Source organism: Xanthobacter flavus, from assembly GCF_017875275.1.
Lineage (GTDB): Bacteria > Pseudomonadota > Alphaproteobacteria > Rhizobiales > Xanthobacteraceae > Xanthobacter > Xanthobacter flavus_A.
Genome location: NZ_JAGGML010000001.1, coordinates 5,099,567 through 5,322,223, shown reverse-complemented (window position 1 = coordinate 5,322,223; position 222,657 = coordinate 5,099,567). Strand labels below are relative to the sequence as shown.

Here is a 222,657-nt window from a genome sequence, read left to right as displayed (position 1 = left end):
GGGGAGAACGTGGGCGAGCAGATCCATTATCTCGGGCATGACGATGCGGTGAAGGGCGCGCTCACGGTGGCCGCCAACCTCGCCTTCTGGCGCACCGTGCTCGGCGGCGGCGGTCTCGCGGTGGAGGAGGCGCTGGAGGAGGTGGGCCTCGGCGGCCTCGGGCGGCTGCGCGCGCAGGTGCTCTCCGCCGGCCAGAAGCGCCGCCTCGCCATCGCCCGCCTGCTGGTGGCGAAGCGGCCGATCTGGGTGCTGGACGAGCCGACCACCGCGCTGGACGTGAAGGCGCAGGCCCGCTTCGCCGCCTTCGGCCGCGCGCATCTGGCCGCCGGCGGCCTGCTCATCGCCGCCACCCACGCGCCGCTCGACCTCGGCGAGACGGACGAACTGCGGCTGGGAGGGGTGGGAGCATGATCGCCGCCTTCCTTGCCATCGTGCGCCGGGATCTGGCGCTGTCGCTGGGCTCCGGCGGGGGCGCGGGGCTGGGGGTGGTGTTCTTCCTCTCCGTGGTGACGGTGGTGCCGTTCGCTGTGGGGCCGGACCTCGTGCTGCTGGCGCGGATCGGCCCGGCGATCCTGTGGATCGGCGCGCTGCTCGCGAGCCTTATCGGGCTGGAGCGCCTGTTCGCCGCCGATGCGGAGGACGGCTCCCTCGATGCGCTCACCCTTTCCGCGCTGCCGCTGGAACTGACCGCCGCCGCCAAGGGCCTCGCCCACTGGCTCGCCACCGGCCTGCCCCTGGTGCTCGCTGCGCCGGTGCTGGCGCTGATGCTGAATCTTGAGCCCGCCGCCATCGGCGCGGTCGTGCTCACTTTGCTGGTGGGCACGCCCGCCGTGACCTTCCTCGGTCTCATCGGCGCGGCCTTCGCCGGGGCGTTCCGGCGGGGTGGGCTCTTGATCGCGGTGCTGGTGATCCCGCTCACCATCCCGGTGCTGATCTTCGCCGTCTCGGCGACGCAGGCGGCTGTGACGGGCCCGGTGCCGTTCGGCACGCCGTTCCGGGTGCTGGCGGGTCTGGCTCTGTTCGCGCTGGTGCTGGGGCCGGTGGCGGCTGCGGCGGCGCTCCGGGCGGCACGGAGTTAGGAAAGACTACTCGGCGGCGGTGGGCGTGGCGGCGAGTTCCGCCTCCAGCTCGGCCACGGCCGCGCGCGTTGCCGCATCGGCGGCCTGTTCAATGGTGCGGTAGTTCGCGACGACGCACGCGCCCAGCGCGGTGAGCGCGGTGCCGCCGCCGTGCCTGCCGCCGGAGCGGGCCGAAACGAGCGGGGAGGGGAACAGCGCGTTCAGTTCCTCCACCAGCTCCCACGCCCGGCGATAGGACATGTCCATCTCGCGCCCCGCCGCCGAGATGGAGCCGAGGGCGGCGATCTTCTCCAGAAGCTCGATCTTGCCGGGGCCGAGCCGGCCGCCGGGGGCAAGATCGATTCGCACGCTCAGCGACGCCATGGACCCTCGCACGCTGTATACGCCGCGCGCAGCTTAACAAATGGCGGGCCGCCTTGTCGCCGGTCCATGGCCGTGGAGGAGGAAGCCGACCCCGCGCTCACCCTTCCTTTACGATGCGCCCGTCACAATCTCGCCTGCGCCATTGAGGATAAGCCATGGCACACGCTGCCATCGAGAGTTCCGCCGTGACCTCCCTCGCCGCCCAATTGCCCGCGACTGCGTCCCTGCCGGATGTCGCGCCGACCATTCTCGTGTTCGATTCGGGGGTGGGCGGCCTCACCGTCTTCCGGGAGGTGGCGAAGGCCCGGCCGGACGCGCGGCTCGTCTATGCGGCGGACGACGCGGCCTTTCCCTATGGCGCGCTCCCCGACGACGTGATGCTGGAGCGCGTCGGCCACGTGGTGGACCGGCTGATCGCGGACGTAGCGCCCGATCTCGTCATCATCGCCTGCAACACCATTTCCACGCTGGCGCTGCCGAGCCTGCGCGCGCGCCATCAACTGCCCTTCATCGGCACCGTGCCGGCCATCAAGCCGGCGTGCATCGCCTCCCGCACCAAGCGGGTGAGCGTGCTCGCCACGCCCGGTACCGTGCGGCGGGACTATACGGCCGGCCTCGTGCGCGAGTTCGCGCAGGGGTGCGACGTGGCCCTCGTGCCCAGCGACCGGCTCGCGGGCCTCGCCGAGGCGGCCATGGCGGGGGATCCGGTGGACGACGCGGACATCGCCGCCGAAATCGCGCCCTGCTTCGTCTCCGCCGACGGCCGGCGCACCGACACGGTGGTGCTCGCCTGCACCCATTATCCGCTGCTGGTGGATCGCTTCGAGCGCCTCGCGCCGTGGCCCGTCACCTGGATGGACCCGGCGCCCGCCATCGCCCGGCGGGTGACGCAGCTCATCGGCCCGGCGGCGGCCCTGCCCGATACGGCGCCCGTGCGCCTCATCTCCACGCTCAGGCCGTTCGAGCCGGAGCGTGTCACCGCCATCGTCGGCCGCACCGTGGCCGATCCCGAAGTGCTGGCCTCCGCCCGTCCCTTCACCTCCTCTAGCTGACCTGACCGGGAGAGACATGACCGACGACCGATCCCGCCTTCTCATCGGCCGCCGCGCCTTCACCCTCTCTCTCGCGGGGAGCGCCTTTCTCGCCGGCTCGGGCCTTCTGGCCCCGCCCGTCTTCGCCCAGCAGGCGGCGCAGTCCTTCCCCAAATGGGTCGAGACCTTCCGTGCCCGCGCGCGCGCCCGCGGCGTCTCCGATGCCACCTACAACAGGGTGTTCAGCGGCCTGAAGCCCGACACCTCGGTGTATGAGCAGGACCGCAACCAGGCGGAATTCACCGAGCAGTCCTGGCAGTATCTCAACCGCCGCGTCTCCGACTGGCGCATCGCCACCGGCAAGCAGAAGGCGAAGCAGTATTCCGCACTGTTCGACCGGATCGAGCAGGCGTTCGGCGTCGATCGCCGCGTGATGCTCGGCTATTGGGGCATGGAAAGCGCCTATGGCGAGGTGCTCTCCAATCCGACGCACATGAAGCCCGTGTTCAATTCGCTGGCGGCGCTGGCGTGGGGCGATGCGCGGCGGCGGAAATACTGGGAGGCGGAGCTTCTCAACGCTTTGGTCATCGTCGAGCGCGGCTGGGGCACGCCGCAGGAGATGACCGGCTCGTGGGCCGGCGCCATGGGTCACACCCAGTGGATGCCCGAGGTATGGCTCAACATGGGCGTGGATTTCGACGGCGACGGCCGCATCTCGCCCTTCGGCAAGCCGGACGACGCCCTCGCCGGCACGGCCAACTATCTCGTGAAGCGCGGCAAGTACCGGCGCGGCGAGCCGTGGGGCTTCGAGGCCAAGCTGCCGGGCAATTTCAATTCCGACCTCGCCGACAACAAGACGCGCCGGCCGCTGTCGCAATGGAGCGAACTCGGCATCACCACCATCGAGGGGCAGTCGCTCTCGGCCTATGACGAGCCGGCGCGGCTCTGGCTGCCGGGCGGGCCCGGCGGGCCGGCGCTGCTGCTGCTCCACAATTTCTATGCGGTGCGTTCCTACAACCCCTCGTCCAACTACGCGCTGGCGGTGGTGCATCTGGGCGACCGGGTGATGGGGGAGGGGCCGTTCGTCGCCTCCTGGCCCGGTGGGGAGCGGGCGCTGACGCTGGCGGAAATCCAGGAGCTCCAGCAGCGACTCACGGCGGCCGGCTTCAGCACCGGCGGCACCGATGGGCGCGTGGGCGGCGATACCATGCGCGCCGTGCGGGCCTTCCAGCAGAAGGCGGGAATCACCCCGGCGGACGGCTACGCCTCCCTCGCGGTGCTGAACGCCTTGCGGCAAGGACGGTAGGGGCTGGGGCCGCAGGGTCATAGCCCGGCCGCGGCCACAAAAAGAAAAGGGCACCCGGAGGGCGCCCTATCCAGTCACGATGAACCTGAGATTGTAGGCCGCGCAGCGCCGTTGTCCAGCGCCGCAGCGGAATCACTTGATCTTCGTCTCGCGGAACTCGACGTGCTTGCGCACCACCGGGTCGTACTTCTTGAGCACGATCTTGTCGGTCTTGGTGCGGGAATTCTTCTTGGTGACGTAGAACACGCCCGTGTCCGCCGAGGACAGGAGCTTGATCTTGATGGTAGCAGCCTTGGCCATGTCTTGATCCCTGGGTGCCGCGTGCGGCGTGCGACCGTCTGGTTTTTGCAAACCGTGAGGTGGCGAAAAGAAGAACGGACGCGCTGCCGGTCTCCGGCGGCTCGTGGGCGCGGAACCTCTCTCAATGCGCCCCCAATGTCAAGCGCGGGGGCTTTGAGACGGCCTCACGCGGCCCGCCGGCCCCGCGTCATCAGCCGCCCGGCGACGATGGCGGCATAGACGGCCAGCATGGTGAAGATGACGAAGGCGAAGCCATACGGGTTGTAGAGGTCCATGCCGGCGCCGGCGAGCGGCGGGCCGGCGATGAGGCCCACGGAATAGAGCATCACGAACGCCGCATTGGCCGCCGCGAGGTCCGCACCATGGAATCGCTCGCCGAGATGGGCGAGGCCCACGGTGTAGAGCGAGCCCACCACGCCCGTGGCGAGGAAGATCATCGCCAGGAACCACGGGCTCGATACCGGAACGAACGGCAGGGTGAAGGCGCCAGCCGCGCCCGCCAGCGAGCAGCAGAGCAGCAGAAGCCGCCGGTCCACCTTGTCCGAGATGAGGCCGATGGGGATCTGGAAGGCAACGTTGCCCAAGACCGCCGCCGTCAGCAGCAGTGCCGCGCTGGTCTCCGAGAGGCCGAGGCGCAGGCCGTAGAGCGGCAGGAAGGTCATCACCGCCGTCTCGATGGCGCCGAACACCAGCGCCGCCAGCACGGCGGAGGGCGAGCGGCGCACGAAGGTGAGCACGCCGTGGTGGCTGTCGTCATGGATGCGGGGGGTGATTCCCCGCGCCAGCAGGATCGGGATGGCGCCCAGCAGCAGCACCACCGCGCCGGCGAGGTAGGGCTCCCATCCCGAGGCGCCGAGCACGCTGAGGATGGTCGGCCCCAGCGCCGCGCCCAGCGAGAGCGCGGTGGCATAGATGCCCATGATGAGCCCGCGCCGGTTGGGCGGGGCCAGAGCATTGATCCAGAATTCCGAGACGGCGAACAGGATGCACAGCGCCGCGCCGAAGGCGAAGCGCAGCGGGAACCACATGAGGAAGGACGGCGCCGCCTTGAAGCCCACGAGGCTCGCGGAGGCCAGAACGATAGCCCCCACCAGCAGCGCCCTCAGCCCAAGCTTGCGCACCAGCAGCGGCACGAACGGCGCGGTGAAGATGGTGGCGATGCCGGCCACCGCCGTGTTGATGCCGATCCACTTGCTGGTCACGCCGCGCGATTCCAGCTCCAGCGCCAAAAGGGGAATGGACAGGCTGATGCCGACGCCCACGACCGTGATGGCGGAGATGGCGGCCGCGATGGAGGCCGTCCGGCTCATGTGGCCGAGGGACCCGTGGGGTGCATGCATCGCGTTCGGCTTCAATCCAGGAGGGTACGGACGAAGCGTCCGCGGACCATGGCGTAGGAGGGCACCGGCAGGCGCAGGCCGAACCCGGCGTCGATGCGGGCGGCCAGTTCTTCCAGCACCACGCGGGTGATGGTGGGAAGCTCCTGCTTCTCCGTCTCCGCGAAGGTGAGCCAGGCGAGGTCGATGAGTTCCGATTCCTCGCCCACGAGCCCCTTCACCTCGTCGCACACGGCCGAGGCGTCGGCGGCGAAGAAGCGGGTGTCGAAGCGGCGGGGGCGGCGGGGCGGCGTGATGGCGCGGGCGACGAAGGTGAGGGCGCTCAGATCGGGGAACACCCCGCGCTCCTCGAAGGCGCGCCAGTCGTCGCCGGGGGATTCGGGAGCGCCGCAGTCCTTGGTGCCGACGAGGAGGCCGGTCTCCTCATACATCTCGCGGATGGCGGCGGCGGCGAGGCCGCGCGCCCGGCCGAGGCTCGGGCGCTGGACATGGGCCATCAGCCGGCGCTCGCTGTCCGGATCGAGACAGCCAAAGACCGGCATGGCCTTGTCCGCCTTCTCCAGCCGGCCGCCGGGAAACACGAAGACGCCCGGCAGGAACTTGAGCTTGGGATGCCGCCGACCCATCAGCACGCGCGGCTTCCTGCCCTTGCGGTCGATGAGGATGAGGGTCGCGGCGTCGCTCGGGCGCACGTTGGGAGACGCCTGAAGGCGCTCGGCTTCGGTCAGGCGGGTGGCGAAATCGGTCATGGGTCTCAACGGGTCGGGCGGACGGCGCGGATGACGGGGCGGACGGCGCCATCGGGCGGTGCCTCCCGCTCCTCGCTGCGGGAATCGAAGCCGTGCATGCGCAGCGCCCACTGGAGATTGACCAGCATCCCCTTCAGCGGCGGCAGCAGCACGAGGCTGAGCCCGAGGGTCAGCGGCAGCCAGAGGGAGAGGTGCACCCACACCTCCGGCCGGTACAATTCCTCCACCAGCACCATGAGCGGCACCACGATGTGGCCGACCACGAAGATCACCGCATAGGGCGGCGCGTCGTCGGCGCGGTGGTGGTACAGCTCCTCGCCGCAGGTGGCGCAGAAGGGTGTGACCTTCAGGTAGCTGGAAAACATGCTGCCGGCGCCGCAGGCCGGGCACAGGCACCGTGCGCCGCGCATCATCGCGCCGGGCACCTCCCGGCGGGGCGGGGGCAGCTCGAAGGCGCCGCCGGCGGGCGTGCCCGCAGCAGGACCCGTCGCCGCCTCTTCCGGCTGCGCCAGCTTCTGGGTCACGGTCATGCCGGTCGGCGTGGTCACGGTCCTGAACCTCTCGGTCGCCCCTGAGGAGCACGTCTCAAACGTTTGCGCGGCCGGGCGCCTCAGCGCCCGCCGCGGCCGGGTTTCGCTTTCCCGGAGCCTGCCTTACCGGGTTTCGCCCGGCCCGGCATGGATTTGCCCGGCCTTCCCGCGAAACCCGACGGCGCGCCACGGCGCTGCGGTCCGCCGCGCGGACCCTTTACATAGGAGCCTTCGCTCAGAAGCTCAAACCGGAGCGCGCCGGCCACCGGCGCGGCCTCCACCAGCTTGACCTCCACCCGGTCGCCGATGCGGTGCATCTCGCCGGTGCGGTCCCCCACCAGCGCCTGCCGCACTTCGTCGTAACGGTAATAGTCCTGGCCGAGGGTCGAGGCGGGAATGAAGCCGTCCGCCCCGGTGATGTCGAGCGCGACGAAGAGTCCCGCCTTGGTCGCGCCGGTGATGCGGGCATTGAAGGTGGCGCCGATCTGGTCGGCGAGATGATGGGCGATGAGCCGGTCCACCGTCTCGCGCTCCGCCGCCATGGCGCGACGTTCCGTAACGGAAATCGCCGCCGCCACCTCGCCGAGGCTTTCGACGGTAGCGTCTTCCGGCAGCCCGTCCTTGCCCACGCCCAGCGCCCGCACGAGCCCGCGATGGACGATGAGGTCCGCATATCGGCGGATGGGCGAGGTGAAATGCGCGTAGCGGCGCAGATTCAGGCCGAAATGGCCGTAGTTCTCCGAGGCGTATTCCGCCTGGCTCTGGCTGCGCAGGATCACCTGATTGACCAGCGGGGCAGCGTCCGTGTCCTTCACCTCGTCCAGGATGCGGTTGAAGTGGGAGGGGCGCACCTGGTCCGTCTTCGGCAGGCCGATGTCCAGCGTCTTCAGGAAGTCGCGCAGGGCCGAGAGCTTGGCCAAGGTCGGGCCGTCATGGACGCGGTAGATGAGGGGAGTCTTCTTCTCCTCCAGCGTCTCGGCGGCGGCGACGTTGGCGAGGATCATGAATTCCTCGATCAGCCGGTGGGCGTCGAGCCGCTCGGGCACGATCACCCGGTCCACCGTTCCGTCGGGCTTCAGAATGATCTTGCGCTCGGGCAGGTCGAGGTCGAGGGGCTGGCGGGCGTCGCGCGCTTTCTTCACGCAGGCATAGGCGGCATAGAGGGGCTTGAGCACGCCCTCCACCAGCGGATCGGTGATGTCGTCGGTGCGGCCCTCGATGGCGTTCTGCGCCTGCGCATAGGCGAGCTTGCCAGCCGAGCGCATGAGGATGCGGTGGAAACTGTGGCTGCGCTTCCTCCCATCCGCACCGATGACGAGCCGCACCGCCAGCGCCGGCCGGTCCTCGTCGGGGCGCAGGGAACACAGATCGTTGGAGATGCGCTCCGGCAGCATGGGCACGACGCGATCGGGGAAATAGACCGAGTTGCCGCGGATCAGCGCCTCGCGGTCCAGCGCCGTGCCGGGCCGCACATAGGCCGAGACGTCGGCAATAGCGACGGTGACGACGAAGCCGCCGTCCTCGTCCGCCGCTGCGTGCACGGCGTCGTCATGGTCCTTGGCGTCGGGCGGGTCGATGGTGACGAGGGGCAAATCGCGCCAGTCCTCGCGGCCGCGCACGGTGATCTTCTTCGCCGCCTCGGCCTCTTTCAGCACAACGTCCGGGAAGGCGTTGGGGATGCCGTGGGCGTGGATGGCGATGAGGCTCACCGCCTTCTCGGACTTGAGCGAGCCGAGCCGCTCCTTCACCCGCGCCGTGGGCAGGCCGAACACGCGCTGGCGCATCAGTTCGACGGTGACGAGATCGCCGTCCTCGGCCTCCTGCTCGGCGCCGGGGGGCACCTGCAGTTCACGCCCGAGCTGCTTCTTGTCGATGGGGATGATGCGCCCGCCGCCACCCTGAGGGGCAGCGCGGAAGATGCCCATGGTCTGCTTGCGGGCCTTCTCCAGCACCTTGATGACGCGGCCGACATGGGGCACCGCATGCTCGATGGAGCCTTCCACGATGCGCAGCAGCACGCGGTCCGACAGCCCCGGCGCCGGCCCCGACGCGCGGCGCGGCACCTGCACGAGGATGGGCGGCGCCTCGCCCTGGGCTTCCGTGTCCCATTCCACCGGGATGGCGATCAGCTCGCCGTCGCCGTCGCGGGAGACGATATCGGCCAGCACCACCGCCGGCAGCGCGCCGGGCACATGGAGGCGGCGCCGCTCGCGGCTCACCGTGCCTTCCTCGGAGAGGCCGCGCAGGAGCTGCTTCAATTCCACCTTCTGCGCCGCCGACAGCCCGAAGGCGCGGGCGATCTCGCGCTTGCCCACCTCGCCGTTCTGGGAGGCGATGAAGGCCAGCACCTGCGCCTTGGTCGGCATCTCCCCGGTGGCCAGCGGGGCGACGGCGAGCGCCGCCGCCTCATGCGCGGCCGCCGCCTGCTTGCGCGCGGCACGGGATTTCGTCGCGCGCACCGGCTTGGCGGGGGCGCCGTCCTTGCTGGAATGGCGGGTGGGCGGCTTGGTGGGGCGCTTGGTGGGTGGCTTGGGCAATGGGTCTTTCCGGTTTCATCCGGACGCTACCCGGAACAAGCGCCTGCCGCCAGTGGCCGTTCCTTCGCGCTGCCGTCGCCCTCCGGCGTGACCGGAGGGCCCATCGCTGGGCTGGAGCGGGCGTTCGAACATGGGGCAAACGGCGAAATGGGTCCTCCGATCACGTCGGAGGACGACGGTGGCGGGTTTGCCTCGGCACCTTGCGCAGCAGGGGCTCGCGCGGTGCTGGCCGCTCGTCCTCCCCTCTCCCCTCGCGGGAGAGGGGCCGGGGGTGAGGGGGCTGGTTGCGTCTTCCCGGCGTCGGGGCGAGGGGAGACACACCCCTCACCCCAGCCCTCTCCCAACCGAACGCGGCTGTTGCCGAGTTCGGCTCGCGAAGGCCGAAGTCGGCAACAGCCGACTTCGAGGGGAGAGGGAGCCCGCCGGTTCTGGTCCATACCAAGCGAGACACGTCCGTGGCTTCCCTTGGATACCGGCAGAGGCTAGAAAGCCGCGTGTCGAACACGATCCCCCTATCCCCCCCAAGATCCGCCTCATGAGCCCCGGCTTCCTTCTCGCGTGGCTCGGACGGCGGAGCGCGCCGGCGGTGGCGGTGAGCGTGTTCATCGGGCTGGCGCTGCCGCCCTTCGCGGCGCTGGCGAAGCCGCTGGTGGTGCCGACCATCCTGGCGCTGCTGGTGCTGGCCTTCGTGCGCACATCCATGGCCGGCGCCTTCACCGCGCGCCGCGCAGGCATTGCCGTGCTGGCCTGTGGCTGGGTCATGCTGGCGCTGCCGCTCATGATGGGGCTGGCGACGCGGCTTCTGGGCGAGCCCAACGCCATCGTCCTCGCCCTCATCATGCAGGCCTCGGCCCCGCCCATCATGTCGGCCCCCGCCTTCGCGGCGCTGCTGGGGCTCGATGCGCGGCTGGTGCTGGTGACCATGCTCGGCGGCATGGCGCTGACGCCGCTCACCGCGCCCGGGCTGGTGTTCCATTTCTCCGGCGGCGCGCTGGCGCTCGATCCGCTGGCGCTGGCGCTCAGGCTCGCCGCGGTGGTGGGCGGCACCATGGGGGCGGGCCTTCTCATCCGCCGGCTGCTGGGGCTGAGGCGCGTGGAGGCCATTTCCGCCCATCTCGACGGGCTGAACGTGGTGCTGCTGGGCCTTCTCGCCGTTGGGCTGATGGACGGCGTGACCTATGCCTTCCTCGACCAGCCGGGCTTCATGGCGGGGCTGGTCGCCTTGGCCTTCTTCGTCTCGCTGCTGGGCTTCGGCGCCACCGCGCTGCTCTTCCGCGCCGTCGATCCGGGCGATGCGATGATGCTCGGCTTCTGCGGCGGCCACCGCAACATGGCGGTAGTGATCGCCGCCACCGGCGCCGTCCTGCCGCACGAGACCTGGCTTTACGTAGCGGCAGCACAATTCCCCATCTACCTGCTGCCGGTGGTGATGCTGCCGCTGGCGCGCCGCGTCAGCGCCGCCGGCCGCCGCAAGGCGTGAGCCGCGCCGCTACCCCCGGCCGCCCGCATCTGCTAGACGAGCCGCCTGCCTGACATTTTGACGAGCAACGCCCCATGATCCCGCGTTACAGCCGGCCGGAAATGGCCTCCATCTGGTCCCCCGAGGCCCGCTTCCGCATCTGGTTCGAGATCGAGGCCCATGCCGCCGACGCCATGGCCGAGCTTGGCATCGTGCCGAAGGAGGCCGCGGCGAAGATCTGGGAGCTGGGCGGCAAGGCCGAGTTCGACGTGGAGCGCATCGACGCCATCGAGCGCGAGGTGAAGCACGACGTCATCGCCTTCCTCACCCATCTCGCCGAGTTCGTGGGGCCGGAGGCGCGCTTCGTTCATCAGGGCATGACCTCGTCCGACGTGCTGGATACCTGCCTCGCCGTGCAGCTCGCCCGCGCTGCCGACCTGCTGATCGCCGACGTGGACAAGCTTCTTGCGGTTCTCGAACGCCGGGCGTTCGAGTTCAAGCTCACGCCCACGGTGGGCCGTTCCCACGGCATCCATGCGGAGCCCACCACCTTCGGCGTGAAGCTCGCCATCGCCGCGGCCGAGTTCCAGCGCTCGCGCGCCCGCCTCGTGGCGGCGCGGGAGGAGATCGCCACCTGCGCCATCTCCGGCGCGGTGGGCACCTTCGCCCATATCGATCCGGCGGTTGAGGCCCATGTGGCGGAGAAGATGGGGCTGAAGGTGGAGACCGTCTCCACCCAGGTGATCCCGCGCGACCGGCACGCCATGTTCTTCGCCGTGCTCGGCGTGGTGGCCTCCTCGGTTGAGCGGCTCGCCACCGAGGTGCGGCATCTCCAGCGCACCGAGGTGCTGGAGGCGGAGGAGTATTTCTCCCCGGAGCAGAAGGGCTCCTCGGCCATGCCGCACAAGCGCAACCCGGTGCTCACCGAGAACCTCACCGGCCTTGCCCGCATGGTGCGCGCCTATGTGACCCCGGCGCTGGAGAACGTGGCCCTGTGGCACGAGCGGGACATCTCCCACTCGTCCGTCGAGCGCATGATCGGCCCCGATGCCACCGTGACTTTGGACTTCGCCTTGTCGCGCCTCACCGGCGTGATGGACAAGCTCGTCGTCCATACCGACAACATGCAGAAGAACATGGACAAGCTGGGTGGCCTCATCCACTCCCAGCGCGTCCTCCTCGCCCTCACCCAGAAGGGCGCCAGCCGCGAGGACAGCTACCGCCTCGTCCAGCGCAACGCCATGCGCGTCTGGCGCGGCGAGGGCGACTTCCGCACCTTCCTTCTGGAAGACGCCGACGTGCGGAAGTACCTGTCCGAGGAGGACATCAACGAGAAGTTCGACCTCGGCTACCACTTCAAGAACGTGGACAACATCTTCAAGCGGGTGTTCGGGCGGGCGTGAGGTCATGCCTCTGTGCCCCGGACAAGCGACGGCGAAGCCGGAGCGCTGATCCGGGGCCCAGCGCAAGACTTCCGCGCAGCGGTCTAACTCCAAGGGTGGTCAGGTTCGGAAGCGCCTTCGGCGAACCCTTGCGCTGGGCCCCGGCTCGCATTCCGCTCCGCTGCATGCGTCCGGGGCGCGAGGCTGGCTCCAAGGACGAGCGGCGGCATAGACGGAGCGGCACCCCTACCAGTCCGCGCCACCCGCCCCCAGCCGTTGCACCGGCAGCCCTTCGCCTTCCAGCGCGGTCTGGATCAGCTCCGCGTGCGCCTGGTCGCGCGTTTCCACCGTCAGGTCGAGGCGGGTGCCCTTGGCGGGGACGTCGAGGAAGGTGCGGCGGTGGTGCACCTCAAGGATGTTGGCGCCGAGCTTGCCGAGCAGGGTGGCGATGCGCCCCAGCATGCCCGGCCGGTCGAGGATGGTGAGGCGGAAGGAGACGATGCGCTCTTCCCGCTCCAGCTCGCGCAGCAGGATGCCGGCGATCATGCGCGGGTCGATGTTGCCGCCGGAGACGACGAGGCCCACCGTCTTGCCGCGGAAGCGCTCCGGCTCGGCGATGAGGGCGGCGAGGCCCGCGGCGCCGGCGCCTTCGGCCAGCGTCTTCTGGTGCATGAGGAAGGCGTTCACCGCCCGCTCCAGCGCCGTCTCGTCCACCAGCACCACATGGGGCACGAGGCGCCGCACGATCTGCGCGGTGATCTCGCCCACATTGCGCACGGCGATGCCCTCGGCCAGCGTCGGGCCGCCGCAGGGGCGGGCCTCGCCGGTCATGGCGGTCCACATGGCCGGATAGAGCTGGGTCTCGACGCCCACCACCTGCGTGGCGGGCGAGCGGCCGGCGAAGGCCACCGCCATGCCGGCGATGAGCCCGCCGCCGCCGATGGGCACCAGCACGGCGTCGAAGGCCGGGCCGTCCTCGATCATCTCCAGCGCCACGGAGCCCTGGCCGGCGATCACGTCCACATCGTCATAGGGGTGGACGAAGACACGGCCCTGCGCCTTCGAGATGCGCTCGGCCTCCTCATAGGCATCCGCGACGGTCTCGCCGAACAGCACCACCTCGGCGCCGAACGACTCGGTGGCGGCCACCTTCACCTGCGGCGTCGTCTCCGGCATCACGATGAGGGTGGAGATGCCGAGCCGGGTGCCGTGATAGGCCACCGCCTGCGCATGGTTGCCGGCCGACATGGCGACAGCGCCGCGCCGCGCCTCGTCCGGCGTGAGGCGCGAGAGCTTCACCAGCGCGCCGCGCTCCTTGAAGGAGGCGGTGGCCTGAAGGTTCTCGTACTTCACATACACCTCGGCGCCGGTGAAGGCGGAGAGGCGCGGGGCGCGCAGCGTCGGCGTGCGGAGCACCGAGGCGCGCACCAGCGGCCACGCGCCCTCCACGTCGGCGAGGGTGACGGGTAAGTCCTGTTCGAATTCCAGCGCCGTCGCGGGCACGGTCATCAGTCTTCTCCCGCGAGGAGCCTCAGCCCCGTTCGGCCAGGGCCTGCGCCACACGCGGCGCGAAATAGGTGAGGATGCCGTCCGCGCCGGCGCGCTTGAAGGCGAGCAGGCTCTCCGGGACGATGCGGTCGCCGTCCACCCAGCCGTTGCGGATGGCGCCCTCGATCATCGCGTACTCGCCGGACACCTGATAGGCGAAGGTGGGCAGGCCGAACGCCTCCTTCAGCCGCCACACGATGTCGAGATAGGGCAGGCCGGGCTTCACCATGAGCATGTCCGCGCCTTCCTCCACGTCGAGGGCGGCCTCGCGGATGGCTTCGAGGCCATTGCCGGGGTCCATCTGGTACGTGCGCTTGTCGCCCGAGAGGGTCTTGGCGGTGCCGATGGCGTCGCGGAACGGGCCGTAGAAGGCGGAGGCATATTTCGCCGCATAGGACATGATCTGCACGTCCTCGAAGCCGTTGGCGTCGAGCCCGGCGCGGATGGCGCCGACGCGGCCGTCCATCATGTCGGACGGGGCGATGACGTCGGCGCCGGCCTCGGCCTGGACCAGCGCCTGACGCACGAGGAGTTCCACCGTCTCGTCATTGAGGATGCGGCCATCCTCCAGCAGGCCGTCATGGCCGTGGCTGGTGAAGGGGTCGAGGGCCACGTCGGTGATGAGGCCGAGATTGGGGATCTCGGCCTTGATGGCGCGGAGCGTCTGGCAGACGAGGTTGTTGTCGTTCAGCGCCTCGCTGCCGGTGGGGTCGCGGCGGGCGGGGTCGATATAAGGGAAGATGGCGAGGGCGGGGATCTTCAGCTTCGCCGCGCTCTCGGCCGCGCGCACCGCCTCGTCCACCGTCAGGCGCTCGACGCCGGGCATGGAGGGGATGGGGGTGCGGGTGGCCGCGCCGTTCATCACGAAGATCGGCCAGATCAGGTCGTCGACGGTCAGTGTGGCCTCGCGCACCAGCCGGCGCGACCAGTCCGTCTTCCGGTTCCGCCGGGGGCGGTGGACGAGACCCAGCCGGCTGGCGGCGGCCTCGGCTTCGGAAACGGCATGCAGGCGGGGCTTGGAGAGGGGCATGATGCGCTCGTTCTTCGTTCGCCCGCGACGGGGCGCTGTCGGTTCTTATAGACTCCCGGTCCGCCGCCCGCGAGTGGCGCGCGGCACAGGGTCACGGCAAGTTCAGCGTGTGCGCCCAAGGTGCGCTGCTGCACGGCCAAGGTGCGCCGGCCCGCGTTGACGCTCCTGTCGGCCGCGTCTAACCCTGCCGGCAACGACCGTCGCTCAGCGGCGGGGGCGGCAAGGGGAGGGGTGAATGACCACGGAGCCTGAAGTCCTGCTGGAGGTGAAGGGCGAAGCCGGTGTCATCACCCTCAACCGGCCGAAGGCGCTCAACGCGCTCAACCTCTCCATGGTCCGCGAGATCCTGCCGCGCCTTCGGGCCTGGGCGCGCGACCCGGCCGTCACCCGCGTGGTCATCAAGGCGGCGGGCGAGAAGGCCTTCTGCGCCGGCGGCGACGTGCGCACGCTCTACGATCTCGGCCGCGCTGGCAACACCGCCGAATCGCTCGCCTTCTGGCGCGAGGAATATGTCCTCAACGACTATATCGGCAGCTTCCCCAAGCCCTATGTGGCGCTGATCGACGGCATCTGCATGGGCGGCGGCTTCGGCCTCTCGGCCCATGGCGCGCACCGTGTGGCGGGCGACAAATATCTGTTCGCCATGCCGGAAGTGAACATCGGCCTGTTCCCGGACGTGGGCGGCACCCATGTGCTGCCGCGCCTGCCCGGCGCCTTCGGCGTGTTCCTGGCGCTGACCGGCACGCGAATCCGCGCCGCCGAGGCCTTCGCCTGCGGCCTTGCGACCGACGTGGTGCCGAGCGCCGCCTTCCCGGCGCTGGAAGAGGCGCTGTGCGCCGGCGGCGGGGTGGAGCGCATCATCTGCGACCATCGCATCGAGCCCGGCCCCGGCGCCTTCGCCGACCGCGCGGACTTCATCGCCGACGCCTTCGGGCGGGGCCATCTCGCCGGCATCCTCGGCGCGCTGCAGGCGGCCGCGGAGGGCGAGGGCCCCCATGCGGACTTCGCCGCTTCGCTCCTCAAGGACATCGCCGGCAAGTCGCCCACCAGCCTCGCCATCGCCATGGAGCAGATGAAGCGCGGGCCGGACCTCGACCTCGGGGACTGCCTGAAGCTGGAATTCCGGGTGGTGAGCCGCGTCGCGGCGGGGCACGATTTCTACGAGGGCGTGCGCGCGGTGCTCGTCGATCGCGACAACGCGCCCCAGTGGCAGCCGCCGACCCTCGCGGAGGTGGACCCGGCCGTCATCGCGGCGCATTTCGATCCCATACCCGACGAACTGGAACTTCTGGCCCCCGGCACATGAGTCATTACGATCCCATCGACGCCAGCGCCCGCGCCCAATGGGAGAATCTCTCGCCCTGGCGGCGGCGGCTGTTTTTGTTCCTGCGGGGCGTCGCGGCCTTCCTGCTGCTGGAAGGCATCATCCACTGGGCGGTGATCCTCGGCATCGGCGATGGGCCGGCGAGTCGCTTCGAGGCCATGCCCATGGCCGCGCAGGCGGCGGTGATCTGGGCGGCGATCATCGATCCCATCGCCGGGGTCGGCCTGTGGCTGCGGGCCGGCTGGGCGATCGTGCTGTGGCTCCTGGCGACGCTGACGCAGGTGGTGCTCGGCGTGTGGGCGCCGGCTGGCATGACGCGGCTGATGCTCTTCACCCTCGTCGAGCTGGCGCTGGTGGTGGCCTATGCCGTGCTCTCCATCCGCGCCGCGCGGGAGAGCGACCAGGACTGAGCATCCGGCCCTGACGCAATTCCTTCATGCATCCGGTATTCCTTGCGCCGGCAATGCTGACGGAGGCGGGAATGGACGCGACGCTCTGGGACGAGATGGACGGCTACATCGGCGAGAAGCTCTTGCCGGCGGACCCGGTGCTCGACGCCGTGCAGGCGGCCTGCGAGCGGGCTGGCCTTCCCGCCATCAGCGTCTCGGCGGCGCAGGGCCAGATGCTGCACATCTTCGCCCGCATGATGGGCGCCAAGCGCATCCTCGAAATCGGCACGCTCGGCGGCTACAGCACCCTTTTCCTCGCCCGCGCGCTGCCCGAGGGCGGCACGGTGGTGACGCTGGAGGCGGACGCCCACCACGCCGAGGTCGCCCGCGCCAATTTCGCCCGCGCGGGCCTGTCGGAGCGCATCGACCTGCGGGTCGGCCGGGCCGTGGAGACGCTGCCGGTGCTGGAGGCGGAAGGGGCGGGGCCGTTCGATCTGATCTTCATCGACGCCGACAAGCCGAGCAATCCCGCCTATCTCGACTTTGCGCTGCGCCTGTCTCGGCCGGGCACGCTGATCGTCTGCGACAACGTGGTGCGCGGCGGCAGGGTGCTCGACGGCGAGAGCGCGGACGCCTCCGTCATCGGCATCCGCCGCACCTATGACATGGCCGGCGCCGACCCCCGCCTCACCGCCACGGCCGTGCAGACCGTGGGCGCCAAGGGCTATGACGGCTTCGCGCTGCTGCTGGTGGGGTGAAGGTGGCGCCCTTGCCGTCTTCCTTGCCGTCGCCCTCCGGTTTGACCGGAGGGCCCATCCCTCCACCGGGCTCAGCCTGCGGCGGTTGGTGCAAATGGCGCCATGGGTGGTCCGGTCCAGCCGGACCACGACGGCGGCGTCAGGACCAGCTGCCCAGATAGGCCAGCGTCGCGATGACGAGGATGATCGCCACGATGATCCAGTGGCGGGCGGCGAAATTGTGCAGGATCATGGGGCTCGTCAGTCGTCGTTGGAGGCGTTGAGGTCTTCGGCGCGGATGCCTGCGTCGCGGGACACGATCTCGACGCCCACGCCGCTGTCGTTCAGGAAATTGATGCCTTCCCCCGCCAGCGTGGCGCTCAGGCGGGCGCGCGTCGATGCGAGGGCCTCGATCGTCACGGCATCCTGCTCCACCACCTTCACCGTGTCGGCGGTCACGCCCGCGCGCTCGGCCAGATCCTTGCGCGACCAGCCGAGCAGGGCGCGGCCGGCCTTGATCTGGCGGCCGTTGACCATGGAATGCGGCACGAAATCCTCCCGTCGTTGGGACCGGAAGATGGCACGCCGCCCCGCCCGCCACAATGCAAGGGCGGCGGCAGGCTTAACGCAGCGTCTGCCTCAGAACTTCTCCACCCACGGCCTCAGCTCCATCTCGGAGGTCCACGCCGAGCGGTGCTGGCGGTGGACGGCGAGGTAGGTGTCGGCGATGGCGTCGGGATCGAGCCACTTGTCCGCCGGCCCCGGCTCGCCCGCCGTCGCCCAGGACGAGGCGATGCCGCCGTCGAGGATGAAGTGCGCCACATGGATGCCGCGCGGCCCCAGCTCGCGGGCGAGGCCTTGCGCCAGCGCGCGCAAGGCGAACTTGGCCATGGCGAAGGGCACCGAATGGGGCATGGCCTTCACGCTGGCGGTGGCGCCGGTGAAGAAGAGCGAGCCCTTGCCCCGCGCCAGCATGCGCCGCGCCGCCGCCTGGGCGGTGAGGAAGCCGCCGAAGGCGCCGACGGCATAGGCGTCCATCACGTCGGCCGGATCGAGCACTTCCACCGGCCCGCGATAGCGCATGGCGGCATTGAACACCACGAGGTCGGGCGGGCCGAACGCCTTGTCCACCTCGGCGAACACGCCCTCGATGGCGACCGGGTTCTGGGCGTCGGCGGCGTAGGCGCGGGCGCCCGTCTCGGCGATGAGCGGAGCGAGCTTGTCCACGTCGCGCGCCACCAAAGCGATGCGGAAGCCCTCGCGGGCGAGGCGGCGGGCGAGGGCGGCGGACAGCCCCTTGCCCGCGCCGACGATGATGGCGGTCTCAACGGCGGTCTGTTCTGTCACGGTCGAACTCCGGCTGTGGCCGCGCGGCGGCACTCCACCGCGCAGCACCTGAACAACGGATCATGCGGATCGGCTGCGGCGCCCTCAGGGCGCGGCGAACAGGGGCTCTATGCCTTCGGTGTCGATATAGACGACGCCATCCTCCACCTTCACCGGATATTCCGCGAGCGCGCTTTCCTGCGGCTCGATCGGCGCGCCGGAATTCAAGTCCCAGGTCCAGTGGTGGAGGGGGCAGGTGATGACGGTGCCGTCGAACTCCGCTTCCTTGAGCGGCGTGTTGGAATGGGGACAGACGCCCTGGAAGGCGCGGATCTCCCCATTGTCAGGCCAGGCGAGGACGATGAGGTGGCTGTCGGCGATCACCAGCCGCATGCCGCCTTCAGCAACGGTTTCCGCTTTGCAGACGCGCGTGAACATCTTGAAAAACTCGATCGGCTAAGAATAGACGGATCATCGCGCGTTGCGGCGCGATAGGAAAGGGCGAACGCGCTAGCCCCTCCTGCCGCGCTGCGAAAGCGGCATGGCCAAGCGGCGCGAAATCTGTGAAGCTGAAGGCACTTTTTCAGTTCGGGCGTTTGGCCCGGTCGATTTGCGTCGCCCTTTGCGTATCCTCCTTTGCCTCTGGACGTTCTTTCATGATCCTGCCCGAGACCAGCCGGCTGAAGCCGTTCCTTCTCCAGCGCCGCGACCAGCTCGCCAAGGCCAAGGCCCGGCGCTCGCTGGGCCAGATCCAGGGCAAGGTGGGCGAGATGCCCATGACGCGCGGCTTCCACGGCGCGCTCGCCGCCGCCTTCCGCGCCACCGGCAAGCCCGGCATCGTCTGCGAGCTGAAGGGTGGCTCCCCGTTCGAGCCGGCATTGAAAATTATGGTGCCCTACAAGGCGCTGGCCGAGGATTTCGAGGCGGTGGGCGCGGCGGCCCTCTCGGTGGCGGTGGAGCGGCAGGCCTTCCGGGGCTCCTACTCGGACCTCGCCACCGTGCGCGGGGCGGTGGACCTCACCCTCCTCGCGCAGGACATCATCTACGACGTCTACCAGATCCTTGAGGCGCGGCTCGCCGGCGCCGACGCGGTGATGCTCTCCGCCGCCCTGCTGGGGCCGGACCTTGCCGCCTATCGCGAGCGCGCCGCCTCCATCGCCCTCGACGTGCTGGTCATGGTCCATACCCCGCAAGACGTGGAAACGGCGCTGGCGGCGGGGGCGGATTTCATCTGCGTCACCAACCGCAACATCCACACCTTCGAGCTTGTGCCCGGCACCTGCGAGGCGCTGATCCCGCTCATTCCGCCGGACAAGGCGTTCGTGGTGGCGGAAGGCGGCCTCGGCACGGCGGAGGACCGCGCGCGGCTCGGCGCGGCCGGCGCGAAGGCGCTCCTCATGGGCACGGCCCTGATGCGGGATGAGGATCCCGCCGGCGTGCTGGAGCGCGTGCTCGGCATCGAGACGGTGGGCTGAGGCTTTCACCGTCTGGCCTGCACCGTCTGGCCTGCACCATCTGGCCTGCTTCCTGCTTGGAGGGGCATGGCGCGCGCTCCGGGCGACGGCGGACGCGCGGCGCCGCAGCATGTCGGCGACGGCTTGCGCCTGTTCTTCCAAGGACTTGCGCCGGTTGCGCGGACGTGCCCCCCGGAACAGGACAGGAGGCTCGGCGTGCCGCTCTACAATTTCCATTGTCCCGATTGCGACAATGAGTTCGAACTCCTCATCTCGTCGTCCGACACGCCCGTCTGCCCGTCGTGCGGCAGCACCCGCGCGGAGCAGATGGTGTCGCGCATCGCCCCCGACCAGAAGCTGAAGGCGGTGGCCAAGGCGTGGCGCGCGCAGGCGACGAAGGAAGGCCACACCAGCAATTTCAGCGCCGGCGAACGCAAGCGCTGAAGCGGCGCGGGCAAGGCGGCAGGGGAGGGGCAGAAGCGGGTGGTCCCCGGCGCAACCGCCGGGGCACGCAAAATGCTTGGGTGACCCCTGTCTGGATTGTTGGCCGAAACCCGCCGGGACCGAGGGCGGCCGGAAGGCGATCCATGCTCTCGCCCCGGAGCCTTCCCATGACAACGCCCACGCCCCACGAGCCTTCCGCGCAGCCTTTCGCCCTCTCCCTTGCGGCCGACGCGGACTACGTTTCCCCCGCCTATCTGCGCACCCCCTTTCGCTCGTTCCTCGTCAGCCATGAGCGCGGCCTCTACTGGCTGCGAATGCCAGCCGGCGCCGGCAAGACCGCGTTCCTGCGGGGCATCGTCGCCCGCCGGACCGGGAAGGACGGCAGCCCGGAGGGGATCGACAGCGCCATTTCCTCCGGCGCCCGCGCCATCGCCGTGGGTCTTGGCGCGGCGACGAGCCCGGCCGCGCTGGTGGAGGCGCTGAACGGCGCGTTCGCGGCGGAATTCGCCTGTCCCGCCCCCAATGCGGAAGCGGCGGCGGACAGCGCGGACACCTTCGCGGCCTGGCTCGGCGCGCTCGCCGCAGCGGCGGCGGGGCAGGGGGCGAAGCGGCTTCTGGTCTGCATCGACGGACTTGAGAAGGCCGACGCGGCGACCCTCGCACTCCTGCCGGGGCTATCGAACCTCCCGCCCGGCGTCGTCCTCCTCCTCGCCTCGCGGCCGGCGGAGGACTGGCCGGCCGCGCATTACGCGGCGGCGGCGGCGAAGTTGGCCCCCGGCCCCGGCGTGGGCGCCCATGAGGTCGGCCTGTCCGATCCGGACCATGTGGACGCGCTGCGCAAGCTGTTCGTGGAGCGTCTGCGCCCGCTGCTGCGGAGCCGCTCCAATGCGCTGCTGCTCTCGCTGATGGAGACCCGCGCCACCTACGACCGGGGCGGCCGCGACGCGCGCCTCACCGCCGATCCCGTGCTGCGCGACGCGCTCAAGGACGACTGGAAGAAGCTGACCAACAAATTCCCGCGCTATTCCGGCCAGCAACTCCCCGTGGCGCCCCTTGGCCCGGTGCTCGACACCTTCGACCGGCTGTGGACCGACACCCTTGTGAAGAGCGAAGGCCGCTCCGGCTGCTTCTTCCTCATGGTGCGGCATCTGGCGGCCGGCGACCTCGCGGTGGAGCAGGTGGCGGATCTGCCCTCGGGGGAGGCGCTGGACACGCGTCTCGCCGGCCTCGGCTGACCGTTCGGGCAAACTTCTGCTTGGCTGGTGCGCGGCCCGGCCGCACTGTCACAAAACTGTAAAGACCGGGTGGGAAGAGGGACCAGACAGCCCGGAACCGCACTGGCTTCGGGCGCATGCCTCAGCAAACCACGGCGGACGCCATGAAGCTCGACTCCACCCCGCTCGGACCCGGGCAGATCCTCATTTCCCTCGCCGGCCGCATGGACATCGCCGGCGCCGCCGAAATCGAGACCGCCTTCAGCGCCCACGCGAGCCACGCCCATGTCACGCTCGTGGACATGGGCGGCGTGACCTTCCTTGCCTCCATCGGCATCCGGCTGATCCTCGCCAACGCCAAGTCGCTGCACAAGCGCGGCGGCAAGCTGGTGCTGTTCAACTGCGACCCGCAGGTGGAGCGCGTGCTGCTCACCACCGGTGTCGGCGAGCTCACCGAGATCGTCGCCACCCGCGCCGACGCCGACCGCTTCCTGACGCCCGCCGCCGGCTGAAAGCGGCCGGAGGTCCGGCTTAACCTTGCGTAATACTTCGCCGCCCGGCCGGAGATCAGTCCGCCGGGCGGCGTTGTTTTTGGTGCGGTTCGGGTCGGGACGCGCATTGCAGACGCTCGGATGCGCCGGACTGAGCATCGGCGGGTGGAGAAAATTGCCGCGGCGCCAGTAGTCTCTGTAGTGCAACACACGGCGTCCGCAGGTTGAACCTTGCGCGAGGCTCGCTCTGTGATGGCTGGACCGCCTTTCTAAGGTCGGAACGTCCTTGCGCCAGGTCAAAATCTATCGGAATAGAGATAATCCGGCGTTTAGGGCCGCATTTTCTGCCGTGCGGTGCCAATTCCGGCTTCGAGCGGCCGGTTTGATGATCTGGAATCGGGTTCCAGGGAGGGCAGTGTCATTCCCCGCCAGTCCGGCAGCCATGTCCACCGTTCGCTCCTGGCCGGGCTCGCCGCGCTCGCGCTCCTCGTGGTGGGGCTTGTGGGCGTCTTCATCTACGCCGGCATGAAGCAGGACGAAAAGGCGACCATGCGCGAGCGGCTGGCCCTGCTCGCCTCACTGCAGGCCCACGAGGCGCTGATCCAGCAGGCCATGGCCACGGCGGACGAGGAGCGGCAGGTGCTGCGCGCTCTCGCCAGCGGCGATCTCTCCCAGCTCGACGAGCGCTTCGGCCGCAGGCTCAACGAGGGGTTCGGCTTCGAGTTCGTCTACATCGTCGATGCCAAGGGCGACGTGCTCTATTCGTCCGAGCGCGGAAAGGCGGGGGAGCGGAAGGCCTACGGCTGGATCCGCCCCGCCATCGGACGCCTGCTGGCGGAAGGGCGCGCCGGACACGCCGGGCTCATCGCGAGCCGCGAGGGCGCGGGCATCATGGTGGTGCGCCCGTTCACTCAGCAGGTGGAGGACATCAAGGCGCCCCAGCCGCTGGTGGCCGTGACGGTAGACCTTCTGGACGACACGCTGCTGCAATCCCTCGCCGCGCCGGCCCACCTGCAGGACATCCAGCTGCGCACCGGGCGGGGAGCCTCCAACCATCCCGACAAGGTGGGCACCTCCGTCCCCAACCTTTACGACGGCACCGAGGCGGAACTCGCCTGGCGCGGCTCGCAGCCCGGCCGGAACCTGTTCCGCAACGCCTTGCCGGCGCTGGCGGTGATCACGACGCTGCTGTCGGTGACTTTCCTCGTCATGATGTTCCGCGCGCTGCGGGTCGCCGCGGCCCTCGCCGAGAGCGAGGCGCAGGCGCGCGCGTCCGCCTCGCGCGACTATCTGACGGGTCTCTACAATCGCGGCTATTTCATCGAGGCGCTGGACTCGGCCTTCGCCGGCCTCGCTCCGGACGGGCGGCTGGTGCTGCTGTTCATCGATCTCGACGACTTCAAGATGATCAACGACACCGCCGGCCACGGCGCCGGCGACGTGTTGCTGAAGGCGGTGGGCAGCCGCATCGCCACCGTCATTGGCGATCGCGGCGTCGCGGGGCGGTTCGGCGGCGACGAGTTCGTCGCCTTTTTCCCGGCCTCCGACGCGAGCGAGATCGACCTGCTGCTCACGCGCCTGCAGGCCGAGCTGCGGCCGCCGGTGCCGGACGGCGCCGGGGAAATTCGCGTCGCTGCCTCCATCGGCGTCGCCGAGGCGCCGCAGGACGCCATCTCCGCCAGTGATCTGATGCGCCGGGCGGACATCGCCCTCTACCGGGCCAAGGACACGGGCGGCAACACCCTCTGCCGCTTCGAGACCCAGCTGGAGAGCGAGCGCAACGCCCGCCGCGAGATCGAGGGCGCCCTCGGCGGCGCGCTGGAGCGGGGCGAACTGGTGATCGCCTACCAGCCGCAGGTGGATGTGGCGAGCGGCCGCGTGGTCGGCTTCGAGACGCTGCTGCGCTGGGACCATCCTCGCCTCGGTCGCCTCCTGCCGGCGCAGTTCATCGCCATGGCCGAGGAGATGCACATCATCGCCGGCCTCGACCTCTATGGCATGCGCCGCGCCTGCACCGAGGCGGCGGCGCTTCGGGGCATGTCCATATCGGTCAATGTCGCGCCCGCCACCATGAAGGCGCCGACCTTCGCCGCAGAGGTCGCGGCCATTCTCGCGGACACTCGCTTCGATCCCGCGATGCTGGAGATCGAGGTGCCGGAATCCATCGTGCTCAACACCTCGGACGAGCTGAGCCGCACCTTCGCGGCGCTGCGCGAGCTGGGAGTGGGCGTCGCCCTCGACGATTACGGCACGGGCTATGCCTCGCTGCATCACGTCAGCCGCTTTCCCATCAGCCGCATCAAGATCGACCGCTCCTTCATGGTGAAGGCCTGCACCGATCCGGACGTGGCGGCGGTGGTCGAGCATAAGCTCAAGCTTGCCCGCTCACTCCGCATCAACGTGACGGCGGAGGGCGTGGAAACGCGCGAGCAGCTGCGCTTCCTGCGCGAGATCGGCATGCCCACCGCGCAGGGCTATCTGTTCGCCCCGCCGCTGCCCATCGCCGCCGCCATCGACATGCTGCGGCGGCAGGACGAGGCGCAGCAGGTTCCCGCCAGGGGCGGCGCGCAGGTCTGATCGTTCTGTCTGATAAGACAATTTTCTTTACAAGAAACATTGGCGCGCTGTAAGCAGCACAGCTGCGGCGTTCCGGCATGCTTTTGGCCTTGCCTCAGCCGTCCCGCCTGCCGACAAGGACGGGAATTGCGCACAGCGAGCGGAGCCGGCCCCGCCGAGGCCGGGCTCCCGACAAGTCCTGGGAGTGCTTCGTGATCGAGACCAAGCCTATCGACGGAAAGGCCTTCGCCGCCGGACTGCGCGCCCGCATCGCCGAGGAGGTGTCCGCCCTCAAGGCCAGCGCCGGCCTCACCCCCGGCCTCGCCGTGGTGCTGGTGGGCGAGGATCCGGCCAGCCAGGTCTATGTGCGCAACAAGGCGGCCCAGACGGCCGAGGCCGGCATGGCCTCGTTCGAGCACAAGCTCGCCGCCGACACGCCCGAGGCGGACGTGCTGGCCCTGGTGGCGAAGCTGAACGCCGACCCGGCCGTGAACGGCATCCTCGTCCAGCTGCCGCTGCCGGCGCAGATCGACGCCACCAAGGTCATCGCCGCCATCGATCCCGCCAAGGACGTGGACGGCTTCCATGTGGTGAACGCCGGCCGCCTCGCCGTCGGCCTCGATGCGCTGGTGCCCTGCACGCCGCTCGGCTGCATCATGCTGCTCAAGCATCACCTCGGCAGCCTCGCTGGCCTCAAGGCGGTGGTGGTGGGTCGCTCCAACATCGTCGGTAAGCCGGCGGCACAGCTGCTGTTGAAGGAAGATTGCACCGTCACCATCGCCCATTCCCGCACCCGCGACCTGCCCGGCGAATGCCGCACGGCGGATATCCTGGTGGCGGCGGTGGGCCGGCCGGAGATGGTGCGGGGAGACTGGATCAAGCCAGGCGCGACGGTGATCGACGTGGGCATCAACCGCGTGCCGAAGAACGACGGCAAGACCCGCCTCGTGGGGGACGTGGCCTATGCGGAAGCGCAAGGCATCGCCGGCCTCATCACGCCGGTGCCGGGCGGCGTGGGGCCAATGACCATCGCCTGCCTGTTGCAGAACACGCTCACCGCCGCAAAACGCCAGCACGGCATCGCCTGACAGAGGGGCGGGCCACGGCCCGCCTTTGGGCGCGGAGGCAATTACAGCCCGAGCGAGAGCCCGAGCATGAAGGCGAGCGGCGGGAGCCAGACCATGGCGAGCGCAAGGTCGCGGCGGCCGCGCCGCCACATCCACAGGCCCATCGCCGGCGACAGCAGGGTGATTCCCAAGGTGCTGGCCCAGCCCATCACCGCCGATGCCTCGCCCCGAGCCCCCTCCGGACCACCGAAGACGAAGCCGGAAATCGCAATCAGCAGGATGACGATGCCGGCATCGACCAGGAGGCCGAGGCCCATGACCAGCTTGAGCGCCAAAGGCGCAGGGGGCGCCGCTGGAATGCGCGAGGCCTCCGGCGCGGGAGCGCCGGGACCGGGAGCTTCAGGTGCCGATGGCACGGCCACAGAGCGGGCTGGTCAGCCGATGGCGCGGTCGCGGATGGCGACACCCTTCTCTTCCAGCAGCGGGATCAGCTCGCCCGACTGGAACATCTCGCGGACGATGTCGCAGCCGCCCACGAACTCGCCCTTGATGTAGAGCTGGGGAATGGTCGGCCAGTTGGCATAGTCCTTGATGCCCTGGCGGACCATGTCGTTCTCGAGCACGTTCACGCCCTTGAAGGGGACGCCCACGTGGTCGAGAATCTGCACCACCTGGCCGGAGAAGCCGCACTGCGGGAACTGCGGCGTGCCCTTCATGAACAGCACCACATCGCCGGACTTCACGATGGCGTCGATATCGTCACGAATGCCCATGGTCTCAAATCCAATGTCTGCGGCCGGAAAGAAGGCCTTCCACCGATAAAGATCGGCCCAAGCGGCCCGAAGCGCAAGGCCTCAGGGGGCGACACGCTTGCACAGGCACGTGTCACCCCACCGCGAGCGGAGCCGTGCCCGGATTACTCGGCGGGGGCGGAGGTCTGCAGGGCGAGGGCGTGCAGAACGCCGCCCATGTTCCCCTTGAGCGCGGCATAGACCATCTGGTGCTGCTGCACCCGGCTCTTGCCGCGGAACGAGGCCGAGACGATGCGGGCGGCGTAGTGGTCGCCGTCGCCCGCCAGATCCTCGATCACCACGGTGGCGTCGGGCAGCGCATCCTTGATGAGCTGCTCGATGTCGCGGGCATTCATGGGCATGGTCGAAACGTCCTTGCTGTGCGCGAGAGCGTCAGGATGAGGCGCCCATGTAGATGGGCAGCCACGTCTCGTGCCGGTCCTTCAACGATTCGACAACTATCGAGCGGTCGTGCGGCACGATCAAGCGGTCGCCGCCGGTCTTGCCGATCTTCATGATCGGCACGCCCGCCATCTCCGCCTTGTGGATCACCTCGGCACCTTGGCCGGAGGCGACCGTGACCACGTAGCGGGCCTGATCCTCGCCGAACCACCACGCATAGGGGTCCATCCCGTCCGGCGCGTCTTCCAGCGACACGCCGATGCCGCTGGCCATGGCCATCTCGGCCAGCGCCACGAGCAGGCCGCCGTCCGACACGTCATGCACGGCGGTGGCGACGCCATCGCGGATGAGGTTGCGCACGAAGTCGCCGTTGCGCTTCTCGGCGATGAGATCGACCGGGGGCGGGGCCCCTTCCTCGCGCTCGCACACGGTGGCGAGGAAGGCGGAGGCGCCGAGCCAGCCCTTGGTCTTGCCGATGAGCAGCACCGGCTCGCCCGCTGCCTTGAAGTCCAGCGTCATGGTCTGGTCGAGATCCTCGATCAGGCCGACGCCGCCGATGGTCGGGGTGGGCAGGATCGCCTTGCCGTTGGTCTCGTTGTAGAGGCTGACGTTGCCGGAGACGACCGGGAAGTCCAGCGCCTCGCAGGCGGCGCCGATGCCTTTCACGCAGCCCACGAACTGGCCCATGATCTCCGGCTTCTCGGGATTGCCGAAGTTCAGGTTGTCGGTCACCGCGATGGGGGTGGCGCCCACGGCGGTGAGGTTGCGCCACGCCTCGGCCACCGCCTGCTTGCCGCCCTCGAAGGGGCCGGCCTCGCAATAGCGGGGCGTCACGTCCGTGGTCATGGCGAGGGCCTTGGGGCCGTCGTTCACGCGCACTACCGCCGCGTCGCCGCCCGGGCGCTGCACGGTGTTGCCGAGAATGAGGTGGTCGTACTGCTCCCACACCCAGCGCTTGGAGCACAGGTCCGGCGAGGCGATGAGCCGCTCCAGCGCGTCCGACACCGAGGCGGTGGTGCGCACGTCCGAGGGCAGGATCTCGGGGCGCGGGGCCGGCTCATCATAGGGGCGGCGGTATTCGGGGGCCTCGTCGCCCAGTTCCTTGATGGGCAGGTCGGCTTCCACGAACCCCTTGTGCTTCACCACGAAGCGCAGCGTATCGGTGGTGTGGCCGACGACGGCGAAGTCGAGGCCCCACTTCTTGAAGATGGCTTCCGCCTCTTCCTCCTTGCCGTCGGCGATCACCATGAGCATGCGCTCCTGGCTCTCCGACAGCATCATCTCATAGGCCGTCATGCCGGTTTCGCGGCAGGGCACGGCGTCGAGGTTCAGCTCCACGCCGAGGTCGCCCTTGGCGCCCATCTCGACGGCGGAGCAGGTGAGGCCGGCGGCGCCCATGTCCTGGATCGCCACCACGCAGCCCGCCTGCATGATCTCAAGGCAGGCTTCCAGCAGCAGCTTCTCGGCGAAGGGGTCGCCCACCTGCACGGTCGGGCGCTTCTCCTCGGCATCGGCGCCGAACTCGGCCGAGGCCATGGTGGCGCCGTGGATGCCGTCACGGCCGGTCTTGGAGCCGAGATAGACGATGGCCCGGCCGACACCGGTGGCCGCCGCGTAGAAGATCTCGTCCGTCTTCGCGAGGCCGACCGCCATGGCGTTGACGAGGATGTTGCCGTTGTAGCGCTTGTGGAAGCCCACCGAGCCGCCCACCGTGGGCACGCCGAAGGAATTGCCGTAGCCGCCGATGCCGGCCACCACGCCGGCCAGAAGGCGGCGGGTCTTCAGATTGTGGCAGTCGCCGAAGCGCAAGGCGTTGAGCGCCGCGATGGGCCGCGCGCCCATGGTGAACACGTCGCGCAGGATGCCGCCCACGCCCGTCCCCGCGCCCTGGTAGGGCTCGATGAAGGAGGGGTGGTTGTGGCTCTCCATCTTGAACACCACGGCGAGGCCGTCGCCGATGTCCACCACGCCGGCATTCTCGCCCGGCCCCTGGATCACGCGCTTGCCGGTGGTGGGCAGGGTGCGCAGCCAGACCTTGGAGGATTTGTAGGAGCAGTGCTCGTTCCACATGGCCGAGACGATGCCCAGCTCCGTGATCGACGGCTCGCGGCCGATCAGCTTCACAAAGTGATCGTACTCCTCCGGCTTCAGCCCATGCTCGGCGACGAGCTCCGGCGTGATGCGGACGGTGTTGGGAATGTGGTTCACGGGCGTCGATCCGAATTGGGGCCGCGGCTCACGCCGCCTTGAGGGCGCCGGCGAGGCTCTCGAAGAGGCCGCGTCCGTCGGTGGGGCCGATCTCCGGCTCGATGTAGTTTTCCGGGTGGGGCATCATGCCGAGCACGTTGAACTTCTCGGAATAGATGCCGGCGATGCCGTTGATGGCGCCGTTGGGGCCGTCCGTCTCGTCGATCTGGCCGTCGCGGCGGGCGTAGCGGAAGGCGACGCGGCCGTCGCCCTCGATCCGCGCCAGGTTGGCCTCGGAGGCGGTGAAATTGCCCTCGCCGTGGGCCACGGGGATGCGGATGAGCTCGCCCTTGCGATAGGCCTTGGTGAAGGGCGTATCCGCCCGCTCCACCCGCAGCAGCACCTCGCGGCAGACGAAGCGCAGGCGCGCGTTGCGCACCAGCACGCCGGGCAGCAGCCCCGCCTCGCACAGGATCTGGAAGCCGTTGCAGATGCCGAGCACCAGGCCGCCGCGGGCCGCATGGGCGCGCACGGCTTCCATGATATTCGCCCGCGCGGCGATGGCACCGCAGCGCAGATAGTCGCCGTAGGAGAAGCCGCCGGGCAGGACCACGAGGTCGGTGCCCTTGGGCAGCTCATGCTCGGCGTGCCACACCACCTGGGGCTTGGCGCCGGAAACGAGCCGCAGCGCGCGAACGGCGTCCTGCTCACGATTGGAGCCGGGGAAGAGGATGACGGCTGGTTTCATGATCTCTCAGTGGGTGCCGACGCGGCCGAGCCTGCGTGCGATGCGATCGAGCCGCGCGTCACGGCCCGCGTGCATGCCGTATATGGTGTTCATGTCCCGCCCCGTGGCGGGCCGGAGACCGTGACGGGCGATCACCTCTGCGCGATCCCGCAGGGGCGGCGCGGCGCGGGCAGCGTCCCGTGGGATCGACGCCGGAACCTCGGTGTGACGCTCGTTGGTGATCTCGGCCATCATGCCCTCTCGGCGGCCTTGCTCCCTGAAACGGCCGCCAGATTATCACATCACTCGCACATCACTCGGCGAACTCGACCTTGTAGGTCTCGATCACGGTGTTGGCGAGAAGCTTGTCGCAGGCGTCCTTCAGGGCGCCCTCGGCGGCGGTGCGGTCGTTGCCGGCCAGCTCCACGTCGAACACCTTCCCCTGGCGCACGCTCTGCACGCCGGCCACGCCCAGCGACCGCAGCGCGCCTTCGATGGCCTTGCCCTGCGGGTCGAGCACCGCCGACTTGAGGGTGACGATCACTCGGGCCTTCATGGAAACCTCGCCTTCATGGCACGGGCCGGCGCCCGCGTTGTTGCTTGCCCGCCGCTAGGCATCGCCAGGGCCAGAGGGGCCCGGCAACGCAAAACGGGGGCCGATCCGGCCCCCGCCTAGCACTTTTCGGGTAGGGGAAACAACGCCCCCGCCCGAATTGACGCCTCACTTCACCAGCACGGGGCCCTTGCCCTGCGTCGGATCGTTCTCCATCAGGATTCCGAGCCGGCGCGCGACCTCGGTATAGGCCTCCACGAGGCCGCCCATGTCGCGGCGGAAGCGGTCCTTGTCCATCTTGTCGTTCGACTTGATGTCCCAGAGCCGGCACGAATCGGGGCTGATCTCGTCAGCGACCACGATCCGCATCATGTCGTTCTCCCACAGGCGGCCGCATTCCATCTTGAAGTCGATCAGACGGATACCGGCGCCGAGGAAGAGGCCGGACAGGAAGTCGTTGACGCGGATCGCCAGGGCGATGATGTCGTCGATTTCCTGGGTGGTGGCCCAGCCGAAGGCGGTGATGTGCTCTTCCGACACCATCGGGTCGTTGAGCGCGTCATTCTTGTAATAGAACTCGATGATCGAGCGCGGCAGCTGGGTGCCTTCCTCGATCCCGAGGCGGGTCGAGATGGAGCCCGCGGCGACGTTGCGCACGACGATCTCGAGGGGAATGATCTCCACTTCCCGGATGAGCTGCTCGCGCATGTTCAGCCGGCGGATGAAATGGGTCGGCACCCCGATGTCGTTCAACCGGGAGAAGATGTACTCCGAAATCCGGTTGTTCAGCACGCCCTTGCCGTCGATGACATCGTGCTTCTTCGCATTGAAGGCCGTGGCATCGTCCTTGAAGTGCTGAATGAGTGTGCCGGGCTCGGGTCCTTCATAGAGGACTTTCGCCTTGCCTTCGTAGATTCGGCGGCGGCGGCTCATGGGGGTATACCGTCGATTGAGGAAATCCATGGGTTTGCCAAGGCTCCGTTCGTGTGACGCTCCTCGGCGGGGCCGGGATGGCTGTTTGACGGTCACCCCAAACCCGTTCGGACACTAGCCGATCAGGCCGCGCGATACAACGCGCGTCCATATGCCCGTCATGTCCGGCCGTCATGCGCTGGCATCTTGCGCTTGGCATCGTGCCGGACCGGGCAGGTGCGGCACCGTTCCCCGGCGAGCGGCCATCAGGTCGCACGGTCGTATCGGGGCGCGGAGCTTTACTGACGTTGATCTAATGGGAGGCGGAGGATATTCAAGGCGCGCGTGCGGAGTGCGCGTGTGGAGCTGCGGCTGCCCTTGCGTGAGCGCAGCGGCAACCCAAATCATCAGGGTCCGCGCAAACGCAGTCCGCGCAAACAGATCAGGCCGGCCGCCGGCCGCCCATTCGCAGGAAGAGGGGTGCCATGACCACGTTCGACAAGCGCGAGGAAGGTTTCGAGAAGGCTTTCGCGCTCGACGAGGAGACGCGGTTTCGGGCGCTCGCCCGCCGCAACAAGAAGCTTGGCCTGTGGGCCGCCGAGAAGCTTGGCCTGACCGGCGAGGCGGCCCAGGAATACGCCAAGGAGGTCGTCGTCGCCGACCTGCAGGAAGCCGGCGACGAGGACGTGTTCCGCAAGCTGCGCGCCGACTTCGACGCCAGGAATGTCGATGTCTCGGACCACCAGATCCGCCGCAACATGGACGAGCTTCTCGCCGTCGCCGCGGCCGAGGTGAAGTCCGGCACCTGAGCCCCATTTGCGTTTCCCGCCGCGTCGCAGGACGCGGCGGCCCAAACAAAAAGGCCGCCCGATGGGCGGCCTTTTCTTTTCTCGGGTCCCGCGCCGGATCAGCGCGAGTAGAACTCAACCACCAGGTTCGGTTCCATCTGGACCGCGTAGGGCACTTCGTTCAGCTCGGGGATGCGGGCGAAGCGCGCGGTGAGCTTGTGGGTGTCGACCTCGATGTAGTCGGGCACGTCACGCTCGGCGAGCTGCTGCGCCTCGATCACGATGGCGAGCTGGCGGGAGGCTTCCTTCACCTCCACCACGTCGTCGACCTTCACGAGGTAGGACGGGATGTTCACGCGCTTGCCGTTCACCTTCACGTGGCCGTGGGAGACGAACTGGCGGGCGGCGAAGATGGTGGGCACGAACTTGGCGCGGTAGACCACCGCGTCCAGGCGGCGCTCCAGCAGGCCGATGAGGTTGGCGCCGGTGTCGCCCTTGAGGCGCGAGGCCTCGACATACACCTTGTGGAACTGCTTCTCGCCGATGGAGCCGTAATAGCCCTTCAGCTTCTGCTTGGCGCGCAGCTGCACGCCGAAGTCGGACAGCTTGCCCTTGCGGCGCTGGCCGTGCTGGCCGGGACCGTATTCACGACGGTTCACCGGGCTCTTGGGGCGGCCCCAGATGTTCTCGCCCATACGGCGATCGATCTTGTGCTTGGCCGCAATGCGCTTGCTCATGTAACGCGGATCCCTATTGGTTCGTTCGAGTTTGGATCGCGCCCCTCCTCTGCGGAATGGATGGAAACCCAGAGGTTCCGGACCGTTCCGCCGACAGGCTCGCCCGGCGCGCTGCCTTGCGAAGCCACGGGTGCGTGAAACGCCAAGCGGGCCACTTCCGGCCCGCAAGGTGGCGGGTTCTTAGTCGCGAAAGCGTGCGGAGTCAACGCCGGCGGCGCTTCGGCCCCGATCCGCGCGCCCGGCGGCGGGCGAATCATCAACCCGCGCCGACCTGCCATGAAAGATATTTAACTGACGGGAATGGCTATTGCCCCGTTCCCGGCCGCCAGCACAGTATCCGGCAACCGGCCCATTTGGCCAGCATGGAGGCATCCCGTGAAAGTCCTCGTCTTCCAGCATGTCGCCTGCGAGCACCCCGGCCGCTTCCGAGACTTCATGCGCGCCGATGGCGTGGAATGGGACGCGGTGGAGCTGGACGAGGGCGAGACCATCCCGCCCTTCGATGATTACGCCGCGCTCATGGTGTTCGGCGGGCCCATGGATGTCTGGCAGGAGGAGGAACTGCCTTGGCTCGTCGCAGAGAAGGCGGCGATCCGGGACTGGATGGCCACCGGCAAGCCCTATCTCGGCGTCTGCCTCGGCCATCAGCTTCTCGCCGATGCGCTGGGCGGCAAGGTGGGCCTCATGCCCCGGCCGGAAGTGGGTGTCACCGAGGTGTCGCTGACGGCGGCGGGGCGCGCCTCTCCCTTCTTCAAGGGGCTTCCCCCCACCTTCCCGACGCTCCAGTGGCACGGCGCTGCGGTGCTGGAGCTGCCCCCGGGCGGGGTCGTGCTCGCCGAGAACGAGCATTGCGCCATTCAGGCGCTGCAGGTGGGAGAGAGGGCGTTCGGCATCCAGTATCACGTGGAGCTGACCGACGAGACGGTATCCGAATGGGGCGTGATTCCCGAATACCGCTGCGCGCTGGAGGCCATTACCGGCGCCGGCGGGCAAGCGCTGCTCGAAAACGCGACCAAGGAGCGGATGCCGGTCTTCGCGGCGGCGGCTGAGCAGCTCTATCGGAATTTCAAGGCGACGTGGTGAGGGGGCCGCGCTCACCAGATAGCGGGGCAAAAGGTTAAACACCCCTCACCCCACCCCTCTCCCGCATGGGGAGAGGGAGCTCGGCCGAATTCGAGTCCGGGCGCCATTGTCTGATCTGAGGAGTTCCCCTCTCCCCTCGCGGGAGAGGGTGGATCGCGGCGCAGCCGCGAGACGGGTAAGGGGGCCGCTGCCGTTCGTCGCAGTGCCGGGCCAGGGAGGCGATACCCCTCATCCCAGCCCTCTCCCGCAAGGGGAGAGGGAGCTTGGCCGGCTCCCGGTTCAGTCCGGATCAGAACCCCACGGCCGTGCCGGTGAGGTCGTAGGGGCCGGCGGCCTCGATCTTCACCGTGGCGATCTCGCCCACGCGCAACGGGCGGCGGGAGAACACCTTCACCGTGCCGTCGATCTCCGGCGCATCGCCCTTGGTGCGGCCGATGGCGCCCTGCGCGCTCACGGAATCGATGATGACCTGCTGGCGGGTGCCGACCTTTTTCTTCAGCCGGCGGGCCGAGACCTTCTGCTGGGTTCGCATGAAGCGGTCGTAGCGGTCCTGCTTCACCTCGTCCGGCACCGGATCGGGCAGAGCATTGGCATCCGCCCCGCGCACGGGCTCGAACTTGAAGGCGCCGGCGCGGTCGATCTCGGCTTCCTCCATGAAGGCCAGAAGCTCCTCGAACTCCGCTTCCGTCTCGCCGGGGAAGCCGACGATGAAGGTGGAGCGCAGCGTCAGGTCCGGCACCGCCGCCCGCCACGCCTGGATGCGGGCGAGCGTCTTTTCCTGCGAGGCCGGGCGCTTCATGCGCCTGAGCACGGTGGGGCTCGCGTGCTGGAAGGGGATGTCGAGATAGGGCAGCACCTTGCCGGCGGCCATCAGCTCCATCACCGCATCCACATGCGGGTAGGGATAGACATAGTGCAGGCGCACCCAGGCGCCGAGGTCGCCCAGCGCGGCGGCGAGGTCGAGGAAGCGGGTCGCCACCTCCTTGTCGCCCCACTGGCTCGGCGCATAGCGCAGGTCCACACCGTATGCGGAGGTATCCTGCGAGATGACGAGGAGTTCCTTCACTCCGGCCTTCACCAGCCGCTCGGCCTCGCGCAGCACATCGGCGGCGGGGCGGGAGACGAGGTCGCCGCGCAGCTTGGGGATGATGCAGAAGGTGCAGCGGTTGGAGCAGCCTTCGGAGATCTTCAGATAGGCGTAGTGCCGGGGCGTGAGCTTCACGCCCTGCTCGGGCACGAGATCGAGGAAGGGATCGTGCTGCGGCGGCACGGCCTCGTGGACGGCGGCGAGCACGCTCTCATATTGCTGCGGGCCGGTGATGGCGAGGACGCTGGGATGCACCTCGCGGATCTGCTCGGGCTCGGCACCCATGCAGCCGGTGACCACGACCTTGCCGTTCTCCGCCAGGGCCTCGCCGATGGCGGACAGGCTCTCCGCCTTGGCGCTGTCGAGGAAGCCGCAGGTGTTGACGATGACGAGGTCCGCGCCCTGGTGGGTCTTGGTCAGCTCATAGCCTTCGGCGCGCAGGCGCGTGACGATGCGCTCACTGTCCACCAGCGCCTTGGGGCAGCCGAGGGACACGAAGGAGATGCGCGGCGCGGGCTCGGCCATGGGGAGGCGGGTTCTTTCTGAAGCATTTTCCAGCGAAGTGGGTACCGGTTCGCGTGAAGAAAATGCGTTGAAACAGGTTGCTGTGCGAAGGGCGTGCGCTTACGTCAGCGCGACGGGGCCGTCAACGTTGCGCCCAATGACCGGCCTTTGTGGCCGAAGGAGGGACGGGGGGGCCGGACGCCGGCCGTCCGCCTCACACCGGCTTCAGCAGCACGTGCTTCTTCTTGCCCATGGAGAGCTTCACCACCCCCTCGGGTGTGAGCGCGGCAAGGTCGATCATCGCCTTCTCGTCGGTGACAGCGGCATCGTTCACCCGGAGCCCGCCGCCCTTGATCTGGCGGCGCGCCTCGCTGGTGGAGGCGACGAGGCCGGCCTCCACGAAGGCGTTGGCGACGGGCAGGCCCGCCTCCAGCTTCGCGCGGGGCAGCTCGACGGTGGGCAGGTCCACGGCCAGCGCACCCTGCTCGAAGGTGGTGCGGGCGGTCTCCTTGGCCTTCTCGGCGGCCTCGCGGCCGTGCAGGAGCGCGGTCGCCTCGGTGGCGAGCACCTCCTTGGCGATGTTGATCTCCTGGCCTTGAAGCGCGGCGAGGCGGGCGATCTCGTCCAGCGGCAGCTCGGTGAAGAGCTTGAGGAAGCGCTCCACGTCCGCATCGCCGGCGTTGCGCCAGTACTGCCAGTACTCATAAGGCGAGAGCAGGTCGGCATCGAGCCACACGGCGCCGCCGGCGGTCTTGCCCATCTTGGCGCCGGAGGAGGTGGTGAGCAGCGGCGTCGTGAGCGCGAAGAGGTCGGCGCCGTGCATGCGGCGGCCCAGCTCCATGCCGTTGACGATGTTGCCCCATTGGTCGGAGCCGCCCATCTGCAGGATGCAGCCGTGGCGCCGGTTCAGTTCGACGAAGTCATAGGCCTGCAGGATCATGTAGTTGAATTCGAGGAAGGTGAGCGGCTGCTCGCGCTCCAGCCTGAGCTTCACCGAATCGAAGGTCAGCATCCGGTTGATGGTGAAATGCGGCCCCACCTCGCGCAGGAGGGGGATGTATTTCAGCTCATCCAGCCAGGCCGCGTTGTTCTCCATGATGGCGGGCAGGAGCGAGGCACGAGGTTCACTTTGGTCAGCGCCGTCTTGTGACGGAAGCGGGTTCGTCTGTTGTTGATGGCGAGCGAATCCACCGTGCCGGCGCGGTGGCGCGCCGTCGAAGTCGAGGAACTGGGCGAACACCTTGCGGATGGAGGCAATGTTGTCCGAAATCTGGCGGTCAGTCAGCATCTTGCGGGCCTCGTCCTTGCCGGACGGGTCGCCGATCTTGGTGGTGCCGCCGCCCATCAGCGCAATCGGCCGGTGGCCGGTGCGCTGGAGGGTCCGCAGCATCATGATGGAGAGCAGGTGCCCCGCATGCAGGCTCGATGCGGTGGCGTCGAAGCCGATATAGGCGGTGATGGGCCCTTCCGCGGCCTTGGCATCGAGGCGCTCAAGGTCCGAGCACTGGTGGATGTAGCCGCGCTCGTGAAGCGTGCGCAGGAAATCGGAGCGGAAGGAGGGAGAAGTCATCACACAGATCGAGGCTTGAGGCTGGCGCTCACGCGCCGGAAAGGAGCGGTGGTGTATCAGGTCCGGCGCAAGAATGCATGTGCGTGAGGCGAGGGGGTTCTTATGCGTGTCGTCGGGCTGATGAGCGGCACCTCCATGGACGGCATCGACGCAGCCTTGATCGAGACGGATGGCGAAACCGTCGCCTGGCTCGGCCCCTCCATCACCCGGCCCATCGATGCCCGGACCCGCGCCCTCCTCGTCACCGCCATGGAGGACGCGCGCGGCGTGAACCATCGCGACGACCGGCCGGGCGCGCTGGCGGAAGCCGAGCGGCGCATCACCGATCTCCACGCCGAGGCCGTGCGGGCGCTGCTGGAGCCGCTGCGGCTCACGCCCGGTGACATCGACCTCGTGGGCTTCCATGGCCAGACGGTCATCCACCGGCCGGATGCGCGCCTCACCGTGCAGATCGGCGAGGGCCAGCGGCTGGCCACGGCGCTCGGCATCCCGGTGGTCGCTGATTTCCGGGCGGCGGACGTGGCGGCGGGCGGGCAGGGGGCGCCGCTGGTGCCGGTCTTCCATCAGGCGCTGGTGCGCCGGCTCACCCTGCCGCAGCCGGTGGCGGTGCTGAACGTGGGCGGGGTCGCCAATGTCACGGTGATCGACGGCGACGCCCCGCCGATTGCCTGCGACACCGGGCCGGGCAACGCGCTGATCGACGATTTTCTGAAAGAGCGAACCGGCGTTCCCTTCGACGCGGACGGCCGCGCGGCCGCTGCCGGACAGGTGGACGAGGCGCGCGTCGCAGCCGTGCTCGAAGACTCCTTTTTCCGCCAGCCGCCGCCCAAGTCGCTCGACCGCAACGCCTTTCGCCGGGCGGCCGGAGAGCGGATGGGGCTGGCGGGGCTTTCGCTGGAGGACGGCGCGGCGACGCTCACGGCCCTCACGGCGGCGAGCGTCGCAGCGGTGGTCCCGTTCCTGCCCCGGCCGCCCGCCGTGTGGATCGTCGCCGGTGGTGGCGCGCGCAACCCGACGCTTCTGGCCATGCTGGCGCAACGCCTCGGCGCCGAGGTGCGCACGGCGGACAAGGTGGGGTGGTCCGGCGACGCGCTGGAGGCCCACGCCTTCGGCTATCTCGCCGCGCGTTCGCTGCGCGGGCTGCCGCTGACGTTTCCGACCACCACGGGGGTGGCGGCGCCGATGACGGGCGGCGTGCTGTTCCGGCCGTGAACGCTTCAGCTGTCATCGCCCGGTTCGTCCGGGCGATCCACGGTGCGTCCGGGTGGAAACTTCGGGCTGCGCACAGGCCGAGGGGTGGATCGCCCGGACGAGCCGGGCGATGACGGCGCCAAATGACACACCCCCAAAACGAAAACGGCGCGCCGAAGCGCGCCGTTCAAGCGGGAAAAGCCACCCTCAGGCGGCGCTGTCCTTGCGGGTGCCGGGGAGGCGCTTGTCGAGATAGGTGCCGACCACGCCCATCAATTCCTCGGTCTTGCCGTCGAAGAAGTGGTTGGCGCCAGGCACCACCTGCTGCTCGATGACGATGCCCTTCTGCGTCTTCAGCTTCTCCACCAGCGTCTGCACCGCCGTGGTGGGCACCACCGCGTCCTTGTCGCCATGGACGAACAGGCCGGAGGAGGGGCAGGGGGCGAGGAAGGAGAAGTCGTAGAGGTTCGCCGGCGCGGCGATGGAGATGAAGCCCTCCACCTCCGGGCGGCGCATCAGCAACTGCATGCCGATCCACGCGCCGAAGGAAAAGCCGGCGATCCAGCAGGCGCGGGCGTCCGGGTTCACCGACTGCGCCCAGTCGAGCGCCGCGGCGGCGTCCGAAAGCTCGCCCGTGCCGTGGTCGAACGAGCCCTGCGAGCGGCCGACGCCCCGGAAGTTGAAGCGCAGCACCGAGAAGCCGCGGTTCACGAACTGATAATAGAGATTGTACACCACCGGATTGTTCATCGTCCCGCCGAACTGCGGGTGGGGATGAAGGATGATGGCAATGGGCGCGTTGCGGGTCTTGGCGGGCTGGTAGCGGCCTTCGAGGCGCCCCTTTTCGCCGGGGAAGATCACTTCTGGCATGGAAGTCTGCAACCTCTGGGTGGCAATGACGCGCGGCGCTCTTTCGTCCTGGCGGACGACGGGTCCGGCGCGGGAACCCGTCAGCATGATCCCTGTCGGCTTGACGCCGGAACGGTAATGCTTGACTAACGGTCGCGCGAGACCTATCTATTTAGAATAATTCTAATTTGTTCCCGGCGGCTGCGCGAACCGATGGGCGCTGCGTTGTGAGAACGGGTGAAGTTTGACCTATGACGGAGATCGCCGGCAATTGCAAGCCTGGCACGGGTTGCGGGTGCGTTTGGCACGCGGGACCGGGAGGCGGAGATGAGCGCGGGCGACGGATCGCGGCAGTCGGGTACCGGATTGGGCTGGGGTGAGGCACACGCCTCCCGCCCGTCGGTGCCGCGCCGCGCCTATCTCGATCACAACGCCACGAGCCCCCTGCGGCCCGAGGCCCGCGCCGCGCTGATCGCCGCGCTGGACGCCGGCGGCAACGCCTCGTCCGTCCATGCCGAAGGTCGCGCCGCGCGCGCCCGCATCGAGGCCGCCCGCGCGGCCGTCGCGGCGCTGGCCGGGGCGCCTGTGCGGGGCGTGGTCTTCACCTCCGGTGCCACCGAGGCGGCTGCGCTGGCGCTTCATCCGGCCGTCGAGATCGCCGGCCGGGCGAAGCCCTGCGACGTGCTGCTGGCGAGTGCTGTCGAACACCCGGCCGTGCTCAAAGGCCATCGCTTTCCGTCCGACGCCCTCGAAATCCTTCCGGTGGACGGCGAAGGCCGCCTCGATCTCGCGGCGCTGGCCGAGGCGCTTGCCCGCCATCGCGCCGCCGGGCGCCGCGCCATGCTTGCGGTGATGGCGGCCAACAACGAGACCGGCGTGATCCAGCCCGTTTCAGAAGTCGCACGGCTGGTGCATGAGGCCGATGGCATCGTCTTCTGCGACGCCGTGCAAGCGGCCGGCCGCATCCCGCTCGATATGGCGACGCTGGGCGCCGACTTCCTGGCGCTTTCCGCCCACAAGATCGGCGGCCCGCCCGGCGTCGGCGCGCTGGTGGCGGCGGGGCCGGACCATCGCACCGCGCCGCTTCTGTCCGGCGGCGGGCAGGAGCGCAACCGCCGCGCGGGCACCGAGAACGGGCCCGCCATCGTCGGCTTCGGCGCGGCCGCAACCGCCGTGAAGGCAGCGCTTTCCGCCGAGGCGGAGCGGCTCGCCGCGCTGCGTGACCGACTGGAACGGGCGGTGCTTGAGGGCGTTCCCGGTATGAGAGTGGTGGGCGCGGGTGCCGATCGCCTGCCAAACACCCTTATGGTCACTTTCGCCGGACTTCGGGCCGAGACACTGGTGATCGCGCTCGACCTTGCCCACGTAAGCATCAGTGCCGGCTCGGCGTGTTCCTCCGGGAAGGTCGGCGCCTCGCAGGTGCTGCTCGCCATGGGAGTGCCGGAGGACGAGGCGGCGGGCGCCATCCGCCTGTCGCTCGGCTGGTCGAGCACCATCGAGGATGTGGATGCCGCGGTCGAAGCCTTGAAAAAGGCGGTGCCGCAGCTGAGAAGCCGCGCTTCGCGCGCGGCGTAGGAATTTGCGCCGCGCATCATGCGCGGCAGACGGACTTGACCCGCGGGCCTTGACCCCGCGCGGGAGAGGAGAAGAGAGATGCCTGCGGTTCAGGAAACCGTCGAGCGCGTCCGCGCGATCGATGTGGATCAGTACAAGTACGGTTTCGTCACCGACATCGAGAGCGAGAAGGCCCCCAAGGGCCTGTCGGAAGACACGATCCGTTACATTTCCGCCCGGAAGAACGAACCCGAGTGGATGCTGGAATGGCGGCTCGACGCCTACCGGCGCTGGCTCACCATGGAAGAGCCCACCTGGGCGCGGGTGAGCTACCCGAAGATCGATTTCCAGGACTATTATTATTACTCGGCCCCCAAGGCCGCGCCGAAGTCCATCGACGAGATCGACCCGGAAATCCTCAAGACCTACGAGAAGCTCGGCATCCCGCTGCGCGAGCGCGACGCGCTGCTCGGCATCCAGCGCGAGGGCGGCTCCAGGGTGGCGGTGGACGCGGTGTTCGACAGTGTCTCGGTCGCCACCACCTTCAAGGAGGAATTGGCCAAGGCGGGCGTGATCTTCATGCCCATCTCGGAGGCCATCCGCGAGCATCCCGAGCTGGTGAAGAAATATCTCGGCTCGGTCGTGCCGGTGACGGACAATTTCTACGCTACCCTCAATTCGGCGGTCTTCTCGGACGGCTCGTTCGTGTTCGTTCCGAAGGGCGTGCGCTGCCCCATGGAGCTGAGCACCTATTTCCGCATCAACGAGCGCAACACCGGCCAGTTCGAGCGCACCCTCATCATCGCCGATGAAGGCGCCTATGTGAGCTACCTGGAAGGCTGCACCGCGCCCCAGCGCGACGAGAACCAGCTGCACGCCGCCGTGGTCGAGCTGGTGGCGATGAAGGATGCGGAGATCAAGTATTCCACCGTCCAGAACTGGTATCCCGGCGACAAGGACGGCAAGGGCGGCATCTACAATTTCGTCACCAAGCGCGGCGACTGCCGGGGCGACAATTCCAAGATCTCCTGGACGCAGGTGGAGACCGGCTCGGCCATCACCTGGAAGTATCCGAGCTGCATCCTGCGCGGCGACAATTCGCAGGGCGAGTTCTATTCCATCGCCATCTCCAACGGCCACCAGCAGGTGGATTCGGGGACGAAGATGATCCACCTCGGCAAGAACACGTCGAGCCGGATCATCTCCAAGGGCATCGCCGCCGGGCACTCGGACAACACCTATCGCGGGCTCGTCTCGGCCCACCGCAAGGCCACCGGCGCGCGGAACTTCACCAACTGCGATTCGCTCCTCATCGGCGATCTCTGCGGGGCGCACACCGTGCCCTACATGGAGGCCAAGAACGCTTCAGCCCAGTTCGAGCACGAGGCGACCACCTCCAAGATCTCCGAGGACCAGCTGTTCTACTGCCTCCAGCGCGGCCTTTCGCAGGAGGAGGCGGTGGCGCTCATCGTCAATGGCTTCGTGCGCGACGTGCTCCAGCAACTGCCCATGGAGTTCGCCGTGGAGGCGCAGAAGCTGATCGCCGTGAGCCTGGAAGGCTCGGTGGGCTGACGAACCGGCCGGCGCGCCGCCGGCCTCCCCCTTTTCTCGCGCAGCGCGTCCCCTCGGGCCGCAGCCGCGCGGATCGACATCTCAAGGACCGAACATGCTCGAAATCCGCAATCTCCGCGCCCGCATCGGCGAGAACGAGATTCTCAAGGGCCTCGACCTCATCATCCCGGATGGCGAGGTCCATGCCATCATGGGGCCGAACGGCTCCGGCAAGTCCACGCTCTCCTATGTCCTCTCCGGCAAGCCGGATTATGAGGTGACGGACGGCTCGGTGAGCTTCGATGGCGCGGACCTGCTCGCGCTCGACGCCAGCGAGCGCGCGGCGGCGGGTGTCTTCCTCGCCTTCCAGTATCCCATCGAGATTCCAGGCGTTGCCAACATGACCTTCCTCCGGGCGGCCATGAACGCCCAGCGCAAGGCGCGCGGCGAGGAGGAGATTTCCACCCCCGACTTCCTGAAGCTGGTGCGCGCCAAGGCGCCGGACCTCGGCATCTCGCAGGACATGCTCCGGCGCGGCGTCAACGTGGGCTTTTCGGGCGGCGAGAAGAAGCGCAACGAAATCCTGCAGATGGCCCTGCTGGAGCCCAAGCTCTGCATTCTGGATGAGACCGATTCCGGCCTCGATATCGATGCCCTCAAGGTGGTTGCCCATGGCGTGAACGCGCTGCGTTCGCCGAAGCGCTCCATGCTGGTCATCACCCACTATCAGCGTCTGCTCGACCATATCGTGCCGGACGTGGTGCATGTGATGCACAAGGGCCGCATCGTCCGCTCCGGCGGGCCGGAGCTGGCGCTGGAGCTGGAAGAGTCCGGCTATGCGGCCTACGCGCAGGACGCGGCGTGAGGGACGGCACCATGACCATCAACGTCCGTCCCGCCCGAACAGCGGCGGAAGAGGCCATCGCCGCCGCGCTTGAGGCGTCGATCAGCGCAGAGGCAGGGCAGGGGCGCATCCCCGAGATCCGCCGCGCCGCCCGCGATGCCTTCCTCGCGAACGGCCTGCCCAGCCGCCGCGTGGAGGAGTGGAAGTACACCGACCTGCGCGCCGCCATCCGTGATGTCCCCAACCGCGCTCCCGCGCAGGGCGCGGTGGAGGAGGCGGAGGCCGCCGCGCTGGTGCCGGCGGTGCCGAATGCCGCCCGCATCCTGTTCGTGAACGGCGTGCTCTCCCGCGCCGGCTCGGATTTTGCGGCCCTGTCTGATGGCGTCACCGCGCTGCCGCTGGAGAGCGCCATCGCTGCCGGCGATCCACTCGCAGACCGCATCAATGCCCTGTCGCCGAGCCGCTATGACGGGCCGCTCGCCCTCAACACCGGCTTCCTCGGCGAGGGCGTCGCGCTTCGCGTCGATGCCGGGGTGAAGGCCGCGCGGCCGGTTCACATTGCCCACGCCTTCCCGGGCGCCGAGGCCGTCTCCGGCTTCACCCGCACCGTCGTGGTGGTGGGCGCGGGCGCCGAGGTGACGCTGGTGGAGACCTTCGCCGGGCGTGATGGGGTCGCCTACCAGTCCAACCACGCGGTTGAGCTGGTGGTGGGCGACGGCGCCATCGTGAATCTCGTGCGCATCCAGGAGGAGGGCGACGCCGCCTTCCACTTCGGCACCCTCATGCTGGAGCTGGGCCGCGAGGCGAAGCTGAACCTGTTCGCCCTTGCCCAGGGCGCGGCATTGGCGCGCTACAACGTCTATGGCCGCTTCGAGGGCACCGGCGCCCATGCCGGCATCCGCGGCGCGACCCTCGCGCGCGGCCGCCAGCATTCGGACACGACCCTCGTCATCGACCATGCGGTCGCGCACGGCGAGAGCCGCGAGCTGTTCAAGACCGTGCTCGCCGACGATGCCCACGGCGTGTTCCAGGGCAAGATCGTGGTGCGCCGCGCGGCCCAGAAGACCGATGGGCGGATGATGAGCCAGGCGCTCCTCCTCTCCGACCGCGCCGAGATGGACAACAAGCCGGAGCTGGAAATCTTCGCCGACGATGTCCAGTGCGGCCACGGCGCCACCGCCGGCGCCCTCGACCGCTCCATGCTGTTCTATTTGCGCTCGCGTGGCCTGCCGGAAAAGGAAGCCGAGATGCTCCTCATCCAGGCCTTCCTCGGCGAGGCGGTGGAATATGTGGAGGACGCGGACCTGCGCGATGTGCTGATCGAGCGGATCTCGGGCTGGCTGGAAAAACGGGTGGTGTAGGGCGCGCTGCCTCATCCGCCGTCCGGCCGTCATCCTCCGGCTTGACCGGAGGATCCATGGCGCCGCCGGATCCGGCGGATGGATGGACCCTCCGGTCAAGCCGGAGGGCGACGGCGAGCAAGAGTTTCCTTGAAGACGATTGCCAAAAGGATTTGGCCATGACCAAGCCCCACCCCGCCGTCGCCAATGGCTCCTTCGACGTGGAGCTTGTGCGCGCGGATTTTCCGGCCCTGTCGCTGGAGGTGAACGGCCATCCGCTCACCTATCTCGACAATGCTGCTTCGGCGCAGAAGCCCCGGCAGGTGATCGACCGGATGGTGACCGCCTATGAGCGGGAATATTCCAACGTCCATCGCGGCCTGCACTATCTCGCCAATGCCGCCACCGAGGCGTTCGAGCACGCGCGGGAGACGGCGCGCGCCTTCCTGAACGCCGAGAGCATCGACGAGATCATCTTCACCCGCTCCGGCACCGGCGCCATCAACACGGTGGCCTCGTCCCTCGGCCAGTCCATCGAAGCGGGCGACGAGATCGTGCTCTCCATCATGGAGCACCATTCCAACATCGTGCCGTGGCACTTCCTGCGCGAGCGCAAGGGCGCCGTCATCAAGTGGGCGCCGGTGCGGGAGGATGGGTCCTTCGACCTCGACGCCTTCAAGGCGCTGCTCGGCCCGCGCACCAAGATCGTCGCCATCACCCACATGTCCAACGTGCTGGGCACGGTGACGCCGATCAAGGAGATCGCGGCGGCGGCCCATGCGGTGGGCGCCAAGGTCGCGGTGGATGGCTGCCAGGCCATCGTCCACATGCCGGTGGATGTGCGCGACCTCGACGTCGATTTCTACGCGGTCACCGGCCACAAGCTCTATGCGCCCACCGGCATCGGCCTGCTCTACGGCAAGAAGGCGCTGCTGGAGGCCATGCCGCCTTACGAGGGCGGCGGAGAGATGATCCGCGAGGTGACGGAGGAGACCGTCACCTATGGCGTACCCCCGCACCGTTTCGAGGCTGGAACACCTCCAATTGTGCAGGCCATCGGCCTCGGCGCCGCAATGGAATATGTCCAGTCCATCGGCCGCGAGCGCATCGCCGCGCACGAGCACGATCTCTCGGCCTATGCCCACGAACGCCTGAGGGCATTGAATTCCCTGCGGATCATCGGCACCGCGGCGGACAAGGGCGCCATCATTTCCTTCGAGATGAAGGGCGCCCACCCCCACGACGTGGCGACCATCATCGACCGCTACGGTGTCGCGGTACGGGCCGGCACCCATTGCGCGCAGCCGCTTTTGGCACGATATGGTGCGACAGCGACGTGCCGCGCATCCTTTGCCCTTTACAACACGCGCGCCGACGTGGACCGTCTCTTCGACGCCCTCGTCAAGGCGCAGGATTTGTTCGCATGACCGATACCAAGTCGATCGAGGCGCCGAACCAGCCGCAGATTCAGTCTCCGATCCCGGAGGCGGAGCTTGCGCGGCTCACCGACGACATCGTGATCGCCCTCAAGACGGTCTACGATCCCGAGATCCCGGTGGACATCTATGAGCTTGGCCTGATCTACAAGGTCGATATCTCGGATGCCCGCACCGTTGCTGTGGAGATGACGCTCACCACGCCAAATTGCCCGGCTGCCGCCGAGCTGCCCGGCATGGTGGAGAGCGCCGTCGCGGCGGTGCCCGGTATTTCGGACGTGAAGGTGGATATCACCTTCGACCCGCCGTGGGACCAGGGCCGCATGTCCGAGGAAGCCCGCGCCACGCTCAACCTCTGGTGAGGGCGCATGGTGGCTGACGGGCAGGGGACCGCGCCCGCCGCGCCGCCCCTCGGCCGGGTGCTGGAAACCGGCCTCTACGTCGACGACCTCGACCGGGCGCGCAGCTTCTATGAGGGTGTGCTCGGGCTCGTTCCCATGCTGGCCGACGCGCGCTTCGCTGCCTATCCGGTGGGCGGAACGGTGCTGTTGCTGTTCCTGCGCGGCTCGGCCGATGAGGCCATCGAACTGCCCTTCGGCGGCGCCATCCCGCCCCACGACGGTGCCGGCCGCCTGCACTTCGCTTTTTCCGCCGAAGCCGCCGACATGACGCGCTGGCGCGACCACCTCACGGCGCATGGCGTCGCCATCGAGGGTGAGGTGCAGTGGCCAAAGGGCTCGACGAGCCTCTATTTCCGCGATCCCGATGGGAATCTGGCCGAGATCGCCAGCCCCGGGCTGTGGGAGAACTATTAGGCGGTTTGGCCAACGGCGTGATTCCTGGCGGCCTGGCCTGCCGCCCGCGTCGGCTCTCGCAGGTCATCCTCTCGGCACCGTCATCCTCTCGGCACCGTCATCGCCCGGCGCGTCCGGGCGATCCACTCGCCCGCTCGTCCTGTGCCTCAATGGAAAGAGCCGCCCCAGCCGAACCGTCGATCCCCCGCACGAGGCGGGGGATGACAACGGAGGGCTGTTTCGCAGCCCAAGCCGAACTCCAAAAGAAAAAGGCGAGGCCCCGTGCGGGCCTCGCCTTGTCTAATCCACGGGTCCAGCGCCGCCTGCAGATCTAAGTCCGCTTGTTGGGGCCGCGCGGCCAATCCGTGATACCGATTCCGTATGCGCCAAGAGGCGGCCGCCGGTCGGCTTTTTCTTCGACTCCTCCCGAGACCTGAACCGCATTCACCGCCGTGGCCGGCTGGTGACGGTCCCCTTTCTTGTGCGGGGGCAAAATAGAACAAGAATCTGTCGTTTGTCATCCTTGCGCCGCAGTAAGTCGTTCGCTGCGCCGCAATATGGTTGCATGGCACCGTGTTCGCGCCACCGCCCTTGTGTTTTCGGCGCCCTTCCGCTTTCACTCCCGGCGACCGCTTTTCCCTCCGCACGAGAGTCCGAGCCACCCGATGCGACTGTCCCGCTATTTCCTTCCCATTCTGCGCGAGGTGCCCAAGGAGGCGGAGATCGTCTCGCACCGGCTGATGCTCCGCGCCGGCATGATCCGGCAGGAATCGGCCGGCATCTACGCCTGGCTGCCCTTCGGCCTGCGTGTGCTGAACAAGGTCTGCAACATCATCCGCGAGGAGCAGAATCGCGCCGGCGCCATCGAGATGCTGATGCCGACCATCCAGTCGGCGGACCTGTGGCGCGAGAGCGGGCGCTACGACGACTACGGCAAGGAGATGCTGCGCATCCGCGACCGTCACGACCGCGAGATGCTGTTCGGCCCCACCAACGAGGAGATGATCACCGAGATCGTCCGCGCCTATGTGAAGTCGTACAAGGCGCTGCCCCTCAACCTCTACCATATCCAGTGGAAGTTCCGGGACGAGGTGCGCCCGCGCTTCGGCGTCTATCGCTCGCGCGAATTCCTGATGAAGGATGCCTATTCCTTCGATCTCGACGCGGCCGGCGCCCGCCATTCCTACAACAAGATGTTCGTCGCTTATCTGCGCACCTTCGCCCGCATGGGCCTGAAAGCGATTCCGATGGTGGCGGACACGGGACCGATCGGCGGCAATCTCTCCCACGAGTTCATCATCCTCGCCTCCACCGGCGAGAGCGAGGTGTTCTGCCACGGCGACTATCTCGACATGGCGCCGCCCCCCGCCGACGTGAACTTCGACGATCCCGCCGGCCTCCAGGGCGTGTTCGACCGCTGGACGCAGCTTTATGCCGCGACCTCCGAGAAGCACGACACGGCGGCCTTCGAGGCCATCCCCGAGGCGCGCCGCCTCGCCGCGCGCGGCATCGAGGTGGGCCACATCTTCTATTTCGGCACCAAATATTCCGAGCCCTTCGGCGCCAAGGTGCTCGGCCCGGACGGCAAGGAGCACACCATCCACATGGGCTCCTACGGCATCGGCCCCTCGCGCCTCGTGGCGGCCATGATCGAGGCGTCTCACGATGAGAATGGCATCATCTGGCCGGACGCGGTGGCGCCCTTCCAGGTGGGCATCCTGAACCTCAAGGTCGGCGACAGCGCCACGGAAGCGGCCTGCGGCGCCCTTTACGCGGAATTGACCGCTGCCGGTTACGACGTGCTGTACGACGACACCGAGGAGCGCGCCGGCGCCAAGTTCGCCACCGCCGATCTCATCGGCCTGCCGTGGCAGATCCTCGTCGGGCCGAAGGGGCTCGCCGAGGGCAAGGTGGAACTGAAGCGCCGGGTGGACGGCTCGCGCGAGCTGATCGCCCCGAGCGACATTGTGGAGAGGCTGAAGGCATGACGGCAACCCATGCGACGGCAGCGAAGGCAGGCGGGGATGTCACCGGCACGCGCCCCTTCGCGCCGTTCGAGTGGATGCTGTCCCTGCGTTACCTGAGGGCCCGCCGCAAGGAGGGCTTCATCTCGGTCATTGCCGGCTTCTCCTTCCTCGGCATCATGCTGGGGGTGGCGACGCTCATCATCGTCATGGCGGTGATGAACGGCTTCCGGCAGGAGTTGCTGGGCAAAATTCTTGGCCTCAACGGCCATGTGCTCGTGCAGCCGCTGGAATCACCGCTCACCGACTACAAGGCGGTGGCCGCGCGCATCGCCGGGCTCAACGGCATCCGCCTCGCGGTGCCGCTGGTGGAGGGGCAGGCGCTCGCCTCCTCGCCCTTCGGCGCCTCCGGCGTGCTGGTGCGCGGCATGGCGGAGAAGGACCTGCGCGGCCTGCCGTCGGTGGCCCACAACATCCGCCAGGGCACGCTGGAGAATTTCGACCAGGGGCAGGGCATCGCCATCGGCAAGCGCCTTGCGGACCAATTGTCCCTGCGTGCGGGCGACAACATCACCCTCGTCGCCCCGCGCGGCGCGGTGACGCCCATGGGCACGTCGCCGCGCATCAAGGTCTACAAGATCGCGGCGGTGTTCGAGGTCGGCATGTCGGAATACGACAGCGCCTTCGTCTTCATGCCGCTGCCGGAGGCGCAGGCCTATTTCAACCGCAACGGCGACGTGAACGCCATCGAGGTCTATCTCGACAACCCGGATGACGTGGGCGAGCTGCGCGGCGCCATCCAGAGCGCGGCGGAGCGGCCGGTCTATCTGGTGGACTGGCGGGTGCGGAACGCCACCTTCTTCGGCGCGCTGCAGGTGGAACGAAACGTGATGTTCCTCATCCTCACGCTGATCGTGCTGGTGGCGGCGCTCAACATCGTGTCCGGCCTCATCATGCTGGTGAAGGACAAGGGGCACGACATCGCCATCCTGCGCACCATGGGCGCCACGCAGGGCTCCATCATGCGCATCTTCTTCATCACCGGCGCCTCCATCGGCGTGGTGGGCACGCTGTCCGGCCTGCTGCTGGGCGTGATCGTCTGCCTCAATATCGAGAGCATCCGCCAGTTCATCTCCTGGCTGACCTCCACCGAGCTGTTCTCGCCCGAGCTCTATTATCTCTCCCGCCTGCCGGCGCAGATGAACTTCGGCGAGACCTCCTCGGTGGTGCTGATGGCGATGGTGCTTTCCTTCCTGGCCACGCTCTATCCGTCCTGGCGGGCCGCCCGGCTCGATCCGGTGGAAGCCCTGAGGTACGAGTGATGGACATGCCCACCCCGCCCGAAAGCCGCACGCCGGGCCGTGCCGCAGGATCCGGCGCCCGTCCGCAGTACGCGCTCGCGCTGTCCGGCGTGGTGCGGCGCTATGCGCAGGGGCAGGGCGCCCTGGAGATCCTGCGCGGCGCCGACCTCGCCATCGCCCAGGGCCAGTCGGTGGCGCTCGTCGCGCCGTCCGGCTCCGGCAAGTCCACGCTTTTGCATATCGCCGGGCTGCTGGAGCATTCGGATGCCGGCGAGGTGTTCATCGACGGCGCGCCCACCGCCCGCCTGCCGGACGCCGAGCGCACCCGCATCCGCCGCCTCTCCATCGGCTTCGTCTACCAGTTCCACCACCTCCTGCCCGAGTTCACGGCACTGGAGAACGTGGCCATGCCGCAGATGATCCGCGGCCTCTCCAAAAAGGAGGCCGAGACGCGGGCGAAGGAGCTGCTCTCCTATCTCGGCCTCGGCGCGCGCCTCACCCATCGCCCGTCGGAACTGTCCGGCGGCGAGCAGCAGCGCGTGGCCATCGCCCGCGCCCTTGCCAATGCGCCGCGCCTGCTGCTGGCGGATGAGCCCACCGGCAATCTCGACCCCAAGACGGCCGATCACGTCTTCGGGGCCATGTCGGAGCTGGTGCGGGCCACCGGCGTCGCGGCGCTGATCGCCACCCACAATCTCGACCTCGCCGCCCGCATGGACCGGCGCGTCACCCTGCGCGAGGGCAAGGTGGTCGAGCTGGCCTGACCCGGCGCCGAGGCGTCCCAACCGGCGCCGGTTGCCCGCTGGGGTAAGGCGCCCTGCCGAGGTGGCATGGATTCGTTCTTCACCGTCTCCAAAGTGTTCTGGTTTCTCGTCGCGCCATCCAACGCGCTGGTGCTGGTCGCGGTGATCGGCCTTCTGGCCGCCCTCGCCGGGCTGCGCCGGACAGGGCTGGGGCTTCTGACCGTCTCGGTCGCCGGCTTCGTGATCGTCGGCTTCTCGCCCCTCGCCAATTACCTGATGAGCCCGCTGGAAGAGCGCTTCCCCATCTACCGGGGGCAGGAGCCCATCACGGGCGTGATCCTCCTGGGCGGCGCCGAGGTGCCGGAAGTGGGACTGGCGCGCGGCATCCCGGCCTTTGCCAATGCGGGGGAGCGGGCCATCGCCTTCGGGGCGCTGGCGCGGCAGTATCCGAATGCGCGGCTGGCCTTCGTCGGCGGCAGCGGCCGGCTCTTCTCCGATGGCGTGGGCATCGAGGCCCGCATGATGCAGATGACCATGCCCGATCTCGGCATCGCTCCCGAGCGGGTGGAGTATGAGGAGAAGTCCCGCAACACGGCGGAAAATGCGGCCTTCGCCAAGGAGGTGCTCAAGCCGAAGCCCGGCGAGCGGTGGCTTCTGGTGACGAGCGCCTTCCACATGCCCCGCGCGGTGGGCTGCTTCCGCAAGGCGGGCTTCGACGTCATTCCCTACCCGGTGGATTTCCGCACCGTGGGCCCCGACGCCCTGAACGATCCCTTCTCGCGCGCGGCGAGCGGCCTCGACATGGCCGACATCGCCGTCAAGGAGTGGATGGGCCTCGTCGCCTATTACTATTCCGGCCAGACCAGCGCGCTGTTTCCCGCGCCCTGACGAAGTCGCGGCCCAATCAGGCGCTCATTCGTCGCGCGGCAGCCCGATGCGGTAGACGCCCCGGAAGTCGGCCGGATCCACCGGACGTCCCTTGCGGTAGATCATCAGCCGGCCCTCCAGCGCGAGACGGACGGCGACGCGGCGGATCACGGGGAGCGCCCGCTGCCATTCCTCCTTCGGCATCAGCGCCAGCGCCGCGTCCATGGGGCCGATGCTCTTGCCCGGCCCGGCCTCGGCGGCGAGGCGCAGCACCAGCGCGGCGGCGGCCTCATCGTCCGGGAGGGCGGAGGAGGCGGTGGACGAATCAGAGGGACGATCGGCGCTCATGGGCAAGTCCTACCCCATCCCGCGCGGATTTTCCCGCCGCCTGTCGGCGCCCTGTAAATTGCGGGGATTGGCGGTTTGCGCATGCGAGCCGTTCGCAGGAGGCATGGCGCGGGGCTTGCCGAGGCGTTCATAAATTCTTAATGCATGTTGCAGCGCGGGGCGCCCATCGTGCCGCGAGGACTCGTCGAAAAGAGCCGCTATCCATCATGGATCTCAGCCAAGGTCATGCCCATCGCCGCTCCTGCTGGGGCGTCGCGCGCACCGCGCTTGCCGTCTTTCTGCTCGCCGTCGCGGTGATCTACCTCTATGGAGGCTTCGACGCCTCGGCGCTTCGGCCGCACTGAACGAGCCGCGGGCTCTTCATGGGAGCGCGCGGGCGGGTCCGACACTCATCCTGCCGCAATCGGCGGTGATGAGGGTAGGGCGGAGGCGGAAACCGGAAGCGGGTCACGGGCATTCGCCGACGGACCGAGGACTGCGTCGCGGAGGGCGCCATGGCGGAATGGATTGACCGAACCCTCAGCATTCTGAACAGCAATTTCGATGTCCCGGGCTGGGTCGTGCTCGCGGCCATGGTCATCGGCGCCGTGTTCGTGTTCGTGCTGTTCGTGCGGTCGGAGCCCAACGAGAACCCGCTGACGCTGCTGGTGCTCATCGGCATCCTGCTCGGCGGCCTGTCGGTGGGCAGCGCCATGCTCAAGCAGATCGTCCTCGCCGCCGCGATTTCGGAGGCGCGGGCGCTGGAGGCCCGGGCCGCGGGGCTCGATGCCGCCGCCGCCCAATCGGCGCTCGGCTGCATCGGCGCCGACCCGTCCCTCATCCAGGTGTGCGAGGCGGTGCTGTTCGAGCGGCCGGATACGGTTGCGTCCGCCCGCTCGCTGGTGCGCGCGCGCATGGCGCTGGTGGAGGATGCGTTCGAGTTCGTGCGTCGCCGCAAGGCCGACTACCTCACCGAACGGATCATCGCCTGGCGCCGCCCGCTGGAGCAGGATCCCTACGGCCTGGTGGCCTCGGCGCTGGTGGATTTCAACGGCTGCACGGCGACCTATTGCCCGCAGGCGGCGATTTTCGGCGACCCGACCCGCATCATCGCCAACATGAACGAAGGGCGCTACGCCAACCTCATCACCAAATATACGCCGGTGTGGGAGCGCAACGCGCGCAACCGGGGCATGACGGGCGGGCCGCCGCCGCGCACCGGCCCGTTCGGCATGCTGGTGACCCAGCCTGATCCCGCGCAGCCCGGCGCCCCGGCCGCCCCCGCCCCCGCGGCACCGGCGGATGACCTGGAACCGATCCCGCAGCCGCCTACCGCGCCGCTGCCGCCGGCCCGCCCGGCGCGCACACCGGCCCCGCAGGCCACCGCTCCGGCCAATCCGGCCCCGCGCCCGGCGGCGCCGCGTCCTCGTCCCCAGCCCGCCGCGCCCGCCGAAGCGGAGCCCGCCGCGGAGGGCGCACCCGCCGCCCCCAACGGCCAGTAGCGCGGGCGCGATGGCGCTCCATCTCATCAAGCTGTGCGTCGGCGCCACCTCCATCGCCGACCTCGAAGGCTGGATCGCCGACCGCGCCGACACCGCGCGGCGTGCCGGCGTCCCGTTCGAGCAGATCCACGTCACCCGGATGGTGCCCAGCCGCAAGGACGAGCTGATCGACGGCGGCTCGCTCTACTGGGTCATCAAGGGAGAGGTGGCGGCGCGCCAGCGCCTGCTGGAACTGCGCCCCATGGTGGACCCGGACGGCGTGCGCCGCTGCGGCCTCGTGCTCGACCCCGCCGTCATCCGCGTGGAGCCGCGCCCCGCGCGCCCGTTCCAGGGCTGGCGCTACCTCGCCGACCGGGAGGCGCCCCGCGACCTCGGCAGCAGCGCCGGCGCCGCCGGCCTGCCGGAAGCCCTCAGCCGCGAATTGCGCGATCTCGGCCTGCTCTGAGGGGCGGATGCCGCTTCGTCATCTGCCGTTCAGGAAACTTTCGTCATGTTCCCCGCCGAAGCGCCTGGCTCACACGCCCGGCGCCATCGAGGGAGATGGACATGACCATTCGCTTCGCGCCGGCCACATTCGCCTGGGCCGCCGGCCTGTGCGCCGCGAGCATTCTGGCTTCGAGCGCCGCCATGGCGCAGCAGAGCCAGGCGCTGAAGGAGATTCCCGCCGACAAGGCGAAGCTCACCGGCGCCATGACGGTGGATTACAACTCCCGCTCCCTGCGCTCCACCAGCGGCACCGATCTCTACGAGATCAGCGACCTTGCGGTGGCGGACCTGATGATTCTCAAGGGCTCGGTCCAGCGCACGCCGGGCAAGAGCCTTGTCTATTCGGTGAAGTTCGACGTCATCAATCCGTCCAACCCGTCCCAGGTGGCGCGGGAGGTGGCGATCCTGCGCGGCGACCTGCAGATCGACGCCAACGGGCGCTACATCCCCGATGCCGGCCGTCTGCGCATCGACGTGGTGAAGGGCAACCAGACCTCCTCACCCTTCGGCGGCTCCATCCAGGGTCGCAACGTGACGCGCTGGTGGGAGGTGGCCGAGCAGTTCCGCCGGGCCCAGAAAGAGGCGGACAAGATCTATTCCCGCGTGGTCGACGGCAAGGTGGTGTCGATCCAGGTGAAGAATCCCGATCCGCTGCGCTTCGAGCGCACCCAGCTCGCGGCCGGCCCCTTCTCCTTCCTTCCCGAGGTGCGGGTCTCCGGCAACCTCGATTACGACTACGAACTCGGCAACTGGCTGACCGACGCCAACGGCGTGACCTTCGCCTACACCGTCGCCGACCGCTCGCTGACTGACCGCGTGTCCGGCTCGATCCGCTATGTGGAGGAGAACGGCAACTTCACCGACAAGGGCGGCAAGAAGAAGTCCTACACCGGCTATTACGAGTACAATCTGCGCTGGAACGAGCAGGCGGTGAACACCGACCAGTCCTTCTTCGACGCCAGCGCGGCGCAGGCGCAATCCGATGCCTTCTTCTCGTCCGCCGACCAGTCGAAGCCCGGCCTCTACGGCCGCGTCTATTACAACGACAGCGAGGACGCCTGCAAAAGGGTGAAGGGTGAGAACGGCCGGGACCAGTGCGTCGGCCCGACCCGCTCGGAAGTGACCTGGGACCTGAAGGCTGAGAAGCTCACCTACGCCCAGCTCGCCAATTGGGTGAAGCTGGAGATGCTGATCCTCGGCCCGCTGACCGACGAGTGATCCGACCGGAGGGGAGGGGGCGCCGCCCCCTCACTCCAGCACGGCGGCCTTGAGCAGGCAGACCATGAAGGCGCGGGCGGGTGCATCGGAGCGGTTGCGGATGACATGGCGGCGGTCGCAGCGATAGCGCACCGTCTCGCCCTCCTTCACCGTCTCCACCTGCCCGGCCACGTCCACCTCCAGCGTGCCGGAGATGACGGTAAGGCATTCCACGGAGCCGCGCTGGTGCCCGTCCGAATCGAGCTCGCCACCGGGCGCGGCCTCCATGTCGTAATACTGCAGCCACTCCACCGTCTTGATCCACCCGATGATGGACAGACGCACCAGCCCGTCCTCGGAAAGCAGGATGGGCGTGTCGGCGCGGGAGAGCTTCTCCACGAAGGGCGCGTCGTCGGAGGAGGCGAGAACCCGTTCCACCGACATGTCCAGCGCCTGCGACAGGCGCCACACGGTGGCGAGCGTCGGATTGGTCTCGTTGCGCTCGATCTGGCTGATGATGGATTTCGCCACGCCGGACTGCTCGGCAAGGTCCGACAGAGAAAGGTTATAGGCCTTGCGCAGGCGCTGTATGGTCTTGCCCAGTTGCCCGGTAATCACCTGGGCGCCGGTTTCGAGAGAGCTGCCCCCGCGTTCCCTGACGGCCATGCCGTAATATCCTTCCAACCGAACGGACGTTCGCTTCAGCGGACGATATCGCCCCGGCGCGCCTGATGGAAGGTGGGGAAGTGCCGGAGGCGCGCATTTCGCGGGCCTCTCCGGTAAATGGACACTCTCAACTACAGGTGGAGCGCGCTCGCCGCGCTTGAGGGGGGAAGGCCACACGCCGCACCCGCCGGTTTTGGACTTCACCTTCGCCCTGTGATAAGCGCAGGGTCCGCTCCGGTCGGGCGCCAGCCGCCCTAGCCGGGAGCCTCCACGCCATCACCGGAGACCTGCCATGGCCTCGCAGGACGCGAACCGCTCCTCCGTCTCGGAGGAAATGAACCGCTTCTTCACCGCCTCTCTCGCCGAGACCGACCCCGAGATCGCCGGCGCGGTGAAAGCGGAGCTGGGTCGCCAGCGGGACGAGATCGAGCTGATCGCCTCCGAGAACATCGTCTCGCGCGCCGTGCTCGAGGCTCAGGGCTCCGTGCTCACAAACAAGTATGCCGAGGGCTATCCGGGCAAGCGCTACTACGGCGGCTGCCAGTTCGTGGACGTGGCCGAGAACCTCGCCATCGACCGCGCCAAGAAGCTGTTCGGCTGCGGCTTCGCCAACGTGCAGCCCAATTCCGGCAGCCAGGCGAACCAGGGCGTTTTCTTCGCGCTGCTCCAGCCGGGCGACACCTTCCTCGGCCTGAACCTCGCGGCGGGCGGACACCTGACCCACGGCTCGCCGGTCAACATGTCCGGCAAGTGGTTCAAGCCCGTGCCTTACACCGTGCGCGAGGACGACCAGCGCATCGACTACGAAGAGGTGGCGAAGCTCGCCGATGAGCATAAGCCGAAGCTCATCGTGGCCGGTGGCTCCGCCTATCCGCGCATCATCGACTTCGCCAAGATGCGCGCCATTGCTGATTCCGTCGGCGCGCTGCTGATGGTGGACATGGCGCACTTCGCGGGCCTCGTCGCCGGCGGCGCGCATCCGAGCCCGTTCCCGCACGCCCATGTGGTAACCACCACCACCCACAAGACCCTGCGCGGCCCGCGCGGCGGCATGATCCTCACCAATGACGAGGGCATCGCCAAGAAGGTCAATTCGGCCATCTTCCCCGGCATCCAGGGCGGCCCGCTGATGCACGTCATCGCCGCCAAGGCGGTGGCGTTCGGCGAGGCTCTGCGGCCCGAGTTCAAGCTCTATGCGAAGAACGTGGTGGAGAACGCCAAGGCGCTGGCCGAGACCCTGAAGGGCCACGGCTTCGCCATCGTGTCGGGCGGCACCGACACCCACCTCATGCTGGTGGATCTGCGCCCCAAGCGCCTCACCGGCAAGGTCTCCGAGGCCGCACTCGGCCGCGCCCACATCACCTGCAACAAGAACGGCATTCCGTTCGATCCCGAGAAGCCGTTCGTGACCTCCGGCGTGCGCCTCGGCACCCCGGCGGGCACCACCCGCGGCTTCGGGGTGGCCGAGTTCCAGCAGGTGGGCAACCTCATCGCCGAGGTGCTCGACGTGCTCTCCCAGAAGGGCACCGACGAGGACAGCCTGGTCGAGGCCGCGGTGCGCGAGAAGGTCTCGACCCTGCTCGCCCGCTTCCCCATCTATCCCTGAGGATCGACGACCGGGAAGGTGTGACGGATGCGGTGCCCCTATTGCGGCGGCCTTGAGACGCAGGTGCGCGATTCCCGGCCGACGGAGGACAACACCGCCATCCGGCGCCGCCGCATCTGTCCCGATTGCGGCGGCCGCTTCACCACGTTCGAGCGGGTGCAACTGCGCGAACTGATGGTGCTCAAGCGCTCCGGCCGGCGCGTGCCGTTCGAGCGGGAGAAGCTGGAGAAGTCCGTCAGCGTCGCTTTGCGCAAGCGCCCGGTGGACAATGAGCGCGTGGAGCGGATGCTCAACGGCATCGTGCGTCAGCTGGAAAGCGTGGGCGAAGGCGACATCACCTCCGAGACCATCGGCGAGATGGTGATGGAGGGCCTGAAGCAGCTCGACGACGTGGCCTATGTGCGGTTCGCCTCGGTGTACCGCAATTTCCGCGAGGCCAAGGACTTCGAGAATGCCCTGGCCGAACTCTCCCACGAGGGCGAGCCGCGCACCCTCGATCCCGGCACCGAGGCGCCGTCCGCTGCGGACAAGCCGCGCGCCCGCCCGACGCCGCGGAGCGGGGAATGAACGTGCGCCCGGCCGCCTCCGCGCCCGTCCTGTCGCCCCGCGAGGACGAGCTGTTCATGGCCGAGGCGCTGAAGGTGGGCCAGACCGGCCTTGGCCGCACCTGGCCCAATCCCTCCGTCGGCGCAGTGGTGGTGCAGCATGTGGAGGGCGTGCCGCGCATCGTCTCCAGCGCCGCCACCGCCCCCACCGGCCGCCCCCATGCCGAGCCGCTGGCCCTCGCGGCCGCCGGTGAATTGGCACGCGGATCCACCCTCTATGTCACGCTGGAGCCCTGCTCCCACCACGGCCGCACGCCCCCCTGCGCCGATGCCGTCATCGCCGCCGGGGTCAGCCGGGTGGTCGCCGCCATCGAGGACCCCGACCATCGGGTGAAGGGCAGGGGCGTCGCCCGTCTGCGCGCCGCCGGCATCTGGGTCACTGTGGGGGTGGGGGCCGAGCAGGCGCTCTTCGATCACGCCGGCCACATCCGCCGCGTCACCGAGGGCCGCCCCCATGTGATGGTGAAGATGGCCGTCTCGGCCGATGGCAAGGCCGCCCATGCCGGGCCGAAGCCGGCCGTCGTCACCGGTCCCGAGGCGCGGGCGCGGGCGCATCTCATGCGCGCCCATACGGATGCGATCCTGGTCGGGCTGGGCACGGTGCTGGCCGACGACCCCATGCTCACCTGCCGGCTGGAGGGCTATGAATCGCGCTCGCCGGTGCGGCTCGTGCTGGATGCCGAATTGGACATACCGCTCACCTCCGCCCTCGTGCGCACCGCCTGCGACGTGCCACTGTGGGTGATCGCCGCCGAGGATGCCCCCGCCCATCGCGCGGCCGCGCTGAACGAGCGCGGCGTCGAGGTGCTGCGCGCGCCCCGTGGGGCGGACGGGCGCATCCATATCCCGGCCATGGTCAAGCTGCTGGGCCTGCTCGGCCTTACCCGCCTGATGGTCGAAGGGGGGCCGACCACGGCCGCCCGCTTCCTGGAAGCCGGCGTGGTGGATGAGGTGGCCGTCTTCCGCAGCCCCGTCATTCTGGGGTCGGATGCTTTCCCCGCCCTTGCCGGACGCCCGCTTATCCGGCTGACCCAGCCGGTGGGATTTGCCGAGGTGGAGCGCGCCGAGCTGGGCGCCGACCACCTCGTGCGCTTGTGGAGACGCTGAGATGTTCACCGGCATCGTGACCGACATGGGCGAACTCGTGAAGGTGGAGACGAAAGGCGAGGTGAAGACCCTCACCATCGCCACCGGCTTCGAGGCCGCGGGCATCGACATCGGCGCGTCCATCGCCCATGCGGGCGTGTGCCTGACCGTCACCTCGGTGACGGCGGGCGGCCCCCGCGCAACGCTCTTCACCGTGGATGCGGCGCCCGAGACGCTGGCCATCACCACCGTTTCTGGCTGGGCCGAGGGTGAGCGCATCAATCTGGAGCGCTCGCTCAAGATGGGCGACGAACTGGGCGGGCACATGGTGTCCGGCCATGTGGACTGCACGGCGAAGGTGGTGTCGCGGGAGGATTTGGGCACCACCACGCGCTTCGTGTTCGAGGTGCCGGAGAGACTGGCGCGCTTCGTCGCGGCCAAGGGCTCGGTGGCGCTGGACGGCACCTCGCTGACGGTGAACGAGGTGAACGGCAACACCTTCTCCTGCCTGCTCATTCCCCACACGCTCGCGGTCACCACCTGGGGCGGCGTGAAGGCGGGGGACACGGTGAATTTCGAGGCGGACCTGATGGCCCGCTACGCCGCCCGGCTTGCGGAGTTCCCCCGGGCCGGGTAGGGCTCACGCCCAATTCCGGCGCCGTGCGCCGTTCAAGTTTCGGAGAATGCCCATGGTCACGACGCGCAGGGAAACCGCCGTCGAAGCCGACCCCGCGCTCGAAGGCGCGCGCGTCGTCATCGTCGAAGGCCGCTATTACGAGGCGCTGGCCGACGAACTTCTCGCCGGTGCCCGCGCCGTGCTGGAGGCCGCGGGCGTCGCGGTGGAGGTCATCACCGTTCCCGGCGCGCTGGAGATTCCGGTTGCCGCCGAGATCGCCATCGCCGCCTCCGAAGAGGGTGGTGAGCCGGTGGATGCGGTGGTGGGCCTCGGCGTGGTCATTCGCGGCGAGACCTATCATTTCGAGATCGTGGCGGGCGAATCCGCGCGCGGCCTGATGGAGCTGGGCCTTGCCCACGCGCTGCCGGTGGGCAACGGCATCCTCACCGTGGACACCGAGGCGCAGGCTTGGGAACGCGCTCGCCTCGTCGAGGGCAACAAGGGCGGCGGCGCCGCCGAGGCCGCGCTCAGCCTGCTGCGGCTGAAACGCCGGCTGGAAGCGTGACGATCATGAGCGACCAGGCCCGCGATACGGACAAGTCCGCGCCCCAGAAGCCCATGAAGAAGAGCGCGGCCCGCCTCGGCGCGGTGCAGGCGCTCTACCAGATGGATATGGCCGCCACGCCCCTCAACGACGTGCTCGCCGAGTTCGAGAGCCATTGGCTCGGGCAGGAAGTGGAGGGCATCGAGTTTCCCGAAGCCGACCGCCGGCTGTTCCGCTCGGTGGTGGAGGGCGTGCTGAACGCCCAGCGCCAGATCGATCCGTTGGTGGACGGCACCCTCACCAAGGGCTGGCCGCTCAAGCGGGTGGAAGCCGTGCTGCGCGCGGTGCTGCGCGCTGGGGCCTTCGAACTGATGGCGAAGGATCCGCCGGCCCGCGTGGTCATCACCGAATATGTGAATGTCGCCGGCGCCTTCCTCGACCGCGACGAGACCGGCATGGTCAATGCCGTGCTCGACGCGCTGGCGCATGAGCTGCGCCCCGACGAGTTCCGGGGCGCCTGAGATGGAGGGCGGCGGCTCGGGCGAGGATCGCTTCATCGCCCGCTACTTCCGCCCCATCGCCGGGTCGCAGGGCGCGCTCGGCCTTCTGGACGACGCCGCGCTCCTCTCCCCGCCGCCCGGCTGCGATCTGGTCCTGACCAAGGACGCGGTGGTCGCAGGGGTGCATTTCTTCCCCGACGATCCGCCCGCTGCCATCGCCCGCAAGGCGCTGCGGGTGAACCTTTCCGATCTCGCCGCCAAGGGCGCCGCGCCGGTCGGCGCACTGATGGCCATCGCTTTGCCCAAGGGCACGCCCGATGCGTGGATGGAAGCCTTCGCCGCAGGCCTCGGCGCAGATGCGGACGCCTTTTCCTGTCCCATCCTCGGCGGCGATACGGTGTCCACGCCCGGTCCGGTCACCATCACCATCACGGCGTTGGGCGTGGTGCCGAAGGGTGAGTTCGTGCCGCGCACCGGCGCGCAGGCGGGCATGGCCATCTTCGTCTCCGGTACCATCGGCGATGCCGCCTTGGGCCTCAGGCTGCGGCAGGATGGCGATGCGCCGGCCTTCGCCGGGCTCTCCGGCGAGCAGCGCGCGCATCTCCTCGACCGCTATCTGAACCCGCAGCCGCGCCTCGCGCTCGCGCCCGTGCTGCGCCGGCATGCGGCGTCCGCCATGGATGTTTCGGACGGTCTCGCCGGCGACCTCGCCAAGATGCTCTCTGCCTCCGGCTGCGGCGGCAAAGTGGAAGCGCGGCGCGTGCCCCTCTCGGCGGCGGCTGCGGCGTCCGTGAAGGCTGATCCCGCCCTCTTCGCCGTGGCGCTGTCGGGCGGCGATGATTACGAGATCCTCGCCTGCGTGCCCCATGCGGCCGTGCCCCAATTCACCCTTGAGGCGGCGCAGGCCGGCGTGCCCGTGGCGCTGATCGGCGAGACGCGGGCGGGCAGCGGGCTCGACGTGACCGATGCCGGTGGCCATCCCCTCGATCTCGGCAGCGGCAGCTACAGCCACTTCTGAAGGCTGCCCTCAGCCCAGTGCGACCAGCACCGCCCCGGCCGCGATGAGTGCGACCCCCACCGCCGCCACCGCCGAGAGCTTCTCGCCCAGGAAGATCACGCCGAACACGGCGACGAGCACCACGCTGAGCTTATCCACCGGCGCAACGCGGGCGGCATCGCCCATCTTCAGCGCGCGGAAGTAGCATAGCCACGACGCGCCGGTGGCAAGCCCGGACAGCAGCAGGAATACCCATGTGCGCCCCGGCACCTCGGCCACCGGCTGCCATGCTCCGCGCATCCCCGCGATGGCCGCCACAAGAGCGAGGATGACGACGGTGCGGATGAGCGTCGCGAAATCGGAATCGACGCCGGCCACGCCCACCTTTGCGAAGATGGCGGTGAGCGCGGCGAAGGCGGCCGAGAGGACGGCCCAGAATACCCAATTGGCGAGAAGCGACCGCGTCATGTCGGCTCCGACGAGTTTTCGCCAGAATAGCCCCCGACGGGCCGGAGGATAGCGGGCACGGACGCCGCATGACCTTTCGCGCGCGGCAAACGGGGCTACCTTAAGGGAGAACGATTCTCTCGCTCAGCGAACGGCACCCCCAAGTCCCATGGCCAGCGATCCCGGCTTCATCCACCTGCACGTCCATTCCTCCTATTCGCTGCTGGAGGGCGCGCTCTCCGTCGGCAAGCTGGCGGATCTGGCGAAGGCGGACTATCAGCCGGCCATTGCCCTCACGGACACCGGCAATCTCTTCGGCGCGCTGGAATTCTCCGAGAAGATGTCGGGCTCGGGCATCCAGCCCATTCCCGGCGTGTCGCTGGCCCTCGATCTGCCGGACCCGGCCGGGCCGCGCGGCGGGCTCAGGCCGAAGAAGCCGCGCGTGGTTCTGCTGGCCCAGAATGATGCCGGCTGGCGCAACCTCATGCGCCTCGTTTCCCGCTCCTTCCTCGAAACCGCGAGCGAGGACGAGCCGCGCATCCTGCCCGACTGGCTGGCAGAGGCGAACGACGGCCTCATCTGCCTCACCGGCGGACCCTCCGGGCCGCTCGACCGCGCCATCGTCGGCGGCCATCCGGAAATGGCGGCGGACCGGCTGGACCTGCTGACCTCCCTGTTCGGCGACCGGCTCTATGTAGAGGTACAGAGGCACGGCGCCGATACCGAGCGGCTGGCCGAGCCGGCGTTGCTGGAGCTGGCTTACGCCAAGGGCATTCCGCTGGTGGCGGCCAACGAGCCCTTCTTCGCCGCGAAATCGGACTATGAGGCCCATGACGGCCTCCTCGCCATCGCCGAGGGGCGGCTGCTCTCGGAGGGCGACCGGCGGCGGCTGACGGCGGAGCATCGCTTCAAGACCCGCGCCGAGATGCTGGAATTGTTCGCGGACCTGCCGGAGGCGACCGCCAACACCGTGGAGATCGCCAGGCGCTGCGCCTATCGCGTGCGCACGGTGAAGCCCATCCTGCCGCGCTTCACCACGGCGGACGAGAAGGCCGAGGGCTCCGATCCGCTGGAGGCGGAAGCGGCAGAGCTGAAGCGGCAGGCCGAGGAGGGGCTCGCCGATCGCCTCGCCAAGCACGGCCCGGCCCCGGGACTGGACGAGGCCGCCTATCACGAGCGCCTCGCCTACGAGGTCTCGGTCATCACCAAGATGAAGTTCCCCGGCTACTTCCTCATCGTGTCGGACTTCATCAAATGGGCCAAGGCGCACGATATTCCCGTGGGGCCGGGGCGTGGCTCGGGCGCCGGCTCGCTGGTGGCCTATTCGCTCCAGATCACCGACCTCGACCCACTCCGGTTCGGCCTGCTGTTCGAGCGCTTCCTGAACCCGGACCGCGTGTCCATGCCCGACTTCGACGTGGACTTCTGCCAGGAGCGCCGCGACGAGGTGATCCGCTACGTGCAGGAGCGCTACGGCCGCGCGCAGGTGGCGCAGATCATCACCTTCGGTACCCTGCAGGCGCGTGGCGTGCTGCGCGACGTGGGGCGCGTGCTAGAAATGCCCTATGGGCAGGTGGACAAGCTCTGCAAGCTTGTGCCGCAGAACCCGGCCAATCCCGTCACCCTCAAGCAGGCCATCGAGGACGAGCCGCGCCTGCAGGCGGCGCGCGACCAGGAAGAGGTGGTCAAGCGCGCCTTCGACATCGCGGTGAAGCTGGAGGGGCTGAACCGCCACGCCTCCACCCACGCCGCCGGCATCGTGATCGGCGACCGCCAGCTCCATGAGCTGGTGCCGCTCTATCGCGATCCCAAGTCGGACATGCCGGTCACCCAGTACAATATGAAATGGGTGGAGCAGGCCGGGCTGGTGAAGTTCGACTTCCTCGGCCTCAAGACCCTCACCACCATCGAGAAGGCGGTGAAGCTGGTGCGCCAGCGGGGCATCGACCTCGATATCTCCAAGATTCCGCTGGACGACGCCAAGACCTACCACATGCTCGGCAAGGGCGAGACGGTGGGCGTGTTCCAGGTGGAAAGCGCGGGCATGCGCCGAGCCCTCGTGGACATGAAGGCCGACCGCATCGAGGACATCGTCGCCCTCGTCGCCCTCTACCGGCCCGGCCCCATGGCCAACATCCCGGTCTATTGCGACTGCAAGCACGGGCGGGCGAAGCCGGACTATCTCCACCCCATGCTGGAGCCGTACCTGAAGGAGACGTTCGGCGTCATCATCTATCAGGAACAGGTGATGCAGATCGCGCAGGCCATGGCCGGCTATTCGCTGGGCGAAGCCGACCTGCTGCGCCGCGCCATGGGCAAGAAGATCCGCGCCGAGATGGAGAAGCAGCGCGAGCGCTTCGTCTCCGGCGCTGCCGGGCGGGGCATCGAGAAGGCGCAGGCGGACACCATCTTCGACCTGCTGGCGAAGTTCGCCGACTACGGCTTCAACAAGTCCCACGCGGCGGCCTACGCCCTTGTCGCCTACCAGACCGCATGGCTGAAGGCGAACTACGCCACCGAATTCCTCGCCGCCTCCATGACGCTGGACAAGGGCAACACCGACAAGCTCGCCGAATTCCGCCAGGAGGCGCAGCGCCTCGGCATCGAGGTGGTGCCGCCGAACATCAACCTCTCCGCCCGCGAGTTCGGCGTGAAGGACGGCAAGATCATCTACGCCATGGCCGCCATCAAGGGCGTGGGCGAGGCGGCGGTGGAGGCGCTGGAGAAGGCGCGGGGCGACCGGCCGTTCCGCTCGTTCGGCGATTTCGCGGCGCGCCTGCCGGTGAAGCTCGTGAACAAGCGCACGCTGGAAAGCCTGATGGCCGCCGGCTGCTTCGACGTGCTGGAGAAGAACCGCGCCCGCGCCTTCGCCGCCATCGAACCCATCGTGGCCGAGGCGCAGCGGGTGGAGGCCAACGCCCAGTCCGGCCAGAATGACATGTTCGGCTCCGGCCCGGCCGCGGCTGCGTCATTGCCCATCCCGGAGGCGTCGCCCTGGCTGCCCTCGGAGCGGCTGCAGCGGGAATATGATTCCATCGGCTTCTTCCTCACCGGCCATCCGCTGGACGATTACGCCGAAGCGCTGAAGAAGATGCGCGTGCAGTCCTTCGCCGACTTCTCCCGCGCGGTGCGCTCGGGCGCGGCGGCGGGACGGCTGGCGGCGACGGTGGTCTCCAAGCAGGAGCGGCGCACCAAGTCCGGCACCCGCATGGGCATCGTCGGCCTCTCCGACCCGTCCGGCCATTACGAGGCGGTGATCTTCTCGGAAGGCCTCGCGCATTACCGTGACCTGCTGGAGCCCGGCACGCCGCTGCTCATGATGGTCGCGGCCGAGATGAACGGCGAGGATGTGCGGGTGCGCATCAATTCGTGCGAAAAGCTCGATCCCGTTACCGCCAAGCACCAGAAGGGCCTGCGCATCTTCCTGCGCTCGCCCGAGCCCATCGAGGGCATCGCGCGACGCCTGGCGGACGGCAAGGCGGGGGAGAAGGGCGCGGGCGAGGTGAGCCTGATCCTGCTGGTGGACGATGCCCATGCCGAGGTGGAGGTAAGCCTGCCGGGCAAGTATTCCGTGTCGCCCCAGATCGCCGGGGCGATCAAGGCCATTCCCGGCGTCGTGGCGGTTGAAGCCGCCTAGCACTGAGTTTATGGACATTGCCGAATTGGGCTTATGGCCACCCGCCGGCCCCGCCTTGTCTGAGGACATCAGCAAGTGACACAGGAAAAGCGCGCCGTCCTCGTGCTCGGCATGCACCGCAGCGGCACATCGGCGCTCACCCGCATCATCAACCTGATGGGCTTTTCCGCCCCCAAGACCCTCATGGCTGCCACCGAGGCCAATGAGGCGGGGTTCTGGGAGAGCGAGGTCTTCATGAACCTCGACGAGCGCATCCTGAAGGCCTGCGGCCACAAATGGTCCTCGCGCAAGCGCATGCGGGAGGATGTGATGGCGGTGGCCCGCCGCACCGGCCTCCTGGACGAGGTGCGCCGCGCGCTCGCCGACGAATATGGCGATGCGCCCGATATCGTCCTCAAGGACCCGCGCATTTCCCGCCTCATGGCCATCTATGAGCCTGTGCTGAAGGAGGCGGGCTATCGCATCGTGCCGCTGCTGGCGCTGCGCAATCCGGTTGAGGTGGCGGCCTCCATCACCAAGCGCGACAGGTTCGATCTCGGCAAGGGGCTCGGCATCTGGCTGCGCTACACGCTCGATTGCGAGATCGCGACGCGCGGGATGCCGCGCACCGTCATCGCCTTCGACGGACTCATGGCCGACTGGCGCGGCACCATGGACCGCGCCGCGCGCCAGCTCGGCGAGCCGTGGCCGCAGCTTTCCGCCGAAAGCCTCGCAGAGATTGACGGCACGCTCAAGCCGGGCCTGCGCCATCACGCCCTGCCGCCCCCCTCCCGCACCAGCTGGCGCGGCCTGCTCGCCGGGCAGACCTTTGACGCCATGCAGCGCCTCATGGCCGATCCGAACGACAAGGCCGCGTGCCGCACCTTGGACCTCGTGCGGGCGGTGTTCCGTCCGTTCTGAGGCTCCCCTGCCTGCGTGACGGTGCGGGCGTCATGGTTTCGCGGTATGAAACCGCAATCGCGTCGAACGTCCGCGCGCATCTGGGGGCAGCATGATTTCGGACCGGGATGTGGCACGCCGCGTGGCCATTGCGTGCATCGTCATCGCCCTCGGCTGGCTTTCCTGGAAGATCTACGACGTGATCCTCCAGGTGTTCGCCGCCTGCCTCGTCTCGCTTGCGCTCCACGCGCTCGCCGAGCCCTTCGCCAAATGGACGCGCTTTCCCGAGCGCTATGCGGTGATCCCGGTGGGCATCATCGTCTTCGGCGGGCTCGGGCTGGCCCTCTATCTGTTCGGCTCGACCATCCAGACCCAGGTCGCGCAGCTGGTGAACGAGCTGCCCACCGCCTGGACCGCCTTCGAGCGGCGCTTCCATCTGGAGGGGATGAGCGATGACCTCCTGAAACGGGCGGAAGCGGCGGCCCCCTCAGGCGAGACCGTGCTCTCGTTCGTGCAGGGCTTCACCTCCAATCTGTTTCAGGTGGTGCTCGGCACCTTCCTGGTGGTGGTGGGCGGCATCTATTTCGCGGTCTCGCCGGATCTCTACCGCCGCATGTTCCTGTCCCTGTGGCGGCCGTCCGACCGTGCGGCGGCGGACCGGCGGCTGGCTTTGGTGTCGGAAGATCTGCGGCACTTCCTGAAGGCGCAGCTCATCGCCATGGTGGTGGTAGGCGTGCTCACCTTCATCGGCCTCACCATCGTGGGCGTACCGTCCTCGCTGGCGCTCGCTCTGTTCGCCGGCCTCGCCGAATTCGTGCCCATGATCGGCCCGGTGATGGCCGCCGCCCCCGCCGTGCTCATCGCCCTCACCATGGGGGCGGACACGGGCCTTTTGACGCTTCTCGTGTTCGTCGGCGTGCAGCAGGCGGAGAGCAACATCATCACGCCCTTGCTCCAGCAGCGCATGGTCTCGCTGCCGCCGGCTGTCACGCTGTTCGCGGTGGTCGCGTTCGGCAGCATCTTCGGCGCGCTGGGCGTGGTGCTGGCGACGCCGCTGACGGTGGTCGCCTTCGCCGCCTTCAAGGCCCATAGCGAGCAGGTCGCCGAGGAAGACAAAGCGGGCTGAGCCGCGCGGCTCCCGTCAGTTCGGCAGCACCAGCCGCCCCGCGGTCCGGTCGTAGCGCCACATGGCGCCGGCGCAGATGCGCGTGCCGCCGAGGTGGCGTTCCACGGCATTGTTGGCCGCGTGGTCGAAGGCGCCCTTGAGCGCGGCGGCCCCGGCGGGGGTCAGGGACACCTCGGCGGCGGCATAGGCCCGGTAGCTGCGCTCCGCCGCGCTGCCCTCGCCCGGCGTGAAGCTGAGGCTCGGGGCCTCGCTGGAGCGGAAGGGCAGCCCGGTGATGAGCGGCTCATGAGCGAAGGCGAGCCCGTCGAGGCGCAGGAAGAAGGGCAGGTCGGCGAGGAACTGCGCCTGATCCATGGAATGCACCGATGCATAGAGATGCGCCACCTTCATCGGCCCGGCGGAGAGATGTCGCAGCATCCGTTCCTCGGTGAGCGACAGGCCGCTGGCCGGCGCCGGCAGCTCGCAGACGAGGCGGGTGAGGGCGGGCGCGAGGTAGGGCAGCGCCTCGTGCGGGCGTTCGAGGAACGTCGAGAGCGGACGCGGCGTCGGCGCGGTGAAGGCTTCCCACGCCTCCCGGGCGGTCTCCATCTGGAGATGGGTCACCGGCGCGCGCTGCGCTTCGAGGGCGCGCAGATCCTCAAGCTCCATCACGGCGAGATAGTGGGAAGCCTGCACCAGGCTCACACCCATACGCTCGGGCTCATGGGCGAGATAGTCGAGGATCTGAATCAGCTGGAGCTGATCGTAGAGATCGTGCTCGAACCACAGCTCCACCTCGCCATAGGCTGAATGCACCTCCATCTGCGCGTCGCGATGGGCAAAATCGGCCCGCACCTCGTCGAACGGCAGGCCGAGGGCGGAGGAGAGGAAGTCGGCGCGCACGTCCGACACGTCGTCGAGGCTGGTGGCGGCGGGGACCGGCCCGTCATGCAGCATGTCCCGCCACGGGATGATGTGGCCCTTGATCCCCGCCTCGCGCAGGCGGTCGGCCGCGCTGTCGCCGTTGGTCACGATGAGCTTCGGCATGCTGATGCCCTCGGGTTGGCCGGCGCTGCGTGGCTCCCCGGCTCGCAGCGGCGTCGTTCGTCCCCCCGGCGGCCGTCTCAAGCGACCGTCAGCCCCAGCTTCACCCGCGACCGCGATAGGGCGCAACCCCCGTGTCGGGCAGCCAGGCGCCCTCGGGCAGCTTTCCGGTCTGCCAGAACACGTCGATGGGAATGCCCCCGCGCGGATACCAATAGCCGGCGATGCGCAGGAAGCGCGGCTCCAGCAGGCTCACCAGCCTTTTGCCGACCGCAACGGTGCAATCCTCGTGGAACGCGCCATGGTTGCGGAAGCTGCCGAGATAGAGCTTGAGCGACTTGGACTCCACGAGATGCAGGTTCGGCACGTAGTCGATGACGAGATGCGCGAAATCCGGCTGTCCCGTCACCGGGCAGAGAGAGGTGAACTCGGGGCAGGTGAAGCGCGCCACGTAATCGGCATCGGGGTGGGGATTGGGCACGCGGTCGAGCACCGCCTCCTCGGGCGACGGGGGCAGGGCGCTCTGGGCGCCGAGCTGCAACGGGCGGTCGGTCATCACGCTTCCTCGGGAATGGATCGGCGGCATAGCTTTCGGGCCGGCAATGTTCAACCGCCGTCGGGCGGTTTTGCGACCGATCACCTGTTTGCGATCAAGCCCCTTCGCATCCGCGAAGGTTCGCGCTAGAAGCACGGCGCCTGGAGGGCGCCTCGCCTTCCATTCCCGGGGGCGGGCGAGGTTGAAGAGTGAGGGGGTCCGTCACGGCCCCGATGGCAGCCATCAGGCCGCCGCCGCTCGCCGCCGCGGGATATCAAGGGAAGGAACCTTCATGACCGCCATCGTCGATATCATCGGCCGCGAGATTCTCGACAGCCGCGGCAATCCCACCGTCGAGGTGGACGTGGTGCTGGAAGACGGCTCCCTCGGCCGCGCTGCGGTCCCCTCCGGCGCCTCGACCGGTGCCCATGAGGCGGTGGAGCTGCGCGACGGCGACAAGAGCCGGTATCTCGGCAAGGGCGTGTCCAAGGCCGTGGATGCGGTGAACGGCGAGATCTTCGACGCCGTCGGTGGCTACGAGGCCGAGGACCAGGCCCACATCGACGCGGTGCTGCTCGGGCTCGACGGCACCCCCAACAAGGCCCGCCTCGGCGCCAATGCCATTCTCGGCGTATCGCTGGCGGTGGCCAAGGCTGCCGCCCAGGCGAGCGGCCTGTCGCTCTACCGCTATGTGGGCGGCGTGAACGCCCGCGTGCTGCCGGTGCCGATGATGAACATCGTCAATGGCGGCGCCCACGCGGACAACCCCATCGACTTCCAGGAATTCATGATCCTGCCCGCCGGCGCCTCCTCCTTCGCGGAAGGCCTGCGCTGGGGCGCGGAGATCTTCCACACGCTGAAGAGCGGCCTGAAGAGCGCCGGCCACAACACCAATGTGGGCGATGAGGGCGGCTTCGCCCCCAACCTCGCTTCCGCCGAGGCGGCGCTGGACTTCGTGATGGGCGCCATCGAGAAGGCCGGCTTCAAGCCGGGCGAGGACGTGTTCATCGGCCTCGACTGCGCCTCCACCGAGTTCTTCAAGGACGGCGCCTATCATTATGAGGGCGAGGGCAAGGTGCGCGACATCGAGGCCCAGGTGAAGTACCTGGCCCAGCTCGTCGCCGGCTATCCCATCGTCACCATCGAGGACGGCATGGCCGAGGACGACTGGGCCGGCTGGAAGCTGCTCACCGACACCATCGGCTCCAAGTGCCAGCTGGTGGGCGACGACCTGTTCGTCACCAATGTCGAGCGCCTGTCGCGCGGCATCAAGGACGGCGTGGGCAACGCCATCCTCGTCAAGGTGAACCAGATCGGCTCCCTCACCGAGACCCTCGATGCGGTCGAGATGGCCCACAAGGCCGGCTATCGCGCCGTCATGTCCCACCGCTCGGGCGAGACCGAGGATTCCACCATCGCCGACCTCGCGGTGGCGACCAATTGCGGGCAGATCAAGACCGGCTCGCTGGCCCGCTCGGACCGCACCGCCAAGTACAACCAGCTGCTGCGCATCGAGCAGGAGCTGGGCGACTCGGCCCGCTATGCCGGCAAGGCCGCGATCAAGTCACTCGCCTGATCTCTCTGCGCCGCGCTCGCGCGCGGCGGATGAGGACGGAAACACGAAGGCCGCCGCGGGCTCCGGCTCGCGGCGGCCTTTCTTTTCGCTCAGTTCCGATGGCGGGATGCGCGCCCTCAATCGTCGCCGCGCACCGCGATGGGGTCGCTGTCGGGGAAGCTCTCCTCCAGCGCCTCGTCCAGCCGGGCGCTGATCTCGGCCTGCTCGTCGCGGACGTCGGCGGCGTGCTTGAGGGCGACGATCTGGGTGAGCAGCGCGTCGCGCCGCTGCGCCAGCTCCGTCATGGAGCGGCCGGCGGCCTCGGCCTCCACGCCGGCCACGAGAGCGGCCTGTAACTCTTCCGTCATGGCCGGGGCGCCGAGGTCGTCCCACCACGTCTCCACCGCCGGCAGCAGGTGGTGCATGAAGTGCCCGAGCCCGCCCGCGCCGCCGCCGAGATGGAAGGTCATGTGCTGGCCCATGAGCGCCCAGCGCAGGCCCGGCCCCTCTGAGACGGCAGCGTCCACGTCCTCCACCGAGGCGACGCCCTCCGCCACCAGATGGATCGCCTCGCGCCACAGGGCCGCCTGAAGGCGGTTCGCCACATGACCGGGCACTTCCTTGCGGATCTCGATGGGGTGCTTGCCGAGCCAGCGGTAGAAGGCCATGGCCCGCGCGATGGCGTCGCGACTCGCGTGCGCGCCGCCCACCACCTCCACCAGCGGGATAAGATGGGGCGGGTTGAAGGGATGGCCGATGAGGCAGCGCTCGCGGTGGCGGCAGCCCTCGGAGATGCGGCTCGCCAACAGGCCGGAGGAGGAGGAGGCGATCACCACCTCCGGCGGCAGCACCGCGTCGAGGGCGGGAAACAGCTTCTGCTTCACCTCATAGCGCTCGGGCGCGTTCTCCTGAACGAAATCGGCGCCCTCGACTGCCGCCACGGGGTCCGGCTCGAAGCGCCACGAGGTGGGGTCGATCCAGCTTTCGCCGCCGAGCTGCGAGAGCACCGGCCAGGCGCCGGAAATGAGCGCCTGCGTCGCCTCGCGCGCGCCGGGGGCGGGATCGCTCACCACCACCTCCAGTCCGCGCGACAGGAAGAGCGCGGCCCAGCTCGCACCGATGGTCCCGGCTCCGATCACGGCGACGCGGTGGATGGGGGGATGGAGATGGGACATGGCGCGACTCCGGAGCGGCAGGAGAGATGCACCGTTCTAGCAGGATCAGGGCGGGTCCGGCGTCCGGCCTCAGCGCGGCAGGTCCATGATGAGCGCATGGACACCCATCCAGATGATCTGCACGCCGATGGCGAACAGGATGAAGGCGAACAGGCGCACCAGCACATTGGTGCCGGTCTTCCCCAGCACGCGCTCCAGGGTCGGGGCCTCGCGGAAGGAGAAATAGACCGTCAGCGCCACCGCCAGCAGCCCCGCGACTGCGCCGAGAACGGTGGAGAGCTGGAAGAGCGGGTCGGTCTTCCAGGTCGGCGTGTGGCCCGCGGCCAGCGCGACGGTCGCGGCGATGGAGCCGGGGCCGACGGTCAGCGGCAAGGTGAGGGGATAGAAAGCCTCGTCCTGCGCCCGCGCCTCGTCCAGCTCCTCGCCCTTGGTGACGCTGGTCGCGTTCTCGTCTTCGTGCAGGATGTTCCAGCCCACCACCGCCACCACCATGCCGCCGGCGATGCGCAGAACGGGGAGCGAGATGCCGAAGAACAGCAGGATCTGCGCGCCGATGGCCAGCGACCCGAGCAGCAGCAGGAAGCCGTAGATCGCCACGCTGCGCGCCACGCGCTCGCGCACCTGCGGCGAGCAGCGGCGCACGAAGGTGAGGAAGATGGGCGCCGTCCCGAGCGGATTGACGATGGGAAAGAGCGCCGCGAAGACGGTGATGAAGATATTGACCGCATTGGTCAGATGCATCCGGCACCCCCATGCCGCGCGCGTGGCCCGGTCCTAGTCCTCGAAGCGCTCCCAGCCTTGCGGCGAGAGACGCTCCTGCGGCAGGAAGCGCCGCTTGTAGTCCATCTTCCGTGAACCCTGCACCCAGTAGCCGAGATAGACGTAGGGCAGCCCCATCTGCCGCGCCCGCATCACATGGTCGAGGATCAGGTAGGTGCCCAGCGAGCGGTCCTGCGCCAGCGGGTTGTAGAAGGAATAGACCATGGAGAGGCCGTCGGAGAGGATGTCGGTGAGGGCCACCGCCATCAGGTCTCCGGTGCCGCGCTCAAGGATGCGACTGTCCGGCCCGCGCTTGCGGTATTCCACCAGCCGGGTGTGGACGTGGGTGTCCTCCACCATCATGGCGTAGTCGAGCACGCTCATGTCCGCCATGCCGCCGGTGCCGTGGCGGGAGGTCACGTAGGTGCGGAAGAGGCTGTATTGCTCGGAGGTGGGGGTCGGCGGCTTCACCTGCCCCACGATGTCGGCATTCGCCGCCTGGACCCGCCGCAGGCTGCGGCTCTCCTTGAAATCCGCGACGCAGATGCGCACCGAAACGCACGCCTTGCAGCCCTCGCAGGCGGGGCGGTAGGCGATGGACTGGCTGCGGCGGAACCCGCCCTGCGTCAGTACGTCGTTGAGCGCGGCCGCGCGGTCGCCGACCAGGTGGGTGAACACCTTGCGCTCCTCCCTGCCCGGAAGATAGGGGCAGGGGGAGGGCGCCGTCAGATAGAATTGGGGTGTGTCGCGGGGGTGCTCACTCACGGGGATCTGGCCTCTGAAGCGGGATCATCGCGCCTGCATCGAGGCCCGTCAAAGGCGCAGTCGTCGGGCGTGTGAAATTTCAGCGGTTGCGGCGCAAAGCGTCGGCCCGTTCGAGGCTGTTGATGACCACGGTCCCGCACAGATAATCGTGCAGCAGCCGGCGCCGGTCGTTGAACAGCCCCACCAGCAGCACGAACGGGGTGAGCACCGAGACCGACACCCAGAAGCACACCGCCCGCACCGCGCCGAGCAGGCCGTAGCAGGGCGCGCCGTACCAGGTGCGCACCTCGATCTCCATGAGTCGCATGCCCAGCGTCGCCGAGGCCGGCGCGCCGAGGGTGAGGCCGTAATAGGCGATCGCCCACAGGATGAAGACCGGCCCGATCAGCCAGAACAGCAGCCAGCCGAGGCCCAGCGTGACGATGCCGAACACGAACACGAAGACGCCGAACAGCACCACCGGCCCGATCACCATCAGCGCATCCACCAGAAAGGCGATGATGCGGCGGGAGAGGACGCCCTCGAACAGCTCCGGCTGCGTCGCCGGATCAAACGCATGCGGCCGATAGGCGATATCGGTGTCGGCAGGCTCGCGGGACGTGTCGCCGGTGTAGCTCATGGCAGTGCAACTCCTTCAGCACGAAACGTGGTGTCGAAGCGCGGGCGACGCAAGAGGAGCCGGCAGGGAGACAGAAATGGGCGGGTAGGCTGGCCGGCGGGGAGCGGGCGGGGAGGCCTCCCGCGACGCTCACCCACCGGCCAAACCCCACGGACCCAGGAGATGCGGCGGACCTGAGCACTCCGTAGGGTTGTCTGGCAGCGAAAGGGCATTGGAGCCGGCACCGCCGGGCACGCACCTTTCGCCTCGCATCTGGAAGCCACGAAGACTAGCACAACGGGGCGAAAGGAAAAGGCGGTGATTCGTCCGTCCCCACCTCATCCGCCCGTGTACTGGCGCACCGTCTCGAGGAAGCGTGCCACCGAGATGGGCTTGGACAGATAGGCCTCGCACCCGCCGGCGCGGATGCGCTCCTCGTCGCCCTTCATGGCGAAGGCGGTGACGGCCACCACCGGAATGGCGCGCAGCTCGGGGTCAGCCTTCAGCTTGCGGGTGACATCGAGGCCGGAAATCTCCGGCAGCTGGATGTCCATGATGATGAGGTCCGGCCGGTTGGCGCGGGCGAGCTCCACCGCCTCGACGCCGGAGCGCGTCTCCACCGTGCGATAGCCGTGCGCCTCCAGGAGGTCGTGGAAGAGCTTCATGTTGAGCTCGTTGTCCTCCACGATCATCACCGTCTTGGTCATCGCGTCCCCCGAACCCGGCCCGACTTCGCCGCATCCTGCCACCCTTCGCAGCACGCGGCGAACGTGCTGGAATGCCGCCGACAGCTAGACCCCAATCCTTGCGGAAGCGCAAATGCCCATTCAGGACAAACCAAGGGGCCTCAAGGCCCAGCGTGATGCGGCCCAGGAGGTGGCGGTATCCGCCCTTTCCTTCATCGCCGCCGATGGCGAGCGCCTCGTCCGATTCCTTGCCGAGACCGGCCTCACCCCCGCCAGCCTGCGCGAGGCTGCGAGCCGGCGCGATTTCGGCGCGGGCGTGCTCGCCTTCGTGTTGGCGGACGAGCCCCTTCTCCTTGCCTTCGCTGCCGACAAGGGCCTCGATCCGCGCCATGTGGTTGCTGCCCACGAGATCCTGTCGCCGCCCGTCGATCCGGACGCGATCGTCCGGCGTCCCATGTAGCCGGCGGCACCGCCTTCTGAAGCCATGACCGCGCCCGGCCTCTGCCGCGACTGCCTCTCGGACGTTCCCGCGCTGGACGGGCCGCGGGGTGCGCGGTGCCCTGCGTGCGGCAGCCCGCGGGTGGTGCGCCATGGCGAGTTGCATAGCCTCAGCGTCGCCCATGTGGATTGCGACGCCTTCTATGCGGCGGTGGAAAAGCGGGACAATCCGGACCTCGCCCATGTGCCGCTCATCATCGGCGGCGGCAAGCGCGGGGTGGTCTCCACCGCCTGCTACATCGCCCGCATCCACGGCGTGCGCTCCGCCATGCCCATGTTCAAGGCGCTGGCCCTGTGCCCGGATGCGGTGGTGCTGAAACCCAACATGGAGAAATACGTGAAGGTCGGCCGCGAGGTCCGCGCCCGCATGAAGGCGCTGACCCCGCTGGTGGAGCCGCTCTCCATCGACGAGGCCTTCCTCGATCTCTCGGGCACCGAGGCCCTGCATCGGGCCAGCCCCGCGCGCACCCTTGCGCGCTTCGCCCGCGATGTGGAGCGTGAGGTGGGCATCACCGTCTCGGTGGGGCTCGCGGCCAACAAATTCCTCGCCAAGATCGCCTCGGACCTCGACAAGCCGCGCGGCTTCTCGGTGATCGGCCAGAGCGAGGCGGCCGAATTTCTGGCGCCGCGCCCCGTCACCTTCATCTGGGGGGTGGGGGCAGCCTTCGGCGGCAAGCTGGCGCGGGATGGCTTTTCCACCATCGGCGACCTGCAGCGCGCCGAACCGGCCGACCTCGCCCGCCGCTACGGTGCGGAGGGCCTGCGGCTCTCGCGCCTCGCCTTCGGCCTAGACACGCGCAAGGTGGAGCCGGAGCGGGAGGCGAAGAGCGTGTCCGCCGAAACCACATTCGAGCGCGATATCGGCGCCCTGCGCCCGCTGGAGCAGACGCTCTATGCGCTTTCCGAGGAAGTGAGCGACCGCCTCAAGCGCGCCGGCATCGCCGGGCGGTCGGTCACGCTGAAGCTGAAGAGCGCTGATTTCCGCCTGCGCACCCGCTCGCGCACGCTGGAGGCCTCGACCTGCCTTGCCGCCCGCATCAACGCGGCGGCCCATGAGCTTCTGGTGAAGGAGGCGGATGGCACGCTCTTCCGGCTGATCGGCGTCGGCGTGTCTGACCTCGGCCCCATCGAAGATGCTGACCCCGCCGACCTCGTGGACACCACCAGCCAGCGCCTCAAGGCCACCGAGACCGCCATGGACGCACTGCGCGCCAAGTTCGGCCGCGCCGCCGTCTCGCGCGGCATCCTGCTTGATGCCACCACCGACCGGCGCGACAGGAAAAGGTGAAGGCTCATATCTCGCGGCGGGCTCCGCTGGCTGCGAGACGGAACGCGGAAGCAGCCCCCGCGCTTACCTCCCGAGGAGGACGCGCCATGAACCATGTGATCGGTATTATCCGGGAAGAAGCGGGCGGCTTTCGGCTGAGCTTTCCGGAATTCCCCGGGCTTCAGGCGGATGGCGAGACGCTGGCGACAGCCGTGGCCCACGCCGCCGAAGTGGTGGCGGCGGAGCTTGCGGAGCGCAACGCCGACTTTCCCGCCGCCGCGAACACACAGATGCTGGACGCGGCACAGCCCGACTGGATGGGACGAGGCATTGCCGTCCTCGTCCCGCTGCCGCTCCGGGCCGCTTCAACGCAGGCGGACGCCGGTCAACAAGTGCCGGGCGATGGAGCTTCGGCGGAAGGGCAGGTTCCCCGCAGCGGGCGGGTGTCGCCGGCGGAAGTGCCCACCGACCAGGCAAGGGCCGTGGCCCGGGAGAAAACGGACGGGGCGCCCGTTCAGCGATCCACGGACGACTTGTAGACCCAGCCGCGCTTGTCGCCGGTGGAAACCTCGCACCAGCTTTTGCACGAATAGAGCTTCACCTTGGTGCCGGCCTCCAGCGTGCCGATGGGCGACGCCGACCGGCGCGGCCCGGAGCGCATCGTTACCGCTGACCGGATGCGAGCGGTTTCAGCCGCGTCTGCGTCTGAAGCCGCCGCGTCGGCCGATGCCATCTTGACGGGGCGGGGCGCCGGCAGCGGGGCGGCTTCGGCAGCGGGCTTCGTCTCTGGCACGGCTTCGCCCCTGGCTGCCGTGGCGGCGGCGTCTGCATCGTCCAACGGCTCAAGAAAGGCGGGACGGGAAAAATCGGCGGGGGTCGGGCCGGCCTCGGGAATGGGCAGGGCTACCGTCTCGCCACCGCCGCCGAGGAGCGAGGCGACCTTCAGCGCCGACTGGCCATGTCCCGCCTCGGCGATGCGCCGTGGCGGGGTCGTCTGCGCCAGTTTCGCCGTGGCGCTTGGGGCCGGAGCCGCTGGCGCTGAAAGGGCGGGTGTCTGCGAGGATGCCGGGGGCGACGGTGTGGCGGCTGCGGCCTGGATGGGCTTGGCGGCGCCGGCCGGGGCAGGGGGGGTGACGAGATTGTAAGCCAGCAAACCACCCATGCCGAGGATGAGCGTGGCAGCCGATATGCCCAGAACCCGCCACAGCATGAGGCCGTCGCTGCGCTTTGAATTTCGGCGGGGCCGGCTTCCGGCGCCGATGCGGGATGGAACGGTCGGGCGCTGGGGCTGCGCGGACTCGGAGCGGTATCGAAGCGGGTATTCTGGCCGGGTGGCCTCGAATTCAGAGCGGCTGCCTGCCGCAAGTCCAAGGCGAGCCATTTCACGGCGAGCCATCGCATTCACCTCCCAACGAAGTCCCCGGCCAGACTGGCGAGGGACCGGCGTTGAAGACACTCACGGATGACCATCCCCTGACCGATGGTCCGTGCCGAACTCCCCGTGTTTACCGCGCATTCTGGCATTCGCGGCCAGTGCCCGCGCATTGGGCGCCGTTCGGCGTGCAACCTCACGACATTCTCTATTCGCCACCAAGTACAGCGGACGAAGTTTTGCCGCAAGCTACTACCGCAATCGGAGCAATGGAGCTTCGTCGGCAATTGCGGCCGTTATTTGCCCTTGCGGCATAACCTGCTGCGTTGCGGTGGGCCTGTCCAGCCCAAGCCGGATGTTTTTAGGAGTTCCGAAGCCGCGCCAAATCTGGTTTTCCGCCCACACGGCTTGCGTGCAGGAGGCTTGAGAATAGCGCATCATCGCTGCCGCACAGCAAAGGGGCAGCCATGTTCGATCCGACCACGCTCACTGGGTTACACACCTGGATCAGTATTCTGGCCATCGTCATCGGCATACCCGTGGTCCTGGCGTTGATGCGGGGCGAGCGCGCGGGCGCCGGGCTCACCGCTGCGTTTCTGGCCTTGGCCTTTCTCGCGAGCGCGACAGGCTTCCTGTTTCCGTTCTTCGGCGTGAAGCCATCCCATGTGGTGGGCGGGATCGCCCTCGTGGTGTTGGCCGTGGCGGCCTATGCGCTCTATGGCGCCGGCCTTGTGGGCCTGTGGCGCGCGGTCTATGTCGGCTCCGCCGTGGCCAGCCTCTATTTTCTCGTGTTCGTCGCGGTCGCGCAGGCCTTCGCCAAGGTGCCGGCCTTTGCCGCCCTGGCGCCGACCCAGTCCGAGCCGCCGTTCGCCATCGCACAGGGCATCGTGCTCCTCGCCTTCGTCCTTGCCGGGGTTCGCGCGGTCCGCGCCCGGCCAGGGATGGTGCCCGCCTGAAAGGCTCACTTGCCTGGCACGCGCCACCAGGTTTCCGGCAGGGTGCCGTAAAGCGAGGCCCGCTCGGGCCGGGCGATATGCGTCCAGCGCGCAAGCCACTGCCCCGGCGTGTGGAACAGCGGCACCGCATAGGCGCCCGAGATGAGCACCCGGTCGAGCGCCCGCGCGGCGGCCACGTAGCCGGCTTCGTCCCGCGCTGCGATGAGGGCGGCGATGGTGGCGTCGATGGCCGGCGCCTTCGCGCCCATATAGTTGCGGCTGCCCGGCGTGTCGGCGGCGGCCGCGCCGAAATAGAAGGCCTGCTCGTTGCCGGGCGAGAGGGATTGCGACCATGCATAGGGCATGAGGTCGAAATCGTAGGCCTGCCGCCGGGTGTCGAACTGCACCGCATCCACGTAGCGCACGTTGAGCGTGATGCCTGCCCGCTTCAGCTGCGCCTGCCAGGCGAGCGCGAGGCGCTCCTGGTCCCGCGTCACCACCATCAGCTCCAGCGCCAGTGGCCGGCCGCTTGCAGCATTCACCAGAGCGCCCTTGCGCAGCACGAAGCCGGACTGCTCCAGCAGATCGAGCGCGGCCTTGAGGTGGGTGCGGTCGCGGCCCGATCCGTCGGACACCGGGGGCCGATAGGTGCCCGCGAGCACGTCCGGCACGACCGAGCCGGGGAAAGGGGCGAGCAGCTTGCGCTCCAGCCCATCCGCCGGCCGCCCAATGCTGGAGAGGACCGAGCCCTCGAAGAAGCTGCCGGTGCGCCGGTAGAGGCCATGGTAGAAGCTGCGGTCCAGCCATTCGAAATCGAACAGCTCGATCAGCGCGCGCCGCACCCGGATGTCGTCCAGCGGCGGGCGCCGCGTATTGAAGACGAAGGCCGAGTAGGGCTTGGGAATGCCTGTGGGAATGGTTTCCCTCACCACCTCGCCGGACCGGACGGCGGGAAAATCGTAGGCTGTCTCCCAGCGTCCGGGATCGGTCTCGAAGCGGGCGTCGATGAGGCCCTTGCGGAACGCCTCGAACTCGCTGTTCGCATCGCGGAAGTAGACGAAATCCAGGCGGTCGAAATTGTAGAGGCCGCGATTGAAGGCGACGTTCCGCCCCCAATAGTCCGGATTGCGCTCCAGCGTGAGGGAAGCACCGGCGTTTAGCTGGCTCACTTTGTAGGGGCCGGAGCCGAGGAGCGGGGTGAGCGTCGTCTCCTCGAACCGCGTGCGGTCGATCCCCTGCGCGCTGAAGACGGGCATCAGCCCCATGATGAGGGGCAGCTCGGGGTCCGGCTCGGCGAAGGTGAAGCGCACGGTATGGGCGTCCGGCGCCTCGGCCTTGGTGACCTTGCCGTAATAGAGCCGGTGATTGGGCCGGCCCATATCGCGCATGAGGGAGAACGAAAACAGCACGTCGGCGCTGGTCAGCGCGCTGCCGTCCGAGAAGCGGGCGGCCGGATCGAGGGTGAACTCGACGAAGGAGCGCGTCTCGTCGGTGGAGACGGCACGCGCGAGCAGCGGGTAGAGCGTGAAGGGCTCGTCCAGCGAACGCGCCATCAGGCTTTCGGTCACCATGCCGCGCAGGACGGCGGGCGAGGTGCCCTTCACGATGAAGGGATTGAGGCTGTCGAAGGTGCCGAGCAGGGAGAGCGTCAGCCGTCCCCCCTTGGGCGCATCGGGATTGGCATAGGCGAGCGACGTGAAGCCGGGCGGCAACGCGGGCGCCCCGCGCATCGCGATGGCCGCGGCCTTGTCAAGCGGTTGGGCCGCGGCTCGGTCGCCTCCGGGCGCCAGCAGAATGGCGACGGCGAGAAGGCAAGCCGTCCCCGTCGCGCGCAGGGCTGTTCCGCAGCCGGTCATCATGGCCCTCCGACGCACCTTTGCCCCCGCAAGGCCAAGCATAGCAAAGACGGGGTCTTGATTCGTATGCCATAATCAGACACCCACGCGCGGCGTCCGGTAAGCATTTGCCGCAGGTTGCAGGGGGCGCCGTCAGTTGGCCGCAATCCTCCGCAATCTAGCGCCTGCCGCCAGATGTGAAGATGACGACCGGTTTGTCACCTTCTCGCCTCAATTGGGCAGGAGAGAGCCGGTGTCCGAGAGGGGGCGCGGGCTGCTCCGGCGTGCGCGTGCGCCTGCGCATGCGGGAGCCCGGCGGCAGAGACCACAGGAAAGGCCACGATGACGAAGACCCATTCCACCGCGCGGCTCACGGCGTCCGTCGCCGCCACGCTGCTCACTGTGGCGCTCGCCGGTCCGGCCTTTGCCCAGACCCAGCCCTCCGCGACCCAGCCGGCGAAGCCTGCCGCCCCGGCCAAGCCTGCGGCGCCCGCCGCCAAGCCTGCGGCGCCCGCCGCTGCCGCGCCCGCTGGTGCGGCGCAGCCGGGCCAGGCCCAGCAGGGCGAGCCGGACGTGAAGTTCTCCGCCTCGCCGTGGCAGAAGATCTGCCAGGAAGTCCCCGAGCGGAAGAAGCAGGTCTGCGTGCTGACCCAGGTGCTCGGCGTGGAAAGCCAGGCGATCGCCAAGGTCGACATCATCGAGATGCAGGATGAGCCCAAGAAGCACATCAACATCTCCGTGCCGCTCGGCATGCGCCTCCAGCCCGGCCTGCGCATCACCCTCGACAAGGACCCGGTGAACATCCCGTTCGTGCTGTGCCAGCCCATCCAGGGCGGCGGCGCGACCTGCATCGGCGATCTGGAGGTGGACGGCACCTTCGTCGCCAAGCTGCGCAAGGCCAATGCGGTCTATCTGCAGATGGTGAACGGCACCGGCCGCACCCTGAGCCTGCCCATCTCCAACGCCGATTTCGGCAAGGCCTATGATGGCCCCGGCATGGACGCCAAGGTTGCCATGGAGCTGGAGCGCAAGCGTGTGGAGGAAGCCCGCGCCGCCGCCCAGCAGCAGGAAGAGCAGGGCAAGGCCGCTCTTCTGAAGAAGGGCCAGGAGCTGGAAAAGGCCAAGACGGGCCAGTGATTTCGGGCCAGTGATCGGTCTGAACGTAAAAAACCCCCGGCACCGCCGGGGGTTTTTGTTTGCCGGCCCTCCTTGCGAAGGGCCGGGTCACACGTCGGGGCAGACGGGTCGGATCACTGCGGCTCCAGCACCGGCTCGATCGCAGGGGAGAGGAAGAGGTCGAGCATGCGGCTGGTGGCGATGCGCTGGGCCTGAAGCACGGCCCCTGCCATGCCCTGGGCGTCCGCCGCGGCTTCCTGCGCCAGCGACAGCGCGGTGGGGAAGGGCGCGGTCAGCTCGGCCGTCACCTCATCATGCTCGAACTTCAGCTCCGCATCATATTTGCGGGCGATCTGCTGCATCCGCCGGTTATGGGCGAGGCAGCTCATGAACAACGAACGGATGCCGCGATTGCGCGCGGAGAGGATCACCCGATCGAGCAGCAGGGTGCCAAGGCCGTGGTTCTGATAATCGGTCTCGACGCTGAAGGCGGCTTCCGCCTCGCCGGGCAGCACGTCGCCCATGGGGTAGAGCTCGGCGGCGGCACGCAGCTCGCCGTCGACGAAGCAGCCATGCACGATGGCTCCCGTGCGGAACACCCGCGACGCGTAGCGCTCGATGAATTCAGGGGATACTGCGGAGCCGAACCTGAACCGGCGGCTGTCCGTATCGAGCCTGAGGAGATGGTCCCGGAACCGTCCGGTTTCTCCGCTCCAAAGCTTCCGGATGATCCCCGGTGCGACCTCATCGGTCATAATGGTCTCCAGACTTGGCGTCTAAAACCTCCGGTTCCTCCCGGTCGCCCCCGCTTCTTGGTGGCCTCAAACTATGTGCAGCGCAGCAAAGGTCAATAGGGCTGACGTTGACCAATACGGCAAAGCCATGCCGATTTGGAGGCTTTGTCGGTTAGTTTTTTGATTTCACTCAAACAAAATGAGCCATGCGTCAGCCGCAGCTCTGCTGCGCTGCAACAGAAGCGTGCGGACATGGGGCAGCCGCAATTCGCTATGGCGGTGTCAACGCACCAGAATCGCGCGGAAATCGTTGACGTTGGTGAGCGTCGGCCCGGTCATCACCAGCCGGTCGAGGGCGGAGAAGAAGCTGTAGCCGTCATTGTTGGCGAGGTAGTCGTCCGCCTTCAGCCCGCGCGCGGTGGCGTCCGCCAGCAGCGCGGCATCGAACCAGGCGCCCGCATTGTCCTCGGTGCCGTCAACGCCGTCCGTATCGCAGGAGATGGCGGATATGCCCTCTCGCCCCTTGAGCGCGATGGCAAGGGCAAGCAGGAATTCCACGCTGCGACCGCCCCGGCCCTTGCCGCGCACAGTCACGGTGGTCTCGCCGCCGGAGAGCAGCACGCAGGGCGCGGCGGCCGGCAGGCCGTGCTCGGAGGCGGAACGGGCGATGCCGGCGAAGACGTTGCCGGCCTCCCGCGCCTCACCCTCGATGGCGTCGCCGAGGATCAGCGGGGTGAGGCCGAGCGCTTTCGCCTTCTCCTCCGCGGCCTTCAGCGCCATGAGCGGCGTCGCGATCATGTGCACCTCCTGGCCGGGAATGGCGTCGCCCGCGACCGTGTTGGCGCGGATGACCTGCTCCAGCTTGTCGGTGATCTCGATGCCCCAGGTGCGCATCAGGCCGAGCACGGTCTCGGGGTCCGAGGCCTCGGGAATGGTGGGGCCGGAGCCGATGGCGGCGGGATCGTCGCCGGGCACGTCGGAGATGAGGTAGGTGACGGCCCGCGCCGGGGCGATCGCGGCTGCGAGGCGCCCGCCCTTGATGGCGGACATGGATTTGCGCACCCGGTTCATCACGCCGATGGGCGCGCCAGACTTGAGCAGCGCGGAATTCAGAGCCTGCTTGTCGGCCAGTGTCAGCCCCTCGGCCGGAAGCGTCAGCAGCGAGGACGCGCCGCCCGACATGAGGCACACCACGAGGTCATCCGGCCCGGCGCCGCGCGCCAGTTCCAGGATACGGCGGGCGGCGTCGAGCCCGGCCTGATCGGGGACGGGATGGGCGGCCTCGACGATCTCGATGTGCTTCGTCTCGCAGCCATGGCCGTAGCGGGTGACGATGAGGCCCTCGCAGGGGTGGCCCCATTCCTCCTCGAACGCGCGCGCCATGCGGGCGGACGCCTTGCCTGCGCCGATGACGATGGTGCGGCCGCCCTTGGCGGCGTCGGGCGGGGCGGGGAGGCGGTCCCTGAACTTGCCTTCCGGCAAAGCGGCGGCCAGGGCGGTCTCGAAGAGCGTGAGCAGGATCTCCCTGTCGGAGGCCGTGGCCGTACCGGTTGCCTTGTCCATGGGCGCTCTCCCGTCCGCTTGTGCGAAAGTCTTATTGGCTCCGTGGCCTGTAGCGGCTCGCCGGGCACCGATCAATAAGCGCGGTGGGAAAGGCAGCTTTCCCGGGACAGGCAGAAACGTCGGGCAGAAGCGGCGGGCAGGAACGGCGTGGATGAATGGCGGGCAGGTGCATCCGCCGTCGCGAGCGCCTATATGCGGCCCATGACCCCCGCCTCCGAAACCGAGCCCCACCTTGTCTTCGATCGTGCCCTGATCCGCCGGCGTCTGGCCCGCGCGGCCGCGCAGGGGCCGGAGACCTTCCTTCTGGAGCGGGCGGCGGAAGATGTGGCGGACCGCCTGTCCGCGGTGAAGCGGACCTTCTCCAGCGCCGTCGATCTCGGCACACCCACCGGCGCGCTGGCGCAGGCGCTGTCCCGTCTTCCGGCGGTGGAGCATCTCGTCCGCGCCGCGCCGCTGGCCCATGATCTCGCGCCGCCCGCCGTCGTCGCCGACGAGGAGGCGCTGCCGTTCGCTGCCAGCAGCCTCGATCTGGTGGTTTCGGCGCTGGCGCTGCAATCGGTGAACGATCTGCCCGGCGTGCTGGCGCAGGTGCGGCGGGCGCTGAAGCCGGACGGGCTGTTCATGGCCGCGCTTCTCGGCGGCGGCAGCCTCACCGAGCTGCGGCAGGCCTTCGCCATCGCCGAAAGCGAGACCACGGGCGGGCTCTCCCCCCGCGTCGCGCCGTTCGCCGATGTGCGCGATCTCGGCGCGCTGCTGCAACGGGCGGGGTTCGCCCTGCCGGTGACCGACGTGGACCGCGTGGTGGTGCGCTATTCCTCGCCCTTCACCCTGTTCTCCGATCTGCGGCGGATGGGCGGGGCCAACGCCCTCGCCGAACGGCGCCGCGTGCCGCTGCGCCGGGCGACGCTGCTGCGCGCGGCCGAAGTCTATGCCGAGCGCTTTGCCGATCCGGACGGCAAGGTGCGGGCGACGTTCGAAATCGTGTTCCTCTCCGGCTGGGCGCCCCACGAGAGCCAGCAGAAGCCGCTGCGGCCCGGCTCCGCGCGCATGCGGCTCGCCGATGCCCTCAAGGTGCCGGAGCAGCCGCTGCCGCCCGGCGACGAGCCGGCCTGAACGCCGCATCGCAGCGCTTGGCCTTGCCCGTCCCCTCCCTCTAAATGGCGGGAGATGCGAAGGAGGGGCTGATATGAGCGGGGCAGGGGGAACGGCGGCGCGCGAGGAGCCGGTAACGATTGACGGCTTCCATCATGTGCTGCCGATCACGACCCGGTGGATGGACGTGGACGTCTACGGCCACGTCAACAACGTGGTCTATTATTCCTACTTCGACACGGTGGTGAACGAGCATCTCGTCTCCGCCGGGCTGCTGGACCCGCAGACGAGCCCGATCATCGGCCTGGTCGTGGAGACGCGCTGCACCTACTTCCGCAGCCTCACCTATCCGGCCCCGGTGATGGCCGGGATGCGGGTGACGAAGCTGGGCTCGTCCTCGGTGCGCTACCAGATCGCCCTGTTCCAGGGCGACGACCCGAGCGCGGCGGCGCAGGGGCATTTTGTCCATGTCTATGTGGAGCGGGCGACGCAGCGGCCGGTGCCGATTCCCGCGCCGGTTCGGGCGCTGCTCCAGACGCTGGTGATCTGAAAGGCGTCTGAAAATGCGAACGGCCCGCGTCCGGGAGGGACGCGGGCCGCCTTCATTCGCCGGAGGGCGCGATCAGCAGATGTACTGGGCGCCGTTGACGGTCATGGTCGAGCCGGTGATGAAGCCGGCGTCGTCGGAGGTGAGGAACACCACCGCGCGGGCGATATCCTCCGGCTCGCCGAGGCGGCCGACCGGGATCGTCGCCACGATCTTGGCCAAAGCCTCCGCCGGCACCGCGCGCACCATCTCGGTGGCGATGTAGCCGGGGGCGATGGCGTTGACCGTGATGCCGAGCTTCGCGGTTTCCTGCGCGAGGGCCTTCACGAAGCCGATCTCGCCGGCCTTGGCGGCGGAATAATTCGTCTGGCCGAACTGGCCCTTCTGCCCGTTGATGGACGAGATGCAGACGATGCGGCCGAACTTGCGGTCGCGCATGCCCTCGATGACGTTGCGCGTCATGTTGAAGGCGGAGTTGAGGTTGGTGTTGATCACCGCGTTCCACTGGTCGAGCGACATCTTGTGGAACTGGCCATCGCGGGTGATGCCGGCGTTGTTGACGAGGATCTCGATCGGGCCGACCTCGGCTTCCACCTTGGCGATGCCCGCCTTGCAGGCCTCGAAATCGGACACGTCCCACTTGTAGGCGGGAATGCCGGTCTTTTCGGTGAAGGCCTTGGCGGCCTCTTCATTGCCCGCGAAATTGGCGACGACGGTCTTTCCGGCGGCCTTCAGCGCCACCGAGATTGCTTCGCCGATACCCCGCGTGCCGCCCGTGACCAATGCGACGCGTCCCATGGTTTCCCTCCTTCACTTAACGCTATTGGCTCGACCTGAATAATCCCCACCCAGCCGAAGCGGGTCGAGCCACGCTCGGGCGGTGTGTAGCAAGTCGGTATTTCCGTTCGGAGACGAAGGGCCGCGATCCAAGGTCGCGACCCCTTTAAGGACGGGAAGGCCCGGGGCGCAGCCTTCCGTCCTGCTGCCTGAACCGGTCGGCTCAGTCGCGCTCGAGGCACATGGCGATGCCCATGCCGCCGCCGATGCAGAGGGTGGCGAGGCCCTTCTTGGCATCGCGCTTCTGCATTTCGTGCAGCAGGGTCACGAGGATGCGGGTGCCCGAGGCGCCGATCGGATGGCCGATGGCGATGGCGCCGCCGTTCACATTGACCTTGGAGGTGTCCCAGCCGAGGCCCTTGTTGACGGCGATGGCCTGCGCAGCGAACGCCTCGTTGGCCTCGATGAGGTCGAGATCGTCCTTGGACCAGCCGGCCTTTTCCAACGCGAGCTTGGACGCCGGGATCGGGCCGGTGCCCATCACCGACGGATCGACGCCGGCCTGCGCCCAGGAAACGATGCGGGCGAGGGGAGTCTTACCCTCGGCCTTGGCGCGGGCGGCGCTCATGAGCACCACGGCGGCGGCGCCGTCATTGATGCCGGAGGCGTTGCCGGCGGTCACGGTGCCCTCCTTGGCGAAGGCGGGCTTCAGCTTGGCCATGGCGTCAATGGTGGCGCCGTGGCGGATGTACTCGTCCTGGTCCACCACCACGTCGCCCTTGCGGGTGGAGATGGTGACGGGGACGATCTCGTCCTTGAACTTGCCGCCCTTCTGGGCCGCCTCGGCCTTGTTCTGGGAGGCGACGGCGAACTCGTCCTGCTCGGTGCGGGTGATCTGGAATTCCTTGGCCACGTTCTCCGCGGTCACGCCCATGTGGTAGCCATTGAAGGCGTCCCACAGGCCGTCCTTGATCATGGTGTCGGCGAAGTCGGCATTGCCCATGCGGACGCCGTTGCGCAGGTGCGCGGCGTGGGTGGACTGGCTCATGGATTCCTGGCCGCCGGCCACCACGACCTCGCTGTCGCCGTTGGCGATGGCCTGGGCGCCGAGCGCGACCGAGCGCAGGCCCGAGCCGCAGACCATCTGCACCTCGTAGGCAGGCGCCTCGATGGGCACGCCGGCCTTGATCGAGGCCTGGCGGGCGGGGTTCTGGCCCTGGGCGGCGGTGAGCACCTGGCCCAAAATCACCTCGCTCACGGCTGCCGGGGCGACGCCAGCGCGCTCGAGGGCGGCCTTGATGGCGATGGCACCGAGCTCATGCGCGGGAAGCGTGCCGAGCGCGCCGTTGAACGACCCGACAGGGGTACGCGCGGCGGCGACGATGACGACCTCGTCCTTCATGGAAGTCTCTCCTGGGAAGATCGGGCGGGTGGCTCCGCGCCTCTTTGCCGGATGGCGAGTGGGAAGGCTTGACCTCTATCGTGTCCGGGCCGGACCATGTGTCAATGACCCATCGCATGGCAAGGGGGCGGATCAAAAGCAGCTGTTCAACCTTGGTCGGGACGCCAGGGAACCGCGCTGCGAAAGGCGCCATGGGCAGCGCACACAAAGTGGTAGCTCTGCACTTGGAAACGCCTTAACCTGCCGTTCCGCCCAAGGAAACGGATGACCGGACGATGGCCAAATCGCAAGAGCCAGTCACCATCAAGAAATACGCGAACCGCCGTCTCTACAACACGGGGACCAGCACATACGTGACTCTCGAAGACCTCGCCAATATGGTGAAGGAAGGCGAGGATTTCGTGGTGTATGACGCCAAGAATGGCGAGGACATTACGCACTCGGTATTGACGCAGATCATCTTCGAGCAGGAAAACAAGGGGCAGAACCTTCTGCCCATCGCCTTCCTGCGCCAGATCATCCGCTTCTACGGGGACAGCATGCAGATGCTAGTGCCTCGTTACCTGGAAGCGTCCATCGACAGCTTCACCAAGGATCAGGGCAAGTTCCGGGATCACCTCTCCCAGACGCTTGCCGGCACGCCCTTTCCGGTGCCGGGCGCTCCGTTCGCCGGATTGGACGAGACGGTGCGCCGCAACATGGAAGTGTTCGAGCGTGCGTTCCACCTGTTCCTGCCCTTCCCAAAGGGCGACGAGCCGGCGACGCCCGCTGCTCCGGCCGCCGCGCCCGCGCAGGCTGTATCTGCGCAGCCCGAGCGTGTCGACGAACTCGACGTCCTGAAGCGCCAGATGGCGGATATGCAGGCCAAGCTGGAGCAGCTCGTTCCCAAGCCGGAGCCTAAGCTCGTGGCCAAGAACGATGCTCCCGGTGAAGCCCGCAGCCAGCCGAAGGAAGGCAGCGGCAGCTGATCGACCCGCGTCGCCGGCCGCCCGATAGGGGGCCGGCGTCTCGAAATCCAATACATGCGGAATCCAAGAGATGCGCGGTGGCCGGTTCAGCCGGGCCGTTGCATCGCAGTGCAGTCGTTACTGCTGCACGCGCGGATCTACGCTGAAGTCGCGTTGCGCGACCCGGATCGAGACCGAGAATCCGGCCACCACGTCCAGCAGCATGATGCACAGCAGGATGGCGAACACCGAGTTTCCGGCAGGGCGCACCAGCAGGAACTCGGCGAGGCCGGCCGCGAACACGAGCATCGACAGCATGTGATCGATGATCGAGCGCGAGGTGATGCGCGTCGACTTCAGAATCTCGAAAAACAGGAAGAACAGGCTGAGGACGATGAAACCCTCCGCGAGGGTGATCGTCCATTGCGCCCCCGACATCATGTCTACCGTGGTGAGCACAGTGGTCCATTCCGTGCCGGGCATCAGGAAGACCATGATGTTGTAGAGGGCGAGGGGGACGATCAGCAACGGGACGGGTGTCAGCATTGGTGCTCCTCGGGACCGCTCAGCCGGCAAAATGCCCAGGATGGCGCTTGGGATCACCCCTTCGGCACCGCCCGGCTCCGGCCGATGCGATGACACATCGGGCGCCAAATGTCACGGACGCGGAGGCGGCCCGGGGTGCGCCATTCCGCCTGATCGCCAGTTGGGTAAAGGGAGAATCAAGGGCGGGCGAAGGCAGCACGCGCAATGCGCCGTGCGCAGGTCGCGCGTTCATGCGCAGCCATTTGGCTCATGGGATGGGCAGATTTGGGGAGAGAAAGAGCGCCGTTGGAAAGACGCGTGCCGTTTGGGCCGGTCGCCCTAAAACGGTGATCCCATGCGCGGGAGCGAATCGCGTGGCGGCGACACGGGCGGGACCAGATGGGCCCGGTCGCTGAGCGTGACGCCTCCGGGGCCGAAGCGCCCGCGTGAAGGGCGCAGCGCGCCGACGGGTTGCGCCGGCGCTGCAGCGGGCGGCCGTGCGGCCGCCGCTCGCTTGATTGAAGCTCAGGCCTCGGCCTTGGGCTTCAGGATCTGACGGCCGCGATACATGCCGGTCTTGAGGTCGACGTGGTGCGGACGGCGCAGCTCGCCCGAATCCTTGTCTTCCACATAGGTGGGCTGCTTCAGCGCGTCGGCCGAACGGCGCATGCCGCGACGGGACGGCGAGGTCTTTCTCTTCGGGACAGCCATTGTCCAAACTCCTGAACGACGGAACGAGCCAGGTGACTCGCCAACTGGCGCAACATGCGAGCGCGCCGGCTGGCGCCCTTGCGGCTTTTCGAACTTGTGATCGGTGTGCGCCGAACCTGAAGACGGAAGACGACGCCTGTGCGCGTTCGTCTAGAGCCCGGTTGCGAAATGCCTGGAAGCAATTCGCGGGGCTCGCCCTGGGGCCAGCATTCCCGATTGAAGGCGCGCCTTATACAGGCTCGCGCGTGGGAACGAAAGCCCCGCCGTGCGTTTTCCAGTCGCCGGTATGCCGCAACAATGCCCTCTTGTCAGCGGAGGACACGTGAGCAAGGTTGCGCGCGCATCGGCGCATCCGACGACACATATCCGAGGAAAACGGCCCCATGAAGCGTTCCGCTCAGCTTTCCCTCTTCGCCGCCCTGCTCGCGGCCTCGGTTTCCGCGGCCTCCATGGGGGCGGCGTTGGCGCAGGGAGCCCCGGCACCCACGGCCGCTCCTGCTGCGGCCCCTGCGGCAGCCCCCGGCGCCGATCCGGTCCTCGTCACCGTCAACGGGACGCCCATCCGCCAGAGCGAGCTGAACATCGCCATCGAGGACATCGGCTCCGGCCTGCCGCCCGAAGTCCGTGGCCCGGCCCGCGATGAATACGTCCTGTCGTTCCTGACCGACATGACCCTTATCGCCAAGGCCGCCGAGGCGCAGAAGATCGACCAGACCCCCGAGTTCCAGAATCGCCTCGCCTACGCCCGCATGAAGGCGCTCATGGAAGCGCTCATGATGCAGGAGGCCAAGAAGGCCGTTTCCGCGGAGCTCAAGCGCAAGACCTACGACGATCTGGTGAAGTCGGCGCCCGCCGACATGGAAGTCCACGCCCGCCACATCCTGGTGGACGACGAGGCCAAGGCCAAGGACATCGCCAAGCGCGCCAAGGCCGGCGAGGACTTCTCCAAGCTCGCCAAGGAGAATTCCAAGGACAGCGCCGAGGACGGCGGCGATCTCGGCTATTTCACCAAGGACCAGATGGTGCCGGAATTCGCCGAAGCTGCGTTCAAGCTGGAGAAGGGCCAGGTCTCCGACCCGGTGAAGACCCAGTTCGGCTGGCACATCATCAAGGTCGAGGACAAGCGCCAGAAGCCGGTGCCGGCCTATGAGCAGGTCGAGGACCAGGTGGAACAGTACCTCGTCCGCAAGGCGCAGGCCGACATGGTGACGAAGCTGCGCGCCGACGCGAAGATTGAGAAGACCGCCGCCCCCGCCAAGCCTGCCGCTCCCGCTCCCGCTCCGGCTGCGCCTGCGGCTGATCCGGCGAAGAAGTGAGCCGGCGGCACCTGCCGTCGCCTTCTCTCTAAAAGAAAAACCCCCGGCTTGTGGCCGGGGGTTTTTTCGAGTCCAACGATCAGTGAACGGCTCGTCAGTTCACCAGATCGGGCCGCACCCGCCAGCCGCCGGCGCCATCCTCGGAGAGAGCCTCGGTGACCTTGGGGTGGCGCACCGGCTCCTCGGATGTGTCGCGCTCCAGATTCTGCTCGGAGACGTAGGCGACGTATTCGCTGTCCGCGTTCTCGGCGAGCAGGTGGTAGAACGGCTGGTCCTTGTGGGGGCGGATGTCCTCGGGAATCGAGAGCCACCACTCCTCGGTGTTGTCGAACACGGGGTCCACGTCGAACACCACGCCCCGGAAGGGGAAGTGCTTGTGGCGCACCACCTCGCCGATGCGGAACCTCGCCTGACGCATGCCCGCACCGAGTTCTGACGCAGCGTAATGCGTGGGGTCTTCGGGGATGCCGTCGCCAATGGGAGCAACGATTGCGGGCTTTGCGCGCGCTTTGTCCTGGCTGGCCATGTCCCGCCTCTTCCTGACTATTCCACTGCGCCCGAAACCGGGCGCGAGTGCCGCGGCGACCTTCGCCGCGGCCGCTGGTTAACTAATTCTCTCACAATCCGTAGGCTTTGCCCATTTCCGGGTCCTTGGCTGCGACAATGCGGGCAAGGTCGACGATCACCTTGGCCTGCTTCCAGGTGGCATCGTCCTGCATCTTGCCGTCGATCATCACCGCGCCCGCGCCGTCCGGCATGGCTTCGAGAATCTTGAGCGCGAACGCCACCTCGCCCGGATCGGGCGAGAACACGCGCTTGGCGATCTCGATCTGCGTGGGGTGCAGCGACCAGGCGCCGACGCAGCCCTGCAGGAAGGCATTTCGGAACTGGCTCTCGCACGCGGCGAGGTCGGCGAAGTCGCCGAACGGGCCGTAAAACGGCTTGATGCCGTTGGCGGCGCAGGCATCCACCATCTTGCCGACGGTATAATGCCACAGGTCCTGCTGATAGCCGGCGCGCGGCTTGTCACCGTCCGGATCGGCCAGCACCTTGTAGTCCGGATGGCCGCCGCCGACGCGGGTGGTCTTCATGGCGCGGGAGGCGGCAAGATCGGCCGGGCCGAGGCTCATGCCGTGCATGCGCGGGGAGGCGGCCGCGATCTCCTCCACATTCTTCACGCCCTCGGCGGTCTCCAGAATGGCGTGGATGAGGATGGGCTTTTCGATGGAATGGCGCGCCTCGAGCTGGGCGAGAAGCTGATCGAGATAGTGGATGTCCCAGGCGCCCTCGACCTTGGGCAGCATGATGACGTCCAGCTTGTTGCCGATCTCGCTGACGATCTCGACGATGTCGTCCAGCACCCACGGGCTGTTGAGGCAGTTGATGCGGGTCCACAGGCCGGTGGAGCCGAAATCGGTGGCCTTCGCCATCTCGATGAAGCCCCTGCGCGCGGCCTCCTTGGCGTCGGAGGGAATCGCGTCCTCCAGATTGCCGAGCACGACGTCCACCTGCCTGGCGATGTCCGGCACCTTGGCGCGCATCTTCTCCAGGTGCGGCGGCACGAAATGGATCATGCGCTCCAGCCGCACCGGCAGTTCGCGATAAGGTGCGGGCGCGCCGATGGCGAGCGGCTTGAAGAATTGGCGCGGCAGCTTCATGAGTCCCCCCGTATGGATCGGGCGAGGGGTGTACAACCCCCCGCAGAACCTGTTGATTGCAATGCAGCATAGCTCGCCCGCCCGCGCAACACGACTTCAGGGCGAAGGCGAAGGCGCATCGGGCAGGGGGACCTTGGGCATGATGATCTCGCGGCGCGGAATGCTCGGCGGTGTCGCCGGGCTGGCTGCTTCCACCCTGCCGGTGATGGGGAAGGACTTCTGGGGCCAGCGTCTCGCCAATGCGCCGCGGGACTTCCTGTTCGGCTACGGCTCCCTGATCAACGGGCCGTCGCGGACCTCCACCTCCGGGCGCCCCGTGCCCGCCATCGCGGCGCGAATCTCGGGGAGCTTCGGCTATGTCCGGTCATGGGCGTCGCGCTTCACCCCGCGCGAGGGCGCGGCTGGCTTCACCGCCCTCGGCATCCGCCCGCGCATGCCGGGCGAAGAGGCCTACAGCATCAACGGCGTCATCTTCCCGGTGAAGGACGAGGCCGAGCTCGCCGCGTTCGATACAAGGGAGGGCGGATACAACCGGGTGGAGCTGGATCAGGCCCATGTGGAAGCCGTCGACTGGGAAGGCCTGCCCCGCGTCGGCAAGATCTGGATCTACGTGCCGAAGAATTCCGACGGCAAAGGCCCAGCCGATCTCCAGTACCCTGACGTGAACTTCCCGCTGGTGCAGTCCTACATCGACGTGGTGCTGCAGGGCTCGCTAGAGGAGGGGCCGGACTTCGCCCGCGAACTCATCGAGACCACGCTGGACTGGAGCCCCTTCTGGCTCGACGACCGTCCCATCGCGCGCCGCGCCTGGGCCGATACGCCGAACTCCGGCGCCATCGACCGGCTGCTGGCGACGGTGGAGCCGGCCGCGAGCCAGTTCCGCAACCGGCTCTATCCCGAGCTTTATGCCGCTCGGCATCTGATGGGAAAGGCGGGGGCGCGCTGATCGGGGGCGCCTGCGCTTTCCATCCATCGCGGGGCTTTGTAGGAAGGGGGCACCAATGCTGCCTCCATCCCGCCGCCTTCCGGCCAGCCTCCGGCGATCATGAGCGACCTCTTCGGCCTCGCCTTTCCGTTCTTCGGCCTCATCTTCCTCGGCTATTTCTGCGGCCGCAGGGTGAAGCTGCCGGAGGCGGGGCTCGCCTGGCTCTCCTTCTTCATCATTTATGTGGCGCTGCCGGCGCTGTTCTACCGCATCGTGGCGCAGACGCCGTTCCACGAGCTGGCAAATCCCGCCTTCATCCTCGCCGTGCTGGCCTCCACCGCCACCATGTCGCTGCTGGCGCTGGGCGTCGGCCTGTGGTTCAGGAAGGGGAATATCGGCGAGGCGGCCATCGCGCTTACCGCCGGGGCCTATGCCAATGTGGGCTACATGGGGCCGGGCCTGACGCTCGCCGCCTTCGGGCAGGCCGCCGCGAGCCCGGCGGCGCTCATCTTCGCCACCGACAGCATGTTCTTCTTCACCGTCGTGCCGCTGTTGATGGCGACGCGCGGGCGGGGCGAGAGCATCGTCCACACCCTTGTGCTCATCGCCAAAAGGGTGCTGACCCACCCCTTCAACATCGCGACGCTGCTGGGCGTGCTGGCGGCGGCGTTCGAGTTCAAGGAGCCGGACGCCCTCTCGCGGATGCTGGATTATCTGAAGAACGCTGCGGCGCCCTGCGCGCTGTTCACCCTCGGCGTCACCGTGGCGCTGCGGCCGCTGAAGCGCGTGCCGGTGGAGCTTGCCCCGCTTCTGGTGCTGAAGCTCCTCGTCCACCCGTTCGTGGCGCTGGTCTCGCTCTCGCTGTTCGGGCCGTTCCTGCCGGTGTGGGAGGAAACGCTGCTGCTGATGGCCGCGCTGCCGCCGGCGCTCAACGTGTTCGTGCTGGCGCGGCAATACCATGTGTTCGTGGAGGAGGCGTCCACCGCCGTCCTCCTCGGCACGCTGTCGTCAGTCGTGACGGTCACGCTGATGCTCTACCTGCTGCGCGAGCACCTCATCCCGCTCAGCCTGTTCTGATCGTCACGCCACCAGCTTCACGCTGCCAGCTTCATGCGGCCGGCTTCACGCCGCCTTGTCGCCGACGCCGAGGCGCATGAGCGTCCGCCGCAGCGGGCCGACGCGGTCGAGCAGATAGAGGCCGAAGCCGCGCACGCTCTGCACCGGCACCAGATCGGACAGGAGCGAGCGGTTGAGCAGGTCCACGGCGGACATGCGGTTCGAAATGTCGCGCTGGCGCTTGTCCGCATAGCGCGCGAGCACCTCGCGGCTGCCGGGATCGCGCCCGGACGCCAACGCATCGGCCACGAGCGCGACCAAAGCCGCCGCATCCCGCAGGCCGAGATTGAGTCCCTGAGCCCCGATGGGCGGCATGATGTGGGCGGCTTCGCTCAGCAGCGCCACGCGGTCGCCGACGAGGCTTTCCGCAGTCTCCGCCGCCAGCGGGAAGGCGCCGCGGCCACCCTCCATCTCGAACCGGCCGAGCACGGAGGAGGCGCGCGCCTCCAGCTCCCGCGCCAGTGCCTCGTCGCCAAGGCCGAGCAGGCGGATGGCTTCGCGCTCGGTGACCACACAGACGATGGAGGAGCGCTCGCCCGCGAGCGGCACCAGCGTGAAGGGGCCGCTCTCGGTGTGGAATTCGGTGGAGGTGTCCTCGTGGGGCCGCGTGTGTCGCACGGTGGCGGTGAAGGCCACCTGTGGATAGGCGCGGTTGCGCATCTTGATGCCGGCGGCGGCGCGCACCGTGGACTGCCGTCCGTCCGCCCCCGCGACGAGGCGGGCGGAAAGGCGCGCGCCGTCGGCGAGGGCGAGCGTCACTGCATCCGGCGCGAAATCGATACGCTCCACGGAGGTGCGCGCGATGTGGAGGTCCGGCATCTCCATCGCGGCGGCGAGGAGGCTGTTGCGCAGGGCGTCGTTCTCGATGTTGTAGCCGAAGGCGTCGAGGCCGATCTCGGCGGAGCGGAAGGTCACCTCCGGCGCGCGCACAAGCCGGCGGGTGGCGTCGGCGATGCGCATGTCGCGCAGCGGCGCCGCGCGGGGCGCGATACTCGCCCAGACGCCGAACGAGTCGAGGATGCGCACCGAGCCTTCCAGCAGAGCCGTGGTGCGGTGGTCCGCGCCGCGATCGGGGCCGGTGACGAGCGCGGTCGACACGCCCCGCGCGGCGAGGCCGATGGCGGTGGCAAGTCCGGCGGGACCCGCGCCGACGACGACCACCTCGTGCATCACGTCGTGTTCCATCGCTGCCTCCTCATGGTCGGATCACGGGACACTAGAGCCGACTCTACTCCGGCGAAAGCTGCGGAGATGCCGCGGATACGTGCAGGACGAGGCCGCGGACCAGCGCGTGCGCGCCTGGTGTTGCTGTGCTTCGCACTTGCAGTCGCGCCGCGATCCGATCAGCCTTCGCGAATCTGGGGCAGGGGAGCGCGCCGATGCTGGATTGGATCACGTCGCCGGAAGCCTGGGCGGCGCTGGTAACGCTGACGGCCATGGAGATCGTGCTCGGCATCGACAATGTCGTGTTCATCTCGCTGGTGGTGCAGCGCCTGCCGCCCGCGCAGGCGCTGCGGGCCCGGCAGATCGGCCTTTCAGCAGCGCTTCTGCTGCGCATCGGGCTGCTGTTCGCGCTCTCCTGGCTGATCGGCCTCAGAGAGTCGCTGTTCTCGGCGTTCGGCCATGACTTCTCCTGGCGCGATATCATCCTCATCGGCGGCGGCGCCTTCCTGATCGCCAAAGCGACTTTGGAGATGCACGGCGCCCTGGAAGGCGAGGACGAGCCGGGCGCGGCGGATGGGGCCGGAGCGGCCAAACGCGCCTTCGCCTCCATTGTCGTGCAGGTGATCCTGCTCGATCTGGTCTTCTCGGTGGATTCCATCCTCACCGCCATCGGCATGGCCGAGCATCTGGCCATCATGGTGATGGCGGTGATCATCGCGGTGGGCATCATGTTCGTGGCCTCCGGGCCGCTCTCCGCCTTCATCGCCTCGCATCCCACCACCAAGATGCTGGCGCTCGCCTTCCTGGTGCTGATCGGCGTGACGCTGGTGGCCGACGGCTTCGGCGCCCATGTTTCCAAGGGCTACATCTATGCGGCCATGGCCTTCTCGGTGATGGTCGAGGCGCTCAACGTCGCCGCCGCCGGCCGTCGCCGGCGGCGGATCGCGCTCAACAGGGGAGGCGAGGAATGAACGCGGACAAGGTTCTGCTCGTCACCGGCGGCAGCCGGGGCATCGGCGCGGCCTGCGTGCGGCAGGCGGCGGAGGCCGGCTACGGACGCATCGCCATCAACTACACGCGCGACGCCGCCTCTGCGGACGATGTGGCCGCCGAGGCGCGGGCGCTGGGGGCGGAGGTTCTGGTGGTCAAGGGCGACATGGCGCGGCCGGAGGACATCGCCCGTCTCTATGAGGAGGTGGACGCCAATCTCGGCACCGTCACCGACCTCGTGAACAACGCCGGCATCACCGGCCGCGCCGGTCCCTTCGCCGATGCCGACCCCGCCGAGATGGCCCATGTCATCGATCTCAACGTCACGGGGGCGATCCTTGTGGCGCAGCAGGCGGTGCGGCGCATGTCCACCGCGCGGGGCGGCAAGGGCGGCGCCATCGTCAACATCTCCTCCATGGCGGCGACCTTGGGCTCGGCGGGGGAATATGTCTGGTACGCCGCCAGCAAGGGCGCCATCGACAGCTTCACGCTGGGCCTCGGGCGCGAGGTGGCGCGCGAGGGAATCCGCGTGAATGCAGTCGCGCCGGGCCTCATCGCCACCGACATTCACGATGCGAGCGGCGTGGTCGGGCGGCTGGAGCGCCTGACGCCGTCCATCCCCATCGGCCGGCCCGGCACGGCGGAGGAGGTGGCGGAGGCGGTGCTGTTCCTGCTGTCCGAAGCCGCGAGCTACACGACAGGCGCGGTGCTCAAGATTTCGGGAGGGCGCTGACTGCGCTTGCGGCCGACCCCGCCCGCCCTATGATCCCTCCAACTTCGGGAGGATAGGGGTTGGTTGCCATGGTTCATGCGGTTCAGGTGCATCAGACGGGCGGACCCGAGGTGCTCACCTTCGAGGAGGTGGTGGTTGCGCCGCCGGGGCCCGGACAGGTGCAGGTGCGCCACACCGCCATCGGCCTCAACTTCATCGACGTCTATTTCCGCACCGGCCTCTACAAGGCCGCCAGCATGCCCTTCATTCCCGGCAATGAGGGCGCCGGCGTGGTCGAGGCGGTCGGCCCCGACGTGACCGATTTCCACCCCGGTGACCGCGTGGCCTATGCCATGACCATCGGCGCCTATGCGGAGCTGCGGAACGTGCCAGCCGCGGCGCTGGTGCATCTGCCCGCCGCCATCGACGACCGCACCGCCGCGGCCATGATGCTGAAGGGCATGACGGCGCAGTATCTCGTGCGCCGCACCCACCACATCAAGCCGGGCGACGTGATTCTGGTGCAGGCCGCCGCCGGCGGCGTCGGCCTCATCCTGTGCCAGTGGGCGAAGCACCTCGGCGCCACCGTCATCGGCACCGTGGGCTCCAAGGACAAGGCCGAGCTGGCCCTCGCCAACGGCTGCGACGAGGTGATTCTCTACCGCGACGAGGACTTCGTGCACCGGGTAAAGGAGATCACCTCCGGCAAGCTGTGCGACGTGGTCTATGACGGCGTGGGACAGGCCACCTATCCCGCCTCCCTCGACTGCCTGAAGCCCCTCGGCCTGTTCGTGAGCTTCGGCAACGCCTCCGGCGCCATCAAGAATTTCGACCTGCTGCACCTCTCCGCCAAGGGCTCGCTGTTCGCGACCCGCCCCACGCTCGGCACCTTCGTCGCCAAGCGGGCCGACCTCATCGCCACCGCCAACGATCTGTTCGAGGCGGTGCTGACCGGCGCGGTGAAGATCCCGATCCACCAGACCTATGCGCTGAAGGACGTGCAGAAGGCACACCGCGACCTCGAAGGCCGCAACACCACCGGGGCGACGCTGCTTCTGCCGTGATACTCGCGCCTCCCTCTTCCTCATGGGGAGGGGGAGGGAGGCGGGCCAAGGCATGCGCGACATTCCCACACCCATGCAGTGACAATGGCTTGCGCATCCCGCCCCCCCGCATGATATCTACGGTCCAACAGGATGGGGCGGGTGCTCAACCCGCTCCGCCGTGCTGCGACGGATCGTTCCGGCCATGATGCGCCAATACGAACTCGTCGAGCGCGTTCGACGGTATAATCCCAACACCGACGAGGCGCTGCTCGACCGCGCCTATGTCTACGCCATGAGGGCGCACGGCAGTCAGCTGCGTGCGTCCGGCGATCCCTATTTCTCCCATCCGCTCGAAGTCGCCGCGATCCTCACCGATCTCAAGCTGGACGATGCCACCATCGTCTCGGCCCTGCTGCACGACACCATCGAGGACACCAGCGCCACCAAGGCGGAGATCGAGCGCCTGTTCGGCCAGCAGATCGCGACGCTGGTGGAGGGGCTCACCAAGATCAAGAAGCTCGACCTCGTCTCCAAGCAGGCGAAGCAGGCCGAGAATCTCCGCAAGCTCCTGCTCGCCATCGCCGACGACGTGCGGGTGCTCCTCGTCAAGCTCGCCGACCGCCTCCACAACATGCGCACGCTGAAATGGGTGCCGCCGGAGAAGCGGGACCGGGTGGCGCAGGAGACGCTGGACATCTACGCGCCGCTGGCCGCCCGCATGGGCATGCAGGACATGCGCGAGGAGCTGGAGGATCTCGCCTTCCGCCAACTGTCCCCGGAGGCCTATGAGAGCATCACCACGCGCGTGTCCGAGCTTCGGCAGGTCAACGGGCCGGTGGTGCAGGAGATCGAGCGGGAGCTGAAGGACGAACTCGCCCGGCGCGGCATCGTCGCCGAGGTCAAGGGGCGGGAGAAGCGGCCGTTTTCCATCTGGGGCAAGATGGAGCGCAAGGCCATCGGCTTCGAGCAATTGTCGGACCTCTACGGCTTCCGCGTGCTCGTCTCCTCGGTGGAGGACTGCTACCGGGCTTTGGGCGTGGTCCACACCAAGTGGGCCATCGTGCCCGGCCGCTTCAAGGATTACATCTCCACCCCCAAGCCCAACGACTACCGTTCGCTGCACACGACGGTGGTCGGCCCGCGCCGCCAGCGCGTCGAGATGCAGATCCGCACCAAGGACATGGAGGAGATCGCCGAATACGGCATCGCCGCCCATGCCCTCTACAAGGATGCGTCGGGCGCGCCGGGGGAGATGCTCTCCCACGAGAGCCGCGCCTACGCCTGGCTGCGCAAGACCATCGAGAATCTCTCGCAGGGGCTCTCGCCCGAGGAATTCCTCGAGCACACCAAGCTCGAGCTGTTCCACGATCAGGTGTTCTGCTTCACCCCCAAGGGCCGGCTCATCGCCTTGCCGCGCAAGGCGACGCCCATCGATTTCGCCTATGCCGTGCATACCGACGTGGGCAACACCGCCGTGGGCTGCAAGATCAACGGCTCCATCGCGCCGCTGGTGTCTGAGCTGAAGAACGGCGACGAGGTGGAGATCATCACCTCCAAGGCGCAGACGCCGCCGGGCGCGTGGGAAACCATCGCCGTCACCGGCAAGGCGCGCGCCGCCGTGCGCCGGGCCACCCGCGCCGCCGTGCGCGCCCAATATGCCGGCCTCGGCCGCAAGATCACCGAGCGGGCCTTCACCCGCGTCGGCAAGCCCTTCACCGAGGACGCGGTGGCGAAGGCCACGCCGCGCCTCGCACGCGCTTCGGCGGAGGATGTGTTCGCCGCCATCGGCCGGGGCGAGATCAAGACCGATGACGTGATCCGCGCCGTCTATCCCGACTGGGTGCCGCCCCGCCCCGAGGAGCGGTCCGAGCGCGCCAGCGGCGAGGGCTGGTTCGAGCTGAAGCGCGGGCACAACCTGAAGTTCAAGATTCCCGAGGGCGCCAAGGCCGAGCGGCTCGATGCCATCCCCATCCGCGGCATCAACGGCGACCTGCCGGTGCGCTTCGCGCCCGATGGCGGGGCCGTGCCAGGGGACCGTATCGTCGGCATCCTCACGCCGGGCGAGGGCATCACCATCTATCCCATCCAGTCGGCGTCGCTGCAGGGCTTCGAGGATGCGCCCGAGCGCTGGCTCGACGTGCGCTGGGACGTGGACGAACTGTCCGAGGGGCGGTTCCCCGCCCGCATCGTTGTCACCGCCCGCAACGCGCCCGGCTCGCTGGCGCAGATCGCGGGCGCCATCGGCGACCGGGGCGGCAATATCGACGGGCTGCAGATGCATGCCCGCTCGGCCGATTTCCACGAGATGGTGATCGACGTGGAGGTGTTCGACCTGAGGCACCTCAACGCCATCATCGCCGATCTCAAGGCCCGCGACGTGGTCTCGCAGGTGGAGCGCGTGAACGGCTGAAGTTGTTATGATTAGGCGTGTCTCACCGGTCGAGGCAGGTCCTTGAGTTGTCATGCCCCGGCTTGTCCGGGGCATCCACTGTCCCGTTTGCCGCGTGATCGATGACGGGGCACCGGCCTGTCGGCTAGGTGGATCCCCCGGACGAGCCGGGGGATGACAAAGCGGGTAACGGTGTTCTGGACCATGCAGGAACGCGCGTGACGACGGCAGGAGCGGAAACGATGGCGGTGCTGGAGCCGGTGCGGCTGGGGGTGAACGTCGACCACGTGGCGACCGTGCGCAACGCGCGGGGCGGCCTCCTGCCCGACCCGGTGCGCGCCGCTCTCCTCGCCGCCGCGGCGGGCGCGGATGGAATCACCGCCCATCTGCGGGAGGATCGCCGCCATATCCGCGACGCGGACATGGCGCGCCTGAAGGCGGACATAGACCTGCCGCTCAATTTCGAGATGGCCGCCACCGAGGAGATGGTGGGCATCGCACTCTCCATCCGGCCCAACGCCTGCTGCCTCGTGCCCGAGCGACGGGAGGAGCGCACCACCGAGGGCGGCCTCGATGCGGCGGGTCTCGCCGCCGAACTCGGCCCGCGCATCGCCCGGCTGAAGGCGGCCGGCATCCGCGTCTCGCTCTTCATCGCGGCCGAGGACCGGCAGATCGCCGCCGCCGCCGCGCTCGGCGCCGACATCGTGGAACTGCACACCGGCGGCTGGTGCGACGCGGTGGCGGAAGGTCGCACGGCGGAGGCCGAGACCGAGTTCGCGCGGCTGAAGGCCGGCGCGCGGCAGGCCCACGGGCTCGGTCTGGAAGTTCATGCCGGCCATGGGCTCGACTATGCGACGGCGGAGCGCATCGCGGCGTTTCCCGAGATCGTGGAGCTGAACATCGGCCATTTCCTCATCGGCGAAGCCATCTTCGTCGGGCTGGAGGCGGCCATCGTCACCATGCGGGCGGCCATCGCCGCCGGGCGCGCGGCAGCAGCGGACGCGGCGGCATGATCCTCGGCATCGGCTCCGACTTCTCGGATGCGCGCCGCATCGCCAAATCCATCGAGCGGTTCGGCGACCGGTTCCTCAACCGCGTCTTCACGCCGCTGGAGCGGGCAAAGGCGGATCGGCGCAAGCTCAGGGCGGAGACCTACGCCAAGCGCTTCGCGGCCAAGGAGGCCTGCGCCAAGGCGCTCGGCACCGGGCTGAGCCGGGGCGTGTTCTGGCGCGACATGGGCGTCGTGAACCTGCCGTCCGGCCAGCCGACGCTGGTGCTCACGGGCGGCGCGGCGCGACGGCTGGCGGAGATGGTGCCGGAGGGATATGAGCCCCGCATCCATCTGTCCCTCACGGACGAAGGGCCGCTGACGGCCGCCCATGTCATCATCTCGGCGGTGCCGCGCTCCGGCGCCTGACGCTGGAGCAGGTGGGGCGGGCGCGTTGCCGGGAGGCCGGGAAGCCTCTATAGGGGCGGTCTCGCCTGTAGAGGCCGGCGCGCATCTGCCGGTATCTCCTCAGTTTCGGCGCAGTTTGTCTTACCCTGCGCCTCATTTGGGAAACCTTGGATACCAATGACCGCGAACAGCGATTCCAAGAAGGACGGCGGCACCCTCGAAACCGTCCGGGTGATCGTCCATGCGCTGCTGATCGCGCTGGTGATCCGTACCTTCCTGTTCCAGCCGTTCAACATCCCCTCGGGGTCGATGAAGGACACGCTCCTGATCGGCGACTACCTGTTCGTGTCCAAGTACAGCTACGGCTATTCCCACTTCTCGATTCCGTTCTCGCCCAACCTTTTCTCCGGCCGCATCCTCGGCTCGGAGCCGACGCGGGGCGACGTGGTGGTGTTCAAGCTGCCCAAGGACAATGAGACCGACTACATAAAGCGCGTCGTCGGCATGCCCGGCGACAAGATCCAGATGATCGGCGGCCTCCTCCACATCAACGGTGTGCCGGTAAAGCGCGAGCGCCTGTCCGACGTGAGCGAGGACGACGGCTCGGGCCGCAGGGTGCCGGTGAAGCGCTGGCGCGAGACGCTGCCGAACGGCGTCTCCTATGAGACCCTCGATCTCGTGGACAACGGCTTCTACGACAACACCCCGGTCTATGAGGTTCCGCTCGGCCACTTCTTCATGATGGGCGACAACCGGGACAATTCCGCCGACAGCCGCGTGCTGAGCCAGGTGGGCTATGTTCCGTTCGAGAATCTCATCGGCAAGGCGCAACTGATCTTCTTCTCCATCGACGAGGGCGCTTCCGCGTGGCAGGTTTGGACATGGCCTTGGACGGTGCGATGGGATCGGCTGTTCACGCGGGTGCATTGAACGGCGCGGGGCGGGATCTCGCCCATCTCGAGGAGCGGATCGGCTACCGCTTCCGCGATCGCTCCATCCTTGAGCTGGCCCTGTCCCACATCAGCGCCGTGAAGGGCGAGGCGCCGCGCCTGCGCTCCTACCAGCGGGTGGAATTCCTGGGCGACCACGTGCTCGGCTCGGTGGTGTCGCACATGCTCTATCTCGCCTTCCCGGAAGGGGAGGAGGGAGAATTGTCCCGCCGGCTCGCCGAGCTGGTGCGCGAGGAAGCTTGCGCCGAAGTCGCCGAGGACATGGACCTCGGCCCGTTCATCCGCCTCGGCCCCGGCGAAAGCCAGTCCGGTGCGCACAAGCGCCGCGCCATCCTCGCCGACGTGGCCGAGGGCGTCGTGGCGGCAGTGTTCCTCGATGGCGGGTATGAGGCTGCTCACGCGCTGGTGGAGCGATTCTGGCGCCCCCGGCTGGAGGCCCCGCGCCGACCGCTGCGCGATGCCAAGACCGTGCTGCAGGAATGGGCGCAGGCCCGGGGCCTGCCGCCGCCCGCCTATCGCGAGGTGATGCGCTCCGGCCCGGACCACGCCCCCCGCTTCACCGTTGCGGTGGACCTGCCGGGCCTCGCCTCGGCGCAGGCGGATGGCGCCTCCAAGCAGAATGCACAGAAGGCGGCCGCTGCCGCCTTCCTCGTCCGTGAGGGCGTTTGGAAGAAGGACGAGGCCTGATGGCACCGAGGAAGAAGGCGGGCGCCGACACGGCCGCCCCGGATCAAAAGCCTGCCGCTCCGGAAGAGCAAACCCTCGTTGACGCTGGTGCTGCGGAAAACGTCGCCTATGCGGAGATCGCGGAAGACGATCTGTCCGACGATGATCTTACCGAAGACGATCTCGCCGAGGACGATCTCCCGGAAGATGAGGACGACGAGGACGATTTCGACGACGAGCTGGACCGCGTCGCGCGCGCCCCCCTGACGCCGCTCGAAGGACCGACCCGCTGCGGCTTCGTCGCCTTGCTTGGCGCGCCCAATGCCGGCAAGTCCACGCTCACCAATCAACTGGTTGGGACCAAGGTCTCCATCGTCTCGCATAAGGTGCAGACGACGCGCTCCATCGTGCGCGGTATCGCGCTGGACGGCGCCGCTCAGGTGGTGCTGGTGGACACCCCCGGCATCTTCGCGCCCAAGCGCCGGCTGGAGCGGGCCATGGTTTCGAGCGCCTGGACCCATGCCGCCGACGCCGACGTGATTGCGCTGCTGGTGGATGCCAACCGCGGCCTCGACGAGGATATCGAGGCGCTGCTCGGCCAGCTGAAGGACATCCGCAAGCCGCGCGCGCTGATCCTCAACAAGATCGACCTGATCCGCCGCGACAGCCTGCTGGCGTTGGCCGCCGCGATCACCGAGCAGGTCCCGTTCGACCGGGTGTTCATGGTCTCCGCGCTGACCGGCGACGGCGTGGAAGATGTGCGCCGCTGGTTCGCCGAGACGGTGCCGCCCGGCCCCTGGCTCTATCCGGAGGACCAGGTTTCGGATGCGCCCATGCGCATGCTCGCGGCCGAGATCACCCGCGAGAAGATGTTCCTGCGCCTGCACGACGAACTGCCCTACCGCTCGACGGTGGAAACCGAGAGCTGGAAGGAATTGCGCAACGGATCCGTGCGCATCGAGCAGACGATCTTCGTGGAGCGCGAAAGCCAGCGCAAGATCGTGCTCGGCAAGGGTGGAAACACCATCAAGACCATCTCGACCGAATCCCGGAAGGAGATATCCGAGATCATCGAACAGCCCGTGCATCTCTTCCTGTTCGTGAAGGTGCGCGAAAGCTGGGCGGATGATCCCGAGCGCTATCGCGAGATGGGGCTGGAATTCCCCAAGGGCGGCTGAGCAGGTCGCCGTGCGTTTGCGAAAGCGCAAGGCTGGATTGCGATCTTAAGGCTGGATGCGGGCATCCATGCACGACATAACCGGTGGCGAACCCAACCGGGAGATGTGTCATGTCGAAGCCAGTCGTCGCGATCGTGTATCACTCGGGCTATGGCCACACGAAGGTCGTGGCTGAATCCGTGCTTGCCGGCATCAAGGAAGTCGATGCCGTGGAAGGCGTCCTCGTCTCCGTGGACGAGGTGGACGACAAATGGGACGTGCTGGACGGCGCCGCCGCCATCATCTTCGGCGCGCCGATCTACATGGGCAACGTCTCGGCCGCCTTCCAGACCTTCGCCGAGAAGTCCTCCAAGCGCTGGTTCGAGATGAAGTGGAAGGACAAGCTGGCCGCCGGCTTCGTCAATTCCGGAGCCCAGAACGGTGACAAGCATCAGGGCATCCATGCGATGTTCGGTCTGTCGCAGCAGCACGGCATGGTGTGGGTGGGCCTTGGCCTGCATCCCGGCAACAACAATTCCAAGGGCTCGCCGGAAGACCTGAACCGCCTCGGCGGCTTCGCCGGCGCCTATGCCCAGTCCAACATCGATGAAGGTCCGGACATGGTGCCCCCTGCCACCGACCGCCGCACCGCCGCCCATCTCGGCCGCCGCGTCGCCGAGGCGACCGTGCGCTGGACCCGCGGCGCCTGAAAATCGCCATCTGCGGCGCGCTTGCGTCTCGCCTCCTCCCCGCTTCCGCTTGCTGCGGCGGCGGGGTAATGGGGGGCAGAACGCTAGCGCCGCGGAGGAATCGCGATGAGTGACCGGAGCCTGCTCGTGGTGGTGCTCGCCGCCGGGGAAGGGACGCGCATGAAGTCGCGCCTCCCCAAGGTGCTCCACAAGGTCGCCGGGCGCTCCATGCTCCATCACGTGCTGGCGGCGACCCGTGCCGCCGGCGCCACCCGCACCGCCGTCGTGGTTGGCCCCGGCCGCGAAGATGTCGCCGCCGAGGCGAGCCGCATCGTTCCGGATGCGCAGGTGTTCGTGCAGACCGAGCGGCTCGGCACCGCCCATGCCGTGCTCGCCGCTCGTGCCGCGCTGGAACAGGGCGCCGACGACGTGCTCGTCCTCTATGCCGATACCCCGCTGGTGCGCGCCGAGACCCTCGCCCGCCTGCGCGCCCCGCTGGCCGAAGGCGCCGCTGTTGCCGCGCTCGGTTTCGAGCCGGAAGATCCCACCGGCTATGGCCGCCTCGTCACCTCCGGCAACGAACTCGTCGCCATCCGCGAGGAGAAGGACGCGACGACGGCCGAGAAGGCGATCCGCTTCTGCAATGCCGGGCTGATGGCGCTCGCCGGCAAGGATGCGCTTTCCATCCTCGACCGCATCGGCAACGCCAATTCCAAGGGCGAATATTATCTCACCGACGCCGTGGAGATTGCCCGCGCCGATGGCCGCCCGGCCGTCGCGGCGAAGGCGGACGCGGACGAGGTGGCCGGTGTCAACAGCCGCATCCAGCTCGCCGAGGCGGAAGCCATCCTGCAGCAGCGCCTGCGCCGCGCCGCCATGGCCGAGGGTGTTACGCTCATTGCCCCGGAGACGGTGTTCTTCTCCGCCGATACCGTGCTCGGCCGCGACGTGATCGTGGAGCCCAACGTCGTGTTCGGGCCGGGCGTGACCGTGGGCGACGATGTGGTGATCCACGCCTTCTGCCATCTGGAAGGCGCGCATCTGGAGCCCGGCGTCTCCATCGGCCCCTATGCGCGGCTGCGGCCCGGCACGCGGCTGGAGGCAGGCGTGCGCATCGGCAATTTCGTGGAGACCAAGGCCGCCCATATCGAGAGCGGCGCCAAGGTGAACCACCTCTCCTACGTGGGCGACGCCCATGTGGGCGCGGGGGCCAATCTGGGCGCCGGCACCATCACCTGCAATTACGACGGCTTCTCCAAGTACCGCACCGAGATCGGCGCGGGCGCCTTCATCGGGGTGAATTCGGCCCTCGTTGCGCCGGTCACGATCGGGGCGGGGGCCTATGTGGGCACCGGCGCCGTCATCACCTCGGATGTGCCGGAGGATGCGCTTGCCATCGCCCGCAGCCGGCAGGTGGTGAAGGAGGGGTGGGCGCGCGAGTTCCGCGCCGCACGGGCCGAGGCCAAGAAGAAGGCCTGAGGTCGGCCCGCCTGTCACCAACGGAAAGGCGATGTGATTCCGGCTCCAGCCCCGTGACGGTTAGGAGTTGCGGGTTAGGAACGGTCCATTCAGTTTTTGCAGTGCACCTTGGGCGCGACCGTCACCCGGGCTCATCTGGGGCGCCGCCAACATCGGAGTTAGATCGCATGTGCGGAATCGTCGGCATTCTGGGGAAGAGCGCCGTCGCGGACAAGGTGGTCGAATCGCTCCGGCGCCTGGAATACCGCGGCTATGATTCCGCCGGCATCGCGACCCTGGAGAATGGTCACCTCGAAATCTGCCGCGCCGAAGGCAAGCTGCGCAATCTCGAGACCAAGCTCGACAAGCACCCGCCCAAGGGCCACGCCGGCATCGGGCATACCCGCTGGGCGACCCACGGCAAGCCCTCCGAGCGCAACGCCCATCCCCACGGCACCAAGCGCGTGGCGGTGGTTCACAATGGCATCATCGAGAATTTCCGCGAGCTGAAGGAAGAGCTGAAGGCCGCTGGCGTCTCCTTCCGGAGCGACACCGACACCGAGGTCGTCGCCCAGCTGGTGGATCGCGAACTGCTCGCCGGCAAGGACCCGGTGGCGGCAGTGGCGGCCGTGCTCCCGCGCCTCAAGGGCGCCTTCGCCCTCGGCTTCCTGTTCGACGGCAAGACCGACCTTCTGATCGCCGCCCGCCGCGGCTCTCCCCTCGCCATCGGCTACGGCAATGGCGAGATGTTCCTCGGCTCGGACGCCATCGCCCTCGGCCCGTTCACCGACCGCATTGCCTATCTGGAAGAGGGCGACTGGGCGGTGCTGACGCGCGAGGGCGCGGAAATCCGCGACGAGACGGGCCGCATCGTGGAGCGCACGGTGCAGAAGGTGCCGGCCGGCGCCCTGCTCGTGGACAAGGGCAACCACCGCCACTTCATGGCGAAGGAGATCTACGAGCAGCCTGAGGTCATCTCCCACACCTTCGGCCATTATCTCGACCTCGACAGCGAGACCGTCTCGCTGCCCGAGCTGCCGTTCGACGCCAAGGAGGTGCAGCACATCTCCATTACGGCGTGCGGCACGGCGCTCTATGCCGGCGCGGTGGCTGAATACTGGCTGGAGCGGTTCGGCCGCGTGCCGGTTTCCACCGACATCGCCTCCGAGTTTCGCTATCGCGAGACGCCGCTGGCGCCGGGTGGCGTCACCATCGTCATCTCCCAGTCGGGCGAGACGGCGGACACGCTCGCATCCCTGCGCTACGCCAAGGAATGCGGGCAGAAGGTGGTGGCCGTGGTGAACGTGCCCACCTCCACCATCGCCCGCGAGGCGGACGTGGTGCTGCCCATTCTGGCCGGCCCGGAAATCGGCGTCGCCTCCACCAAGGCCTTCACCTGCCAGCTGGCGACCCTCGCCTGCCTGTCCGTCGCCTTCGGCCGCGCCAAGGGCGTGCTGTCGGCGGAGGACGAGCACAAGCTGGTGCGCGCCTTCATGGAGGTGCCGCGGCTGATGACGGAGGCGCTGAAGCTCTCCCCGGAAATCGAGGTGCTCGCCCGCACCCTCGCGAAGGCCCGGGACGTGCTCTATCTCGGCCGTGGAACCAACTATCCGCTGTCGCTCGAAGGCGCGCTGAAGCTGAAGGAAATCTCCTATATCCACGCCGAGGGCTATGCCGGCGGCGAGCTGAAGCACGGCCCCATCGCGCTCATCGACGAGAAGATGCCGGTGGTGGTCATCGCCCCCCACGACCGCATCTTCGACAAGACCGTCTCCAACATGGAGGAGGTGGCGGCGCGCGGCGGCAAGATCATCCTCGTCACCGATCCCAAGGGCGCCGAGGCCGCGCCCATCAATGCGGTGCAGAAGCTGATTCTGCCCGAGATGCCGGCGACCGTGTGCCCCATGGTCTATTCCATCCCGGTGCAGCTCATCGCCTACCACACGGCGGTCATCATGGGCACGGACGTGGACCAGCCGCGCAACCTGGCTAAATCCGTCACCGTCGAGTGACGGCGGCTTCTCCCGCCGCGGGTGGCGAAATCCACGCGCGGCGATGGGAAAATATGTTGCGTCTGTACGCGATTCGGCGCCTTGATCCGCTTGGACAAGCCGACGCTTGAGTGGGGGTTCGGACCTCGGTCGATGCCTGCTGCGACGTTCCCTCTCGTCATGAATGCCGTGGTGGCGGCCCTGTTCGCCGCGAGCTATCTCGCGCTGGCGCTGCTTCACCGTGGCTCCACCGCACCCCTGTGGTTCGCGGCCAGCTTCGGTGCCATCGTGCTGGCGCCGCTGGCGATGCTCGCTCAGTCCTACACCGGCTGGGTGATGCTGTTCGCGCCGGTGATCTACCTGTCTTTCGGCGCCTGCCTGATCCTGATGGTACCGGGCCTCGCGGTGCTCTATCGCAAGCCCATCCCGTGGCGGCTGGTGAGCGGCCTCGGCATCCTGATGATCGCCTGCGCGGCGCTGGCTCTGCAAGTGACGGTCAACATGACGGTGCGGGTCGTCAGTTACCAGCTGCCGTTCGTGCTCGCCACGGCGGCGAGTTGCTGGGTGGTGCTGCGCGACAGCCCGCGCCGGATGCGGGACCTGCTGCTCGCCGGCCTGTTCGCGCTGTTGTGCCTCCATGTGCCGCTCAAGGCGGCGCTGGCGATCAGCCTGCGCACGGGTCCGCACCAGACCAATTACATGGACACGCCCTTCGCGGTGGTGGCCCAGATCAGCACCGGAATCCTCATGATCGCGACCGGCTTCCTGATGCTGGTGATCTCGGTCATTGAACTCGTCCGGGAGACGCAGGAGGTGGCGGATACGGACGCCCTGTCCGGCCTCCTCAACCGTCGCGGGTTCGAGCAGCGCGCCTCGGACCTCGTGCACGGGCAGGCGGGTGCGGCGCCGTTCGCCCTGATGCTCATCGACATCGATCACTTCAAGGCCATCAACGACACGTTCGGCCACGGGGTGGGCGACCTCACCATCCGCGGGTTTGGCGGCATGCTGCAGCACTCGCTGCCGCAATCGGCCCTCATCGGACGGGTGGGCGGCGAGGAATTCGCCATCCTGCTGGAGCGCGCCTCGCCGGAGATGGCGCGGCTGCAGGCGGAATCGGTGCGCCTCGCCATCATCGGCCACGACGCGCCGGACGTGCCGCCCTTCACCGTCAGCATCGGCGTCGCCATGGCGTCACGGGCCGAGCCGCTTCAGGCCACGTTCGCGCGGGCGGATGTGGCGCTCTACGAGGCGAAGCGGTCCGGCCGCAACCGGGTCTGCAGCGCGGAGGAGGAGGTTCTCGCCGGGAACGTGGTGCCGCTGCGCCGCTGAGCGGACGCCGCCTACCGGTTCGGCCGGGTCGCGATGAACACCGCGAGCGCGATGAACAGCACGCCGAGAAACGCAAGGACGAAGGTCGGCGCGCCAAGATACCAGCTGCCGGTGAAGGTGCCGACGAAGCTCGCCAGCGCGAACAGCTTGACCATGGGCGGGATGGCCCCGGTCTCGCGCCAGCGCACCACGCCGGGCCCGAGCCAGCGGTGGGTGAGAAGCCAAGCCTCGAACTTCGGCGACGAGCGGGTGAAGCACCATGCGGCGAGGATCAGGAACACCGTGCCCGGCAGCATGGGCACCACCATGCCGATGACGCCGATGACCAGGAAGCCGAAGCCTGCCGCGAACAAGAGCTTGCGGTAGATCGCGGCGCGGCTCCAGCGCCCTGCTGCCAGTGTTTCGCTCTGCGTCAGCCGGGTGCCCTGCGGGGGCGGGGGAGGGGCATCGTCGTCGGCGGCCATCGCCGGACCATGGCGCCTCATCCGGCGGAGAGCAAGCGCACCGCAGCATCTCGCTCCTGCAGGTGCAGCAGCGTGTGGAGCGTCCGCGCGCCCGGTGCGGCGAGATCGGGATCGGCCCGCACCTGTGCCGCCGCCGCGTTGCGGGCGGCCTCGACCTCGCCGCCGTGCCATTCCATGCGGGCAAGGCGGAACCCGGGCAGTCCGCTCTGCCGCGTGCCGAGCACGTCGCCCTCGCCGCGCAGGCGCAGATCCTCCTCGGCGAGGCGGAACCCGTCCTGGCTTTCGCGCAGGATGGCGAGGCGGGACTTCGCCGTCTCGCCCAGCGGATGGCGATAGAGCAGCAGGCAGACGGACGGCTTGTCGCCGCGCCCCACGCGGCCACGCAACTGGTGCAGCTGGGCGAGGCCGAAGCGTTCGGCGTGCTCGATGACCATCACGGTCGCCTCCGGCACGTTCACCCCCACCTCGATGACCGTGGTGGCGACAAGCAGCCGCGTCTCGCCCCGGGCGAAGCGGCCCATCGCCTCGTCCTTGGCGGCGCCGGACATCCGTCCGTGCACCAGCCCGACGGATGCGCCGAAGATGGATTGCAGCGTCTCGAAGCGCTCGGTCGCGGCGGCGAGGTCCGAGGTGTCGGTCTCCTCGACCAGCGGGCAGATCCAGTAGGCGCGCGCGCCAGAGGCCAGCGCGCGGCCGACGCCGGCCACCACCTCGTCGAGCCGGTCGAGGGGCAAGGCGCGGGTGTCGATGGCCTGCCGGCCCGGCGGCTTCTCGCGCAGCTCGCTGGAGTCCATGTCGCCGAACAAGGTGAGGACCAGGGTGCGGGGGATGGGCGTCGCGGTCATCACCAGCATGTCCACCGCCTCGCCCTTGCGCGCCAGCGTCAGCCGCTGCTCGACGCCGAAGCGGTGCTGCTCGTCCACCACGGCGAGGGCGAGGTCGCGGAAGATCACGTCGTCCTGGATGAGCGCATGGGTGCCCACCACCAGATCGGTGCGGCCGAAGGCGAGTTCCGTGAGGACGGCCTCGCGGGCGCGGCCCTTCTCTCGGCCGGTGAGGATGGCGGTGGAGAGGCCGGCTGCGGCGGCGAGGGGGGCTATGGTCTCGTGATGCTGGCGGGCCAGAATCTCGGTGGGCGCCATCAGTGCCGTCTGCCGGCCGGCCTCGGCCACCGTGGCGGCGGCCATCAGGGCGACGACGGTCTTGCCCGAGCCCACATCGCCCTGAAGCAGCCGCAGCATGCGCGTGTCGGCCGCGAGGTCCGCCCGGATGGCGGCAATGGCCTGCTCCTGCGCGCCGGTGAGCGTGAAGGGGAGGGCTCTCGCGAGCCGGGCGGCGATGTGTCCGTCGCCCGTTGTGGAGCGGCCGCCGGCCTTCTCCTCCTGCGCCCGAACCATCGCAAGCGTGAGCTGGTGGGCCAGCAATTCATCAAAGGCGAGCCGCCGCCACGGCCCGCCGGCGGGCGTCGCCTCATGGGGCGAAGCCGGCTTGTGCAGCCGCATCAGCGCCTCGCGGAAGGAGGGCCAGCCGCGCGCGGCGCGCACATCGTCCGGTATCCACTCAGGCAGGTCGGGCATGCGCTGGAGCGCGGCCTCGATGGCTCGCCGCAGGTGGCCGGAGGCGAGACCTTCCACCAGCGGATAGACCTGCTCCACCGCTGGGAGCCGCTCGACCCCGGCGGCGTCGAGGATGCGGTCCGGGTGCGTCATCTGCCGCATCCCGTCATAGATCGAGATGCGGCCGCACAGCCAGCGCTTGGCCCCCACCGGCAGCATCCGCTCGATGCGCGCGGGCTCGATCTTGAAATGCACCACCACCATGTCGCCGCTGGCATCGGACACATAGGTGCGGTGCGGCGCCCGGCTGCCGGGTGGGGGCGGCTGGTGGGCCTCCACCGTCACTTCCACCGTCACGTCGGTCTCGGGCACGGCTTCCGCGAGCAGGGGGCGGGTCCGGCGGTCCACGAAGCCGGACGGCATGTGGAACAGGAGGTCGATGACCCGGGGCATCTCCCGGCCCAGCAGGCGCGCATACGGCTTCATCAGCTTGGGGCCGATGCCGGAGAGGCTGTCGAGGGTTGCGAAGAGGGGGGACAGGGCGTCGGGGCGCATGGCGGCGCGAGGGTGTCTGATCGGCCGTTGCGGCGCAAGCCGCGCCGGGGCGCGTCATGGCGAAGACGGTGGACAGGCGCCGGCTGGATATCGGCGGCAATCTGCCATAGGTTTCAACGATCAGGCGGAGATGGATACCGGGATGACCACCGGCGAGGGCGACGGCGAGCAGGCGGAACGCGCGGCCTTCATCCTCCGGCTGCGCCAGCGCGGAATCCGGGATCTGGCCGTGCTGCGCGCCATCGAGCTGGTGCCGCGCCCCCTGTTCGTGGACCCCATGATGCGCCGCCACGCCTATGACGACGTGGCGCTGCCCATCGCCTGCGGCCAGACCATGTCGCAGCCGAGCCTGGTCGCATCCATGACGGAGGCCCTCGGCGTCACCGCCGACCAGACCGTTCTGGAGGTGGGCACCGGCTCCGGCTATCAGGCGGCCGTGCTCTCCCATCTCGCCGCGCGCGTGGTGACGGTGGACCGCTATCGCTCCCTCGTCAGCGAGGCGCAGACGCGGTTCGAGGTGCTGGGCCTTCGGAACGTCACCGCCTATGTGGGCGACGGCACGAACGGCATGCCCGCCCGCGCGCCGTTCGACCGCATCCTCGTCACCGCCGCCGCTGAAGACATCCCGGCGGCGCTGATGGACCAGCTCAAGCTCGGCGGCGTCATCGTCGCGCCCCTCGGCGCGCCGGAGGAGGTGCAGACGCTGGTCCGCATCGTCAAGGAGCAGTCCGGCCGGAGCCGGACGGACCTGATGAAGGTGCGGTTTGTACCGCTCGTACCGGGCGCGGCAGCCACACTCTGAGCGAAAGCAGTGCTTCCCGGTAACATGGTGCTTATGCCCGTTGCGGGGGCGGGGAGCGTCGGCTATCGGGTTCAGCTGTTGCGTTCGGGGGATCGAGAATTGAAGGTCGTGTCCGGTCGTGGGCGGCGGGTTCTGGCGTGTGCGCTGCTGGTCGGCCTTCTGTCCGGCTGCTCCGGCCGACCCGATGGCGTGCTCATTCCGGTGCCCGATACGGTGCCCGGAACCTCCCGCGTGGACATGGTGGTCGCCACCGTCCGTGAGCGCAGCGACGGCCCCGACATCTTCAACGGCGAGCGCGCCCGCACCCCGAGCTATGCCGAGATCGAGGTCTCCATCCCGCCCGATGGCGCCCGCAAGATCGGTGACGTGCAGTGGCCGCGCAGTATTCCGGGCAACCCGGCGACGGATTTCGTCACCACCAAGCTCGTCGACCTGACGCAGGATCAGGCGACCGCGTGGTTCCACAACCGCATCAGCCGCACGCCGGGCCGGCAGGCTCTGGTGTTCGTCCACGGCTACAATCAGCGCTTCGACGACGCGGTCTTCCGCTTCGCGCAGATCATCCACGATTCCGGGGCGCCGGTGACGCCGGTGCTGTTCACGTGGCCCTCGCGCGGCAGCCTGCTCGCCTACGGCTATGACCGCGAGAGCACGTCCTTCTCCCGCGACTCGCTGGAGCGGCTGCTGACCTTCATGGCGAAGGACCCGAGCGTCGGCGAGATTTCCATCCTCGCGCATTCCATGGGCAACGTCGTGACGCTGGAGGCGCTGCGGCAGATGGCGATCCGCAACGGCCGCATCCTGCCCAAGATCAAATATGTGATGCTGGCCGCGCCGGACGTGGACGTGGACGTGTTCTACACCTTCTTCCACGAGATCGGTAAGCAGCATGAGCGGCCGGCCTTCACCCTGTTCGTCTCGCAGGACGACAGGGCGCTGGCGGTTTCTAAGCGGGTGTGGGGCGATGTCCCGCGGGTGGGTGCGGTCAATCCGGAGCAGGAGCCGTTCCGCACCGAGTTCGAGAAGAACAATATCAACGTCATCGACCTGACCAAGCTCAGGACCAACGATCCCCTTGCCCACGGCAAGTTTGCCGCCAGCCCGCAGGTGGTGCAGGCCATCGGCGCCCGCCTCGCCGAGGGGCAGACCATGACGGACTCCCGCGTGGGCGTCGGCGAGCACATCATCAAGGCGACATCGGATGCCGCCGCCACCGTCGGCACGGCCGCCGGCCTCGTCATCGCCGCGCCGGTCGCCGTGGTCGATGAGAACACCCGCGCCCACTACAACCAGCATGTGAATCAGCTGGGCCGCTCCGTGTCGGACACCGCCGAGAGCGGCGCCAGCGTGGTCACGGTCCCCAAGGGCAACTGACGGAACGGCATCGCCCGGTACAGGCGGGGCGCGGCATCCGCGTTCCAGACCTGTTGCAGTTCTGCCACGGGGGAGTCCAAAGTTCGGCAGGACCACGCCGAAGATACGTCATTTAAGCCGCCGTTTACGCATGGGCCTCTTAACTGCGGGCCGTAATGTTTGCGTGCGAGTTCGGCCACATGCGTAATTCCTCCGGGACACACGGACGTAACGTCGTCGCGCGGCTGGCACTGATCGGGCTCGTGTCCGGAACGGTGGCAGGCTGCAGTTCGGATACGGCCCGCTTCGCCGCCGACTCGCCCCAGCCTTCGGCCGGGGCGCCCATGGCGGGCTACCAGGGCCAGCCGGGCGGATATCCCCCCGCCGGCAGCGGCGATGTCACCGGCTCTCTTGGGTCCGGTCGTGTCGAGGCGATGCCCGCTCCGCCGCCCGGGCAGGCGGCCGCGCCCGGCTATCAGCCTTCGTCCTACGCCTCCACGGGCGGCGGCCAGCCGCTCTACGGCGCGCCGGGCTACGCGGCGGCACCGGCAGCGGCACCCGCGCGCGGCCCTGCGGCCGGCACCCATGTGGTGGTGGCGGGCGAGACGCTCGGTTCCGTCGCGCGCATGTACAACGTCTCGGTGGCCGCGCTGACCATCGCCAACAACATCCCTGCCGGCGGCACGGTGCGCACCGGCCAGACGCTCATCATCCCGCCCGGCGGCAACGGCGCCTCGCAGGCGAAAGCCACGCAGGCCGCTGCCCAGACCACCGCTGTGGCGAAGCCCCCGCAGCTCGCCGCGACTGCGCCGGTTCCCAGCACGCTGCAGGTTCCCGGCTCGGCGAAGCCCGCGACGGTCGCGGCCGCTCCGGCGCCGGCTGCTGCCCCCGCCGCCAAGCCCACCCAGACCGCCGCCGCGCCCACTCCGGCGGTGTCGAAGTCGGCCGCACCCGAGCCCAAGGTCGAGACCGCCGCCAAGGTGACGCCGGTGGACGACGCGGACGACGCGCCGCGCGCCAGCGGCTCCGGTCCCCAGTTCCGCGCCCCGGTCCGTGGCCGCGTCATCGCCTCGTTCGGTCCCAAGCCGGGCGGCGCCCACAATGACGGCGTCAACTTCGCCGTGCCGGAAGGCACCGCCGTGCGCGCCGCCGAGGACGGCACCGTGGCCTATGCCGGCAACGAGCTGAAGGGCTACGGCAACCTCGTGCTCATCAAGCACGCCGACGGCTACGTCACGGCCTATGCCAACAACAGCGAGCTGAACGTGAAGCGCGGCGACACCGTCCGGCGCGGCCAGATTGTCGCCAAGGCGGGCCAGAGCGGCAACGTCAACTCGCCCCAGCTGCACTTCGAGATCCGCAAGGGCTCGACCCCGGTCGACCCGAGCCGCTACGTCGCGGGCCTCTAAGAACAATCTTTTCCAAACGAAAACGGCCGGGCATCTGCCCGGCCGTTTTGCGTCTCAGGGTGCCGATCAGGCGGCCACCGAATGCTCCATCTCGCCGCCGTAGCGCCGGCGCAGGTGGGCCTTGAACACCGAGGCGTCGAGGGGGCGGCCGGTGGCGCGGGTGAGGAGTTCGTCCGTCTCCAGCAGCGAGGCCTGGCCGTGCACGTTCACGCGCAGCCATGACAGGAGCGGCGCGAAATCCCCCGTGGCGATGCCGGGCAGGATGCCGGGATCGGCGCGACAGGCAGCGTCGAAGAGCTGTGCGGCTGTCATGGCGCCCAGTGTGTAGGTGGGGAAATAGCCCCAGCCGCCACCCGGCCAGTGGATGTCCTGGAGGCAGCCCAGCTGGTCGTTCGGCGGGGTGACGCCGAGCAGCGACTGCATGCCCTCGGCCCAGGCGCCGGGCAGGTCCGAAAGCTTCATCTCGTCGCCGATCAGCGCCTTCTCCAGCCGGTAGCGCAGGATGACGTGGGCGGGATAGGTCACCTCGTCCGCATCCACCCGGATGAAGCCGCGTTCCACCTTGGTGTAGAGCCGCCACAAGGCGTCCGCCTCCCAGGCGGGGCCGGAGCCGTTGAAGGCGGCGCGCATGCGGGGCGCGGCGAAGGTGAGGAATTCCCGGCTGCGGCAGGCCTGCATCTCCATGAGCAGAGACTGGCTCTCGTGGATGCTCATGGAGCGCGCCTGCCCCACCGGCTGGTGGATATAGTCCTGCGGGCGGCCCTGCTCATAGAGCGCATGGCCGGTTTCGTGCAGCACGCCCATGAGCGCGCGGGAGAAGTCGCTCTCATCGTATCGGGTGGTGATGCGCACGTCGTTGTCGGCGCCGCCGCAGAAGGGATGGGCGGAGACGTCGAGCCGGCCGCGCTCGAAGTCGAAGCCCACCGTCTTCATCAGCTCCAGCCCAAGCTGGCGCTGCGCCTCCACGGCGAAGGGGCCTTCCAGCGCGGGCGTCGCCGGACGGCGGGCCTGGATCTCCAGCACTTCCTCGGTGAAGCTGGGCAGGAACTGGGCGAGGTCGTCGAACAGCGCGTCGATGCGGGCCGAGCGTCCGCCGGGCTCATAGCCGTTGAGCAGGGCATCGTAGGGGGAGAGGCCGAGCTTCTCGCCCTTCACCCGTCCGATCTCCCGCTGCAGCCGCAGCACCTCCTCCAGATAGGGCAGGAGGGCCGGGAAGTCGGCGTCCGCACGCGCCCTGCGCCAGGCCATCTCGCAGCGGGAGGCGGCGCGGCTGGAGGCTTCCACGAGATCGGCGGGCACGGCGGTATCCACCGTGAAACCGCGCGTGATCTCGCGCACATTGGCGCGCTCCCACGGGCCGAGGTCTTCCCCCTCGGAGGCTGCGATCCAGTCGCCGATGCGCGGGTCGGTCGCCATGTTGTGGTGGAGCACGCGCAGCAAAGCGAGGCTCTCCGCGCGCGTAGAAGCGGCCCCCTTGGGCATCATGGTGTCGCTGTCCCACTGGAGAATGCCGATGCCGTTGGCGAGCGCCGCGGTCCGGTCAAAGTGGGCGGCGAGGTCGGAATAGGCCGTCATGGCGCGATCCTGTTGGCTCGGGGCCTGGGAATTCCAGGGGCCGGAAATGGGGCCGGGAAAAGGGCCACGACGGTAGCCAAGCGGAGCCGGCAAGGAAAGGGCGGGACTCACGTCTCCCCTCTCCCGCAAGGGGAGAGGGGGCGCTCTCCTTCTGCCGCGAAACCAGCAAAAGAAAACCCGGCGCGGACATTCGCCCGGCCGGGTTGGAGGTACACCGTGGTTCGGGTCGGGTGGGGCCTCAGGCCGCCTTCTCGCCGGGGGTAAGCGAGAGCACCGACTCAAATCCTTCAAACTCCGGACCGCCGATATAGTTCACGCGGTTGGATGACGCACCCGCGTCGCGGTGGGCGAGGCGGAAGGCCTCGGACTTGGTCCAGGCCTCGAAATCGGCCTTCGAGCCCCACACGGTGTGGGAGATGTAGAGGGTGTAGTCCTCCTTCTCCGGCCCGCGGCACAGGTCGAAGGCGACGAATCCGGGCACGGCGGCGATGTAGGTGTCGCGCTCGCGCCAGACCCGCTCGAACTCGGCCTCGGACCCGTGCTTCACCTTGAACCTGTTGGTGGCAATGAACATTTCGTCACTCCGTCTTGGCAATGGGGTGGGTCGGTGGCCGCCTATTTCACCGGATAGGGCGTCGCCGCCGCGATGGTGTCGGCGCCGATCTTGAACTTGAGGCCGGCCTTCGCCGTGATGCCGGCGCTCGGCAGGAACTGCTGATACTGAACGTACTGCTCGTTGAAGATGTTCTCAACGGAGAGCTGGGCCAGCACGTTCGGATCGGGCTGGTAGCCGAGATAGAGGTTCACGAGATTGAAGCTCGGCGTCGGCTCGTAGGGCGAGTCGGCCGGCAGGTCGGCGGCGGTCTTGGCCGCCACCCACTGCCAGCGCACCGAGACGGAGAGCTTGTTGTCCAGGAAGCGCGCGCCAAGCGTGGTCGCGATGTTGTTCGGCATCACGTTGGCGAGGGGCTGGCCGTTGTTGGTGTTCTCGCCATCGGACACGGTGGCGTTGAAGCCCGCGAACCAGACGCCGGCGTCGTAATTGCTCTCGAACTCGAAGCCGCGCAGGCGGGCGTTGGCGATGTTCTGGTATTGATAGTTCGCGTATGTGCCGAAGGGCGTCATGTCGTAGCCCACCAGCTCGATGTAGTCCTCCACATCGTTCTGGTAGACGTTGGCCTTGGCGCGGAATTTGTCGCCCTTGGTGAAGATGTCGTCGAACCGCAAGTTCAGGCCGATTTCCTTGTTCTTGCCGATTTCCGGCTTGAGATACGGATTCGGCACGAAGCAGAACACGCCGAAGCTGCCATCCGGACAGAAGACGAGGGGGATGTTCGGCGGGTGCGCGCCGTTCACCAGCGTCTCGGTCACGGCCGGCGCGCGATAGCCTTCCGCGAAGGTGCCGTAGAGCGTCACCCACTGCCACGGCGTGAGGCCCACCGTGATCTTGGGCGAGAGGTGGTCGCCGCTGGTGGAAACGCCGTCTCCGCTCAAGTTGTAAGTGTCGTAGCGCAGCGCGCCGATGGCCTCGAACCAGGTGGAATAATTGGCCTTCCACTGGATGAAGGCGCCGCCCACGCCGCGCTCGCCGGACGGGTTGTAGCCGTCGCCGAAGCCATAATTGTCCACATTGTCCACGTCATCGTGGAAATAGTCACCGCCGATGGTGATGGCGTTGCGGATATCGGCGAAGGTGAAGCGCGACGTGTTGTTGAGATCAAAGCCCAGCGTGTCGATGGTGAAATAGCGCGGATCGCCGATGGAGCCGGTGATGGAGCTGGGGGTGCCCGCCACCTTCAGCTGGCTCTGCTTTACCCGGTTCCAGTAGATCTGGCTGCGCCAGTCGAAGATGTTGTCGTCCGGGTTGGTGTAGTTCCAGCTCGCGGTCAGCGTCTGGTTGAGGACGGTGGTGCCGTACTGTGTCGAGCCGGCGGGCACTTCGTTGTTCACCAGCGCGGCGTTGTAGGTGGTGTAATCGGCATTGTAGTTGATGCCGGTGATCTTCACCTCGTGGTGCTCCACCGGCCGGAAGGTGACCTTGGCGATGCCGGTCCAGATGTCCGAGCCGGTGCCCGGCACCACATTTCCGTCGCCGTCCGTATAGTCGCTCTGCGAGCGGTAGGTACCGCCGAGGAACAGGTCGATGTTCGGATTCACCTTCGCCGCCGCGAACAGGGCGCCGTAGCCCATCGGCCCGTTGGAGCCGAATTCGCCGGCGGATTCCACGCCCCACGTCTGGCCGGGCTTGATGATGTCGTTGGCGTCCTTGGTGCGGAAGGTCACCACGCCGCCGATGGCGCCCGAGCCGTAGATGTTGGCCACCGGCCCGCGCACCACGTCCACCTCCGCCAGCAGGCCGGGCTCCAGGAAGAAGGAGCCGGCGCCGGAGCCGTGGCCGAGCTGGGTGAAGTTCTGCCGCGCGCCGTCGACGAACACCGCGACGCGGCCGTAGTCCTCCATGCCGCGGATGTTGATGGAGGCCTGGGGGGAATTGCCGTTCTGGATGACGGAGGTGCCCGGCATGCCGAAGAACACGTCCTGCGTCCGCGACGGCATGAGCTGTTCAAGATCGTCGGCCCGCACCACGCTGATGGCGGCAAGCGCATCGATCGCGCGCTCCTCGGTCAGGCTGGCGGCGACCGTGATGGTGTCGAGCGAAATGGCCGTCGTGTCGTCGGTGGGCCCGGCCTCGGGGGCGCTCTGGGCGTTGACCGGCGTGGCCATCAGCACCGCGCAGAGCGCGACGCCCGCGAGCAGCGCCTCTTTCCCGCGCCGATGCCTTTCGCCCTTGAACACGCCCATGCGCTGCGGTTGTCCCGCCATGATCCTTCTCCCGGCTGATGTTCGGAGGCTGGCTGGCGTCGGCCGGAAAACCGGGGACGTGGCGGGCCGCAGGCGCTTTGCCTGAGCAGGCATCCGGCTGGGCAGTCGTTTCCCGCCCAGTCGTCTCGCCTGTCCCGATTTGGCTACCGTCGCGCCACAGAAGCGTCAAGAAGAATACATCCAACTTGCCAAAGCCATGAAATAACGTCAGAGACTGTTGCGTGATTGGCACGTAAAACATGCTGTATCGACATTGGAATAAATAAAAGAAAAGAGAATCATCGTTTGCGAAGACTCGTAGTACGAAAATGGAGTTGCTCTAATTCCATGGTGGTTTGGCATCAAATATCTGTCCGCTCATGCTGCGCTGCGGCGGGGCCCTCCGCGATGAACGTCGCCCGGCGCCTGCTGCTGGCAACTCTGATCGCGGTGCTGACCGGCCTCGCGCTGCGGGCGGCGGCGGCTCAGCCGCAGCCGGTGGAGCCGCGCATCGTCTCCATCGGCGGCGCGGTGACCGAGATCCTGTTCGCCCTGGGCATGGGAGAGCGCGTGGTGGCGGTGGACCAGACCAGCCGCTACCCCGCCGCCGCCCGCGCCTTGCCGGACGTGGGCTATGCCCGCGCGCTGTCGCCGGAAGGCGTGCTCTCGGTGGCACCGACGCTGATCCTGGCCATGGAAGGCGCCGGGCCGCCCTCCACGATGGAGGTGCTGAAGCAGGCATCGGTGCCCGTCGTCATCATTCCGGATGGACATGACCAGGAGGCCGTGCTGCGCAAGATTGCTGCGGTGGCGAACGCGGTGGGCGCGCAGGAGAAGGGGCGGGCGCTCGCCGCCGAGGTGTCCGAGGATTTCGCCGCCCTCGACGCCATGGTGAAGGCGCTGCCGGAGCGCCCGCGGGCCGTCTTCGTGCTCTCCGCCTCGGGCGGCGCGGCGGTCGTGGGTGGCTCCGACACCAGCGCGGACGCCATCCTGAAGCTCGCCGGCCTCACCAATGCCATGGCCCGGATCAAGGGCTTCAAGCCGGCGCTGGACGAGGCCGCCATGTCGGCCGAGCCCGAGGCGGTGGTGGTGATGCGCGGCGGCGGGCAGGTGCTCGATGCCGCCACCGTCTTCGCACTGCCCGCCTTCGCCGGAACGCCCGCCGCGCGGGATAAACGCCTCGTGTCGCTGCCCGGCTCCTATCTGCTCGGCTTCGGTCCCCGCACCCCGCGCGCGGCGCGCGATCTCGCGGCCGCGCTGCATCCGGGCGCGAAGCTGCCGGAGCTGCCATCCCGGCCCTGGAGCGCGGAGCCGGACCAATGAGCTTGGAAGGCGTTGCCATGGCCGCGTCGGGCGAGGGGACGCGGGGGCGCCCGGTCGCGGCCGGGCTGACGCTGTTCGCGGTGCTGGCGGTCGCGGCCGTCGTTGGCGCGCTCGCCATCGGTCCCTTCACCATCGCGCCGGGACGGGTGTTCGCCGTGCTGTGGGAATGGATCAGCGGGGCCGCGCCGGCCGGTGCCTTGCGCGAGCGAATAGTGGTGCTGGACGTGCGGCTGCCCCGCGCCATCGTCGGCGCGCTCGCCGGCGCAGGCATGGCGGTGGCGGGGGCGCTGATGCAGGGGGTGTTCCGCAACCCGCTCGCCGATCCGAGCCTCGTCGGCGTGGCGCCGGGCGCGGCGCTGGCGGCGGTGGCGTTCGTCGTGTTCGGCGCGCCGCTCCTCGCGCTTCTGCCGCAGCCGCTGCAGGTGGTGGGACTGCCGCTCGCAGCGTTCGCGGGCGGGCTCCTCACCACCCTCCTCATCGCGCGCCTCGCCGAGCATGACGGGCGCACCTCGGTGGCGACGCTCCTGTTTGCCGGTCTCGCGCTGGGCGCGCTGGCGAGCGCAGGCACGGGGGTGATGGTGTTCCTCGCCTCCGAGCAGCAGACGCGGGACTTCCTGTTCTGGACCCTCGGCAGCCTCGGCGGCGCCACCTGGATGAAGGCGGCGCTGGCCGCGCCCTTCGTGCTGGGGCTGCTGGCCATCGCCATCGGCCTTTCGCGCGGGCTCGATGCGCTGGCGCTGGGCGAGGCGGAGGCGTTTCACGCCGGGGTGTCGGTGGAACGGCTGAAGCGCACCGCCGTCGTCGCCGTCGCGGCGGGGGTGGGGGCGGCGGTGGCGGCGACCGGCGTGGTCGGCTTCGTCGGCCTGGTGGTGCCGCATCTGGCGCGACTGGTCATCGGGCCGTCCCATCGCGCGCTGGTGCCGGCCTCGGCGCTGCTCGGCGTGGCGGTGCTGCTCGGGGCGGACATCCTCGCCCGCATGATCGCGGCGCCAGCCGAGCTGCCGCTGGGCGTGGTCACGGCTCTGGTGGGCGCGCCCTTCTTCCTCTGGCTGCTGCTGAAGCGCCGCGCGTTCGTGGGGTGAGCATGTATCGCGCGGAAAACGTCACCGTCACCGCCTCCGGCCGTCGCCTGGTGGATGCGGCAAGCATCTTCGTGCGGCCGGGGCGGGTGACGGTGCTTGTCGGCCCGAACGGCGCCGGCAAGTCCACCTTGCTCAAGGCCATGTCGGGCGAGCACCGGCTCGCGACGGGGCAGGTGACGCTGGACGGGGTGTCCATCCATGCCATGCGTCCGCTGGATCTGGCGCGCCGCCGGGCGGTACTGCCGCAGGCGGCGGAGGTGGCCTTTCCATTTACCGCGGCCGAGGTGATCGCCGCCGGCCTGATGACAGGAGAGGGGCACGACCGCGCCCGTGTCCTGCGCCTGCTCGCGCGGGTCGACCTGCCCGGCTTTGCGGACCGGCGCTATGACAGTCTGTCGGGCGGCGAGCGGCAGCGGGTGCAACTCGCCCGCATCCTCGCGCAACTGGAGGCGGGACGGGCGGACGTTCCGGGTTACCTCTTCCTCGACGAGCCCACCGCCAGCCTCGACCTTGCCCACCAGCTCACCGTGCTGAACCTTGCCCGCGCCCATGCGGATGCGGGCGGCGGCGTGCTGGCCGTGCTGCACGATCTGAACCTCGCCGCCATGGTCGCCGACGAGATCGTGGTGCTGGCTGGTGGGCAGGTGCGCGCGGCCGGGCCGGTGGCGGAGGTGTTGACCGAGCAGGTGCTGGCGGAAGCCTTCGGCATCCGCGTCCGAATCGGCGTGGCCCCTCCCGGCCCGTTCATCCTGCCGCAGAACGTGCAGGCGGCGGGGTAGGGGAGCGGCGAACGCTCCCCCTTGATCTGGGCTCAGCCCAGCGAATTCGTTGCCTTGAGCTGGGCTCAGCCCAGCGGGTTTGTTGCCTTGAGCAGGGTCTAACCCAGCTCTTGCGCCGCCTTCAGCACGTCGGCGGCGTGGCCGTCCACCTTCACCTTGGGCCAGGTCTGCGCCACCTTGCCGTCGCGGCCGATGAGGACGGTGGCGCGCTCCACGCCCATGTACTTGCGGCCGTACATGCTCTTCTCGACCCATACGCCATAGGCTTCCAGCATGGCCTTGTCGGGGTCGGAGCCCAGCGCGAAGCCGAGGCTGTACTTGTCGCGGAACTTGTCCTGCGCCTTCACCTCATCGGCTGAGACGCCGAGGATGTCGGTGTCGGCGGCGGCGAATTCCGCCTTCAGCCCGTTGAAGGCGATGGCTTCCTTGGTGCAGCCGGGGGTATCGGCCTTGGGATAGAAATAGACCACCAGCTTGCGACCCTTGAAATCCTTCAAAGAAACGGTGCCGCCCCCATCACGGGTGAGCGAGAAAGCAGGCGCCTTGGCGCCGACCTCCGGGAAACTGGACATTCCGCCTTCCTTTCGACGTGTTCGGCGCCATACGGGGCAGCGCAAATGCGATGCCCACAAGATGGCCGCCTTCCTGGGTTGGAGTCCTGGGCCAGATGGTATCATCGAGGAGTTGATCCACCTCATCTTTACGTGGCGACGGCAGGATAGGGTCATTTCTCGCGGGCCGGAGGCGAATCGACGCGCTGACCGGAGGGCACCGTGGGACCGTCGCCAGGTTGCGGACGATCGGCTGGAAACGGCTGAGGCGAAAGAGAGAGAAGGTCCAGACGGTATGGAGTTTCGGCAGGAAAGGCCGGCGGGGGCGCGGCGCGAGCCAAAGCGGTCCCGCTTCCGGGGCATTGTCGGCGCGCTCACCCCGCGCAGCCGTGCCGCGCGCCTGTTCACCGGCCTGTGCCTTGTCCTTATCGCCCTCGGTGGCGTCGCCGCCGTCACCCTGTACGTTCTCATCGCCACCGGGATGGTCACCGCCAACCTCGCCACGCCCTATATCGAGCGGGCACTGGAGGAGCGCATCGGTGGCGGCCATCAGGTGAGCATCGGCGCGACCACCATGAAGACGGTGGGCCACGGCGCAACGGCCGTGGTGGTTCACGACATCAAGGTCATCGGCCCCGACGGCCAGCTGGTCGCCAGCGCGCCGAGCGCCGAGGTGGAGCTGGAAGGCTCCCTCCTGTCGCTCATGCCCAAGGCGCGGCGCATCGACCTCATCGGCGCCGAGATGACCGTGCGGATCGCGCCCTCGGGTCAGGTCGCGGTGGCCACCGGCCGCGGCGCCAAGGCGATCCCGGCGAGCCCCTCCCACCGCGCCGACGCGAATTCCGGCGCGTCACCGCAGTCTTCGGCGGCCGTCCCCGGCCAGGACCAACAGGCCGCGCCCAACACGGCCGCCGTCGGCGATTTCGATCCGCTCAAGCCGGTCGCGCTGGCCCGCTGGATGTCGGACCTTGAGACTGCCGGTTTCGATGGGGGCGCGCTGGCGGATGTGGGCCTCAAGGACGGCACGGTCATCGTCGAGAACGAGGGAGCCGGGCACCGCATCGTCTTCCAGCACATGAGCGTGCGGCTTGCCCGTCCGGCCGGGGGCGGGGCGGAGCTGACCTTCACCACCCAATCGCCACAGGGCGTCTCCACGGCCGTCGCCCGCATCAGCGCCGCCAATAACGGCGAGCGCAGCATCGATGTCTCCATCCGCAACGTCTCGACCCGCGACCTGCTCTACGCCTTCGTGCAGGACCAGCGGCGGTTCTATATCGACACCCCGCTCAACGCCTCCTTCTCCGCCCGCGTCGCCCTCGACGGCGCGCTGACCGCTGCCGAGGCGAGCCTCGATTTCGGCGCCGGCGCGCTCGGCAACGGCGAGGACCCGGAAGAGCGCTTCGTCATCGACCGCGCCCGCATCGCCGCCACGCTGGACGTGGCGCGCCGCGTCATCGTGGTCGCGCCCATTGAGGCGGTGAAGAGCCAGAACGTCATTTCGCTCGCGGGCGAGATCAAGGTTCCGGCCAAGGCGATCGAGCCGTGGCCGTTCCAGGCCGGGCCCAAGCAGGTGGTGCTGCAAGGGCCGGAAATGCCCGAGCCGCCCCTCGTCATCTCCAAGGTGGACGTGTCCGGCCGCTTCGATCCGCCGAGCCGGCAGATCGTGGTGGACCAGGGGCTGCTCAGCGCCTCCACGGCCAGCTTCAGCTTCACGGCCTTGTTCGATTTCGGCGTCCCGGTCCCCTATCTCAAGTTCGACGGTGTCGCCTCGCCCATGCCGGTGGCGACGGTGAAGCGCTTCTGGCCGGTGAACATCGCGCCGCCCGCGCGACAGTTTGCCGTCGAGAACGTCTCCGGCGGCACGGCGGAGGGCCTCACGGTCGCGGTGAAGCTGCCGCTCGACCTCATCGGGCAGAAGCAGGTGCCGCTGCCCGAGGATGGCGTGCGTTTCACCATCACCGGCAAGGGCGTCACCATTCGCCCCGTGAAGGGGCTGCCGCCCATCACCAATTCCAGCCTCGCCATCCTCGTCACCGGCCGCTCGGTGCGCATCACCATGCCCGACGGCACGGCGGTGACGCCGCAGAACCGCAAGATCGCGGTGAGCGAAGGGGTGATGCTGATCCCCGACTATTTCCCGCGCGAGCCCTCCGCGCAGATCCGGGTGAACTTCAACGGCCCCGCCGACGCCGGCATCGAGGTGCTGGGCATGGAGCCCTTGAAGGGACCGCAGGGCACGGCCTTCGATCCCTCCACCACGCGCGGCCGGCTCTCGGCGCTGCTGCAGGTCAACATGATCTTCCGCAAAGTGCCGCTGCCGGAGGACCTCGACTATTCGCTGGAGGCCAACCTCACCGACTTTGGCGTGGACAAGGTGTTCAAGGGCCAGAGGCTGGAGGGCGCGACGGTGAAGGCCTTCGCCTCGCCGGCCGGCATCGTGCTGCGCGGGGAGGGCAAGCTCGCCGGCGCGCCGCTCGCCTTCGAGTACGAGAAGAAAAAGGACGCGGCGGATTCCGACATCCGCGTCTCCGCCACCCTCGACGACGCCGCGCGCACCAAGCTCGGCGTGGACATCCCCGGCGTGAGCGGCCCGGTGGGCGTGCGCCTCGTGGGCACCACCAACAACAAGGACACGCGCGCCAGCATCGAGACGGACCTGACGCAGGCGCGCATCGCCGATCTCATCCCCGGCCTCAGCAAGCCCGCCGGAAAGCCGCTCAAGGCGCGCTTCATCGTGAACGACAAGGGCAACTCGATCCGCCTCGACGACATGGTGATCGACGGATCGGGCACATTGCTGAAGGGCAATATCGAGCTTGCCGACAGCGGCGATCTTCTGGGCGCGAACTTCCCGACCTTCCAGCTCTCCGACGGCGACAAGGCCTCGGCCAAGGCGGAGCGCGTCGGGTCGGTGCTGAAGATCCGCATCACCGGCGAGGTGATGGACGCCCGCGGCATCATGAAGAGCCTCGTCAGCGGTCCCCCCACGGACAAGCGCAAGTCGCAGGACGTGGACGTGGAGGCGCGCGTCGGCGCGCTCACGGGAAACAATGGCGAGGTGCTGCGCCAGTTCGATCTCTCCACCACGCGGCGCGGCGTCGAGATGCGGGACTTCACCCTCACCGCCAAGACCGGCCGGGACGGCACGGTGGCCGGCGAGATGCGCACCTGGCAGGGGCGCGAGCGGGCGCTGCAGATCACCACCTCGGACGCCGGCGCGCTGTTCCGCTTCCTCGACATCTACGCCAAGATGCAGGGCGGCGATGCGTGGCTCGTGGTGGACCCGCCGCGCAGCGACAACACCCCGCAGGAAGGCGTGCTGCACCTCAGCGACTTCTCGATCAGGGGCGAGCCCGGCCTCGAGCGCCTGTCCAGCGCCGCGCGCGACAGTTCGGGCCGCATCGAGAACGGAACCGCCGCCTTCGAGAAGGCACAGGCGCAATTCTCCCGCTCCACCGGCAAGATCGTGTTCAAGGAGGGTGCCATCTGGGGGCCGTCCGTCGGCGCGACCTTCGACGGCTCGCTGGATTTCGCCGCCGACCGCATCAACATGCGTGGCACTTTCGTGCCGGCCTACGCGCTCAACAACATCTTCTCCAAGCTGCCGGTCATCGGCCTCTTTCTCGGCGGCGGACCCAACGAGGGACTGGTGGGCGTGACCTTCGAGGTCGTCGGCCCGCTCTCCACCGGCCCCACCTTGCGCATCAACCCCATCTCGGCCGTGGCGCCGGGCTTCCTGCGCAAGATCTTCGAATTCCGCGATTCGACCGGCACGCCGCCGACGCGCTGATGTTCCCGCCGTCATCCTTCGGCTCGACCGAAGGATCCATCGTGCCTCAGCCACGAACGGGGGAATGGGTGCTCCGGTCAAGCCGGAGCACGACGGATGTTGGCTTTGCGGCATCGCCCGTGCGCGAGCCGCCGACGGTCCCATGAAACCGTCCAAAGGTGCGACCGTTTGCCCAAACGCCCCTTGCGATGCCACACGGCACCCCTCACACTCGCCCCATAAACATAATTGGCAGGAAACGAGTGAGGGTGGGATAGATGCTGGCTCTGGTGCTCATCATCGTCTGCGGCCTCTTGGCCGTGGCGTACGGCGTATGGACGATCAAGGGGTTGATGGAGGCGGACCCGGGAACCGCCAGGATGCAGGAGATCGCATCCGCCATCGCTGAAGGCGCGCAGGCCTATCTGCGTCGGCAGTACGCCACCATCGGCATCGTGGGTGCCGTCATCTTCATCCTCGTGGGACTTTTCCTCGGCTGGCTGGTGGCCATCGGCTTCGCGCTGGGCGCCATCCTCTCCGGCCTCGCCGGCTTCATCGGCATGAACGTGTCGGTGCGGGCGAACGTGCGCACCGCGCAAGCGGCGACGCTCTCGCTCGCCGGCGGCCTCGACCTCGCCTTCAAGGCGGGCGCCGTCACCGGGCTTCTGGTGGCCGGCCTCGCGCTGCTCGGCGTCAGCGTCTACTTCCTCGTCCTCACCGGCTTCCTCGGCTTCGCGCCGAACAGCCGCACGGTGGTGGACGCGCTGGTGGCGCTGGGCTTCGGCGCCTCGCTCATCTCCATCTTCGCCCGTCTCGGCGGCGGCATCTTCACAAAGGGCGCGGACGTGGGCGGCGACCTCGTCGGCAAGGTGGAAGCCGGCATTCCCGAGGACGACCCGCGCAACCCGGCCACCATCGCCGACAACGTGGGCGACAATGTCGGCGACTGCGCCGGCATGGCGGCCGATCTGTTCGAGACCTATGCGGTGACCGTGGTCGCCACCATGGTGCTCGCGGCCATCTTCTTCGCCGCGAACCCGGCGACGCTCGCCACCATGATCGTCTATCCGCTCGCCATCGGCGGGGCGTGCATCCTCACCTCCATCGCCGGCACCTATTTCGTGCGGCTGGGGGCGAACTCCTCCATCATGGGCGCCCTCTACAAGGGCCTCATGGCGACGGCGGGCTTCTCCGTTATCGCGCTGGCGGTGGTGACGTGGCTGCTGCCCGGGTTCGGGCCGATCCAGGGCGCCGACTATACGGGCACGGCACTGTTCCTCAGCGGCCTCGTCGGCCTCGCGGTGACCGGCGCCATCGTCGTCATCACCGAATACTACACCGGCACCGGCTATCGCCCGGTCGTGTCCATCGCCCAGGCCTCGGTGACGGGGCATGGCACGAACATCATCCAGGGCCTCGCCGTCTCGCTGGAATCGACGGCGCTGCCGACCCTCGTCATCATCGCCGGCATCCTGTGCGCCTACGGCCTTGCCGGCCTGTTCGGCATCGCCATCGCCGCCACCACCATGCTCGGCGTCGCCGGCATGATCGTGGCCCTCGATGCCTTCGGCCCGGTGACGGACAATGCCGGCGGCATCGCCGAGATGGCGGGCCTGCCCAAGGAGGTGCGCCAGTCCACCGACGCGCTCGACGCGGTGGGCAACACCACCAAGGCGGTGACGAAGGGCTACGCCATCGGCTCCGCCGGCCTCGGCGCGCTGGTGCTGTTCGCCGCCTACAATCAGGACCTCAAGTTCTTCATCTCGCAGGCGGCGCCGGGCTCCTACTTCGCAGGGGTTGCGCCCAACTTCTCGCTGGAGAACCCCTATGTGGTGGTCGGCCTGCTGTTCGGCGGCCTGCTGCCCTATCTCTTCGGCGCCATGGGCATGACCGCCGTGGGCCGCGCGGCCGGCGCCATCGTGGAGGAGGTGCGCCGGCAGTTCCGGGAGAAGCCGGGCATCATGGCCGGCACCGAGAAGCCGGACTATTCCCGCGCCGTGGACATGCTGACCAAGGCGGCCATCAAGGAGATGATCATCCCCTCGCTGCTGCCGGTGCTCTCGCCCATCGTCGTCTATTTCGTCATCTACTTCGTGGCGGGCGGCGGCGTGGCGGGCAAGTCGGCGGCCTTCTCGGCGGTGGGCGCGATGCTGCTCGGCGTCATCGTCACCGGCCTGTTCGTCGCCATCTCCATGACCTCGGGCGGCGGCGCCTGGGACAATGCCAAGAAGTCGTTCGAGGACGGCTTCGTGGACAAGGATGGCGTCCGCCACATGAAGGGCTCGGAAGCCCACAAGGCCTCCGTCACCGGCGACACCGTGGGCGATCCCTACAAGGACACGGCCGGCCCCGCCGTGAACCCGATGATCAAGATCACCAACATCGTCGCGCTGCTGCTGCTGGCGGTGCTGGGGCACTGAACCGCCCCGCTTCGCAAGGGATATGACAAAGGCCGCCTGTCCCCAAGGGGCAGGCGGCATTTTTGCGCGGGGGCCTATCCTGACTTTCGACATGACGCCGCAGACCCTGCTCCACATCCTCTATCTGGTCGCCATCGTGGCCGAGGCCATGACGGCCGCGCTCGCCGCCGGACGGCGGGAGATGGACTGGGTGGGCGTGTTCCTGCTCGGCTGCGTCACCGCGCTGGGCGGCGGGTCCGTGCGGGACGTGCTGCTCGGCAATTATCCGCTCTCATGGGTGGCGCACCCCTCCTACCTCATCGTCACCGGCGGCGCGGCGCTGGGCACCGTCTTCCTCGCCCGCGTCATGGACCACCTGCGGCAGGTGTTCCTCTTCCTCGACGCCGTGGGCCTCGTGGTGTTCACCGTCATCGGCTGCAACGTGGCCATCGGCCTCGGCCTGCCGGTCATCGTGGTGATCGCGGCGGGCATGATCACCGGCTGCGTCGGCGGCGTGCTGCGGGACGTGCTGTGCAACGAGGTGCCGCTGCTGTTCCGCGCCGAGCTTTACGCGACGGTGTCGATCCTCACGGGGCTGCTCTACGTGGCCGGGCCGCTGGCCGGACTGCCGCAGCCGCTCACCATGGCCATCGCCATGGCCGCCGGCCTCACCCTGCGCCTGCTGGCGCTGCGCTTCAGCTGGAGCATGCCGAAATTCGTTTACACGAAGGATTTGCATTAGCGCCTGCGCGGGGCAGGACCTACGCCGGCTCTATTCGTTGGCAGGTTGCCCCGGCTCTGGGGGAAGAAGAAAGCGATTCGAGTTGCAGCCATCGGTCCATAACTTTGGTGGGTCACTCTGAGGCACGCTCCGGCTTATGGCAAAGTTGTAGGGGCGTTCGTTGGCCCAGGCCGCAGCGAGTCCAACACCAGCTCCGCAATTCTCGCCGTTGTCGCCGCCGTAGGACATCACCACAACCTCGTCCGGCAGCGCCCCCTTGACCTGCCGGATGACCTTGACCCGTGCTTCGATCGTTGGCTCTGGCAAGTCGGGTGATCTGGGCGGCAGCTTCCGGACCGAAATGACCCGACCTGAAAAGACGTAGGCGTTTCGCGCGAAGATGACGTCGCGCCTTGCATCCGCGTCCTTCGGCAGGATGCACTGGCATGCCGCAGCAACCGAGGGCAGAAGGACCAAGCTGGTGACCGCCGCCGCGATTGCAAGTCTGTGCATCTTGTCCTCGCTTTTGCCCTTCAGCCGCGGCTGGCGCAGCCGCAAAAAGTAGGGGCTTAATGGCGTCGGCATGGCAAGAGGGTGCGGCATGCGCGGACTGATCGAGCGCGTCTTCCAATTGGAGGCGCACGGCACCACCATCCCGACCGAGGTGGTGGCGGGCATCACCACCTTCCTCACCATGGCCTATATCGTCGTGGTGAACCCGCAGATCATGGCGCAGGCGGGCATCGATGCCGGGGCGGCCTTTACCGCCACCTGCCTTTCGGCGGCGTTCGGCTCCGCGATGATGGGGATCATCGCGAACTATCCCATCGCCGTCGCCCCCGCCATGGGCATCAACGCCTATTTCACCTTCACCGTGGTGCTGGGCATGGGCGTGCCGTGGCAGCAGGCGCTGGGAGCGGTGTTCGTCTCCGGCATCCTCTTCCTCGCCCTCAGCCTGTTCAGGGTGCGGGAATGGCTGCTGAATTCCATTCCCATGTCGCTCAAGCTCGGCATGGGCACGGGCATCGGCCTGTTCCTCGCGCTGCTCGGCTTGAAGGGCATGGGGCTGGTGGTGGCGAGCCCGGTGACGCTGGTGGCGCTGGGCAACCTCGCGGCGCCGTCCACCCTCATCGCCTGCGGCGGTTTCCTGCTCATGAGCGGCCTCGCGGCGCGGGGCGTGCCGGGGGCGATCCTCATCGGCATCGCGGCGGCGACGCTGGCCGGCGTGCCGTTCGGCCTCGTCTCCTTTTCCGGCATCGTCTCGGCCCCGCCCTCGCTGGCGCCGACGCTGCTCCAGCTGGACATCGCCGGCGTGCTGCGCCTGTCCATGACCGGGGTGATCGCGGCGCTCTTCCTGCTCGTGCTGCTCGACAATATGGGCACGCTGATCGCCACCCTCTACAAGGGCGGCCTGATGCGGGAGGACGGCTCCGTGCCGCGCCTCGGCCGGGTACTGATCGCCGATTCGGGCGGCGCCATCGTCGGCTCGGCGCTCGGCACCTCCACGCTCACCTCCTATATCGAGAGCGCCGCCGGCATCGAGGCGGGCGGCCGCACCGGCCTTACCGCCGTGGTGGTGGCCGTGATGTTCCTCGCCTGCCTGCTGTTCGCGCCCCTGGCGCTGGCGGTGCCGGGATACGCCACCGCCCCGGCGCTGCTGGTGGTGGCCCTCGCCATGATCGGCGCCATGGGCGACCTACCGTGGGATGACGCCGCCGAAGCCTTCCCCGCCGCCGCGACCGCGCTGGCGGTGGTGTTCACCTTCTCCATCGCCACCGGCATCGGCCTCGGCTTCATCACCTATGTGGCCGTGAACCTCATCGCCGGCCGCTGGCGGCGCATCAGCGGCGCGGTGTGGGTGATCGCGGCGGCCTCGGCTGTGCTGCTGGCGATCGAGTGAGACTCTTCAATGCCAACCGCCGGTCCCGCGCGTCGCGCAGGGGAGGGGTGCAGGGTCGCTGCCGCTCCCGCTCTTCCCTCCCGCCGCCCGATCGTGTAGGGAACCCGCGACCTGCGCGCCGGGGCACCGTCCTGGCGCGAACGTGATGGATTCCATGCAGACGGTTCTCATCGTAATTCACCTGATGGTGGTGCTCGCGCTGATCGGCGTGGTGCTCATCCAGCGCTCTGAAGGCGGCGGCCTTGGCATCGGCGGGGGCGGCGGCGGTTCTGGCGGCGGCTTCTTCTCCGCGCGCGGCACGGCCAACGTGCTCACCCGCGCCACCGCGATTCTCGCGCTGATCTTCTTCATCACCTCGCTGTCGCTGACCATCGTCGCTGGCCTGGGCCGTGCCCCGCGCTCCATCCTGCCGCCGGCGCAGCAGAATCAGGGCGGGCCGCAGGTGCCGCAGAGCGGGGGTTCCATTCTCGACCAGCTGCGCCAGCAGGCCCCGCAGGGCTCAGGCGCCCCGCAGGGCGCAGGTGCCCCGCAGGATGGGGCAGCGGCTCCGGCGGCGCCCGCCGCCCCGGCCGCGCCGTCTGGTCCCCAGGTTCCGCAGTCCAAGTGATCCGACGACGACGCGGCTTCGGCCGCGCCGTTTCTTCTCCACAGGCGAGGCGAGGCCGGATCCGGTTTCGTCCTCGCCGAATCGTGTTTGCACGAGGTAAGGTCGAGGCCCATGGCGCGCTACATCTTCATCACCGGCGGCGTCGTGTCTTCCCTGGGCAAGGGCCTCGCCTCCGCAGCGCTCGGCGCTCTTCTCCAGGCGCGCGGATACACCGTCCGCCTTCGCAAGCTCGACCCCTATCTGAACGTCGATCCGGGCACCATGAGCCCGTATCAGCACGGCGAGGTGTTCGTGACCGACGACGGGGCCGAGACGGACCTCGATCTTGGTCACTACGAGCGGTTCACCGGCCATCCCGCGACCAAGCAGGACAACATCACCACCGGCCGCATCTATCAGGACATCCTGAGCAAGGAGCGCCGTGGCGATTACCTCGGTGCCACCATCCAGGTGATTCCCCACGTCACCAACGCGATCAAGGACTTCGTGCTGGAAGGCAACGAAGGCTTCGATTTCGTTCTGATCGAGGTGGGCGGCACGGTGGGCGACATCGAGGGCCTGCCCTTCTTCGAGGCCACCCGCCAGCTCAAGAACGAGCTGCCGCGCGGACACGCCATCTTCATCCACCTCACCCTGATGCCGTACATCCCCTCGGCCGGTGAGCTGAAGACCAAGCCGACGCAGCATTCGGTGAAGGAGCTGCGCTCCATCGGCATCCAGCCCGACATCCTGCTCTGCCGCACCGATCGCGAGATCCCGCGCGAGGAGCGCCGCAAGCTCTCGCTGTTCTGCAACGTGCGCGAAACGGCGGTGATCGAGGCGCGGGACGTGGACAACATCTACGCCGTCCCCTCCGCCTATCACGCGGAAGGCCTCGACAAGGAAGTGCTGGCCGCCTTCAACATCGAGCCGGCTCCCGCGCCGAATCTCAAGCGCTGGACCGACATCGAGACCCGTGTGCGCAACCCCGAGGGCGAGGTCACCATCGCCATCGTCGGCAAGTACACGGGGCTGAAGGACGCCTACAAGTCTCTGATCGAGGCGCTCGCCCACGGCGGCATCGCCAACAAGGTGAAGGTCAATCTCGACTGGATCGAGAGCGAGACCTTCGAGCGCGAGGACCCGGCGCCCTTCCTGGAGCATGTCCACGGCATCCTCGTGCCCGGCGGCTTCGGCCAGCGGGGCGCGGAGGGCAAGATTCGCGCGGCCCAGTTCGCCCGCGAGCGGCAGGTGCCCTATTTCGGCATCTGCTTCGGCATGCAGATGGCGGTCATCGAGGCGGCGCGGAACCTCGCGGGCATCGAGAAGGCCAATTCCACGGAGTTCGGCGCCACCTCCGAGCCGGTGGTGGGCCTGCTCACCGAATGGCTGCGCGGCAACGAGCTGGAGCGGCGCAACGCCGCCGGCGACCTCGGTGGCACGATGCGGCTTGGGGCCTATCATGCGGTGCTGGAGCCCGACACCAAGGTGGAAGGCGTCTATGGCAAGCGCGACATCTCCGAGCGCCACCGTCACCGCTATGAGGTGAACACCGCCTATCGCGACCGGCTGGAGCAGCACGGGCTGAAGTTCTCCGGCATGTCGCCGGACGGGCTGCTGCCGGAGATCGTGGAATATCCCGATCATCCGTGGTTCATCGGCGTGCAGTTCCATCCGGAGCTGAAGTCCCGCCCGTTCGAGCCGCACCCGCTGTTCGCCTCCTTCATCGGTGCCGCCAAGGACCAGAGCCGGCTGGTCTGAGCCGTTTCTTTGCAATGGCTTAGGGTGCCGTCCCGGGATTTCTTCCTCCGGGCGGTAGCCACGTCGCGGCAAAACGCACTAAGCTCCAGCCGGGCCGCCGGGGGGATGCGCCCGCCATTCAGGCGACGCGCGGACCCTTGCCGTAGCGTTCCTTCCCATGCTTCTGCCGTTGCGGAATGCGCGCCCGATGGGTCGCAGCATCGGCCCGATAAGAGGAGAAGCCATGCGACGCGGCCTCGACCACGTTGTGCACCTCGTCCGCGACCTCGACGCAGCTGGCGAAATCTACGACCTCCTGGGCTTCACCGTGGGTGCCCGCAACCGCCACCCGTGGGGCACCGAAAACCGCATCATCCAGACGCCCGGTTTCTTCATCGAGCTGCTCCAGGTCGTCGAGCCGGAGAAGATCGTTCCCGCGCAGGGGGAGACCTTCTCCTTCGGCGCTTTCAACAAGGATTACCTCGCCCGCATCGGCGAAGGCCTCTCCATGCTGGTGCTGGAGGGCTCGGACGCGGGCCACGAGAAGGCCGCCTTCGATGCCGACGGCTTCGGCGGCTTCGACATCTTCGATTTCGCACGCAAGGCGCGCCGGCCGGACGGGCAGGAGGTGGATGTCGGCTTCCGCCTCGCCTTCGCCCGCGATCCGGCGAGCCCGGATTTCGGCGCGTTCACCTGCACCCAGCTTAACCCTGAGAATTTCTGGTCCAGCGACCTCCAGCGCCATTCCAATCAGGTGACGGGCGTCGCCGGCGTGGTGCTGGTGGCGGACGCGCCGGCGGAGCACCAGAAGTTTCTGGAAACCTTCTCCGGCTGCCAGGTCCAGCGCGCGCTCGACGCCTGGTACGTGGCGCAGACGCCGCGTGGCTCCATCGACGTGATGTCGCGCAATCTGTTCACCGACCGCTATGGCGTCCCGGCGCCGGCCGGGCCGGGCCTGCGCCTCGCCGCCATCCGCTTCGCCACCCCGGGCGCGCCGGAGCTGCGCCGCTCGCTCGCCGCCCGCCGCATGGTGGAAGAGGCCATCGAGGGCATCGTCGTCGTGCCGCCCCGCGCGGCGCTGGGGGCGACGCTGGTGTTCGAGGTGACGCCCGGCTGAGTCTGGTGGTTTCACTCTCAGGAAAATCGCATTACATCGGATTGGGCGGAGCATTCCGCCCCGGGCGCGGACGACCGCGCTCCTTCCTTAACGCGCGGCGGGGACGACCCCGCCTCTCGTGGTGTCTGCCCATGGCTTGGGTCTATCTGTTCATCGCCGGCCTCACCGAAATCGCGTGGGCCATCGGAATGAAGCAATCGGAGGGGTTCACGCGGCTCTGGCCGAGCCTCTTCACGCTCGGCACGATCGGGGTGAGCCTGCTTTTGCTGTCGCTCGCCCTGCGCGGCATACCCATCGGCACCGCTTATGCGGTGTGGGCGGGAATCGGGACGGTCGGGACAGCGGTCGCCGGTATCTTATTCTTCTCCGAATCGACCGACCTTCTGCGGCTCGCATCCATCGGCCTGATCGCGGTGGGTATCGTCGGGCTCAAGCTCGTCACGCACTGACCCGTCCTCGCGCGTGGCCCGGCCCGTCCACCGGCGCCCGGCCGCGCGCATTCGCGATTTAGCGAAACGGCGAAAATGCTCTATCAAGGGCGCGCTCCGGCTGCATCGCTCCGCGCGGAAGTCGGAAAGTCGCATTTATTCTAGGGCTTAGGGCGCTGCCGGCCACGCGGTCGCGGTGTCCCGAGCCGTCGAGGGACTGCCCATGACCGCCGCACCTCCGCCCGTCGCCCCGCAGAGCATCGTCGAGGCAGGACCCGTGCGCTTCGGCAATAGCCTGCCGCTGACGCTGATCGCCGGCCCCTGCCAGATGGAAAGCCGCGCCCACGCGCTGGAGGTGGCCACCGCGCTGAAGGAGATCGCGACCCGCCGCAACATCGGCCTGGTCTTCAAGACCTCCTTCGACAAGGCGAACCGCACCTCCCTCTCCGCCGCCCGCGGCCTTGGCCTTCAGGCCGCCCTGCCGGTGTTCGGCGAAATCAGGGAGAGCCTCGGCCTGCCGGTGCTCACCGACGTGCACGAGATCGACCAGTGCGCCGCCGCCGCCGAGGTGGTCGACGTGCTGCAGATTCCCGCCTTCCTCTGCCGCCAGACCGACCTCCTCATTGCCGCCGCCCGCACCGGCCGGGTGGTGAACGTGAAGAAGGGCCAGTTCCTCGCGCCGTGGGACATGGCGAACGTGGTCAACAAGCTCACCGGTGCCGGCAACGGCCGCGTGCTGGTGACGGAGCGGGGCGTCTCCTTCGGCTACAACACGCTCGTCTCCGACATGCGCGGCCTGCCGATCCTCGCCAAGACCACGGGTGCGCCGGTGGTGTTCGACGCCACCCATTCGGTGCAGCAGCCGGGCGGGCAGGGGACCTCCTCCGGCGGGCAGCGTGAGTTCGTGCCGGTGCTGGCCCGCGCCGCCGTGGCCGTGGGCGTCGCCGCCGTGTTCATCGAGACCCATCCCGACCCGGACAAGGCCCCCTCCGACGGCCCGAACATGGTGCCTCTGGCCAAGCTGGAGGAGCTTATTACCCTGCTCCAGGCGTTCGACGCGGTTGCGAAAGCCAATCCCGTCACCATCTGAGCCGAACCTTGGCCTTCCTTCCGTGCGATGCGGCGCGCGGGAGGTGGCCGGCCCCACCACCTGAAGTCCCGCCTTTCCCGCCCCTGTCGGGGCCGACCCCCACGCGCTTGCCTTGACCGAGGTGCCGTGTATGGTCGCGCGCCCCTCCGCTTGAAGAGCTTCCTGATGGCCCGCGACACGCTCGACGCGACCCCGATTTCCGACCGCGGCGAACTCGTCGCCTGGATGGAAGGGGGATCGAAGCCGGAGCGGGCCTTCCGTATCGGCACCGAGCACGAGAAGATCCCCTTCACCATGGGCCGCCACGAGCCGGTGCCCTACGAGGGGCCGAAGGGCATCCGCAAGCTGCTGGAGGGCATGCGCTCCCTGCTCGGCTGGGAGCCGATCATGGAGGGCGAGACCATCATCGGCCTCGCGGACGTGACCGGCGGCGGGGCCATCTCGCTGGAGCCGGGCGGGCAGTTCGAGCTCTCCGGCGCTCCGCTGCGGACCATCCACGAGACCTGCTCGGAACTGAACGCTCACCTCGCCCAGGTGCGGGAAGTGGCGACGCCGCTCGGCATCGGCTTCCTCGCCATCGGCATGAGCCCCAAATGGTCGCGCTCCGAGACGCCGGTGATGCCGAAGGGCCGCTACAAGATCATGTCCAACTACATGCCGAAGGTGGGCACGCTCGGCCTCGACATGATGTTCCGCACCTGCACCGTGCAGGTGAACCTCGACTTCTCCTCCGAAGCCGACATGGTGAAGAAGATGCGCGTCGGCCTGGCGCTGCAGCCGGTGGCCACCGCCCTCTTCGCCAACTCGCCCTTCACCGAGGGCAAGCCCAACGGCTTCCTCTCCTTCCGCTCCGAGATCTGGCGCGACACGGACAATGCCCGCTCCGGCATGCTGCCCTTCGCCTTCGAGGAGGGGTTCGGCTTCGAGCGCTATGTGGACTACGCCCTCGACGTGCCCATGTATTTTGTGAAGCGCGGTGACCATTACGTGGATGTGGCCGGCACGTCGTTCCGCGATCTCCTCGCCGGCCGCCATCCGCTGCTGCCCGGCGAGACGGCGACGCTCTCCGACTGGATCAACCACCTCTCCACCATCTTCCCCGAGGTGCGGCTGAAGCGCTTCCTGGAGATGCGCGGAGCCGATGCAGGCCCGTCGATCAATCTCTGCGCGCTGCCGGCCTTCTGGGTAGGCCTGCTCTATGACCAGCAGAGTCTCGACGCCGCCTGGGATCTGGTGAAGCACTGGACCGCCGAGGAGCGCCAGACGCTGCGGGACGACGTGCCCCGCCTTGCCCTCAAGGCCGAAATTCGCGGCCGCGCGCTCCGCGATGTGGCGAAGGACGTGCTCAAGCTCTCGCAGGCCGGCCTCAAGCGGCGCGGCTTCCACGACCGGGTGGGGCGCGACGAGACGCGATTCCTGGAGCCGCTGGAGCAGACGCTGTTCTCCGGCCGCGTACCGGCCGAAGAGCTGCTGGAGCTGTACAACGGACCGTGGAACGGCTCAGTCGAGCCGGCTTTCGACGCGCTCGCCTACTGATCCGGGATCGGGGCCTCTCAAACACGCCGGCTAGGGGACGCGGGGCTGCCATGCACTGACATCATGGCTTGCCTTCGTGCCACGCCGGGCGGCCCGGACGCTGATCTTCCCGCCCTTGCTGCGGCTCCGCTCAGGCTGTGCCCGCTTCCGCCGCGCGTTGCCGGAAACAGGGTGACCGCATAGGGTGCAGCACCCTCCGGATTCCACTCCATGCATGCCCCTCCGCCCCGCACCGACGGACCGCTCGGCCCGCGCGAGCTTCTGCTTTACGCGGTCTGCGTGCTCATCTTCGGCACGGGCTGGCTGCCGCTGAAGCTGCAACTCGGCGTGGTCGCGCCGGAGGTCTCGGGCGTCTGGCGCTTCGCCGTCGCCGGCTCGGTGATGCTGGGCTTCGTTCTCGTCACGGGCGGGCGGCTTGCCTTCGGCTGGCGCGACCATGTGCTGTTCGCCGGGCTCGGCGCGACGCTGTTCTCGCTCAATTTCGTCAGCTTCTACTATGCCGGCTATCACCTGCCGTCGGGGCTGATGTCCGTCATCTTCGCGCTGTCGGCCATCATCATCCCCGTGCTCTCCGCGCTGTTCCTGCGCGTGCCGTTGCGCCGCCAGATCATCGGCGGTGCGCTCGCTGGCGTGGTGGGGTTGGCGCTGGTGTTCGGCCCGAGCCTTTCGGAAGGCAAGGGCATCGACGGGGCCGGGGAGGGGCTGGCGCTGGGGCTGGCCGGCACCCTGTCCTTCTCGGTCGGCAGCCTGCTCACCGGCATCGCCGGGCGGCGGCAATATCCCATCGCCTCGCTGACCACCTGGGGCTTCTTTTACGGGATGATCATCCTGCTGGTGATCGCCCTCGTGCACGGCGTGCCGTTCAGGTTCGATTGGAGCCCCGTCTATGTGGGCTCCCTCGCCTGCCTCATCATCGTCCAGACGCTGGCGGGTTTTGCCGCCTACAACATGCTTGTCCGGCGCATCGGCGCCAACCGGGCCGGCTACGGCACGGTGGTGTTCCCGCTGGTGGCGCTGGCCATCTCAACCGTGTTTGAGGGCTACCACTGGACGCTGGTCTCCGCCGGCGGCATCGCGCTCGTGCTCGCCGGCGTGCTTCTGGTGCTGCGGCCGAACCCGGTGCCGCCCGTGGTGTGAGGGCCTCAGCCCTTCACGACAATCGGCATGCGCGTGGCGGGCGGCGTATTGCGCGAGCGCTGGGTGCGCACGATGCCGTCGATGATGGTCATGCACACGCCCGGCAGGTCGCCGAGGCGCACGCTGTCCAGCAGCGTGGTGGCGGGCGAATGCTGGGCCTTGTCCATCAGCACGAAGTCCGCCGCGCGCCCCACCTCGATCAGGCCGGAATCGAGCGCCCGCATGCGCGCCGTGTTGCCGGTGGCAAGGCAGAAGGCCTCCTCCGCCGGCAACTCGCCGAGGGAGGAGAGCATGGAGACCATGCGCAGGATGCCCAGCGGCTGGACGCCCGAGCCGGCCGGCCCGTCCGTGCCGAGGATGACGCGCTGGAGTTCGCCCAGTTCACGGGCGAGGCGCAGCGTGTAGAGGGCAGAGCGCTCGTTGCCGTTATGGACGATCTCGAGGCCGCGCTTGCAGCCCTCGCAGATGCAGCGGATCTGGTTGTCCGGCAGCGCGGTGTGGCCGCCATTGATATGGCCGACCACGTCCGTGTCCGCCTCCAGCACCACGTCCTTGTCGATGAGGCCGGAGCCGGGGATGGAGGGGCCTCCCGTGTGGATCGTGGACTGGATGCCGTACTTGCGCGCCCATCCCACCATCTTGCGGGCGGTGGGGCCGTCCTTCACGCCGCCGAGGCCGACCTCGCCGAGCAGCTTCACGCCGGCGGCGGCCAGTTCCTTGAAATCATCCTCCACCATCTCGTTCTCGATGACGGGGGCACCTGCATGGACCTTCACGCCGGAAGGGCGGAAGGCCGAGAAGGCGCGCTGGGCGGTGATGGCGAGGGCCTTCACGCCCACCACGTCCCGGGCGCGGCCGGGATAATGCACCTCGCCGGCCGAGATCATGGTGGTGACGCCGCCGTGGAGGGAGGAATCGATCCAGTTGATCTGGCTCTGGCGCGGCGTCCAGTCGCCCGCCACGGGGTGGACGTGGCTGTCGATGAGGCCGGGGGTCAGCGTGGTGCCGTTGGCGTCGATAAGCGTGGTCGCGCCTTCGGTGTCCACGTCCTTCTCGCGGCCGATGGCGGTGATGCGCCCGTCCAGCGCCACCACCGTGTCGGCGTCCAGAATGGGCTTTGTGAGGTCGCCGCTGAGGAGAAGGCCGATGTTGCGGATCACCAGCTTGGTGGGGCCGGCGGGACCGGTTGGCGCGTCGTGGGCCATGCTCTCGTCTCCGGAGGGGGCGCGGCGACGCGCGCCTTTCTGTTTGTAGGCATATGAAGTTTACGCCCGCGCCGGGCTGCTGAAAACCGGGCGCGGGGCGGATTTCAGCGCTCGGCGAATGCCTTTTCAATGACGAAATGGCCCGGCTCGCTGCCCGAGCCCTCGGCGAAGCCGCGCGATTCCAGAAGGGTCTTCAAATCCACCATCATGGCCGGCGAGCCGCAGATCATCACGCGGTCGGTGGCGGCATCCAGCGGCGGCAGGCCCACGTCCGCGCAGAGCTTGCCGCTGTCCAGCAGGGTGGAGATGCGGCCCGTGTTGCGGAAGGGCTCGCGCGTCACGGTCGGGTAATAGAGCAGCTTGGCCGCGATCTCCTCGCCGAGGAATTCGTGGGCGGGCAACTCGTTGGTGATGAGATCCTCATAGGCGAGGTCCGCCACGTGCCGGCAGCCGTGGACGAGCACCACCTTCTCGAACCGCTCGTAGGTCTCCGGATCGCGGATCACCGAGAGGAAGGGCGCGAGGCCCGTGCCCGTGCCGAGAAGGTAGAGGGTCTTGCCGGGCAGGAGATTGTCCATCACCAGCGTGCCGGTCGCCTTGCGGCCCACCGTGATCGCATCGCCCACCTTGATGTGCTGGAGGCGCGAGGTGAGGGGGCCGTTGGGCACCTTGATGGAGAAGAATTCCAGCGTCTCCGCCCAGGCCGGGCTCACCACCGAATAGGCGCGCAGCAGCGGCCGGCCATCCACCTTCAGGCCGATCATGGTGAATTCGCCGGTCCGGAAGCGGAAGCCGGGGTCGCGGGTGGTGGTGAAGCTGAACAGGCGGTCGGTCCAGTGATGGACGCTGAGCACCTGCTCCTCGAAGAAATTGCTCATCTTCAGGCTCGGAAGGTTCGGGCGGCTGCGAGGCCACCGTCGCGGCCGCAGGAGATTGTTAGTGTACAAATGAAAATAGAGTCGGCCCGCGAAGACTGTCAACGGCTTGGCGGGGAATGGATGCGGCTCTTTTGGGCAGCGGAGCGGGATATTTTGGGCAGGTGAGGGCCGCCCATTCATTCAACTCCCGTCATCCCCCGGCTTGTCCGGGGGATCCACGGTGTGGCGGGGCTGGCTGCCGGGCATCATGCGGCCGGCGAATGGCCGAGTGGATGCCCCGGACAAGCCGGGGCATGACGGTACGCAAGAAGATTGGCCCGCGCTCAACCTCAGTGCGTCGGTGCCGCCCGCAATCTCGCCACCGTGCCCTCCAGCCCCTCCCACACCGGGGCATCGGGCGCGAACTTGGCGCGCATGTAGCGCACGAGGTCGGCCACCTGCGCGTTATCGAGGCTGTCGCGGAAGGCGGGCATGTCGCCCAACTCCGGGGCGGCGGGCTTGGGGATGCCTTCGAGTATGACGCGAATGAGATTGTCCGGCCGCACGGCATGGACATTGGTGTTCAGCGCCAGCGCCGGCCGCGCGCCGAACAGCGTCGGTCCTTCCGGCGCATGGCACGCGGCGCAGGCGCCGGCGAACAGGCGCCCGCCCACACTGTCCATGGGGCGGAGCGAGGCCTCGGCCCTGGCCTCCAGCGTCGCGGCGGTGGCCGCCGCATCGGCCACGGCCGGCCCCGAGAGCGAGGCGAGATAGACCGCCATGGCCCGGACATCCGCGTCGGGCACCTCCTTCAGCGCATGCACCACCGGCGCCATGGGGCCGGCGGCGGTGCCGTGGAAGCGGGAGAATCCGGTGCGCAGATAGGTGAAAAGTTCGTCCTCCGTCCAGGGAATGGGCGCCTTCGACAGCTCCGTGAGGGCCGGCGCCTCCCAGCCATCGGCAAAGCCGCCGGCAAGGTAGGCCGCGCCTGTCTTCTCCGCGCCCAGCGCATTGCGCGGTGTGTGGCAGGCGCCGCAATGGCCGAGGCCCTCCACGAGGTAGCGCCCCCGGTTCCACTGGGGGGACTGTACAGGCTCCGCCTGAAGCTGGCCGGGACGATGGAACAGCAGGTTCCAGCCGGCCATCAGCGGGCGGATATTGAAGGGGAAGGTCATCCGGTTGTCGGGCGCCGCCGCCGTCACCGCCGGCTGCGACATGAGGAAGGCATAGAGCGCCTGCATGTCGGCATCGCTGATGCGGCTGAAGGCGGTGTAGGGGAAGGCCGGGTAGAGGTGCCGCCCGTCGCGTCCGATGCCCTCGCGCATGGCGCGCTCGAAGGCGGCATAGGACCAGCCGCCGATGCCCGTCGCCACGTCCGGCGTGAGATTGGTGGAATAGACCGTGCCGAAGGGCGTGTGCAGCGGCCGCCCGCCGGCATTGGCGATGCCGCCGTCGGCCGTGTGGCAGACCGCGCAATCCCCCAGCGCCGCCAGCACCTTGCCGCGTGCGATCATGTCCGCGGAGAAGGTTGCGGGATCGGGCGGGGCGATGGGCGCGATGGCGCCACGGATGGGCAGCGCCAGCGTCGCCATGCCCAAGGCACCTGCAAGCGCCGCACCCGCCATCGCGAGCCACGGTCTGCGGGTCTTCTCCTTCACCGGCCGGGGCGGGGCCTCGCCGGCCAGCGCCGCGCGCACGCGGTCCGGCGTGAAGGGCGGTTCGCGCAGGCGCACGCCGGTGGCGTCGAAGATGGCATTGGCGATGGCCGCCGCGCTGGGCACCGAGGCGGATTCGCCCGAGCCCAGGGGCGGGTCATCCGGCCGGGGCATCAGCACCACGTTGATGACCGGCACTTCCGGGAAGGTGAGGATGGGGTAGGCGCCCCATTCCCGGCTGGTGACGGCCTTTTCGTCGAACGTCACCTGCTCCTTCAGCGCGCGGGAGGTGGACTGGATGACGTTGCCGTGGATCTGGTGCTCGATGCCGGCCGGGTTGATCATCAGCCCGGAATCCTGGCCGACAGTGACGCGCTTCACCGCCACGTCGCCGGTCGCTCTGTTCACCTCCACATCCGCCACCCAGGCGGACCAGGCGGCGCCGTAGCCGGGGAATTTGGAGTGGACATAAAGGGCATAGGCGAAGCCCTGCCCGCGCACGATGTCGCCCTCCACCACCTCCTGCCGTGGCCCGGTGCGCTTGACCCAGCCGGCGCGCTCGGCGGTGGCCTTCACGAGGTCCACCGCGCGCGCGTCGTGCAGGTGGCGCAGGCGATAATCCACCGGATCGACGCCGGCCGCGGCGGCCAGTTCGTCCACATAGCTCTCGTGGGCGAAGCTGTTGGGCAAGGCCGAGACGCCGCGCAGCCAGGAGGCGCGCACGATGGGGGCCACATCGTCCACCGCCACGCGCATCACGTCATAGGCATAGGGCGGGATGGCCGTGCGGTCGCCCATCTCATAGATGGGATTGTCCGCCGGCACGCGGCCGGTGAGCAGCAGCGCGAGGGTGACGGCGGCGTTGGAGGGGTAGCGGGTGAGGAAATCGTAGAAGGCCGGCGTGCCGTCCGCGTTGATGCCGCCCTTCACCTCCATGAGCTGGCCGGCGCCCTTGGGCTCCCAGGCATGCTCCTGCTCGCGGGTGAGCTGCACGCGCACCGGCCGGCCGACGGCACGGGAGAGGAGCGCGGCGTCGGCCGCCACGTCGTCGGCGCAGTTGCGGCCGTAGCAGCCCGCCGCCTCGAAGCGGATGACCTCGATGTCCTCCTCGGGCAGCCCGAGCAGGACGGAGATGTCGGTGCGTAGCCAATAGGGGTTCTGCGTGCCCGCCCAGATGGTGGCGCTGTCCTCGCGCACGTCGGCGACGGCGCAGGAGGGGCCGATGGAGGCGTGCATCTGGTAGGGCCAGACATAGGTCGCCTCAAGCACCTGCGCGGCGTCGGCGCGGGCGGCGTCCAGATTGCCCTGCTCGTGGAGGAGCCGCGTCTTGGCCTTCTCCGCCCCGCGCAGGGCCTGCTCGGTGTTGGAGAGGTCGGGGAGGGCAGGGGTGTCGCGCCACTCGGTCTTCAGCACGCGGGCGGCCTCGGCGGCCTGCTCCTCGCGCTCGGCGACGATGCCGATGAAGTCGCCCATGGTGACCACCGCCACCACGCCGGGAATATGCGCGACGGAGTGCTCGTCCACCCGGATCAGGCTCTTGCCGACGAACGGGCCGGCATCGATGCCGGCATAGGGTGGGCGCACCACGCGACCGTGCAGCATGCCCGGCACGCGCACGTCGTGGACATAGGTGAAGGTGCCCGTCGCCTTGGCCGGAATATCCACGCGCGGCACGCGGCGGCCGACGATGCGGTGCTCGCGCGCCGGCTTCACCGCCGTTTCCTGATGGAGCATCAGCCGGTCGGCGCGGCCCTTGAGCAGATCGGCGTAGGAGAGGCCGGTGTTGCGGCCATCCTTCGGACGGACGATGCCTTCCTCCACCTCAAGCTCGTCTGCGGGAATAGCGAGCACCTCGGCCGCGAGCCCGACCAGATGGGCGCGGGCCTGCGCCGCCGCATGGCGCAGCGGGCGGGCGGAGACCTGGATGGAATCGGAGGCGATGGTGCCGCCCTGGTTGGGCGCGACTCCCGTATGCCCGAGCACCATGGTGACGCGATCGAGCGTCACATCCAGCTCCTCGGCGACGATCTGGGCCAGCGCCGTGCGGATGCCGGTACCGAGGTCCACATGGCCGTTGAAGGCGGTGACGGTGCCGGTGTCGTCCACCAGCAGGAAAAGGTCGAGGGCGCCCTCCTTCGGCGCTGCGCTCGGCACGAGGCCGTGCACCACCTGCGCCGGCCGCAGGATGGCGAGATTGCCACTGGCGGCGAGGAGCGCCGCGGGATCGGGCCGCGGCTCGCTCACGGCTGGGCCTCCGCTTCACCTGAGCCGGCCGCCGCGCGCAGCACCGCGCGCAGGATCTCCACATGCGTCCCGCAGCGGCACAAATTGTAGCGCAGCGCGGCGCGGGCTTCGGCCTCGGTGGGGGCGGGGTTGCGGGCGAGGAAGGCGACGGTGGTCATGATCATGCCGTTGAGACAATAGCCGCACTGGGCCGCCTGCTCGGCGATGAAGGCGGCCTGCACCGGGTGCAGCGTGCCCTGCGTCGCGAGCCCCTCGAGCGTCGTCACCGCGCGACCCTCGGCCGTGCCGAGGGTGGTGACGCAGGAGCGCGTGGCGCGGCCGTCCATCAGCACCGTGCAGGCCCCGCACTCCCCGAGACCGCAGCCGAACTTGGGACCGTTCAGCCCGAGATCGTTGCGCAGCACGTAGATCAGCGGCGTCTCGCGGGGCAGCGCGAAGGCGTGGGTTTCGCCGTTGACCTGGAGTAGGATGGAGGCGGACATCTTCGGGGGCCGCTCAGCCTTTGCCGCAAGAGAACGGAAACAAGAACGGGAACGACACCGGGACCGGCGCCGACGCGCAACGGGCTAGATTGTTTCTACACTAATAAATCATCGTCAAGCGCGAGGCCCGCCTAAAACAGAGGCTGCCGACCGGTACCGACGGGCGATGCGGTGCACCAAAAATGCTGCTTTGCGAAGGATGTGTCAGCAATGCTGCCTATTGGTGCGGCCTGCCCGTTCCTTGTGCTTGACACTTTGGTCCGTCCCGATTTTCATTAGTGTACATATGAAATCGGTTGGCCCCGTCGCGGGGCCGGAGCTAAAGGTTCCATGGCCCAAGAGCCCACCATCACTGCCCGCGCCGAGGATGACAAGATCCGCTGCGATGCGTGCCCGGTCATGTGCTACATCCGGCCCGGCCTCACCGGCGCCTGCGACCGCTACGCCAACCGCGACGGCGAGCTGATCCGCGTCGATCCCCACATCGTGCTCGACCGCACGCTGGCGCAGGGCGGCAAGGTGGTGCCCTTCGACCGGGGCGGCGACTGGGACGGGCGCCTCGTGGCGGGCGGCGAATCCTTCGTCACCGCCGTGGGTTCCGGCACCACCTATCCGGACTACAAGCCCGCGCCCTTCATCGTCTCCGCCGAGGTGAACGGCGTGGACATGGTGACCGTCGTCACCGAGGGCATCTTCAGCTATGCCGGCGCGAAGGTGAAGATCGACACCGACCGCTTCATCGGCCCCGAACAGGCTGCGGTGCGGGTGGATGGCGAGGCGGTGGGCCATGTCACCACCTCCGAATACGGCTCGCAGATGCTCTCGCTCGGCGGCGTGCATCACCTTACCGGCGGCTCCAAGAAGGAAGGCCGCGTCACCTGCGATGCCCTGCTGGAGCTGTGCAACGGCAAGGCCGTGGAATTAGCCATCGATGGTGGCGCGAAGCTTGTCGTGCAGGCCGGCAAGCCGCCCATCGTGAACGGCGCGGAAGAGGCGCGCATGCGGGTGGGCTGCGGCTCCGCCACCATCGGCATGTTCGCCAAGCAGTGGCATGGCAAGGTGGACGAAGTGGTGGTCGTGGACGACCACATCACCGGCGTCCTCTCCGAGCATCAGGCCGGCAAGCTCCTCGGCATCCGCGACACCGGCATCCGCATGAAGGGCCGCCGCTCCACGCCCGGCCGCTATTTCCAGGTGGCCGAGCCCGGCCTCGGCTGGGGCGGCACCAACATTTCCGATCCGCTCTCCATTCTCGGCGCGTTCGACGCGAAGCTGGCGTGGCCGGGCCTGCGCCTGCTGCTCGTCTCCACCACCGGCGAGCATTACGGCTATTACGTTCTCGACGAGAACCTGGTGCCGGTGGAAACCGAAGTCCCCGCTGATCTCTATCCCTCCGTCGAGCGCATCCGCGAGAATTGCGAGCCGGCCCTCTCCTCCGTGCTGTTCATGGCCGGGGCGGGCGGTTCGCTGCGGGCGGGGGTGACGGAAAATCCCGTGCGGCTGACCCGCTCGGTGAAGGATTCCATCACTCGCGTCACCTGCGGCGGCGCGCCGGTCTATGTCTGGCCGGGCGGCGGCATCACCTTCATGGTGGACGTGACGCGCGTGCCGGAGCACGGCTTCGGCTATGTGCCCACCCCCGCGCTGGTGGCCCCCATCGAATTCACGCTGCCGCTCGCCGCCTATGAGGCGCTCGGTGGCCACATGGACCATGTGCGCCCCGCCGCCTCGGTGATCGAGCGCGAGGCGGTGCGCGAGATGGCGCCCTTCTCCGATATTCCGTGGCCGCTTTCCACCCGGTCGCAGGGCTGAGACCATGCTGCGCCCGGCCGACATCCCCCCTCTAGCACCCCGGGCAGCGGTTCCCGCCATGCCGGTGCAGCGGCGCCTGCCGCAGGCGGGGCTGCTGGCGGACGGGCGCCGGCTGCATCTCAATGACGGTCCCATCGATCTCGTGATCGAGGCCGATGGCCCGGCGGATGTGGTGGCCTGCGCCTATGGCGCGGCGACGCATCGCCTCGCCGGCCTTCTGGATATCCTGTGCGGCGAGCTGTCCCTGCTCCGCCGCCCCGCCCATCCCGGGCCTTGCCCCCTTCAGGGTCCGGTGGCGCGGCGCATGTGGGCGGCGGTGTCGCCCCATGCGCGCGCCGGTTTCATCACCCCCATGGCGGCGGTTGCCGGCGCCGTGGCGGAAGAGGTGCTCTCCGCCATGGTGCGGCCGGGCCTCACCCGCGCCTTCGTCAACAATGGCGGGGATATCGCGCTCTATCTCGCCCCCGGCGCCGAATTGGTGGCGGGCATCGTGGACAGGCCGGACCGCCCCCGCGTGGTGGGCTCCGCCCGCATCACGGCCAATGGCCCGGTGCGCGGCATCGCCACCTCCGGCTGGCGCGGACGCAGTTTCTCGCTCGGCATCGCCGATGCCGTGACCGTGCTCGCGCCGACTGCCGCGGCGGCTGATGCGGCGGCGAGCGTCATCGCCAATGCGGTGAACCTGCCCGCCCATCCCGGCATCGTCCGGGTGCCGGCGCGCGAGGTGCTCCCCGACAGCGATCTCGGCCTGCTGAAGGTGACGCGCCACGTTCCGGATCTGACCCCCGCCGAGCGGGACGAGGCGCTGGCCGAAGGGCTCGCGGTGGCCGGCGCGCTGGTGGCGCGCGGCCTCATCACCGCCGCCGCGCTGCATCTGCAGGGCGCCAGCGTCTCAACCTGTCCTCTGGGGGATGTCGGCCTGTCATCCCCTCCGATTACCCTTGCTCCGATAACCCTCGCCGCAGAACAAGAAAGAGGCGCCGCCCATGCCTGAGGTCAAGATCCGCAAGCAGGTCCGCATCCTGGAGGAGATCTTCCACGAGGGCGGCCCCGCCGTCGCCACCCCGCGCAAGCGCGGCGCCATCGTGGCGGTGATCGAGAACCCGTTCGCCGGCCGCTATGTGGAAGACATCGCCGGCTTCATGGAGGACCTGAAGCCGCTGGGCGCCGCCATGGCCAAGGAACTCCTTGCCGCGCTGGGCGGTGACGCCAAGGCCATCGACGGCTACGGCAAGGGCGCCATCGTCGGCGCCGCCGGCGAGATCGAGCACGGCGCGCTTTGGCACGTGCCGGGCGGCTACGCCATGCGCGAGGCGCTGGGCGACGCCAAGGCCATCGTGCCCTCCACCAAGAAGGTCGGCGGGCCGGGCACCCGGCTCGACGTGCCGGTGACCCATGTGAACGCCTCCTACGTGCGCTCCCATTTCGATGCCATGGAGATTGGGGTGAGCGACGCGCCCAAGGCCGACGAGATCGCCCTCATCCTGGTGATGAGCTGCGGCCCCCGCGTCCATGCCCGCGTCGGCGGCCTCGCGGCGGAGGCCATCAAGGGCGAGGACGGCCTGCGATGAGCGCGAACATCCGCAAGATCGTCACCATCGTCGAGGAGACGCGGACCGAGATGGGCCGCCCCGTCTCCCCGCCCACCCGGCGCGCGGCGGCCATCGCGGTGATCGAGAACCCGTTCGCCGGCCGCTATGTGGAAGACCTCGCCGACCTCATCGCCATGGGCGACGAACTGGGCGGGCTTCTCGCGCAGAAGGCGGTGGAGGCCCTCGGCATCGAGGGGCCTTCCGCCGAGAGCTACGGCAAGGCGGCGCTGGTGGGCGAGAATGGCGAGCTGGAGCACGCCGCTGCCCTCCTGCACCCCAAGATGGGCGCGCCGGTGCGCGCCGTGCTCGGCAAGGGCGCGGCGCTGATCCCCTCGTCCAAGCGGCGCGGCTCGCTCGGGGCGGAGCTGGACATCCCGCTCGGCCACAAGGATGCGGCCTTCGTGCGCAGTCATTTCGACGGCATGATCGTCAGCGTGTCGGATGCCCCGCGCGCCAACGAGATCGTGGTCGCCGTCGCGGTCACCGATTCCGGCCGTCCGCTGCCGCGCGTCGGCGGGCTGAAGGCAAGTGAGATCAAGGGCGAGGACGGGCTGAGATAGGCCACGCCCTCGCGCGTAAACCGTTCATGTGAGATCATAAAAGGGGAATGGACATGAAGAAGCTGGTCGCGGCATCCCTCGCCGCTCTCCTCCTCGCCGCAGGCGGGGCGCGGGCGCAGCAGGGCGAGATCAAGGTGGGCGAGGTCAATTCCTATTCGGCGCTGCCCGCCTTCCTCGATCCCTATCGCAAGGGGATGGATCTGGCGCTGAAGGAAGTGAACGACGCCGGCGGCATCAAGGGCAAGAAGCTCGTCATCATCACCAAGGATGACGGCGGCAAGCCGGCCGACGCGCTCACCGCCGCAAACGAGCTGGTCTCGCGCGACGGCGTGGTGATGATCGCGGGCGGCTTCCTCTCCAACGTCGGCCTCGCGCTCGCCGACTTCGCCAAGCAGAAGCAGGTGATGTACCTCGCCGCCGAGCCGCTCACCGATGCGCTCGTCTGGTCGAAGGGCAACGACTACACCTTCCGCCTGCGCACCTCCAACTACATGCAGGCCGCCATGCTGGCGGAGGAGGCGGCGAAACTTCCGGCCAAGCGCTGGGCGACGATTGCGCCGAACTATGAGTTCGGCCAGTCCTTCGTCGCGGTGTTCAAGGAGCTTCTGAAGAAGCGCAAGCCGGACGTGGAGTTCGTGGCCGAGCAGTGGCCGCCGCTGGGCAAGATCGACGCCGGCCCGGTGCTCCAGGCCATCGACGCCGCCAATCCCGACGCCATCCTCAACGCCACCTTCGCCGGCGACCTCGTGAAGCTGGTCCGCGAGGGCAACACCCGCGGCATCTTCAAGAACCGCGCGGTGGTGAGCTATCTCACCGGCGAGCCGGAATATCTCGACCCGCTGAAGACCGAGACCCCCGAGGGCTGGATCGTCACCGGCTATCCCTGGTACGGCATCAAGACCGCCGAGCACCAGGCGTTCCTCGACGCCTACCAGCAGCTCCACAAGGACTATCCGCGCCTCGGCTCCATCGTCGGCTACTCGACCGTGAAGTCCATCGCGGCGGTGCTGAAGGCGACCGACGACCACTCCACCGCCGGCCTCCTCAAGGCGATGAAGAACCTCAAGGTCTCCACGCCGTTCGGCGATGTCGTCTACCGGGCGGCCGACCACCAGTCGACCATGGGCGCCTATATCGGCACGACCTCGCAGAAGGACGGGCAGGGCATCATGGTGAACTTCCAGTTCCGCCCCGGCGCCGACTACCTGCCGCCGGAAGCCGAAGCCGCGAAGCTGCGCCCGGCGAACTGAGGCGGACTTTTCCGCTTGTCACGGTGCGAACCCTCTCCCCTTGCGGGAGAGGGCAGGGTGAGGGGGGATGGGTCTCGGATTTCCGGCGCCGTTCTTCCGTCCGGCACCAGCCCCCTCACCCTCTACCCCTCTCCCGCGAGGGGAGAGGGGAGGCGATGAAGTGCAGGCGGTTCCAGTCGGCCGCCCCCGCATCCGGCCCCGGTCCTAGACGGCAGGTGGCCCAAAAAGACCAAAACTTCCAGCAGGTGAACGAGAGGCTGAAGCCGTGGAATTTCTTCTGGTCCAGGCCCTGAGCGGGCTCGCCAGCGCCGCGTCGCTGTTTCTGGTGGCGTCGGGGCTGTCGATCATCTTCGGCGTCACGCGCATCGTGAACTTCGCCCATGGCGCCTTCTACATGCTGGGCGCCTATGTGGCCTACACGCTGACGACGCGCTTCGCCGGCCCCCTCGGCTTCTGGGGCGCCATCGTCGCGGCGGCGATCATCGTCGCGATCCTTGGCGCGCTGATGGAGATGGTGCTGCTGCGGCGCATCTATCAGGCGCCCGAACTCTTCCAGCTGCTCGCCACCTTCGGCGTGACGCTGATGGTGCAGGACCTCGTGGTGGTGATCTGGGGGCCGGAAGATCTCCTTGGCCCGCGCGCCCCCGGCTTCACCGGCGCCATCAGCCTGTTCGGCCGCATGGTGCCGACCTATGACCTGTTCATGATGACCCTCGGCCCGGTGGTGCTCGGCATTCTCTGGCTCCTGTTCCACAAGACCCGCTGGGGCGTGCTGGTGCGTGCGGCGACGCAGGACCGCGAGATGGTCGCGGCGCTGGGCGTGAACCAGAAATGGCTGTTCACCGGCGTGTTCGCGCTGGGCGTCTTCCTCGCCGCGTTCGGCGGCGCGCTGCAGATCCCGCGCACCACCGTCACCCATGCGATGGACCTCTCCATCATCGTGGAAGTGTTCGTGGTGGTGGTGATCGGCGGGCTCGGCTCGGTGTTCGGCGCCTTCGTGGCGGCCATCATCGTCGCGGAGCTGAACGCCTTCGGCATTCTCATCCTGCCGCAGATCTCGCTCATCACCGTGTTCCTGGTGATGGCGGTGGTGCTGGTGGTGCGGCCCTGGGGACTGTTCGGCAAGCCGGAGAGCGCGCCCCGCGCCGCCGCCGGCCTCACCATCCGGCCCTGGCGGCCGTTCACGCAGGTCGAGCGCGTCGCGGTGACGGTGGCGGTGCTGGCCGCGGCGACGCTGCCGTTCCTCCTCGGCAATTATGCGCTGACGGTGGGCGCGGAAATCCTCATCTACGTGCTGTTCGCCGCCAGCCTGCATTTCATGATGACGGTGGGCGGCCTCGCCTCCTTCGGCCACGCCGCCTATTTCGGCCTCGGCGCCTATGGCGCGGCCTTCCTCGTCAAATACATGGGCGCGCCCATGGAGGCGGCGCTCATCGTCGGCCCGCTGCTGGGCCTCGCCGGAGCGGTGGTGTTCGGCTGGTTCTGCGTGCGGCTCTCAGGCGTCTATTTCGCCATGCTGACGCTGGCCTTCGCGCAGATCGCCTGGTCCATCGCCTTCCAGTGGGTGGACGTGACGGGCGGCGACAACGGCCTGCTCGGCATCTGGCCGGCGACCTGGGCCTCGCGCCCGGCCGGCTTCTTCTGGCTGGCGCTGGGCATCGCGGTGGTGGGCGTCGGCCTGCTCAGGATGCTGGTGTTCTCGCCGTTCGGCTACGGGCTCCGGGCAGTGCGCGACAGCGTGCTGCGCTCCGAGGCCATCGGCCTGAACCGGCAACGGATGCAATGGGCGGCCTTCATCGTCGCCGGCACCTTCGCGGGGCTTGCGGGCGCGATGTTCGCCTTCCTCAAGGGCTCGGTGTTTCCGGACTACATGGCCATCCCCACCTCGGTGGACGGGCTCGTGATGGTGCTGCTCGGCGGTGTCGAGACGGTCTCCGGCGCGGTGGTCGGCGCGGTGCTCTACAAGGCGCTGGCCATCTGGCTGATGAGCCAGACCGACCTCTCCAAGCTGGTGCTGGGCGGCGTCATCGTCGTCATCGTGCTCGCCTTCCCGAAAGGCGTGGTGGGCTTCATCGAGGACCTGCGCCATCGCTGGCCCCGCAAGGGCAACGGCGCAACCGTTGGCGCCACCAAAGCGGAGGCCGCGTGATGAGCCCGCTGCTCGAAGTCAAAGACCTGATGAAGTCCTATGGCGGCGTCCATGCCGTGCGGGGCGTGTCCTTCACGGTGGAGGCGGGGCAGATGCTCGCCCTCATCGGCCCCAACGGCGCCGGCAAGAGCACCTGCTTCAACATGCTGAACGGGCAGATCCCGCCCGATGCCGGCACGGTGCGCATCGAGGGCAAGGACATCAAGGGCCTGCCGCCGCGCGCCGTGTGGCGGCTCGGCGTCGGCCGCACCTTCCAGATCACCGCCACCTTCGCCTCCATGACAGTGCGCGAGAATGTGCAGGTGGCGCTGCTCTCCTTCCACGGGCTCATTTCCCGCGTGTTCGGCTTTGCCGGCGCGGCCTGCCGGGCGGAGGCGGATGCGCTGCTCGCCCTCGTCGGCCTCACCACCCAGGCGGAGCGCCCGTGCGGGGAACTGGCCTATGGCGACCTCAAGCGGCTGGAACTGGCGGTGGCGCTGGCCAACCAGCCGCGCCTCCTGCTGATGGACGAGCCCACCGCCGGCATGGCCCCGCGCGAGCGGGTGGAACTGATGCGTCTCACCGCGGAGATCGCCCGCGCCAAGGGTATCGGCGTGCTCTTCACCGAGCACGACATGGACGTGGTGTTCGAGCACGCCGACGAAGTGATGGTGCTGAACCGCGGCCAGCTCATCGCCCGTGGCACCCCGGCCGAGGTGCGGCGCGACCCGCAGGTGCGCGCCATCTATCTCGGCGAAGGGCTGCTCTACGACGCACGGCACCGCGAGGGGACTGCGGCATGAAACTACAGGTTTCGAACCTCAACAGCCACTACGGCCCCGCCCACATCCTCTACGACGTGGGCCTCGAGATCGGCGCCGGCGAGGTGGTGGCGCTGCTCGGCCGCAACGGGGCGGGCAAGAGCACGACCTTCCGCTCCATCGTCGGCCTCGTGCCCCAGCGCGCCGGCACGGTGATGTTCGACGGCGCCGATGTCTCGCGCCTGCCGACCTATGAGATCGTGCGGCGGGGCCTCGGCTATGTGCCGGAGGACCGGCGCATCTTCAGCCATCTGACGGTGGAGGAGAATTTCGAGGTGGGCCGGCAGGCGCCGCGCCCGGGCGTCGCCACCTGGACGCCGGACATGCTCTACAAGCTCTTTCCCAACCTCGGCGAGATGAAGAAGCGCCCCGGCGGGCAGATGAGCGGCGGCGAGCAGCAGATGCTCACCATCGGCCGCACCCTGATGGGGAACCCCTCCCTCGTGCTGCTGGACGAGCCCTCGGAAGGACTCGCGCCCAAGATCGTGGAGCAGATGGCGGACGCCATCCTGGCCATGAAGCGGGAAGGGCTCTCGGTGGTCATCTCCGAGCAGAATCTGCACTTCGCCAAGCTGATCTCGGATCGCGCCTACATCATCGAGAAGGGGCGCATCCGCTTTTCCGGCACCATCGCGGATCTGGAAGCCAATCCGGAAATCCGCGACGCCTATCTGGCGGTCTGAGCCATGGCGTCGGAGCCCAAGGCCCTGCGGGCGTCCCGCGCGCCCCGGAAGACGGCCACGCCCGAGGCGGCAGCCGCGCCTCCCAAATCTGCGCCTCCCAAATCCGCGCCTCCCCAGGCGACGCCGCCGATGCAGGTGCGCCGCCCGGTGCGGCGTTCACGGGCGAATACGCCCTATGTGCTGGACGATCAGGTCGGCTTCATCCTTCGGCAGGTCGGCCAGCGCCATGCCGCCATCTTCGCGGCCCGCATCGGCGACGATTTGACCATGACCCAGTGGGCTGCGCTGGCGAAGCTCACCGAGACCGGCCCGTGCTCGCAGAACCTGCTGGGGCGCCTGACGGCCATGGATGCCGCGACCATCAAGGGCGTCGTGGACCGCCTCGTGCGGCGCGGCTTCGTGGTGACGCGGCCCGATACGGAGGATGGCCGCCTGCTCGTGGTGGTGCTCACCCCGGCCGGTGAGGAGGCCGTCGCACGCGCCAGCGTGAACGCCTTCGCCATCACCGAGGAGACGCTGGCGCCGCTCGATGCCGCCGAGCGCGCCATGCTGCTGAAGCTGCTGGACCGGATTCGGTAGCGTCCCGATCCCGCCTCGGGAGCGATCCGCCCGTTTCCACAACGGCCGGAGGTGCTCCGATGTGCCTTGCCGATGGTAAAATGCGCGCTTCTGTCGCAGTGCGTCAACGCCAGCGCGGCCATGGGCCGGATGGCCGTCAACCTCTTGTTTCCCGCGCAAAATCGGGGTTTGCCTCGGCATATCGATAGACTGGCTCTATCGATATCGGAAATCTTATCTATTTCACTTATGCCCTGCCGATACCTATGTTGCATTGCGATGGCTTCGGCCCGTCGCAGCGCAACACCGCATCGAGGAATTGCCATGTCGCTCGTCAATACTAAGATCAAGCCTTTCACGACGCAGGCTTTCAAGGATGGCAAGTTCATCCAGGTTTCGGACACCGACCTTGCCGGCAAGTGGGCCGTTTTCTTCTTCTACCCTGCCGACTTCACCTTCGTCTGCCCGACCGAGCTGGGCGATCTGGCCGATCACTACGGTGAGTTCCAGAAGCTCGGCGTCGAGATCTACTCGGTCTCCACCGACACCCACTTCACCCACAAGGCGTGGCACGATTCCTCCGAGACCATCGGCAAGGTGAAGTACACCATGCTCGGCGACCCGGCGGGCGTGATCACCAACAACTTCGGCGTGATGCGCGAAGGCCAGGGCCTCGCCGACCGCGGCACCTTCGTGGTGGACCCGAACGGCATCATCCAGGCCGTGGAAGTCACCGCCGAGGGCATCGGCCGTGACGCCGCCGACCTGTTGCGGAAGATCAAGGCCGCCCAGTACGTCGCCGCCCATCCTGGCGAGGTCTGCCCTGCCAAGTGGCAGGAAGGCGAGAAGACGCTGGCGCCCTCCCTCGATCTCGTCGGCAAGATCTGAGGTTTTACCCCCGATCCGGCCTTGAGGCTGTCGTCTCAAGGCCCCACCGGCTCCCGAAAGGGAGGCGCCCCGACCGTCCGCCGCGGCTTTTCGCCTGCGGCGGACGTGGCTTCTGAACCCGTAGCCCGTCTCCCGTGGCCCGTTTGCCGCGGCCGACTTATTTCCAGCCGGATCCCTGGTCCGGCCCCGCATTTCTGCCGGAGGATTGCCGTGCTCGATTCCGCCATGAAGACCCAGCTCAAGGCCTATCTGGAGCGTCTGGTCCGTCCCGTCGAAATCACCGCCGCGGTGGATGGCGGGCCGAAGTCGCAGGAAATGAGCGCGCTTCTCGCCGACATCGCCGAGCTTTCCGACAAGATTACCGTGCGGGAGCACCAGGAGCCGGGCGCGCGCGTGCCGTCCTTCTCCCTGTCGAGCCCCGGCCACGACATTTCCCTCACCTTCGCCGGCCTGCCCATGGGGCACGAATTCACCTCCCTCGTGCTGGCGCTGCTGCAGGTGGGCGGCTATCCGCCCAAGGTGGAGGAGGCGGTCATCGAGCAGGTGAAGGCGCTGGACGGCGACTTCGTGTTCGAGACCTATTTCTCCCAGTCCTGCCAGAACTGCCCGGACGTGGTGCAGGCGCTGAACCTGATGGCGGTGCTGAACCCGCGGGTGAAGCATGTCGCCGTCGACGGCGCGCTGTTCCAGAGCGAGGTGGATGCGCGGCAGGTGATGAGCGTGCCCACCGTCTATCTCAACGGCGAAGTCTTCGGCCAGGGCCGCATGGGCATCGAGGAGATCGTCGCCAAGCTCGACACCGGCGCCGCCGCCCGCGACGCCAGGCGCATGGGCGAGATGAACCGCTTCGACGTGCTGGTGGTGGGCGGTGGCCCGGCCGGCGCCACGGCGGCCATCTATGCCGCCCGCAAGGGCATCCGCACCGGCGTCGCCGCCGAGCGCTTCGGCGGGCAGGTGCTGGACACCATGGCCATCGAGAATTTCATCTCCGTCCCCTACACCGAGGGGCCGAAGCTCGCCGCCGCGCTGGAGCAGCACGTGCGCGAGCATGAGGTGGAGATCATGAACCTCCAGCGTGCCGTGAAGCTCGTGCCCGGCAAGGACGTGGTGGAGGTGGAGTTCGCCAATGGCGCCAGCCTGCGCTCGCGCACCGTCATCCTCGCCACCGGCGCCCGCTGGCGGCAGATGAACGTGCCCGGCGAGGATGCCTATCGCAACAAGGGCGTGGCCTACTGCCCCCATTGCGACGGCCCGCTGTTCAAGGGCAAGCGCGTGGCGGTGGTCGGCGGCGGCAATTCCGGCGTGGAAGCGGCCATCGACCTCGCCGGCATCGTCGCCCATGTCACGCTGATCGAGTTTGACGGCCAGCTGCGCGCCGACGACGTGCTGCAGCGCAAGCTGAAGAGCCTTCCCAACGTCACCATCCTCACCTCCGCCCGCACGACGGAAGTGCTCGGTGATGGGCAGAAGGTCTCGGGCCTCACCTATGAGAACCGCAGCACCGGCGACATCCACAAGGTGGAGCTGGAAGGGATCTTCGTGCAGATCGGCCTCCTGCCCAACACCGAATGGCTGAAGGGCGTGGTCGATCTCTCCCCGCGCGGCGAGATCATCGTGGACGCCCACGGCCAGACCTCGGTCCCCGGCGTGTTCGCGGCCGGCGACTGCACCACCGTGCCCTACAAGCAGATCGTGATCGCGCTGGGCGAAGGGGCGAAGGCCTCGCTCGCCGCGTTCGATCACCTGATCCGCTCAAGCGCTCCCGCCGAGGACAAGGAGGCGGCCGTTAGGGCAGCCTGATCGGGCCGGCCGCGGGGCGGACATCATGACCCTGCGCGAGCTGCAATATCTCATCGCCCTCGCCGACACCCGCAGCTTCCGCCGCGCGGCGGAGCTGTGCAGCGTGAGCCAGCCGACCCTCTCCACCCAGATCCGCAAGCTGGAGGAGGAACTGGGCGTCGCGCTCATCGAGCGCACGCCGAGGAAAGCCATGCTCACCCCCGCTGGCCGCGATGCGGTGGAGCGGGCGCGGCGCATCCTCACCGAGGTGGACCAGCTGAAGGAGGCGGCCCGCCGCAGCCGCCATGCCGAGGGCGGGGCACTGAAGTTGGGCGTGTTTCCCACCCTCGGGCCGTATCTATTGCCCCACGTCGTGCCGCTCATCCGCCAGCGGTTTCCCGAGCTGGAACTGTTGCTGTTCGAGGAGAAGAGCGCCAATCTCATCCAGCGGCTGAACGTCGGCACGCTGGACGCGGCCTTTCTCGCGCTGCCGGTGCACGACACCCATTTCCACAGCGAGTTCCTGTTCGAGGAGCCCTTCCTCCTCGCCGTGCCCGGCAGCCACAGCCTCGCCCGGCGCGATACGCTGGAGGTGGCGGAGCTGGCTGGGCAGAATCTGATGCTGCTGGAGGAGGGGCACTGCCTGCGCGACCAGGCGCTGGACGTGTGCCACCAGACCGGCGCGCGGGAGAAATCCGAATTCCGCGCCACCAGCCTCGAAACCCTGCGCCAGATGGTGGCGGCGGGTGTCGGCATCACCCTCCTGCCCATGCTGGCGACGCGACACCCGGTGCCGCCGGCGCAGAACATCCACCTGCTGGCGTTTACCGATTCCCGCCCCAGCCGGCAGATCGCGCTGCTCTGGCGCAAGACCTCGGCGCTGGGGCAATTGCTGCATCAGGTGGCCGACATCTGCCGCGGTCTGCCGGACGAGCTGCTGGCCGCGCGCCACTGATCCGACCCCTGCCGTTGCGGTAACAGCTTATGGATACGATGAAATTTGCGCGCGGACCCCGCGCACCGATTTCCGCGCCGTTCAAGCGGTGCTAAAACGTTCCGGCTCGAGCCGGCAAATAAGCCCCCGGGGGGAGGTCGAATCCGTGATCCGGCGTACCTTTGCCGTCAGGTCCGTCGCCGTGCTCCTCGTGATCTGGGTCGGTCTCGTCGCGGCTTTCGCGACGCTCGCCATCCGGAATAATCTGTCTCGCGCCGATGCGGATGTTCAGGCCGAGGGCGTCGCCCTGCACCGGCTCCTGTCCCAGCGCGTGGCCCAGCACGACGCCCATCTCACCAGCCTCGCCGCCCTCGTGCAGGCGACCGATCCGCCGCCGGTGGAGACCATCCGGCAGGTGGCCGCCGGGATCATGCGCTATTACAAGCGCATCCTCTCCATCCGGGTGCTGGAGCTGACCGACGCGGGGGCCATCGAGACCGTCGTGGCCGTCCCCGCCGATCTGGCCCGCAGACCCTTGCCCATGTTCGCCCAGCTGGTGTTCGGGCAGAGAACGGGCGAGGCACGCTATTATGTGGAGGCCGCCTCCGCCGATCGCTATTTTCTCGGCAAGCGCGCCGGCAGCGGCCGACGTCTGGCCATCATCCTGGAGATCGACTCGGGCGGCCTGCTGATGGCCGAGGATCGGCTCTCCAGTGATCGCCTCGCCATGAGCCTCGGGCCGCACCCGCTGAACGGCCAGCCGCCGGCGGTGGAGCCCGGCGCATTCGCGACCCTCACCTTTTTCCGCGCCGCCGACAGCGCCACCCAGCCGGTGAACCTCGGCATCGAGCGGCCGATGACCCTCTACAAGGCCATCGCGCCGGTGCCGCTCGCCGCCTTCGCACTGGTGTCGCTGCTCGTCCTGTTCGCGGGGCGCTACACGCTCATCCAGCGGCACGAGGCCCGCCGCTCCCGGCAGCTCGCGGCGCTGGCGGAGGAGCGAAGCCGGCTTCTGGAACGCGAGACGCAGCTCGCCCACGCCGCGCGGGTCAATTCGCTGGGCGAGCTCGCCTCGGGCATCGCCCACGAGCTGACCCAGCCGCTCACCGCCTTGCTGAGCCAGAGCCAGGCCGCGCTGCGCCTGTCCGGGCCGGACGGCGATCCCGCCCGACTGTCCGAGGCGCTCGACGCCAACGTGCGTGAGGCGCGCCGGGCCGGCGAGATCCTGCGGCGGATGCGCGACTACATCGCCCGCCGCGCCAGCGAGCGCGTCGCCGTGGACGTGAATGACGTGGTGGACGACGCGGCGACCCTCGCCCGCGCCGACCTCGCAAGGCGGGACATCACGCTGGAGCTGGACCTGGAGCGGCCCATGCCCCGCGCCAATGCGGACCCGGTGGAACTTGAGCAGGTGCTGCACAATCTCATCCGCAACGCCGCCGACAGCCTGCAGGAGCGCGACGGGCGGGAAAAGCGCATCCTGATCCGCACCTTCGATGCCGGCGACATGGTGGCCATCCGCGTCAGCGATACCGGCAAGGGCATTCCGGCGGATGTGATGCCCCGGCTGTTCGAGCCCTTCTTCTCCACCAAGAGCGAGGGCATGGGGCTGGGCCTGTCCCTGTGCGCCACGCTGGTGGAGCGGGCGGGCGGCACCATCGAGGCCGAGGCCAAGCCGGGAGAGGGGGCGTCCTTCGTCATCAGCCTTCCCGCCTTGCCGGAACGGCAGATAGCGGCCCAGTGAGCGCGCCCCGCGTCTATCTCGTCGATGACGATGCCGCCGTGCGGCAGGCCCTCTCCCTGCTGCTCTCCACCTACGGCATGACGGTTGAGGCCTTCGCCGATCCCGAGACCTTTCTCGCCCATGTGGATGAGGACCGCCCCGGCTGCCTGCTGCTGGATCTGCGGATGCCGATGATCTCGGGCATCCAGCTCAAGGAGAAGCTCGCCGCGCGGGGCATCGACTGGCCGGCGGTGATGATCACCGGCCATGGCGACGTGAACGCCTGCCGCCGGGCCTTTCGCGCCGGGGTGGTGGACTTCCTGACCAAGCCGGTGGACGAGCAGGTGCTGCTCGACGCCCTCGGCGTCGCCGCCCGCGCCCTCGACGCGCTCATGGAGCGGCGGGAGGCGGCCGCCCTCCTCGCCAGCCTCACGGAACGCGAGCGGGAAGTGCTGGACATGGTGTGCCGCGGCTGGGCGACGAAGGAGATCGCCGCCGCCCTCAGCATCTCCCCCCGCACCATCGATGCGCACAGGGCCAACATCGGCGAGAAGCTCGGCACCTCCTCCGTCGCCGATTTCGTGCGCATGACACTCAATGCCCGCGCGCTCGGTAGTTCTACCGATCTCGCCCGGTGAGGCGACGGATGGAGGCCATTCCCACCCTGGCCTAGACAGGCTCTGCGCCATCGCCCGGCGCGGAAGAATTCCGGCCGAATGGCCGAGACCCCAGGGAAAGGGCCAAGAATGAACCGCCTCCTCCTCGCCGCCGCCGTGTCCGCCACCTTCGCCACGCTCGCCGGCCCCGTCGCGGCCCAGGCGCTGCAGGAGCGGAACATGCCGCTGGCCATCGCCCTCGACATCGCCCGCGAGGGTGTCGCGGCCTGCGCGGCGCAGGGCTACAACGTGTCGGTGGCGGTCGTGGACCGCGCCGGCGTCCTGAGGGCCTTCGCCCGCGCCGACAATGCCGGCCCGCACACGGTCGAGGCGGCGCGCCGCAAGGCCTTCACCTCCGCCTCCACCCGCACCCCGACCACCGTGATCGTCGAGAACGTGCAGAAGAACCCCGCCTCTGCGCAGCTCGTGGCCATCGACGGCTTCCTGGTGCTGGGTGGAGGCGTGCCGGTGAAGGTGGGCAACGAGACCATCGGTGCGGTCGGCATCGGCGGCGCCCCCGGCGGCCATCTGGACGAGGCCTGTGCTGTCGCCGCCATCGCCAAGGTCGAATCCCAGCTCAAGTGAGCCGGCCCGGCCGTCGCAGGGCGGCGGCCGGTTGAAAGCTTGATCCCGGATGCTTAGGTCAACTTTCCCCGCTGTTCGGGGAGATGCCTCAAGCTCCGGGATTTGCTTTTGAATGTCCGTTGCCTTCACGCGTGAGAACGACCTCGAAGCCACCGCCGCCGATCTTCCGGACCGGCCCATCTCGCCGCATCCGAACCTCGTGACGGCGAGCGGCCTTGCCGCGCTCGATGTAGCGCTGGCCGAGGCGCGCGCCGCCTATGCCGAAGCGCAAACCGGCGACGTGCAGGCGGACCGGACGGCGATGGCGCGGGCAACGCGCGACCTGCGCTATTACGGAGCGCGCCGGGCCAGCGCCCAGCTCATCGAGACCCCGCCCCATCCCGAGACCGTCCAGTTCGGCACCACCGTGACCCTCGACCGCGAGGACGGCCGCCGCCAGACCTTCCGCATCGTCGGCGAGGACGAGGCCGACCCGGCGAAGGGCTCGGTGTCCTACGTCTCGCCGCTTGCCGCCGCCGTAATGGGCAAGGCGGTGGGGGACGTGGCCATGGTGGCGGGGCGCGACGTGGAAGTCATCGCCATCGCCTGACCCTCCGGCAAAGCTCGGGTAACGCTCCGGCTTTCGGGCCGCGACCGTTGCGGCGCAGCATTTAGATCGATCTAAATTTTCGTTGACCCCACCCCGCGCTCTCTCCTAGACATGGGCCGTCGAGAGGTTCGTTAAGAACCCGTTACCGGCAAGGAGGGTGCGCGTGGAGGGTGCCAAGGGGCCGCAGGGCCGCCGCTTGCCGGCCGCCCGCGATGCTGCCGAACCGGCCGATCTGCCGGACGAGGCGCCGCTTGCCGGCGGCATCCGGGTGCGGCTGAAGGACGTGGCGGCCCATGCCGGCGTCTCCCGCGCCACGGTCTCCCTCGTCCTGCGCAAGAGCCCGCTGGTGAAGGCGGAGACCCGCGCCAAGGTCGAGGAGGCCATGGCCGGCCTCGGCTATGTCTATAATCGCAGCGCCGCCAATTTGCGCTCCGGCGCCTCGCGCACGGTGGGCCTCGTTCTGTGCGAGATCACCACCCCCAACTTCGCCCAGCTCACCGCCGGCATCGACGAGGTGCTGGGCACCGAAGGCTACATGGCCTTCATCGGCAACGCCGCCGAGGACGCCGCCCGCCAGCGCGAGGTGCTGGTGCGGATGCAGGAGCATGGCGTCGACGGGCTGGTGGTGGTGGCCTCCGAGAACACCCGCGCCGACGCGCTGGAGGAGGGGGCCTGCGCGCGCATGCCCTGCGTGCTGGCGCAGCGTCGCGTGGAGGGCTTTCCCGCCGATTATGTCGGCCCGGACTACGGCGCCGGCATGGAGCTGATCACCGAGCACCTGATCGCGCTCGGACATCGCAACATCGCCTTCATCGGCGGCGTGCGCCGCATCGCGCCGCTGGCGGAGCGCATGGCCGGCTTTCACCGCGCGCTGCGCCGCCACAAGCTGAAGAGCGGCGCTGTGGTGCCCTGCGCGGTCATCGACCGCTCGTCGGGCTATACCGCGGCGCGCGAGCTTCTGGCCAAGGGGGACATCCCCTCGGCCATCGTCTGCTACAACGACGTGGTGGCTTTCGGCGTCATGCTCGCCCTCGACGAGCGCGGCCTCGTGCCGGGCCGGGACGTGGCCGTGGTCGGCTGCGACGACGTGGACGAGGCGGGCCTGCACCGCCCCGCGCTCACCATCTTCACCACCGATCCCCGCGTAGTCGGGCGCGAGGCCGCGCGGCTGCTGCTGCGCCGCATCGCCCATCCGGAGCGTCCGCGCGAGGAGATCATCATTCCGCCCCGCCTCGTCATCCGCCAGTCGTGCGGCGCGGGGACGGTTGCCAAACGCCCGACAGGAGGCGCGAGATGAACTACGTCTTCCAGTTCGGAGACGTCTTCAACGCCTGGCCCGAACTGCTGCTCGGCGCGTGGCTGACGATCCGCCTCTCCGGCCTCGCCATGATCCTCGGCCTCGCCGTCGCGGTCCTCTGCGCGCTGGGCAAGACGCAGGGGCCGCGCCCGGTGCGCTGGCTGGTGGATGTCTATGTGGAGGTGATCCGCAACACACCCTTCCTGGTGCAGATCTTCCTCATCTTCTTCGGCCTGCCGCGCGCCGGCATCAGGCTCGATGCCAACGAGGCGGCGCTGCTCGCCATGGTCATCAATGCCGGCGCCTATTGCACCGAGATCGTGCGCGCCGGCATCGAGACCATCCACCGGGGGCAGATCGAGGCCGGGCTGGCGCTCGGGCTCAAGCCCTTGCAGATCTTCAAGGATATCGTGCTGTTCCCGGCGCTGAAGGCGATCTATCCGGCGCTCACCAGCCAGTTCATCCTTTTGATGCTGACCTCCTCCGTGGTCTCCGCCATCTCGGCTGAAGAGCTGACGGCGGTGGCGAACAACCTGCAATCTCAGACCTTCCGCTCGTTCGAGATCTACATCGTGGTGACGGGCATGTACTTCGCCATGTCGCTGATGTTCGCGGGCACCTTCGCCCTCATCTACCGCGCGGTGTTCGCGCGGACAGATGCCGCACGCTGAAGGAGGGGAGCGACATGATCCGCCAGTTCACCTCCGCCGAATTCCTCTTCCTCATTTCCGCCGTGCGCTGGACGCTGCTGCTCTCGGCCATCGCCTTCGTGGGCGGAGCGACGCTCGGGCTCATCATCGCGCTGGCGCGCACCGCCCCGTGGGCGTGGCTGCGGGCGACGGCGGGGGCCTACATCCTCGTCTTCCAGGGCACGCCGCTCTTGATGCAGCTCTTCCTCGTCTTCTTCGGCGCCACCATGGTAGGCGCCTCGGTGGACCCGCTGGCCGCCGCCGCCATCGGCCTCACGCTGAACGCCGCCGCCTTCCTCGGCGAGATCTGGCGCGGCTGCATCCAGGCCATCCCCAAGGGCCAGTGGGAGGCCTCCACAGCCCTCGGCCTGCATTACGTGACGCGGATGCGCGAGATCATCCTGCCCCAGGCGGCGAAGATCGCGGTGGCGCCCACGGTCGGCTTCCTGGTGATGCTGGTGAAGAGCACGTCGCTCGCCTCCATCATCGGCTTCGTGGAACTGACCCGCGCCGGGCAGATCGTGAACAACGCGACCTTCCGGCCATTCCTCGTGTTCGGCATCGTGGCGGCCCTCTACTTCGCCCTGTGCTGGCCGCTCTCGCTCTATGCCCGCCACCTCGAAAAGCGTTTCGGCACCGTGTCCCGGTGACGCCTCGATTTGACCCTCAAGACCAAGGCCGCCCCGCACGCGGCGCAGACGGAGGAAGAGACGATGACTTTCGGCACCATTCTGAAGAGCGCGCGCGGCGCCGTCGCCGCGCTGGGCCTTGCGGCGCTGGCCGCCACCGGCCTCTCCCACGGCGCCTCGGCGCAGAGCATCGACGACATCCTGTCGAAGAAGAAGCTCACCGTCGGCATGCTGGTGGACGTGGCCCCCTTCGGCCTGCTCGACACCCAGGGCAAGCCGGAAGGCTATGACGCCGACGTCGCCCGCCTCATGGGCAAGTATCTCGGCGTCGAGGTGGAGCTGGTTCCCGTGACCGGGCCGAACCGCATCCCCTATCTGCTCACCAACAAGGTGGACGTGCTGGTGGCGGTGTTCGGCATCACCCCCGAGCGCGCCAAGCAGGTGATGTTCTCCATCCCCTATTCCACCATCGAGATCCAGCTGATCGGCCCCAAGAAGACCGAGATCAAGAGCCTGGACCAGACGGTGGGCAAGAAGATCGCGGTGGCCCGCGCCTCCACCCAGGACACGGCGCTCACCGCCGCCGTACCGAAGGGCGCCACCATCATGCGCTTCGATGACGACGCCACCGCCGTGCAGGCCTTCCTCTCCGGCCAGGTGGACCTGCTGGGCGCCAACAACCTCATCGGCGCCAACATCGCCCAGGCCAATCCGGACATGGGCATCGAGAGGAAGATCACCCTGCGCAGCCAGTATAACGGCATCACCGTGCGCCGGGGTTCCACCGATTTCCTGCAGTGGATCAACACCTTTCTTTATTTCGTGAAGAACAACGGCGAGCTCGACGCCATCAACCAGAAGTGGTTCAAGGAACCGCTGCCGACCATGCCGACGTTCTGAGGGGCCGGGTCCGTCGCCTTCCCTCGGCCTTCAGAACCGTCATCCCCCGGCTTGTCCGGGGGATCCACGGTTCGGCCGGGCCGGTTCTAACCATCGGAGTGCCGGGCCAGCGGCCAAGTGGATGCCCCGGACAAGCCGGGGCATGACGGCACAGGTCAAGTCCGGCATCCAACGCTGACATCGACAGACACGAGAAGGGCCTCGCCATGCTCACTCCCGCCGCCTCCGACAGCACGCCCGCCGGCGACCCGCGCCCGGTCATGATCCGCATGGTGGGCGTCGAGAAATATTACGGCACCTACCATGCGCTTAAAGCCGTGAACCTGGACGTGCGCTCGGGCGAGCGCATCGTCATCTGCGGGCCGTCCGGCTCCGGCAAGTCCACGCTGATCCGCTGCATCAACGCGCTGGAGCATCACCAGAGCGGGGAGATCGTTGTGGATGGGACCGAGGTCGGCAAATCCTCGCGCGGGCTCGACAAGGTGCGCGCCGAGGTGGGCATGGTGTTCCAGAGCTTCAACCTGTTCCCCCACCTCACCGTGCTGCAGAACTGCACGCTGGCGCCCCGCAAGGTGCGCGGCCTCGCGCCCAGGGAGGCCGAGGCCATCGCCATGAAATATCTGGAGCGCGTGCGCATTCCCGAGCAGGCGAACAAATATCCCGGCCAGCTCTCCGGCGGCCAGCAGCAGCGCGTGGCCATCGCCCGCGCGCTGTGCATGACGCCCAAGGTGATGCTGTTCGACGAGCCCACCTCCGCCCTCGACCCGGAGATGGTGAAGGAGGTGCTGGACACCATGATTTCGCTGGCCCAGGACGGCATGACCATGATCTGCGTGACCCACGAAATGGGCTTCGCGCGGCAGGTGGCCGACCGGGTCATCTTCATGGACAAGGGCGAAATCGTGGAGGAGGGGCCGCCCGCCACCTTCTTCGCCAATCCGAAGAGCGAGCGCACGCGCACCTTCCTCGGCCAGATCCTGCATCACTGACGCCAAAATGACCTCCGCGCCGATCACGCCCGTGCTCATCACCTGTGACTGGGGCACCTCCGCGCTCCGCGCCTATCTCATGGCGGCGGATGGGCAGGTGCTCGCCAGCCGGGCGAGCGGGCAGGGCATCATGGCGCTGGGCGGCGCGAGCTTCCCCGAGGTTCTGGCCGCCATCGCCGGCGACTGGGCGCGCGAGCATGGTCCCCTGCCAGTGCTGCTCTCCGGCATGGTGGGGAGCCGCCAGGGCTGGATGGAGGCGCCCTATGCGCGCTGCCCCGCCGGCCTTCCCGACCTCGCCGCCACCATCGCCGAAGTGCCGGGGCAACCCGGCTTCGGCCCCATCGCCATCGTCCCCGGCGTGCTGAAGGACGACGACAAAGCGCCGGACGTGATCCGCGGCGAGGAGGTGGAGGTGCTCGGCGCCCTCGCGCGCCTCGGCATATCGGACGGGCTGTTCGTGCTGCCGGGCACGCATTCCAAATGGGTGCGTGTCGAAGCCGGCCGCATCACCACCTTCGCCACCTACATGACGGGCGAGGTCTTCGCCGCGCTCAGGGGCCACACCATCCTCGGCCGTATGATGGAGGAGGGGACCTTTTCCGCCGCAGGCTTCCGCCGGGGTGTGGACGCGGCGGCGGCGCTCGAAGGGCCGGGGGCGCTGCTCGGACGCCTGTTCTCGCTGCGCACGCTCGGCCTCACCGGGCGGCTCGACGGGGCGGACAGCGCGGACATGCTCTCCGGCCTCCTCATCGGTGCCGAACTGCGCGATGCCTCGGCCGGCGAACCGTTCACGCTGGTGGCCAACCCCGCGCTTGCCGCGCGCTATGCCGAAGCCGCGACCCTCCTCGGCCTGCCCCACGCCAGCGCGCCGGAGGGCTGCGGCCCGGCCGGACAGCACGCGGTGGCGCGCGCGGCGGGTTTCATCTGATTTCAGGAGTGCGATCCATGCCCACCTTCAAGGACGCCCTTGCCGCCTGCCCCCTCGTCGCCATCCTGCGCGGGCTGAAGCCGGAGGAGGCTCTGGACATCGGCGCGGCGCTGGTGGGGGCGGGCTTCACCATCATCGAGGTGCCGCTCAACTCGCCCCAGCCGCTGGCCTCCATCCGCATCCTCGCCGACGCCTTCGGCGACCGCGCGCTGATCGGCGCAGGCACGGTGCTGACGCCGGAGGATGTGGCGGCCGTGAAGGCGGCGGGGGGCGAACTCATCGTCATGCCCCATGCGGACGTGGCGGTGATCCGCGCCGCCAAGGCGGCCGGCCTCGTCTGCACGCCGGGCGTCGCCACCCCCACCGAAGCCTTCGCCGCCCGCGCCGCCGGCGCCGACGCCCTGAAGCTGTTCCCGGCCGAAGGCATCCCGCCCCATCTCGTGAAGGCGTGGCGCGCGGTGCTCACCGACATCCCGCTCCTGCCCGTGGGCGGAATCGACACCACCAACATGGCCGCCTACCGCGCGGCCGGCGCCGAGGGCTTCGGCATCGGCTCGGCCTTGTTCAAGCCGGGCAAGTCGGTGGAAGCCATCGCGGCGGACGCGCATGGGCTGGTGGCGGCGGTGCGGGCGGTGTTCGGGCGCTAGATCCGCGCGGCCCTCGTCGTTGGAGCGGATGGTCTGGGCAACGAGGGCGAGGTGATCGTCGGAGACACGGCGGTCGGCAGCGGCGTCGCCTTCGGCTCCTGGCGGTCTGGCCTCAGCTCGAAAAAGCGGGTTCAATTCTTCGCCCTGGGGGCGGCGAGCCCCCATATCCGGAGCGGGTGGTGAGCATGGGGGAGGCGCACGCGGCAGACGTGACACGGGGGGCGGCAGCCCCGCCGTCGCTGGCGGAGGACCAGACCCAGATCACCTGCTCGCGCAGCTTCGCCACGTGGCTGGCGCAGCATCGGGTGGGCCTCGCCTTCTCGTCCTACCAGAGCGGGCAGCTCTTCCTCGTCGGCCAGTTCGGCAACGACAACCTCTCCTTCCACCAGCGCAATTTCGTGCGCGCCATGGGGCTCGCCCCGCGCGGCGACGAGCTTTATCTCGCCTCGCTGAACCAGATCTGGCGCTTCGCCAACGTGCTCGGCCCGGACGAGCGGGCGAACCAGAATTTCGACCGCCTCTACGTGCCGCGCACCGCCTTCGTCACCGGCGACGTGGACGCCCACGAGATCGCGGTTGAGGCGAGCGGCCGCATCGTGTTCGTGAACACCAAGTTCAGCTGCCTCGCGACGGTGAGCGCCACCCACTCCTTCAAGCCGGTGTGGAAGCCGAAATTCATCTCCCGCCTCGCCGCCGAGGATCGCTGCCATCTCAACGGCCTCGCGGTGGAGAACGGGCGCGTGCGTTATGTCACCGCCGTCTCCGCCACCGATGTGGTGGACGGCTGGCGCGAGCACCGGGTCGGCGGCGGGCTGCTCATCCGGGTGGACGACCACGCTGTGATCGCCGGCGGCTTCTCCATGCCCCATTCGCCGCGTGTCCATGACGGCTGGATCTGGCTGCTCGATTCCGCGCGGGGCTATCTGGTGCGGGTCGATCCCGTCACCGGCGCGAAGCAGGATGTGGCCTTCTGCCCGGGCTTCCTGCGCGGCCTCTCCATCCACGCCGGCCACGCGGTGGTCACGCTTTCCCTGCCGCGCAACCTCTCCTTCTCCGGCCTGCCGCTGGAAGAGGAGATCGCCCGACGCGGCGGCACGCCCTGGTGCGGCGTCCAGATCATCAAGCTCGCCACCGGCGACGTGGTGGAATGGATCCGCCTCGAAGGCGCCATCCGCGAACTGTTCGACGTGGCCGTCCTGCCCGGCACCACCTGCCCCATGGCCGCGCCGGAGAGCGGGGCGGACCTGTCGAACCTGCTGACGATCGAGGCGCCGGATGGGGCGCTGGGGTGAGGGGGCGCGATCCGTTCCCTCCAGCTGTAAAAAGGCCTGACGCCTGCGGTGATGTGAGATAACGTTTCGCCGTAGGTCAATCGAGGCTGAGCCGTTGATCGTCCATCGCTTCGATCAGATCCCGTTTTGGACCAATGGAGGCCAGACCGCCCTTATGGCTCTGCTTGCCATAGGGCTGATTGCTTTCATCCTCATCTACGTTCGCAAGCTTTAGCTCTTGCGCGGATGGGAAAGAAATGGCGGGCCGCGTCAGAGCCAGATGAGAACTACGTCTACGCTATAGCCCTCTAAAGCCCGCTTTTGGACTTTACGCCCCGTCAGCGTTGGAGCACGTCACCGCCATCGCCTCATGGAAGGAGGACTACAACCTGAACCGCCCTCATTCTGCTCTCGGCAATCGATCCCCGGCCGAGTTCGCCGCAACAATCGCACTGGAAATCCAGGCCGACTGAGTGACGTTGCCCCCAACTTCTATCCAGCGGTGAGTTCGTTCTGGCGGTTGGATTTGCCCTGTCGGGCGTGCTGGGCGGCGGGGGCAGATGCGGAGCCGTTCATGTTGCGGAGCGTCTGATCCCGCCGCGGGTGGAACGTCGAGGCGAAGGCGCTTGGCGTCTGCCATCCGAGCTTCGAGTGCGGCCGGTCGGTGTTGTAATCGACCTGCCATCGGGCGAGGGCGGCCCTGGCCTGGGACAGGCTGGAGAACAGCGTCTCGTTCAACAGCTCGTCCCGCAGGCGGCCGTTGAAGCTCTCGATGAAGCCATTCTGCATCGGCTTGCCGGGCGCGATGTAGTGCCATTCGACCCGAGCCGCGTCGGTCCAGGCCAGAATGGCATTGGAGGTGAACTCGCTGCCATTGTCGCTGACGATCATCTTGGGCCGGCCGCGCTCTGCCAGAAGCCTGTCGAGTTCGCGAGCGACCCTGACCCCGGACAGCGACGTGTCCGCCACCAGCGCCAGGCACTCGCGAGTGCAGTCGTCCACGATGGCCAGCATCCGGAAGCGGCGGCCATCGGTCATCTGGTCGGCGACGAAGTCGAGTGACCAGCGCTCGTTCGGTCGCATCGGGATCATCATCGGTGCCCGCGTTCCGATGGCCCGCTTGCGGCCACCCCGCCGGCGGACCATCAGCCGTTCCTCACGGTAGAGCCGGAACAGCCGCTTGTGGTTGACCCGGAAGCCCTCCCGCCTGAGCAGGACGTGGAGACGGCGATAGCCGAACCGCCGTCGCTCCCGGGCGATGGCCTTCATGCGCTCACGCAGCGAGGCGTCATTCCCGCGCGTGGCTCTGTATCTCATGGTCATGCGGCAGAAGCCGGTGGCTTTACACGCCCGCCGTTCGCTCATCCCATGGGCTTCCATGAGGTGGGCGACAGCCCTGCGCTCGGCAGCGGACGTCACCACTTCTTTCCCAGGAGATCCTTCAGCGCGACGTTGTCCAGCATGGCGTCGGCGAGCATGCGCTTGAGCTTGGCGTTCTCATCCTCGAGCGCCCGCAGCCGTTTGGCCTCCGATACGTCCATCCCGCCGAAACGCGCCTTCCACTTGTAGATGCTGGCGTCACTGACCCCGTGCTTGCGACACAGGTCCGAGACCGGCACCCCGGCCTCGTGCTCCTTCAGGATGCCGATGATCTGCTTCTGTATTCGGTCCGGTGTCGTCAACCCCGATGATGGCACGTCGCGGGTTCTTTGCTTCTGTCCGTGGTCGAGGATCGCCACATGATGGTGTTCGATGGAATGACCGGTTCAAGCTCTTCGGCGTGCTCGGCCGCGTCAGCGGCTGCGACGACAGATCATGCGAACTCAATCATCCCGCGCCCCGCGACGGGCGTTCAGGGAACCACAGCCGGGTCGATCACGCCGCGGCCGCAGTCCATCGGAATTCCGTGCCGTTCCGCCACATGCTGTGAAGAACGACCGCCATCTTGCGAGCCAGAGCGACCTTCGCCCGCTTACTTCCCTGACGCTGAGCAATGCGCACCGCCCAGGCCTTCATCGGTGACCAGCGTGTGCTCGGTCGCAGGATGACGTTGGCGGCCTCGAACAGCGCAGTTCGCGTCTCCCCGTCGCCCACTTTGGTGATCCGTCCGGTCCGATCGATCTCGCCCGATTGATACCGCCGAGGTGTGAGCCCGAGATAAGCCCCGACGGACCGGGAGCGGGCGAAACGCTCGGGCGCATCGATCGTTGCTCTGAACGTCAGAGCGGAAACCGGCCCGATTCCGGGCATGGTCGTCAACAGGCGGCAGACCGGATCATTCCGGACAGCCTGGACGACCAGGCGATGAAGGCGCTGGTACTCCTGCATCAGTGCGTCCCGGGCTGCCAATAGGGGAGCCATCACCTCAGCCAGGATGGCGTTGTTGCCAACCAGATCTCGGACACGAGAGGCAAATCCGGCCCGCGACACGATGCCGACCTTCAAGCCGAAGGGACGGAGCAATCCGCGAAGTGTCTGCTCCGACGCGGCAATGGAGCGGATCAGGTGCTTGCGCGCCGCCACCAACGTTCGCGCGTGCTGGCTGCCGATGCTCTTCACGTGCACGACCTTGTACCAACCAGCCCTGACCACCTGGGCAATTCCTTATGCGCACCGGTGGAGCCGAACAGAACACCCTCCGGCACGATGACGCCGCAGCGCCCGCCCGGCTTCAGATTGTCGATCATGTATTTCACGAACAGCAGTTCGGTGGCGGTGCTGCTGCCGATCCGCACGTCATCGACAATGCGGTCACGGTCGATCCGGCCGGAGAAGGGCGGGTTGGCGAGGACCACGTCATAGCCGTCGAGCGGCAAATTGCGCTCCATCTTCGCCTGCCGGTCGAAGGAGGAGGTGAGCACGTTGCGTTTCAAGATGCGCACGTCCGGCAGGCCGCGCAGCGCCAGATTCATGCTGGCGAGGCTAACCATCTTCGGGTCGACGTCATTGCCGTAGAAGGTTTCGGCCTTGAGCTTGCGCCACTGCGCGTCGTTCAGCCGATCACCGAGCCCGCGCTCGAAACTCTTGCCGTCGAACTGCGCTACCGCCCTTGCATTGGTTGAGGAGTTGGCGAGGCGGATATGCTCGTAGGCCGCCACCAGAAAGCCGGCGGTGCCGGCGGCGGGATCATAGACCGTCTCGCCGATCTTCGGGTCCACCAGATCGACGATGGCGCGGATGATGTGGCGCGGGGTGCGGAACTGGCCCAGCTCGCCCGCCTGCTTGATCTGGCGCAGCACATGCTCGAACAGGTCGCCCTTGGTGTCGGGGTCCGCAGTCTCCAGACGCAGCTCGTTCACCAGCGTCACGATCTGGGTGAGGACGGTGGGCTCGTCGATGGCCAGACGCGCCTGCGCCATGAAGCTGAGGCCGAACTCATCGCCAATGGCGGCGAAGAAGGGAAACACCTCGTCGCGGACGAAAGTGACGAGTGGTTCCCCCGACATGGCATTGGCCCAGCTCGACCAGCGCATGCGTTCGCGCGGAATGGTCTCCACCCCCTTGGCCGGGGCGTTCAGCGGGTTGCGCAGGGTCCAGTCGCCAGAGAACAGCGAGGTGTGGCCGCGCCCCGTGGCCTTGGACTGGCGCACATTGGCGGCGTCGATGCCCTCGATCATGTAGAAGAAGAACAGGAAGCTGAGCTGCTCGGCGTTGGACAGCGGGTCGGGATAGCCGCCACCATAAAGATAGTCGCGGATCTGATCGACCTTGCGGCGCATATCGGGCGTAAAGGGCATACTCGGCCTTCAATTGGCGGGTTGGTCTGGGTTTTCCGGATCGGGCGTGCTGCCCGTGCTGGCGATGCCGAACACACTCCTGTTCAGGCTGGCGAGCACCTGCTCCAGTTCGCTCTCGCCGCCGAACACCGCACAGCCGCGGGCGAACCCGCTATTCATGGCAAGGGGCGGCTGGTCAAAGCGCCAGCTTTCGAAGCTGGTGAGTTCGGCCGCATTGGCCTTGATCTGCTCCTTGATGAGATGCAGCAGCCGCAACTGGTCGGTGTCGAACGACTGGCCGTCCAGCCAGGTCTCGAACGCCGCTCCCAAGGCTTCGGCGCGGGCTTCCTCCGGGTCCATGAAAGCGCGCCCGGTTTCATCCACCGTCACCCATTCGCGGGTGGCGGGGTCGATCTCATCATGCACATCCAGCGTCAGCATACGGCGCGGCTGGCCCTGCGGCCGTTCCGCAGGGCGCACCACAACCGCCCCGCCTTCGCCCGGCGCCTCGTCATCACCATGGCGCAGGGTGACGCCGGTGAAATCCCACAAAGTGAAGCGATCCTTCCCCGGCGCCTGCCGCGTGCCCCGGCCGCGCATCTGCTGGTAGAGGATCGACGAATGGGTGAAGCGCGCCATCACCAGATTGCGCACCTCCGGGCAATCGAACCCGGTGTCCAGCATGTTCACGCTGACCAGGATCTGCGGGAACGGCTCATTCTTGAACCGCTTGATCTTGGCGTTGCCGTCCACGCTGTCGTCCGGCCCCATGCCTGACACGACGAAGTCGGCATAGCGCGTGGTGGGGCTCGGCTTCTTGTCGGCGAAGACATCATCAAACATGCGCGCCAGCGTCTCCGCATGGCGTTTGGTGACCGCGAACACGATGGTCTTGCCCCATTCCGGCGCACGGCGAATCCCGCTCGGCGCGGTATAGCCGTTCTCCAGTACCTCGCGAAACTCACGCACCATGGCACGGTTGCGCTCGGGGATGGTGAACTTCCGCTCAAGCGCGGTGGGATCGACGGTGAGCGGATCATGATCCGCAAACAGCGCTTCCAGTTCGGCGCGGGTTTCCGCATCCAGTGCGCCCCAATCAATGTCGGTGCGCGCAACAGTGAACCCGTCGGTGGCCGCCGTGCGAGCGGTCATTGCCCGGTAGATTTCATAGGGAACGAGATGGCCGTCCGCGATCGCCTCGGCCATGCTGTAGCTGTAGGTCGGGCGGTCCACCTCGAAGAAGCGCAACGTGTCGCGGATCGCGGTGCGGTCCTCCTCGTCCACATCCGGCGCGTCCCGCATGACGCAGGGCGTGGCGGTGAGGCCGATCTTGATGCCGTCGAAATGGTCCAGCGCGCGCCGCCACTGGCCGTAGATGCTGCGGTGGCATTCATCGATGAGGATGAGATCGAAATAGCCGGCCGAATATTTCTCATACTCATTCACGAGCGTCTGGAGCGTGACAATCGTCACCCGCTTTTCATCCTGAAAGCGGCGCCCGGTGCGCGGCACGCGGTAGCACGGAAGATGCGGCAGATGCTCGGCAAAAGCGTCCTCCGCCTGGATGGCGAGGGTGTTGCGATCAACGACGAACAGCGCGCGCGTTGACCAATTGGCATCGAACAGGCGCTTGATCAACGCGGCCGCCATGCGCGTCTTTCCGGTGCCGGTCGCCATCTCAACCAGCATTTTCCGCCGGCCGCTGACGATCCCTCGGCAGAGGGTTTCGATGCAGGCGCTTTGATGGTGGCGCCCGCCGCCGCCAGCGATGCGGCTGTCGATCGGGATGTCGAGCGGATTGCGACGGATGTCGCGCGCTGCCTTTCGGCGCACGAGATCATCCTGACTGAAAAGGGTCTCCACCCGGCGGAAGTGCGCATCCTGCCCCTTGTCGCAGAACCAGATTTCTTCGCCGTTCGAGAGAAAGATAAAGGGCACGCCGAGCAGATCGGCATAGCGCCGCCCCTGCGCCTCGCCCGCCGTCAGGCTGACACTCGTGCTCTTCGCCTCCAGCACGGCAACCGCACGGCCGAGGCGATCGAACAGCACATAGTCCGCCCGGCCGCCGTCATCGAGCGGGTATTCATATCTGACGCTGCGACCATCCGTCAGGCGCCATGCGGCATCCTTGAGGAGCTGGTCGATCTTGATCCGGGCGAACGCCTCGTTGGTCAATTCCGTGTCGCCCCGATCTCCTGTTGCATAGCGTTTCTCATGCACCGACTCGGCGCGTCGGCCGCACATTTTCCGCCGCCACATCGCTGCGCGCGGTGCGGTGGAAGAGCGCACATTCTGCACCCGCAACGCATCCAGGTCCGCATGAAGTCCCTTCAACAGCCGGCATGTCATCCGTGCATGTGTTGAAGGTATCGCGACGATCCACCCCCGCGCCAGTGGGGCCGTAAGGCGGATTTCCCTTAGGGCGGTCGGCGGCGATTTCGTAGGGTACCGGCGTAGGGGCTTGAGTGCAGGATAAAAGCCCACACATTGCGCGTTGGGTCGGTTGTTGGCGTTTCAATGGGTTAGGGTTCGCATGGGCAATGTGCGCGGAGATTTCCCAACGTAGTCTGAGGCAAGTAAAAATCATTTTTCGTTGCAAATTCAATGAGATGTCCAAAAGGTGCGTTCCGCCGAATGTGCGCCATGGCTCTCAGCCTTCAGGAGCCCCGCAGGAACCGCTTTCCATCCGAATGGACTGGGCAGACGGGTCTCCATGTGCTAGTTACATGTAACTCATGAGGAGGCTGCCATGTCATCCGCATCTAGGCCCAAGCCTTCGCGCGTGAAGGTCGGCGAGCATCGCGCGCGACTGCGCGCCCAGGGGCTTCGGCCGATCCAGATCTGGGTGCCGGATGTGCGGGCACCCGCCTTCCGGGCGGAAGCGCGGCGCCAGTCGCTGGCCGTCGCGTCGAGCGCGCAGGCCGGCGATGACCAGGCCTTCATCGATGCCGCGTCCGACTGGAGCGACGAATGAGGCGCGGCGAAGTGTGGACCGTTGCCGGAGGGCAGGACTACGCCGGAAAGCCGCGCCCGGTGGTCATCGTGCAGGACGACAGTTTCGATGGAACGGAGTCCCTCACCATCTGCGCCTTCACAACCGATGAGACGGAGGCCCCGCTATTCCGGCTGGTAGTCCAGCCGAACGAGAGAAATGGCCTGCGCGCGGTCTGCCGCCTGATGGTCGACAAGATCACGACCGTTCGGAAGGCGAAGTTCGGGCAGAAGGTCGGTCGCCTCGACGACGAGGACATGGTCCGGCTCAATCAGGCGTTGATCGTCTTCCTCGGGCTGGCCGCGTCGCCACGGGCAGGCCGGAAAGGGAGTGGGCCATGATGCGCGTCGCCCCCGCTGTTCGAGCGTCACGCGACGCGGGGCGAAACGGTGGGCTGTGGCGTGGATATCGGCCCTTCGTCCGAGCGCGGTCCCGGGCGAAGCTGGCGTCATGGCGAGAGCGAGACGACCTCCCCCTTCCGGCGCATCCGCCGAGCTTGAGGCCCTGCTGGGTTATCCGTGGCCGTTTGCGGGCCGACTGCCGAAGCACGATCCCGCAACCTGGATCGTCAGCGATGACTGGCCCGAAGCTGTGCCGGTCACAGAGGCCGAGATCAACGTTTTCGAGCGCTGGTTCGGCGACCTGTACGATGATCTGCCCGGCCCGGACACCTGATCCTCTCGGGAGATACCAGTCATGACCGCACCTTTGCGCGCCGCCCTCTATCTGCGCGTCTCGACGGTGCGCCAGGCCGAGCACGATGTCTCCATCCCCGACCAGAGACGCCAGGGGGAAGCCTGGTGCGCCGCGCGAGGCTACCAGCTGTTTGAGACCTATGTGGAGCCGGGCGCATCGGCCACCAATGATCGCCGCCCCGAGTTCCAGCGGATGATCGAAGCGGGCACGTCCAAGCCCGCGCCCTTCGACGTGGTGATCGTCCACTCGTTCAGCCGCTTCTTCCGTGATCACTTCGAGCTGGAATTCTACGTCCGCAAGCTGGCGAAGAACGGCGTCAAGCTCGTCTCGATCACGCAGGAAATGGGGGATGACCCCATGCACGTCATGATGCGGCAGATCATGGCGCTGTTCGACGAGTATCAGTCGAAGGAGAACGCCAAGCATGTGATGCGGGCCTTGAAGGAGAATGCCCGGCAAGGCTTCTGGAATGGCGCCCTGCCGCCGATCGGCTATCGCATCGTCGCGGCCGAGCAGCGCGGGGCGAAGACCAAGAAGAAGCTGGAGATCGACCCGCTCCACGCCGAGACCGTGCGGCTGATCTATCGGCTCGCCCTTGAAGGCGACGGCACCACCGGCCAGATGGGCGTCAAGAACATCGTGTCCTATCTGAACAAACGCCGCATCTTCACGCGCGACGGCGGGCGTTGGGGCATCGGACAGGTTCACCGCATCCTGACCCGGCGCACCTATATGGGCGAACATGAGTTCAATAAGCGGTCCAAGACCAAGGAGCTGAAGCCGGTCAGCGAGATCGTTGTCGTGCCCGTGCCGCCGATCATCAGCCGCGAGACCTTCGACACCGTGCAGACGCTCCTCAAGGCGCGACATCCCAGGGTGACGCCATCCGCCGTGACCAGCGGCCCGACCATGCTGACCGGGCTTATCCATTGCGCCAAGTGCGGCGGCGCCATGACCATCCGCACCGGCAAGGGCGGACGCTACCGTTACTACGCCTGCTACAGCCCGAACGATTGGAAACGATTCTCGCCACAGTGCTCGACCGGCGGCAGGAGCGATCCGAGCGCCAGCGCGAGCATATCGCCGAGTTGAACAGGCGTGCAGCCGAGTCTGAAGCCCGCCTCAGGCGGCTTTATGACGCCATAGAGGCCGGCGTCGCCGATCTGGACGACCCGGCGCTGAAGGACCGCATCGTCGGCCTCAAAGCTATCCGCGATCAGGCCAAGGCTGACGCCGAACGCGCCCAGGCCATGCTCCAGAACGCCGGGAGCAAGGCCGTTACGCCGGAGATGCTGAGCAAATTCGCGAAGGCCGCGCGTCAGCGCATCCGACTAGAAGGCGGCGGCTATCGCCGCGACCACCTCCGCGCGCTCGCCCAGCGCGTCGAGGTTGCCGAGGGCGAGGTTCGGATCATGGGATCAAAATCCCGGCTGCTTCAGACGCTGGTATCGGGGAATGGCGTAAACGCAGTGCCCACTCAGGGACTCAAATGGCGGAAGGGGTGGGATTCGAACCCACGGTGGGGTTGCCCCCACGGCGGTTTTCAAGACCGCTGCCTTAAACCACTCGGCCACCCTTCCAGGTCCCGCGTGCGGGGCGGGACGCTTGACGGTTCCATCTAGAGCAGGTGCGCGGGCGCGTCGAGAGGTGCGGGCGCGGGAGGCGGGGATAGGCGGGCGAGAGCGGTCCAAGGGCTCCGGAGGATGCCGGGCGCGGTATCCGAATGGGTGTCATTATTGCCGATCGTTAACCATGGCCGCGGCGGCGCCCCATTTTCGCCGTCATTGGACCCCCTGTTGGCGCAATCTGCCGGGGTCCTTGCTGATCGCGGCGCGATGCGTTCTGTCTCTGCCGGCGGCAGCAAAAGCGGGGAACCGGGCACGGATGATGACGGGATCGGCGGGGACGCAGCGGAACAGGATCAGTCACCTCGTGCGCGCCGTCGCAGGCGCGGGGGCGGCGCCATCCATCCGCAGGCTGCGGACCTTGGCGGTGCTCTCCTCCCTCGTCGCGGTCGCGGGCTGCGGCTCGGTCGAATCCCTCGGCAGCAAGATCGATCCCATCTGGGGCGTGTCCACCAGCCCGCGCGTGGTCGCGGAGGGTGATCCCGTGCCGCGCGGCGGTGGCGGCTACAAGGTGGGCAAGCCCTACACCATCGGCGGGCGCACCTATTTCCCGGCGGAAAACCCCAATTACGTGGCCGAAGGGCAGGCGTCCTGGTACGGCAAGGATTTCCACGGCCGGAAGACCGCCAATGGCGAGATCTTCGACATGGCGTCCATCTCCGCCGCCCACAAGACGCTGCCCATGCCGTCCTACGTGCGGGTGACGAACCTGTCCAACGACCGCTCCATCGTGGTGCGCGTCAACAATCGCGGGCCCTATGTGGGCGACCGCCTCATCGACGTGTCCTACAAGACGGCCGAACTGCTCGGCTTCGCCAAGAACGGCGTCGCGCGGGTGCGTGTGCAGTATCTCGGCCGCGCGCCGCTGGACGACGACGACGACATCAAGCTCGCCTCCACCCTGCGCACCGATGGCACCCCGGCCGACCTGATCGAGGGCTCGCCGGTGCGCGTGGCCTCGGCCAAGCCCTTCGTGCCGGAAGGCCCCTCCATCCGCAGCGTCGCCGCTGCCGCGGTTCCGACGGGCGAGGCGCCGGTGCCGCCGTCGCGGCCCTACGATCTCGGCCAGGCGGGAAGCTCCGGGCAGGTGGTGGCCAGCGCCGGCTGGTCGCAGGGCTCCGCGCCCGTCTCCGGCCTCGGCTTCGCCGGGGTGCCGGGAGAACGCTGAAGCGCTGAGGCGTAAAACGCCTGGGCTGAAGATATCCACCCGTCCCGGTTCCCACAGGGCTTTACCCGAAGCCGGCGCTTCGCGATGATCCGGCCGAAGGGGAACCGCCAGCTCCAGCCGCACCCATGGCCAGCGCACGGCACCCCGCGTGCCGTATCCGGTGGAGCCTGATGTCCGTGCCCTCCCGCTTCGCCTCCCGCCTTTTCGCCGCGCTCACCCGTCCCGCCGTCGCGCTGGCGCTGATCGCCATCGCGTGTGCGCCCCTGCCGGCGTCCGCCCAGCAGGCGCAGGGCTTCCAGACCTCGGTTCCCGCCGCCGCGCTGATCGATTTCGAGACCGGCACGATCCTGTACGAGAAGGATGCGGACAAGCGCTTCGCCCCCGGCACGCTCACCAAGGTGATGACCGCGGATGTGGTCTTCGCCCAGCTCAAGGCCGGCAAGATCGCCCTCGACACGCCGTTCATGGTGAGCGTGAACGCCTGGAAGCGCGGCGGCGGCCCCTCGGGCGGTGCGGCCATGTTCGCCGAGGTGAACAAGCCGGCCCCGGTGGGCGAGCTGCTGGCGGGCGCGCTGGTGGTGTCGGGCAATGATGCGGCCATCGCGCTGGCCGAGGGCGTCGCCAACACCGAGAGCGAGTTTTCCCAGATGATGAATGCCGAGGCCAAGGCCATCGGCATGGCCAATTCCGAGTTCCACAACGCCACCGGCTTCGCCGATTCTGGCCAATATTCCACGGCGCGCGACCTCGGACTGCTCGCCGCCCACATCATCCGCACCTATCCCACCTATTACCCCGTGTTCGCCCGCCCCAACATCGAATGGAGCCGCATCAAGCAGCGCAATCGCAATGTGCTGCTGGATGCCGGCCTCGGTGCCGATGGCCTTCAGGTGGGCTGGGTGAAGGATGTGGGCTACCACGCCCTCGGCTCGGCGGTGCAGAACGGCCAGCGCCTCATCGTCGCCACCCTCGGCGCGCGGAGCGAGAAGGAGCGGCTGGATGAGACGCGCAAGCTGCTGGAATGGGGCTTCCAGTCCTTCCGCCAGCGGCAGATCTTCACGGCGGATCAGGAGATCGGCCGGGCCCAGGTGTTCGGCGGTTCGCAAGGGTCGGTCGGGCTCGTGGCGAAGGGGCCGGTCTCCATCCTCACCCCGCGCTCGGGAAATGAGCGCGTCACCGCCCGCGTGGTCTACACCGGACCGCTTCGGGCTCCTGTCGCCAAGGGCACGGAGGTGGGGCGCATGCAGGTGACGCGCGGGCAGGTGAAGGCCCTGGACATTCCGCTCTACACGGCGGAGGACGTGCCGGTGGGCTCGCTCGTGGACCGTGCCCTCGACGGCGGCATGACGCTGATGGGCGACAGCGTGCGCGACCTGATGAAGAAGGCCCTCGCGAAGGTCGGCAAATGAGCGGCGGGCGGTTCATCACCCTCGAAGGCGGGGAGGGCACTGGCAAGTCCACGCAGGCGCGGCGTCTGGCGCAGCATCTGCGGGCGCTCGGCCGCGAGGTGGTGGAAACCCGCGAGCCCGGTGGCACGCCCGGTGCGGAGGCCCTGCGCCATGTCATCCTCTCCGGCGCGGCCGAACCGTTCGGCCCCACGGCCGAGGCGATGCTCTTCGCCGCCGCGCGGGCGGACCATGTGGCGGGGCTCATCGCGCCCGCGCTCGCGGCCGGCAAGATCGTGGTGTGTGACCGCTTCATCGATTCCACCCGCGTCTATCAGGGCGCGGTCGGCGCCGTGGCGCCGGGGCTTCTCGATGCGCTGGAAGCGCTTTCGGTCGGCACCGTGCGGCCCGACCTCACCCTGATGCTCGACGTGCCGCCGGAGATCGGCCTCGCCCGCGCTGCGAAGCGGGCGGCGGGGGCCGCGGCGGACCGGTTCGAGAAGGAAGGCGGGGATTATCACGCCGCGGTGCGCGCCGCCTTCCTCGCGCGGGCGGAGGCGGAGCCCGGGCGCTGCGTGCTCATTGATGCGTCGGCCGACGCCGATGCGGTCGCGGCCGCCATCGCCGACGCGGTGGCCACCCGCCTCGGGCTTGGTCCGCGCGAAATCGCCGACACCTACGCCATGGCGGGCGCATGAGCGGCGAGATCGCCGGGGACGTCCTGCCGGGCGCGCCGCATCCGCGCGAGCAGACCCGCCTGTTCGGCCATGCGGCGGTGGAGGCTGACCTGCTGGGCGACTTCCGCGCCGGGCGCCTGCCTCATGCCCTGCTCATCGGCGGGCCGGAGGGTATCGGCAAGGCGACGCTGGCCTATCGCCTGGCCCGCGTGGTGCTGGCCGGCGGGCCGGAGCCGGGCGCGCACGATCTCAGCCTGCCGCCGAGCCATCCGGTGTTCCGGCAGGTGGCCTCCATGAGTCACCCCGACATGCTGGTGCTGCGCCGCGCGCCGGAGGCGGGGGAGGAGAAGATCCCCACCGTCATCCCGGCCGAGATGGTGCGGCGGGTGCGCAGCTTCTTCGGCGCCACGGCGGCGGCCGGCGGCTGGCGGGTGTGCATCGTCGATGCCGTGGACGAGCTGAACGCCTTCGGCGCCAATGCCTTGCTGAAGACGCTGGAGGAGCCGCCCCCGCGCGCGCTGTTCCTGCTCATCACCCACGCCCCCGGCAAGGTGCTGGCCACCATCCGCTCGCGCTCGCGCCTGCTGCGGCTTAGGGCGCTCGCGGAAGGCGACGTGCTGGCGGCGCTGGATCATCTTTCCACCGAGATCGGCGACCTGAACGCCGCCGAGCTTCCCGCCGCCGCGCAGGCCTCGGGCGGCAGCGTGCGCCGCGCCGTGACGCTGGCGCGGGGGGAGGGGATGGAGGTGCGCCTCGCCACCCTCAAGGCCTTGGGCCAGTTGCCCCGCCCGCGCCCGGAAGACCTTCACGCGCTGGGCACGCGGCTCCAGGGCGACCGGGCGGACGGGCTCGATCTCTTCGTCGAGGCGGTGAGCGACTATGTGGCCGCGCAGGCCACTGACGCGGACGTGCCCCGCCATCGCCTTGTCCGCCTCGGCGAGGTGTGGGAGAAGGTGCGGCGCAGCGCGGCCGAGGCGGATGTCTTCAATCTCGATCGCAAGGCGCTGGTGTTCCGCATCTTTGCCGATCTGGCCGAGGCCGTGCGCTGAAGCCGCCCCTTCGCGGGGATCGGGGAAATCGTCCGAGCCTTTCGATGTCCGTCAAGCCGCCGTTCTACATCACCACCGCCATCGCCTACCCGAACGGCGTGCCCCACATGGGCCACGCCTACGAGGCCATCGCGACCGACTGCATCGCCCGGTTCAAGCGACTGGATGGCTATGACGTGCGCTTTCTCACCGGCACGGACGAGCACGGCATCAAGATGCTGCAGACGGCCCAGAAGGCCGGCCTGACCCCGCGCGAGCTGCTGGACCGGAACGTCCCCCGCTTCCAGGCGATGGTGGAGACATTCAACCTCTCCATCGACGACTTCATCCGCACCACCGAGGAGCGGCACCGCATTTCCACGCAAGCCATCTGGGAAAAGATGGCGGCGAACGGGGATATCTATAAATCCACGTATGCGGGTTGGTATTCGGTTCGCGATGAGGCCTATTACGCGGAAAGCGAAACAACACTGAACGAAACCGGTGTCCGGCTTGGGCCACAGGGCACGCCTGTGGAATGGGTGGAGGAGGAGAGCTACTTCTTCCGCCTCTCGGCATACCAGGATCGACTCCTCTCGTACTATGCCGAACACCCCGGTTTTATTGCGCCTGACAGCCGTCGAAACGAGGTTGTCAGCTTCGTTTCGGGTGGTCTTCAGGACCTCTCCATCTCCCGCACCACGTTCGACTGGGGCATCCCGGTTCCAGGTGATCCCAAGCACATCATGTATGTGTGGGTGGATGCGCTGACCAATTACATCACCGCGCTCGGTTATCCGGATGTGGATGGCGACTTCGCCAAGTATTGGCCGGCGGACGTCCATGTCATCGGCAAGGACATCATCCGCTTTCACGCGGTGTACTGGCCGGCGTTTCTCTGGTCGGCCGGGCTGGAGGCGCCGAAGAGGGTGTTCGGCCACGGCTTTCTCTTCAACCGCGGAGAGAAGATGTCGAAGTCGGTCGGCAACGTCATCGACCCCTTCGACCTTGCCGCCACCTATGGCGTTGATGCCATTAGATATTTCTTCCTGCGGGAGGTGGCGTTCGGCCAGGATGGCTCCTACAGCCACGAGGCGATCGTCAACCGCATGAACGCCGACCTCGCCAACGACCTCGGCAACCTCGCCCAGCGCTCGCTGTCGATGATCTCCAAGAATCTCAATGGCTTGGTGCCCACCCCGGGCCCCCTCTCGGCGGAGGACGAAGCCATGCTGGCGCTCGCCGACGGGATGCTGGCGAAGAGCCGGGAGGCCATGGAATCTCAGGCTATCCATTTGTATCTCAACGCAGTTTGGGCTGTGGTCGCCGAAGCCAACCGCTACTTCGCCGCCCAGGCCCCCTGGGCCCTGCGCAAGACCGATCCCGCCCGGATGGAGACGGTCCTCTGGGTCACCGCCGAGGTGATCCGGCAGGTCGCCATCCTCGCCCAGCCGGTGATGCCGGAGAGCGCCGCCAAGTTGTTGGATCTGGTGGCGATTCCTGCGGGGGAGCGGGGCTTCGACCGGCTCGATCCGGCCCTCCGCCTGGCCGCCGGCCTCGCCCTTCCGACCCCCGTCGGCGTGTTCCCGCGCTATGTGGAGCCGGAAGCCGCCACCTGAGCGAAGGGGTGTGCAGGGACCGGAAATATCTTAACCTTGCTAGGGTTTTGTAGTTTACAGCACGCGGGGCTGGGGGAACTGGAGCGGTGGGAATGACGGGCGTGAGATGGGTTTCGGTGGCCGCGGTGGCGCTGGCACTGGCCGGCTGCTCCAGCAGCTACGACCGCGCTCCGGCGCCTTCCGCCACCTATGATCCCATCCCCCCGGCCATGCCCACCGAAATGCCGCCGGCGGTGCCGGAAGGTCCCGCCGTTCCGCGGATCGAAGTGAAGCTCGCCGGTGCCGACGCCACCCTCGTGCGCGCCCGCATCGCCACGTCCCGCCGCGCTCGCCAGTACAACATCACGGTCGATCAGCCGGCCCAACTCATTGCGGAAAAACGCCTTCCGCCCGACGAGGCGATGCGGCGCACAAACGGCCAGAGCCAGGATGCCGCCTTCCGGCTCGACTACATCTTCAACACCTCGGGCGGCAACGTGACCGTGTCGCTGGAAGCCTCCATCGTCACCAACCCCGGCCGCCCCGGCGAGCGCGTGCAGCCCATCACCATGCCGGGGCCGGACGCGGACGCGCTCAAGGAAGAGATCAGCGCGGCCCAGTAGCCGGGCTCTTCAACGCTGGCGCGGGGTGCCGGTGAGGCGCTCCACCGCGATGACCGTGGCGAGAGCGGCGATCGTCTTCACCACTGCGCCGGGCAGGAAGGGCAGGAAGCCCCGCTCGAGCGCGAACATCGGGCCCATCTTGGTCGCGAGCCAGCCGGCGCCCATCACCATCAGCACCAGATGGCCCAAGGCGAGCACCCCGAGCAGCGGCAACGGCCGCAGCCGCGCCCAGGTTTCCTGAAGCCAGCCCACCAGTAGCGCCGTCACCAGAAATCCGACGATGAACCCGCCAGAGGTGCCTGTGAGCATGGCGAGCCCGCTACGCCCGCCCGAGAACACCGGCAGGCCCATCAGGCCGGCGAGGAGATAGATCGCGACGGTGAGCCCGCCGAACTGCCAGCCCATGAGGGCGGCCAGGCTAATCAGGACATAGCTTTGCAGGGTGATCGGCACCGGCTGGATCGGGATGGAGAGCTGGGCGCTCCACGCCAGCAGGGCCACGCCCACCACCAGGCCCGCGATAGCCCAGAGGTTGGACGCATCCGCCAGACGGGCGAGGGCAGGGCGGAACGGAGGCGGGGTCTTGAGCATGTCGGTCCTGGCATCAGTGGGGCCGTCCGGGCCCGTGTCATGCCCGCGATACCTGTGCAGGTGCAGCGCGGCAAGCCCAACCGAGGCCGGAGCGCAGGGTCGACGCCTCGACGTCGCGGAGCGATGCGCTTATGTGAAGCGCGCACCGTCCGCAGGATCACCATGCTCGTCGACAGCCATTGCCACCTCGATTTCCCCGACTTCGCCGCCGAGCTGCCGGAGGTGGTGGCGCGCGCAGAGGCCGCCGGCGTCTCGCATCTCGTGACCATCTCCACGCGAGTTCGCCGCTTCAACGAGATCCTCGCCATCGCCGAACGGTTCGAGAGCGTGAGCTGCTCGGTGGGCACCCACCCGCATCAGGCGGGCGAGGAAACCGACGTGACGGTGAAGGAACTGGTGGATCTCTCCCGCCATCCCAAGGTGGTGGCGATTGGCGAGGTTGGGCTTGACTATCATTACGATCTCGGCCCTCGGGAGGCGCAGGAGCACGGCTTCCGCACCCATATCGCGGCCGCGCGGGAGACGGGCCTGCCGCTGGTGATTCATGCCCGCGAGGCGGACGAGGACGTGGCCGCGATTCTGGAGGAAGAGACCGCCAAGGGCGCCTTTCCTTTCGTGCTCCACTGCTTCACCGCCGGGCCGGACCTCGCCCGCCGCGCGCTTGCGCTGGGCGGCTACATCTCCTTCTCCGGCGTCGTGACCTTCAAGAAGAGCGAGGATCTGCGCGCCATTGCTTGCGACGTGCCGGCCGACCGCATTCTGGTGGAGACCGATTCCCCCTTCCTCGCGCCGACGCCCCATCGCGGCAAGCGCAACGAGCCTTCCTTCGTGCGCGAGACGGCGAAGGTGCTGGCGGGGGCACGCGGCGAGCCGTTCGAGGATTTCGCGGCCGCAACCACGCGGAATTTCTACACTTTGTTCTCCAAGGCCCGCCGCTGAACGGCCGCGCCGAGGGAGGGAGGAGACGCGGTGAACCACGATCGCTACGACGACGCCTACATTCGCGCCGTCCTGTCCGAGGTGAAGACCATCGCCATCGTCGGCGCCAGCGCCAACGCCGCGCGGCCGTCCTATTTCGTAATGAAGTATCTGTCGGAGCGGGGCTATCGCGTCTATCCGGTCAATCCGGGGCAGGCGGGCAAGACCGTGGTGGGGCTGACGTTCGTCGCCTCATTGAAGGATGTGCCGGAGCCCATCGACATGGTGGACGTGTTCCGCGCGCCGGAGCATGTGCCCGCGGTTCTGGACGAGGTTCTGGCGCTCGATCCGCTGCCGAAGGTGCTATGGACGCAGCTCGGCGTTCGCAACGATGAGGCGGCGGCGCGCGCCGAGGCGGCGGGCCTCAAGGTGGTGATGAACCGCTGCCCGAAGATCGAGTATGGCCGTCTTTCGGGTGAGATCGGCTGGACGGGGGTGAATTCCCGCACCATCTCGGCGCGCCGGCCGCAGCGGCTGGGCAGCGGGGTGCAGCGGCTTTCCATCGCACCGCGTGGACCAAAATCAAGTTGATCGGTAGAAGTACGGAATTATCGATCCAAGCCCGCCGGCATAGAAGGTTGGCACTAACGGAGAGAGCGCCCATGTCCGACGACAACACCCCCGCGGCCCCGCACGAGCCTGGTTTTTCAACCCTCGCCATCCACGCCGGCGCCCAGCCCGATCCGACCACGGGCGCGCGCGCGACACCAATCTACCAGACCACCTCGTTCGTGTTCGACGACGTGGATCATGCGGCCTCGCTGTTCGGCCTGCAGGCGTTCGGCAACATCTATACCCGCATCACCAACCCCACCAATGCGGTGCTGGAAGAGCGCGTCGCGGCGCTGGAGGGCGGCACCGCGGCCCTTGCGGTCGCCTCCGGCCATGCGGCCCAGCACCTCGTGTTCCACACGCTGCTGACGCCCGGGGACGAGTTCATCGCCTCGCGCAAGCTCTATGGCGGCTCGATCAACCAGTTCTCTCATGCCTTCAAGAGCTTCGGCTGGAACGTGGTCTGGGCTGATCCGGATGACGTGTCGTCCTTCGAGCGTGCGGTGACGCCGAAGACCAAGGCGATCTTCATCGAGTCCATCGCCAATCCGGGCGGCGTGGTGACCGATGTCGCGGCCATCTCCGCCATCGCGAAGAAGGCGGGCGTGCCGCTCATCGTCGACAACACCCTGGCGACGCCGTACCTCTGGCAGCCCATCAAGGACGGTGCCGACATTGTCGTGCACTCCGCCACCAAGTTCCTGGGCGGTCACGGCAATTCCATCGGCGGCGTGATCGTGGATGCGGGCACGTTCGACTGGTCGGCGTCGGGCCGCTATCCGTTCCTGAGCGAGCCGCGGCCGGAATATTCCGGCATGGTGCTGCATGAGACGTTCGGTAACTTCGCCTTCGCCATCGCCGCGCGCGTGCTGGGCTTGCGCGATCTCGGGCCGGCGCTCTCGCCGTTCAATGCCTTCCTGATCCTGACCGGTATCGAGACGCTGGCCCTGCGCATGCAGCGGCACAGCGAGAATGCGCAGAAGGTGGCCGAGTGGCTCGCCGCGCACCCCAAGGTGTCCTGGGTGAGCTATCCCGGCCTTGCGAGCGACAAATACCACGCGCTGGCGCAGAAATACCTGCCCAAGGGCGCCGGCGCGGTGTTCACCTTCGGCCTCAAGGGCGGCTACGAGGCGGGCGTGAAGCTGGTGTCGAACGTCGAGCTGTTCTCGCACCTCGCCAACATCGGTGACACCCGCTCGCTCATCATCCATCCCGCCTCGACCACCCATCGCCAGCTCACCGACGACGGCAAGACGGCGGCGGGCGCGGGGCCCGAGGTCGTGCGCCTGTCCATCGGCATCGAGGACGCGGCGGACATCATCGGCGACCTCGATCAGGCGCTGGCGAAGATCTGATCTTCCTTCCGCGCGGGCTCCCTCGAGTCCGCGCGGTTTCGGCCCCCCGGTTTCTTTCCCCCGGCTTCTTGGGCGCGAAGCATTCAGCCGTTCCCGTCGCCATAGACCTCCCGCGTCAGCTCCAGCCAGGCGCGGGCGGCATGGGACAGATAGCTGCCCTTCCGCCAGACGATGGCCATGTGCCATTCGGTGCCGGGCTCCGCGAGTTCGGACAGGCGCACCGCCGGCGTGCGGCGCTGGTAGGCAATGGTCTTTGGCAGGAATGCCACCCCGAGTCCCGCGCCCGCGATCTCCACGATGAAGTCGATCTGCCCGCTCCTTGCTGCCACCTGCGGCGCGAAGCCGTTGCGGGCGCAGGCGTCCTCCAGCACCTGATTCAGCGCGAAGCCGCCTTCGAACAGGATGAAGGGGGAGGCCGCAAGATCGGCGATCGTCACCCGATCCCGCCCTGCAAGAGGGTGGCTCAAGGGCAGCACGGCCATCAGCGGCTCGCGGCGCACGCCCTGACCGTCGAAGCCGTCCTTGGCGGGGAGGAGGGACCCGGCGAGTTCCACTTCGCCTTCCAGAAGCATTTCCTCCAGCCGCTTGGAGCCGTGCTCGGTGAGGCGGATCTCGATGCCCGGGTAGCGCGAGCGGAAGACCGCGAACAGGGGCGCGAACAGCGTGCTTGCCCCAAGCGGGGGAAGGCCAAGCCGCAGGCTGCCGCGCCGGAGGCCCCTGAGATCCTCCAGTTCGGCGACGAGCCCCTCGCGTTCGGCCAGCAAGGTCAAGGCGCGGCGGTAGACGATCTCGCCAGCGGCGGTGAGCTGGCTGCGATGGCCGATGCGGTCGAGCAGCGGCACGCCCAATTCGTCCTCCAGCTGCTTCACGGCCTTGGAGATGGTGGGTTGGGTGGCATTGAGCACCTTGGCGGCCGGCGAGAACCCGCCCTGCCGCACCACCTCGACGAAAGCCCTCAGCGTGCGAAGTTCCATATGATGCCTATATGGAATGGTCTTTATGCAATCAATTCATTTTCATCATGCTGCGGTGCATACTATCTTACTGGCATCGGCACTGGAGGTGCCAGCCATGTCCCAGATTCGCACTGCCCCCAAGCCTCTTCTCCGCACCATCCGCTTCGCGCTGCACCGCAGCATGGTGGCGCAGCTCGCCGTGCTGGCCGCCTTCTGGGTGGCGGGAGAGGCTGTGGTTCGGCTGGTGAAGCTGCCGGTTCCGGGCGGCATCGTGGGCATGGTGGTCGTCCTCGCCCTGCTGGCGAGCGGCTGGCTGCGTCCGGCCAGCGTGCGGCGCGGAGCCTCCTGGCTTCTGGCGGAGATGCTGCTGTTCTTCGTCCCCGCCGTCATGGCCGTGCTGGATCACAAGGAACTCATCGGCCTCGACGGCCTGAAGATCGCGGCGGTGATCCTGCTCGGCACCGTGATGGTGATGGGCGGTACGGCTCTCGCCGTCGACCTGTGCTGGCGCTGGACCCAGCGCCTGTCGCGGGAGGCGTGCCATGCCGATGCATGATCCGCTTTTCGCGACACTGTTGTGGTCCGCCGTCACCATCGGCTCCTACCTCATTGCGCGAGCCATCGGCCAGCGCTGGCGCTTCTGGTGGACGTCTCCGCTGCTGCTGACACCCATCGGTGTCGGCGCCGTAGCGCTCAGCCTGCATGCCGGCTACGGCGAATACATCGCCGGCACCCGCTGGCTGCTGCTGATGATGGGGCCGGCCACGGTCGCCTTCGCCATTCCCATCTATGAGCAGCGCGCGCTGATCCGCCGCTACTGGCCGGTGCTGCTGGTCGGAGTCGCGGTGGGGAGCACCCTCGCCATGGGGACGGCGCTGGCCCTCGCGCATCTTTTGGGACTGAGCGATTCCATCGGCCTCAGCCTGATGCCGCGCTCCACCTCCACCCCCTTCGCGATGGCGGTTTCCAGCGACATCGGCGGCGTGCCGGACCTCACCGCCGTGTTCGTCATCCTCACCGGCATTTGCGGTGCGGCGCTGGGCGAGGTGGTGCTGAAGGTGATGCCGCTGCGCTCTTCGCTGGCCCGCGGGGCGCTGTTCGGCATGGGTGCCCATGGCGCGGGGGTCGCCCGGGCGCACCAGATAGGCGGGGAGGAAGGCTCCATCGCCGGTCTCGTGATGGTGCTGGCCGGTCTGTTCAATGTGATGATCGCGCCGCTCGTCGCGGCGCTGGTCTAGAGCACGCACCGATCAGATTGATTCAATCTTATCGGATCGCGCTCTAGGCGGCGGCCTTTATCGTCCGGGCGGCCTCCGGATCAGCGAGGCCGCTCACATGCACCACGGCGTAAATCAGCACGATCGTCGCGCCGAACTGGTGCGCCAGTGCGATGTCGATGGGCACCTGATGGATCAGCGTCAGGATGCCGAGCGCCGCCTGCGCCGTGACAAGCGCGAACAGGATCCACGCCCGCTTCGCCGCCCGGCCGCCGTCGCGCATGGCGTTGAGCGCGTGGAGCAGGCTGAGCGCCCACAAGGCGTAGGCCATCATGCGGTGATCGAACTGCACCGTCAGCGCATTCTCGAACAGGTTGCGCCAGAAGGGCGACATGGCGCCAAGCTGCTCGCCTCCGGGGATGAAGCGTCCATCCATCAGGGGCCAGGTATTGTAGGCCATGCCGGCGTCGAGCCCGGCCACCAGTCCACCGGCAAAGATCTGCACCAGCACGAGCCCCACGAGGACGCGTGCCGTCAGCCGCACGCGGCCGGTGACCGCCTGCCGCTCCTCACCGGCGAGAGATCGGGCGACGGCGACGATGGCTGCGAGGATCACGCATGCGAGGGTGAGATGGACGGCCAGGCGATACTGGCTGACGGAGACCCGCTCCGTCAGGCCAGACGCCACCATCCACCAGCCGACCGCGCCCTGCAGCCCGCCGAGGGCGAACAGCCCGAGGCACTTCGCGAGCAATGATCCGCGCAGCACCCCCCGGACGGCGAAATAGAGGAAGGGCAGGAGGAAGGCGAAGCCGATGACACGGCCGAGCAGCCGGTGGCCCCATTCCCACCAATAGATGCGCTTGAACGCCTCCAGACCCATGCCCTTGTTCAGGATCTCGTACTGGGGAATGGACTTGTAGCGGTCGAATTCCGCCTGCCAGTCGGCCTGCGACAGGGGCGGCAGGGTGCCGGTGACAGGCTTCCATTCGGTAATGGAGAGGCCGGATTCGGTGAGGCGCGTGGCGCCACCCACGACGACCATGGCCACGATCAGCGCCGCGACGAAATAGAGCCACAGGCGGACGGCCCTGAGCCCGGGGCGGGGGCGGTCGGCGATCAGGGTAACGGCTTCGGCGTGCGACATGTGATTTCGACTCCGCGTGCGCGGTCTTGCTGCGTGGCCCCTCCGGATCGATCCGTTATAGAGAGCCTGTGTGCCGCGCAAGGGAGCGGGTGCCGCATGCCCCTTCGGCAAGCAGGCGACCCAGCGGCCAGGGAGTGATCGAGAATGCCCCAACGCCTGCGCAAGCTTTTCGGTACCGTCCTGATGCTGGTGCTGGTCGTCGTCTGGGCGCTGATGGCCATGGCGCTCGCCCAAGGCCGTGTGACGGAGCTGCACTGGGCGCTCCAGACCGTCTGCTATGTCCTCCTCGGCAGCCTGTGGGTTCTGCCAGCGGCGCTCATCATTCGCTGGATGGAGCGACCCGATAAAAATCCGTGATACCGTAGATGCTTATTCCAATGTTTTGAAACATCACATGACCCGTCATCTTGATTGCGGTCGTGAACGAAAAAAGACCCGGCTGGGCCGGGCCTTTCATCGCTGCAATCGTGAAACTCAGGCGGCGCCGGCCAGGCGCTCCGGCGGCAGCGGCGGAGCTTCGGGCAAGGCCTGAGACGTGACATTCGGACGGCTGTGCGGCGCGACTGTCGGCGGCTCAGGCCGTTCGGCGTCGATGCTCGGCACGGTGAGGCGCTCCTCACCATCCGGTGTCTCTTGCTGTTGCGGCCCGGCGGCGAGGCACATCATCACCACCCGCCCGAACTTCTTGTCGGCGAGCGCATCGAAGGTCTCGACGGCTGCCGTCGGGGGCGCATCATCGGCATTGAGGCAGACGACGAGCGGATCGAGGCCGGCGAGCCGGCGTCCGCCGCGGGCCGCGGACAGGCTGGGGGCGGCGACCACGACGAAATCATAGGTCCGCTTGAGGGCTTCGAGCACCAGCGCGAGGCGCTCTGCGCCCACCACGGCGGACCCGGACAACACGTCGCGGCCGGGCGGGATGACGTGGGCGCGCGAGCGGGCGTCGCGATGGATCGTCTCTCCGAATCCGGCGACGCCGAACAGAAGCTCGCTCATCCCCGGCGCCCAAGGGTCGGAGACCAGGGCGGCCAGACTCTCGGCGCTGCCGTCGAGGGCCACAAGCGCCACGCCGGCCTCTTCCGACAGGCGGCGCGCCAGCGAGACCGCGCAGGTCGCGGAAGATTCCGGAAGGTCCTCGGAGGTCAGGAGAATGAGGCGCGCGGTGCCGGTCGGCGAGGCGAGGTGGGCGACCAGGCGCCCGACGGCCGCCTCGGCATCGAGCCCCGCGCCTTCGGGACCGCCGATCCAGGTGATGCGATGGCTGTCGGTCAGCTCGACCGGAAGAACGGCGCCGTCTACCACCCCTTCCACCTCGGCGGGGCGGTTCAGGGTGCGATGGGCGATCAGGAGCAAAGCGGCCGCGACGCCCAGAAGACCAAGCGCGAGGGGACCAGGCGGCTCCGGCACGAACGAGGCCCGCCCCGCTTCGCCCCGCCGGGCGACCGGGAGCAGTGAGGGCTCTTCCTGTCCGACCCGCGTATCGCGGTCCAGCGAGAGAAAGGCGGAGACGTAGGCATCGGCGACCCGGACGGCGAGGCCGGGCGTTGCGGCGGAGACGGTGATCCGCAGCGCCCGCCCGCCCTGGGCCGGCGCCACGTCGAGATTTTCCATGAGGCGCCATGCGGCGGCGACGGCCTCCGAGCGCCCTTCCGTTCCGGCGCGAGTGATGCCCAGCCAGCCGGCCAGACCGCCGGCCGCGATCCGTCGGACATCCGTGTCCGGCAGCTGGCGCACGGCGTCGTAGGCGAGTTCACGCGAGCCCAGCATCTGCGCCACCCCGCGCATGGCGCCGGCGGGCGGCTGGGTGCCGACCTCGAAGGCCAGGATGGTGGTGGCCGAAAACCGCAAGGGAAGGAAGGAGGCGAGTGCGATGAGGGCGAAGACGATCCACGCCGCCTGCCAGACGCTCGGGCGCCATGCCAGCCGGACAGGTGCGAGACCGGCATCGGAGCCGGCCGCATCGGTCATCTCAAGGTGCGTCGTCTCCAGATGAGACATGCGCCGCCCTCCCGCGACTCGGGCGCACGACGCGCCAGTCTCATACAGAGAGCCAGATCATGGTTTATGGAATGTAAACGGGAATCAGCGATCTTCCCATTGGGCAGGGCGCTTGGCGAGAACCGCCGAGATGCCTTCGTCCGCGTCGCGGGCCAGCATGTTCTCGGCCATGACGCGCGACGCATAGGCATAAGCGTCGTCGAGGCCCAGCTCGACCTGCGCGTAGAAGGCCGCCTTGCCGAGCTTCACCGGCACCTGTGACTTCTCCGCGATCTTGCGGGCGAGGGCCTGGGCGGTCGTCAGCGCGTCGCCGGCCGGCACGACGCGGTTGACGAGGCCCATGCGCAGGGCGTCGTCCGCCTCGGTCCAGTCGCCGAGCAGCAGCATCTCCATGGCGTGCTTGCGGGAGAGGTTGCGCGAGAGCGCCACCATGGGCGTGTGGCAGAACAGGCCGATGTTGACGCCCGGTGTGCAGAAGCGCGCCTTGTCGCCGGCGACCGCGAGATCACAGCTCGCCACCAGCTGGCAACCGGCGGCGGTCGCCATGCCCTCCACGGCCGCGATGACCGGCTGGGGCAGGCGGACGATGGCCGTCATCAGCGTGGCGCAGCGCTTCAGAACATCCTCGAAATAGGCGCGGCCGCGATCCGGGTCCGAACGATGCGTCTGGATCTCCTTCAGGTCATGTCCGGCGGAATAGACTGGCCCTTCTGCCGCGAGTACCACGGCGCGCGCGGATGGATCGGCTGCCACCTCGGCCAGCGTGACCGTGAGCGCTGCCATCATGGCCTCCGACAGGGAATTGCGCTGCGCTGGCCGCGAGAGGGTCAGCGTCACGACCCCGGCATCGTCGAAGCGCGTGACGGGCGATGGCTGGGCGGCATTCACGGCGGCTGTCGCGGGCACGATATTTCCCTTGGTGGTTCCGGATTTGACGTTCCGACCGCTATCCTATTCACAAGCGGCGTCCGGCGCGAGCCGGGGCAGGGCAGGAGACAGTGCGGGATGACTGCGGCGCGGGATGTGGTGATGACGGTGAAGGAACTCGACGCCTTCCTCGCGGCCGAATTTCCCCAGGCCTTCGGGCCGGGCCGCGCCCACCATGTGGAGCGCGTGGGCCTCAAGACCGCGACGGTGCGCCTCGATGCTGATGAGAGCCACCTGCGGCCGGGCGGCACCATCTCGGGGCCGGCCATGATGGCGCTCGCGGACGTGGCGGTCTATGTGGCGCTCCTCGCGCAGATCGGCCCGGTGGCGCTGGCGGTGACGACGAACCTCTCCATCAATTTCCTGCGCAAGCCCGCGCCCGGCCCGCTGTTTGGCGATGCCCGCATCATCAAGCTCGGCAAGCGGCTCGCGGTCGGCGAGGTGGGCATCCGCGGGCCGGGGGACGACGAACTGGTCGCGCACTGCGTTGCGACCTACTCGATCCCGGATCAGCCGAAGGCGTGATGGAGGCCAAGGCAATGCGAAAACGCGGGAATTTTAGTGGTGTTATTGCACCATTTTTATAACCATATGTTTTCGCTATGCTTTTCATTGTGGCTCTGCGTTGACGCCCGCGCCGTGCTCCTCTAGAAGCACCCCATCGTCGGACGCCGCTCGGTCCTCATGGGTTGGGCCGTCCGACTTCTCATTCGGAATGATCCCATGACGACGTATTCGGCCAAGCCCGCCGAAATCGAGAAGAAGTGGGTGGTGATCGACGCCAGCGGCCTTGTTGTCGGCCGGCTCGCGACCATCATCGCCATGCGCCTGAAGGGCAAGCACCTGCCCATCTACACCCCCCACGTGGATTGCGGCGACAATGTCGTCGTGGTCAACGCCGAGAAGGCGGTGTTCACGGGCCGCAAGAAGGACCAGAAGGTCTACTACCATCACACCGGCTATGCGGGCGGCATCAAGGAACGCACCGCGAAGTTCATTCTCGAGGGCCGCTTCCCGGAGCGCGTCATCGAGAAGGCGGTGGAGCGCATGCTCGCTCGCGGCCCGCTCGGCCGCAAGATCATGGGCAACCTGCGCGTCTACAAGGGCCCTGCCCACCCGCACGAGGCCCAGCAGCCGGTCGCCCTCGACGTGGCGGCTCTCAACCGCAAGAACGTGAGGAACTGACATGGCCGAGGTTCTCCAGTCCCTCGACGCGCTCGGCGCAGCGACCGTCTCGGCCCAGCCCGAAGCCCCCGTCCATGTCCAGAAGCTGGACAAGTTCGGCCGCGCCTATGCCACCGGCAAGCGCAAGGACGCCGTGGCGCGCGTGTGGGTTCGCCCCGGCACCGGCAAGATCACCGTCAATGACCGGGACATCGAGGTGTATTTCGCCCGTCCCGTGCTGCGCCTGATGATCAACCAGCCGTTCCAGGTCGCGGCCCGCGAAGGCCAGTATGACGTGGTCGCCACCGTGTCCGGCGGCGGTCTGTCCGGCCAGGCCGGCGCGCTGCGTCACGGCCTTTCCAAGGCGCTCACCTATTACGAGCCCGAGCTGCGCAGCCCCCTCAAGAAGGGCGGCTTCCTGACCCGCGACAGCCGCGTGGTCGAGCGCAAGAAGTACGGCCGCGCCAAGGCCCGCCGTTCGTTCCAGTTCTCGAAGCGCTGATCGCTTCGGTTTCAGGTTCGATGTTTTTGGAAGCGGCGGGGATTTCCCCGCCGCTTTCTTTTTGTGTCCCGGCTTTTTGTGCCTCGCGCGTCCGCAGCGATCAGTCGAACCACTCGTCATGCGGGTCGAAGGCCGGGATCGGGATGTTCAGGATGCGCAGGCGGCCGATGGCGCGATGCCGGCAGCCCGGCTTGATGAAGATGGACGTGAGCGGCGAGACCGGCACGCGCTCGCCGTCGAGCTCCATCTCCCCTTCGCCTTCGAGGATCACGTAAATCTCGGTCATGTGCTTGTGGTAGTGCACCCGCGCGTCCTCGGTGATGTCGGTGAGGTGCACGGTCGCCAGCTTGTTGTCGTCCGTCCCGAAGGCGCGGCGGGCGAAGCCGCAAGGGCAGGGCACGGCGGGGATCTCGTCGAGGTGCGAGATCATGTAGTTCGGCGCGTTGCCCTGGCTTTTGCTTGGCGTGCTCATGGCGGGCTCCCTGGGCGACGCCCGGTGCGGCGTCCGGCTGCGTGCTCCAGCCTTGCCCACCAGAAGTAACGGCCGCGATCGTCCGGCGTCAAACCTGCCACGCTCACCAAACGACAAAGGCCGGGACGAAGCCCGGCCATAATCTGTCATCGCGATGCGTTCAGAAGCTCGGTGTGTCGCCGTCCAGCGGGCTCCACTGACCGTTGTTGGTCGGGTCGCCGGGAGGGCCGGAGCCATAGCCGCCGGTGAGGTCGGGCGGAAACACGTAGTCTTCGTTGCGATCGTCGCCGATCTTCACATCGGGACGGATGGCCGGGCCGGGACCGGGGTCGAGGTAATTGCCCTGGGGAATGACAGGCAGCTGGATGACGCGCGGCGTCACCACGATGCGCTGCTGCGAGCTCTGAGCCAGCGCCTGGGCACCCGCCATGGCGATGAGCGCAAGCAGCACGCCGCCCGCCAGCCCATCCGTCCTGAAGCCCATCTCTGCCATCGCAGCGCCCCGCATAACCGCCGGATCGCAAATCTCCAGCTGCCGCCTTGAAGCATGTTCGCGGCTGTGTGTGAAGGGGCCTGCGCTGGCCGCTGGCGCGCCCGGTCGGCCATGCCGCCGCATTGGCGCGCACGGCAGGACTCGGCTAGCGTCCCGTCATCTGGGAGTTCCGGTGATGCAGACATTCAGATCCCTCAAGCGGACGGTTCTTGCCGGCGGCCTTGCGCTCGCGGCGATGTTCTCCGCGAGCCTCGTCGCGGCGCTGCCTGCCGCGGCGGTGCCGGCGCGTGTCATTCTCCTGCGGCACGGCGAGAAGGGCGGACCTCTGCAGCTCTGCAGCGTCGGCCAGGAGCGGGGGCGGGCGCTGGTGGATTATTACCTCGGAAAGAACGCCAAGAAGTCCCTTCTCAAGCCGGGCGAGGTGCCGACGGCCATCCTCGGACTTTCGCTCCACACGCTGGAGACCATCTATCACGTCGCCGATTCGTGGGAGCAGCCGGTCGTCTTCTATTCGGTGATGCCGGAGATGGTGGACGGCAAGCTGATCATCCGCCAGGACAAGCTGGCGGAGCGCAACCGGCAGGCGGTGCGCGATGTCTTCACCAAGCCCGAATGGGCGGGCGGCACGCTCATCATGAACTGGGAACACGACCACATCGCCCGTCCCCGCCTCGACATCGAGCTGACGCCCGCGCAGCGGGCGAAGGTGCAGGAGAAGCATCCGGGCCGGCCGGTGCCCACCAAGGCCACGACGCTCTTCGACCTCATGGATCTTGCCGGCATCAGGATGCCGGACGACTGGCCGGGCGACACCTACGACTATTTCTGGATCATCGATTTCGACCAGCAGTCCGGGCTGCCGTCGGCCTTCACCATGATCAAGCAGGAGTTTGGGCCGCCGTATGAAAACCTGCCCCACAACGATTGGGGCCAGCCGGAGAACATCTCCGCGTCCGCCGGCTGCACCAAGTGACGACCGCAGAGCGCGGCCGCTGGGAAAGAGGCTGTGTGAAGCGCGACAGGCGTGTCGTCTTCGGGCCAGACCGTGGGCCGGCCTGTCGCTTTCCGCCGATCCCTATTTCTTGACCTTCCGGAGCATCATTTCGATGGCCGTGACGGATTCGGATACGTTCAGCCAGTTCTCCGCCTGCTCGTCATTCTTGAATTCGCGCCCGAGATTGATGGGTTCGTCGTGCCCGTCCACATGGAGGAAGCACGCCCACTTGCCGCTCGGCAATTGCTCGACCGTGACCTTGTGGTCGGCCATGTTATGTCCTCGCCTTGTCCTTGTTGCTTCAGGGGCGGATGGTCGGACTGCAGCCGGCCCTCGCCCGGACCGCGCAATGCAATAGCCCTGCCATTGCAAGCTGAGCGGATAAGGCGTTCTCTCACCGATGGTGCGCGGCCGTGGAGCCGCAGGGCAGCGGCCAGTTGGACAGGACCATGGAACGACCGCAGGAACGGCATTACGAACGGCGTCAGGATCGCTTGCCAGAAAGGGACGGCAGCGAGACCTTCGGCCCTGTGCTCCAGCTGGCGCTGCGGTTCGGCACGCTGGCGCTCCTGTTCGGCTGGTGCTTCACCATCGTCCAGCCGTTCCTGACCTCCATCCTGTGGGGGCTGATCATCGCCATCGCCTCCCACCCGCTCTTCACGCGCCTGTGCGCGACCCTCAACGGCCGCACGGCGGCCGCCGCCAGCCTGTTCGTGATTCTCGCGCTGGCGTTGCTCGTGCTGCCGGCGATGCTGCTCGCCGATACCCTCGTGAACAGCCTGAAGCTTCTGGCCCATCACATGGCGGACGGGACCCTGCGCCTGCCGCCGCCCCCGGTCGCCGTGCGGGGCTGGTTCCTCGTCGGGGAGCCGCTCTACAGCTTCTGGATGCTGGCCTCGACCAATCTCGACCAGGCCATAAGCTCCATCGCGTCCGAACTCACCTGGGCCGGGAAATGGATGCTCGGGTCGGCGACCGGCGTGCTGCTCGGGATCCTGGAGTTCGTCGTCGCCATCTTCGTGGCGGCGGTGCTGATGGCGAATGCAACCAGCGGTCAGCGCATCGCCGGCGATGTCGTCACCCGCCTAGCGGGTTCCGGCGGGCTCGGCTATTCGGACCTTGCCGTGCGCACCATCCGCAGCGTCAGCAAGGGCATCATCGGCGTCGCGCTGATCCAGGCGCTGCTGGCGGGGCTCGGCTTTCTTGCGGCGGACATTCCAGCCGCCGGCCTCCTGGCGCTGCTGTGTCTCATCATCGCCATCGTCCAGCTGCCGCTGGCCATTGTGCTGGTGCCGGTCGCGATCTACGCCTTCACTTTGCTAGATCCGGTGCCGGCCGTGATCTTCGCCATCTGGTGCACCGGCGTCTCGCTCATCGAGCATGTCCTGCGCCCCATCATGCTGGGGCGTGGTGTGGACGTGCCGATGCTGGTCGTGTTCATCGGCGCCATCGGCGGACTGCTGTCATCGGGCGTGCTGGGCCTTTTCGTCGGGCCGGTGGTGCTGGCGCTGGGCTACACCCTCATCCTGCACTGGCTGGAGGCCGAGCCTGCTCGCCCCGCCGTGGAGCATCGCCGCACCGACCGGCCGGCCGCAGAGTAATTTTCGCATTTTGATCTTTGCTAATAAATCGACGGCCGGGATGGTGTAGATACCTCCGTGGTAAGGCTGATGGACAAGGTTCTCAAACACCTCTCCTCCGGCCGTCTGCTCCGGTTTGTCACGAGTGCGCTCATCCTTGCAATCGTGGGGATGCAGTCCTTTGCTCTGTGGCGCTCCTATCAGGAAACCTGGCGCGACGGCGAGCGCTATACCGCGAACACCATATCGGTGCTCGCGGGAGCGATAGAGCGCGACTTTCTTCTGGTGGAAGCGAGCCTGTCGGGGCTCGCGGAGGCGCTCCGCGAACCAACCCTGATGGCGCTTCCGCCGGCGCTACGTCAACGCGTGTTGTTTCGCCGTGCGGGCGATGCCAACGACTTCGGCGTCATGCTTGTGTTGGACGCCGACGGCAATGTCGTCTTCGACGACGCGGAAGATAACCTGAGCGCGATCAATTTTGCCGATCGGGACTACTTCCGCGTGCAGAAAGACAACCCGCGCGCCGGCGTCTATGTCAGCCGCCCCTTCGTGTCCCGGATCGCGAGCTCCGAGCGGGCCATCGGGATCAGCCAGAGGCTGAACGCGCCTGACGGCTCATTCGCCGGCGTCGTCGTCGCCTCCGTCCGGCTTGTCTACTTCCGGCAGCTGTTCGAGCGGGTGAAGCTGCCGCCCGGCGGCATCATCCGCCTGACACGGACGGACGGCACCGTTGTGCTGCGCTATCCTTCCACCGATGGGCGGGGCAATGTGGGGGACAGCGTTGCGCCCGATCATCCACCGATAACAGCCGCCGACGGCTGGTGGGTGCAAACGTCCCGGCTCGACGGTGAGCGTCGCTACCTGCGGACCGCCTACGTGCAGGGCTTTCCATTGACGGTGACTGTGGGGCTGTCGGCGCGCAGGCAGTTCGCGGGCTGGTACCTGCGCGCGGCCATCACCCTCGCGCTGACTCTCACCGTGTCTTTGCTGCTCGCGCTGACGGTCTCGGCGCTGGCCAGCTCCCTTCGGCGCAGCCGCGAGATGGAGGGCCAGCTGGAGCGCATGGCGATCACCGATTCCCTGACCGGCCTTCCCAACCGTCGGGCGCTCGACCTCACGCTGGATGTGGAGGTGCGGCGCTCTCGTCGGGAGCGGCGCGAGCTTGCGGTGCTGATGATCGACATCGACCACTTCAAGCGGGTCAATGACACCCACGGTCACGCCGTTGGTGACGCCGTGCTCGCCGAGATTGCCCATCGCATTCAGCGCGCCGCGTGCCGTCCGGGAGATTTCGTGTGCCGCTATGGCGGGGAGGAGTTCGTCGTCATCCTTCCCGAAACGCCATCGCAGGGGGCGGAGCTGGTGGCCGAGCGCATCCGGGCGAGCGTCGCGGCCATCGCCGTCGTGACCCATGGTGTCGCCGTCGAGATCACGGTCAGCGTCGGGATCGCCGTCGCGCGGGCTGAGGACCAGCCAGGCGATATGGTCGCGCGGAGCGATACGGCGCTTTACACGGCGAAGCGGGCCGGACGGAACCGGGTCGCCCGGCTCGAGACGTTCGCGGCCTGACGGCGGCGGGCCGATCAGTCTTCCGCGCCAAGGCCCCGCCGCGCCCGCTCCAGCTCCGCCGCATAGCGCTTCAGAACATGGGATTCCCCAAGCAGGCCGAGGAGGTGACGGTTGACCGTTTCGTCCACCACGGCGAGGTCTTCGGCCTTGGCGGCGTCGAAGGCGAGGGCGGCTTCCTTCACGTTCATGGCCGGAAGCAGCACATGGTCGCGCTGGGTGGCGAGGTCGGCCACGGATGTATCGCCGGGATTGAGCGATGCGTAGGCCTCCGACAGGCGCAGCAGGCCGCCGTAGCCGCCCGCCGCGGTGACAAGCACCACCATGCGGGTGGAGCCGAGCGCGTAGCGGGCCCGCAGGGCATCGAGGGTCCCCTCCTGCGGGAAGGTGGGGAAATCCGTGCGCATCATCTTCGCGACGGTGAGATCGCGCATCCAGCCGACATCCTGCGCCCCCCGGATGGTCTCGCCGCGCAGGTGCAGGCGCCAGGTGGAGAAGGAGTAGCCGAAGGTTTCCCGCACCGTCAGCGAGGTGACGACGGCTGCCGCCATGACGAAGCCGGAGAGGGAAATGTCCCGCGTCATCTCCAGCACGAGAAAGCTCATGGTGAGCGGCCCGCCGATGACGCCCACGGCCAGCGCGCCCATGCCCACCACCGCCGCCACGGCGGGGTCCAGATGGAAGCCGGGAAATGCGATGGCCAGCAACGCCCCATAGAGTTTGCCCATCAGCGCGCCGAGGAACAGCGAGGCGAAGAACAGGCCGCCCCGGAATCCTGAGCCGATGGACAGCGCTGAGGCGAGAATCTTGAGCCCGAACACGATGGCGACGGAGGCCGTCACCGCGCTTCCCACCTGCTCATGCAGCGCGCCATGGCCGTCGGACAGGACCTGCGGGCTGTAAAGCGCGAGCGCGCCGATCCCGAGACCCGCCACCATGGGTCGCAGGGGCGCGGGAATGCGGCTCATGCCGAACAGGGTCTCCACCGTCGTCACAAGGCGCATGATGATGATGGCGACGGCCGCCGCGGCGAGGCCGAGGAAGAGGATAGGGAGGATGTCCACCGGCCCGAGGTTCGGGTCGAGGGGCATATGCAGCGGCTCGACATGCGCGCCCAGCAGCCGCGCCGTCATCACCGCCGCGATGGTTCCCGCCAGCACGGGGGCAGCGGCCGGGATGGAATAGGAGCCTATGACGATCTCGAAGCCGTAGAAGGCCCCCATCAGCGGCGCATCGAACGCCGCGCCGATGCCCGCCGCCGCGCCCGCGCCCACCAGAATGCGCAGATCGTTGCGCCGCAGCTTGAAGGTCAATCCCAGCCGCGAGGCGATGCCCGAGCCGATCTGCGAATAGCCGGCCTCCAGCCCCAGCGAGGCGCCGAAGCCGTTGGAGACCATCGTCTGGAGTGCGACGATGATGCTGTCGGTGAGCGACATGCGCCCGCCATGCAGCGCATTGGCCTCGATGGGATCGACGAAGGGATGCCGCCGCCAGCGCTTCAGAGCGAGGGCGATCAGCCCCATGGCCGCGCCGCCGATCGCGGGTATGAGGATCAGCCAGGGCGAGGCGAGGGCAGGGGAGGAGGACAGGCGTTCGCCGGGCGCCAGCCAGTAGAGCACCTCATGCATCCACTGGGTGGTGGCGCTCATGATGCTGGCCGCGACTCCGGCCAGCACCCCCATGATCGCCGCGATGATGACGAGCGCGGCTTCCCGTGCCCGCACCGCGGACTGCGCCTGATCGATGAGCCGTCGCAGCGCCGTGCGTTCGGCGCGGGCCGGAGCGCGCCCGGTGTCGGGGGAGGGCGCGTCCATGGTTCAGCCGAACGTATTGCTGCGGGGGAAGCCCTTGGGCGGCAGGCGACCCGCCGAGGCGCGTTCGCCCTGCCACTCGATGAGATCGGTGACCGTCCAGGTCCGGCCCGAGGTATCCTCCCAGGTCAGGCCGGAGGCCATGGGGAAGACCTTGAGGTCGGAAAGGCCGCCGTCCTTGTAGCGTTGCAGGCGCACGCCCCGTCCGCGCGACATCTCGGGGATCTGGTTCAGAGGGAACACCAGCATCTTGCGGTTCTCACCGATGACCGCCACCCAGTCGCCATCCACGAAGCGCACCGCCAGCGCCGCGTCCGGCGGGTCGGTCACGAGCACCTGCTTGCCCTTGCGGGTATTGGCGAGGCAATCGTCCTCCGGCACCACGAAGCCGCGTCCCTGCTTCGACGCCACCAGCAGCTTGCGCCCGGCCTGGTAGGCGAAGACGGAGACGATCTCCGCCTCCTGCTCAAGATCAATCATCAGGCGCACCGGCTCGCCATGGCCCCGCCCGCCGGGGAGCTTGGAGGCATCGAGCGTGTAGAAGCGGCCGTTGGAACAGAACACCATGACCTTGGACGTGGTCTCGGCGAAGAAGGCGTGGCCGTGGCTGTCGTCGCCCTTGAACTGCAGGTTCGAGACATCCGCCACATGCCCCTTCAGCGCGCGGATCCAGCCCTTGGCGGACACGACGACCGTGATGGGCTCGCGCTCCACCAGCGCCTCGGTGAAGGCGTCCTCGTGAACGGTCGGCGCGACCGCGAAGGTGGTGCGGCGGCGGCCGATGGCGGTCTCGGGGCCGTAGGTCTTGCGCGTCTCCCGGATTTCCTTGGAGATCGCCTTCCACTGCGCCGTCTCCGAGGCGACGAGGCGGTTGAGCCCGTCCTGCTCCTTGGAGAGGGCATCGTGCTCCTTGCGGATCTCCATCTCCTCCAGGCGGCGCAGGGAGCGCAGGCGCATGTTGAGGATGGCTTCCGCCTGCACGTCCGTCAGTTCGAAGGTCTGCATCAGCGAGACCTTCGGCTCGTCCTCCTCGCGGATGATACGGATCACCTCGTCAAGGTTGAGATAGGCGATGAGGTAGCCGCCGAGCACCTCCAGCCGGTGCGCGATCTGGTTCAGCCGATAGCGCGAGCGGCGCAGCAGCACGTCGCGGCGGTGATCCAGCCACTCGCGCAGCGCCTCGGCCAGCGACAGCACCTTGGGGATCTGGCCCTTGACCAGCACGTTCATGTTGAGCGGGATGCGCGCCTCAAGCTCGGTGAGCTTGAACAGGCTCTCCATCAGCACCTCGGCATCCACGGTGCGGGCGCGCGGCTCCAGAACCAGACGGATGTCCTCGGCGCTCTCGTCGCGAACATCGGCGAGCAGCGGCAGCTTCTTGTCGGTGAGCAGTTCGGCAATTTTTTCCACGAGGCGGGATTTGGCAACGCCGTAGGGGATCTCGGTGACGACCACCACATAGCTGCCGCGACCGGTCTCCTCCTTCTCCCAGCGCGCGCGGACGCGGAAGGAGCCGCGCCCGGTGGCATAGGCCTCGGCGACGCCGACCTGATCCTCCACCAGCACGCCGCCGGTGGGGAAGTCCGGGCCGGGCACGAACTTCAGCAGGTCGAAGGCGAGGGCGTCCGGATGGTCGATGAGGTGGAGCGCGGCATCCAGCAGCTCAGCCGCATTGTGCGGCGGGATTGACGTCGCCATGCCCACGGCGATGCCCTGCGAGCCGTTCGCCAGCAGGTTCGGGAAGGCGGCGGGCAGCACCGCCGGCTCCTCCTCCGACCCGTCATAGGTCGGGCGGAAGTCCACCGCGTCCTCGTCGATGCCGTCCAGCAGCAGGCGGGCGGTCTCGGTGAGGCGGGCCTCGGTGTATCGCATGGCGGCGGCGTTATCGCCGTCCACATTGCCGAAATTGCCCTGACCATCCACCAGCGGATACCGTTGGGCGAAGTCCTGCGCGAGGCGCACCAGCGCGTCATAGACCGATTGGTCACCGTGCGGATGGAACTTGCCGATCACGTCGCCGACCACGCGGGCGGACTTCTTGAAGCCCTGCCCGGGATCAAGCCGCAACTGCCGCATGGCATGCAGAATGCGCCGGTGGACAGGTTTCAGTCCGTCGCGCGCATCGGGCAGCGCGCGGTGCATGATGGTCGAGAGGGCATACGCGAGGTAGCGCTCTTCCAGCGCCTCCTTCAGCGTGACTTTCTCGATGTTCCCGTCGCCGGGCGGAAGTGTGCGGGTGGCCATGCCCCGCAGTACCTCGCGCGCGGGCGCGGGACAAGCCCGAGGCGGACACCGCCGCGAACGGGTCCGGACACGGGTCCGGCGAGGTTTCGCCGCAAGGCTGAATGGATCGTCAACTCCGGGGCAATCTGCAGCGTAAAGCCTCAATAAAATACCGGAAACAGCCATAATCTGCGGCAAAGCACACGCTTAAAATTCCATGTCCGGAACAAACTCCCGCCCCTGCGACGTTTCAGCATTGAACTGCGAGCACTTCTCTAGTTCGCGTGGAGAGGAGATGGTCCCATGAAGGTTGCAATGCTTGCGGCGGGGGGAGTGGTTGCGTTGGCGCTTCTTGGCACGGCGCCGTCCGCATCTGCCGGATCACTTGCCGGCGGCGTGGGAAGCTTTGCCGGTACGGCGCACGAGCAGGCCAAGGTGCAAGATGTGCGTTGGGTGCGGCGGTGCTGGCAGGTGCGCCGTTGGTGGAACGGTCGTCCCCACTGGGTGACGCGCTGCCGCAACGTCTGGGTTGCCCCCCGCTACTACCGCAGGTGATCGGTAACCCGTCGCCAGGCAGTAAGGAATGACGCGCGGGTTTCGGAAAATCCGAGCCCGCGCGGCTCAAGCGCGCGAGCCATTAGGAAGTGACCCGTTATGGCCAGCGCCGCTTCCACGTCGTCCGCCGAGGGGCGTGCGCCCGTCAGAAGGAATGCCGGCAGCGGAAAGAGGCGGTCCTGATAGGGGGCGCCCGCAGAGCGGCAGACCGCCCGTCCGCTCCTGGGCGAGACGTAGACGAGATCATCCCGCCGGCCGGTCGCCGCGCAAGTCTCAAGCTCCAGCCCGAAACCCAGCTCGGTCAGCATCGCAAGCTCGAACCGCGCCAGAAGCATGCCCGCAGCCTCCCGCTCGCCCAGCGCATCCAGAATGGCGCCGAGCGTGAGGTAAAGCTCTTCATGGGGGTCGCGCTCGGGCAGCAAATGAAGCAGTTGCGCCATATGGGTGAAGGCGAACGCGGCGTGGGGCGCTTCCATCAGCAAGGCGGCCCGAACGGTGGAGGGCTCCAACGCGTAATTGCCCATGTGCTCGTCGAGGCGGGCCCGCCAGGTGGCGGTCACCGAATTGCCCGGCTGGAGCACCGGCGCCAGGCGCCGCGAGGCGCCGCCGCGCACCATTCCCAGATGGCGCCCGCGATGGCGGGTCAGCAGCTCGACGATGGCGTTGCCCTCGCCATGCCGCCGGACACCCAGCACAATGCCTTCGTCGGTCCACTCCAAGACCTGACCCTCACAGAATCTCCACGCTGCACTTGAGGCCCTCACGTCGTCGGGCGCAACCGGGCGGCGCGCGCGTCTTAACAGGACGGAAACCCAAAAACGCGAGGATGGCCGCATGCAAAGCCGCTCGCGACTCCAGACCATCCTCGCCACGCTTGCCCTGCATGTGGGGGCAGCCGCGCTCATCGGCTACTTCGCGTATCATGCCTATATTGGCGATCACGGCCTGCTCGCGCGCCGCAACTACGAGCAGGAGATGAAGGCGCTCGAATCCGAACTGGCGGGCCTGAAAGCGCAGCGGCAGGCGATGGAGAACAAGGTCTCCCTTCTGGCCCCGAGCCAGCTCGATCCGGACATGCTGGACGAGGAGGCGCGGCGGCAGCTGAACTTCATCAACAACAAGGATCTCGTGCTGCTTCGCACAAAATGAACTGAAATCTAATTCATAGCATGATTGAACCATTAACTGGTTCATTCCTTCAAGCGTAAGTGTTTGCAACGTGTTGCGATGCAGCATCGGAAAATTCGTGCTTTCAGGCGGCTCTGCTGTGCGTTAGAGAGGCGCAGTTCCAGCGCTTCCTGAGGATGCCGATGGCCGCCAAGAAGACTTCCCCCCGGACCGCCGTGCCGTCCGGCCCGGTACCTTTCACCAAGGAACAGGACCTCGAAGCCTACCGCGAGATGCTGCTCATCCGCCGCTTCGAGGAGAAGGCCGGCCAGATGTACGGCATGGGCCTCATCGGGGGTTTCTGCCACCTCTACATCGGCCAGGAGGCCGTGGTGGTTGGCATGCAGATGGCGATGAAGCCGGGCGATCAAGTCATCACCGGCTATCGCGACCACGGCCACATGCTCTCCACCGGCATGGACCCCAAGGGTGTCATGGCCGAGCTGACCGGGCGCCGCGGCGGCCTCTCCAAGGGCAAGGGCGGCTCGATGCACATGTTCAGCATCGAGAAGCAGTTCTTCGGCGGCCATGGCATCGTCGGCGCGCAGGTGTCGCTCGGCACCGGCCTCGCCTTTGCGGACAGGTATCGCGAGAACGGCAACGTCTCGGTCACCTATTTCGGCGACGGAGCGGCCAACCAGGGCCAGGTCTACGAGAGCTTCAACATGGCCGAGCTGTGGAAGCTCCCGGTCGTGTACGTGATCGAGAACAACAAGTACGCCATGGGCACCTCGGTGTCCCGGGCCTCCGCGCAGCAGGATTTCTCCAAGCGCGGCACCTCCTTCAACATCCCCGGCGAGCAGGTGGATGGCATGGACGTGCAGGCGGTGAAGGCGGCCGGCGAGCGGGCACTCGCCTTCGCCCGCGAGGGCAATGGCCCCTACATCCTCGAGATGCAGACCTACCGCTATCGCGGCCACTCCATGTCGGACCCGGCGAAATACCGGTCCAAGGAGGAGGTGCAGAAGATGCGGACGGAGCACGATCCCATCGAGCAGGTCCGCGCCCGTCTCCTCGACGGACACAAGGTGACCGAGGACGATCTCAAGAAGATCGACGCCGAGGTCCGCGAGATCGTCAACGCCGCGGCAGATTTCGCCAGCAACGATCCGGAGCCCGATATCAGCGAGCTCTACACGGACATCCTGCGCTGAGGCCCGGCCCGTGGCCGAACTCTTCCACGTGATCGCCGGGGCGGCCCTGTTTGCCGCCATCGGAGCCTGGGTGGTCGCCGTGCGCGGCGGCCGCTCCGCCCTTGCCGCGGAGCGGGCGGCCGGTCGCCCCGTCGGCGCGGGAAGCTACCTCCTGCTCGCGCTCTGGCCCTTTGCCGTGGGCCGCTCCGGCGCCGCCGAGGATGCGGACCGGGTGCGCTCCGGCAAGGCGGCCATCGCCTTCTTCGTTTCCCTCACCGTCGCCATCGCGGCCTTCTCCGCCTACACCAACCTCACCTTCAAGCGCGACCACGCGGTCCCGGCCGGCGCCACGCCGTCTGTCCCCGCCACCGCGCCGAGCAAGAGCTGACAGCCATGGCCATCGAAATCCTCATGCCGGCCCTGTCTCCCACCATGGAGAAGGGCAATCTCACCAAGTGGGTGAAAAAGGAAGGCGACACGGTCAAGTCGGGCGACGTGCTCGCCGAGATCGAGACCGACAAGGCCACCATGGAGGTGGAGGCCGTCGACGAGGGCATCCTCGGCAAGATTCTTGTGCCGGAAGGCGCGCAGGACGTGGCGGTGAACACGCCCATCGCCACGATCCTGGCCGAGGGCGAGGATGCGAGCGCGACGCCGGCGCCTGCCGCCTCCGCCAAGGCCGCCGAGAGCGCGCCGTCTCCCGCCGCTGCTGCGGCTCCGGTCGCGCCCGTCACACCCGCGCCCTCCGCCGTCGCGTCCCCGCCGCAGGTGAGCGCCCAGCCCGATCCGGAAGTGCCGCCCGGCACCGAATTCGTCACGCAGACGGTCCGCGAGGCCCTGCGTGACGCCATGGCGGAGGAGATGCGCCGCGACGGCGACGTCTTCGTCATGGGCGAGGAAGTGGCCGAGTATCAGGGTGCCTACAAGATCACTCAGGGCCTGCTGCAGGAATTCGGCGCCCGCCGCGTGATCGACACCCCGATCACCGAGCACGGCTTTGCCGGTGTCGGCGTCGGCGCGGCCATGGCGGGACTGAAGCCCATCGTGGAGTTCATGACGTTCAACTTCGCCATGCAGGCGATTGACCATATCATCAACTCCGCCGCCAAGACGCTCTACATGTCGGGCGGTCAGGTGCAGTGCTCCATCGTCTTCCGCGGCCCGAACGGTGCGGCGGCGCGCGTTGCCGCCCAGCACAGCCAGGACTACACGGCCTGGTACAGCCAGATTCCCGGCCTCAAGGTCATCGCGCCTTATTCCGCGGCCGATGCCAAGGGCCTGCTCAAGGCCGCCATCCGCGACCCGAACCCCGTGATTTTCCTTGAGAACGAGATCCTGTACGGCCACTCGTTCGAGGTGCCGAAGCTGGATGATTACGTCCTGCCTATCGGCAAGGCGCGGATCGCGCGGGCGGGCAAGGACGTGACGCTGGTCTCCTTCGCCATCGGCATGACCTATGCCCTCAAGGCGGCTGAGGAACTCGCCAAGCAAGGCATCGACGCCGAGGTCATCGACCTGCGGACCATCCGCCCAATGGACGTGGACGCCATCGTCGCCTCGGTGAAGAAGACCGGCCGCTGCGTCACGGTGGAAGAGGGCTGGCCGCAGTCCGGCATCGGTGCCGAGATCGCCGCCCAGTTGATGGACAAGGCGTTTGATTACCTTGACGCGCCGGTTCTGCGCGTGACGGGCAAGGACGTACCGATGCCCTACGCCGCCAACCTCGAGAAGCTTGCCCTGCCGTCGGTCGCCGAGGTGATCGAAGCTGTGCGCGCCGTCACCTATAAGTGAGGAGGGAGACATATGCCCATCGAGATCCTGATGCCGGCCCTGTCTCCCACCATGGAGAAGGGCAACCTCGCCAAGTGGCTCAAGAAGGAAGGCGATAAGGTCAAGTCCGGCGATGTGCTCGCCGAGATCGAGACCGACAAGGCCACCATGGAAGTCGAGTCCATCGACGAGGGTGTGCTCGCCAAGATCCTGGTGCCGGAAGGCTCGCAGGACGTGCCGGTGAACCAGCTCATCGCCATCCTCGCCGGCGAGGGTGAGGACGTGGCGACAGCTGCCGCCGGCAAGGGCGCGGCCGCTCCGGCCCCCGCCGCTGCTCCCGCGCCTGCCGCTGCTGCTCCGGCTGTGAGCCCGGCCCCTGCTGCCGCTCCCGCCCCTGTGGCGGCTGCTCCGGCTCCGGCGTCGAACGGGCAGGGGGGGCGCGTGTTCGCCTCGCCGCTCGCCCGCCGGATCGCCAAGGACAAGGGCATCGACCTCGGCAGCCTCTCGGGCTCCGGTCCGCATGGGCGCATCGTCGCCCGCGACCTCGACGGCGCCCAGCCCGGCGCGAAGCCGGCGGCGGCCCCCGCTCCGGCGGCAGCCGCAGCTTCGGCCCCCGCCGCTGCGGCTCCTGCGCCCAAGGCCGCGGCCGCTCTCACCGGTCCCACGGCGGACCAGGTGAAGGCCATGTTCGAGGCCGGAACGTATGAGGAAGTCCAGCTCGACGGCATGCGCAAGACGATCGCACGCCGTCTGGTGGAGAGCGAGCAGCTCACCCCGCACTTCTACCTGACGGTGGATTGCGACCTCGACGACCTCATGGCCCTGCGTGAGCAGGTCAATGCCAATGCGTCGAAGGACAAGGACGGCAAGCCCTCCTACCGCGTCTCGGTCAACGACTTCATCATCAAGGCGCTGGCGCTCGCGCTCCAGAAGGTGCCGGCGGCCAATGCCGTGTGGGCCGAGGACCGCATCCTGCGCATGAAGCATTCGGACGTGGGCGTCGCCGTCGCCATCGACGGCGGCCTCTACGCGCCCATCGTGAAGAAGGCCGAGCAGAAGACCCTCTCCACCATCTCCAACGAGATGCGCGACCTCGCCGGCCGCGCTCGCACCAAGAAGCTGAAGCCGGAGGAATACACCGGCGGATCCACCTCCGTGTCGAACCTCGGCATGATGGGGATGCGCAACTTCACCGCCATCATCAACGCCCCGCAGTCCTCCATCCTCGCGGTGGGCGCCTCGGAGCAGCGGGCGGTGGTGAAGGGCGGCGAGGTGAAGGTCGTCACCCAGATGACCGTCACCATGACCTGCGATCACCGGGTGATGGACGGCGCGCTCGGCGCCGAACTCCTCAGCGCGTTCAAGGGCTTCATCGAGAAGCCCATGGCGATGCTGGTGTGAGCGCGCGGCGGGTGAACTGAGCCGACGCGGGGCTACCGCCTCCGCCGGCCGGCCGACACAGGCTGCGGCAGATCAAATCCTGCCGCAGCGGAGCAGTGTAGCTGCGGGACAGCGGTGCCCGGCGCCGTTCGACCTGAGAAAGGAACAACAATGAGCCACACGCCCCACGAGCTTGCCGCCGACTTCCCGGAATATGCCGAGAAGATCCAGGCGCTGAAGCAGTCCGACGCGCATTTCGCCAAGCTCCACGAGGCCTATCACGAGGTGAATCGGCAGGTTCACCGGGCCGAGACCGATGTGGAGCCCACCGGCGACGAGGAGATGGAAGCCATGCGCCGCGAGCGCATGCGCCTCAAGGATGAGCTCTACGCCATCCTCACCAAGTGAGGGGCTGAGGGGGGCCTGTCATGGTGTGAACCCTCTCCCGCTTGCGGTGGAGGGCAGGGAGGGGGAAGGCCTCGATGCCTTCCGGCTGCGGGGCTTCTGCCCGGCCGTCGCCCCCTCCCCAACCCTCTCCCGCAAGCGGGAGAGGGAGCGCTCGTGGGAACGGAAGGACAAGCCCACCCGATGAAGCTCTATCTCGCCGGCCCGGAGGTGTTCCTCGACGATGCGCGCGAGATCGGCCGGCGCAAGGTGGCGCTTTGCGCCCGCCACGGCTTCACGGGGCTGTTTCCCCTCGATGGCGAGATCGCTCTCGACGCGGCGGGCGGGGTTTCCGCCGAGATCTTCGCCGCAAATCTCGGCATGATGCGGACCGCCGACGCGGTGCTCGCAAACCTCACGCCGTTCCGCGGCATCAGCGCCGATCCCGGCACGGCCTTCGAGCTGGGCTTCGCCTTCGCGCTGGGCAAGCCGGTGGCCGCCTATTCCAACTATCCCGGCGAGCTGAAGCACCGCGCCCGCGCCACCATCGGTGCCGCGCCGGAGGGGCCAGACAGCCTCATGGCGGACGGCCTCCATGTGGAGGACTTCGGCCATTTCGACAATCTCATGCTGGCCGAGGCGCTCAATGCCTTCCGCCTGCCGGTGATCCAGGCGGCGACGCCGGCCTCCGATCCGTTCCGCGACCTGTCCCTGTTCGAGGAGGCGCTCGTGCGCCTCGCCGAAGCCCACGCCGGCGGCCGCCTCGCGACGCCCCGATCCCCATCACGACCAGAGCCCGCCGCAACAGCGCGCGGCGAGGAGACCTTCCATGGCTGATACCTACGACATCATCGTCATCGGCGGCGGGCCGGGCGGCTACGTGGCCGCCATCCGTGCCGCGCAGCTCGGCTTCAAGACCGCGGTGGTGGAGAAGAGCCACCTCGGCGGCATCTGCCTGAACTGGGGCTGCATCCCCACCAAGGCGCTGCTGCGCTCCGCCGAGATCTACCACTACATGGAGCACGCCAAGGACTACGGCCTCTCCGCCGAGAAGATCGGCTTCGATGCGGCCGCCGTGGTGAAGCGCTCGCGCGGCGTCTCCTCCCAGCTTGCCACCGGCGTCGGCTTCCTCCTCAACAAGAACAAGGTGGACGTGATCTGGGGCAAGGCCACCTTCACCGCCCCCGGCAAGCTGAAGGTCGAGGCCGCCCAGAATCCGCCGAAGAATGCCAAGGGCGGCGGCGACTACACCGCCAAGCACATCATCGTCGCCACCGGCGCCCGCCCGCGCGCGCTGCCCGGCCTTGAGCCCGACAAGAAGCTGATCTGGACCTATTTCGAGGCCATGGTGCCGGAAAAGATGCCCAAGAGCCTGCTGGTGATGGGCTCCGGCGCCATCGGCATCGAGTTCGCCTCCTTCTACCGCACCATGGGCGTGGACGTGACCGTGGTGGAGGTGCTGCCGCAGATCCTGCCCGTCGAGGACGAGGAAATCGCCGCCATCGCCCGCAAGCGCTTCGAGAAGCTGGGCATGAAGATCATGTCCGGCGCCAAGGTGACGGGCGTCACCAAGCACGCCGACAGCATCACCGCCCATGTGGAGGATGCCAAGGGCGCCAAGCACGACATCACCGTGGACCGGATGATCTCGGCCGTGGGCGTGGTGGGCAACGTGGAGGGCCTCGGGCTGGAGGCCATCGGCGTGAAGATCGAGCGCGGCATCATCGTCGCGGACGGCTACGGCCGCACCAGCGTGCCCGGCGTCTATGCCATCGGCGACATCGCCGGCCCGCCTATGCTGGCGCACAAGGCCGAGCATGAGGGCGTGATCTGTGTGGAGACCATCAAGGGCCTCCACACCCACCCCATGGACAAGAACAAGATCCCCGGCTGCACCTACTGCACCCCGCAGATCGCCTCCGTGGGCCTCACCGAGAAGAAGGCCAGGGATGCCGGCCGCGAGATCAAGGTCGGCCGCTTCCCCTTCATCGGCAACGGCAAGGCCATCGCGCTGGGTGAGCCGGACGGCCTCGTGAAGACCATCTTCGACGCCAAGACCGGCGAACTGCTCGGCGCCCACATGGTGGGGGCGGAAGTGACCGAGCTGATCCAGGGCTTCGTCATCGCCATGAACCTCGAGACCACCGAGGAAGACCTGATCCACGCCGTGTTCCCGCACCCGACCCTGTCCGAGATGATGCACGAGAGCGTCATGGCGGCCTACGGGCGCGCGATCCACGTGTGAGGGCGTCTCGCCAAGCTGAGCCAGTCGCTGCATGATCCAGCGGCGCCCGCGCTGCCGCTGGCGTTTCGGAGGGGCCATCATGGACCAGCAGACCTACGCCTTCCTGAGCCAGCCGGGCGTCGGCTTCTTCTCGCTCATCATCATCGGCATCATCGCCGGCTGGGTGGCGGAACGGGTGACGGCGAGCAACCACGGCCTGCTGACGAACCTCCTCGTCGGCGTGGCCGGTGCCTTCATCGGCGACAAGCTGGCGGGCGTGCTGGAGGTGCCGGTGCTCGGCTTCTTCCGCACGCTGATCGCCGCCATCATCGGTGCCATCATCCTGCTGTGGGTGTGGCGGGCGATCAGGTCGCGCTGACGGACGGTCCGCGCTGGGGTATGCCGGCCCTGCGGCGCCGTCCCTTCCGGGCGGCGGCGCGGGCCACTATGTTGCAAGGATGCAGGCGCCGTCACGGCGCACTGCCGGGTATGGAAGTTCGCACATGGTCACGGTGATCGACACGCGGGAACGGCCCCGCCATCCGGAGAAGGCCCATCGGCCGGAAACCGAGGTGCTGCGCAAGCCGGACTGGATCCGGGTGAAGGCGCCGGGCTCGGCGGGCTGGTCCAAGACCGCCGGCATCGTGAAGGAGCATGGCCTCGTCACCGTGTGCGAGGAGGCGGGCTGCCCCAATATCGGTGAGTGCTGGGAGAAGAAGCACGCCACCTTCATGATCATGGGCGATACCTGCACCCGCGCCTGCGCCTTCTGCAACGTGCGCACCGGCCTGCCGGACGCCCTCGACCAAGACGAGCCGCAGAAGGTGGCGGATTCCATCGCCAAGCTCGGCCTCTCCCACGCCGTCATCACCTCGGTGGACCGGGACGATCTGGCCGACGGCGGCGCCGAGCATTTCGCCCGCACCATCGCTGCCATCCGCAAGGCGAGCCCGAAGACCACCATCGAGATCCTCACCCCCGACTTCCTGCGCAAGGACGGGGCGCTGGAGGTGGTGGTCGCGGCACGGCCGGATGTGTTCAACCACAATCTGGAGACGGTGCCCTCGCGCTATCTCTCGGTTCGGCCGGGCGCGCGCTATTTCCATTCGCTGCGCCTGTTGCAGAAGGTGAAGGAGCTGGACCCCACCATCTTCACCAAGTCCGGCATCATGGTCGGCCTCGGCGAGGAGCGGCCCGAGGTGCTCCAGCTGATGGACGACCTGCGCTCGGCGGAGGTGGATTTCATCACCATCGGCCAGTATCTCCAGCCCACCCGCAAGCACCACAAGGTGGAGCGCTTCGTGACGCCGGACGAATTCAAGGCGTATGAGACGGTTGCCTACGCCAAGGGCTTCCTCATGGTCTCGGCGAGCCCGCTCACCCGCTCGTCCCACCATGCCGGCGACGATTTCGAGAAGCTGCGGGCCAACCGCGCCGCGCGGCTCGGACGGGCCTGACGTGCCGTCCTTCTCCAATAGCCGGCGCGTCCGTCACTCCGCTCCCCACATGTTCGACCTGGTGGCGGACGTGGAGCGCTATCCCGAATTCGTGCCGCTGTGCCAGGCGCTCCGGGTGAAGCGGCGCACCCAGTCGGACGAGGGTGTGGAAATCCTCGTGGCGGACATGACGGTCGCTTACAAGCTGATCCGAGAGACCTTCACCTCGCGCGTGACGCTGGACCGCCCGCGCCTCGTCATCCATGTAGAATATCTCGACGGCCCCTTCAGCCGCCTCGACAACCGCTGGGAGTTCATCCCCCAGGGCGAGAGCGCGTGCGATGTGAAGTTCTTCATCTCCTACGAGTTCCGCTCGCGCACTTTGGGCATGCTCATGGGCGCCATGTTCGACGCCGCCTTCCGCCGTTTCGCCGATGCCTTCGAGAAGCGGGCGGACGAGGTCTACAGGACGGTCGGGTAAGCGGTCGGCGCTTCCACCGGCGCGTGCGCCTCGCGCCACGCCTTGAAGCCGCCCTCCACATGGGCGACCGGCTTCAGCCCCATGTCCTGCGCCGTCGCGGCCGAGAGCGCCGAGCGCCAGCCGCCGGCGCAGAAGAAGATGAAGGCCCGGTCCTCGCCGAACACCGGCTTGAAATAGGGGCTTTCCGGGTCGATCCAGAACTCCAGCATCCCGCGCGGGCAATGGAAGGCGCCGGGCACGCGGCCCTCGCGCTCCAGTTCGCGCGGGTCGCGCAGATCCACCAGCAGCGCGCCCTCTCCGGCCCGGCGCAGGGCCTCCTGCGGCGTGACCGTCTCGACCTTCTCATTGGCCTCGGCGAGGAGGGCCTTGTAGCCGCGGGTGATGGTCTGGGGCATGGCTTCATCCGGTTGCGATCCCGCACGGCGAGCTCCCCTTCCCCTCGCGGGAGAGGGGGTGGGGGTGAGGGGGCCGTCCAGCGAGCCCCTTCATCCGGCTCGCGGCTGGCGCCGCGAGCCACCTTCTCCCGCGAGGGGAGAAGGGAACAGGCGCCTACAACTCGCTGTAGCCGCCGTTCTTCCACTCATAGACCACGAAGTCGGGCTTGGTGATGTCGCCCTTCTTGTCGAAGGAGAGCGGGCCGAGCACCGTCTGGAAGGTCATGCCGGTGTGGATCTGCGCGGCCACCTTCTTCGGATCGAGGGATTTTGCCGCCTCGGCCGCCTGCTTGATGACCTGCAAAGCGGCATAGGAATAGAGCACATAGCCCTCGGCATCGATGCCCTTGGCGGTCATGGCCGCGACGATGTCCTTGGCCGCCGGGTTCTTGCGTGGGTCGGGACCGAAGGTCATCAGCGTGCCGGTGCCGCCGTCGCCGGCGATAGACCAGAATTCCTTGTCGGCCAGGGCGTCGCCACCCATGAGCACGGTCTTCATGCCCTGGTCGCGCATCTGGCGCACGATCAGGCCGGCCTCGGGATGCAGGCCGCCGTAATAGATCACATCGACGCCGGCCGCCTTCATCTTGGAGACGAGGGCTGAATAGTCCTTCTCGCCGGGGTTGATGCCCTCATACATCACTTCCTTCACGCCGGCCTTGTTGAGCGCCTTCTGCGTCTCGTCGGCGAGGCCCTTTCCATAGGGCGTCTTGTCGTGGACGATGGCGATCTTGCCGCCCTTGAACTTCTGCGCCAGGAAGTCGCCCGCCACCGGCCCCTGCTGGTCATCGCGGCCGGCGGTGCGGAAGGTGTTCCACAGCTTGCGCTCGGTATAGGTGGGGTTGGTGGAGGCCGGGCTGATCTGCAGCACGCCGGCATCGGCATAGTCCGACGAGGCGGCAATGGAGATGCCGGAATTGACGTGGCCGATGACGAAGGTCGCGCCATCGGTAATGAGCTTGTTGGCCGCCGCCACGCCCTGCTCGGGCTTGCCGCCGTCGTCGGCCACCAGAAGCTCGATCTTCTGGCCGTTGATGCCGCCGGCGGCGTTGATGTCGCTCACCGCCTGCTCGACGCCCATCTTCATCTGCGCGCCGAAGGCGGCGATGGAGCCGGTGAGCGGGCCGGCGGCTCCGATCTTCACGTCGGCGTTGGCTGCCGGCGCAAGAACGAGGCCGGCGCAGACGGCGAGCGCGGCGAAGGAAAGCCTGTTCATCCCGATCCCCTCGAAATGAGTGTGAGAAATCTGGCGCGGAGCCGTTGAGCCGGCCTTTGGCGCGCCGGGCTTGCGTCGCTCGAAAAAGCGCCTGCCCTTGTGTCAGCATGATTGCCAAAGCGGGGTCCGAAGACAAGCGCGTCACGCGAGGCGCGATGCCGAAGTTTGGCTCAAACGAAAAAGCCTGCGCCGTGAGGCGCAGGCTTCGGATGGATCACGCTTCGATTTGAAACGCGGGCCTCACAGCTCGCTGTAGGTGCCGTCCTTCCAGACGTAGACCACGTAGTCGAGCTTGGTGATGTCGCCCTTCTTGTCGAAGGTGAGCGGGCCGAGCACGGTGTCGAACTTCATGCCCGAGTGCATCTTCTCGGCCACCTTCTTGGGGTCGAGGGATTTCGCCGCCTCGGCCGCCTGCTTGATGACCTGAACGCCGGCGTAGGAGTAGAGCACGTAGCCCTCGGGATCGATGCCCTTGGCCTTGAACTTGTCCACGATGGCCTTGGCCGCGGGGTTCTTGCGCGGGTCGGGACCGAAGGTGGTCAGGGTGCCGGTGGCGCCGTCGCCGGCGATGGACCAGAACTCCTTGTCGATCATGCCGTCGCCGCCCATCAGCACGGTCTTCATGCCCTGGTCGCGCATCTGGCGCACGATCAGGCCGGCTTCAGGATAGAGACCGCCGAAATAGACGAGGTCGGCGCCCGACGCCTTGATCTTGGAGACGAGGGCCGAATAGTCCTTCTCCTTCGGGTTGATGCCCTCGTAGAGAACTTCCTTCATGCCGCCCTTGTTGAGGGCCTTCTGGGTCTCGTCGGCGAGGCCCTTGCCGTAGGGCGTCTTGTCGTGGACGACGGCGACCTTCTTGCCCTTGAAGTTCTTCAGGATGTAAGCGCCGGCCACCGCGCCCTGCTGGTCGTCGCGACCGCAGGTGCGGAAGGTATTCCACATCTTGCGCTCGGTGAAGGTCGGGTTGGTGGAGGCGGGGCTGATCTGCAGCACGCCGGCCTCTTCATAATCCTGAGAGGTCGGGATGGAGACGCCGGAATTGTAGTGGCCGATCACAAACTTGGCGCCGTCGGTGATGAGCTTGTTGGCCGCCGACTTGCCTTGCTCGGGCTTGCCGCCGTCGTCGCCCACCAGGAACTCGATCTTCTGGCCGAGGATGCCGCCGGAGGCGTTGATATCGGCGATGGCCTGCTCGGTGCCGTTCTTCAGCTGCGCGCCCACGGCGGCGAGATCGCCGGTGATGGGGCCGGCGACGGCGATCTTCACCTGCGCCTGAACTGGCGCCGCAAGGGCGAGGCCGGCGCCGAGCGCCAGCGACGCCATCAAAAGCTTCTTCATGCCTTGTCTCCCCTTCTGCACCCCGCCGCCATCACGACCGGTCGGGGTGAATCCGTTGGCGGCGCATTGTGCCGCAATCGCTGATCAAGTCGATGCCCCATCGACACCCCGCCTGGGGCGCCATGCCATGTGGCCCTCGCGCTCGTACATCCAGCCGTATTGCACGGTCATCTGCCGCTGCCGCATGGCCCGGAAGCCAAGCGTCGCGATGGAGGCGAGCAGCACGAACTCCACCAGCAGCGGCTCAAGATCGAACAACGTCGCCTGGAACAGCGCGAAGTGGCAGAAGCGCACGGCGCAGGCGAGGAGGGCGCAATAGGCGACGAGGGCGAGGTAGGGATCCCAGCTCCGCGCCACCGCCTTGCCGGTGAGCCAGGCCGCCCCGCCGCCGAGGAATAGCGTCACCAGCAGGAAATCGCCCAGCGAGGCACCGATCAGCTCCTTGGGCCACACGAACAGCGTCGCCACCAGCACCACCAGCGCAATCGCCGGGCCGATGAGCATGGGCGAGGTGGCGCGGCCGGGATCGCGGGCGGCATGGATCGCGGACATTCAGCGCCCTCCTTCCAGATAGGCGGCGCGCACCTCCGGCCGGGCCAGCAGCTCGGCGCCGGTGCCGGACATGGTGACGAGGCCGTTGACCATCACATAGCCCCGGTGGGCGAGCTTCAGCGCGTGGAAGGCGTTCTGTTCCACCAGGAACACCGTGAGCCCCTCTGTGCGGTTGAGCATGCGGATGGCGTCGAAGATCTGCCGCACCACCAAAGGCGCGAGGCCGAGGGAGGGCTCGTCCAGCAATAGCAGGCGCGGACGGCTCATGAGCGCGCGGGCGATGGCCAGCATCTGCTGCTCGCCGCCGGAGAGCGTGCCGCCGCGCTGGTCGATGCGCTCCTTGAGGCGCGGGAACAGCGTGAACATGCGCTCCAGATCCTCGGCGAAATGGGCGTTGCCGTCGATGGCGGCGCCCATCTGGAGGTTCTCGTAGACCGTCATGCGCGGGAAGATGCGCCGGCCCTCCGGAGACTGCGCGATCCTGAGGCGCATGATCTCGTGGGT

At 68.1% G+C, this 222,657-nt stretch carries 217 protein-coding genes, 1 tRNA gene and 2 pseudogenes (2 of these 220 only partly in view); 144 read left to right on the top strand and 76 right to left on the bottom strand.

Annotated elements, in window-relative coordinates; translation table 11 throughout:
• Both ccmA and ccmB read left to right on the top strand, forming a co-directional pair.
• Positions 1-411, top strand: partial view of a heme ABC exporter ATP-binding protein CcmA gene (ccmA, locus tag J2126_RS24970; protein WP_209489667.1) — the 3' portion only. It extends 213 nt beyond the left edge of the window; only the last 411 of its 624 coding nucleotides appear in the window; its start codon lies off the left edge, out of view; its stop codon occupies positions 409-411.
• Positions 411-1,079, top strand: a complete 669-nt coding sequence (gene ccmB / locus J2126_RS24965) for a heme exporter protein CcmB (protein ID WP_209490589.1) — start codon at positions 411-413, stop codon at positions 1,077-1,079. Before ccmA ends, ccmB begins: the two co-directional genes overlap by 1 nt.
• Before the next feature lie 6 nt (positions 1,080-1,085).
• Here ccmB and J2126_RS24960 read toward each other — a convergent pair whose 3' ends face one another.
• Positions 1,086-1,442, bottom strand: a complete 357-nt coding sequence (locus tag J2126_RS24960; protein ID WP_209489665.1) for a winged helix-turn-helix domain-containing protein — start codon at positions 1,440-1,442, stop codon at positions 1,086-1,088.
• 155 nt (positions 1,443-1,597) lie between these two features.
• Here J2126_RS24960 and murI point away from each other — a divergent pair, with 155 nt between their 5' ends.
• Entirely contained in the window at positions 1,598-2,494 is an 897-nt protein-coding gene (gene murI, locus J2126_RS24955; protein ID WP_209489663.1) for a glutamate racemase, read from the top strand.
• A gap of 16 nt (positions 2,495-2,510) precedes the next feature.
• Positions 2,511-3,779 (top strand): lytic murein transglycosylase, encoded by a 1,269-nt coding sequence (locus J2126_RS24950; protein WP_209489661.1) that lies wholly within the window; start codon positions 2,511-2,513, stop codon positions 3,777-3,779.
• Positions 3,780-3,911: 132 nt separating this feature from the next.
• Here the strand turns inward: J2126_RS24950 and rpmG are convergent, their stop codons facing one another.
• The 5 genes from rpmG to rnr form a co-directional block, all read right to left on the bottom strand.
• Positions 3,912-4,079 (bottom strand): 50S ribosomal protein L33, encoded by a 168-nt coding sequence (gene rpmG / locus J2126_RS24945; RefSeq protein ID WP_012115832.1) that lies wholly within the window; start codon positions 4,077-4,079, stop codon positions 3,912-3,914.
• A 164-nt stretch (positions 4,080-4,243) separates the two neighbouring features.
• Positions 4,244-5,419, bottom strand: a complete 1,176-nt coding sequence (locus J2126_RS24940; RefSeq protein WP_209489659.1) for an MFS transporter — start codon at positions 5,417-5,419, stop codon at positions 4,244-4,246.
• A gap of 11 nt (positions 5,420-5,430) precedes the next feature.
• A complete protein-coding gene (locus J2126_RS24935) occupies positions 5,431-6,165 on the bottom strand; it encodes an NUDIX hydrolase (protein WP_209489657.1) in 735 nt (244 codons plus the stop codon).
• Positions 6,166-6,170: 5 nt separating this feature from the next.
• Positions 6,171-6,713, bottom strand: a complete 543-nt coding sequence (locus J2126_RS24930; RefSeq protein WP_394113615.1) for a DUF983 domain-containing protein — start codon at positions 6,711-6,713, stop codon at positions 6,171-6,173.
• Positions 6,714-6,775: 62 nt separating this feature from the next.
• Positions 6,776-9,061 (bottom strand): ribonuclease R, encoded by a 2,286-nt coding sequence (rnr, locus tag J2126_RS24925; RefSeq protein WP_209490584.1) that lies wholly within the window; start codon positions 9,059-9,061, stop codon positions 6,776-6,778.
• A 706-nt stretch (positions 9,062-9,767) separates the two neighbouring features.
• Between rnr and J2126_RS24920 the strand changes: the two genes are divergently transcribed.
• Together J2126_RS24920 and purB are read left to right on the top strand one after the other, a co-directional pair.
• Complete coding sequence (locus J2126_RS24920; protein WP_209489655.1) at positions 9,768-10,712, top strand: Na+-dependent transporter; 945 nt, start codon at positions 9,768-9,770, stop codon at positions 10,710-10,712.
• Between the two features lie 74 nt (positions 10,713-10,786).
• Positions 10,787-12,094 (top strand): adenylosuccinate lyase, encoded by a 1,308-nt coding sequence (gene purB / locus J2126_RS24915; protein WP_209489653.1) that lies wholly within the window; start codon positions 10,787-10,789, stop codon positions 12,092-12,094.
• A 225-nt stretch (positions 12,095-12,319) separates the two neighbouring features.
• Here the strand turns inward: purB and J2126_RS24910 are convergent, their stop codons facing one another.
• Both J2126_RS24910 and hemB read right to left on the bottom strand, forming a co-directional pair.
• Positions 12,320-13,582 carry a threonine ammonia-lyase gene (locus J2126_RS24910; protein ID WP_209489651.1) on the bottom strand — a complete coding sequence of 421 codons (1,263 nt, stop codon included), beginning with the start codon at positions 13,580-13,582 and terminating at the stop codon, positions 12,320-12,322.
• A 22-nt stretch (positions 13,583-13,604) separates the two neighbouring features.
• The gene (gene hemB, locus J2126_RS24905; RefSeq protein WP_209489649.1) at positions 13,605-14,651 is read right to left on the bottom strand and encodes a porphobilinogen synthase; all 1,047 of its coding nucleotides are present in this window, start codon (positions 14,649-14,651) and stop codon (positions 13,605-13,607) included.
• Between the two features lie 235 nt (positions 14,652-14,886).
• Between hemB and J2126_RS24900 the strand changes: the two genes are divergently transcribed.
• The 3 genes from J2126_RS24900 to J2126_RS24890 all read left to right on the top strand — a co-directional run bounded on the left by J2126_RS24900 (position 14,887) and on the right by J2126_RS24890 (position 17,122).
• Positions 14,887-15,957, top strand: coding sequence for an enoyl-CoA hydratase/isomerase family protein (locus tag J2126_RS24900; RefSeq protein ID WP_209489647.1), 1,071 nt, complete (start codon positions 14,887-14,889; stop codon positions 15,955-15,957).
• Positions 15,954-16,385, top strand: coding sequence for a DUF6163 family protein (locus J2126_RS24895; protein ID WP_169119983.1), 432 nt, complete (start codon positions 15,954-15,956; stop codon positions 16,383-16,385). The genes J2126_RS24900 and J2126_RS24895 overlap by 4 nt, the downstream gene beginning before the upstream one ends.
• 71 nt (positions 16,386-16,456) lie before the next feature.
• The gene (locus tag J2126_RS24890; protein WP_209489645.1) at positions 16,457-17,122 is read left to right on the top strand and encodes an O-methyltransferase; all 666 of its coding nucleotides are present in this window, start codon (positions 16,457-16,459) and stop codon (positions 17,120-17,122) included.
• A 240-nt stretch (positions 17,123-17,362) separates the two neighbouring features.
• On the opposite strand, the gene J2126_RS24885 is transcribed toward J2126_RS24890, so the two are convergent.
• The 3 genes from J2126_RS24885 to J2126_RS24875 all read right to left on the bottom strand — a co-directional run bounded on the left by J2126_RS24885 (position 17,363) and on the right by J2126_RS24875 (position 18,865).
• On the bottom strand, positions 17,363-17,650 hold the full coding sequence (locus tag J2126_RS24885; protein ID WP_209489643.1) for a helix-turn-helix domain-containing protein: 288 nt from the start codon (positions 17,648-17,650) through the stop codon (positions 17,363-17,365).
• A gap of 90 nt (positions 17,651-17,740) precedes the next feature.
• On the bottom strand, positions 17,741-18,448 hold the full coding sequence (locus tag J2126_RS24880; RefSeq protein WP_209489641.1) for an SDR family NAD(P)-dependent oxidoreductase: 708 nt from the start codon (positions 18,446-18,448) through the stop codon (positions 17,741-17,743).
• An 84-nt stretch (positions 18,449-18,532) separates the two neighbouring features.
• Positions 18,533-18,865, bottom strand: coding sequence for a Rieske 2Fe-2S domain-containing protein (locus J2126_RS24875; protein ID WP_209489639.1), 333 nt, complete (start codon positions 18,863-18,865; stop codon positions 18,533-18,535).
• Between the two features lie 218 nt (positions 18,866-19,083).
• Between J2126_RS24875 and J2126_RS24870 the strand changes: the two genes are divergently transcribed.
• The 6 genes from J2126_RS24870 to folD all read left to right on the top strand — a co-directional run bounded on the left by J2126_RS24870 (position 19,084) and on the right by folD (position 25,674).
• Positions 19,084-19,902, top strand: a complete 819-nt coding sequence (locus J2126_RS24870) for an indole-3-glycerol phosphate synthase TrpC (protein WP_209489637.1) — start codon at positions 19,084-19,086, stop codon at positions 19,900-19,902.
• A gap of 66 nt (positions 19,903-19,968) precedes the next feature.
• Positions 19,969-20,325 carry an FmdB family zinc ribbon protein gene (locus tag J2126_RS25890; protein WP_348634381.1) on the top strand — a complete coding sequence of 119 codons (357 nt, stop codon included), beginning with the start codon at positions 19,969-19,971 and terminating at the stop codon, positions 20,323-20,325.
• Between the two features lie 167 nt (positions 20,326-20,492).
• The gene (locus tag J2126_RS24860; protein WP_209489636.1) at positions 20,493-21,560 is read left to right on the top strand and encodes a hypothetical protein; all 1,068 of its coding nucleotides are present in this window, start codon (positions 20,493-20,495) and stop codon (positions 21,558-21,560) included.
• A gap of 116 nt (positions 21,561-21,676) precedes the next feature.
• Positions 21,677-22,051 (top strand): STAS domain-containing protein, encoded by a 375-nt coding sequence (locus J2126_RS24855; protein WP_209489634.1) that lies wholly within the window; start codon positions 21,677-21,679, stop codon positions 22,049-22,051.
• A 333-nt stretch (positions 22,052-22,384) separates the two neighbouring features.
• Entirely contained in the window at positions 22,385-24,607 is a 2,223-nt protein-coding gene (locus J2126_RS25885) for a putative bifunctional diguanylate cyclase/phosphodiesterase (protein ID WP_209489632.1), read from the top strand.
• Positions 24,608-24,798: 191 nt separating this feature from the next.
• Positions 24,799-25,674, top strand: a complete 876-nt coding sequence (gene folD, locus J2126_RS24845) for a bifunctional methylenetetrahydrofolate dehydrogenase/methenyltetrahydrofolate cyclohydrolase FolD (RefSeq protein WP_432445348.1) — start codon at positions 24,799-24,801, stop codon at positions 25,672-25,674.
• Between the two features lie 41 nt (positions 25,675-25,715).
• Here the strand turns inward: folD and J2126_RS24840 are convergent, their stop codons facing one another.
• The 8 genes from J2126_RS24840 to purC all read right to left on the bottom strand — a co-directional run bounded on the left by J2126_RS24840 (position 25,716) and on the right by purC (position 31,276).
• The gene (locus J2126_RS24840; RefSeq protein ID WP_209489629.1) at positions 25,716-25,970 is read right to left on the bottom strand and encodes a hypothetical protein; all 255 of its coding nucleotides are present in this window, start codon (positions 25,968-25,970) and stop codon (positions 25,716-25,718) included.
• Between the two features lie 117 nt (positions 25,971-26,087).
• A complete protein-coding gene (gene grxD, locus J2126_RS24835; protein ID WP_209489627.1) occupies positions 26,088-26,426 on the bottom strand; it encodes a Grx4 family monothiol glutaredoxin in 339 nt (112 codons plus the stop codon).
• A 143-nt stretch (positions 26,427-26,569) separates the two neighbouring features.
• A complete protein-coding gene (locus J2126_RS24830) occupies positions 26,570-26,806 on the bottom strand; it encodes a BolA family protein (protein ID WP_024278809.1) in 237 nt (78 codons plus the stop codon).
• Between the two features lie 31 nt (positions 26,807-26,837).
• Positions 26,838-29,045, bottom strand: a complete 2,208-nt coding sequence (gene purL / locus J2126_RS24825; protein ID WP_209490579.1) for a phosphoribosylformylglycinamidine synthase subunit PurL — start codon at positions 29,043-29,045, stop codon at positions 26,838-26,840.
• 37 nt (positions 29,046-29,082) lie between these two features.
• On the bottom strand, positions 29,083-29,781 hold the full coding sequence (gene purQ, locus J2126_RS24820; protein WP_209489626.1) for a phosphoribosylformylglycinamidine synthase subunit PurQ: 699 nt from the start codon (positions 29,779-29,781) through the stop codon (positions 29,083-29,085).
• Between the two features lie 6 nt (positions 29,782-29,787).
• Positions 29,788-30,012 (bottom strand): hypothetical protein, encoded by a 225-nt coding sequence (locus tag J2126_RS24815; protein ID WP_209489624.1) that lies wholly within the window; start codon positions 30,010-30,012, stop codon positions 29,788-29,790.
• Between the two features lie 61 nt (positions 30,013-30,073).
• Positions 30,074-30,316 carry a phosphoribosylformylglycinamidine synthase subunit PurS gene (purS, locus tag J2126_RS24810; RefSeq protein ID WP_169120019.1) on the bottom strand — a complete coding sequence of 81 codons (243 nt, stop codon included), beginning with the start codon at positions 30,314-30,316 and terminating at the stop codon, positions 30,074-30,076.
• Between the two features lie 165 nt (positions 30,317-30,481).
• Complete coding sequence (purC, locus tag J2126_RS24805; RefSeq protein ID WP_168458010.1) at positions 30,482-31,276, bottom strand: phosphoribosylaminoimidazolesuccinocarboxamide synthase; 795 nt, start codon at positions 31,274-31,276, stop codon at positions 30,482-30,484.
• Positions 31,277-31,710: 434 nt separating this feature from the next.
• On the opposite strand from purC, the gene J2126_RS24800 reads away from it, so the two are divergent.
• Positions 31,711-32,034 (top strand): DUF1476 domain-containing protein, encoded by a 324-nt coding sequence (locus J2126_RS24800; RefSeq protein WP_209489622.1) that lies wholly within the window; start codon positions 31,711-31,713, stop codon positions 32,032-32,034.
• Between the two features lie 98 nt (positions 32,035-32,132).
• Here the strand turns inward: J2126_RS24800 and rpsD are convergent, their stop codons facing one another.
• Positions 32,133-32,750: a 30S ribosomal protein S4 gene (gene rpsD, locus J2126_RS24795; RefSeq protein ID WP_209489620.1), complete on the bottom strand. Its 618-nt coding sequence runs from the start codon at positions 32,748-32,750 to the stop codon at positions 32,133-32,135.
• 375 nt (positions 32,751-33,125) lie between these two features.
• Here rpsD and J2126_RS24790 point away from each other — a divergent pair, with 375 nt between their 5' ends.
• Positions 33,126-33,833 carry a type 1 glutamine amidotransferase gene (locus tag J2126_RS24790; RefSeq protein ID WP_348634379.1) on the top strand — a complete coding sequence of 236 codons (708 nt, stop codon included), beginning with the start codon at positions 33,126-33,128 and terminating at the stop codon, positions 33,831-33,833.
• Positions 33,834-34,122: 289 nt separating this feature from the next.
• On the opposite strand, the gene rimO is transcribed toward J2126_RS24790, so the two are convergent.
• Together rimO and tyrS are read right to left on the bottom strand one after the other, a co-directional pair.
• Positions 34,123-35,445: a 30S ribosomal protein S12 methylthiotransferase RimO gene (gene rimO, locus J2126_RS24785; protein WP_209489615.1), complete on the bottom strand. Its 1,323-nt coding sequence runs from the start codon at positions 35,443-35,445 to the stop codon at positions 34,123-34,125.
• Between the two features lie 193 nt (positions 35,446-35,638).
• Positions 35,639-36,994: a tyrosine--tRNA ligase gene (tyrS, locus tag J2126_RS24780; protein ID WP_209489613.1), complete on the bottom strand. Its 1,356-nt coding sequence runs from the start codon at positions 36,992-36,994 to the stop codon at positions 35,639-35,641.
• Positions 36,995-37,096: 102 nt separating this feature from the next.
• On the opposite strand from tyrS, the gene J2126_RS24775 reads away from it, so the two are divergent.
• Positions 37,097-38,206 (top strand): anhydro-N-acetylmuramic acid kinase, encoded by a 1,110-nt coding sequence (locus J2126_RS24775; protein WP_209489611.1) that lies wholly within the window; start codon positions 37,097-37,099, stop codon positions 38,204-38,206.
• A 186-nt stretch (positions 38,207-38,392) separates the two neighbouring features.
• Here the strand turns inward: J2126_RS24775 and J2126_RS24770 are convergent, their stop codons facing one another.
• Positions 38,393-39,055 (bottom strand): alpha/beta hydrolase, encoded by a 663-nt coding sequence (locus tag J2126_RS24770; protein ID WP_209489609.1) that lies wholly within the window; start codon positions 39,053-39,055, stop codon positions 38,393-38,395.
• A 381-nt stretch (positions 39,056-39,436) separates the two neighbouring features.
• Here J2126_RS24770 and J2126_RS24765 point away from each other — a divergent pair, with 381 nt between their 5' ends.
• From J2126_RS24765 to J2126_RS24715, 11 genes are all read left to right on the top strand, one after another.
• On the top strand, positions 39,437-40,609 hold the full coding sequence (locus J2126_RS24765) for a cysteine desulfurase family protein (RefSeq protein ID WP_209490577.1): 1,173 nt from the start codon (positions 39,437-39,439) through the stop codon (positions 40,607-40,609).
• Positions 40,610-40,687: 78 nt separating this feature from the next.
• The gene (gene sufB / locus J2126_RS24760) at positions 40,688-42,160 is read left to right on the top strand and encodes a Fe-S cluster assembly protein SufB (RefSeq protein ID WP_209489608.1); all 1,473 of its coding nucleotides are present in this window, start codon (positions 40,688-40,690) and stop codon (positions 42,158-42,160) included.
• A gap of 94 nt (positions 42,161-42,254) precedes the next feature.
• Complete coding sequence (gene sufC, locus J2126_RS24755; protein WP_209489606.1) at positions 42,255-43,004, top strand: Fe-S cluster assembly ATPase SufC; 750 nt, start codon at positions 42,255-42,257, stop codon at positions 43,002-43,004.
• A gap of 11 nt (positions 43,005-43,015) precedes the next feature.
• Complete coding sequence (sufD, locus tag J2126_RS24750; RefSeq protein WP_209489604.1) at positions 43,016-44,344, top strand: Fe-S cluster assembly protein SufD; 1,329 nt, start codon at positions 43,016-43,018, stop codon at positions 44,342-44,344.
• Between the two features lie 158 nt (positions 44,345-44,502).
• Entirely contained in the window at positions 44,503-45,750 is a 1,248-nt protein-coding gene (locus J2126_RS24745) for a cysteine desulfurase (RefSeq protein WP_209489602.1), read from the top strand.
• Positions 45,747-46,121, top strand: coding sequence for an SUF system Fe-S cluster assembly protein (locus J2126_RS24740; RefSeq protein WP_024278828.1), 375 nt, complete (start codon positions 45,747-45,749; stop codon positions 46,119-46,121). The genes J2126_RS24745 and J2126_RS24740 overlap by 4 nt, the downstream gene beginning before the upstream one ends.
• 6 nt (positions 46,122-46,127) lie before the next feature.
• Positions 46,128-46,574, top strand: coding sequence for a VOC family protein (locus J2126_RS24735; RefSeq protein ID WP_209489600.1), 447 nt, complete (start codon positions 46,128-46,130; stop codon positions 46,572-46,574).
• A gap of 644 nt (positions 46,575-47,218) precedes the next feature.
• Entirely contained in the window at positions 47,219-48,541 is a 1,323-nt protein-coding gene (gene proS / locus J2126_RS24730; protein ID WP_209489598.1) for a proline--tRNA ligase, read from the top strand.
• Positions 48,538-49,839 carry a lipoprotein-releasing ABC transporter permease subunit gene (locus J2126_RS24725; protein ID WP_209489596.1) on the top strand — a complete coding sequence of 434 codons (1,302 nt, stop codon included), beginning with the start codon at positions 48,538-48,540 and terminating at the stop codon, positions 49,837-49,839. The genes proS and J2126_RS24725 overlap by 4 nt, the downstream gene beginning before the upstream one ends.
• Before the next feature lie 5 nt (positions 49,840-49,844).
• The gene (locus J2126_RS24720; RefSeq protein ID WP_209490575.1) at positions 49,845-50,582 is read left to right on the top strand and encodes an ABC transporter ATP-binding protein; all 738 of its coding nucleotides are present in this window, start codon (positions 49,845-49,847) and stop codon (positions 50,580-50,582) included.
• Positions 50,583-50,648: 66 nt separating this feature from the next.
• The gene (locus J2126_RS24715) at positions 50,649-51,449 is read left to right on the top strand and encodes a YdcF family protein (protein WP_209489594.1); all 801 of its coding nucleotides are present in this window, start codon (positions 50,649-50,651) and stop codon (positions 51,447-51,449) included.
• Between the two features lie 24 nt (positions 51,450-51,473).
• Here the strand turns inward: J2126_RS24715 and J2126_RS24710 are convergent, their stop codons facing one another.
• The gene (locus J2126_RS24710) at positions 51,474-51,776 is read right to left on the bottom strand and encodes a DUF3253 domain-containing protein (protein ID WP_209489592.1); all 303 of its coding nucleotides are present in this window, start codon (positions 51,774-51,776) and stop codon (positions 51,474-51,476) included.
• A gap of 206 nt (positions 51,777-51,982) precedes the next feature.
• Between J2126_RS24710 and J2126_RS24705 the strand changes: the two genes are divergently transcribed.
• The 4 genes from J2126_RS24705 (at position 51,983) to J2126_RS24690 (ending at position 54,961) form a co-directional block, all read left to right on the top strand.
• Positions 51,983-52,120 (top strand): hypothetical protein, encoded by a 138-nt coding sequence (locus tag J2126_RS24705; RefSeq protein ID WP_209489590.1) that lies wholly within the window; start codon positions 51,983-51,985, stop codon positions 52,118-52,120.
• Between the two features lie 150 nt (positions 52,121-52,270).
• Positions 52,271-53,257 carry a hypothetical protein gene (locus J2126_RS24700; protein WP_209489588.1) on the top strand — a complete coding sequence of 329 codons (987 nt, stop codon included), beginning with the start codon at positions 52,271-52,273 and terminating at the stop codon, positions 53,255-53,257.
• 10 nt (positions 53,258-53,267) lie between these two features.
• On the top strand, positions 53,268-53,702 hold the full coding sequence (locus tag J2126_RS24695; protein WP_209489586.1) for a DUF1489 family protein: 435 nt from the start codon (positions 53,268-53,270) through the stop codon (positions 53,700-53,702).
• Positions 53,703-53,803: 101 nt separating this feature from the next.
• Positions 53,804-54,961 carry a hypothetical protein gene (locus tag J2126_RS24690; protein WP_209489584.1) on the top strand — a complete coding sequence of 386 codons (1,158 nt, stop codon included), beginning with the start codon at positions 53,804-53,806 and terminating at the stop codon, positions 54,959-54,961.
• A gap of 30 nt (positions 54,962-54,991) precedes the next feature.
• Here J2126_RS24690 and J2126_RS24685 read toward each other — a convergent pair whose 3' ends face one another.
• Positions 54,992-55,606 (bottom strand): helix-turn-helix domain-containing protein, encoded by a 615-nt coding sequence (locus J2126_RS24685; RefSeq protein ID WP_209489582.1) that lies wholly within the window; start codon positions 55,604-55,606, stop codon positions 54,992-54,994.
• Between the two features lie 292 nt (positions 55,607-55,898).
• Here J2126_RS24685 and glyA point away from each other — a divergent pair, with 292 nt between their 5' ends.
• Genes glyA through thiL form a run of 7 tightly spaced genes read left to right on the top strand, consistent with a single transcriptional unit; the run spans position 55,899 to position 61,581 of the window.
• Complete coding sequence (glyA, locus tag J2126_RS24680) at positions 55,899-57,212, top strand: serine hydroxymethyltransferase (protein WP_281066352.1); 1,314 nt, start codon at positions 55,899-55,901, stop codon at positions 57,210-57,212.
• A 27-nt stretch (positions 57,213-57,239) separates the two neighbouring features.
• Positions 57,240-57,779, top strand: a complete 540-nt coding sequence (gene nrdR, locus J2126_RS24675; protein ID WP_245327571.1) for a transcriptional regulator NrdR — start codon at positions 57,240-57,242, stop codon at positions 57,777-57,779.
• On the top strand, positions 57,776-58,924 hold the full coding sequence (gene ribD, locus J2126_RS24670; protein ID WP_209489580.1) for a bifunctional diaminohydroxyphosphoribosylaminopyrimidine deaminase/5-amino-6-(5-phosphoribosylamino)uracil reductase RibD: 1,149 nt from the start codon (positions 57,776-57,778) through the stop codon (positions 58,922-58,924). The genes nrdR and ribD overlap by 4 nt, the downstream gene beginning before the upstream one ends.
• A 1-nt stretch (position 58,925) precedes the next feature.
• Entirely contained in the window at positions 58,926-59,540 is a 615-nt protein-coding gene (locus J2126_RS24665; protein ID WP_209489577.1) for a riboflavin synthase, read from the top strand.
• A 52-nt stretch (positions 59,541-59,592) separates the two neighbouring features.
• The gene (gene ribH, locus J2126_RS24660) at positions 59,593-60,084 is read left to right on the top strand and encodes a 6,7-dimethyl-8-ribityllumazine synthase (RefSeq protein WP_209489575.1); all 492 of its coding nucleotides are present in this window, start codon (positions 59,593-59,595) and stop codon (positions 60,082-60,084) included.
• A gap of 5 nt (positions 60,085-60,089) precedes the next feature.
• Positions 60,090-60,584: a transcription antitermination factor NusB gene (nusB, locus tag J2126_RS24655; RefSeq protein ID WP_209489573.1), complete on the top strand. Its 495-nt coding sequence runs from the start codon at positions 60,090-60,092 to the stop codon at positions 60,582-60,584.
• Positions 60,550-61,581 carry a thiamine-phosphate kinase gene (gene thiL, locus J2126_RS24650; RefSeq protein ID WP_245327570.1) on the top strand — a complete coding sequence of 344 codons (1,032 nt, stop codon included), beginning with the start codon at positions 60,550-60,552 and terminating at the stop codon, positions 61,579-61,581. The genes nusB and thiL overlap by 35 nt, the downstream gene beginning before the upstream one ends.
• A 9-nt stretch (positions 61,582-61,590) precedes the next feature.
• Here the strand turns inward: thiL and J2126_RS24645 are convergent, their stop codons facing one another.
• A complete protein-coding gene (locus J2126_RS24645) occupies positions 61,591-62,028 on the bottom strand; it encodes an EamA family transporter (protein ID WP_209489571.1) in 438 nt (145 codons plus the stop codon).
• 148 nt (positions 62,029-62,176) lie between these two features.
• Between J2126_RS24645 and dnaE the strand changes: the two genes are divergently transcribed.
• The 3 genes from dnaE to J2126_RS24630 all read left to right on the top strand — a co-directional run bounded on the left by dnaE (position 62,177) and on the right by J2126_RS24630 (position 67,649).
• A complete protein-coding gene (dnaE, locus tag J2126_RS24640) occupies positions 62,177-65,644 on the top strand; it encodes a DNA polymerase III subunit alpha (protein ID WP_209489569.1) in 3,468 nt (1,155 codons plus the stop codon).
• A 75-nt stretch (positions 65,645-65,719) separates the two neighbouring features.
• Positions 65,720-66,544: a sulfotransferase family protein gene (locus J2126_RS24635; RefSeq protein ID WP_209489567.1), complete on the top strand. Its 825-nt coding sequence runs from the start codon at positions 65,720-65,722 to the stop codon at positions 66,542-66,544.
• Positions 66,545-66,665: 121 nt separating this feature from the next.
• Complete coding sequence (locus J2126_RS24630; RefSeq protein ID WP_209489565.1) at positions 66,666-67,649, top strand: AI-2E family transporter; 984 nt, start codon at positions 66,666-66,668, stop codon at positions 67,647-67,649.
• Positions 67,650-67,664: 15 nt separating this feature from the next.
• On the opposite strand, the gene J2126_RS24625 is transcribed toward J2126_RS24630, so the two are convergent.
• The gene (locus J2126_RS24625; protein ID WP_209489563.1) at positions 67,665-68,675 is read right to left on the bottom strand and encodes a DUF1835 domain-containing protein; all 1,011 of its coding nucleotides are present in this window, start codon (positions 68,673-68,675) and stop codon (positions 67,665-67,667) included.
• Between the two features lie 100 nt (positions 68,676-68,775).
• Entirely contained in the window at positions 68,776-69,228 is a 453-nt protein-coding gene (gene queF, locus J2126_RS24620; protein ID WP_209489561.1) for a preQ(1) synthase, read from the bottom strand.
• A gap of 271 nt (positions 69,229-69,499) precedes the next feature.
• On the opposite strand from queF, the gene eno reads away from it, so the two are divergent.
• Positions 69,500-70,783 carry a phosphopyruvate hydratase gene (eno, locus tag J2126_RS24615; RefSeq protein ID WP_209489559.1) on the top strand — a complete coding sequence of 428 codons (1,284 nt, stop codon included), beginning with the start codon at positions 69,500-69,502 and terminating at the stop codon, positions 70,781-70,783.
• A 116-nt stretch (positions 70,784-70,899) separates the two neighbouring features.
• Here the strand turns inward: eno and J2126_RS24610 are convergent, their stop codons facing one another.
• From J2126_RS24610 to J2126_RS24590, 5 genes are all read right to left on the bottom strand, one after another.
• Entirely contained in the window at positions 70,900-71,937 is a 1,038-nt protein-coding gene (locus tag J2126_RS24610) for a 3-hydroxyacyl-CoA dehydrogenase NAD-binding domain-containing protein (protein ID WP_209489557.1), read from the bottom strand.
• 69 nt (positions 71,938-72,006) lie between these two features.
• Positions 72,007-72,678 carry a MarC family protein gene (locus tag J2126_RS24605; protein WP_209489555.1) on the bottom strand — a complete coding sequence of 224 codons (672 nt, stop codon included), beginning with the start codon at positions 72,676-72,678 and terminating at the stop codon, positions 72,007-72,009.
• 33 nt (positions 72,679-72,711) lie between these two features.
• The gene (locus J2126_RS24600) at positions 72,712-73,461 is read right to left on the bottom strand and encodes an arginyltransferase (RefSeq protein WP_209489553.1); all 750 of its coding nucleotides are present in this window, start codon (positions 73,459-73,461) and stop codon (positions 72,712-72,714) included.
• Between the two features lie 79 nt (positions 73,462-73,540).
• Complete coding sequence (locus J2126_RS24595; RefSeq protein ID WP_209489551.1) at positions 73,541-74,080, bottom strand: RDD family protein; 540 nt, start codon at positions 74,078-74,080, stop codon at positions 73,541-73,543.
• A 317-nt stretch (positions 74,081-74,397) separates the two neighbouring features.
• Positions 74,398-74,766: a response regulator gene (locus tag J2126_RS24590; protein WP_024279231.1), complete on the bottom strand. Its 369-nt coding sequence runs from the start codon at positions 74,764-74,766 to the stop codon at positions 74,398-74,400.
• Between the two features lie 112 nt (positions 74,767-74,878).
• Between J2126_RS24590 and J2126_RS24585 the strand changes: the two genes are divergently transcribed.
• The 3 genes from J2126_RS24585 (at position 74,879) to J2126_RS24575 (ending at position 77,049) form a co-directional block, all read left to right on the top strand.
• Positions 74,879-75,205: a DUF3572 domain-containing protein gene (locus J2126_RS24585; protein WP_209489549.1), complete on the top strand. Its 327-nt coding sequence runs from the start codon at positions 74,879-74,881 to the stop codon at positions 75,203-75,205.
• A gap of 24 nt (positions 75,206-75,229) precedes the next feature.
• Positions 75,230-76,531, top strand: coding sequence for a DNA polymerase IV (locus J2126_RS24580; RefSeq protein ID WP_209489547.1), 1,302 nt, complete (start codon positions 75,230-75,232; stop codon positions 76,529-76,531).
• A gap of 86 nt (positions 76,532-76,617) precedes the next feature.
• Positions 76,618-77,049, top strand: coding sequence for a type II toxin-antitoxin system HicB family antitoxin (locus J2126_RS24575; RefSeq protein WP_209489545.1), 432 nt, complete (start codon positions 76,618-76,620; stop codon positions 77,047-77,049).
• Here J2126_RS24575 and J2126_RS24570 read toward each other — a convergent pair.
• Entirely contained in the window at positions 77,025-77,720 is a 696-nt protein-coding gene (locus tag J2126_RS24570) for an SH3 domain-containing protein (protein ID WP_209489543.1), read from the bottom strand. The two genes, J2126_RS24575 and J2126_RS24570, sit on opposite strands and share 25 nt — an antisense overlap.
• Before the next feature lie 629 nt (positions 77,721-78,349).
• Between J2126_RS24570 and J2126_RS24565 the strand changes: the two genes are divergently transcribed.
• Positions 78,350-78,838: a hypothetical protein gene (locus J2126_RS24565; RefSeq protein ID WP_209489541.1), complete on the top strand. Its 489-nt coding sequence runs from the start codon at positions 78,350-78,352 to the stop codon at positions 78,836-78,838.
• Between the two features lie 5 nt (positions 78,839-78,843).
• On the opposite strand, the gene J2126_RS24560 is transcribed toward J2126_RS24565, so the two are convergent.
• Positions 78,844-80,676 carry an extracellular solute-binding protein gene (locus J2126_RS24560; protein ID WP_432445347.1) on the bottom strand — a complete coding sequence of 611 codons (1,833 nt, stop codon included), beginning with the start codon at positions 80,674-80,676 and terminating at the stop codon, positions 78,844-78,846.
• Between the two features lie 318 nt (positions 80,677-80,994).
• On the opposite strand from J2126_RS24560, the gene J2126_RS24555 reads away from it, so the two are divergent.
• Positions 80,995-81,789: an invasion associated locus B family protein gene (locus tag J2126_RS24555; protein WP_209489537.1), complete on the top strand. Its 795-nt coding sequence runs from the start codon at positions 80,995-80,997 to the stop codon at positions 81,787-81,789.
• A gap of 113 nt (positions 81,790-81,902) precedes the next feature.
• Here J2126_RS24555 and J2126_RS24550 read toward each other — a convergent pair whose 3' ends face one another.
• The gene (locus tag J2126_RS24550) at positions 81,903-82,523 is read right to left on the bottom strand and encodes a GNAT family N-acetyltransferase (protein WP_209489535.1); all 621 of its coding nucleotides are present in this window, start codon (positions 82,521-82,523) and stop codon (positions 81,903-81,905) included.
• A 261-nt stretch (positions 82,524-82,784) separates the two neighbouring features.
• Positions 82,785-84,065 carry a glycerate kinase type-2 family protein gene (locus tag J2126_RS24545; protein WP_209489533.1) on the bottom strand — a complete coding sequence of 427 codons (1,281 nt, stop codon included), beginning with the start codon at positions 84,063-84,065 and terminating at the stop codon, positions 82,785-82,787.
• A 192-nt stretch (positions 84,066-84,257) separates the two neighbouring features.
• Between J2126_RS24545 and J2126_RS24540 the strand changes: the two genes are divergently transcribed.
• Together J2126_RS24540 and J2126_RS24535 are read left to right on the top strand one after the other, a co-directional pair.
• Positions 84,258-85,178 carry a methyltransferase domain-containing protein gene (locus tag J2126_RS24540; RefSeq protein WP_209489531.1) on the top strand — a complete coding sequence of 307 codons (921 nt, stop codon included), beginning with the start codon at positions 84,258-84,260 and terminating at the stop codon, positions 85,176-85,178.
• A gap of 73 nt (positions 85,179-85,251) precedes the next feature.
• Positions 85,252-85,707: an acyl-CoA thioesterase gene (locus J2126_RS24535; protein ID WP_245327568.1), complete on the top strand. Its 456-nt coding sequence runs from the start codon at positions 85,252-85,254 to the stop codon at positions 85,705-85,707.
• Positions 85,708-85,779: 72 nt separating this feature from the next.
• On the opposite strand, the gene phbB is transcribed toward J2126_RS24535, so the two are convergent.
• A complete protein-coding gene (phbB, locus tag J2126_RS24530; protein ID WP_209489529.1) occupies positions 85,780-86,502 on the bottom strand; it encodes an acetoacetyl-CoA reductase in 723 nt (240 codons plus the stop codon).
• Between the two features lie 202 nt (positions 86,503-86,704).
• Positions 86,705-87,883 (bottom strand): acetyl-CoA C-acetyltransferase, encoded by a 1,179-nt coding sequence (locus J2126_RS24525; protein WP_209489526.1) that lies wholly within the window; start codon positions 87,881-87,883, stop codon positions 86,705-86,707.
• Between the two features lie 275 nt (positions 87,884-88,158).
• On the opposite strand from J2126_RS24525, the gene phaR reads away from it, so the two are divergent.
• Positions 88,159-88,851, top strand: coding sequence for a polyhydroxyalkanoate synthesis repressor PhaR (phaR, locus tag J2126_RS24520; RefSeq protein WP_209489524.1), 693 nt, complete (start codon positions 88,159-88,161; stop codon positions 88,849-88,851).
• Between the two features lie 117 nt (positions 88,852-88,968).
• On the opposite strand, the gene J2126_RS24515 is transcribed toward phaR, so the two are convergent.
• Both J2126_RS24515 and rpmF read right to left on the bottom strand, forming a co-directional pair.
• The gene (locus J2126_RS24515; RefSeq protein WP_209489522.1) at positions 88,969-89,376 is read right to left on the bottom strand and encodes a hypothetical protein; all 408 of its coding nucleotides are present in this window, start codon (positions 89,374-89,376) and stop codon (positions 88,969-88,971) included.
• A gap of 504 nt (positions 89,377-89,880) precedes the next feature.
• Positions 89,881-90,066 (bottom strand): 50S ribosomal protein L32, encoded by a 186-nt coding sequence (gene rpmF / locus J2126_RS24510; protein WP_024279215.1) that lies wholly within the window; start codon positions 90,064-90,066, stop codon positions 89,881-89,883.
• A gap of 383 nt (positions 90,067-90,449) precedes the next feature.
• Between rpmF and J2126_RS24505 the strand changes: the two genes are divergently transcribed.
• Entirely contained in the window at positions 90,450-91,382 is a 933-nt protein-coding gene (locus tag J2126_RS24505; protein ID WP_209489520.1) for a peptidylprolyl isomerase, read from the top strand.
• Between the two features lie 94 nt (positions 91,383-91,476).
• On the opposite strand, the gene hspQ is transcribed toward J2126_RS24505, so the two are convergent.
• Together hspQ and J2126_RS24495 are read right to left on the bottom strand one after the other, a co-directional pair.
• On the bottom strand, positions 91,477-91,800 hold the full coding sequence (gene hspQ / locus J2126_RS24500; RefSeq protein WP_209489518.1) for a heat shock protein HspQ: 324 nt from the start codon (positions 91,798-91,800) through the stop codon (positions 91,477-91,479).
• Positions 91,801-91,999: 199 nt separating this feature from the next.
• Positions 92,000-93,040: an HpcH/HpaI aldolase/citrate lyase family protein gene (locus J2126_RS24495; protein ID WP_209489516.1), complete on the bottom strand. Its 1,041-nt coding sequence runs from the start codon at positions 93,038-93,040 to the stop codon at positions 92,000-92,002.
• A 139-nt stretch (positions 93,041-93,179) separates the two neighbouring features.
• On the opposite strand from J2126_RS24495, the gene J2126_RS24490 reads away from it, so the two are divergent.
• Positions 93,180-93,986 (top strand): gamma-glutamylcyclotransferase family protein, encoded by an 807-nt coding sequence (locus tag J2126_RS24490; protein WP_245327567.1) that lies wholly within the window; start codon positions 93,180-93,182, stop codon positions 93,984-93,986.
• A 99-nt stretch (positions 93,987-94,085) separates the two neighbouring features.
• The gene (locus J2126_RS24485) at positions 94,086-95,042 is read left to right on the top strand and encodes an AEC family transporter (protein WP_209489514.1); all 957 of its coding nucleotides are present in this window, start codon (positions 94,086-94,088) and stop codon (positions 95,040-95,042) included.
• A gap of 45 nt (positions 95,043-95,087) precedes the next feature.
• Here J2126_RS24485 and J2126_RS24480 read toward each other — a convergent pair whose 3' ends face one another.
• A complete protein-coding gene (locus tag J2126_RS24480) occupies positions 95,088-96,266 on the bottom strand; it encodes a UbiH/UbiF family hydroxylase (RefSeq protein WP_209489512.1) in 1,179 nt (392 codons plus the stop codon).
• Positions 96,267-96,460: 194 nt separating this feature from the next.
• Between J2126_RS24480 and J2126_RS24475 the strand changes: the two genes are divergently transcribed.
• The 13 genes from J2126_RS24475 to J2126_RS24415 all read left to right on the top strand — a co-directional run bounded on the left by J2126_RS24475 (position 96,461) and on the right by J2126_RS24415 (position 111,021).
• Positions 96,461-97,216: a TerC family protein gene (locus tag J2126_RS24475; RefSeq protein WP_209489510.1), complete on the top strand. Its 756-nt coding sequence runs from the start codon at positions 96,461-96,463 to the stop codon at positions 97,214-97,216.
• Positions 97,213-97,968: an SDR family oxidoreductase gene (locus J2126_RS24470; protein ID WP_209489508.1), complete on the top strand. Its 756-nt coding sequence runs from the start codon at positions 97,213-97,215 to the stop codon at positions 97,966-97,968. Before J2126_RS24475 ends, J2126_RS24470 begins: the two co-directional genes overlap by 4 nt.
• Positions 97,969-98,036: 68 nt before the next feature.
• On the top strand, positions 98,037-99,011 hold the full coding sequence (locus tag J2126_RS24465) for a quinone oxidoreductase family protein (protein ID WP_209489506.1): 975 nt from the start codon (positions 98,037-98,039) through the stop codon (positions 99,009-99,011).
• Positions 99,012-99,195: 184 nt separating this feature from the next.
• Positions 99,196-101,403, top strand: coding sequence for a RelA/SpoT family protein (locus J2126_RS24460; protein WP_209489504.1), 2,208 nt, complete (start codon positions 99,196-99,198; stop codon positions 101,401-101,403).
• Between the two features lie 221 nt (positions 101,404-101,624).
• On the top strand, positions 101,625-102,395 hold the full coding sequence (locus J2126_RS24455; protein ID WP_209490565.1) for a pyridoxine 5'-phosphate synthase: 771 nt from the start codon (positions 101,625-101,627) through the stop codon (positions 102,393-102,395).
• Entirely contained in the window at positions 102,392-102,799 is a 408-nt protein-coding gene (acpS, locus tag J2126_RS24450) for a holo-ACP synthase (protein ID WP_209489502.1), read from the top strand. The genes J2126_RS24455 and acpS overlap by 4 nt, the downstream gene beginning before the upstream one ends.
• 156 nt (positions 102,800-102,955) lie before the next feature.
• Complete coding sequence (lepB, locus tag J2126_RS24445; RefSeq protein ID WP_209489500.1) at positions 102,956-103,708, top strand: signal peptidase I; 753 nt, start codon at positions 102,956-102,958, stop codon at positions 103,706-103,708.
• On the top strand, positions 103,678-104,415 hold the full coding sequence (gene rnc, locus J2126_RS24440; RefSeq protein WP_209489498.1) for a ribonuclease III: 738 nt from the start codon (positions 103,678-103,680) through the stop codon (positions 104,413-104,415). Before lepB ends, rnc begins: the two co-directional genes overlap by 31 nt.
• The gene (gene era, locus J2126_RS24435) at positions 104,415-105,572 is read left to right on the top strand and encodes a GTPase Era (RefSeq protein ID WP_394102422.1); all 1,158 of its coding nucleotides are present in this window, start codon (positions 104,415-104,417) and stop codon (positions 105,570-105,572) included. The genes rnc and era overlap by 1 nt, the downstream gene beginning before the upstream one ends.
• 110 nt (positions 105,573-105,682) lie before the next feature.
• Complete coding sequence (locus J2126_RS24430) at positions 105,683-106,261, top strand: flavodoxin family protein (protein ID WP_209489496.1); 579 nt, start codon at positions 105,683-105,685, stop codon at positions 106,259-106,261.
• A 105-nt stretch (positions 106,262-106,366) separates the two neighbouring features.
• Positions 106,367-107,719 carry a bifunctional UDP-N-acetylglucosamine diphosphorylase/glucosamine-1-phosphate N-acetyltransferase GlmU gene (gene glmU / locus J2126_RS24425; RefSeq protein ID WP_209489494.1) on the top strand — a complete coding sequence of 451 codons (1,353 nt, stop codon included), beginning with the start codon at positions 106,367-106,369 and terminating at the stop codon, positions 107,717-107,719.
• Positions 107,720-107,886: 167 nt separating this feature from the next.
• Positions 107,887-109,710 carry a glutamine--fructose-6-phosphate transaminase (isomerizing) gene (glmS, locus tag J2126_RS24420; protein WP_209489492.1) on the top strand — a complete coding sequence of 608 codons (1,824 nt, stop codon included), beginning with the start codon at positions 107,887-107,889 and terminating at the stop codon, positions 109,708-109,710.
• A gap of 132 nt (positions 109,711-109,842) precedes the next feature.
• On the top strand, positions 109,843-111,021 hold the full coding sequence (locus J2126_RS24415; protein ID WP_209489490.1) for a GGDEF domain-containing protein: 1,179 nt from the start codon (positions 109,843-109,845) through the stop codon (positions 111,019-111,021).
• 11 nt (positions 111,022-111,032) lie between these two features.
• On the opposite strand, the gene J2126_RS24410 is transcribed toward J2126_RS24415, so the two are convergent.
• Positions 111,033-111,485: a YbaN family protein gene (locus J2126_RS24410; protein WP_245327565.1), complete on the bottom strand. Its 453-nt coding sequence runs from the start codon at positions 111,483-111,485 to the stop codon at positions 111,033-111,035.
• A gap of 17 nt (positions 111,486-111,502) precedes the next feature.
• Positions 111,503-113,596: an ATP-dependent DNA helicase RecG gene (gene recG / locus J2126_RS24405; RefSeq protein ID WP_209489485.1), complete on the bottom strand. Its 2,094-nt coding sequence runs from the start codon at positions 113,594-113,596 to the stop codon at positions 111,503-111,505.
• 142 nt (positions 113,597-113,738) lie between these two features.
• Here recG and J2126_RS24400 point away from each other — a divergent pair, with 142 nt between their 5' ends.
• The 3 genes from J2126_RS24400 to J2126_RS24390 all read left to right on the top strand — a co-directional run bounded on the left by J2126_RS24400 (position 113,739) and on the right by J2126_RS24390 (position 117,160).
• Positions 113,739-114,398 carry a protein-L-isoaspartate(D-aspartate) O-methyltransferase gene (locus J2126_RS24400; RefSeq protein WP_209489483.1) on the top strand — a complete coding sequence of 220 codons (660 nt, stop codon included), beginning with the start codon at positions 113,739-113,741 and terminating at the stop codon, positions 114,396-114,398.
• A gap of 99 nt (positions 114,399-114,497) precedes the next feature.
• The gene (locus J2126_RS24395; protein WP_245327563.1) at positions 114,498-115,772 is read left to right on the top strand and encodes an alpha/beta hydrolase; all 1,275 of its coding nucleotides are present in this window, start codon (positions 114,498-114,500) and stop codon (positions 115,770-115,772) included.
• 179 nt (positions 115,773-115,951) lie between these two features.
• Positions 115,952-117,160, top strand: coding sequence for a M23 family metallopeptidase (locus tag J2126_RS24390; protein WP_209489481.1), 1,209 nt, complete (start codon positions 115,952-115,954; stop codon positions 117,158-117,160).
• Positions 117,161-117,226: 66 nt separating this feature from the next.
• Here J2126_RS24390 and J2126_RS24385 read toward each other — a convergent pair whose 3' ends face one another.
• From J2126_RS24385 to J2126_RS24375, 3 genes are all read right to left on the bottom strand, one after another.
• The gene (locus J2126_RS24385) at positions 117,227-118,735 is read right to left on the bottom strand and encodes a carboxypeptidase M32 (RefSeq protein ID WP_209489479.1); all 1,509 of its coding nucleotides are present in this window, start codon (positions 118,733-118,735) and stop codon (positions 117,227-117,229) included.
• Between the two features lie 238 nt (positions 118,736-118,973).
• Positions 118,974-119,309 (bottom strand): antibiotic biosynthesis monooxygenase family protein, encoded by a 336-nt coding sequence (locus J2126_RS24380; protein WP_209489477.1) that lies wholly within the window; start codon positions 119,307-119,309, stop codon positions 118,974-118,976.
• A gap of 41 nt (positions 119,310-119,350) precedes the next feature.
• On the bottom strand, positions 119,351-121,558 hold the full coding sequence (locus J2126_RS24375) for a TonB-dependent hemoglobin/transferrin/lactoferrin family receptor (RefSeq protein ID WP_245327561.1): 2,208 nt from the start codon (positions 121,556-121,558) through the stop codon (positions 119,351-119,353).
• A 387-nt stretch (positions 121,559-121,945) separates the two neighbouring features.
• On the opposite strand from J2126_RS24375, the gene J2126_RS24370 reads away from it, so the two are divergent.
• The 3 genes from J2126_RS24370 to J2126_RS24360 are packed head-to-tail and all read left to right on the top strand — an operon-like array spanning position 121,946 to position 124,721.
• Positions 121,946-122,860, top strand: coding sequence for a heme/hemin ABC transporter substrate-binding protein (locus J2126_RS24370; RefSeq protein WP_209489474.1), 915 nt, complete (start codon positions 121,946-121,948; stop codon positions 122,858-122,860).
• Positions 122,857-123,942, top strand: coding sequence for a FecCD family ABC transporter permease (locus J2126_RS24365; RefSeq protein WP_209489472.1), 1,086 nt, complete (start codon positions 122,857-122,859; stop codon positions 123,940-123,942). Before J2126_RS24370 ends, J2126_RS24365 begins: the two co-directional genes overlap by 4 nt.
• Positions 123,943-123,944: 2 nt before the next feature.
• Positions 123,945-124,721: a heme ABC transporter ATP-binding protein gene (locus tag J2126_RS24360; RefSeq protein ID WP_209489470.1), complete on the top strand. Its 777-nt coding sequence runs from the start codon at positions 123,945-123,947 to the stop codon at positions 124,719-124,721.
• A 98-nt stretch (positions 124,722-124,819) separates the two neighbouring features.
• Here the strand turns inward: J2126_RS24360 and J2126_RS24355 are convergent, their stop codons facing one another.
• Positions 124,820-125,293, bottom strand: coding sequence for a peroxiredoxin (locus J2126_RS24355; RefSeq protein ID WP_209489468.1), 474 nt, complete (start codon positions 125,291-125,293; stop codon positions 124,820-124,822).
• Positions 125,294-125,567: 274 nt separating this feature from the next.
• On the opposite strand from J2126_RS24355, the gene J2126_RS24350 reads away from it, so the two are divergent.
• The 3 genes from J2126_RS24350 to J2126_RS24340 all read left to right on the top strand — a co-directional run bounded on the left by J2126_RS24350 (position 125,568) and on the right by J2126_RS24340 (position 132,182).
• Positions 125,568-129,062 carry a DUF3971 domain-containing protein gene (locus J2126_RS24350; RefSeq protein ID WP_209489466.1) on the top strand — a complete coding sequence of 1,165 codons (3,495 nt, stop codon included), beginning with the start codon at positions 125,568-125,570 and terminating at the stop codon, positions 129,060-129,062.
• Positions 129,063-129,319: 257 nt separating this feature from the next.
• The gene (locus tag J2126_RS24345; protein ID WP_209489464.1) at positions 129,320-131,461 is read left to right on the top strand and encodes a sodium-translocating pyrophosphatase; all 2,142 of its coding nucleotides are present in this window, start codon (positions 129,320-129,322) and stop codon (positions 131,459-131,461) included.
• Between the two features lie 91 nt (positions 131,462-131,552).
• The gene (locus J2126_RS24340; RefSeq protein WP_209489462.1) at positions 131,553-132,182 is read left to right on the top strand and encodes a trimeric intracellular cation channel family protein; all 630 of its coding nucleotides are present in this window, start codon (positions 131,553-131,555) and stop codon (positions 132,180-132,182) included.
• Between the two features lie 30 nt (positions 132,183-132,212).
• On the opposite strand, the gene J2126_RS24335 is transcribed toward J2126_RS24340, so the two are convergent.
• A complete protein-coding gene (locus tag J2126_RS24335) occupies positions 132,213-132,764 on the bottom strand; it encodes a hypothetical protein (RefSeq protein WP_209489460.1) in 552 nt (183 codons plus the stop codon).
• Between J2126_RS24335 and J2126_RS24330 the strand changes: the two genes are divergently transcribed.
• From J2126_RS24330 to J2126_RS24295, 8 genes are all read left to right on the top strand, one after another.
• Complete coding sequence (locus J2126_RS24330; RefSeq protein WP_245327560.1) at positions 132,763-134,061, top strand: NCS2 family permease; 1,299 nt, start codon at positions 132,763-132,765, stop codon at positions 134,059-134,061. The genes J2126_RS24335 and J2126_RS24330 overlap by 2 nt on opposite strands.
• A 154-nt stretch (positions 134,062-134,215) precedes the next feature.
• Positions 134,216-134,668 (top strand): preprotein translocase subunit SecG, encoded by a 453-nt coding sequence (gene secG, locus J2126_RS24325; protein ID WP_209489455.1) that lies wholly within the window; start codon positions 134,216-134,218, stop codon positions 134,666-134,668.
• A 111-nt stretch (positions 134,669-134,779) separates the two neighbouring features.
• Positions 134,780-136,408, top strand: coding sequence for a CTP synthase (locus tag J2126_RS24320; protein WP_209489453.1), 1,629 nt, complete (start codon positions 134,780-134,782; stop codon positions 136,406-136,408).
• A 223-nt stretch (positions 136,409-136,631) separates the two neighbouring features.
• Complete coding sequence (locus J2126_RS24315; RefSeq protein WP_209489450.1) at positions 136,632-137,504, top strand: VOC family protein; 873 nt, start codon at positions 136,632-136,634, stop codon at positions 137,502-137,504.
• Between the two features lie 131 nt (positions 137,505-137,635).
• Positions 137,636-137,953 carry a DMT family transporter gene (locus J2126_RS24310; RefSeq protein ID WP_209489448.1) on the top strand — a complete coding sequence of 106 codons (318 nt, stop codon included), beginning with the start codon at positions 137,636-137,638 and terminating at the stop codon, positions 137,951-137,953.
• A gap of 202 nt (positions 137,954-138,155) precedes the next feature.
• A complete protein-coding gene (gene kdsA, locus J2126_RS24305) occupies positions 138,156-139,022 on the top strand; it encodes a 3-deoxy-8-phosphooctulonate synthase (RefSeq protein ID WP_209489446.1) in 867 nt (288 codons plus the stop codon).
• Positions 139,023-139,187: 165 nt separating this feature from the next.
• Positions 139,188-140,558 (top strand): glutamate--cysteine ligase, encoded by a 1,371-nt coding sequence (locus J2126_RS24300; RefSeq protein WP_209489444.1) that lies wholly within the window; start codon positions 139,188-139,190, stop codon positions 140,556-140,558.
• A gap of 210 nt (positions 140,559-140,768) precedes the next feature.
• Positions 140,769-141,695, top strand: a complete 927-nt coding sequence (locus tag J2126_RS24295; RefSeq protein ID WP_209489442.1) for a DMT family transporter — start codon at positions 140,769-140,771, stop codon at positions 141,693-141,695.
• A 5-nt stretch (positions 141,696-141,700) separates the two neighbouring features.
• On the opposite strand, the gene J2126_RS24290 is transcribed toward J2126_RS24295, so the two are convergent.
• The 4 genes from J2126_RS24290 to J2126_RS24275 all read right to left on the bottom strand — a co-directional run bounded on the left by J2126_RS24290 (position 141,701) and on the right by J2126_RS24275 (position 148,138).
• Positions 141,701-142,900 carry an amidohydrolase family protein gene (locus tag J2126_RS24290; protein ID WP_209489439.1) on the bottom strand — a complete coding sequence of 400 codons (1,200 nt, stop codon included), beginning with the start codon at positions 142,898-142,900 and terminating at the stop codon, positions 141,701-141,703.
• Positions 142,901-143,004: 104 nt separating this feature from the next.
• Complete coding sequence (locus J2126_RS24285; RefSeq protein ID WP_209489438.1) at positions 143,005-143,778, bottom strand: ferredoxin--NADP reductase; 774 nt, start codon at positions 143,776-143,778, stop codon at positions 143,005-143,007.
• A 329-nt stretch (positions 143,779-144,107) separates the two neighbouring features.
• A complete protein-coding gene (locus J2126_RS24280) occupies positions 144,108-147,656 on the bottom strand; it encodes a molybdopterin cofactor-binding domain-containing protein (protein WP_209489436.1) in 3,549 nt (1,182 codons plus the stop codon).
• Positions 147,653-148,138 (bottom strand): (2Fe-2S)-binding protein, encoded by a 486-nt coding sequence (locus tag J2126_RS24275; RefSeq protein ID WP_209489434.1) that lies wholly within the window; start codon positions 148,136-148,138, stop codon positions 147,653-147,655. The genes J2126_RS24280 and J2126_RS24275 overlap by 4 nt, the downstream gene beginning before the upstream one ends.
• Before the next feature lie 330 nt (positions 148,139-148,468).
• Between J2126_RS24275 and J2126_RS24270 the strand changes: the two genes are divergently transcribed.
• The 25 genes from J2126_RS24270 (at position 148,469) to J2126_RS25955 (ending at position 172,519) form a co-directional block, all read left to right on the top strand.
• Complete coding sequence (locus J2126_RS24270; RefSeq protein WP_209489432.1) at positions 148,469-149,950, top strand: 6-hydroxynicotinate reductase; 1,482 nt, start codon at positions 148,469-148,471, stop codon at positions 149,948-149,950.
• 58 nt (positions 149,951-150,008) lie between these two features.
• Complete coding sequence (locus tag J2126_RS24265; protein ID WP_209489430.1) at positions 150,009-150,944, top strand: UPF0280 family protein; 936 nt, start codon at positions 150,009-150,011, stop codon at positions 150,942-150,944.
• Positions 150,937-151,521, top strand: a complete 585-nt coding sequence (locus J2126_RS24260) for an amino acid synthesis family protein (protein WP_209489428.1) — start codon at positions 150,937-150,939, stop codon at positions 151,519-151,521. Before J2126_RS24265 ends, J2126_RS24260 begins: the two co-directional genes overlap by 8 nt.
• The gene (locus tag J2126_RS24255; RefSeq protein WP_209489426.1) at positions 151,518-152,102 is read left to right on the top strand and encodes an amino acid synthesis family protein; all 585 of its coding nucleotides are present in this window, start codon (positions 151,518-151,520) and stop codon (positions 152,100-152,102) included. The genes J2126_RS24260 and J2126_RS24255 overlap by 4 nt, the downstream gene beginning before the upstream one ends.
• A 53-nt stretch (positions 152,103-152,155) precedes the next feature.
• A complete protein-coding gene (locus J2126_RS24250; RefSeq protein ID WP_209489423.1) occupies positions 152,156-153,352 on the top strand; it encodes an ABC transporter substrate-binding protein in 1,197 nt (398 codons plus the stop codon).
• A 265-nt stretch (positions 153,353-153,617) separates the two neighbouring features.
• Positions 153,618-155,501, top strand: coding sequence for an ABC transporter permease (locus J2126_RS24245; protein ID WP_209489421.1), 1,884 nt, complete (start codon positions 153,618-153,620; stop codon positions 155,499-155,501).
• Positions 155,501-156,283 carry an ABC transporter ATP-binding protein gene (locus J2126_RS24240; RefSeq protein WP_209489419.1) on the top strand — a complete coding sequence of 261 codons (783 nt, stop codon included), beginning with the start codon at positions 155,501-155,503 and terminating at the stop codon, positions 156,281-156,283. Before J2126_RS24245 ends, J2126_RS24240 begins: the two co-directional genes overlap by 1 nt.
• Positions 156,280-156,984 carry an ABC transporter ATP-binding protein gene (locus tag J2126_RS24235; RefSeq protein ID WP_209489417.1) on the top strand — a complete coding sequence of 235 codons (705 nt, stop codon included), beginning with the start codon at positions 156,280-156,282 and terminating at the stop codon, positions 156,982-156,984. The genes J2126_RS24240 and J2126_RS24235 overlap by 4 nt, the downstream gene beginning before the upstream one ends.
• Positions 156,985-157,113: 129 nt before the next feature.
• Complete coding sequence (locus J2126_RS24230; RefSeq protein ID WP_209489416.1) at positions 157,114-157,563, top strand: MarR family winged helix-turn-helix transcriptional regulator; 450 nt, start codon at positions 157,114-157,116, stop codon at positions 157,561-157,563.
• 303 nt (positions 157,564-157,866) lie between these two features.
• Positions 157,867-158,430, top strand: coding sequence for an alkyl hydroperoxide reductase subunit C (ahpC, locus tag J2126_RS24225; RefSeq protein WP_209489414.1), 564 nt, complete (start codon positions 157,867-157,869; stop codon positions 158,428-158,430).
• Between the two features lie 210 nt (positions 158,431-158,640).
• The gene (ahpF, locus tag J2126_RS24220; RefSeq protein WP_209489410.1) at positions 158,641-160,230 is read left to right on the top strand and encodes an alkyl hydroperoxide reductase subunit F; all 1,590 of its coding nucleotides are present in this window, start codon (positions 158,641-158,643) and stop codon (positions 160,228-160,230) included.
• A 25-nt stretch (positions 160,231-160,255) separates the two neighbouring features.
• Positions 160,256-161,164 carry a DNA-binding transcriptional regulator OxyR gene (gene oxyR, locus J2126_RS24215; protein WP_209489408.1) on the top strand — a complete coding sequence of 303 codons (909 nt, stop codon included), beginning with the start codon at positions 160,256-160,258 and terminating at the stop codon, positions 161,162-161,164.
• Positions 161,165-161,309: 145 nt separating this feature from the next.
• A complete protein-coding gene (locus J2126_RS25880) occupies positions 161,310-162,887 on the top strand; it encodes a sensor histidine kinase (RefSeq protein WP_209489406.1) in 1,578 nt (525 codons plus the stop codon).
• Positions 162,884-163,504 (top strand): response regulator transcription factor, encoded by a 621-nt coding sequence (locus J2126_RS24205; RefSeq protein WP_209489404.1) that lies wholly within the window; start codon positions 162,884-162,886, stop codon positions 163,502-163,504. The genes J2126_RS25880 and J2126_RS24205 overlap by 4 nt, the downstream gene beginning before the upstream one ends.
• Positions 163,505-163,612: 108 nt before the next feature.
• Positions 163,613-164,107, top strand: coding sequence for a GlcG/HbpS family heme-binding protein (locus J2126_RS24200; RefSeq protein ID WP_209489402.1), 495 nt, complete (start codon positions 163,613-163,615; stop codon positions 164,105-164,107).
• A gap of 112 nt (positions 164,108-164,219) precedes the next feature.
• Positions 164,220-164,696, top strand: a complete 477-nt coding sequence (gene greA / locus J2126_RS24195) for a transcription elongation factor GreA (protein ID WP_209489400.1) — start codon at positions 164,220-164,222, stop codon at positions 164,694-164,696.
• A gap of 163 nt (positions 164,697-164,859) precedes the next feature.
• A complete protein-coding gene (locus J2126_RS24190; protein WP_209489398.1) occupies positions 164,860-165,993 on the top strand; it encodes a LacI family DNA-binding transcriptional regulator in 1,134 nt (377 codons plus the stop codon).
• Positions 165,990-166,664 carry an amino acid ABC transporter permease gene (locus J2126_RS24185; RefSeq protein ID WP_209489396.1) on the top strand — a complete coding sequence of 225 codons (675 nt, stop codon included), beginning with the start codon at positions 165,990-165,992 and terminating at the stop codon, positions 166,662-166,664. Before J2126_RS24190 ends, J2126_RS24185 begins: the two co-directional genes overlap by 4 nt.
• Positions 166,665-166,678: 14 nt before the next feature.
• Positions 166,679-167,332: an amino acid ABC transporter permease gene (locus tag J2126_RS24180; protein WP_209489394.1), complete on the top strand. Its 654-nt coding sequence runs from the start codon at positions 166,679-166,681 to the stop codon at positions 167,330-167,332.
• Between the two features lie 63 nt (positions 167,333-167,395).
• Positions 167,396-168,211 carry a transporter substrate-binding domain-containing protein gene (locus J2126_RS24175; protein WP_245327559.1) on the top strand — a complete coding sequence of 272 codons (816 nt, stop codon included), beginning with the start codon at positions 167,396-167,398 and terminating at the stop codon, positions 168,209-168,211.
• A gap of 260 nt (positions 168,212-168,471) precedes the next feature.
• The gene (locus J2126_RS24170) at positions 168,472-169,200 is read left to right on the top strand and encodes an amino acid ABC transporter ATP-binding protein (RefSeq protein WP_209490555.1); all 729 of its coding nucleotides are present in this window, start codon (positions 168,472-168,474) and stop codon (positions 169,198-169,200) included.
• Positions 169,201-169,207: 7 nt separating this feature from the next.
• Positions 169,208-170,128 carry a 2-dehydro-3-deoxygalactonokinase gene (locus tag J2126_RS24165; protein WP_209489391.1) on the top strand — a complete coding sequence of 307 codons (921 nt, stop codon included), beginning with the start codon at positions 169,208-169,210 and terminating at the stop codon, positions 170,126-170,128.
• A gap of 17 nt (positions 170,129-170,145) precedes the next feature.
• Positions 170,146-170,775, top strand: a complete 630-nt coding sequence (locus J2126_RS24160; RefSeq protein WP_209489389.1) for a 2-dehydro-3-deoxy-6-phosphogalactonate aldolase — start codon at positions 170,146-170,148, stop codon at positions 170,773-170,775.
• A 185-nt stretch (positions 170,776-170,960) separates the two neighbouring features.
• Entirely contained in the window at positions 170,961-172,067 is a 1,107-nt protein-coding gene (locus J2126_RS24155; RefSeq protein ID WP_209490553.1) for a TIGR03032 family protein, read from the top strand.
• Between the two features lie 323 nt (positions 172,068-172,390).
• The gene (locus J2126_RS25955; protein WP_209489387.1) at positions 172,391-172,519 is read left to right on the top strand and encodes an integrase core domain-containing protein; all 129 of its coding nucleotides are present in this window, start codon (positions 172,391-172,393) and stop codon (positions 172,517-172,519) included.
• 19 nt (positions 172,520-172,538) lie between these two features.
• On the opposite strand, the gene J2126_RS24145 is transcribed toward J2126_RS25955, so the two are convergent.
• From J2126_RS24145 to J2126_RS24130, 4 genes and pseudogenes are all read right to left on the bottom strand, one after another.
• A protein-coding gene (locus J2126_RS24145) for an IS3 family transposase (protein WP_209490551.1) occupies positions 172,539-173,728 on the bottom strand; the annotation gives its coding sequence in 2 pieces (ribosomal slippage) (positions 172,539-173,479 and positions 173,479-173,728; 1,191 coding nt in all).
• A 193-nt stretch (positions 173,729-173,921) separates the two neighbouring features.
• Positions 173,922-174,650: pseudogene (locus J2126_RS24140) on the bottom strand (IS110 family transposase); the annotation flags it as partial.
• On the bottom strand, positions 174,602-175,765 hold the full coding sequence (locus J2126_RS24135; RefSeq protein WP_432445356.1) for an HsdM family class I SAM-dependent methyltransferase: 1,164 nt from the start codon (positions 175,763-175,765) through the stop codon (positions 174,602-174,604). The pseudogene J2126_RS24140 and the gene J2126_RS24135, both read right to left, overlap by 49 nt.
• 27 nt (positions 175,766-175,792) lie before the next feature.
• Positions 175,793-178,096: a DEAD/DEAH box helicase family protein gene (locus J2126_RS24130; protein WP_209489383.1), complete on the bottom strand. Its 2,304-nt coding sequence runs from the start codon at positions 178,094-178,096 to the stop codon at positions 175,793-175,795.
• Between the two features lie 415 nt (positions 178,097-178,511).
• Between J2126_RS24130 and J2126_RS24125 the strand changes: the two genes are divergently transcribed.
• The 4 genes and pseudogenes from J2126_RS24125 to J2126_RS24110 form a co-directional block, all read left to right on the top strand.
• Entirely contained in the window at positions 178,512-178,736 is a 225-nt protein-coding gene (locus J2126_RS24125; RefSeq protein WP_209489381.1) for an antitoxin MazE family protein, read from the top strand.
• Positions 178,733-179,095, top strand: a complete 363-nt coding sequence (locus tag J2126_RS24120; protein ID WP_209489379.1) for a type II toxin-antitoxin system PemK/MazF family toxin — start codon at positions 178,733-178,735, stop codon at positions 179,093-179,095. The genes J2126_RS24125 and J2126_RS24120 overlap by 4 nt, the downstream gene beginning before the upstream one ends.
• A 109-nt stretch (positions 179,096-179,204) precedes the next feature.
• The gene (locus tag J2126_RS24115; protein ID WP_209489376.1) at positions 179,205-179,429 is read left to right on the top strand and encodes a hypothetical protein; all 225 of its coding nucleotides are present in this window, start codon (positions 179,205-179,207) and stop codon (positions 179,427-179,429) included.
• Between the two features lie 21 nt (positions 179,430-179,450).
• Positions 179,451-180,970 (top strand): annotated as a pseudogene (locus J2126_RS24110) (recombinase family protein); the annotation flags it as partial.
• Here J2126_RS24110 and J2126_RS24105 read toward each other — a convergent pair.
• Positions 180,941-181,030: transfer RNA gene (locus tag J2126_RS24105), tRNA-Ser, on the bottom strand. The pseudogene J2126_RS24110 and the gene J2126_RS24105 sit on opposite strands and share 30 nt — an antisense overlap.
• A gap of 352 nt (positions 181,031-181,382) precedes the next feature.
• Here J2126_RS24105 and J2126_RS24100 point away from each other — a divergent pair.
• The 6 genes from J2126_RS24100 to J2126_RS24075 all read left to right on the top strand — a co-directional run bounded on the left by J2126_RS24100 (position 181,383) and on the right by J2126_RS24075 (position 187,554).
• Positions 181,383-182,243 (top strand): septal ring lytic transglycosylase RlpA family protein, encoded by an 861-nt coding sequence (locus J2126_RS24100; protein ID WP_348634376.1) that lies wholly within the window; start codon positions 181,383-181,385, stop codon positions 182,241-182,243.
• Positions 182,244-182,413: 170 nt separating this feature from the next.
• Positions 182,414-183,652, top strand: a complete 1,239-nt coding sequence (locus J2126_RS24095) for a D-alanyl-D-alanine carboxypeptidase family protein (protein ID WP_209489372.1) — start codon at positions 182,414-182,416, stop codon at positions 183,650-183,652.
• Entirely contained in the window at positions 183,649-184,326 is a 678-nt protein-coding gene (gene tmk, locus J2126_RS24090; protein WP_209489370.1) for a dTMP kinase, read from the top strand. Before J2126_RS24095 ends, tmk begins: the two co-directional genes overlap by 4 nt.
• Positions 184,323-185,354 (top strand): DNA polymerase III subunit delta', encoded by a 1,032-nt coding sequence (locus tag J2126_RS24085; RefSeq protein WP_209489368.1) that lies wholly within the window; start codon positions 184,323-184,325, stop codon positions 185,352-185,354. Before tmk ends, J2126_RS24085 begins: the two co-directional genes overlap by 4 nt.
• Positions 185,355-185,398: 44 nt before the next feature.
• Complete coding sequence (gene metG, locus J2126_RS24080) at positions 185,399-186,952, top strand: methionine--tRNA ligase (protein ID WP_209489366.1); 1,554 nt, start codon at positions 185,399-185,401, stop codon at positions 186,950-186,952.
• A 92-nt stretch (positions 186,953-187,044) separates the two neighbouring features.
• Complete coding sequence (locus J2126_RS24075; RefSeq protein ID WP_209489364.1) at positions 187,045-187,554, top strand: hypothetical protein; 510 nt, start codon at positions 187,045-187,047, stop codon at positions 187,552-187,554.
• A gap of 9 nt (positions 187,555-187,563) precedes the next feature.
• Here the strand turns inward: J2126_RS24075 and J2126_RS24070 are convergent, their stop codons facing one another.
• Positions 187,564-188,145, bottom strand: a complete 582-nt coding sequence (locus J2126_RS24070; protein ID WP_209489362.1) for a biotin transporter BioY — start codon at positions 188,143-188,145, stop codon at positions 187,564-187,566.
• Positions 188,146-188,307: 162 nt separating this feature from the next.
• Here J2126_RS24070 and J2126_RS24065 point away from each other — a divergent pair, with 162 nt between their 5' ends.
• From J2126_RS24065 to J2126_RS24055, 3 genes are all read left to right on the top strand, one after another.
• Positions 188,308-189,084 (top strand): TatD family hydrolase, encoded by a 777-nt coding sequence (locus J2126_RS24065; protein WP_209489360.1) that lies wholly within the window; start codon positions 188,308-188,310, stop codon positions 189,082-189,084.
• Between the two features lie 30 nt (positions 189,085-189,114).
• The gene (locus J2126_RS24060; protein ID WP_209489358.1) at positions 189,115-189,654 is read left to right on the top strand and encodes a CoA-binding protein; all 540 of its coding nucleotides are present in this window, start codon (positions 189,115-189,117) and stop codon (positions 189,652-189,654) included.
• 71 nt (positions 189,655-189,725) lie between these two features.
• Entirely contained in the window at positions 189,726-191,030 is a 1,305-nt protein-coding gene (locus J2126_RS24055; protein WP_209489357.1) for an O-acetylhomoserine aminocarboxypropyltransferase, read from the top strand.
• 83 nt (positions 191,031-191,113) lie between these two features.
• Here J2126_RS24055 and J2126_RS24050 read toward each other — a convergent pair whose 3' ends face one another.
• On the bottom strand, positions 191,114-192,004 hold the full coding sequence (locus J2126_RS24050) for a LysR family transcriptional regulator (RefSeq protein WP_209489355.1): 891 nt from the start codon (positions 192,002-192,004) through the stop codon (positions 191,114-191,116).
• 97 nt (positions 192,005-192,101) lie between these two features.
• On the opposite strand from J2126_RS24050, the gene J2126_RS24045 reads away from it, so the two are divergent.
• Positions 192,102-192,542, top strand: a complete 441-nt coding sequence (locus J2126_RS24045; RefSeq protein ID WP_209489352.1) for a CidA/LrgA family protein — start codon at positions 192,102-192,104, stop codon at positions 192,540-192,542.
• Positions 192,529-193,224 carry an LrgB family protein gene (locus tag J2126_RS24040; RefSeq protein ID WP_209489350.1) on the top strand — a complete coding sequence of 232 codons (696 nt, stop codon included), beginning with the start codon at positions 192,529-192,531 and terminating at the stop codon, positions 193,222-193,224. The genes J2126_RS24045 and J2126_RS24040 overlap by 14 nt, the downstream gene beginning before the upstream one ends.
• Positions 193,225-193,267: 43 nt before the next feature.
• On the opposite strand, the gene J2126_RS24035 is transcribed toward J2126_RS24040, so the two are convergent.
• The gene (locus J2126_RS24035) at positions 193,268-194,350 is read right to left on the bottom strand and encodes a COX15/CtaA family protein (protein WP_209489348.1); all 1,083 of its coding nucleotides are present in this window, start codon (positions 194,348-194,350) and stop codon (positions 193,268-193,270) included.
• Between the two features lie 144 nt (positions 194,351-194,494).
• On the opposite strand from J2126_RS24035, the gene J2126_RS24030 reads away from it, so the two are divergent.
• On the top strand, positions 194,495-194,707 hold the full coding sequence (locus J2126_RS24030; RefSeq protein ID WP_209489346.1) for a DUF2842 domain-containing protein: 213 nt from the start codon (positions 194,495-194,497) through the stop codon (positions 194,705-194,707).
• A gap of 117 nt (positions 194,708-194,824) precedes the next feature.
• Here the strand turns inward: J2126_RS24030 and J2126_RS24025 are convergent, their stop codons facing one another.
• Positions 194,825-196,348, bottom strand: coding sequence for a hypothetical protein (locus J2126_RS24025; RefSeq protein WP_209489344.1), 1,524 nt, complete (start codon positions 196,346-196,348; stop codon positions 194,825-194,827).
• A gap of 84 nt (positions 196,349-196,432) precedes the next feature.
• Positions 196,433-197,254 carry an enoyl-CoA hydratase gene (locus tag J2126_RS24020; protein WP_209489342.1) on the bottom strand — a complete coding sequence of 274 codons (822 nt, stop codon included), beginning with the start codon at positions 197,252-197,254 and terminating at the stop codon, positions 196,433-196,435.
• A gap of 99 nt (positions 197,255-197,353) precedes the next feature.
• Here J2126_RS24020 and J2126_RS24015 point away from each other — a divergent pair, with 99 nt between their 5' ends.
• From J2126_RS24015 to rpsI, 3 genes are all read left to right on the top strand, one after another.
• Positions 197,354-197,800, top strand: coding sequence for a PaaI family thioesterase (locus tag J2126_RS24015; protein ID WP_209489340.1), 447 nt, complete (start codon positions 197,354-197,356; stop codon positions 197,798-197,800).
• Positions 197,801-197,998: 198 nt separating this feature from the next.
• The gene (rplM, locus tag J2126_RS24010; protein ID WP_024279114.1) at positions 197,999-198,460 is read left to right on the top strand and encodes a 50S ribosomal protein L13; all 462 of its coding nucleotides are present in this window, start codon (positions 197,999-198,001) and stop codon (positions 198,458-198,460) included.
• A gap of 1 nt (position 198,461) precedes the next feature.
• On the top strand, positions 198,462-198,941 hold the full coding sequence (gene rpsI, locus J2126_RS24005; protein WP_038193505.1) for a 30S ribosomal protein S9: 480 nt from the start codon (positions 198,462-198,464) through the stop codon (positions 198,939-198,941).
• A gap of 100 nt (positions 198,942-199,041) precedes the next feature.
• Here the strand turns inward: rpsI and J2126_RS24000 are convergent, their stop codons facing one another.
• Together J2126_RS24000 and J2126_RS23995 are read right to left on the bottom strand one after the other, a co-directional pair.
• Positions 199,042-199,413, bottom strand: coding sequence for a cupin domain-containing protein (locus J2126_RS24000; RefSeq protein WP_209489338.1), 372 nt, complete (start codon positions 199,411-199,413; stop codon positions 199,042-199,044).
• A 160-nt stretch (positions 199,414-199,573) separates the two neighbouring features.
• On the bottom strand, positions 199,574-199,897 hold the full coding sequence (locus J2126_RS23995; RefSeq protein ID WP_209489336.1) for a hypothetical protein: 324 nt from the start codon (positions 199,895-199,897) through the stop codon (positions 199,574-199,576).
• A gap of 184 nt (positions 199,898-200,081) precedes the next feature.
• Between J2126_RS23995 and J2126_RS23990 the strand changes: the two genes are divergently transcribed.
• Positions 200,082-200,879 carry a hypothetical protein gene (locus J2126_RS23990; RefSeq protein ID WP_209489334.1) on the top strand — a complete coding sequence of 266 codons (798 nt, stop codon included), beginning with the start codon at positions 200,082-200,084 and terminating at the stop codon, positions 200,877-200,879.
• A gap of 102 nt (positions 200,880-200,981) precedes the next feature.
• On the opposite strand, the gene J2126_RS23985 is transcribed toward J2126_RS23990, so the two are convergent.
• Positions 200,982-201,173, bottom strand: a complete 192-nt coding sequence (locus J2126_RS23985; RefSeq protein WP_209489332.1) for a hypothetical protein — start codon at positions 201,171-201,173, stop codon at positions 200,982-200,984.
• A gap of 176 nt (positions 201,174-201,349) precedes the next feature.
• Here J2126_RS23985 and J2126_RS23980 point away from each other — a divergent pair, with 176 nt between their 5' ends.
• Both J2126_RS23980 and J2126_RS23975 read left to right on the top strand, forming a co-directional pair.
• Positions 201,350-202,501: an AI-2E family transporter gene (locus J2126_RS23980; RefSeq protein WP_209489330.1), complete on the top strand. Its 1,152-nt coding sequence runs from the start codon at positions 201,350-201,352 to the stop codon at positions 202,499-202,501.
• A 69-nt stretch (positions 202,502-202,570) separates the two neighbouring features.
• Complete coding sequence (locus tag J2126_RS23975) at positions 202,571-204,049, top strand: sensor domain-containing diguanylate cyclase (protein WP_209489328.1); 1,479 nt, start codon at positions 202,571-202,573, stop codon at positions 204,047-204,049.
• Positions 204,050-204,063: 14 nt separating this feature from the next.
• Here J2126_RS23975 and J2126_RS23970 read toward each other — a convergent pair whose 3' ends face one another.
• Positions 204,064-205,860 carry a chloride channel protein gene (locus J2126_RS23970; RefSeq protein ID WP_209489326.1) on the bottom strand — a complete coding sequence of 599 codons (1,797 nt, stop codon included), beginning with the start codon at positions 205,858-205,860 and terminating at the stop codon, positions 204,064-204,066.
• Positions 205,861-205,863: 3 nt separating this feature from the next.
• Complete coding sequence (gene parC / locus J2126_RS23965) at positions 205,864-208,101, bottom strand: DNA topoisomerase IV subunit A (RefSeq protein WP_209489324.1); 2,238 nt, start codon at positions 208,099-208,101, stop codon at positions 205,864-205,866.
• A gap of 282 nt (positions 208,102-208,383) precedes the next feature.
• Between parC and J2126_RS23960 the strand changes: the two genes are divergently transcribed.
• Positions 208,384-208,635 (top strand): hypothetical protein, encoded by a 252-nt coding sequence (locus J2126_RS23960; RefSeq protein WP_209489321.1) that lies wholly within the window; start codon positions 208,384-208,386, stop codon positions 208,633-208,635.
• Here J2126_RS23960 and recO read toward each other — a convergent pair.
• On the bottom strand, positions 208,623-209,354 hold the full coding sequence (recO, locus tag J2126_RS23955; RefSeq protein ID WP_209489319.1) for a DNA repair protein RecO: 732 nt from the start codon (positions 209,352-209,354) through the stop codon (positions 208,623-208,625). The two genes, J2126_RS23960 and recO, sit on opposite strands and share 13 nt — an antisense overlap.
• A gap of 115 nt (positions 209,355-209,469) precedes the next feature.
• Here recO and J2126_RS23950 point away from each other — a divergent pair, with 115 nt between their 5' ends.
• From J2126_RS23950 to J2126_RS23900, 11 genes are all read left to right on the top strand, one after another.
• Complete coding sequence (locus tag J2126_RS23950) at positions 209,470-209,784, top strand: FtsB family cell division protein (RefSeq protein WP_209489317.1); 315 nt, start codon at positions 209,470-209,472, stop codon at positions 209,782-209,784.
• Positions 209,785-209,939: 155 nt separating this feature from the next.
• Positions 209,940-210,956 carry a pyruvate dehydrogenase (acetyl-transferring) E1 component subunit alpha gene (gene pdhA, locus J2126_RS23945; protein WP_209489315.1) on the top strand — a complete coding sequence of 339 codons (1,017 nt, stop codon included), beginning with the start codon at positions 209,940-209,942 and terminating at the stop codon, positions 210,954-210,956.
• A gap of 10 nt (positions 210,957-210,966) precedes the next feature.
• The gene (locus J2126_RS23940) at positions 210,967-211,323 is read left to right on the top strand and encodes a hypothetical protein (RefSeq protein ID WP_209489313.1); all 357 of its coding nucleotides are present in this window, start codon (positions 210,967-210,969) and stop codon (positions 211,321-211,323) included.
• Between the two features lie 5 nt (positions 211,324-211,328).
• The gene (locus J2126_RS23935; protein WP_209489311.1) at positions 211,329-212,726 is read left to right on the top strand and encodes a pyruvate dehydrogenase complex E1 component subunit beta; all 1,398 of its coding nucleotides are present in this window, start codon (positions 211,329-211,331) and stop codon (positions 212,724-212,726) included.
• Between the two features lie 12 nt (positions 212,727-212,738).
• Complete coding sequence (locus tag J2126_RS23930) at positions 212,739-214,106, top strand: pyruvate dehydrogenase complex dihydrolipoamide acetyltransferase (RefSeq protein WP_209489309.1); 1,368 nt, start codon at positions 212,739-212,741, stop codon at positions 214,104-214,106.
• Positions 214,107-214,256: 150 nt separating this feature from the next.
• A complete protein-coding gene (locus J2126_RS23925; RefSeq protein WP_209489307.1) occupies positions 214,257-214,493 on the top strand; it encodes a YdcH family protein in 237 nt (78 codons plus the stop codon).
• A gap of 180 nt (positions 214,494-214,673) precedes the next feature.
• Positions 214,674-215,306, top strand: coding sequence for a nucleoside 2-deoxyribosyltransferase (locus tag J2126_RS23920; RefSeq protein WP_209489305.1), 633 nt, complete (start codon positions 214,674-214,676; stop codon positions 215,304-215,306).
• Positions 215,299-216,714, top strand: coding sequence for a dihydrolipoyl dehydrogenase (gene lpdA / locus J2126_RS23915; protein ID WP_209489303.1), 1,416 nt, complete (start codon positions 215,299-215,301; stop codon positions 216,712-216,714). The genes J2126_RS23920 and lpdA overlap by 8 nt, the downstream gene beginning before the upstream one ends.
• A gap of 79 nt (positions 216,715-216,793) precedes the next feature.
• A complete protein-coding gene (locus J2126_RS23910; protein WP_209489301.1) occupies positions 216,794-217,072 on the top strand; it encodes a GlsB/YeaQ/YmgE family stress response membrane protein in 279 nt (92 codons plus the stop codon).
• A 124-nt stretch (positions 217,073-217,196) separates the two neighbouring features.
• Complete coding sequence (gene lipA / locus J2126_RS23905) at positions 217,197-218,150, top strand: lipoyl synthase (RefSeq protein ID WP_209489299.1); 954 nt, start codon at positions 217,197-217,199, stop codon at positions 218,148-218,150.
• A gap of 1 nt (position 218,151) precedes the next feature.
• On the top strand, positions 218,152-218,610 hold the full coding sequence (locus tag J2126_RS23900; RefSeq protein WP_209489296.1) for a type II toxin-antitoxin system RatA family toxin: 459 nt from the start codon (positions 218,152-218,154) through the stop codon (positions 218,608-218,610).
• On the opposite strand, the gene J2126_RS23895 is transcribed toward J2126_RS23900, so the two are convergent.
• The 5 genes from J2126_RS23895 to J2126_RS23875 all read right to left on the bottom strand — a co-directional run.
• Positions 218,592-219,005 carry a rhodanese-like domain-containing protein gene (locus tag J2126_RS23895; protein WP_209489294.1) on the bottom strand — a complete coding sequence of 138 codons (414 nt, stop codon included), beginning with the start codon at positions 219,003-219,005 and terminating at the stop codon, positions 218,592-218,594. The two genes, J2126_RS23900 and J2126_RS23895, sit on opposite strands and share 19 nt — an antisense overlap.
• 154 nt (positions 219,006-219,159) lie before the next feature.
• The gene (locus J2126_RS23890) at positions 219,160-220,260 is read right to left on the bottom strand and encodes a branched-chain amino acid ABC transporter substrate-binding protein (protein ID WP_209489292.1); all 1,101 of its coding nucleotides are present in this window, start codon (positions 220,258-220,260) and stop codon (positions 219,160-219,162) included.
• 240 nt (positions 220,261-220,500) lie between these two features.
• Positions 220,501-221,601 carry a branched-chain amino acid ABC transporter substrate-binding protein gene (locus tag J2126_RS23885; RefSeq protein ID WP_209489290.1) on the bottom strand — a complete coding sequence of 367 codons (1,101 nt, stop codon included), beginning with the start codon at positions 221,599-221,601 and terminating at the stop codon, positions 220,501-220,503.
• Positions 221,602-221,685: 84 nt separating this feature from the next.
• The gene (locus tag J2126_RS23880; protein WP_245327555.1) at positions 221,686-222,153 is read right to left on the bottom strand and encodes a DUF6867 family protein; all 468 of its coding nucleotides are present in this window, start codon (positions 222,151-222,153) and stop codon (positions 221,686-221,688) included.
• Positions 222,154-222,657: the 3' portion of an ABC transporter ATP-binding protein gene (locus J2126_RS23875; RefSeq protein ID WP_209490547.1), read on the bottom strand. Its footprint extends 264 nt past the window's final position; only the last 504 of its 768 coding nucleotides appear in the window; its start codon lies off the right edge, out of view; the stop codon is at positions 222,154-222,156. It lies immediately after the preceding gene.

What these genes read in the sequence shown, in the direction of transcription:
- J2126_RS24960 (WP_209489665.1), bottom strand. Translation starts at nt 1,442, where the DNA reads ATGGCGTCGCTGAGCGTGCGAATCGATCTTGCCCCCGGCGGCCGGCTC.
- murI (WP_209489663.1), top strand. Translation starts at nt 1,598, where the DNA reads ATGGCACACGCTGCCATCGAGAGTTCCGCCGTGACCTCCCTCGCCGCC.
- J2126_RS24950 (WP_209489661.1), top strand. Translation starts at nt 2,511, where the DNA reads ATGACCGACGACCGATCCCGCCTTCTCATCGGCCGCCGCGCCTTCACC.
- rpmG (WP_012115832.1), bottom strand. Translation starts at nt 4,079, where the DNA reads ATGGCCAAGGCTGCTACCATCAAGATCAAGCTCCTGTCCTCGGCGGAC.
- J2126_RS24940 (WP_209489659.1), bottom strand. Translation starts at nt 5,419, where the DNA reads ATGCATGCACCCCACGGGTCCCTCGGCCACATGAGCCGGACGGCCTCC.
- J2126_RS24935 (WP_209489657.1), bottom strand. Translation starts at nt 6,165, where the DNA reads ATGACCGATTTCGCCACCCGCCTGACCGAAGCCGAGCGCCTTCAGGCG.
- rnr (WP_209490584.1), bottom strand. Translation starts at nt 9,061, where the DNA reads ATGCCGACCAAGGCGCAGGTGCTGGCCTTCATCGCCTCCCAGAACGGC.
- J2126_RS24920 (WP_209489655.1), top strand. Translation starts at nt 9,768, where the DNA reads ATGAGCCCCGGCTTCCTTCTCGCGTGGCTCGGACGGCGGAGCGCGCCG.
- purB (WP_209489653.1), top strand. Translation starts at nt 10,787, where the DNA reads ATGATCCCGCGTTACAGCCGGCCGGAAATGGCCTCCATCTGGTCCCCC.
- J2126_RS24910 (WP_209489651.1), bottom strand. Translation starts at nt 13,582, where the DNA reads ATGACCGTGCCCGCGACGGCGCTGGAATTCGAACAGGACTTACCCGTC.
- hemB (WP_209489649.1), bottom strand. Translation starts at nt 14,651, where the DNA reads ATGCCCCTCTCCAAGCCCCGCCTGCATGCCGTTTCCGAAGCCGAGGCC.
- J2126_RS24900 (WP_209489647.1), top strand. Translation starts at nt 14,887, where the DNA reads ATGACCACGGAGCCTGAAGTCCTGCTGGAGGTGAAGGGCGAAGCCGGT.
- J2126_RS24895 (WP_169119983.1), top strand. Translation starts at nt 15,954, where the DNA reads ATGAGTCATTACGATCCCATCGACGCCAGCGCCCGCGCCCAATGGGAG.
- J2126_RS24890 (WP_209489645.1), top strand. Translation starts at nt 16,457, where the DNA reads ATGGACGCGACGCTCTGGGACGAGATGGACGGCTACATCGGCGAGAAG.
- J2126_RS24875 (WP_209489639.1), bottom strand. Translation starts at nt 18,865, where the DNA reads ATGTTCACGCGCGTCTGCAAAGCGGAAACCGTTGCTGAAGGCGGCATG.
- J2126_RS24870 (WP_209489637.1), top strand. Translation starts at nt 19,084, where the DNA reads ATGATCCTGCCCGAGACCAGCCGGCTGAAGCCGTTCCTTCTCCAGCGC.
- J2126_RS25890 (WP_348634381.1), top strand. Translation starts at nt 19,969, where the DNA reads ATGGCGCGCGCTCCGGGCGACGGCGGACGCGCGGCGCCGCAGCATGTC.
- J2126_RS24860 (WP_209489636.1), top strand. Translation starts at nt 20,493, where the DNA reads ATGACAACGCCCACGCCCCACGAGCCTTCCGCGCAGCCTTTCGCCCTC.
- J2126_RS24855 (WP_209489634.1), top strand. Translation starts at nt 21,677, where the DNA reads ATGCCTCAGCAAACCACGGCGGACGCCATGAAGCTCGACTCCACCCCG.
- J2126_RS24840 (WP_209489629.1), bottom strand. Translation starts at nt 25,970, where the DNA reads ATGGGCCTCGGCCTCCTGGTCGATGCCGGCATCGTCATCCTGCTGATT.
- grxD (WP_209489627.1), bottom strand. Translation starts at nt 26,426, where the DNA reads ATGGGCATTCGTGACGATATCGACGCCATCGTGAAGTCCGGCGATGTG.
- J2126_RS24830 (WP_024278809.1), bottom strand. Translation starts at nt 26,806, where the DNA reads ATGCCCATGAATGCCCGCGACATCGAGCAGCTCATCAAGGATGCGCTG.
- purQ (WP_209489626.1), bottom strand. Translation starts at nt 29,781, where the DNA reads ATGAAACCAGCCGTCATCCTCTTCCCCGGCTCCAATCGTGAGCAGGAC.
- J2126_RS24815 (WP_209489624.1), bottom strand. Translation starts at nt 30,012, where the DNA reads ATGGCCGAGATCACCAACGAGCGTCACACCGAGGTTCCGGCGTCGATC.
- purS (WP_169120019.1), bottom strand. Translation starts at nt 30,316, where the DNA reads ATGAAGGCCCGAGTGATCGTCACCCTCAAGTCGGCGGTGCTCGACCCG.
- purC (WP_168458010.1), bottom strand. Translation starts at nt 31,276, where the DNA reads ATGGATTTCCTCAATCGACGGTATACCCCCATGAGCCGCCGCCGCCGA.
- J2126_RS24800 (WP_209489622.1), top strand. Translation starts at nt 31,711, where the DNA reads ATGACCACGTTCGACAAGCGCGAGGAAGGTTTCGAGAAGGCTTTCGCG.
- rpsD (WP_209489620.1), bottom strand. Translation starts at nt 32,750, where the DNA reads ATGAGCAAGCGCATTGCGGCCAAGCACAAGATCGATCGCCGTATGGGC.
- rimO (WP_209489615.1), bottom strand. Translation starts at nt 35,445, where the DNA reads ATGGCCGAGCCCGCGCCGCGCATCTCCTTCGTGTCCCTCGGCTGCCCC.
- tyrS (WP_209489613.1), bottom strand. Translation starts at nt 36,994, where the DNA reads ATGACTTCTCCCTCCTTCCGCTCCGATTTCCTGCGCACGCTTCACGAG.
- J2126_RS24775 (WP_209489611.1), top strand. Translation starts at nt 37,097, where the DNA reads ATGCGTGTCGTCGGGCTGATGAGCGGCACCTCCATGGACGGCATCGAC.
- J2126_RS24770 (WP_209489609.1), bottom strand. Translation starts at nt 39,055, where the DNA reads ATGCCAGAAGTGATCTTCCCCGGCGAAAAGGGGCGCCTCGAAGGCCGC.
- sufB (WP_209489608.1), top strand. Translation starts at nt 40,688, where the DNA reads ATGCCTGCGGTTCAGGAAACCGTCGAGCGCGTCCGCGCGATCGATGTG.
- sufC (WP_209489606.1), top strand. Translation starts at nt 42,255, where the DNA reads ATGCTCGAAATCCGCAATCTCCGCGCCCGCATCGGCGAGAACGAGATT.
- sufD (WP_209489604.1), top strand. Translation starts at nt 43,016, where the DNA reads ATGACCATCAACGTCCGTCCCGCCCGAACAGCGGCGGAAGAGGCCATC.
- J2126_RS24745 (WP_209489602.1), top strand. Translation starts at nt 44,503, where the DNA reads ATGACCAAGCCCCACCCCGCCGTCGCCAATGGCTCCTTCGACGTGGAG.
- J2126_RS24740 (WP_024278828.1), top strand. Translation starts at nt 45,747, where the DNA reads ATGACCGATACCAAGTCGATCGAGGCGCCGAACCAGCCGCAGATTCAG.
- J2126_RS24735 (WP_209489600.1), top strand. Translation starts at nt 46,128, where the DNA reads ATGGTGGCTGACGGGCAGGGGACCGCGCCCGCCGCGCCGCCCCTCGGC.
- proS (WP_209489598.1), top strand. Translation starts at nt 47,219, where the DNA reads ATGCGACTGTCCCGCTATTTCCTTCCCATTCTGCGCGAGGTGCCCAAG.
- J2126_RS24725 (WP_209489596.1), top strand. Translation starts at nt 48,538, where the DNA reads ATGACGGCAACCCATGCGACGGCAGCGAAGGCAGGCGGGGATGTCACC.
- J2126_RS24720 (WP_209490575.1), top strand. Translation starts at nt 49,845, where the DNA reads ATGCCCACCCCGCCCGAAAGCCGCACGCCGGGCCGTGCCGCAGGATCC.
- J2126_RS24715 (WP_209489594.1), top strand. Translation starts at nt 50,649, where the DNA reads ATGGATTCGTTCTTCACCGTCTCCAAAGTGTTCTGGTTTCTCGTCGCG.
- J2126_RS24710 (WP_209489592.1), bottom strand. Translation starts at nt 51,776, where the DNA reads ATGAGCGCCGATCGTCCCTCTGATTCGTCCACCGCCTCCTCCGCCCTC.
- J2126_RS24705 (WP_209489590.1), top strand. Translation starts at nt 51,983, where the DNA reads ATGGATCTCAGCCAAGGTCATGCCCATCGCCGCTCCTGCTGGGGCGTC.
- J2126_RS24700 (WP_209489588.1), top strand. Translation starts at nt 52,271, where the DNA reads ATGGCGGAATGGATTGACCGAACCCTCAGCATTCTGAACAGCAATTTC.
- J2126_RS24695 (WP_209489586.1), top strand. Translation starts at nt 53,268, where the DNA reads ATGGCGCTCCATCTCATCAAGCTGTGCGTCGGCGCCACCTCCATCGCC.
- J2126_RS24690 (WP_209489584.1), top strand. Translation starts at nt 53,804, where the DNA reads ATGACCATTCGCTTCGCGCCGGCCACATTCGCCTGGGCCGCCGGCCTG.
- J2126_RS24685 (WP_209489582.1), bottom strand. Translation starts at nt 55,606, where the DNA reads ATGGCCGTCAGGGAACGCGGGGGCAGCTCTCTCGAAACCGGCGCCCAG.
- glyA (WP_281066352.1), top strand. Translation starts at nt 55,899, where the DNA reads ATGGCCTCGCAGGACGCGAACCGCTCCTCCGTCTCGGAGGAAATGAAC.
- nrdR (WP_245327571.1), top strand. Translation starts at nt 57,240, where the DNA reads ATGCGGTGCCCCTATTGCGGCGGCCTTGAGACGCAGGTGCGCGATTCC.
- ribD (WP_209489580.1), top strand. Translation starts at nt 57,776, where the DNA reads ATGAACGTGCGCCCGGCCGCCTCCGCGCCCGTCCTGTCGCCCCGCGAG.
- J2126_RS24665 (WP_209489577.1), top strand. Translation starts at nt 58,926, where the DNA reads ATGTTCACCGGCATCGTGACCGACATGGGCGAACTCGTGAAGGTGGAG.
- ribH (WP_209489575.1), top strand. Translation starts at nt 59,593, where the DNA reads ATGGTCACGACGCGCAGGGAAACCGCCGTCGAAGCCGACCCCGCGCTC.
- nusB (WP_209489573.1), top strand. Translation starts at nt 60,090, where the DNA reads ATGAGCGACCAGGCCCGCGATACGGACAAGTCCGCGCCCCAGAAGCCC.
- thiL (WP_245327570.1), top strand. Translation starts at nt 60,550, where the DNA reads ATGAGCTGCGCCCCGACGAGTTCCGGGGCGCCTGAGATGGAGGGCGGC.
- J2126_RS24645 (WP_209489571.1), bottom strand. Translation starts at nt 62,028, where the DNA reads ATGACGCGGTCGCTTCTCGCCAATTGGGTATTCTGGGCCGTCCTCTCG.
- dnaE (WP_209489569.1), top strand. Translation starts at nt 62,177, where the DNA reads ATGGCCAGCGATCCCGGCTTCATCCACCTGCACGTCCATTCCTCCTAT.
- J2126_RS24625 (WP_209489563.1), bottom strand. Translation starts at nt 68,675, where the DNA reads ATGCCGAAGCTCATCGTGACCAACGGCGACAGCGCGGCCGACCGCCTG.
- queF (WP_209489561.1), bottom strand. Translation starts at nt 69,228, where the DNA reads ATGACCGACCGCCCGTTGCAGCTCGGCGCCCAGAGCGCCCTGCCCCCG.
- eno (WP_209489559.1), top strand. Translation starts at nt 69,500, where the DNA reads ATGACCGCCATCGTCGATATCATCGGCCGCGAGATTCTCGACAGCCGC.
- J2126_RS24610 (WP_209489557.1), bottom strand. Translation starts at nt 71,937, where the DNA reads ATGTCCCATCTCCATCCCCCCATCCACCGCGTCGCCGTGATCGGAGCC.
- J2126_RS24605 (WP_209489555.1), bottom strand. Translation starts at nt 72,678, where the DNA reads ATGCATCTGACCAATGCGGTCAATATCTTCATCACCGTCTTCGCGGCG.
- J2126_RS24595 (WP_209489551.1), bottom strand. Translation starts at nt 74,080, where the DNA reads ATGAGCTACACCGGCGACACGTCCCGCGAGCCTGCCGACACCGATATC.
- J2126_RS24590 (WP_024279231.1), bottom strand. Translation starts at nt 74,766, where the DNA reads ATGACCAAGACGGTGATGATCGTGGAGGACAACGAGCTCAACATGAAG.
- J2126_RS24585 (WP_209489549.1), top strand. Translation starts at nt 74,879, where the DNA reads ATGCCCATTCAGGACAAACCAAGGGGCCTCAAGGCCCAGCGTGATGCG.
- J2126_RS24580 (WP_209489547.1), top strand. Translation starts at nt 75,230, where the DNA reads ATGACCGCGCCCGGCCTCTGCCGCGACTGCCTCTCGGACGTTCCCGCG.
- J2126_RS24575 (WP_209489545.1), top strand. Translation starts at nt 76,618, where the DNA reads ATGAACCATGTGATCGGTATTATCCGGGAAGAAGCGGGCGGCTTTCGG.
- J2126_RS24570 (WP_209489543.1), bottom strand. Translation starts at nt 77,720, where the DNA reads ATGCTGTGGCGGGTTCTGGGCATATCGGCTGCCACGCTCATCCTCGGC.
- J2126_RS24565 (WP_209489541.1), top strand. Translation starts at nt 78,350, where the DNA reads ATGTTCGATCCGACCACGCTCACTGGGTTACACACCTGGATCAGTATT.
- J2126_RS24560 (WP_432445347.1), bottom strand. Translation starts at nt 80,676, where the DNA reads ATGATGACCGGCTGCGGAACAGCCCTGCGCGCGACGGGGACGGCTTGC.
- J2126_RS24555 (WP_209489537.1), top strand. Translation starts at nt 80,995, where the DNA reads ATGACGAAGACCCATTCCACCGCGCGGCTCACGGCGTCCGTCGCCGCC.
- J2126_RS24550 (WP_209489535.1), bottom strand. Translation starts at nt 82,523, where the DNA reads ATGACCGATGAGGTCGCACCGGGGATCATCCGGAAGCTTTGGAGCGGA.
- J2126_RS24545 (WP_209489533.1), bottom strand. Translation starts at nt 84,065, where the DNA reads ATGGACAAGGCAACCGGTACGGCCACGGCCTCCGACAGGGAGATCCTG.
- J2126_RS24540 (WP_209489531.1), top strand. Translation starts at nt 84,258, where the DNA reads ATGCGGCCCATGACCCCCGCCTCCGAAACCGAGCCCCACCTTGTCTTC.
- J2126_RS24535 (WP_245327568.1), top strand. Translation starts at nt 85,252, where the DNA reads ATGAGCGGGGCAGGGGGAACGGCGGCGCGCGAGGAGCCGGTAACGATT.
- phbB (WP_209489529.1), bottom strand. Translation starts at nt 86,502, where the DNA reads ATGGGACGCGTCGCATTGGTCACGGGCGGCACGCGGGGTATCGGCGAA.
- J2126_RS24525 (WP_209489526.1), bottom strand. Translation starts at nt 87,883, where the DNA reads ATGAAGGACGAGGTCGTCATCGTCGCCGCCGCGCGTACCCCTGTCGGG.
- phaR (WP_209489524.1), top strand. Translation starts at nt 88,159, where the DNA reads ATGGCCAAATCGCAAGAGCCAGTCACCATCAAGAAATACGCGAACCGC.
- J2126_RS24515 (WP_209489522.1), bottom strand. Translation starts at nt 89,376, where the DNA reads ATGCTGACACCCGTCCCGTTGCTGATCGTCCCCCTCGCCCTCTACAAC.
- rpmF (WP_024279215.1), bottom strand. Translation starts at nt 90,066, where the DNA reads ATGGCTGTCCCGAAGAGAAAGACCTCGCCGTCCCGTCGCGGCATGCGC.
- J2126_RS24505 (WP_209489520.1), top strand. Translation starts at nt 90,450, where the DNA reads ATGAAGCGTTCCGCTCAGCTTTCCCTCTTCGCCGCCCTGCTCGCGGCC.
- hspQ (WP_209489518.1), bottom strand. Translation starts at nt 91,800, where the DNA reads ATGCGTCAGGCGAGGTTCCGCATCGGCGAGGTGGTGCGCCACAAGCAC.
- J2126_RS24495 (WP_209489516.1), bottom strand. Translation starts at nt 93,040, where the DNA reads ATGAAGCTGCCGCGCCAATTCTTCAAGCCGCTCGCCATCGGCGCGCCC.
- J2126_RS24490 (WP_245327567.1), top strand. Translation starts at nt 93,180, where the DNA reads ATGATGATCTCGCGGCGCGGAATGCTCGGCGGTGTCGCCGGGCTGGCT.
- J2126_RS24485 (WP_209489514.1), top strand. Translation starts at nt 94,086, where the DNA reads ATGAGCGACCTCTTCGGCCTCGCCTTTCCGTTCTTCGGCCTCATCTTC.
- J2126_RS24480 (WP_209489512.1), bottom strand. Translation starts at nt 96,266, where the DNA reads ATGGAACACGACGTGATGCACGAGGTGGTCGTCGTCGGCGCGGGTCCC.
- J2126_RS24475 (WP_209489510.1), top strand. Translation starts at nt 96,461, where the DNA reads ATGCTGGATTGGATCACGTCGCCGGAAGCCTGGGCGGCGCTGGTAACG.
- J2126_RS24470 (WP_209489508.1), top strand. Translation starts at nt 97,213, where the DNA reads ATGAACGCGGACAAGGTTCTGCTCGTCACCGGCGGCAGCCGGGGCATC.
- J2126_RS24465 (WP_209489506.1), top strand. Translation starts at nt 98,037, where the DNA reads ATGGTTCATGCGGTTCAGGTGCATCAGACGGGCGGACCCGAGGTGCTC.
- J2126_RS24460 (WP_209489504.1), top strand. Translation starts at nt 99,196, where the DNA reads ATGATGCGCCAATACGAACTCGTCGAGCGCGTTCGACGGTATAATCCC.
- J2126_RS24455 (WP_209490565.1), top strand. Translation starts at nt 101,625, where the DNA reads ATGGCGGTGCTGGAGCCGGTGCGGCTGGGGGTGAACGTCGACCACGTG.
- acpS (WP_209489502.1), top strand. Translation starts at nt 102,392, where the DNA reads ATGATCCTCGGCATCGGCTCCGACTTCTCGGATGCGCGCCGCATCGCC.
- lepB (WP_209489500.1), top strand. Translation starts at nt 102,956, where the DNA reads ATGACCGCGAACAGCGATTCCAAGAAGGACGGCGGCACCCTCGAAACC.
- rnc (WP_209489498.1), top strand. Translation starts at nt 103,678, where the DNA reads ATGGGATCGGCTGTTCACGCGGGTGCATTGAACGGCGCGGGGCGGGAT.
- era (WP_394102422.1), top strand. Translation starts at nt 104,415, where the DNA reads ATGGCACCGAGGAAGAAGGCGGGCGCCGACACGGCCGCCCCGGATCAA.
- J2126_RS24430 (WP_209489496.1), top strand. Translation starts at nt 105,683, where the DNA reads ATGTCGAAGCCAGTCGTCGCGATCGTGTATCACTCGGGCTATGGCCAC.
- glmU (WP_209489494.1), top strand. Translation starts at nt 106,367, where the DNA reads ATGAGTGACCGGAGCCTGCTCGTGGTGGTGCTCGCCGCCGGGGAAGGG.
- glmS (WP_209489492.1), top strand. Translation starts at nt 107,887, where the DNA reads ATGTGCGGAATCGTCGGCATTCTGGGGAAGAGCGCCGTCGCGGACAAG.
- J2126_RS24415 (WP_209489490.1), top strand. Translation starts at nt 109,843, where the DNA reads ATGCCTGCTGCGACGTTCCCTCTCGTCATGAATGCCGTGGTGGCGGCC.
- J2126_RS24410 (WP_245327565.1), bottom strand. Translation starts at nt 111,485, where the DNA reads ATGGCCGCCGACGACGATGCCCCTCCCCCGCCCCCGCAGGGCACCCGG.
- recG (WP_209489485.1), bottom strand. Translation starts at nt 113,596, where the DNA reads ATGCGCCCCGACGCCCTGTCCCCCCTCTTCGCAACCCTCGACAGCCTC.
- J2126_RS24400 (WP_209489483.1), top strand. Translation starts at nt 113,739, where the DNA reads ATGACCACCGGCGAGGGCGACGGCGAGCAGGCGGAACGCGCGGCCTTC.
- J2126_RS24390 (WP_209489481.1), top strand. Translation starts at nt 115,952, where the DNA reads ATGCGTAATTCCTCCGGGACACACGGACGTAACGTCGTCGCGCGGCTG.
- J2126_RS24385 (WP_209489479.1), bottom strand. Translation starts at nt 118,735, where the DNA reads ATGACGGCCTATTCCGACCTCGCCGCCCACTTTGACCGGACCGCGGCG.
- J2126_RS24380 (WP_209489477.1), bottom strand. Translation starts at nt 119,309, where the DNA reads ATGTTCATTGCCACCAACAGGTTCAAGGTGAAGCACGGGTCCGAGGCC.
- J2126_RS24375 (WP_245327561.1), bottom strand. Translation starts at nt 121,558, where the DNA reads ATGGCGGGACAACCGCAGCGCATGGGCGTGTTCAAGGGCGAAAGGCAT.
- J2126_RS24370 (WP_209489474.1), top strand. Translation starts at nt 121,946, where the DNA reads ATGAACGTCGCCCGGCGCCTGCTGCTGGCAACTCTGATCGCGGTGCTG.
- J2126_RS24365 (WP_209489472.1), top strand. Translation starts at nt 122,857, where the DNA reads ATGAGCTTGGAAGGCGTTGCCATGGCCGCGTCGGGCGAGGGGACGCGG.
- J2126_RS24360 (WP_209489470.1), top strand. Translation starts at nt 123,945, where the DNA reads ATGTATCGCGCGGAAAACGTCACCGTCACCGCCTCCGGCCGTCGCCTG.
- J2126_RS24355 (WP_209489468.1), bottom strand. Translation starts at nt 125,293, where the DNA reads ATGTCCAGTTTCCCGGAGGTCGGCGCCAAGGCGCCTGCTTTCTCGCTC.
- J2126_RS24350 (WP_209489466.1), top strand. Translation starts at nt 125,568, where the DNA reads ATGGAGTTTCGGCAGGAAAGGCCGGCGGGGGCGCGGCGCGAGCCAAAG.
- J2126_RS24345 (WP_209489464.1), top strand. Translation starts at nt 129,320, where the DNA reads ATGCTGGCTCTGGTGCTCATCATCGTCTGCGGCCTCTTGGCCGTGGCG.
- J2126_RS24340 (WP_209489462.1), top strand. Translation starts at nt 131,553, where the DNA reads ATGACGCCGCAGACCCTGCTCCACATCCTCTATCTGGTCGCCATCGTG.
- J2126_RS24330 (WP_245327560.1), top strand. Translation starts at nt 132,763, where the DNA reads ATGCGCGGACTGATCGAGCGCGTCTTCCAATTGGAGGCGCACGGCACC.
- J2126_RS24335 (WP_209489460.1), bottom strand. Translation starts at nt 132,764, where the DNA reads ATGCCGCACCCTCTTGCCATGCCGACGCCATTAAGCCCCTACTTTTTG.
- secG (WP_209489455.1), top strand. Translation starts at nt 134,216, where the DNA reads ATGCAGACGGTTCTCATCGTAATTCACCTGATGGTGGTGCTCGCGCTG.
- J2126_RS24320 (WP_209489453.1), top strand. Translation starts at nt 134,780, where the DNA reads ATGGCGCGCTACATCTTCATCACCGGCGGCGTCGTGTCTTCCCTGGGC.
- J2126_RS24315 (WP_209489450.1), top strand. Translation starts at nt 136,632, where the DNA reads ATGCGACGCGGCCTCGACCACGTTGTGCACCTCGTCCGCGACCTCGAC.
- J2126_RS24310 (WP_209489448.1), top strand. Translation starts at nt 137,636, where the DNA reads ATGGCTTGGGTCTATCTGTTCATCGCCGGCCTCACCGAAATCGCGTGG.
- kdsA (WP_209489446.1), top strand. Translation starts at nt 138,156, where the DNA reads ATGACCGCCGCACCTCCGCCCGTCGCCCCGCAGAGCATCGTCGAGGCA.
- J2126_RS24300 (WP_209489444.1), top strand. Translation starts at nt 139,188, where the DNA reads ATGGCCCGCGACACGCTCGACGCGACCCCGATTTCCGACCGCGGCGAA.
- J2126_RS24295 (WP_209489442.1), top strand. Translation starts at nt 140,769, where the DNA reads ATGCATGCCCCTCCGCCCCGCACCGACGGACCGCTCGGCCCGCGCGAG.
- J2126_RS24290 (WP_209489439.1), bottom strand. Translation starts at nt 142,900, where the DNA reads ATGGCCCACGACGCGCCAACCGGTCCCGCCGGCCCCACCAAGCTGGTG.
- J2126_RS24285 (WP_209489438.1), bottom strand. Translation starts at nt 143,778, where the DNA reads ATGAGCAATTTCTTCGAGGAGCAGGTGCTCAGCGTCCATCACTGGACC.
- J2126_RS24275 (WP_209489434.1), bottom strand. Translation starts at nt 148,138, where the DNA reads ATGTCCGCCTCCATCCTACTCCAGGTCAACGGCGAAACCCACGCCTTC.
- J2126_RS24270 (WP_209489432.1), top strand. Translation starts at nt 148,469, where the DNA reads ATGGCCCAAGAGCCCACCATCACTGCCCGCGCCGAGGATGACAAGATC.
- J2126_RS24265 (WP_209489430.1), top strand. Translation starts at nt 150,009, where the DNA reads ATGCCGGTGCAGCGGCGCCTGCCGCAGGCGGGGCTGCTGGCGGACGGG.
- J2126_RS24260 (WP_209489428.1), top strand. Translation starts at nt 150,937, where the DNA reads ATGCCTGAGGTCAAGATCCGCAAGCAGGTCCGCATCCTGGAGGAGATC.
- J2126_RS24255 (WP_209489426.1), top strand. Translation starts at nt 151,518, where the DNA reads ATGAGCGCGAACATCCGCAAGATCGTCACCATCGTCGAGGAGACGCGG.
- J2126_RS24250 (WP_209489423.1), top strand. Translation starts at nt 152,156, where the DNA reads ATGAAGAAGCTGGTCGCGGCATCCCTCGCCGCTCTCCTCCTCGCCGCA.
- J2126_RS24240 (WP_209489419.1), top strand. Translation starts at nt 155,501, where the DNA reads ATGAGCCCGCTGCTCGAAGTCAAAGACCTGATGAAGTCCTATGGCGGC.
- J2126_RS24235 (WP_209489417.1), top strand. Translation starts at nt 156,280, where the DNA reads ATGAAACTACAGGTTTCGAACCTCAACAGCCACTACGGCCCCGCCCAC.
- J2126_RS24230 (WP_209489416.1), top strand. Translation starts at nt 157,114, where the DNA reads ATGCAGGTGCGCCGCCCGGTGCGGCGTTCACGGGCGAATACGCCCTAT.
- ahpC (WP_209489414.1), top strand. Translation starts at nt 157,867, where the DNA reads ATGTCGCTCGTCAATACTAAGATCAAGCCTTTCACGACGCAGGCTTTC.
- oxyR (WP_209489408.1), top strand. Translation starts at nt 160,256, where the DNA reads ATGACCCTGCGCGAGCTGCAATATCTCATCGCCCTCGCCGACACCCGC.
- J2126_RS24200 (WP_209489402.1), top strand. Translation starts at nt 163,613, where the DNA reads ATGAACCGCCTCCTCCTCGCCGCCGCCGTGTCCGCCACCTTCGCCACG.
- greA (WP_209489400.1), top strand. Translation starts at nt 164,220, where the DNA reads ATGTCCGTTGCCTTCACGCGTGAGAACGACCTCGAAGCCACCGCCGCC.
- J2126_RS24185 (WP_209489396.1), top strand. Translation starts at nt 165,990, where the DNA reads ATGAACTACGTCTTCCAGTTCGGAGACGTCTTCAACGCCTGGCCCGAA.
- J2126_RS24180 (WP_209489394.1), top strand. Translation starts at nt 166,679, where the DNA reads ATGATCCGCCAGTTCACCTCCGCCGAATTCCTCTTCCTCATTTCCGCC.
- J2126_RS24175 (WP_245327559.1), top strand. Translation starts at nt 167,396, where the DNA reads ATGACTTTCGGCACCATTCTGAAGAGCGCGCGCGGCGCCGTCGCCGCG.
- J2126_RS24170 (WP_209490555.1), top strand. Translation starts at nt 168,472, where the DNA reads ATGATCCGCATGGTGGGCGTCGAGAAATATTACGGCACCTACCATGCG.
- J2126_RS24165 (WP_209489391.1), top strand. Translation starts at nt 169,208, where the DNA reads ATGACCTCCGCGCCGATCACGCCCGTGCTCATCACCTGTGACTGGGGC.
- J2126_RS24160 (WP_209489389.1), top strand. Translation starts at nt 170,146, where the DNA reads ATGCCCACCTTCAAGGACGCCCTTGCCGCCTGCCCCCTCGTCGCCATC.
- J2126_RS24155 (WP_209490553.1), top strand. Translation starts at nt 170,961, where the DNA reads ATGGGGGAGGCGCACGCGGCAGACGTGACACGGGGGGCGGCAGCCCCG.
- J2126_RS24135 (WP_432445356.1), bottom strand. Translation starts at nt 175,765, where the DNA reads ATGCGCCGCAAGGTCGATCAGATCCGCGACTATCTTTATGGTGGCGGC.
- J2126_RS24125 (WP_209489381.1), top strand. Translation starts at nt 178,512, where the DNA reads ATGTCATCCGCATCTAGGCCCAAGCCTTCGCGCGTGAAGGTCGGCGAG.
- J2126_RS24120 (WP_209489379.1), top strand. Translation starts at nt 178,733, where the DNA reads ATGAGGCGCGGCGAAGTGTGGACCGTTGCCGGAGGGCAGGACTACGCC.
- J2126_RS24115 (WP_209489376.1), top strand. Translation starts at nt 179,205, where the DNA reads ATGGCGAGAGCGAGACGACCTCCCCCTTCCGGCGCATCCGCCGAGCTT.
- J2126_RS24095 (WP_209489372.1), top strand. Translation starts at nt 182,414, where the DNA reads ATGTCCGTGCCCTCCCGCTTCGCCTCCCGCCTTTTCGCCGCGCTCACC.
- tmk (WP_209489370.1), top strand. Translation starts at nt 183,649, where the DNA reads ATGAGCGGCGGGCGGTTCATCACCCTCGAAGGCGGGGAGGGCACTGGC.
- J2126_RS24085 (WP_209489368.1), top strand. Translation starts at nt 184,323, where the DNA reads ATGAGCGGCGAGATCGCCGGGGACGTCCTGCCGGGCGCGCCGCATCCG.
- metG (WP_209489366.1), top strand. Translation starts at nt 185,399, where the DNA reads ATGTCCGTCAAGCCGCCGTTCTACATCACCACCGCCATCGCCTACCCG.
- J2126_RS24075 (WP_209489364.1), top strand. Translation starts at nt 187,045, where the DNA reads ATGACGGGCGTGAGATGGGTTTCGGTGGCCGCGGTGGCGCTGGCACTG.
- J2126_RS24070 (WP_209489362.1), bottom strand. Translation starts at nt 188,145, where the DNA reads ATGCTCAAGACCCCGCCTCCGTTCCGCCCTGCCCTCGCCCGTCTGGCG.
- J2126_RS24065 (WP_209489360.1), top strand. Translation starts at nt 188,308, where the DNA reads ATGCTCGTCGACAGCCATTGCCACCTCGATTTCCCCGACTTCGCCGCC.
- J2126_RS24055 (WP_209489357.1), top strand. Translation starts at nt 189,726, where the DNA reads ATGTCCGACGACAACACCCCCGCGGCCCCGCACGAGCCTGGTTTTTCA.
- J2126_RS24050 (WP_209489355.1), bottom strand. Translation starts at nt 192,004, where the DNA reads ATGGAACTTCGCACGCTGAGGGCTTTCGTCGAGGTGGTGCGGCAGGGC.
- J2126_RS24045 (WP_209489352.1), top strand. Translation starts at nt 192,102, where the DNA reads ATGTCCCAGATTCGCACTGCCCCCAAGCCTCTTCTCCGCACCATCCGC.
- J2126_RS24040 (WP_209489350.1), top strand. Translation starts at nt 192,529, where the DNA reads ATGCCGATGCATGATCCGCTTTTCGCGACACTGTTGTGGTCCGCCGTC.
- J2126_RS24035 (WP_209489348.1), bottom strand. Translation starts at nt 194,350, where the DNA reads ATGTCGCACGCCGAAGCCGTTACCCTGATCGCCGACCGCCCCCGCCCC.
- J2126_RS24030 (WP_209489346.1), top strand. Translation starts at nt 194,495, where the DNA reads ATGCCCCAACGCCTGCGCAAGCTTTTCGGTACCGTCCTGATGCTGGTG.
- J2126_RS24025 (WP_209489344.1), bottom strand. Translation starts at nt 196,348, where the DNA reads ATGTCTCATCTGGAGACGACGCACCTTGAGATGACCGATGCGGCCGGC.
- J2126_RS24015 (WP_209489340.1), top strand. Translation starts at nt 197,354, where the DNA reads ATGACTGCGGCGCGGGATGTGGTGATGACGGTGAAGGAACTCGACGCC.
- rplM (WP_024279114.1), top strand. Translation starts at nt 197,999, where the DNA reads ATGACGACGTATTCGGCCAAGCCCGCCGAAATCGAGAAGAAGTGGGTG.
- rpsI (WP_038193505.1), top strand. Translation starts at nt 198,462, where the DNA reads ATGGCCGAGGTTCTCCAGTCCCTCGACGCGCTCGGCGCAGCGACCGTC.
- J2126_RS24000 (WP_209489338.1), bottom strand. Translation starts at nt 199,413, where the DNA reads ATGAGCACGCCAAGCAAAAGCCAGGGCAACGCGCCGAACTACATGATC.
- J2126_RS23995 (WP_209489336.1), bottom strand. Translation starts at nt 199,897, where the DNA reads ATGGGCTTCAGGACGGATGGGCTGGCGGGCGGCGTGCTGCTTGCGCTC.
- J2126_RS23990 (WP_209489334.1), top strand. Translation starts at nt 200,082, where the DNA reads ATGCAGACATTCAGATCCCTCAAGCGGACGGTTCTTGCCGGCGGCCTT.
- J2126_RS23985 (WP_209489332.1), bottom strand. Translation starts at nt 201,173, where the DNA reads ATGGCCGACCACAAGGTCACGGTCGAGCAATTGCCGAGCGGCAAGTGG.
- J2126_RS23980 (WP_209489330.1), top strand. Translation starts at nt 201,350, where the DNA reads ATGGAACGACCGCAGGAACGGCATTACGAACGGCGTCAGGATCGCTTG.
- J2126_RS23975 (WP_209489328.1), top strand. Translation starts at nt 202,571, where the DNA reads ATGGACAAGGTTCTCAAACACCTCTCCTCCGGCCGTCTGCTCCGGTTT.
- J2126_RS23970 (WP_209489326.1), bottom strand. Translation starts at nt 205,860, where the DNA reads ATGGACGCGCCCTCCCCCGACACCGGGCGCGCTCCGGCCCGCGCCGAA.
- parC (WP_209489324.1), bottom strand. Translation starts at nt 208,101, where the DNA reads ATGGCCACCCGCACACTTCCGCCCGGCGACGGGAACATCGAGAAAGTC.
- J2126_RS23960 (WP_209489321.1), top strand. Translation starts at nt 208,384, where the DNA reads ATGAAGGTTGCAATGCTTGCGGCGGGGGGAGTGGTTGCGTTGGCGCTT.
- J2126_RS23950 (WP_209489317.1), top strand. Translation starts at nt 209,470, where the DNA reads ATGCAAAGCCGCTCGCGACTCCAGACCATCCTCGCCACGCTTGCCCTG.
- pdhA (WP_209489315.1), top strand. Translation starts at nt 209,940, where the DNA reads ATGCCGATGGCCGCCAAGAAGACTTCCCCCCGGACCGCCGTGCCGTCC.
- J2126_RS23935 (WP_209489311.1), top strand. Translation starts at nt 211,329, where the DNA reads ATGGCCATCGAAATCCTCATGCCGGCCCTGTCTCCCACCATGGAGAAG.
- J2126_RS23930 (WP_209489309.1), top strand. Translation starts at nt 212,739, where the DNA reads ATGCCCATCGAGATCCTGATGCCGGCCCTGTCTCCCACCATGGAGAAG.
- J2126_RS23925 (WP_209489307.1), top strand. Translation starts at nt 214,257, where the DNA reads ATGAGCCACACGCCCCACGAGCTTGCCGCCGACTTCCCGGAATATGCC.
- J2126_RS23920 (WP_209489305.1), top strand. Translation starts at nt 214,674, where the DNA reads ATGAAGCTCTATCTCGCCGGCCCGGAGGTGTTCCTCGACGATGCGCGC.
- lpdA (WP_209489303.1), top strand. Translation starts at nt 215,299, where the DNA reads ATGGCTGATACCTACGACATCATCGTCATCGGCGGCGGGCCGGGCGGC.
- J2126_RS23910 (WP_209489301.1), top strand. Translation starts at nt 216,794, where the DNA reads ATGGACCAGCAGACCTACGCCTTCCTGAGCCAGCCGGGCGTCGGCTTC.
- lipA (WP_209489299.1), top strand. Translation starts at nt 217,197, where the DNA reads ATGGTCACGGTGATCGACACGCGGGAACGGCCCCGCCATCCGGAGAAG.
- J2126_RS23895 (WP_209489294.1), bottom strand. Translation starts at nt 219,005, where the DNA reads ATGCCCCAGACCATCACCCGCGGCTACAAGGCCCTCCTCGCCGAGGCC.
- J2126_RS23890 (WP_209489292.1), bottom strand. Translation starts at nt 220,260, where the DNA reads ATGAACAGGCTTTCCTTCGCCGCGCTCGCCGTCTGCGCCGGCCTCGTT.
- J2126_RS23885 (WP_209489290.1), bottom strand. Translation starts at nt 221,601, where the DNA reads ATGAAGAAGCTTTTGATGGCGTCGCTGGCGCTCGGCGCCGGCCTCGCC.
- J2126_RS23880 (WP_245327555.1), bottom strand. Translation starts at nt 222,153, where the DNA reads ATGTCCGCGATCCATGCCGCCCGCGATCCCGGCCGCGCCACCTCGCCC.